Here is a 230,686-nt window from a genome sequence, read left to right as displayed (position 1 = left end):
CGTCATGGCTGGACGACCCCCGTGCGCGCTGCGGGTCCGTCATCGGGATCCTCGACACCAGGCACCCAGAAGAACTGCTCGTCCTCGCGAACCATGCCGATATCGCTGCGCGCCCGCTCCTCGATGGCATCGAGCCCGTTCTTGAGGTCGACGACTTCGGCAGCGAGACGGGCGTTGCGCGCGCCGAGCACTTCGGTATCGCCTTCCAGGGTATCGGCGCGGGCCTGGATGTCGTTGAATTCCCGGATGCCACCCTCGCCGAACCACAGCCGGTACTGCATCAGCCCCAGCATGATAACCAATACCACAATGACCCATTTCCACATCGCCAAGGCTTCCGGTCGGCACGATTCATTTCGGACAGTTCATTCCCGACAGGCCACGGCCCTCGGGAAAGGGCGCAGCAGGCCGCTGTCGGAGCGCGGCTCATTATGCCATCATCGCCGCATGCGGCCCACCGCCACGACCGAATCCGGAATCGACGATCTCATGTACAAACTGGCCTTCTTCGTTCCCGAATCCCATCTGGAAAGCGTCAAGGACGCGGTGTTCGCCAGCGGCGCCGGACGCATCGGCGATTACGAGGCGTGCTGTTTCCAGATGCGTGGCGTGGGCCAGTTCCGGCCGCTTCCGGGTGCCCAGCCTCATATAGGCGATGTCGGTGCGCTGGAAAGCGTCGAGGAGTATCGGGTCGAACTGGTCTGCGAGAACCGCCTGATACGCGCTGCGATCAAGGCGCTGATCGACGCGCATCCCTACGAGGAGCCGGCCTACGACGTGTGGCCGCTGAGCGATCCGGATTCCCTGCCCTAAATTTGACAAGATCGGTCCGAGACAGGATCGCCATCTCGCGGCCCGAGGGCGCGCTCAGGCGGAGCCGAGGTAGCGCTCCCTCTCCTCCTTGCCGATCTGGCTGAGATGCAGCTCGAAGGTACCCTGACGCCGATCATCGAAGAAGTGGCGCAGCGTGCGTTCGATGGTGGGAAAGGCCAGTTCGTCCCAGGGGATCTGGGTCTCCTCGAACAGTTCGACCTCGAGACTCTCCGGCCCGGCGGCGAAATCGCCGTTGAGATTGCCGAGAAAGATCATGTACACCTGATTGATGTGCGGCAGGCTGATCAGGGTATACAGTGTCGGATCGTCGACGACGGCACGGGCCTCTTCACGGGTTTCCCGCAGCGCCGCCTGCTCCACGGTTTCCGCGTTCTCCATGAACCCCGCCGGCAGCGTCCAGAAGCCCTTGCGCGGCGCGATGGCGCGACGGCACAGCAGGATGCGCTCCCCGGCTACCGGCAGCGTGCCGGCCACGATGCGCGGATTCTGGTAATGGATGGTATGGCAGGCATCGCACAGGAACCGGGGGCGGTCGTCGCCGTCCGGAATCGCGAAACGCACGGTATGGCCGCAATGGCTACAGTAGTTCATAGAGTCTCGGGTTTATAACGCCTCGCGTGTCGGAGGGTTTCGAGTTCGCAGGAGCCGCCAGGCACCGTCGATCGGCACGTTGGTCAGTCCAGGGTCTGTTGAGTCAAATCGCATGTTAGAGAAAGTCCGTGAACGCCTGCAAGCACATCGCCCGCGTCGGTTGGACGGCGCCTACCCTCAGGCGGCCGTGCTTCTCCCCATCGTCGCGCGCCCCGAGCCAACGCTGCTGTTCACCCAGCGCACCGCGCATCTGACCCAGCACGCCGGCCAGGTCGCCTTCCCGGGCGGCAAGCGGGAGCCGGAAGACCGGGATCTGCTCGCCACGGCACTGCGGGAAACCCACGAGGAGATAGCCCTCCAGCCTGGACAGGTCGATGTCATCGGGCGTCTGAGCGACGTGATCTCGCTCCATGGCCTGCGCGTGACGCCTTTCGTCGGTCTGGTCGAGCCAGACCTGCCGCTGAAGGCGGAGCCGGGTGAAATCGCTTCGATCTTCGAGGTTCCCATGCGTCACTTCATCGATGACCATCGTAGCCATACTGATGTCATTCCGGTCGACGATCAGCCCTGGTACGTACCCAGCTATCTTTTCGAGGACCGCATGATCTGGGGGTTGTCGGCCATGATGCTGGTGGAGTTGCTGGCCGTGGGCTTCGAAAGCGATATCGCGCTGGACCGCAAACCCACGCAAGGGGAGTTGCGCTATCATCCGCAGCGCCGACGCCACACCACGGCGCGGTCAGGCCAGCCCGGCAAGATTCCGGAGTGAGTGCTTCATGACCCCCAACGACGCCCATCACGCCTTCTGGGACAGCGCCCAGCTATCCGCCTTGATCGATGGACTGGTGGAACGCGGCTGGTACGTCGGCACACGTTTTCTCGCCCCGGCGCTGTGCCGGGACCTGCTGGAGGAACTGCAGCTGTTGCATCGGCAGGCGGCGCTTCAGGAAGCCGCCATCGGCCGTGGGGACGAACGCATGCTGCGGCGCGACATTCGCGGCGACGCCATTCATTGGCTGGATCGGGAAAGCCTGGCGCAACGACGCTACCTGGCGCTGATGAGCGAACTCCAGCAGCAGATCAACCTCGCGCTCTACGCCGGATTGTTCGAATTCGAGGCCCACTTCGCCCACTATCCGCCGGGCGCCTTCTATCGCAAGCACTACGACAGCTTTCGCGGTCGGGCCAACCGCGTCATTTCGACCGTGCTCTATCTCAATCCGGACTGGCCCGCCGACGGCGGTGGCGAGATGGCGCTCTACGACGAACACGAACCCGAGCGCGAGGTCGCCCGCGTGCATCCGGAGGCCGGCACCTTCGCCTGCTTTCTCTCCGACCGCATTCCCCACGAAGTGCTGCCGACGCGCATGCCCCGAGTCAGCATCGCCGGCTGGTTCCGCCGCAATGCCTCGCTGGGCGGCGTGATCGATCCAGCCCGCTAGTCGGCCGCCGGTCTATTCGGTCGCCGGTCTATTCGGTCGCCGACGTCTGGCGACTGGCGACGCTTTCTCGCTTCTCGGTCGTGAAAGGTGTCGCGGGGTCGTCTTCCACGTCGTTATCCATATCGCTCTCCATATCACCGGGAAGCGCCGTTTCCACGTCCGGCACCAGCTGCGACAGGTCTTCCATGTGTTCGTGCTCGATCGCGCCCTGCACCAGCTCGTCGGTCACGCTGAGCTCGGCACCCACCACCGACTGCTGCGGGTTGGAGGTAAACGGCGCCATCGGCATCGGCGCCGGACGCCGACTCCGACGCCAGACGAAGAATGCCACCAGCACCACGCCGAGCCCGGCCAGCGCCACGAACAACCCCGCGTTGCCGGTATGAATCATCAGCGGCGTGATCAGCGGCGGACTGAGGGTCGCTCCCAGCGCATTGATCAGCAGCAAGCCCTGGCTCATCCGCACCAGCGCGCCGGCCGGTGCACGGTCGGCCGCGTGGCTCACCGCCACCGGATAGAGTGCGAACACGCCACCACCAATCAAAAACAGCATGGCCGCCAGCAGGCCGGGCAGATCCGGCAGCAGCATCACCCCGCCACACAGCACTGCCAGTACGCCACCGATCAGAATCAGCACGATCTGACGGTCATGCCGGTCGGACCAGCGCCCGATGGGATATTGCAGCAACATGCCACCCAGAATGACCACCGCCATCATTTCGCCGATCTGCTGCACCTCGAAGCCACTGCGCTGCAGATAGAGCGGCAACAGACTGTAGATGGCCGAAACCGCCAGCCCCGAGCCGAAACAGCCCATCACACCGGTCGGCGTGACGGTGATCAGCCGCCAGGGCGACAGCGGCTCGGCGTGCTCGATCAGCGGCGAGACCCGCGGAATCATGCCCAGCGGCAGCACCGACAGCGACGCCAGCATGGCGATGATCATGAATGGCTGGCTGGCGCCGGCATGGTCCGCCACGCCCAGCAGCAGTTGCCCGATTACCCCGGCGCCATAGAGCGCGATCATGTAGAGCGCCAGCAGCCGGCCCCGAACCCGGGTATCGGCCGCGGTCAGCAACCAGCTTTCGATGACCAGATAGACACCCAGCGTCGCCCACCCACCGATCAGGCGCAGCGTGAACCACAGCTCGGCGTTGAGCCACATGCCCTGCAGCAGCACGGTTACCGCTACCAGCGATGCGAAGCAGGCGTAGGCGCGAATATGGCCGATTCTCAACAGCAGCCGATCATTGAACAGCGCGCCGATCGCCAGACCGATGTAGTACGCGGCGGACACCCAGCCGATGGTGGTGACGGATTCACCGGCGGCGTCCAGACGCAGGGTAATCAACGATGCCAGGAAGCCGTTGCCGATACCCAGGATGAAAAGACCGAGTAGCGGTGCCAGCGCCATGGAAAGCAATTGCCGAGACATAAGGCCACGAACCTCGAAAATGCACTTTGAATAAGGCCGGCAATTCGTGCAGGCACGGCAGCCGACGGTTCCAAACGGATAGGCTAGAACAGATGAGACGCTCGCGCCGTCGCGGCGCCCTCCCGGATGACGGTTCGATCGTCGAAGAAAACCCGCCCCGAGAGGTCGAGAGCGAGCGAACTATACGCCCGCCCTCGCTCCAAAAGAAGTCGAAAAAACGTCGATAAATGCGCCTATTGCGCCACTTTGGCGCAACCGCCGACTCGCCATTATCTGGCGTTATCCAAAGCCCCCGATTGACAAACACGAGCCAGCATCAAGGCGACGCCTATCGCCACGAGACAGAGGCAATGCCAACCGCCAGCGGCTTTTTGTCGCGTAACAGCGTATGCTGAGCGATTAGCACGCTAACCAGCCGTCCCTGCCTCACGATCAGATCACCATGCCCGCAGACACCGCCGACAGTCCCGACAGCCCCGTTTATCGCCAGCCCGGTTTCGCCCCCTTTCTCGCCTCCCGCCTCTGCGCGGTCTTCGCCATGCAGATCCAGGCAATCGTGGTGGCATGGCAGGTCTACGACATTACCCACGACCCGCTGACGCTGGGCTATGTCGGCCTGGCCCAGTTCCTGCCCATGGTGGTGCTGTTGCTGCCGGCCGGCGATGTCGTGGACCGTTTCGACCGCAAGCGAATCCTTCAACTCAGCTGGGCCGCCCAGGCACTCTGCAGCGGGCTGCTGATCCTGCTGTCGTTGAAGCAGCCCGACTCCGCGGTACCGTTCTATGCCGTGCTGGTGTTGTTCGGCGCCGCTCGGGCCTTTACCGGGCCGACGCTGCAGAGCCTGCTGCCGCAGATCGTGCCTCGCGATCAACTGGGCAAGGCGATCGCCCTCAATTCATCGATCATGAAGATCGGCGTGATCGGTGGCCCCATGCTGGGCGGGCTGCTTTACGCCTTCGGCCCGACGCTGACCTACAGCGTCAACCTGGGTTGCTTCCTCGTCGCCCAGTTGGCGCTGGCCGGCGTGCCGGTGCGCTATGCCTTCGAACGCGTACAGACCGACGATACCGCCTGGCAGCGCTTTACCGCCGGCATTCATTACATCCGCAACAAACCGGTGATTCTCGGGGTCATTTCGCTGGATTTGTTCGCCGTGCTGTTCGGGGGGATCGTTGCGCTGCTGCCGGTCTACGCGCATGAAATTCTGCATGTCGGCCCGGAAGGGCTCGGCGCCCTGCGCAGCGCTATCGCCATCGGCGCCTTCCTGATGGGGCTCTATCTCGGCGTGCGCGCCATCAAGCGTCATGCCGGCATGATCATGTTCGCTGCCGTGGCCGTATTCGGCCTCGCCAACATGGTGTTCGCGCTCTCCCACTGGTTCTGGCTCTCGTTCGGCGCGCTGCTGATCGCCGGAGCCGCTGACATGATCAGCGTCTACGTCCGCCTGACCCTGCTGCAACTGGCGACACCGGACGAGATGCGCGGCCGGGTCAACGCCGTCAACATGTTATTCATCGGCGCCTCCAACGAACTCGGGGAGTTCGAATCCGGCGTCACCGCGTCATGGTTCGGCACCGTGCCGGCAGCGGTCATCGGTTCCGTCGGCACGCTGGCGATCGTCGGGCTATGGATGTGGAGTTTCCCCGTCCTGCGGCGAGCCGACCGCCTCGACGGCATCGAAGAGGAGCCGGTGGACGCCCCTGCTACGGCAGCCACCGGCAAGTCGGCGTGATGACTCGAAGCATGGCGTCCCCGTTGTTTTCCGGGATAACGCCATCGCTCGAACCAGTGTTACTTGAAATATTCAAAACCTTATCAATAACAATCAATTAAAAACGACATACTGGCTCGCCATTACCGTTTTGATGAGTACCGACACGTCCAAAAACTCGATACGTTGCTAATACTTCGTAGCAGAAGAACCATTCTTGTCGCCTGCCCCACGAAACCCCGAAGCTAACCCCGTAAAACCCAGGCCAAGGCCAAGCGCGACCGCCCCCTAATGAAGCGGTCCGCCTTTTCGTTTTCGGACCCCTTACGCAGGCGATAACTTCATGAACCGGCCCGCTTTATCGTTTTCGATCGATGGCAATGTTGCTATCGAATCGCCGACTTTCGCGATGCAATCGAAGCCAGTACGGCAACTCGACACCTCGCAAATCCCGTCATCGCCGGAAGTCTATTGGCAGCGATTTTCCGTCGCTTACGATTACCCCATCGCTTTTACCCGGGAGATATTTTCTCCCGACAACCCTCTGCTGGCCGACGTCATCTCGCGCAAGGAGCCGCGCAAGACCCACCGCTGCCTGATTTACGTCGACGCCGGCATCGCCGCCACCTGGCCGGATCTGGAAACGCGGATCAACGCCTACTTCGCCGCGCATGCCAGCCGAATGAGCCTGCTCGCGGCGCCGATCACCGTGCCGGGCGGGGAGGCGATCAAGGCCGACCTGAAGACGGTCAACGGCGTGCTGGAAGACATCCGGCGCTACGGTGTCGATCGCCACGCTTATGTCATCGTCATCGGCGGCGGTGCGGTGCTGGATGCGCTCGGCCTCGCGGCCGCCATGGGTCATCGCGGCGTGCGCCTGATCCGTCTACCGACCACCGTGCTGTCGCAGAACGACAGCGGCGTCGGGGTCAAGAACGCCGTCAATTTCCGGGGTTGCAAGAACTTCATCGGCACTTTCGCCCCGCCGTGGGCCGTGCTCAACGACTTCGACTTCCTGTGCACGCTTTCGCGCCGCGACCGGCTCGCCGGCATTGCCGAGGCGATCAAGGTGGCGCTGATCCGCGATGGCGCCTTCTTCGACTGGCTGGAGGCCAACGCCGATTCGCTGGCCGAATTCGATCCGCGTACCGAGGAGACCATGATCCGCCGTAGCGCCGAGCTGCACATGCAGCAGATCGGCCGTGGTGGCGATCCGTTCGAGCAGGGTTCGTCGCGCCCGCTGGATTTCGGTCACTGGTCGGCGCACAAGCTCGAGGCGCTGACTCATCACGGCATCAGCCACGGTGAAGCCGTCGCCATCGGTATCGCGCTCGATGCCCGCTATTCCGTGCTCAAGGGTCTGCTGCCCGCCGGCGCAGAATGGCGCGTGGTGTGGCTGTTGAAGCGTCTGGGCCTGCCGGTCTTCCATGCCCAGTTGCTGGAGATCGGTGACGACGGCCAGCCTGCCATTCTGGCGGGTCTCGGGGAGTTCCAGGAACATCTCGGCGGCGAACTGACGATCACGCTGCTGGCCGGCCTGGGCCGTGGACACGATGTTCACAAGATCGACGAAACCCTGATGACAGCCGCGATCGACTGGCTGCGCGAAGAGGCGAACCGCCATGCAGCTGCCTGACGATCTAGGTCAACTGACCTACTGTCTCAACATCCACCCGACCCAGACCTGGGAAGCGGTGCGCGGTGCCCTGCTGGGACCGGTCAAGCACGTGCGGGATGCCCTCTCTCCCGACGCGACCTTCGGCGTGGGGCTGCGCCTTTCCGCCCAGGCGCTGGAGGAGCTCCGTGCCCCCGATGCCCGCGCCGAACTCAAGGAGATCCTCGCGCGGGAGAACTATCGCGTGGTGACCATGAACGGCTTCCCGTTCGGCCCCTTCCACGGCATTCCGGTCAAGCAGAACGTCTATCAGCCCGACTGGAAACAGCGGGCTCGGCTGGACTACACCTGCTGGCTGGCCGACCTGCTGGCGGAGCTCGGCGTCGCCGGCGATACCGTGAGCCTGAGCACCGTTCCCGGCACCTACAAGCCGCTGGCCGAAGGCGCGGAAGCCGAAATGGCCGATAACCTGCTCAAGGCCGTCTCCCACTGCATCGAGCTCGCGAGCCGGACCCGGGTGACCATCGCCATCGCCCTGGAGCCCGAGCCCCACTGCTTCCTGGAGACCATCGAGGAAACCGTGGCGTTCTTCCGCGACTGGCTCTATTCCGACGCTGCCGCCGGCCGATTGAGCGAGCTCAGCGGGCTGTCGATCGACGAGGCGAAGCAGGCGCTGCCGCGGCATCTGGGCGTCTGCTACGACGTCTGCCACGCGGCGGTGGAATTCGAGGATCCGGCCGCCAGCATCGAAGTCCTGCGCACGGCCGGCATTCCTATCCACAAGCTGCAGCTGAGCGCGGCGCTGCGAATCCCGCGATTCGACGCCGCGAAGCGAGAGGCGCTGGCGCCGTTCTGCGAACGGACCTATCTGCATCAGGTCGTGGTCGCCAGCGAAAGCGGACTGGTGCGATACGCGGACCTGCCCGAGGCGCTGGCTGACGAGGCCCGCATCGACGGCGAGGAGTGGCGGATCCATTACCACGTGCCGATCTTCGTGGAGACGATCCCGCCGTTCGAGACCACGCAATCGTTTCTCGCCGACATTCTCGCCCTGCATCGTCAGCAACCGATTTCGCAGCATCTGGAAGTGGAGACCTACACATGGCAGGTATTACCGGAGACCCTACGCACCGAGAGCGTGGAGAAGGCGGTGACTCGGGAGCTGACGTGGGTCAAGCAGCAGCTGATCTGAGCGCATCCGGTTTAGAAACACCGGATTCGAAAACGCCGAATTCGACGTCACGGCGCTCGAAAACCCGCGTGTGGCTGGAGCTGGGGCGGGTTTCCAATCTCCCCACGGTCTGGAGCAACGTGCTGGCCGGCGCCGTGCTCGCTGGCGCGAGTGCCGGCGCGCTCTGGCAGTCCACCACGGCCCTGCCGTTGCTGCTGGCCCTGACGCTGTTCTATCTCGGCGGCATGTATCTCAACGACGCCTGCGATGCCGAGATCGATGCCCGCGAACGCGCCGATCGCCCGATCCCGCGAGGAGATATCGACCGCCTGACCGTCGCGCTGCTGGGAGCCGGGATGCTCGCGCTGGGGAGCCTGCTGCTGTTCATGAGCCATCTCTCCGCCGGGCTGACGGGGCTGGCGCTGATCGCCGCGATCCTGAGCTATGACTGGTGGCACAAGCGCATCGGCTGGAGCCCGCTGCTGATGGGGGCGTGCCGCCTGCTGACCTACCTGACCGCAGCGCTGGTCGTCACCAATACGCTCAACGACATGGTGGTCTGGGGAGCAATCGGCCTTGCCTGCCATGTCATCGGCCTGACCTACGCCGCACGCCAGGAAGCCTACGACCGGCTGGGCGCGGCCTGGCCGCTCGGCGTGCTGGCCGTGCCGGTCGTGTTCATGCTGGCCACCATGCTGACCGGGCCCGAACCCTCGCTGCTCGCCCTGGTGCTGTGGCTGGGCTATCTGGCCTGGGGCGGGCGCTGCCTGCTGTGGCTGTTCCGCCGGGCGCCGGGAGACGTGCCTCGCGCCGTCGTGGGCCTGATCGCCGCGATTTCGCTCTATGACGCCACGCTGATGGCGGCCATGGGCGCGACCGCCATGGCATGGCTGGGGGTGCTGGCCTTCGCTGCGACGCTGGCGCTGCAACGGGTGACTTCCGGGACCTGAGGTCGAGCTCGGTCGGCGTCGCTATTCCAAGGTGAACAAGGTCGGACAGACATTTATCCCGACGTCAACGAGGCCGGGCAGACATCTCCGCGATGTCTGCCCGGCCTTTCTGTCATGCGTCATTCCCCGTCAGGGTTCAGCGTGGCGTAGCGTACGTCCGCCTCAGGCGCTGGTGACATCGGTAGCGGTCTGGCGTGACGCCATGTCGCTCTCGTCGCCCTCGAACACATGCGCCAGTACCAGCGCCTTGAAGTCCGTCGCGTCGACCGCGCCGTCGGGCAGCAGGCCCGCCTCCGACGAGATCACCAGCGGCCCCATGGCGGGATCGTCGGTCAGCCGGCCATGGGAGCCCTTGACCAGCGTCGTGTCCTTGAGCGAGATCACATCCAGCAACTGACGCATGCCCAGTTTACGTTTGGCCAGGCGCCACCCGGCCGACAGCTTGGGTGATTTCAACGCCGGGTCGAAGAACAGCTCCACGGGGTCATATCCCGGCTTGCGATGGATATCGACGGTGCGTGCATAGTCGGGCGCGCGGGCGTCATCCAGCCAGTAGTAGTAGCTGAACCAGCGATCCGGCTCGGCAATCGCCACCAGCTCTCCCGAGTTGGGGTGATCGAGCCCGTGCTCGCGCTTCTCGCGATCGCCCCAGACCGCTTCCACCCCCTTCAGCCCTTCGAGCACTGCCCGGACCTTCGGAATCTCTTCCGGATCGCGGACGTAGACGTGCGCCACCTGATGATCGGCCACCGCGAAGGCCCGCGACGCACCGGCATCGAGCTGTTCGCGCTCCTTCTCCCGGCGCACCGCGACCAGGCCCGCCCTGCGCAGGGCGCGATTGATATGGATGGCGTCGCGTACCGGCGTGATCCCGTACTCGGACACCACGATGACCCGCCGCCCTTCCCGCTCGGCGGCGTCGATCAGTTCGCCGCACAGGGCATCGACATCGCGTAGATCGCGCTGCAGTTCGGGGTGAGACAGATCCGGCCCCAGCCGCTGGAGGTTGTAGTCCAGATGCGGCAGATAGGTCAGCGTCAGCGTCGGATCGCGGGTTTCCATGACATGGCGCGTGGCATCGCTGATCCAGCGACTCGAGGAGATGTCGGCCATCGGCCCCCAGAAGGTGAACAGCGGAAACGTGCCCAATCGCTCGTCCAGCTCGTCGTGCAGCGCTGGCGGATGGGTGTAATGGTCGGGCAGCTTGCGACCGTCGGCGGGATACATCGGCCGGGGTGTCGCGCTCCAGTCCGCTGTCGAATACATGTTGTACCACCAGAACAGCTTGGCGCAGGTAAAGTCGGGGTTCTGCCGCTTACCGGCTTCCCAGATCTTCTCCCCCGCCACCAGCCGATTGGACTGCCGCCAGAACCACACCTCGGACAGATCGCGGAAATACCAGCCGTTGGCCACGGCACCGTGCCCGCCTGGCGACAGACCGGTCATCAGCGTCGCCTGAACGCTGCAGGTCACCGCAGGTGTCACGGTGTTGAGCGGCCTCGATCCGCCACGTTCGGCGAGACGTTTCAGGGCCGGCGTATGCTTGCCGACCAGTTGAGGCGTCAGCCCAACTACCAGTATGACGAGAGTCTTATTCATGATGTCTGCCTGCCGATTCATCCATGGATACCAACCGTCACAAGACGATCGAAATGATATGTAAAGGCTGCATATCAGCTGGGAAGACGCCAGACAATTGGCAATAGTTCCGGCACGACATTTTGAGGAATTATCAGGAAAAAAGCGGTGGGACTTCCGATCAAAAGAATCAGAATTCCGGATTTTAAAGCACCAGAAAACCCACATTAAAAAAGCAATCCCCTCCGAATAATTGGCTTTAAATTGGCCAGATAATTGAGCTTGGGGATTGTTTTATCCAGCCGATAGAGTAACGCCAATGACAATCGTGTCGGACGCTTACATGACCGTTACATGCTTCGAACTCCTCCGCGACTGGACCTGCCGCCAGGCACTCGATCAGGCCGACTGGCTGGATGAACGCTATGCCGCGTTCAGCCGGGGCGCCAACGAGCAGGATCTTCATCTGTTCCTCGGCCTGGCGCCGCGACGACTGGGCAAGCAGGACCTGATACTGTCGTCTGAGGATCTGGCACTGGCGAACCTGGCCTATCCCGGTTGGAACCCCTCGGGCTGGAGTCTCGATGGCGCGGCCCGTGTCGCCGCCCTGCTCGCGTTCGAGGGCCCACGCCCGTTCGCCGCCATGTTCCAGGACCTGGTCAGAACCGCCGATGCCCACGAACTGGTCACGCTATACCGGGGCCTGGCGCTCTATCCCCGGCCGGCATCGCTCGAATTCGAAGTGGGCGAAGGGCTGCGCTCCAACATGCGGGCGGTGTTCGAGTCCATCGTTCATCACAACCCCTACCCGCGCGATCACTTCGACGAACATCGCTGGAACCACATGGTGCTCAAGGCGCTGTTCATCGGCAGCGGACTGGGCGCCATCGTCGGCCTCGACGAACGCGCCAATGCCGAACTGGCGAGAATCCTGCTCGACTATGCCCAGGAGCGCTGGGCGGCCGGGCGTCCGGTCAGCCCGGAGCTGTGGCGCTGCGTAGGGCCTTTTGCGGAGCGGGTTTCGGCCTACGCGGCCCTGCAGCGCGCGCTGGCGGGAACCCCGGCGGAACGCGGCGCCGCCACCCTGGCGTTGATCGCCGCCGACACTCCTGCCGCCCGAGATCTGCTGTCGACGGCACCGGATACCACCGCGCTGGCGGCAGACGGCCGCCTCGACTGGAACCACCTTACCCTGCAAGAGGCCGCCTGAGATGTTCATCGATCCCCACGCCCACATGGTGTCTCGCACCACCGACGACTACGAGGCCATGGCCGCGGCCGGCATCGTGGCGCTGGTCGAACCGGCCTTCTGGGTCGGCCAGCCGCGCACCTTCGTCGGCACGTACGTCGACTATCTCTCGTCGCTGGTCGGCTGGGAGCGCTTCCGCGCCGGGCAGTTCGGTATTCGCCACTACTGCACCGTCGGCCTCAACTCCAAGGAAGCCAATAACGAGGCCTTGGCGGAAGGCGTCATGGAATGGCTGCCGCGCTTTGCCATGAAGGAAGGCGTCGTCGCCATCGGCGAAATCGGCTACGACGAGCAGACGCCGCTGGAAGACAAGTATTTCCGTGCCCAGTTGACGCTGGCCAAAGAGCTCGGGCTGCCGGTAATGGTGCACACGCCGCACCGCGACAAGAAGCGCGGCACCTCGCGCTCGATGGACGTGTGCGAAGAGATGGGGCTGGATCCTTCCTGGGTGGTGATCGACCACAACAACGAGGAAACGGTTCGCGAAACGCTGGACCGGGGCTACTGGGCCGGCTTCTCCATCTATCCGTCGACCAAGATGGGCAACGCGCGCATGGTCGAATTGCTCAAGCAGTACGGCGGCGACCGCATCATCGTCGACAGCGCCTGCGACTGGGGAATTTCCGACTGTCTGGGCGTACCCAAGACTGCACGGCTGGCGCTCGAATCCGGCATCGCCGAATCCGTGGTGCGTCAGGTCACCTACGAAAACGCGCTCACCGTCTACGGCAAGAGCGGCCAGATGCAGGCCTCCGACTGGCTGAATCCGCCGCCCATCGACCAGCGCACACTGTTCGAGGGCAATTCGATCCTGCGTGGCGGCCGCGCCCCTCTGGTCGAGACGCCGACCCGGCATCGATGCGACAGCCTGCACGGCGACGATCTACTGATCGAGTAGCATCGACTAACTCGAGCCACCCTAGCCATTTCCACCCGGACTGGCACCCGACGCCTCTCGACGGCAAAATGCGGCAACTACCGCATGCCGACGAGAGGAATCTCATGTCTTCGCCGACCGATAACGTCGTCGCCGAGTCGAACCCCGAAGCGAGGCGACCGGACACCACGCTGGCCATGATCGTCTACGCCCTGCTTCTCGGCGTCTTCGTGACCGGCATTACGCCGGTGATCGGCGTGATCATCGCCTACGTCTATCGCGGCAACGGCCCGCGCTGGCTGGACGAGCACTATCGCTACCATATCCGCACTTTCTGGATCGGGCTGCTCTACGCCTGCATCAGTTGGGTACTGGCCTTCGTGCTGGTCGGTTTCGTGCTGATGGCGCTGCAGGCCGTGTGGCTGATCGTGCGCTGCGTCATCGGATTCAAGGCACTGCAGGAACGTCGCGCGCCGGAAAGGGTCGATAGCTGGCTGTGGTAAAGCCGGGTGTGAAGCCTAGGTGTGAAGAATGGGTGTGAATACTGGGTGTGAAGCCCGGATGACAAAGCCTTGCTAACGAAAGCGGCCACGGCAATCCGCAAACGTCGAGCTTCGACGCACGACAAAGACGCCAATCAAAAAAGAGAAACGCATGATCGAAGGTCTGCAAGCCCGCGCCATTCATGGATTGTGGCGCCTGCTGTCCCACTGGCGGCTCAAGACGATATGGTCACTGGCGGGAATCGCCAGCCGGCTGCTCTACGCCTTCTCCCGCCGGGAGCGCCACGTCAGCCGGCGCAATCTCGAAGTCGCCTACCCGCAGGATAGCGGCACCCAGCGGCGTGAACGGGTGCATGCAAGCCTGCGCCACTCCGCGGCCACCATGCTGGAACTCGGCTTTGCCTGGATCGCCAGGCCGGAACGCGTCGAGACCGCCATCGTCGAGGTTCACGGCCGCGAGCTGCTGGACGAGGCACGGGCCGAGAATCGCGGCGTGATCGTGCTGGCGCCGCATTTCGGCAACTGGGAAGTGCTCAACTTCTGGCTATCCAGCCACTTCCCGTTCACCGCCATGTACGAACCTCCCAAGATCGCCGATCTCGACCCCGTCATCCGTCACGGTCGCGAACGCATGGGGGCGGAGCTGGTGCCGACCAATCCGCGAGGCGTCGCCGCCCTGCTCAAGGCGCTCAAGCGGGCCGAAGCGGTGGGCATCCTCCCCGATCAGGAGCCCAGCTGGGGCAGCGGCGTCTTCGCCGACTTCTTCGGCCGCCCGGCCTACACCGCCACGCTGCTGCCCAAGCTGGTCGCCCGCACCCAGGCCCGTGTCGTCACCGGCGTCGCCAGACGCCTGCCCGACGGTCGCGGCTTCGCGATTCATTTCCTGGCCGCCGACGAACGGGTCTACGACACCGACGAAGTCACCTCGGCCGCCGGCGTCAATGCCTGTGTCGAATCAGCCATCGCCCTCGACCCGGTCCAGTACCAGTGGGAATACAAACGCTGGAAGAAGACCGAGCAGGAGCAGCAGAAAGTCCCCGGGTATCGCCAGCAGCGCCTGTACAGCAAGCGCTGATCGTCGTCGAAGGACCGGCGTCGCTGTAAAGCCCTTCGTCGACGAAAACCGCGTTACTGCTCCAATCCGCCGAAGCGCCCGGCCTGGTAGTCATCGATCGCCTCGACGATCTCCTCGCGGGTATTCATCACGAACGGGCCGTGGGAGACCACCGGCTCGCCGATCACCTCGGCATGGCCGAACAGCAGCCGGGCATCGCTGGAAGCGTCGATCTCGACGCCATCCCCGTCACGGCCCAGTTCGACCAGATGCCGCGGCTCGACCGGCTCGCCGCCCACGGTGACCTCGCCATCGACCACATAGAGGAACACCTGCCGCCCGGCAACGACCGGCAGCCGCGCCTTTGCGCCGGCCGGGAGCGCCAGGGTCGACATGAACACGCCCGTCTGGCTCTCGATCGGCCCGACCGGCTTCCCGCTCTCGAACTGGCCAGAAATCAACTTGAGCTCGCCGCCGCCGGGTAGCGGCACTGTCGGAATCGAGTCGGCCTGCAGCCCGACATAACGCGGTTCGCTCATCTTGAGGCTGGCCGGCAGATTGATCCACAGCTGGAGAATCTCCAGCGGCCCGCCGTCGCGCAGAAACTCGGGCGGCGAAACCTCGGCATGGACGATGCCGCTGCCCGCCGTCATCCACTGCACGCCACCGGCATGGATGACGCTCTGATGCTCGGCGCTGTCGGCATGCGCCAGCGAGCCCTCGAGAATGAAGGTGACGGTCTCGAAGCCCCGGTGCGGATGCGGCCCGAACGGCAGCCCGCGATTGTTGGCGGGATAGACCTGCGGCCCGTGATGGTTGAGGAACAGGAACGGATCGAGCTGGTCGAGCCCCGGACCCGGCAGTGGCCGGCGGGTCGTGAGATCGCCGATATCGTCGCGGATCGCAGCGTGCTGGGCGATGACTCGGCGTGGCGTGAACGCGGACATGAAGGCTTTCCTCGATAGATTCACCCGCAGTCTAGATCACGCCACGAACGAAAAAAGCGAATGATTTTCACCGCTTCATTTCATCGATTCGTCGCTTGCGGAAGTCGCCCGCGTCTCTTTCAATGCCGCCTCGATCAACGCCACCAGCGGCGACTGGGCCGGCGAAAGCCGGGACACCAGGATCAGTTCACGGTTGAAGGTCTGCTCTCCCAAGGAGATCACGCGTACCGGCAACGGCTGCTGGCGCCGCCACAGCCCGGTCAGCGGAATCAGCGCGACGCCCAGGCCGCACTCCACCATGCGGGCGATGGCGTCGATCTCGTCGAGCTCCAGCCGGATCGCGGGGCGCAACCGCTGCCTTTCGAGAAAACGCACCACCTGGCGGCCGCCGAAGGAACCCCGGTCGTAGAGCACCAGCGGGTGGCTTTCGAGCAGCGATTCCACCGTGCCGCCTTCGACATCGGGCGGCGCGATCAGCACGAACGGCTCGCGCGCAATGACGCGAGAATAGAGATCGCCGGGAAGCGCGAACGGCGGGCGGACGATCAGCGCCATGTCCAGATCGCCCTTGTCGACCTGATCGAGCAGCGCCAGCGAGACACCGGGAACGACGCGGGTCATCACGCCCGGCGCCTCGCGGGTCAGCGCCTGCAGCACCTCGGGCAAGGCTCCGCTCTGCAGACTGGCGATCGCGCCGAGATGCCATTCGCCGGTCAGGCCGTCCGTCCCGGAGTGCCGGATCCGCTCGGCCAGCGCCAGCATCTCGTTGGCCTGCGGCAGCAGCCGGCGTCCGGCCGCGTTGAGCCTGACGGCGCGCCCGGTGCGCTCGAACAGGGGCTCGCCGATATCGGCTTCGAGATTGCGGATCTGGGCACTCACCGCGGACTGGGTCAGCCCGACGGCGCTGCCGGCAGCGGAGAAGGTGCCGTGACGGACGACGGCGAGAAAGGTACGAAGTTCTCTCAGCATGGCGAATCGCGGCGGGAAGAATCCAGATTATTTGATGGCAGACAGCAATATTATGCGCTTTTCATCAAATTTATTCGCCGTCAGAATGCAGTCATTGTCATCACCGATCCATTCCATCCAAGATAATCAGGAGCTTTTCCATGGCGCTGTCCCCTTTCCATCTCGCCATTCCGGTCCACGACCTGCCCGCCGCACGCAAGTTCTACGGCGAGACCTTCGGCCTCAGCGAAGGCCGCTCCAGCGAGCAGTGGGTGGATTTCGACTTCTACGGCCATCAGCTGGTGATCCACGAGCACCCCATGACCCCGTCGCAGGAGTCGGCCCACACCAACCCCGTCGACGGCCATGACGTGCCGGTACCACACTTCGGTATCGTGCTGAGCTGGCCGGAATGGGAAACGCTGGCCGAGCGCCTCAAAGGCTTCGGCACCGAGTTCGTGATCGAGCCCTACATCCGCTTCAAGGGCCAGCCCGGCGAGCAGGCGACCATGTTCCTGCTGGATCCGTGCGGCAACGCGCTGGAGTTCAAGGCATTCAAGGACATGGGCCAGCTGTTCGCCAAGTGATCCCTCTGGCACCGCCCCGACGATGACGAGGCCGCCGACTCCGAACTGACTTTCGGAATCGGCGGCCTCGTCGTTTTTCTCGTTATTTTTCTCGTCGTGCTTCTCGTCGCTTTCATTTCCGAAGCGTGGCCTCTCAAGCAACGCCTCTCGAGCAACGCCGGCGTCAGGCCGTCTCCAGCCGTCTCAGATGCAGAGCGCCAATCGCCAGCGCAGCCAGCAGCAGCACCGCGATGAACAGCGCAACACCGTTCCAGCCGCCCCAGTACCAGAACGCCCCGCCCAGAGTGCCGGCGACGCTGGAGCCGAGATAGTAGCTGAACAGATACAGCGAAGAGGCCTGCCCCTTGGCCTGCCTGGCGCGCTGGCCGACCCAGCCGCTGGCCAGCGAGTGCGCCGCGAAGAAGCCGAAGGTGAACACCAGCATGCCGATCAGGATCAGGCTGATGGGCTCGAACAGCGTGATCGCAAGCCCAACCAGCATCATCGCGATGAACAACCAGAAGATCCGCGGACGCCCGAGCTTGTCGGCCAGGGAACCGGCCCAGGCCGAGCTATAGGTGCCGGAAAGATAGGCAACCGACAGCACACCGACCAGCGCCTGGCTGACATGATAGGGTTCCGCCAGCAGCCGGAAGGCGATGTAGTTGTAAAGCGTGACGAAGCCGCCCATGAGCAGGAATGCCTCGAGAAACAGCCAGGGAAGCCCCCGGTCCCGGAAGTGGACGGCGAACCCGGACAGGACGCTGCGCCAGTTGAGCGGCCGCGGCGAGAAGTGCCTCGACGGCGGCAGCCAGCGCATGAACAGGATCGCCGCGATCAGCGCCACGATGCCGATGGTGGCGAGCGTCCAGCGCCATGGCACCCAGTCCACCATGACCCCGCTGATCAGGCGCCCGCTCATGCCACCGATCGAATTGCCGCTGATGTAGAGCCCCATGGAAAGGCCGACGTAGCGCGGGTGGATTTCCTCGTTGAGGTAGGTCATCGCCACCGCACACAGGCCGGAAAGCGACAGCCCCGCCAGCCCCCGCATGACCAATACTCCCGTCCAGCTCGGCATCGCCGCGGCAATCAGGGTACAGACCGCCGCCGCCAATAGCGCCACCGACATCACCGACTTGCGCCCCACCGCGTCCGAGATCGGCCCGGTGATCAGCAGGCCGATCGCCAGCATGCCGGTGGCGACCGACAGTGACAGGCTGCTGGTGGCGGCGTCGATCCCGAAGGCGTCCGACAGGATCGGCATCAGCGGCTGCACGCAGTAGAGCAGCACGAAGGTGGAGAAGGCGCCGAGGAACAGCGCCAGCATGGTCGGCCGGTAGCCGCGCTGACCGCGTTCGATGAAGCCGCTCTCGACGGTTTCCGCCTCGCGCGCCAACTGGCGGTTGGTGCTCTGGGTAGCGTTGTGAATGTCGGATGAGGTATGGCGGGACAACCCGATTCTCCCGAAGACGATGGCTGGCGCCGGAATGCCATGGCCGGCCCGTTGCGCCGCGTTGATTTAGACCTTGGTAGGTTACGCCGCCATCATTAAGCTTTCTAATATATTATTCGACGCTTTTGAGAGGTTTGACGACTCAATGGAACTGCGTTATCTGCGCTACTTCGTCGCCGTGGCCGAAGAGCTGCATTTCAGTCGTGCGGCCGAGCGGCTGGGGATCTCGCAGCCGCCGCTGAGCCAGCAGATCCAGGCGCTGGAACGCGAACTGGGCACACGCCTGCTGACACGGACCAATCGCCGCGTCGAGCTGACCGAAGCCGGCCTGGTCTTCCTCGACGAGGCGCGCGACATCCTGGCACGAACCGAACGCGCCACCCGGCTGGTGTCCCGGCTCGGGCGTGGCGAGGCCGGCCAGCTGCGCATCGGCTTCACCACCTCGGTGCCCTTGAGCCCGACGCTGCCGCGCACGCTGATGCGTTACCGCCAGCGCTACCCCGATGTCGAGCTGCGCATGCACGAGCTCAACAGCCAGCGCCAGGTCGCCCCGCTGCTCGAGGGCGACCTGGATATCGGCATCATGCGCCCCGCCACCCTGCCGGAGGGTCTCGACGCCTTCACCCTGATTCGCGAACCGCTGATGGCCGTGGTCAACGAGCAGGGGCCGCTCGGTGGCAGCGCGCTACCGCTGACGCTCGAAGCCCTGGCGATTCACCCCTTCGTCTATTTCTCGCCCGCTGCCGGCACCGGCCTGCTCGATCAGTTCAACACCCTGTTCGCCAAGCGTGGCCTGACGCCCCGGCTGGTGCAGGAAGTCGGCGGCCCGAACACCATCATCAGCCTCGTAGCGGCTGGCATGGGCGTATCGGTTCTTCCCGCCTCGTTCCAGCACATCCGGATCGACAATGTCCGCTACCGCCCGCTGAGCGATGCCGATGCCGTGTCCGAAGTCTGGCTGACCCATGCCCGCCACCACCTGACGCCCCAGGCCCGCTCGTTCATCGATCTGGTCCAGCGCCCCGGCGACCCATGACACATTTCATTCTCGCCAGCGCAATCGCACCCGGCGCCTTCATACACTCGGCTTGACCTCGCCCGCCCCTCGTCACAGACTGCCCGTGGCGATGCACGATGTCGCCAGCTTGACGGGGTGCCGGTGGAACCGGCTGAGATCGTCCTGCGCCGGGATTCATTCGACGGCGCCACGGCGGATCCCGACGAACCTGATCCGGCTAGTACCGGCGTAGGGATCAAGCGGAAACCGTGGCGTGAGAGAAGACTCGCCCGTGCCGGTTTTCCCCTCCTGCGCTGTGCGCCGGCCTGACCCCGATAGCCTTGGCAAATATGCCTGGCAAGTCATGCCACGGAGCACAACCGAACATGAAATCCCCACAATTTCTGGCTGAAACCGCCCGCGTCGACAGCGCCGCCATCGCGCCGCTACCGGCCTCGACCAAGGTTTATGTCGAAGGCTCGCGTCCGGATATCCGCGTGCCGATGCGTGAAATCTCGCTCTCGCCCACGCAGACCCGAAGCGGGCTCGAACCCAACGCGCCGCTCACCGTCTACGACACCTCCGGCCCCTACACCGACCCGGCTGCCGACATCGATATCCGCCGTGGCCTGCCGGAACTGCGCCGCCAATGGATCGACGAGCGCGGCGACACCGAATGGCTCGACGGCCCCAGCTCGACCTACGGCCGCGTTCGTGCCGAAGATCTGCGTCTATCGACGCTGCGTTTCGAGCTCACGCGAACACCGCGTCGTGCGCGTGCCGGGGCCAACGTCACCCAGCTCCACTACGCTAGACAAGGCATCATCACGCCGGAGATGGAATTCATCGCCATTCGCGAGAACCAGCGCCGGCGAGAGGCCATCGCCCTCGATACCGACCCGATGCTGGATCATCAACACCCTGGCGAGTCCTTCGGCGCCCATCTCCCCGACGAGATTACTCCCGAGTTCGTGCGTGACGAAGTCGCTCGCGGCCGGGCGATCATTCCGGCCAACATCAATCACCCGGAGAGCGAGCCGATGATCATCGGCCGCAACTTCCTGGTGAAGATCAACGGCAACCTGGGCAATTCGGCCGTGACCTCCTCGATCGAGGAAGAGGTCGACAAGATGACCTGGGGCATCCGCTGGGGCGCGGACACCATCATGGATCTCTCCACCGGCCAGAACATTCACGAGACGCGGGAATGGATCATCCGCAACTCGCCGGTGCCCATCGGCACGGTGCCGATCTACCAGGCGCTGGAGAAGGTCGACGGCGTCGCGGAGAACCTGACCTGGGAGATCTTCCGCGACACCCTGATCGAGCAGGCCGAACAGGGTGTGGACTACTTCACCATCCATGCCGGCGTACGCCTGCATCACGTGCCGATGACGGCCAGACGCGTGACCGGCATCGTCTCCCGCGGCGGCTCGATCATGGCCAAGTGGTGCCTGTATCACCACAAAGAGAGCTTCCTCTACACCCATTTCGAGGACATCTGCGAGATCATGAAGGCCTACGACGTCTCGTTCTCGCTGGGCGACGGCCTGCGTCCGGGGTCGATCGCCGATGCCAACGACGAGGCCCAGTTCGCCGAGCTGGAAACGCTGGGCGAGCTGACCCGGATCGCCTGGAAGCACGACGTCCAGGTGATGATCGAAGGCCCCGGCCACGTGCCGATGCAGTTGATCAAGGAGAACATGGACAAGCAGCTCGAGTGCTGCGACGAAGCGCCGTTCTACACGCTCGGCCCGCTGACCACCGATATCGCCCCGGGCTACGATCACATCACCTCCGGCATCGGCGCGGCGCAGATCGGCTGGTACGGCTGTGCGATGCTCTGCTACGTCACGCCCAAGGAGCACCTGGGCCTGCCCAACAAGGATGACGTCAAGACCGGCATCATCACCTACAAGATCGCCGCCCACGCCGCCGACCTCGCCAAGGGGCACCCCGGCGCGCAACGTCGCGACAATGCGCTGTCGAAAGCCCGCTTCGAATTCCGCTGGGAGGATCAGTTCAACCTGGGGCTGGACCCGGACACCGCCCGCGCCTTCCACGACGAGACGCTGCCCAAGGATTCGGCCAAGGTGGCGCATTTCTGCTCGATGTGCGGGCCGAAGTTCTGCTCGATGAAGATCACCCAGGAAGTGCGCGAACGCTTCGGCGACGATGCCGGAATCGCCGCCGAGAAAGCGGCCGGCATGGAGGAGCAGGCAGAACGCTTCAGGCGCGAAGGCGGCGAACTCTACCGGGAGGTGTAGACGCTCGCGGCGTCGGGCATCGCGCCCGACGTCTGCGGCTTGGCTTGGCTTGGCTTGGCTTGGCTTGGCCCTCAGATCGTGCCTAGCGCTTCCATTCGGCACAGCTCCTGCAGCGGCGGAATCGTGTCGTACATCTGCTGATCCAGCAGTTGCCACACGATGCCCACGGTGGGCTTGTGGGGCGCATCGACTTCGATCGTGCGGGTCGGCGTGAAGATCACGTCCGAAACGGTATCGAAGACCTCCGGATGCAGCTCCTCCTCGAGCACCTGGCAGTCATGGACCAGAGCTGCCGAGGGGGTATTCACGTCGATGTTGCCGATGCGATAGAGCATGCCCCACTCGGCATCGAAGTAACCGTGGCCCTTGCCGAAACGGATGCCGGCTTCGTTGATCGCGCCGGTGCCCGTCACCATGAAATCGGTCCTGGGCCGCTCGCGGATCTCCGTCAGCGAGATCGGCCGCCCCATCCGCTCCATGCCGTCCAGCGTTGCGGCATAGAGGTACATCTCCTCCGGAATCTCGGCGGGATCGAGCAGCCAGAAACCGCGCTTGATCGAATAGGTCGTCATCAGCACCGTCTTGCCGTCGAGCAGCGCCCGGTGACGCAGCTCTTCCAGGCAATTGTCCGGCGTGATGAAAAGGGTCGATGCCTGTCGATAGAACGGATGGGCGACCAGGCGACGGGTCGCGTCCTCCCGGTTCTGGAAGTCGGCGATGAACTCGCCGAAATCGAAGTGAAAGCGACTGTCGGGAAAGGCGACCTTGCGCAGATTGGCGAACACCCGCCGACGTACGTCGGATTTATGATTCATATCGACCTCAGGCTCTGAATGAGATATTGGCGTTACTGTACGGGCGTCATCGCAAAGCGCTTCAGCACGCGCTGCTCGATGACGGTCACCATCAGATAGAGCAGCACCGACACCAGGACGGCGGCGACCACCACGGCCCAGACCAGACCGTAGTCCAGCGATCCGCGAGCGACGTTGAGCAGATTGCCGATGCCCGTTCCGGTGGCAAGCCACTCGGCGATCATCACGCCCAGAAAGGCCCGCGGCGCCACCAGCCGCGCGGCGGCGCACAGATACGGCAGACTCCAGGGCAGCGATACCAGGCGAACCTGCTTGAGCCGGGAGCCGCCCAGCACGCGAACGCAGTCCTGCGTCGCTTCCGGCACCAGCGCCATTCCCTGGGCCAGGGTAACGTAGGCCGGGAAGAACGTGACCGAGATCGTGATGGCAAGAATCGTCGCGCCGTCACGACCGAAGATCAGCACGATCAGCGGCGTGAGCGCGACCAGCGGCATCGACTGGCTGAGCAGCGACAGCGGCATCAGCACGCGCTCCAGCACCGGGCTGAGCGTCCCCAGAATGGCCAGCAGCAGCGCAAAACCGAGCCCCAGCGCCATCCCGGCGAGACACCAGGGCAGTGTCTCGAGAAGCGCGCCCCCGATGATGCTCGCGAGGCTTTCCGGCCGCGTCGAGGAGAACAGCTCGGCGGCCAGGTCGGCCGGCGTGCGCAGCACGAAGCTGGACACGCCGGCCTGCTCGAGTCCCCAGACCGCCGCCCACCACGCCAGCAGCGGCAGCACCACCGCGACCAGTGTGATCAGCCACTGCGTGCCGGCACCACGCGCGGCGTCTCCCTGACTGCCCAGACTCTCCTGCGCTGGCGCCTGGGCGCCTACCCAGCAGCGTGCGACGAGCAGGATCGCGACGTAGAACAGCGCGCTGATCGCGGTCGCGACCAGGCCGATGCCCCACAGCCGCTCCGGATCGCCGCGCCCCAGCGAACCGATCAGATAGTGGCCGAGCCCCGCACCGGACCCGCTGCCGAACTCCGCCAGCAGCGAACCGAGCACCGCGTTGGGTGCCGCGACCCGCAGTCCGGCCAACAAGGTCGGCAGCGCGTGGCGCAGCCGTACCCAGCGCAGGGCCGCCCAACGCCCGCCGCCGTAGAGGCGAACGACGTCGAGCAGGCGTGAATCGATCCGGGTCAGGCCGAGCACGGTGGCGACCATGGTCGGGTAGTAGGTGGCGAGCGCGGCCAGCACGATCCTCGGCGCGTCGCCATCGAACGCGATCACCAGGATCGGCGTCAGCGCGATCGGCGGCATCGCGAAAAGGGTAACGTTGATGCCGCTCAGCAGCCGGCCGACGGGGCGCCAGCTGGCCATCAGAAAGCCGCAGAGCACGGCGACGGCGTTGCCGACGAGGAAGCCGATCAGCGACGTGCGCACGGTGGCCCAGATGTGCGGCGGGTAATCGCCCCAATCCTCGACCAGTTGCCGCAGCACGCCGCTCGGGCTGGGCAAGGCGCCATCCGCCACCCAATGCAGCCGCCCCGCCACTTCCCACAGCAGCAGCAGCGCCAGCCAGCCGATCGCGATGGTCGTGCGCTGTCGTCGATCACGCATCGTCGTTCTCGTGGTCGAACATCAGCTGCAGGATCTCGGCCTCGAGCTGGCGACACTCGGCGCTGTTGAGCAGCGACAGCGGCCGCTCGCGCTCGAACGGCACGTCGATGACCCGGCCGATCCGCCCTGGTCTTCCGGTCATGACCACCACCTTGTCGGCGAGGAAGATCGCCTCGTCGACGCTGTGGGTCACCATCACGGTGGTGACCGGGCGCTTGAGCCAGAGCTTCTGCAGCTCGCGGTTCATGCTGCGGCGCAGGATCTGGTCCAGCGCACCGAAAGGCTCGTCGAGCAGCAGCAGTTGCGGCTCGCTGACCAGCGCGCGGGCAATGGCGACGCGCTGGCGCATACCGCCGGAAAGCTGACCGGGCAGCGCCTGCTCGAAGCCTCCCAGGCCGACGAGCTCGATCATCTCCTGCACGCGGCGTCGGTCCGCCTCGCTCATCCGGCCGATCACGTCGAAGGGAAAGCGCACGTTGGCTTCCACGCTGCGCCAGGGCAGCAGCGATGCATCCTGAAAGGCGATGCCCAGCGCGCCGCGTTGCTGCAGCGTCCGCGGCGACAGGCCGCCGATCCGGATCGTGCCCTCGCTGGGCTGGTCCAGCCCTGCCAGCATGCGCAGCAGCGTCGACTTCCCGCAGCCCGACGGGCCGATCAGGGCGATAAAGCTGCCGGCTGGCGCCTCGAGAGAGACGCTGTCCAGCGCCAGCAACGCTCGGCCATCGACATCGAAGCGGCGGCTGACGGCCTCGATGCGCAGATCCCCTACCGTCACGCCGCGATTTCCTCCAGCAACGAGGTGTCGAAATTGTCTCGCGAGGCCTGGATACCGATACGTTCGAGTGCCGTCAGGCAGCGCTCGATATCGGCCTCGGCCATCGAAAAGATGCCGTTCGGGGACTCGATCAACGATTTCTGCGCCTGATTGAAGAAGATTTCGTTCTCGATCGAGCGGCCGTTGCCCTGGAAGAAGCTGTCCGCGAAAAGCGGCGGGTAATAGGCAGGATCCTTGAAGTTCTCCTGCCATCCCTGGCGGCTGGCCCGCAGCCAGGCCACCAGGTCGTCGCGGCGTGTCTCGAGGGTGTCGCGCGTCACCACCACGGTGTCGTTGAAGACCGGAAAGCCATGGTCGTAGAGCAGGAAGCTGACGGCCTTCTCGCCCTGCAGGCCGATCGTGTAGGGCACGTTGGTGACGAAGTCGAGCGAGGCGTCGATCTCGCCCTTGAGCAGCGGCGTCGGGTCGTAGGCGTAGGGCACGATGCGCACGTCGTCCGGCGAAATTCCGTTGGCTTCGAGCATCGCTTCGACCGCCAGACGGTTGACCGGCGGCACGGCGAGGACCTTGCCGACGAGATCCTCGGGCTTCTCGATCGGATTGCTGGCCAGGCTGACGATGCCCGCCGGGTTCTTCTGATACTGCGCCCCGATGATGACCAGCGGCGCGCCCTGCTGCGTCACCGCCTTGAGCGTACTCTCCACCGTCGTCAGCGCGATCTCGGCGCGGTTGGAAAGCAGCGCCCCTTCGGGAATGACGTCCGGGCCGCCCGAGCGATAGTCGAGCGAGAGCCCCTGGTCGGCATAGAAGCCCTTGTGCCGCGCGACGATGTAGCCGAGAAATTCGGCATCGTTGACCCAGGAAGCCTGCATGCCGATCGGCGTACCCTGGCCGTTCTGGGCCATCGAGAGCGCCGGCCATCCCAGAGCGCCCGCCAGGGCGCCGGAACCGGTCATCTGAAGGAAACGCCGTCTGCTGAGCGTCATCGCTGTATCCTCGTGTCGTTGTTCGTTATCTCGACTGATTGCTCGTTGTCTCGACTCGTTCGTCGCTTCGCCGCAAAGTCGAACAGGAAAGATGGGGTGTGACGGCAGTACGACGCTGCCCAGTGCCGGTTTCTCTCCATGCCGGCTCGCCTGCCTACGCCAGCCCCAGTGCTCGCTGCAGCTCGCGCAGCGGTGGCATGGCGTCGATCTCCGTCTGCATCAGGCGCTGCCAGTCGATACGCGCAGGTCGTGGCGTCTGGCGGTTTATCTCGAGCGTGCGCGTTGGCGTGGCGATCACGTCGAGAACGACATCGCGCTCGCCGGGAAAGAGCTCTTCCTCGACCACCTGAACGTCGTGGACCAGCGTCCAGATCGGCGTGGTGTCGTCGACCAGGCCCAGTTCGCGAAAGAGCAACCACTCGAGATCGAGAAAGCCGTGACCGCGCCCGAAGCGCACGCCGCTGGTGGCGACGGCCGAGGCGCCGGTGACGATGGCATCGAGCCCGCCCAGCGCGACCAGCGATTCCAGCGAGAGCGGCTTGCCGAAGTGTTCGAGGCCGTCGAGCCAGGCGGCAAACCTGGCTTCGCCCCGGGGCACCGAGCCGGGCTCGATCCAGAAGAAGCCGCGGGCCATCCCGTGGGTCGATACCACCAGGCTCGTGCCGGATTCGATCAGCTGCTGACGCAGACCGGCCAGGCTGTTGTCCGGCGTGACGAAGACATGGCGCACGTCAATAAACCGCGCATCGTCGAGGATACGGCGCAGGGCCGCGTCGGAGCCGACGAAGTCGGGGATGAATTCGGAGAAACGCATGTGGAAGCGGGAATCGGGTATCGCGACATCTCGCAGTCGACTCCAGATTCGTTCGCGGATCGCACGCCTGGCCAGCACTCGAGCGCCCTCCTGGAAGCGTTTGGAACCTTTGGTTTCAAAATAATGCTACACTGAAACCGTAGTTTCCAAAAGATCGCCAGCGGAAAAATCGGCAGGCTTCGCCTCGTCATGAAGACCCGCCAGAAAGACGGACGCGCCTATGTCTACGAGATTGGTTCTCGCCATCCAGGAACATTACGAACAGCTCTCTCCCAGCGAACGCAAGCTGGCGACGCTGCTACTGGATCGGATCGACGACATGCTCGCCTACTCGGCCAAGGAGATGGCCGATATGGCGGGAGTTTCCAAGGCCACCGCCGCCCGCCTGTTCCGCAGCCTCGGCTATCGGGACTTCAGCGAGGTCCGGGCGCAGGCACGGGAAGAGCGCAATCGGACCCAGCCGTTTCGCAACATTCCTTCGTCCGGCGAGACGAGGACACCGGCTCGAGGCCTGACGGTCGCGACGCATCTGCAAATGGAAACGGACAGTCTGGCGCGAACCTTCGAGGTCACGCGCAACGACGAACTGGTCAAGGCAGCAGATGGGCTTGCCACCGCGCCACGTGTCTGGCTTCTGGGTCTGGGCGTGGATCAGGGTCTGGTCTACTACATGCGTCCGCTGCTGAGCCGTATCCGCACGGATGTCTTCTCTCTCGGGGCGCAAAGCGGAACCTGGGCGGAGGAGCTGGCGATGCCCTCGCCGCGTGACGTCGTGCTGCTGGTCCTCTCGCAACACCGCCCGGCGATGCTGGAACGCGCGATGGAGCAGCTCACGCTGTCGCGCGTCACGGTAATGGCCGTCGTCGACGTGCGCAATGCCGCCTGGGCACGGCGCTTTTCCGACAACGTGCTGCCCTGCTACAGCACCGGCGGGCCATACGGCTATTCGGCGATGAGTCTCATCAGCATGCTGCACCTGCTCGCCCATACCACGGCAGACAGACTGGGCGACCGTGCCCTGCAGCGCACCCACCTCATCGACGATATCTCCGAGGCGCTGGATCCAGGCTGATTCGGCTTCCCGATCACGGGTTGGCGGCTTGGTCAGGCGATTTTAGACCATCGGATGAATCATCTAGAGATTACCCGCCGACTCGGTAGAATGCGCGGTCTCCCACGTATTGGCCATTAACGACGCAAGCCGGAGCCGTCTCATGTCAGAAAGATCTTCATCCCCCTCCTCCGCCCGGCCGAATCTGTGGCGACGCATTCCCCTGTGGCAGAAAATCATTGCGGGCCTGGTACTCGGGGTTCTCGCCGGCGCCTTGATGGGCGAGCAGGCCAGCATGTTCAAGCCGCTCGGCGACATCTTCATCAATGGCATCAAGATGCTGATCGTGCCGCTGGTGTTCTCGACCCTGGTCGTCGGCATTACCGGCATGCGCGATCCGCAGAAAATGGGGCGTGTCGGCGCGCGGACGATCGGCCTCTATCTGATCACGACCGCCTTCGCGATCGTCATCGGTCTGGTCGCCGCGACGATCTTCCAGCCGGGCGTCGGCGCGGATGCGTCGATGAGCGCGGCGCAGCAGACCAACGAGGCGCCGTCACTGGTGGATATCGTGGTCGGCCTGGTGCCTTCTAACCCGCTGCAGGCCATGATCGAAGGCAATATCCTGCAGATCATCGTCTTCGCCATTGGCCTGGGCATTTCGTTGATGCTGATCGGCGAAAAGGGCGAACCCGTCGTGCGTGTGTTCGAAAGCTTCGCCGAAGCGATGTACAAGCTGACCGCCATCGTCATGGCATTCGCGCCGTTCGGCGTATTCGGCCTGATGGCCAACGTTTCCGGGCAATATGGGCTGGACGTGCTGCTGCCGCTGGCCAAGGTGATCGGCGTGGTCTATCTCGCCTGTATCGTGCACGTACTGGTCGTCTATACCGGCCTGTTGAGTCTGGTCGGCCGATTGAATCCGATGCGCTATCTGCAGGGCATCATCGACGCGCTGGTAGTTTCGTTTTCGTCCGCCTCCTCCTCCGGCACCCTGCCGGTCTCGATTCGCTGCGCGCAGAAGAATCTGGGCGTCTCGGAAGGCGTGTCGAGCTTCGTGCTGCCGGTGGGGGCGACCATCAACATGGATGGCACCGCCATCTATCAGGGCGTGGCGGCGCTGTTCGTCGCCCAACTGGTCGGTGCCGACCTGTCGATGATGGATTACGGGATGATCGTGCTGACCGGCACGCTGGCCTCGATCGGCACGGCGGGCGTGCCCGGCGCCGGGCTGATCATGCTGTCGATCGTGCTGGCGCAGATTGGCCTGCCACTGGAGGCGATCGGCGTCGTCGCCGGCGTGGACAGGATCCTCGACATGGCGCGCACCAGCGTCAACGTCGCCGGCGACCTCATGGTGACGACTCTGGTCGGCAAGAGCGAAAAGGAGCTGGATCTGGACGTCTACAATCGGCCCGGCAAAGCCTGACGGACTCGCCCAAACGATAGCGGCCCCGCATGGTGCGGGGCCGTTGCGTGAAGAATCCCGAATGGATATCGATGTAGAAGACTCGATGTACCGAGATTCAGTGATAACTAGTGGCGTGGTTTGGCGGCATCCTTCAGATTGCCTTTGGCGGACTTGGCATCCCCCTTGCCTTGTTGAGCTTTGCCTTTACCTTCGAGTTCGCGATCCTTGGTCATCTTGCCGGCAGCTTCCTTGGCCTTGCCGGCTGCCTTGTCGACCTTGCCTTCCGTCTTGTCCGACTTCGAATGCGTCGTCATCGCTGCTACCTCGCTTTGCGTGGATATCCTTATCCGCTCGCCGTCATTCGGTTACCGAACGCTTCGGCAACGGCGGGCGTGTCTTCAGAATAGTTCGCCGCGGAAAAGCCGAAACGGAAGATTGGTAACGATTTGTTCACGCTAAACGGATCTCAGCGAACGGCTGTCCTGCTGAAGATGACCGTGGCGGGATCGAGGGAACGGAGGGAGGAAAGATCGCCGGATCGACGAGAGCCGCCCGGAGGCGGGCGGCTCGAGGGGAAATCAGGCGCGGAAGATCAAGTGCGCGAGGTCACTTCCAGCAGATGGTAGCCGAACTGGGTCTTCACCGGTCCGTGCACTTCATTGATCGCACCATTGAAGACGACTTCGTCGAACTCCTTGACCATCTGGCCGCGACCGAACGTGCCCAGCTCGCCGCCCTGACGTCCGGAGGGGCAGGTGGAGTGCTGACGGGCCACTTCGGCGAAATCGCTGCCGGCTTCGATCTGCTGCTTGAGTTCGAGACACTTCTGCTCGCTGTCGACGAGAATGTGGCGGGCGCTGGCCTGTGCCATGAGATCACTCCTGAATCTTGCTCGATGGGAAAGCGGCATTCTACGAAACCCCGCCGGTCGCCGTCACCGACAATCGACTCCGGCAGCCGTTTTAAGCCGGCAGACGCTTCGGACGACAGTGCTCTGACGCCCGTGCATGGCTGGCGTCCGCCAGAATCAGCCGAAGCGCCGATCCAGGTAGCGATTGATATCCGCGGACTCGTACATCCACTCCACCGTGCCGTCCTCCTTCTCGATACGCAGGCACGGCACCATGGTGCGGCCACCGCCCGCCATCAGATCCTGGCGATGCTGGGGATCGCGCTGGATGTCGCGCAGCTCGATGGGCAACGCCAGCCGCTCGATCTGGCTGCGCACGCGCTGGCAGAACGGGCAACTCATGAAGTGGTAGAGCGCGAGACGCTGGCAGGCGCGGTCGATTTCGGCCTGCGCCTCCGCGGAGCGAACGATGGGAGTCGCTGAAAACATGCGTTTGAGTCTCCTGATAATCGGGGTCATGTGGACTCGCTACAGAGGAAAGCGCGCCACGATTCCCGCAGCGCCGGTCATGGCCTTCAGTGTGTCTGAGGAACGATAGTGTGTCAGAGGAACGATTGGCCCGCCAACGAGCGAGCGTTATATGATCGGGAAACCTTCCCCAACCAGCGAGCTCATCATGTCCGACGTCATCCCCTCCAGCCTGCGCCGCTACTGCTCTTCTCGCGTTCAGGAAATGCCCGACAACCAGATCGTCGCCGTGGCGGATCTCGCCCGTCACGACGCCTCGGTCGTGCGGCTCTGGATTGGCGAAGGCGATCTGCCGACGCCTGCCTACATCAAGCAGGCGGCGATGGATGCACTGGAAGGAGACGATACCCGCTACAGCTACTCCCAGGGTTTGCCCGAGCTTCGCCAGGCGCTCTCCGACTACCACCGCCGGCACTGGCAGGTCGACGTCGCCGCCGACCGGTTCTGCGTCTCCATCGGCGGCATGAATGCCGTCACCATGGCGATGCAGGCGATTCTCGACGAAGGCAGCGAAGTGATCATGCCGACGCCGGCCTGGCCCAACGCCAGGCAGATGATCGAGATCGTCGGCGGGGTCAATGTACCGGTCGCCTTCGATTTCTATCCGGACGGCAGCATCGAGCTCGACCTGGAAGAACTGTTCGCGGCGGTGACCGATCGCACCCGAGCCATCTTCATCAATTCGCCCTCCAACCCGACCGGTTGGCGCATGCCGCTCGAGGACATGGAGCGATTGCGGGACTTCTGCCGGGACAAGGGGCTGTGGATCGTGGCCGACGAGGTCTACAATCATTTTGTCTATGATGACGGGGTCGACGATGACAGGGTCGACGATGACGGGGTCTACCGTAATGGAGGCTACGATAGCGAAGGGCCGGCCGCCTCCTTCCTGCAGATCTGCGAACCGCAAGACCGGCTGCTGGTGACCAACACCTTCTCCAAGAACTGGTGCATGACCGGCTGGCGTGCGGGCTGGGTCACGTTCCCGCAGGGCATGGATCAGCTGTTCGCCCGTCTCTGCCAATACAACACCACCGGCGTGGCGCCGTTCGTTCAGCGGGCCTGCATCGCGGCGCTCGAGCATGGCGACGACTTCATCGCTCATCAGGTCGAACGCTGCCAGGCCTCGCGGGACATTCTGGTCGAGGGTCTGACCGCGCTGGACAACGTGACCGTGTTCTCGCCGCAAGGCACCTTCTACCTCTTCTTCAAGGTACACGGTCTTGACGGCTCGAGCCTGGACACGGCCAAACGTATCCTGCGGGAGGCCAAGGTCGGCGTGGCGCCGGGCAGCGCCTTCGGCCCCGAGGGTGAGGATTACCTGCGAATCTGCTTCGCCATCGACCCGGAGCTCGCCAAGGAAGCGCTCGATCGACTGGTGCCCTTCCTTTCGGCGCTGGCTGAGGCACCGCAAGGTGCTACCGTCTAGCCGGTACGCTGAACGATACTGCCCGGCCTGATCGGCCGGGCAGTCATGAGTCGGGATGTGGATTGGCAGCCGATCAACAGGCCGCCAGGCGCTTGTGCAGCTCGCTGCGGCGAGATTCCGGCATGAACGCGACGTCGATCGCATTGCCCGCCAGCTGCTTGAACATGGCCTGGTCCCAGTCGAACGCCTCGAGACAGGCGAGGTAATTGTCCAGCACGCCGCTGCCGAAATAGGCCGGGTCGTCGGAGTTGAGCGTCACTTTGAGACCCTGCTCGATGATCTGCGGCAACGGATGGTCGGTCATCTGCTCCACCACTTTCAGCCGCACGTTGGAAAGCGGACACACCGTCAGCGGAATCTGCGACGCCCGCAGCCGTTCGACGAGGGCGGCATCCTGCAGGCAGGCGACGCCATGATCGACCCGGCAGATATCGAGCACGTCCAGCGCCTCGCTGATGTAGGCCGCCGGCCCCTCCTCGCCCGCGTGGGCGACACGCGGAATGCCCAGCGCTTTGGCGCGTTCGAACACCGCCTCAAACTTGGCTGGCGGGTTGCCCATCTCCGCGCTGTCGAGGCCCACGGCGTCGATCAGCTCGTAGTAGGGTGCCGCCTTTTCCAGCACGTCCATGGCATCGAGCGCATCGCGGTCGCGCAGGAAGCTCATGATCAACGCCGTGGTCATGCCCCAGCGGCGCTCCGCATCTCGCATGGCGCGGCGCAGCCCCTCGAACGGTGCCGCCAGCTCGACGCCACGGCTCAGGTGCGCCTGCGGATCGAACGACAGTTCGACGTGCACCACGCCCTCTGCCTGCGCACGCTCGAAGTACGCCATCGCCAGATCATGGAAATCCTGCTCGGTGCGCAGCACCCGCATGCCCTGATAGTAGAGATCCAGAAACGACTGCAGATCGCTGAAATCGTAGGCGGCACGCACCTCGTCCACCGTCGCGTAGGGCAGCGACACGTTGTTGCGCGCCGCCAGCGCAAACATCAGCTCCGGCTCCAGCGAACCCTCGATATGTAGATGCAGTTCGACCTTGGGTAATTCACGCAGCCAAGTCTTCACGAGCGCTCCTCGCCAGTTTGAGTGGATGCGTTTCAGGATGCCGAAAAGCACGCGTGGTGGAAAGCGTCGGGCGAGCGCAGTCGTCTGTCGGCGTTTCCGACTCACACCCGCGTCGTCAACACCTTGATTCCCAGCGCCACCATCGCCAGGCCCAGCACCCGATCGATCCAGTGGCTGAAGCGTTTGAACGCGCGATGGATCGGGGGCGTGGAGAGCAGCAGCGCCACCGCCGAGAACCACCCCAGCTGGATCAGCATGATCCAGGCGCCGTAGATGGCGATCTGATAGAGCGGCATCGACGGTGACAGCACGATGGTGAACAGCGAGACGAAGTAGATCGGCGCCTTGGGATTGAGCGCGTTGCAGAGAAATCCCATGCCGACGGTGCGCAGCGCCGAGCGAGGCGGTGCCGCGTCCGGGGTCACGGCCTCGGTATCGGTCACAGCCGGGCGCGAGCGCAACCCCAAAATCCCCAGATAGAGCAGATAAGCGCCGCCGATCAGCTTGATCGCCCATAGCGCCTCGGTGGAGTTGGCGATCACCGCCGCCAGCCCGAACGCGGAATAGACGATGTGAATCGACAGCCCCAGCGCGATGCCCAGGCTGCACAACAGGCCGATGCGCTTGCCGTGATTCAGCGTCTGCTGGGTGACCAGCACGAAGTCCGGCCCCGGCGAGGCGGCCGCCAGCAGATGCACGAAAGTGATGACGATCAGGCCGTGTAGCATTTCCATGTCGATTCCTGAGATGCTGGAGAGAAGACGATTGAGCCGGTGCCCGACCATGATCGAATATTTTCGCCATCAAGCCTACTGCAACCTGTGGTCGAACCATCGGCTGTTGGCTGCCTGCGCCCGCTTGTCCGACGAGGCCTTTCACGCCAGGCGGAGCAGCTTCTTCCCGTCGATTCACGCCACGCTCAACCACATCCTGATCGTCGATGCCTACTATATCGATGCCCTCGAAGGCGGCACGCTCGGTCAGCGCGCCTTCGACGACGAGCTGCCCCACTCTCGTGTCGACACGCTGTGGCCGGCACAGGAAGCGCTGGATAGGCGCTTGATCGCGATCTGCGACGCGCTCGACGAGGCTTCGCTGGCCGCCGACGTCACGCTCGAGCGGGCCGACCGCCAGCAGCGCGAGCCGGCGCACCGGGTGCTGGCGCATCTGTTCGTGCATCAGACGCATCATCGTGGTCAGGTTCACGCCATGCTTTCGGAGACCGATGTCGCCCCGCCGCAGCTGGACGAATTCTTTCTGCAGGAAGAAGCCCCGCTGCGGCGGGAAGAGTTTGCAACGCTGGGCATCAGCGAAGCGCAGGTGTGGGGCAATCGCCAACCAGCCTGACAAGAAGGACTATAAGGAATCGCCATGAGCCAAGTTCAAACCAGTGCGCTGGAACGACTCCTGAGACAACGTCGGAGTTGCCGACGATTCGATGATCAAACGCTCTCCGTGGGTAACCTGAAGCGTCTGCTGTTTGCGGCCCAAGGCAGCACCCATTCCGATGGCATGCGTACCGCCCCGTCGGCGCACGCGTTATATCCCCTGAAAACGTTCGTCATCGCCCGACGAATCGAAGGGCTCGAACCCGGCTTGTATGAAACCGGGACTATCCACGAAGAAACCTGGCAACGCCTGCATGGCATTCGTTCGGGCACGCTGTTGTCGGCGTCTCTGGCAGACGATACCTGGCTGGAAGACTCCCCCGCCGTGATCGTCGTCGCCGCCGACCGCCAAATCGCCATCGATCATTTCGCTGACCAGCAGCCGGATGGTCTACGTGGCGTACGCTATATCGACTTCGAAGCCGGCGCCGTGATCCAGAATCTCTATCTGTCGGCCACCGAGCAGGAGCTCGGTGGCGTCGTGGTCATGGGCTACGACGATGACATCATGCAGACCGCTCTCCGACTTCCTACGCCATTCCGATCCATTGCGCTGTTCTGCATCGGGCATCCCGCTGCGCGCCAATGAACGCTTATCTCGTCAACGCCCGATGCGCCTCGGCCAGCTCCGCCATGCTGTTGAAACGGAAGTCGACCGTCGGCATGTCGCCGGGGTTCATCGTCGCGCCGAAACCTTGCTTGTCGTGGCGGCGGTAGATCCAGCAGTTGGCGAGGCCATTGTGGTTGGCGGGCTGATGATCGTGGAACATGCTCTCGGCGGTGTGCAGGATCTGCGACTTGTCGATGCCGCGCTCGCCGAGCTTCTCCAGCATGTAGTCGAAATTGCGCGGCGACGGCTTGTAGGAGCCGATGTCCTCGGCGGTGTAGACCGCGTCGAACTCGACGCCGAGCTTGCGCTGGCTGTAGGCGAAGCTCTCGTTATCGACGTTGGAGAGCACCACCAGCTTGTAGTGCTGCTTGAGATAGGCCAGCGCCTCGGCGGTATCGGCGAAGGCCGGCCACTGCTTGACGAAATCGCCGTAGGCCAGGCATTCGTCGTGCGTCACCGTCACGCCCCACTCCTCCGCCAGACGCTTGTAGACCACCGCCAGCAGCAGCCGATACTGCAGATGCGGGGTATAGCGCTGCTGGGTGGACTCGTGCCGGGCGTGCGCCTCGAGAATCTGGTCGCGGCTCAGGCCCAGTTCGGTGCGCTGCAGCAGTGGCTGCAGCCCGGCCACCATGCCGCTCTCCCAGTCGATCAGGGTGCCGTAGACATCGAAGGTCAGGGTAGTGAAATCCGTCAGTTGCATGGTCGTCTCTCTGATTGAATGTCGGTACGTTCGTGAAAGCGTATCGAGATGGTCGGTTGACCATCATCCAGGACTCTCTAGGTTTTGTCTGAAAAGTCGTCGAACGAAGGTCAGACAAGGCAAAAATCGGCGAAAAGACGGAGTTTACGCGGTGTAAATGAGTACTTTGAGCCGATTTTTAACGCCGTATGGCCGAGCGCAGGCAGTTTTCAGACAAAGCCTAATCTCCGTCGGCGTTGAGCAGTCGCACCGCCACCTGCAACTGCAGCCGGATATCGGCGTCGTTCAGGTTCATGCCCAGTGCCGTTTCCAATCGCTCGATGCGGTAGCGCAAGGTGCTGATATGAATATCGAGCGCCCGTGCGGTCTGCGCCAGCTGGAAGCCGCTTGCGGCCAGCGCCGAGAGCGTCTCGAAGGCATTATGTCGACGTGCCCCTTCGCCCAGCGCTCGCGAGATGCGTGCCAGAAACAGTTGCCGCGCTTCGCTGTCGCCTTCCAGCACGCGGGTGAATAGCAGGGTTTCGAAATCCCGCCGTTCGCCGGCCTTGAGCGAGGGCAGCAGCCGCGCCACGTCGCCCGCTCCCTGGGCGATGGCTGCCGCCCCTCTCGCTTCGCGGCTGATCGCCAGGGCGGCTTCGCCGTCGCTCAACTCGCGCCATAGCGCTTCGGTCGAGATGTCGGCGCGCACCAGGAACAGCAACTGGTTGAGGGAGACCGAGATCAAGCGTGGCAAGCCGAGCGCTTCGAGACGATCGCCCAGCCGGCGCTCCCAGCGTTCCCGCCGCAGCAGTCCCTCGCGGGTCAGCGGCACCGGCTCGTTGAGCAGGATCGCGCAGACGTGATACGCGCCATGGGGCTCCCACCCCTGCAGCGATGCCCGCTCCAGCGCCGCCGGCGTGGCTTCGAAGCGCCCTTCGAGCAGCGAATCGACGAAGGCGTAGCCCAGCCGGGTCTCCTGCGCCTGCAGCGCCCGCTGGTGCGACAAATGTAGCGCCGAGATCAGCGCCGCCTGCTCCGCCGCCCGGCGTTCGAGCTCGCTGACATGGGAGGCCGTTTCATCGATCCACAGCGTGGCCGTCGGCGCCTCCCGGATTCGCACCGGACAGGCCAGCATCCGGCACCCGGCCTCCTCGCCGAGAGAGCGAGCCGTGGCCTCGGCCAGAAACTGGGCCTCGGTCAGCATGGTCGGCGTGGGCAGGCGCATCGTCTCAAGCTCGGCGCTGCCGCCCAGCCACTCACCCTCCAGCCCGGTGAAGAGCACGTCCCGCTCCAGCAGCAGGCTCAGGGCCGTGGCGATGTCGCCCAGGCTGCGTGCCGTCAACGCCGAGCGCGTGAGATCGCGGTGTATGCGTTCCGCCCGTGCGATCAACTGGCCCTGCCGCGCGATCAGCCAGGCGTGCACTTCCTCGGTGATCTGGCTGAACGGCACGTCCCAGGGGATTTCCAGCAGCGGGAAGTCGAGCGATGCCGCCACGCGGCGGCTGGTCTCCGGGAACGCGGTAAGAAACCGCGGCACCGCCAGCGCCACGCCGGCCAGGCCCTTGTCGACCAGCGCCTCGATCAGGGCGCGCTCGGCTTCCGGCTCGTCGGGCCAGTGATAGCCGGTGGTCAGCAGCAGCTGGCCTTCACGCACCCAGGCGATGATGTCGGGATGATCCACCATGTGTACCCAGCGCAGCGGCCGGCCTAGCGAGCGCTCGCCGGCCACCACGCGGGCCTGGCGCAGATTGGTCTCGCGCAGCGCGGTGGCGAGGTCGAGCTCGGCCGGCAACCGCGCTGCGTTGGCGTCCCCATCCCCCATCGCCATCAGCCGTCCAGTCGCGTCGAGACGAACTTGAGGTCGAGATATTCGTCGATACCGTAGCGGCCGCCCTCGCGGCCGAGGCCGCTATCCTTGACGCCACCGAACGGCGCCTGCGGCACGGACGGCGCGCCATCGTTGACCCCGACGATGCCGTAGTCCAGCGCTTCGGAGACGCGTGCCGCGCGCCCGAGATTGCGGGTCCACAGATAGGCGGCGAGCCCGAACGGCGTGGCGTTGGCCGCTGCTATCGCCTCTTCTTCGCTTTCGAAGGCGATCAATGGCGCGACGGGGCCGAAGGTCTCTTCCTGCATGATCCGCATGTCGCCGGTGACATCCGCCAGCACCGTAGGCGCGACGAAGAAGCCGTCGACATCCCGCGCCGCGGTCAAACGCTTCGCGCCCTTGCCTAGCGCATCGTCGATGTGGGATTGCGCCTTGTCGCGGCCGGCCTGGCTGACCAGCGGGCCGATCTGGGTCGACTCGTCTTCCGGCTGCCCGACGCGCAGCGCGTCCACCGCGGCGGTCAGGCGCGCGGAGAAGGTCTCGAGAATGCCGCGCTGCACGTAGATGCGGTTGGCGCAGACACAGGTCTGGCCGCCATTGCGGAACTTGCTCGCCATCACTTCGGCCACGGCGGCGTCGATATCGGCATCGTCGAAGACCAGGAACGGCGCATGGCCGCCCAGCTCCAGCGACATCCGCTTCATGGTGGCGGCGGACTTGGCGTAGAGATGCTTGCCGACCGGCGTGCTGCCGGTGAAGGTCACCTTGCGGATGCGCCGGTCCGCCATCAGTTCGTCGCTGACCGCGGCCGGACGCTCGGCGGTAATCACCTGGAAGACCTCCGCCGGCCCGCCGACCTGCTGCCACAGCCGGGCCAGCATGAGCGCCGTGATCGGCGTCTGTTCCGCCGGCTTGACGATCACCGAGCAGCCGGCCGCCAGCCCCGGCGCCACCTTGCGGGTGATCATCGCCGCCGGGAAGTTCCACGGCGTGATCGCGAGCACCGGGCCGACCGGCTGGCGCAGCACAGCAAGTCGCTTGTCCGGATGCTGGGCGGGCAGAATGTCGCCGTCGATGCGCCTGGCCTGCTCGGCGTACCACTCCAGGAAGCTGGCGGCGTAGTCGACCTCGCCCCGCGCTTCGCGGATCGGTTTGCCCATCTCCCGCGCCATGGTCACGGCGAGGGTCTCCTTGGCCTCCAGCATCGCCTGGTGCCATGCCTTGAGCAGCGCCGCGCGCTCGAATGGGGTGGTCTTGCGCCAGGACTCGAAGCCGCGCTGGGCGTTGTCGGCGGCCAGCTTCGCCTGCTCGACGCCGCAATCGGCGACCTCGGCGATCACCTCCCCGGTAGCGGGGGAACGCAGCGCGTAGCGGCCTGCCCCGTCGGCATCGAAACCGACGATGGCGGCGGGATAGTAGGCAGCGTCAGCGGGGGCCTCGAGCGGCGCGAATGAAGAAGACGTCGATGAGGAAGGCGTAGATGAAGAAGACATCGATCCGGTCACCTGTTCGGAAAGTAGGAAGTCCAGTCATCCTAACCGCAGGACGAACCGAATACTTCCTGCCCATGACAGGATAGAAATACGATCAAAGTCTACGAAAGACAGGAAACCTCACACCACTTCGACTTTCGCGGCGTCGCTCTCCTTCAACCGATCCCGCCACGCCCGGCCCGGATCGCCGCTGGTCAACAGGGTGTCGAAGTCCGGCAGTTCGGCGAAGAACGCCGCTCGCATCACATCGAGCTTGCTCTCGTCGGCGACCAGGATCCTGCGTTCCGCGTGTTCGATGGCGGCCTGCTTGGGTGCCACTTCATGGAAGTGGAAACAGCTTGCTCCCTTTTCGGCATGGACCCCGGCAGCGGAGATCAGCGCCTTGTTGATACCCAGGCGGCGAATCGCCGTGGTGACGTCCTGCCCGCCGAAGGAGTCGGAAGCGGCGTAGTAGAGCCCGCCGAGCACCACGAGCCGCATGTTGGGCATATCGCGCTGACTGAAGGCGTTGGCGACGTTGAGCGCGTAGGTGACGATGGTGACGTTCATCTCGCGCGGCAGCAGCGTGCAGAACGGCATCAGCGTGGTGCCGCAGTCGACGAACACGGTATCGCCGTCCTCGATCCTCGATGCGACCGCCTCGCACAGGCGCTGCTTGGCCTTCGCGTACCGGTCCCTCTGCGCATCGAGATTGTAGGCGGCGGCGAACTGGGGGTTGTCGGCCATGACCAGATGGCCGCCGAAGGAGACGATCGCGCCGTTGCTGGCGGCGATGTCCCGCCGCACCGTCATCTCGGAGACGTTGCACAGCGCCGCCGCCTCGGCCAACGGCAGGGTACCGTTGCGTCTGATCGCTTCACGAAGTCTCTCGAGCCGTACGGCGCTGCGGCCATTCATGACGTTCTCCCGATCCTGTCTTCTGAGGGTCAGATCTTATCCCCGATCTCTACTGGAAACGCAACGCGACGAGGAGCCCGAAGGCTCCTCGTCGATGACATCCATTTCGTCGTCTCGGGACTGCCAGCCGACACCGACCTCAGAACTGCCAGCCGACACCGAAATAGTAGCCCCAGCCGGTGGAGCGCAGTTCGAAACTGTCGCCATGGCTGTTGGGGAACGGTGCCATTTCGCCGTCGTTCCACTGCCCGCCGTTGTGGAAGTAACGTGCCACCGCCATGAAGCGCAGGTGCGTGAACTGGTACAACAGCACGTTGGTCGCCACGGTCGACTCGTTGGTGCGCGTCGGATCGTTATCGCCCAGATCCGAACCGAAGTCGTGGTTGGTGAAACCGACGTAGACCAGCGACGCGCCGTTGTCGAAGCTGGCCAGCGGATAGGAGTAGTTCAACTGTGCGCGGTAGCCGTCCCAGGAGTTCTCGTTCGCGGCACCGTAGTTCTCCCACTGGCGACGCTTGTAGAAATTGAACGAGAGACCCAGCGGCGAACCGGTTTCGATGTCGGTTCCCAGGCCGGCGTAGAGCGTGTTCTGGCGGTTCTCGGTGTTGTGGCCCCAGTCGAAGATATAGTCGAAGGCGACGAACCACTCCTTGAACGGGCCGAAGCTCAGATCCTGGCCGGTCATGTCATCGATCGACAGCCGCGGTTCCAGCTCCATGAAGACCGGAGAGCCCTTGTCGAAGATACCGCTGTCTGCGGCGTTACCGGTGCCGAAGAACTTGGGAAAATCGATATAGCCGTAGAGACCCAGCGGCCCCTTGCGACCGAAGAATTCGTACTCCAGATAGATGTCGTCGATCTGCTGCGGCCCGAAGCGAATGTTCTTGCTGCCGATCACCGTGACGTTCTGGTGATACCAGTCGGAAAGATAAGGCCCGTCGGCCGTCTGGCCTTCCGACATCGGCCCTTCGTCCGGCGTCTCCTGCTCGATGACCGGCGCATCGCCCTGATCGTCCGCGGCCCAGACCGGCGCGGCCGCCAGCGTCATCGAACCCAAGCCCAACGAGACCGACAGCGCCAGAAGACGAGATCCCTTGCCTGCCCACCGTTCAGCCGACGCCGGCTGTGCGAGTCCTTCTACCATGCTATCCCCCACTTTGTTGTTATGGCGTTTTGATGCTGATCTTGTGACTATTTTCTCATCTGGCCTGCGATCGAGCCGGTTAGAGAGAAAGCGAACGCATGACCCGAGGCAACATCGCCAGATCGAGCCGAAAGCACTATATATAGGCCTCTGCCTCGCCTTGAACTACTCTATGAGCTTGTGAGAATAAAAACAATAAGTGACGAGCAAAACCAAAAAATGTTAAAAACCTCTCAAGAAAAGGCATTGACCGATGCGTGAGCGAGCGGCATGAGACGGTTGGCGTGAAATCATGTCCGTTTCAATGGCCCCGGCACGCCCTGACATGCATTTTCGACTCATCAAGGCCAACACCAAGGACAACAACATGACACTCCTCATGGGTCTGGTCGGCGTCATCGTGCTGCTGCTGATCGCGCTGATCTTTTCGAGCAACCGCAAGGCGATCAGCCTGCGCACCGTCATCGGCGCCTTCGCCATTCAGGCCGGCATCGGCGCTTTCGTGCTCTATGTACCGTTCGGCCAGGCCGTTCTGGGCTCCGTTTCCAGCGCCGTCAGTCAGGTCATCAACTACGCCAACGACGGTATCGGCTTCCTGTTCGGCAACCTCGCCGACCCGGCCAACGTCGGCTTCGTCTTCGCCGTCAAGGTCCTGCCGATCATCATCTTCTTCTCGTCGCTGACGGCCGTGCTCTACTACCTGGGCATCATGCAGTGGGTCGTGCGGATTCTGGGTGGCGCGCTGCAGAAAGTGCTGGGCACCTCGCGCACCGAATCGCTCTCCGCCACCGCCAACATCTTCGTCGGCCAGACCGAGGCACCGCTGGTGGTACGACCGTTCCTGGCCAGCATGACCAAGTCCGAGCTGTTCGCCGTCATGTGTGGCGGGCTCGCCTCCGTTGCCGGTTCCGTGCTCGCCGGTTACGCCGAGCTCGGCATCCCGATGGAGTATCTGATTGCCGCGTCCTTCATGGCGGCACCGGGCGGCCTGCTGTTCGCCAAGATTCTGATGCCGGAGACCGAGAAGCCCGACGACCGCACCGAGCAGGCCAAGGAGATCCTGGAAGCCGAGGACAAGCCGGCCAACGTGCTCGACGCGGCCGCTGCCGGCGCGTCATCCGGTTTGATGCTGGCCGCCAACGTGGGCGCCATGCTGCTCGCCTTCATCGGCCTGATCGCGATGATCGACGGCATCCTGGGCGGGGTCGGCGGCTGGTTCGGCATGGACTCGCTGAGTCTGTCGATGATCCTGGGCTGGCTGTTCTCGCCGCTGGCATTCGTGCTCGGCATCCCCTGGAACGAGGCGATGCTGGCCGGCTCTTTCATCGGCCAGAAGCTGGTGGTCAACGAATTCGTGGCCTATATCAACCTGGCCCCGTACATCAGCGGCGACACCATCGTGGAATCGACCGGGCAGGCAATGTCCGCCCACACCGCCGCGATCCTGTCGTTCGCGCTGTGCGGGTTCGCCAACCTGTCCTCGATCGCGATCCTGCTCGGCGGCCTCGGCACGATGGCGCCCAGCCGCCGCCCGGAGATAGCCCGCTACGGTCTCAAGGCCGTACTCGCCGGCACGCTATCCAATTTGATGTCCGCCACCCTGGCGGGGATCTTTCTCTCGCTGGCCGGCACTGCCTGACCCAGAACTGCTTTGGACAGGACCGCTCTGGACAGGACCGTCATGAAAATCCGGCAGACTCGAGGAATCACTGCCGGATCCTTGCGCGAGCCAGAAAACGGAAACGGCAGGAGGCCGTCGCGACCACGCCGAACAAGGCTATGTACGAAAAGTCGGCGAGCGACGGGCAGACAAGGCAAAAATCAGCGAAAACGGACCGGGCTGGCGCCCCAGTTTACGGAGTGTAAATGAGTATTTTGAGCTGATTTTTAACGCCGTATGGCCGAGCGCAGGCAGTTTTCGCACAAAGACCAGGAGACAAGAAGATGAACAGCCTCAAGCACGCCGCCAGCCAGGCGCTGGCCATGATGGACCTCACCTCGCTCAACGACGGCGATGACGACGCCGCCATTCGGACGCTGTGCCGCCGCACCGATACGCCTTACGGCGCCCCGGCCGCGGTCTGCATCTACCCTGCCTTCATCGAGACAGCGAACCGTGAACTGACCGAGATGGGTATTCGTGAACGCGTGCGAATCGCCACCGTCACCAACTTCCCGGACGGCTGCGTCAACGTCGAGCGCGCCTCCCGCGAAACCCGCGCAGCCGTAGCGGCCGGCGCCGACGAGGTCGACGTGGTCTTTCCCTACAAGGCCTTGATCGGCGGCGACGCCGATGCCGGCCGGGCGCTGGTGACGGCCTGTCGTGAGGCCTGCGGCGATCGCCTGCTCAAGGTAATTCTGGAAACCGGCGAGCTCGAGGAGCCCGCGCTGATCCGCCAGGCCGCAGACATCGCCCTCGCCTGTGGCGCGGACTTCCTCAAGACCTCCACCGGCAAGGTGCCGGTCAACGCGACGCTCAAGGCCGCCGAGATCCTGCTCACCGCCATTCGCGACAGCGGTCGCGACGTGGGCTTCAAGGCGGCCGGCGGGATCCGCACCGCGGAAGATGCCAAGGCCTATCTGGAGCTGGCCGCCGGTATCATGGGCGAGGCCTGGCTGACCCCGGCGCACTTCCGCTTCGGCGCTTCGGGGTTGCTGGACGCGCTGCTCGCCACGCTCAGCGATGACGACAGCCGACCGACGACCGCCAGCGGTTACTGATCAGCCGCGGTTACCGCGAAACCCGCCACATCACTGCGGATCCATATCATGCTGACCCAGGAAATCATTCGTCGTAAACGCGATGGTCAGACGCTCAATCGCCAGATGCTCGATCTGGTCATGCGGGGCATCGCCGACGGCAGTATCGGCGACGCGCAGATCGGCGCCTTCGCCATGGTCGTCTATCTCAACGGCATGAACCGGGACGAGGCCGTCGCACTGACGGAATCGATCCGGGATTCCGGGCAGGTCATGCGCTGGGACGATCTCGATCTTGCCGGCCCGGTACTCGACAAGCACTCCACCGGCGGCGTCGGCGATCTGGTCTCGCTGGTGCTGGGGCCGTGGATCGCTGCCTGCGGCGGTCACGTGCCGATGGTCTCGGGGCGCGGCCTGGGTCATACCGGCGGCACGCTGGACAAGCTCGAGTCGATCCCCGGCTACGACGTTTCCCCCAGCGACGAGACCTTCCGGCGCCTGGTGAAAGACGTCGGCGTCGCGATCATCGGCCAGACCGGATCGCTGGCGCCGGCCGACAAGCGCCTCTACGGCGTGCGCGACGTCACCGCCACGGTGGAGTCGATCCCGCTGATCGTCGCCTCGATCCTGGGCAAGAAGCTGGCCTGCGGCCTCGAGACGCTGGTGATGGACGTCAAGGTCGGCAGTGGCGCCTTCATGCCCACCGAGGAGGCCTCCCGCGAACTCGCCGAGGCGATCGTCGCCATCGGCTGCGGCGCGGGCACGAAGACCAGCGTGCTTCTGACCGACATGAATCAGCCGCTGGCCGACTGCGCCGGCAATTCGCTGGAAGTCTTCGAGGCGCTGCGGCTATTGCGTGGCGACGGACGCAATGAAGGGCGTGGCGACGGACGCAATGAAGGGCGTGGCGACGGACGCAATGAAGGGCGTGGCAACGGACGCAATGAAGAGCGTGGCGAAGGCAAGGAGAGCCGCCTCTACCGGGTCACCCGACCGCTGGCGGCGGAGATGCTGCTTCAATCCGGCATCGCCAGCGATGCCGAAGACGCCGAAGCCCGCCTCGACCGCGCGCTCGATTCCGGCGAGGCGCTGGAGCGCTTCTCGCGCATGGTTCACGGCCTCGGCGGCCCCGCCGATCTGGCGGAACGCCCCGAAGACCACCTCGCTACCGCGCCGATCACCATCGACCTCGACGCCGACCGGGCGGGATGCATCAGCGCCATCGACACCCGTGCGCTCGGCCTCGGCGTGGTCGAACTGGGCGGCGGCCGGCGCAACGCGGGTGATGCCATCGATCATCGGGTCGGCCTGTCGCACATCGCCGCGCTCGGCCAGCGAGTCGAACCGGGCCAGCCGTTGCTGCGCATCCACGCCGCCGACCGGGCCGATGCCGAAGCCGTCACCCAGCGTCTGCGCCGCGCCTTCACCTTGAGCGAGACGGACGACGTCGCCATCCCGCCGCTGATCCACGCCACCCTGCGCGAAGGCCAGTCGGCATGACAGGGGCGAGAGACGAACAAGAACGCGACATGCACGGAGAAACGACATGAAACGCGCCATCCTGCTGGTTCTCGATTCCTTCGGCATCGGCAACGCGCCGGACGCCGCCGACTATGGTGATTCCAGCTCGAGCGATGCCGGCTCGGACACGCTCGGCCATATCGCCCGTTATCGCGCCGATGCCGGCCGCCCGCTCGCGCTACCCAACCTGGCCCGGCTGGGCCTCTATCATGCTCACCACCTGAGCACCGGCGAGTGGGCGGCGGGCGTCGACGTGCCCGAAGTCGTCGAAGGGGCTTACGCCTGCGCCAGAGAAATCTCCTCCGGCAAGGACACCCCCTCCGGGCACTGGGAGATCGCCGGCGTTCCGGCGCTGTTCGAATGGGGCTACTTCCACGAGCGCGAAAACAGCTTTCCATCCGGCCTGCTGGAAGCATTGATCGAACGCGCCGACCTGCCCGGCGTGCTCGGCAACTGCCAGGCGTCGGGCATGCCGATCCTCGAAGCGCTGGGCGAGGCGCATATCGAAAGCGGCAAGCCGATCGTCTACACCTCGGCGGACTCGGTCTTCCAGATCGCCGCCCACGAGACCCATTTCGGCCTCGACCGCCTCTATCGGCTCTGCGAGATCGCCCGCGAACTGCTGATGCCCTACAACATCGGCCGTGTCATCGCCCGGCCTTTCATTGGAGAGACCCCCGAGACCTTCGAACGTACCGGCAACCGCCGCGACTACGCCATCGAACCGCCCACTCCGACCGTGCTGCAAAAGCTGCATGATGACGGCGGCAAGGTGCTCGGCGTGGGCAAGATCGGCGATATCTACGCCCATTGCGGCGTCTCGAAAGTGATCAAGTCCCACGGCCACGACGCCCTGTTCGATGCCACCCTGGTTGCAATGAACGAAGCGATCGACGAGGCCGGCGACCGGACGCTGGTGATGACCAACTTCGTCGACTTCGACACCCTCTACGGTCACCGCCGCGATCCGGAAGGCTACGCCAGCGCGCTGGAAGCGTTCGACCGCCGCCTGCCGGAGATCGTCGCCAAGCTCGAGCCCGGCGATCTGCTTATTCTGACCGCCGATCACGGCAACGATCCGACCTGGCACGGCACCGATCATACCCGCGAGCAGGTGCCCGTCCTGATCGCCGGCGACGTGCTGGCCCCCGGCAGCTACGGCCGCCGCGAGACCTATGCCGACATCGGCCAGACGCTGGCCGAGTATCTCGGCCTGTCGCCGATGGAATACGGACGGTCCCTGCTGAAAGACACCCCCGACAACGGAGCCCCGTGAGATGCCCACCCCTCATATCGAAGCCCAGCCGGGCGACTTCGCCGACACCATACTGATGCCCGGCGATCCGCTGCGTGCCCAGTTCATCGCCGAGACGTTTCTCGAAGACGCCCGGTGCGTCAACCGCGTGCGCAACATGCTCGGCTTCACCGGCACCTATCGGGGGCGCCAGATCTCGGTGATGGGCAGCGGCATGGGCATTCCATCGCTGTCGATCTACGCCAAGGAGCTGATCACCGAGTACGGCGTCAAACGTCTGGTGCGGGTCGGTTCCTGCGGCGCGGTGCGTGACGACGTCGCGGTCAACGACATCGTCATCGGCATGGGGGCGTGTACCGACTCCGGCGTCAACCGGGCGCGCTTCAACGGCCATGACTTCGCCGCCATCGCCGATTTCGACCTGACCCGTCATGCCGTCGACGCGGCGCGCGAACGCGGCACGAAGGTCAAGGTCGGCAACCTGTTCTCGGCCGATCTGTTCTACACCCCGGATATCGAATTCTTCCAGACCATGAAGCGCCACGGCATCCTCGGCGTCGAGATGGAAGCCGCCGGCCTGTACGGCGTCGCCGCCGAATTCGGCGCCCGCGCGCTGACGGTCTGCACCGTTTCAGACCATATTCTCAAGGGGGAAGCGCTCGACGCCCAGGCCCGCCAGACCGGCTTTTCCGAGATGATGGCGATCACGCTGGAAGGCCTGTTGCGAGACGACGAGGAAGCGAAACGATGAGCAAGACGACAAGCGACATCCGGGTTCCCGACGAGATCCGCCAGGCGGCACTGAACGTTCGCGATCACGCCTACGTGCCCTACTCCGACCATCCCGTCGGCGCCGTGCTGATCAGCGAGAGCGGCAAGACCTACGCCGGCTGCAACGTCGAAAGCGCCAACTACAAGGGGCTCTGCGCCGAGGCCAGCGCCATCGCCGGCCTGATCTCCAGCGGGGAACGACAGATCCGCACGATCTACGTCATCGGCCCCGGTGAACATCTCTGCACGCCCTGCGGCGACTGCCGCCAGCGCATCCGCGAATTCGCCACGCCGGAAACCGAAATCATCGTGCTCGATGCCGACGGCGCTCCGCTCAAGCACTACACCATGGACGAACTGCTGCCCGACTCCTTCGGCCCGGAAAACCTGAACAAGGCCTCGGGCATGGCGACAACGCGTTGACGCCCACTAGCCCGGGAAGAAGCAGAAGTAGAAGCAGACACAAGAAGCGGTAAAAGAGAGGGCAGAAGAAGGAAAAGCGCAACGGTGACGACTCTTCGTCGAGTTTGGGTATACTCGGGTCCAACAAACGACAACAACCCTTTCTCCGCCTGGATTCGTCGATGGCCCCCGCGCGCTTTTCCGCTTTCGAGCTCCTGCTGCTGAAAAGTCGTTACCCGCCGGATACCGCTTCCCTGCTGCTGCTGTCATGGGTATACGTCAACAAGCGCGTCGTGCTTGCCGAGGACCAGCGTTATCTCGAAGCGCTGGCCAACGGCTTCCGTCACTCCCACGATCTCGAAGCGCTGCTGACGATTGCCCGGACCGACCTGACGGCCATCCAACTGGCTGCGGAAGTCGTGCTGCGCGAACACGTCGATGAGCAGTCGCATCCCTTTCTGCGCCGCGCGATCGGCCTCGCCACCAGCGAGGGTGAACCGAGCCTGCGCAATCATCACATCCTGCGCTTTCTCGCCGACCTTTCCGGCGCGACGCCGGGTGATTTCGCCCATCTGTTTCGCGAGGTGACGGGGCGTCCGCTGAGGGCACCGGACGACCCCAGCCGCCAGGCTTACTGGCACCGTGAGGACGCCCCCGAAGCAGCGGCGGATCAGGCGACAAGCGAAGCCGACAGAGAGAACGATGGCGAAGCCGCCGACGAGCTCGCGCCGAAGATTCGTTGCTGGCGACGCTGGTGGCTACGCTCCAGCGCGGCCCGAGCGCAGCGGCGGCAGTTACGCCAGGAGCGAAGCCGCCTGCGTCGCCAGGCCAGGAGCCGGCGCCAGGCGGAAGCGCGCCAAGCGCAGGAACGTCAACGCCAAGCGCGCGAGGAAGAGGCCAGGCGTCAGGAACAGGAGCGCGAAGCCGAAAACCGGCGCCGGGAACAGGCAGAGCGGGAGGAGGCCTACCGGCGGGAGCGATGGCGCCAGCAACAACAACAACAACAACAACAACAACAACAACAACAACAACAACAACAACATCAGTATCAACAACAGCAGGCCACAGGGGCGTCTCGGCCCCATTATCGGATCCGCCTGGCGCTGCAGGTGCTGGAGCTCGACGAAAGCGCTTCGCCCACCGAGATCAAGCGAGCCTATCGCCGCCTGGCGCAGCGCCATCATCCCGATCGCTTTCACGGTCAGGGAGAGCTGCGCATCTCGCTGGCCTCGCAGCGCTTCCAGCGCATCAAGAATGCCTACGACTATCTAATGACGACGCTCTGATGACGACCCTCTAACGACGACTCCCTAATGACAACTACCTGGTGACGACGGTCCTACACGATATGCAAGATCTCTACCGCCGCCTTGGCGTCAGCAAGGACGCCCCTGCCGATACCATCATTCGGGCCACGCAACGCTGCAACAACCGTACCCTGAAAGCGGATGCGCTGAGCGCGCTGGGAGATGCGGCGCATCGGGAAGCCTACGACGACCTGCATGACCTGCTGGGCGATCTCGGCAGGCTGCGGGCGGGCCTGGGCATGACTCATGCGCCCCACTGGCAGGGAGATGCCGCCAACGATTTTTCCGTCTTGCCGCAACGCATCGTGGTTCGCCATGAACTGCTGGCGCGGCAATTGGAAAGGGCGCTCGGAAGCCACCAGACACGCTGGCGCCGCCGGGGCTGGCTCGTTCTGGCCGTAGTGGCCGGGTTGATCGCCGCGCATGTCGCTGGACGCTGGATGAGTTAGCGACCCGCCGCTCGCACCTGGCTGTGCGAATACGCGGCCGGCCTCTTCAGCGCAGCGGCTCGAGCAGCGGGCTCAGCCCGTTGTGATCGATCTCCTGCATCAGCGCCAACAGACGCCCGATCTCACCATCGGGGAAGCCTTCACGGGCGAACCAGTTGAGGTAGGGGCCGGGGAGATCGGCGATCAACCACCCTTCGTACTTGCCGAACGGCATCTTGCGGGTAACCAGTTTCTTGAGGTCTTCAGGCTCCATCTCGCCTCCTCTCGTCAAATTGCGCGCCATTCTACACGGATGGCGGTAGCGCCGAGCCGTGCAGGCAGCCAATCATGCCAGACCCAGCCATGTCAGACCCAGCCATGCGTGACACGCATACCCTCATTCCCAGAAGCCGTTTGCCCAAGCAGGTACGAAGGACGTTAGGTTATACCGCCATGAGCGCTGCGCATCGGCGCCTACGATAACGATAACGGGAGACGGGTATGCAAACTTCGCTGCGGCCACTGGTATTCTGGCCGACCTTTCTGATCCTGCTGGCAGCGGTCGTAGCCAGCTATGTCGATCTGGATGCGTTTCTGGCCACCGCCAGCGCGCTCAACGACGCCGTTCTGACCAACTTTTCATGGCTATTCAGCCTGGGCAGCCTCTACCTGCTGATCATGGCCGTCGTCGTCTATTTTTCGCCGATCGGGCGCATTCGTATCGGCGGCCGGGATGCCACGCCGTTGCTTTCCCGCCTGCGCTGGTTCTCGATCACGCTGTGTACCACGCTGGCCGTGGGCGTGCTGTTCTGGACCACGGCCGAGCCGCTCTACCACTTCATGGGTCCGCCCGAGTCCACCGGGCTCGAAGCCGGCTCCGGCGATGCCATGCTGTTCGCGATGTCGACCATGTTCCTGCACTGGTCATTCACGCCCTACGCCATCTACGCCGTCCCGGCGCTGATCTTCGCGCTGGCCTTTTATAACCTGCGCCTGCGCTTCTCGATCTCGAGCATGCTGGAGCCGATTTTCGGCCCCAGGGTGAAGCGCTTCGGCGGCCTGATCGACGCCATCTCGCTCTACGCGCTGGTGGCGGGCATGGCCTCGTCGTTGGGGACCGGCGCGCTGACCCTGGCCGGCGGCGCGGGCCAATATCTCGGCGGCGAGACCAGCCCGCTGCGGCTCGGCGTGATCATCGCCATCATCGTGGTGACCTTCGTGCTGTCCGCCGCCAGCGGCCTGCAGAAGGGAATCGCCCGGCTGTCGTCGTTGAACGCCGTTCTGCTCGCGATTCTCGGCGTATTCATGTTCATCGTCGGGCCTACCGTTTTCTGCCTGGCGCTGGGCGTCGAATCGTTCGGTGTCTATCTCGACGACTTCTTCACCAAGAGCCTGTTCACCGGCGCCGCGGGCAACGATCAGTGGCCGCAGTGGTGGTCGATCTTCTACTGGGCGGTGTGGTTCGCCTGGGCGCCGGTGGCGGCGCTGTTCCTGGGCAAGATCTCGCGGGGTTACACCGTGCGCGAGTTCCTGCGCGTCAATCTGCTCTACCCGGCGCTGTTCGCCAGCGTGTGGATCCTGATCTTCTCGGGCACCGCACTCTACTTTCAGGCTCACGCCGACACTATCGGCACCGATCTCTATGCCGTACTCAACGATCGCGGCGTCGAAAACGTGCTCTACGAGCTGTTCCGCCAGCTGCCGTTCTCGCAGGTGTGGATTCCGCTGCTGCTGTTCATCGCCTACATCTCCTACGTTACCGCGGCGGATTCGCAGACCGACGCCATCGGCAACCTCTGCACTCGTGGCCTGACCGCCGACTCCGACCTCAATGCCGGCGTCCCGATGAAGGTGATCTGGGGCGTGATCGTCGGCGTGGTCTCCTGGGTCATGGTCAGCTTCGTGGGTATCGACGGCATCAAGATGCTCTCCAACCTTGGCGGGTTGCCCGCCATGCTGATCGTGCTGCTGGCCACCGGCTCGCTGTGGGTCTGGCTCAAGCATCCCGAACGGCTGGATACCGTACCGACACGCTCAACTTCCTCCCGCGCCGCCAAGGATGACGCATGAAGATCAAACAGGACTTTCCGCACCGCGTGCGTGAAATCGAGAACCAATGGATCGTGCTGGCCGATGGCACGAGACTCGCCGCGCGGATCTGGCTACCGGAAGGAGCCGCCGGCTCACCGGAGGAAGATGCCGAGTCGAATCCCGTCCCGGCGATCCTCGAATACCTGCCCTATCGCAAGCGAGACGGCACGGCGGTTCGCGACGAGCTGACCCACCCCTACTTTGCCGGCCACGGCTACGCCTGCGTGCGCGTCGACATGCGTGGCAACGGCGAATCCGATGGCCTGATGCTCGACGAGTACGCCCCGCAGGAGCAGGCCGACGCGCTGGAAGTGATCGACTGGATCGCCAGCCAGCCCTGGTGCGACGGCAAGCTCGGCATGATGGGCATCTCCTGGGGCGGCTTCAACGGGCTGCAGGTGGCAGCGCTGCGCCCCGAACCGCTCAAGGCGATCATCACGCTGTGCTCCACCGATGACCGCTACGCCGACGACATCCATTACAAGGGCGGCAACATGCTGCTGGAGAATCTCGGCTGGGCGGCGACCATGCTGAGCTTTTCCGCCGCCGTGCCCGACCCGGCGCTGGTGGGCGAACGCTGGCGCGAGATGTGGAAGCACCGGCTCGACAACATGCCGCTGCTGGCGGAAACCTGGCTGAACCACCAGCACCGGGACGACTACTGGAAGCATGGCTCGATCTGCGAGAGCTACGCCGATATCGAAGCGGCGGTCTACATGATCAGCGGCTGGGGGGATTCGTACATCAATACGATCCCGCGGATGATGGAGAACCTCTCCTGCCCCAAGAAGGCGCTGCTGGGGCCGTGGATGCACAAGTATCCGCACTTCGCGATTCCCGATCCGGCGATCGGCTTCCTGCAGGAGGCGCTGCGCTGGTGGGACTACTGGCTCAAGGATATCGACACCGGGATCATGGACGAGCCCGAGTGCACCTTCTATCTGCAGGATGGCGTACCGCCGGCGCCAAAGTATCTCGAACGCCCCGGCCAGTGGGTGCGTACCCATGGCTGGCCCGCGCCGGCCGACGAGATCGAGACGCTGACCCTCGGTCTCGGCGATCGGGGGCTGGAACCCGACGGCCGGTTGAGCGAAGACCGCCTGATCGCCTCGCCGCTGACCGCCGGCTCGCTGCAGGGCGAGTACATTCCGCTCTGGTTCGGCGCCGACTTCCCGCCGGATCAGCGCCGCGACGATGGCCTGTCGCTGACCTTCGACTCCGCCCCCTATGCCGACGGCCTGGAGATTCTGGGGCAGCCGACCGTGTCCGTGGAGCTGGAGAGCGCCGAGTCCTGCGGCCAGTTCCATGTGCGCCTGTGCGACGTGGCGCCGAACGGCGAGAGCGCGCTGATCACCTACGGCACGCTCAACCTCAACCTGCGCGACGATCCGGGCACGATCGCCCCGCCGGTGCCGGGCGAGCCGATGACGGTGCGCGTGGCGCTGGATCTGATCGGCTATCGGCTGCCGAAAGGCCATCGCCTGCGCCTGGCGCTATCCAGTGCCAGCTTCCCGCTGGTGTGGTCGCCAAAAAAACGCGCCGACCTGACGCTCAAGGCCGGCACGCCGACGCTCGAACTGCCGCTATCGAAGGCTGAGGCCATTGCCATGCCGTTCGAGCCACCGGAGAGCGCCACGCCGTGCCGCGTCGACACCCTGCGTGCCGGTCAGCCCAAGCGAACCATCAGCGAGGACGTCGGCAGCGGCGAGGTCACGGTGACCGTCGAGGACGACATGGGCGATATCCGCTTCGCCGATCACGGCCTGCGCGTCGAGCAGAAGGCGAAAGAGGTCTACGTAAGCCATCCGGTGGACGCCACGCGAACCCGTGCCGATATCGAGTGGGTCTATCGCGCCAGCCGCGACGAAGGTGACGGGCAGTTCGCGGTGGAAGTGACCAGTCGCTATCACCTGCACTGCGACGAACAGACGTTCTATCTCAGCGCCGAGCAGGTCGCCCGCGAAGGCGAGACGCTGGTCAGCGAGAAGTCCTGGACGCGGAAGATTCCGCGGACGGCGATCTGACGGTGAAACACCCCGCGGAGGCCGGTATCGGGGCCTCCCGTGTTATGCTCCGGAGCCGTGACCCCCTGGCTCCGGATGCCTGCATGCCCTCGCACGATCCTCTCCCGCCACTCTCCTGCCTTCGCGCTTTCGAGGCGGCCGCACGCCATGGCAGCTTCACCCAGGCCGGCAGCGAACTGCACCTGACCCAGAGCGCCGTGAGTCGGCAGATCAAGCGCCTGGAGAGCGATCTCGGCAGACCGCTCTTCGAGCGCCACTACGATGGGCTGCGTCTGACCCCGGCGGGTGAGCACTACTTTCGCGTCGTTCAGCGGCTGCTGCGTGATCTGCGTGACGAAACGGCCCGTCTGCGCCGGCGCGGCGACGATCGCCAGCTGACCCTGGCGTCCAGCCCGACCATCGCCTCGATCTGGCTGGCGCGTCAGTTGCCCGACTTCCAGCGCGCCCATCCCGATATCGAAATTCGCGTCCTCACCGTCGAGGATCCGCACCGGCTGGATCTGGCGGAGTTCGACCTCGGCATCTACTACCACGTGCAAAACGAAGTGGACCCGCCCGGAGTCTACGCCGATGCCATCTTCGAGCAGGAGAGCGTCGCCGCCGTCTGCAGCCCGGTCTATCTGGAACGTCACGGACAGATCCTGGACCCGGCGGCGCTGCTCACCCGGCATACGTTGATGGTGGTCGAGGATCACTATCACGACTGGCTGACCTGGGAGCTCTGGTTCCGGGAACTCGGCCTGGCGTGGCAGCCGCCCACCCATACGTTGCGGGCCAACAGCTTCCAACTGCTGATGAACGCGACACTGGCGGGCCAAGGCATCACGCTGGGCTGGATGCGGCTGCTGGCGGCCGAGCTGGATCAGGGAACGCTGGTCCAGGCACTGCCGCAAACCTTGCCCAGCCGCGGCCACCTCTCTCTCTTCACGCCCGAACACCGGCACCTGACCGAACCGATGCGCGCCTTCCGCGAGTGGGTGCTGCGCTAGCCCGCCGCTCGGTCAACCGGTGGCGAACGACCCGGCGACGGTATTGTCGTGCGCCATCGTTGCAGGTTCGATCGTCATGTCTTCCGATGCTCCTAGCGCGGCATGACTCTGACGTCGGATAACGTTTCCAGAGGCTGCGGACGATCGATCAGATAGCCCTGAGCCAAATCGATTCCAAGCCGCGACAGCTGCGCCATGGTGGCCGGCGTCTCGACGAATTCGGCGATCGTCTTCAATCCCATGGTGTGTCCGACGGTATTGATCGCCTCGACCATGGCCCGATTGATGGGGTCCGTATCGATGTCCTTGATGAAGGCGCCATCGATCTTCAGGTACTCCACCGGCAGTTGCCTAAGGTAGGCAAACGACGATAGGCCTGCCCCGAAATCGTCCAGTGCGAAACGGCAGCCCCGCTGTCGCAGGCGACGTATCAGGAGCGTTGCCGTGGAAAGCTGAGCGATCGCCGTGCTTTCGGTGATCTCGAAGCAGATCGTTCCGGGCGGCAGCGAAGCCTGCTCGACCCAGAGCAGCAGCTCTTCGCAGAACCGCTCGTCGGAGAGCGATGCCCCGGACAGATTCACCGACCAGGTATCGATGGCGCCGCTCCCTTTGCAGCGATAGCGATCCGACAGCCATGCCAGGGTATTGCGCACCACCCAGCGGTCGATACGCCCGATCAGATTGTACCGTTCGGCAGAGGGCATGAAGCTCCCCGGCGCGTACAGTCGGCCGTTCTCCTCCAGCCGAACCAGGATTTCATGGTGATGAATGGAGGTAGGGTCGGCCACCGAAGCGATCGACTGCGCATAAAGCCGCAAGCGATCCTGATCCAACGCCGCCTGCAGCCGAGGCACCCATTGCAGTTCACCATGACGATCGAGCAATTGGCGATCATCGGGTTGATAGACATGAACCCGATTACGCCCGGCTTCCTTGGCCGCATAGCATGCGGCATCGGCGGCACCGAGGGCATCGCCCAGCGTCACCGAGCCCCCACAATCCAGCTCGACCAGGCCTACACTGACACCCAGCGAAAAGGTCCTGCCCTTCCAACTGAAGCGAAAATCGTCGATCGCCTCGCGAATGCTCTCGGCGATGCGCTTTGCATCCGCCAGCTTGCAGTTGCAGAAGACGATGCCGAACTCGTCTCCGCCCAGGCGAGCCAGCAGATCGATATTGCGTACCTGCTCGCGCAGCATCGTCGACAGTTGTCGCAACAACTCGTCGCCTGCCATGTGCCCGCAGGTATCGTTGACGATCTTGAACTGATCGAGATCCAGGTAACAAAGCACGTGGATACCACTGGGCTGCAGCAGCATCATCTGCAGGCGATGCTCGAACTCGCGACGGTTGACCAGCCCGGTCAGCGCATCGTGGCTGGCCTGATAATTGAGTTTCCGCGTCAGTTCTCGGGTCTGTGTCTTGTCCTGGAAGATGACGACTGCTCCGACCGTGTAACCGCTGCGGCTACGGATCGGTGCCGCGGAATCCTGAACGGCCCGCTGACTACCATCTCGTGCGACCAACAGACGAGTGTCGAGACAGACGACCGGTTTGCCGCTGGCGAGTACCTGACGAGCCGTATTGTCCGCCTGGCGATTGGAGGCTTCGTCGATCAGGCTGTAGATCTGGCCAACCGGCAGCCCTTTTGCAGCCTCGAGTGTCCAACCGGTCAGGCGTTCCGCCTCGGCATTGAGGAAGGTGACCAGACCACTTTCATCGGTCGTGATGACTCCATCGCCGATGGAGGCCAATGTCACCTGCGCCAGCTCGCGCTCACGGTTCAACTGCTCCTCGACGCGCTTGCGATCGGTGATGTCTCGCACCATGCCGGCAAATTCGGCTTCCGACCCGGACGCCCCCTCGCTGACCTGGAGCTCGAGAGCGCGTATTCCTGCAGCGGTGCGGATACGCAGTTCTCGACGCTGCCCCGGCGCCGGTATCCGCGTGCGAATCAAGGCATCGACCGGCATCCCGACGACATCTCTGGCGGTGACACCGAACAGCGCCTCCGCGCCGGGATTGAGCGCAGTGAGCACGCCATCGCTCCGCCAGGTCAGCACGCCATCGCGCAGGTTGCGCATGATCACCTGCGTACGCGTCACCGCACGGTCGAGTGCCGCCGACACACGGTTGTAACTGGCAGCGATCTGGCCAACTTCGGTAAAAGGATCAGCCGCGACACAGCCACCGATCTCGCCACGTTCCTCGTGCTGGCGCATGCTATCGAGCAGTTCGAACAGCTCCGTGCGGGCACCGTGCTCGGCCATGTTCAGCCCCATCTCCTCGGCCTCGGGAGTGACCCGCAACGGTATCAGCCGGCCCAGCCCGCCAAGTAGTAGCCAGCTCAGGCCGAACGCCCATACCCCGCAGACAATCACGCCCAGAAGCTGGATACCCGACTGCGCCAGCCAGCCAAGCCCGGTATCGAGACGAGCCGGATCACCCAACAGCCCAACCGCTAGCGTCCCCCAGATTCCCGGGATCAGATGTGCCGGTATCGCGCCGATGGCATCGTCGATGCGGTACTTCAGCAGCCATTCGCTGGCCAGTACCGACAATATGCCGCCGACGGCACCGGTCACGATTGCGGCAGATACCGTAAGCTCGTGCGCACCGGCGGTAATTGCCACCAGTCCGGCGATGGCACCATTGAGCGCATAGAGTACCTCGGCGAATCCGCGTAGTTTCCAACCCAGCAGCAGCGCGAACATGACCCCGGCGACCGCGGCACTCACGGTATTGATCAGTACCCCCGGAACCGTGGTATCGAATGCCAACGTACTGCCGCCGTTGAATCCGAACCAGCCGACGAAGAGCACCAGTACGCCGAGCATCGCCATAGGAAGATTGCCTGCCGGCATCAATTTGGTAGCCTGTCCGGCGACGAATCGCCCGTGGCGGGGCCGATGCGCAACACCGCCGCCAGCGCAACCCAGCCGCCGGTACTGTGTACTACGGTGGAACCCGCGAAATCGACGAAGCCCAGCGAGGCGAGCCAGCCGGGTTCACCGGTGTAGGCACCGCCCCAGGCCCAATGGCCGAAGACAGGGTAAATGAGCCCGCTGACGATCAACGTGATGAGCAGGTAAGCCTGAAATGGCATGCGTTCGGCCACCGCACCGGAGACGATGGTCGCCGCCGTCGCGCAGAACATGACCTGGAAGAGGAAGAAGATGGCCAGCCAGTAGGCCTCGTCAGCGCCGAATTCTGGGAAGAAGAAGGTAGCGCCGACCCAGCCGTCATGGCTGCTGCCGAACATGATTCCAAAGCCGACGCACCAGAAGATCAACATCGCCACGGCAAAGTCGCAGACGTTCTTCATCGCGACGTTGATAGCGTTCTTGCTACGAGTCACCCCAGCTTCCAGACACAGAAAGCCGGCCTGCATCATGAACACCAATATGGCGCCGAGAATCACCCACAGAGCATCGATTGCCGTCACCGACTCGCCCATTACATCGCTCCTGATCAATGTCTTGTTGTTGTTTTCCGGCGTGCTTGATGCTTGTTATTTAAAATCCTTATCGGCCATTATCCGCCGGATTGTATGGCCCACCCGTTACTGCGGGTCCGGCGCGCCCGGTGCCGTCACCGATTCTCGCGGCCCGGTGCTGCCGGCAGTCACCGGTGCTTGCTCCATCACCACGCTCATTCGCGGCATGGCCAGGTCGATGCCCTGCTCGTCGAAGCGCTGCTTGAGACGCAGGTTGAAGGCACGCGCCACGTCCCACTGCATGATCGGCGCCGTACGCATGCGCACCCGCAGAATGGCCGCGCCGGCATCGAAGCTCTCGATCCCCTGGACCTCCAGCGCGGACCAGATGTAGTGGCGCATCATCGGGTCGTTGCGCAGGTCCTCGGCGATCCCGCGCACGATCTCGATCGCCTCGTCGATCTTCATGTGATGAGCGATACGGATGCGCATCAACGCGATACCGAATTCCCGGGAGTAGTTCTGAATCCCCTGGATCTGGCTGAACGGAATGATATGCACGATACCGTCCAGGTCACGCAATTTGACGGTTCGGATACTCAACGCCTCGACCGTTCCCATGTGCGATCCCAGATTGACGAAGTCATCGATCGCCAAGGAGTCCTCGATCAGGATGAACAGCCCGGTAATGAGGTCCTGAACCAGCGTCTGGGCGCCGAAGCCGACTGCCAGGCCGATGACACCGGCACCCGCCAGCAGCGGCGTCACGTTCACGCCCAGGTTCGCCAGTGCAATGATGAAAGCGATCACCGCGATGGTCACGAAGACAGTGTTGCGCAACAGCGGCGTGATGGTCTGGGCGCGGGCACTGGCGTTGACCCGACGGCCATGGCGGCGACTGCTGCGCAGCAGCGCGTGCTTGATCGCGGTATCGGCCAGAATCCATACCAGCCACGCCACCAGGAACGTCATACCCAGACCGAACACGCCCTTGGCGATCTGCTGACTGATGCCTGCCGAGCCGCCTACCGCCCAGAGCGACGAGCCCCAGACCCGCATCGCCAGTTCGGCGAAGATCACCCAGCTCACCAGATGGGCCAGCGTGAAACCGAAGCGCACCAGCCGTGACGCATACTCCGACGAGGATTTCTCCCGGGCGCTCTCGCCGCGCCGGTGAATCAGTCCGGTAACGACCAGCGTCGCGATCATGAGGCCCGCGGTCACGACCGCCCGGAAGAACGCGCTGCGCGAATCCTCTGCGGACAGGATCATCGCGATCAGCGAGACGCCCACCATGATCAGGATCGGGATGTGCCAGATCCGGCTGAACACGCGGATCAACTCCGTCGTCGCACGACGCTCCTGGCGCTGCGAATAGGGCCGGTTGCGAATCAGGTGCCGGATGGGGCGCCGAAAGGCCATGACGAAGACACCCAGCAGCACTGCCGCACTGACGTTGGCAACCAGTGAGACGAGCGCCGTCAGCCCTTCGCCCAGTGGCGCGACCAGCGCCTCTGCATGCGCGGCATCGCCCAGCGCGACCAGCGCGCCGAGCGTGAACAACCAGCGGGCGCCACGCTGGCGCAATATGCGCAGCGCCGTGTGTCGGTGCCCGCTGCCGAACAGCGAGAAGACGATTTCACAGATCGACGAGAAGACCGCCCCGCAAAGGGTGGCGTAGGCCGCGACCATGGCCAGAGCGATGCCCACCGATGCGGATTCGACCTGGTGGACGGTCGTCAGCGCGACGGCGAAGCCGATGGCCAATGGCACCACGCGCCGGACGATGTGGCGGATCAGCATCCAGGTCGTCGGATCCTCGGGCAGGTGCCACGGCAACCCCAACTGACGCACCGCCCAGCGCCAGAGCATGGCGATCAGCAGCGTCACGCCGACCCATAGTCCCGTCACCCAAAGCAGGTCCAGCACGATGCCCTGCAACCGCTGAGAATCGCCGATCAGCCCCGACACATCCTCGCCCGCCTGGCTGACCCGCGCCGACCAGTACCGGATCGGATTGTCGAGCCCGTCCGTCTCCAGCGACGAAAACGATTGCGCTAGTGCGCTCAGCAACCCGGCCGAACCGCTCTCCTGCTCGGCATCCGCCGCAGTGACGTCACGCAACTGCTTGAGATGGTCGAGCAAGGCCTGACGCTGGTCGCTGTTTTCGAGCGTGGCGATGACCTGATCGAGGGAGGTGCGCAACTCTTGCGGAGAAGGCGCCGATGCCGCACTCGACTCACTGCTCTGACCGCCGCCCACCAGCGACGTCAAAGATTGCGCCGACGCCGGCAGGCTGATCATCAGCGTCAGGGCCAGCACCCAGATCCATCCCAACTGTCTCAATCCACTCACGGTGACTCCTGTCTGCATCCCTATCGAGCCTTCGATAGCTTGTCGCCGGACATCATGCTATCCAAGGGGGGCCACGACAACGCCAAACCGGCTTTGGTCCTGACGTCGAAGCTGCTCTATCTTCAACAGACGCGCCTCACGGTGCCCCCTCGAACACGCGAAAAATCGCGCCTTCGATCGAGCTTCATGGACAAGGAGAGCAACATGCGCCTTTCAGGCAAGGTGGCCCTGGTCACCGGCAGCACCCAGGGCATCGGTCGTGCCGTCGCCGAGCGTCTCGCCCAGGCTGGCGCCGATGTCGTCGTCAGCGGCAGCCGCCCTTCCGAGCGCGCCGAGGAAACGGCAAAGCGCGTGCGCGCCCACGGCCGAAGAGCCGCGATCGTCACCGGCGACATTGGCGATGTCGAGACCAACCGGCGCCTGATCGAGGAGAGCGTGGAGGCCATGGGCCGGCTGGACATCCTGGTCAACAACGCCGGCCTCGAGATCGATTCGCCATTCCTCGAGGTCAGCGAAGATGATTACGATCAGGTCATGCAGACCAATCTGAAAGGCGTCTTCTTCACGACCCAGGCCTTCGTTCGCCATCTGCGTGACGAGGGTCGCGGCGGCCGCGTGATCAACATGAGTTCGGTGCACGAGGATCTGCCGTTTCCGGGCTTCACCAGCTACTGCATGAGCAAGGGTGGCATGCGCATGCTGACCCGCAACCTGGCCGTCGAGCTGGCGCCGCTCGGGATCACGGTCAACAGCGTGGCGCCCGGCGCGATCAAGACGCCGATCAACTCAGAGCTCGACGAGAATCCGGAGAAGCTGCGCCACCTGCTCGGCAACATTCCGCTCAACCGGCTGGGTCGGCCCGAAGACGTGGCCGGCGTGGTCGAGTTCCTCGCCTCCGAGGATGCCGCCTACATGACCGGCGCCTCTCTGCCAGTGGACGGCGGTCTGCTATGGCAGTATGAGGAATAATCCTTCTTTTCAGCTTCACCGACACTCTAGCGCCACGCAGGGAAACGGCATGCTTGACAGTTTTCAGACGGCGCCCAAAAGCGCTGACGCGATAGATGAAGCGGCGGTCACGCCTCACGACCGTTACGGTGAGTTGTTCGAGGCAGTCGCTCTGGCCCATATCTTTCATGATTCCAAAACCTTCGCCGACTGTATTCCACGGCAACCGCCCGCACAGATCATGGAAGCCTACGAGCAGCAGCGAAACCAGCCAGGATTCGATCTGGGCGCTTTCGTGGCCGATCACTTCTACAGCGACATGCTCCCCGGCAAGGGCTACGAGTCCCGTCCCGAGCATGACCTGATCACGCATATCGATAGTCTGTGGCCGATACTCACCCGCAATTCCCGTCAGCATCCTCGCTGGTCGTCGCTGCTCGAACTGTGCCATGACTATGTCGTCCCCGGTGGGTGCTTCCGCGAGTACTACTACTGGGACTCCTACTTCACCATGCTGGGCCTGGCTGCCAGCGGGGAAAGCCATCTGATGTGCTCGGTCACCGATAACTGTGCCGACCTGATCATGCGCTACGGGCACATGCCCAATGGCAACCGCAGCTACTATCTGAGCCGCTCCCAGCCGCCGCTGTTCTCGATGATGGTGGAGCTGACCGAACGTCAGGGCTTGCGGAACGCCATCGACTACCTGCCCCAGCTGGAGCGGGAGTACGCCTTCTGGATGAATGGCGAAGAGAGGCTGTCGCCCGGAGAATCTCACCGACGCTGCGTCCGTCTAGACGAGGCGGCCTGGCTGAATCGCCACTGGGACGACCACGCCACGCCGCGGGAGGAGTCTTACCGCGAGGACTACGAGTTGGCCCAAGGCTCGGATCGCCCAGCGGAGCAGCTCTATCGCAATCTCCGCGCCGGCGCGGAAACTGGTTGGGACTTCAGCGGTCGCTGGCTGGACGACGTGCAGAATCTCGGCTCGATCCGCACGACTCACTTCGTCACGCCGGAGCTCAATGCCCTGCTGTTTCACCTCGAGCAGACACTGGAACGTCTCCATGCCATCGTTGGCGACCATCGCAAGGCGGGAAACTTTCGACGTCGAGCCCTTCGCCGGCGGGCCGCCATGGATGAGTATCTATGGAGCGATTCGCGAGGCGCCTACTTCGACTACGACATCAGTCGCAGTCGGAGCAGCGTTCACCTGACGGCCGCATGCGTCGTCCCGCTGTTCGTCGGCGCGGCCTCCAGCGCCCAGGCGGAACGCATCGCCAATATCGTCGCCAACCGTCTCATGGCGCCGGGCGGACTCGCCACCACGGAGATCACCGATAGTCACCAGCAGTGGGACCATCCCAACGGCTGGGCACCGCTACAGTGGATGGCGATCGAGGGGCTGCGGCGCTACGGATTCACCGAGCTCGCCGACGACATCGCCGACCGCTGGCTGGCCCTGGTCGAGGATCTCTATCGCCGCGAACACAAGCTGGTCGAGAAGTACGTGCTCTACCCGGGCGCGGACTTCGCCACCGGTGGCGAATACCCACTGCAGGACGGCTTCGGCTGGACCAACGGCGTGACCCGGGCGCTACTCGCCCGATGCGCCGGGCACGAGTAGCACCACGCCCAACGGCGGCAGCGTCAGCGAAAGACTGGCCGTCTGCCCGTGAAGCGGCGCGTCGAGGGCCTGGAGTTGCCCCATATTGCCCAGGTTGGAGCCGCCGTAGCACTGCGCGTCGCTGTTGAAGATCTCCTCCCAGGCGCCTATGACCGGCACGCCGAGCCGATAATCGTGGCGCGGTACCGGGGTCATGTTGGCCACCACCAGCAGCGGCTCGCCGATCAGGTTCCAGCGCAGCCAGGCGAACACGCTGTTGGTACTGTCGTCGCCTACCACCCAGGCGAAGCCCTCGGGTTCGGTGTCGCGCTGATGCAGCGGCGTCTTCTCCTGATAGAGCCGATTGAGATCGCCGACCAGACGCTGGATGCCGGCATGGTGAGACTCGCCGAGCAGCGACCAGTCCAGCTCGCGGTCGTGATGCCATTCGCGCCACTGACCGAACTCACAGCCCATGAACAAGAGCTTCTTGCCGGGCTGGGTCCACATGATCGACAGATAGGCGCGCAAATTGGCGAACTGCTGCCATTCGTCGCCCGGCATCTTGTTGATCAACGACCCTTTGCCGTGCACCACCTCGTCATGCGAGATCGGCAGTACGTACTTTTCGGAGAACGCGTAGACCATCGGGAAGGTCAGTTCGTGATGGGCATACGAGCGATAGACCGGATCCTTGGCGATGTACTCCAGGGTGTCGTGCATCCAGCCCATGTTCCACTTGTAGGCAAAGCCCAGGCCACCGTCGCGGGTCGGCTGGGTCACGCCCGGCCAGGCGGTGGATTCCTCGGCGATCACCACCGCGCCGGGCACCTCCTCTGCGACCACGTCGTTCAAATGGCGCAGGAATTCGATCGCCTCGAGATTCTCCTGGCCGCCGTATTGATTGGGAATCCACTCGCCCTCGTTGCGCGAGTAGTTGCGATACAGCATCGAGGCCACGGCATCGACGCGAAGCGCATCGATGTGGAAATGGCGCAGCCAGTGCAGCGCCGAGGCCAGCAGGAAACCGTGCACCTCACGCCTTCCCAGGTTGTAGATATAGGTGTTCCAGTCCTGATGAAAGCCCTCGAACGGATGCTCGTACTCGTAGAGCGCCGTGCCGTCGAAGCGCGCCAGGCCATGCGCATCGGTAGGAAAGTGCGCCGGCACCCAATCCAGGATCACCCCCAACCCGGCCTGATGACAGGCATCCACGAAGTAGGCGAAGTCCTCCGACTTGCCGAAACGCCCGCTGGGGGCGAACTGGCTCAGAGGCTGGTATCCCCAGGAGCCGCCAAAGGGATGCTCCATGATCGGCAGCAGTTCGACATGGGTGAAGCCCATCTCGAGCACGTAGGGGATCAGGTGTTCGGCCAGGTCGCGCCAGCTATAGGAGACGCCGTCATGCCCGCCATGCTTGCGCCACGAAGCGGCATGCACCTCGTAGGCGGAGATCGGCCGGTCGGGTGCTTGGTGCTCGCCGCGCCGGGCGATCCACTCGTCGTCGTGCCAGGTGAATGGCGTGGTGTCGGCAACCACCGATGACGTGTGCGGCGGCGTCTCGGTGGCCAGTGCCACCGGGTCGGCCTTGAGCGCGAGGGTGCCGTGGGCATCGAGAATCTCGTACTTGTAGGATTCCCCCGGCCCCAGGCGGGGAATGAACAGCTCCCAGACCCCGGCGGGATGACGCAGGCGCATCACATGCCGACGACCGTCCCAGCCGTTGAAGTTGCCCACCACCGAGACACGTCGGGCATTGGGCGCCCAGACGGCGAAGCGCACCCCGGACACGCCATCGACTGCCATCGGCTGGGCGCCCAGGCAGTGTCCCAGGTTACGGTGGTTGCCCTCGCCGATCAGGTACAGGTCCGTCTCGCCAAGCAACAGACCGAACGAATAGGGATCCTCGGTTTCCCGCTCGCCGCCAGGCCAGCGGATACGCAGTTTATACGGCGCGACATGGGGCAACCGACCGGCGAAAAGCCCGGGCACCTGAATACCGGTCAGGCTGCAGCGCCGCTGGCCGGTGTCGCGGTCGAGCACGTCGACCCCCAGCGCACCAGGCAGGTAGACACGCAGCAGGCAGGATTCTGCACCCTCCGCGCCGCACGCATGCACGCCAAGCACGGAAAACGGGTCGCCGTGCGTGCCGCGAACCAGCGCTTCGGCGTCATCGGGGGACAACCAGAGGACGTCGTCCTCGACGGTATTGACGTTCAGATCAGTCATTGTGACTCTCTCTTGGACAGTTGTTCGCTCGTGGACAATTGGTCGACGATGGCTGCCAGGCCGCGCAGCGGCACGCCCAGCCAGGCGGGGCGATTGGCAGCTTCGTAGGCGATCTCGTAGACCGTCTTTTCCAGCACGAACAGTTCCAGTGCGGCGTCAGCGCCTTCCGGGGAGGTCCAGCGGTGGGCGATATCGGCCGTACTCTGCCAATAGGCGTCGAGGAAGGCACACCGACTGGCAACCAGGTAGCGCTCGGCGACATCATGGGTCACGTCGCTCACGGTGTCGTCGCTCGACTTGCCGACAGCGGCTTCGTCCATCCTGGCGCCGGCATAGTCGAAGGAGCGCAACATGCCGGCGACATCCCGCAGCGGGCAATCCTTGGCGCGCCGTTCTGCCAACGGGCGAGCGGGTTCACCCTCGAAATCGATGATGTAGGCATCGTCATGAGCCACCAGCACCTGGCCGAGGTGCAGATCGCCATGGATCCGCGTTAGCAGACTGCCCCTGGCCCGTTGCGCCAGCGGCTCGACGCTGGACAGCAGCGCATCGCGCTCGGCCAGCACCCGGTCGGCCAGTGCCTGGTCGGCTTCACTGGCATTGCCCTTGTGGCGCGCCAGCAGGTCGAGCGCCTTCTCGATCTGCTCGCGGACACGCTGCGTCCAGGCGGTCACGTGCGTGTCGTCAGCCAGTTCCGGCGCGAAGTCGCCGTTCTCGCTCGGGGACGCCAGTGTCCGGTGCAGCTCGCCCAGGCGCTGGCCCAGAGTCGTGGCGAATTCCTCGAGTTCGTCGAAGGCACTGTAGCCGCCCTCTTCGGCACTAACCTCGCTCTCCTCGCCCACCTCTCGAATCGCCCGCTCCAGGGCATTGCGCGTCCACGACCAGGCATCGCCCTGGTTGGCGATGAAGCCCTGCACCAGCATCAGGGTCTGCGACTCACCGTCGGTATTGCGTCGCGCCACCTCGCCATACAGCGGCGGCACGTTCTCGAAACCCTGTTCGCTCAAGTAGTGTCCGAACTCGGCCTCGGGATGCAGGCCCGGTTCCAGGCGCCGGAACAGTTTGAGCACCACCTGGTGGCCAATGATCACCGAGCTGTTGGACTGCTCGGCGTTGCTGTAGGCGACGTCGACGTCTTCGGGCAGTTCCAGCTCGTTCAGCGCCGGGGTCGGCACAAAGCGGATCTCGCCGTCAGCGCAAGGCAGGTTCGCCCCGCTACGCAGCAGATCGAGGATGCGCAGGGCGAAGTCATCCATCCCCAGCGCATCGGTCAACAGGCCGACATCGCGCCCGCGTCGCACTCTTGCCAGGGCCAACTGCTGGGCCATCGCGCTTCCCCGGTCGTCTTCACCGAGGAAGCCCAGTGGCAGCAGGTAGCGATCGCTGCCCTGCGAGTGCTGAACCTCGATCTCGCTGAGCAGCATGGAGTGCCGGGCATCCTCGATGCGCACCGCATAAAGGATGTGTACCCGGTCGATCCGCGACTGCTTGGCGGCAAACCAGCGCCGCTTGGGCAGGTATTTGGGCAGCGCTTCGTGCTCGAGCATGCCGCGCGACGGGGTGTCGAGAATCTCCTCCAGTTGACGCTTGACGATCAGCGTGACGTAATCCGGCATCGGCTCGGGTGCCGGCACATGCCATTCGGGCATCGCGGCCTCGGGCGCCAGCAGGAACCAGTAGAAGCCGTAGGGCGGCAATGTCAGCTGATACGACAGCTTGCCGATCGGCGGAAAGGCGCTGCCGCCGACCATCTCCACCGGCACCTGGCCGGTAAACGACGACAGGTCGAGCTCCACCGCCTGGGCGTTGCGCGCCACGTTGGCCACGCACAACAACATTTCGCTCTCGCCATTGTCGAGCACCAGCTCGCGCAGGTAGGCGAGAATATGCCGGTTGGCCGGATAGAGCGGCTGCATGGTGCCGCGGCTGAACACCCGATGCTGACTGCGCACCGCCAGCAGGCGTCGCATGCTGTTGAGCAGCGAGTGCGGGTCACGCGCCTGGGCTTCGACGTTGACCGACTGGAAGCCGTACAACGGATCCATGACCGCCGGTAGCACCAGCCTGGCCGGATCGGCTCGCGAGAAACCGCCGTTGCGATCCATCGACCACTGCATCGGCGTGCGCACGCCATCGCGATCGCCCAGATAGATGTTGTCGCCCATGCCGATCTCGTCGCCGTAATAGAGTACCGGCGTGCCCGGCATCGACAGCAGCAGGCTGTTGAGCAGTTCGATCCGTCGGCGATCGCGCTCGAGCAGCGGCGCCAGGCGACGCCGAATGCCCAGGTTGATGCGCGCGCGGCGATCGGCGGCGTAGTGATTCCAGAGGTAGTCCCGCTCCTTGTCGGTGACCATCTCGAGGGTCAGCTCGTCATGGTTGCGCAGGAATATCGCCCACTGACAATTGGGGGGGATCTCCGGCGTCTGACGCAGGATGTCGGTGATCGGGAAACGATCTTCCTGGGCCAATGCCATGTACATGCGCGGCATCAGCGGGAAATGGAACGCCATGTGACATTCGTCGCCGTCACCGCTCTCGTTGCCGCCAAAGTAGGGCCGCGTATCCTCCGGCCACTGGTTGGCCTCGGCGAGCAGCATGCGGTCGGGGTAGCGCTCGTCGATCACTGCCCGGATCTTCTTGAGTACGACGTGCGTCTCGGGCAGGTTCTCATTGTTGGTGCCTTCGCGCTCGACCAGATAGGGAATCGCATCCAGGCGCAGGCCGTCGACTCCCATGTCCAGCCAGTACGCCATCACCTTGAGAACTTCGTCGAGCACCTGCGGATTGTCGAAGTTCAAATCCGGCTGATGGGAATAGAAACGGTGCCAGAAGTAGGCACCCGCCACCGGGTCCCAGGTCCAGTTGGACGATTCGGTATCGAGAAAGATGATCCGCGTGCCGGGATATTTCTGATCGCTGTTCGACCACACGTAGAAGTCGCGCTCCGGCGAGCCCGGCGGCGCGCGGCGGGCGCGCTGGAACCACTCGTGCTGATCCGAGGTGTGGTTGATGACCAGTTCGGTAATCACTCGCAGGCCGCGCTTGTGCGCCTGTTCGATGAAACGCTGGGCATCCTCGAGCGTGCCGTAGTCGGGGCTGACGCCGGTGTACTCGGCAATGTCATAGCCGTCATCGCGGCGCGGCGATGGGTAGAACGGCAGGATCCAGATGGCATTCACGCCCAGGCTGACGATGTAGTCCAGCTTGTCGATCAGCCCCTGGAAGTCGCCGATTCCGTCATCGTTGGCATCGAAGAACGACTTGACGTGTACCTGGTAGATGACGGCGTCCTTGTACCATAGAGGATCCTCGAGGAAATCGATGGTCTCGACGGCGTGCGACTCGCTGCTGGCATCCATCATTGGTGCCTTCCTCCTTGGCTGATCAGCGCACCGGGTGGATGCGCCAGATGGCGAACGGCAAGTGCCATGGCTCCAGCCGCATCGACTGCCACTTGCCTTGCCAGGTCCAACGATGACCGGACATCAAGTCTTCCACGTGCAGGGCCGCATCGTCGGGAAGCGCGAACTCCCACAGCGGCAGCTCGAAGACCCCTTCCTGGGCTTCGAACGGGTCCAGATTGATCATCACCAGAATGAAATTGCCCAGATCGTCGGTGCGCTTGCCGAAATAGAGCAGGCGCTCGTTGTATGCCGGATAGAAGGCAACCCCGAGATGGGTCTGCAGCGCCGGATTCTCGCGGCGAATACGATTGAGCTGGGCGATCTCGTAGCTGATGTTGCCGGGCGCGGTATAGTCCCGCGGCTTGATCTGGTACTTCTCCGAGTCGAGATACTCCTCCTTGCCCGGCACCGGCTCGCCCTCGCACAGCTCGAAGCCGGAATACATGCCCCACAGCCCGGAGCCCATGGTGGCCAGCGCGGCGCGGATCAGAAACCCGGGACGGCCGGAAGACTGCAGGAAGTAGGGGTTGATGTCCGGCGTGTTGACGAAGAAGTTGGGTCGGTAACACTCGCGCATCGGCGATTCGTTGAGCTCGGTCAGGTAGTCGGTCAGTTCGGCCTTGGTATTGCGCCAGGTGAAGTAGGTGTAGCTCATGTTGAAGCCGATCTTGCCCAGGCGCTTCATCATCGCCGGCCGCGTGAACGCCTCGGCGAGAAACAGTACGTCCGGGTCGCGCCCGCGAATATCGGCGATCAGCCACTCCCAGAACGGCAGCGGCTTGGTATGGGGGTTGTCGACGCGGAAGATCTTCACCCCTTCGTCCACCCAGCCCTGCACCACGTCGCGCAGTGCCAACCACAGCGAGGGCACCGCGTCCTCGGCATAGAAGTCGACGTTGACGATGTCCTGGTATTTCTTGGGTGGATTCTCGGCGTAACGGATCGATCCATCCGGCCGCCACGAGAACCAGCCGGGATGTTCCTGGAGCCAGGGATGATCCGGCGAGCACTGGATAGCGAAATCCAACGCGATCTCCAGACCGTGCTCGGCAGCGGCCTGGACCAGGGCGCGAAAATCCTCGCGCGTGCCGAGTTCGGGATGGATCGCCTCGTGGCCGCCCTCCGGGCTTCCGATGGCATAGGGGCTGCCGGGGTCGTCGGGGCCGGCCTGGAGGGTGTTGTTGCGACCCTTGCGGTGGGCGCGGCCCACCGGATGAATCGGCGGAAAGTAGAGCACGTCGAAGCCCATGTCGCGAATCATCGGCAAGCGCTTGTGGACATCGCCGAAAGTACCGTGACGGTTGGGATCGTCGGTTTCCGAACGCGGGAACAGCTCGTACCAGCTGGCGAACTGGGCCCCCCGGCGTTCCACCTCGAGCGGGTAGACCGAGTTGCTGCGCGTCAGGTGCGGCCGGGCATCGGCGGCATGCATCCACTGGGCGGTCCGCGTGTCGAGCATGATGCCGACCCGCTCGCCGTCGCTGTCACAGGCCTGGAAACGTTCATGAATGTTTTCCAGTACTTCGCGCGCCTCGCCTTCCATCCGCTCGGCAGCAGCCACCAGCAGACGCCGCCCTTCCTCAAGTTCGAGCCCGACCGGAACGCCGGCCTGATGCTTCTTGAACAGCTCGTCGCGGTAGGTGCCGAACACATCCCACCACGCCTCGATCACGAAGGTATGCCGACCGACCCGCGTGGGGGTGAAGGCCGCTTCCCAGAGATCCTTGCCCAGCGGACGCATCAGGTGCATCGGTTCGCGGCGGTGCTGGCCCTGGTCATCGCACCAGTTCACGGCAGCGGCCAGCACATCGTGACCGTCGGCGAAGATCACCGCGGAGACGGTCACGGGTTGACCGGCGATCGCCTTGGCTGCGAAACGCCCTTGCTCCAGCGAGGGCTGCACGGCCTCGATGGCGATACGCGGTGAATGCGCTGCCGCCAGGGCACTTTCATCTCCCGACGATGACGCATCCGGCGTCTGATACGGCGATGAGCGCGTAACCATTGGCGCCTCCTTCCGTCCTTGGGGTGGAGCTGCTGTTTCGGCATTGCCGTCCCGGACGGCAATGTCGCGCTATATCACTGCTCTCATTACTGCTCTCGTGGACGAATGATCCGGCCCTGTCGCAAAGCCCTGTCATGACAGGCGCCGGAGTGAAAAGCATCATCCATCCATGATGTGCGAGAGCCACTGTCAGCCACAGGCAACCTGCTGCCTCGCAGGCTCCAGATGATCAGCAATACGGAGCCTCCACTTCGATGAGTTCGAAAAGTGAAAGACTTCGGGCCTTGACCTGATAATCGCTCTGCATCGGGCAACGTACGTTGGCAGCGCCCGGATCGAAGGTCTCGACACGTCTACGCCATTCGCTACCACCAGGCACGTCCGGCAATACGAAGTCGATATCCTGATCTCCGGCATTGAGAGCAAGAAAAACCGTTACGTCGGAGCCATAACGACAGATACCAGTGGGCTGTGCGTGGCCATTGAGGACCACCCCAATCGCCTTGACCTCTCCATCATGCCAATGCTCCACGCCCATCTCTTCAGCTGCCGGCGTGAGCCAGGTGACATCCTTGATGCCCAGATTCTCGTTCAGCTCTCCGGTCATGAAGCGCCCGCGCTCCAGGATCGGATAATGGCGGCGCAAACTGATCAGATACCGGGTGAAAGCCAGTAGCTCCCGACCTTCATCAGAGAAATCCCAATCGACCCAACCGATTTCACCATCCTGACAATAGGCATTGTTGTTGCCGCCCTGCGTGCGGCCGAATTCGTCGCCGGCCAACAGCATCGGCGTTCCCTGCGAGAGCATTAGCGTTGCCAGCAGGTTGCGCATCTGACGCATGCGTAACTCCCGAATCTCGGGATCGTCGGTCTCGCCTTCGGTCCCGTGATTCCAGGAAACGTTGTGGTCATGGCCGTCCTGATTGTCTTCGCCGTTGGCCTCGTTGTGCTTGTCGCTGTAGCTGACCAGGTCACGCAGCGTGAAGCCGTCGTGGGCGGTGATGAAGTTGATCGACGAAAAGGCCTTGCGCCCCCGGTGATTGAACAGGTCGGCCGAGGCCGTCAGACGGTTGGCGAAGGCCGGCAGCTTGCCTTCGTCGCCACGCCAGAATCCCCGCATGTCATCGCGGAACCGGTCGTTCCACTCTGCCCAACCAGGCGGAAACTTGCCGACCTGATAGCCGCCAGGCCCGCAATCCCAGGGTTCGGCGATCAGCTTGCACTGCGACAGCAACGGGTCCTGCCGGCAGGAATCGAGGAAACCGCCGCCTTCGTCGAAACCTTCGGCCTCGCGTCCGAGAATCGTCGCCAGATCGAAACGGAAACCGTCGACACGCATCTCATCGGCCCAGTAGCGTAAGGAGTCGGTGACCATCTGCAGTACCCGAGGATGCGACAGGTTCAGCGTATTGCCGGTACCAGTATCGTTGATATAAAAGCGCGGCTCTTCCGGCATCAGGCGGTAATAGGAGGCATTGTCGATTCCCCTGAACGATAACGTCGGCCCCATCTCGTTGCCTTCCGCCGTGTGGTTGTAGACCACGTCGAGCAGAACTTCGATACCCGCAGCGTGAAAACGCGCCACCATCTGCTTGAACTCACTGATCGACTCGCTGGCCATGTAGTTCGGATGGGGGGCGAAGAATGCCAGCGTGTTATAGCCCCAGTAGTTGTGCAGTCCCTTTTCCTGCAGATGACGATCATCGGCAAAAGCGTGGATCGGCATCAGCTCCAGTGAGGAGATACCAAGGTCACCGAGATACTCGATCACCTCCGGTACGGCGAGACCGGAGAACGTGCCACGCAGCGCTTTCGGCACATCCGGGTGACGCATGGTGTAACCGCGTACGTGCGTTTCGTAGATGACGGTGTCGCTCCACGGCACCCGAATCTCACTGGAGCGCCCCCAAGTGAACGCCGGATCGATGACCCGACAACGCGGCATGAACGGAGCACTATCTCGCTCGTCGAAGCTGAGGTCGTCATCCTCATGGCCAATGGTGTAGCCGTAGAGTGCATCGTCCCAGATCAATTCCCCCACCAGTTGCTTGGCATAGGGATCGATCAGCAGCTTGTTGGGATTGAAGCGGTGGCCCGAATCGGGGTCGTAGGGACCATGAACCCGGTAGCCGTATAACTGTCCGGGCCGGGCATCCGGGAGATAGCCGTGCCATATCTCGTCGGTATACTCCGGCAAAGGGATGCGTTCGATCTCCTCTTCGCCACTCTCGTCGAACAGGCAGAGCTCGACCCGGGTCGCGTTGGCCGAAAACAGTGCGAAATTGACCCCCAATCCGTCCCAGGTCGCTCCCAATGGATAGGGCAGCCCTTCCCGAACTCGTGAGCGCAGTTCCAAGCCACCCTGCACCGCAGGGCCAATGTTCGCCTCACCGCTCCAGCGCATATCGCTCATATTTCCTGTCCTCGGAGATCGGGTGCATCCGGTTCGACATCGTGTTCGCAAGGGCAGCTACTCGGATTTCTTGCCGCCACTGTCGGACTTGCGCGCCTTGGCCGTCGGCTTCTTTTTCGGTGCTGCCGAACCCGTAGCCGAGCTGCCTTTCGCGGCTCGAGGCGTGGCAGCGGCAGCCTTTTTGCGTGGGCGCGGCTTGCCGCCCTTCGGACTGGGATGCACCTCGACCCCGGTGTCCTCCTCCTTCAGCGCCTCGACCTCGGGATCGTCCAGCGGCAGACGCATCTCGTCGATGCCGAGTTCGTCGGGCTCGGCCGGTGGCTCTTCCCCTTCCAACAGGGAAGGCTCATCGGACGCGGCGCGCCAATCCTGTTCCTCCTCGCGCGCATTCTCGGCTTCGACGATGCGTTCGGCCATCTCCCAATGACGATCATCCTGATCGTCGGGCCGGCCTTCCGATTCCCAAATGCGATAAGCCAGCATCCGTACACGTTGTTCGCGACTGGTCATCATGACGCCCTCCTTCCTGTTCTCGTTGCGTGGCGGGGTCATCCCTGCCCCGCCAAATCCATGCAAGACCGGCGCCGGCTGGACCGACGCTTCACTTTCAAAGTAGCGGGTTCAGGAAGTCCATACCCAAGCCCCGCAGGGGAAATCCGACAAATGTTGCTGTAGCGACAGTCTGGCCGGCGACGCTACCGGCGCCGACGTCAGCCAGGCGTCTCCGGTACCCTCCAGCCCCAGCGTCTCGAGAGACAGCGTGGTATCCGACCACTGCAGTTCCCGTTCCAGCGATGACGCCGACAGCACCGTCGACAGGCGCGGCACGACCACAACCAGGGTCTGGGTCGGCGTCTTGCGGGCAAAGGCAACGACGTGATCCGCATAGGCGCCGCTGGCCTGCAGCGGCACGTACTCCCCTTCGCTGAAGAGGCTCGGATGCTCCCGTCTTAGGCTCAAAAGGCGCTGCACGACGGCCTGCTTGACGGCACCGTCCCGCCAGTGCTTCCAGGCCGAGGCCGGCATCTCCGCGCCTTCCAGCGCCTCGCGGCGCGCGGCCATGTCCACCGGGCGGCGATTGTCTGGATCGACCAGCGACTGATCCCAGAATTCGGTGCCCTGATAGAGATCCGGTATGCCGGGGGAACACAGCCGCAGCACCGTCTGCGCCAGGCCGTTGATCGCCCCGGGCAGGTCCAGCAGCGCCGCCGTCTCGGCCAGTTCCCGCGTCAGATCGCCGCCGCTCAGCGCACAGCGCACGGCGTCTTCGCCCGCCTGTTCGTAGGTCTCTTCGGGTGCCAGCCAGTGGCTGTCGAGCTTGGCCTCTCGCATCGCCTTCTGCTGCCAGGCGACGATACGGTCAGCGAAGTCGGTCAGTGCCTGGCGGTCCGGGGAGGCGAACTCGGCGTCCGGCTCCAGCTTCAGCTCCAGCGGCCAGGCCGCCAGCACCAACTGGAGCATCATCAGGCGATCCCCGCCGCTGGGCGTCTCGCCGCTATCGTAGAGGCGTTGATCGCGCGCCCATGCCTGCATTCTGGGCACCACTATATCGGCCAGTTCGCTGAGCGCCGCCAGCCGGGCACGGACATCTTCACCGCGCTTGTGATCGTGCGTCGCGGTGGTCAGCATGCCGCGGGGGAATCTTTCCAGACGCTCCCGATTCGCCTCGTGCAAGCGTTGCGGTGCATAGGCAAAGTGCGCCCCTTCGCAGCCGACATCGTTGCGTGACAGCAGCACCGCCGAGCGATAACCCGCGGTGTCCTCGACCGCCTTCGCCGCCAGCGGCGATGTCAGCTGCTGAAACCGCGTCAGCGCCGTCAGACGCCACTGCCGTTCGGGCTCGTCGAAATCGTTGGGCGCCTTGCCGCCGAACCAGTCGTCGAGCAGCGGCAACCAGGCCGCATCGGCCGCCGATAGCTGCGATCGAGCCATCTGCATGGCGTGGTCGAAATCTTCGGCATCGGCATCCGGCCGCCCATCCTGGTCGGCATAACTGCGATAGACCGGGTAGCCGACGGCCAGGGCGCCGAGAACGCGCCGAATCGCCGGCAGGCTGAACTCGCGGGTGGCGGGGCTGGCGCTGGCCAGCGCCCCGACGGCCTTGACGCAACGTTCGAACTCGGCCGCCAACGACCCTTCGAGCATTTCCCGGCGTGCCGCCTGGACCTCGGCGGCAAAGTCGTCCTCGCGGCCGCTGATCTCGCGCCACAGCCGAGCCAGCGGTTCGCGCCCCGCCGGGTCGTGCTGGATACCGGAGACCAGATCGAGAAACTCGTAGCCGGTGGTGCCGTCCACATCCCAGTCGGTGTGTAGATGCTCGCCGTCGCCGAGAATCTTCTCGACGTAGATCGGCCGTCGAGTCTCGTTGCGCCGCTCGCCGTTCAGTTCCTGACGACGCTCGGCGATGGCATCGAGACGTGCGCGCAGGCGCAGTGCGTAACCGCGGGGATCGGCCAGGCCATCGATATGATCGATGCGCAGCCCGTCGATCCAGCCGCGTTCGACCAGCGAGAGCATGTAGGCATGAGACAGATCGAAAACGCTCTCGTCCTCGACCCGCACGCCGACCAGTTCGGTGATATCGAAGAATCGACGCCAGTTGAGCGCGTCGTTGGCGGTGCGCCAATAGGCCAGCCGATAGGCCTGACGCTCCAGCAACGCATGCAGTCGCGCCCTGCCTTCCTCGGTGGCGGGGTCATGGCGGGCGAGGGTGGCCGCGATGAGCGGATCGTCGCCCCTGCGCTCTTCGTGGCTGATTTCCGAGGACCGGACTCGTTCGGGTTGCAGGCCGTCTCGATCAGCATCGGCATCGGCAGCAGCCGATGCCAATAGCGCTGAGGTGTGCGCCGGATTCAGCGGAAACCGGTGCTCATGGTAGACGACGAAAAAGGCCGCTCTTTCCGCATCCCACGCCAGCGTCAGTTCACCGTCTTCCAACACCTGCACGTAACGGTCACCGAGAAACGGCAGCAACAGCTTGCCGTCGGCGCCGGACTGTTCCCAGTCGATGTCGAAGAAGTGCGCGTATTCACTGGCACGACCATGCGCCAGCACATCCTGCCACCAGGGATTTTCGGAGCCCACCGCCAGATGGTTGGGCACGATGTCGGCCAGGATGCCCATGTCCGCCGCGTGCAGCGCTTCGACCAGCCGGCCCAGCCCCGCCTCGCCACCCAGCTCCGAGTCCACCCGGGTCGGGTCGATGCCGTCGTATCCATGGGCCGATTCTGCTCGCGAGGCAAGAAAGGGCGACAGATAAAAGTGGCTGATGCCCAGCTCGGCGTAATAGTCGACTTGCCGACAGGCATCGTCGAAGGTGAAATCGGCATGCAGCTGCAATCTGACAGTGGCGCGAAGCGGTCTCATGTTCGGCGCTCCCGGCGTATGCCATCAATGCGTGACAGGCGTTGCTGCACCGCCGGCTCGTTCAACGCCTGCGGCGCGGGTGCTGGTAACCGTCGTCGCCAGTTAGGATGCTCGTCGAAGGTACCGGGGAGATTGGCCTGTTCCTTCAATCCCAGCAGATCCTCCAGCGGAAATAGCGCCAGCGGTGTCGGCGTCTTTGCCACGTGCGCCAGTACGGCATCAATGACATCTTCGACGTCCACGCTGTCGCTGGCGATACCGCCTTCGCCGGCGACCTCGTCGAGCTCGCAGGCGCTGACCAGACGGCGCCGGTCCTGACTCCGCTGCTCGCTGAGCTCAGCCGGATCCTCGCCCGCTTTCAGCAGCCCCAGCCGGTTCCGCCAGTGCAGATCGTTCTCCAGCCACCAGCCTGCTACCGTGGGCAGGTCGTGGGTGCTGGTGGTGGCCATGGTGGTCCGGCGCCACGCCTCGGCCGGCAGGAACGCCTCGCCCTCTCGTTCGAACCACATCACGCTCATGCCCAGCACGCCCCGCGCCGCCAGCCGATCCCGCAGCCCGGCTTCGACGGTCCCCAGATCCTCGCCGATGACGATGGCCCGATGCCGCCAGGACTCCAGCGATACCAGTCGCAGCAGATCGTCCAGCGGATAGCGCAGATAGGCCCCCTGCTGCGCCGTTTCCCCTTCCGGGACCAGCCACAGTCGCGAAAGCCCCAGAATATGGTCGATCCGCAAGCCGCCGGCATGCGCCAGACTGGCTCGCAGCATGGCCAGGAACCCCCGGTAGCCGGAATCGACCAGCCCCTGGGGAGAGAACGCCGCCACGCCCCAGTTCTGGCCGTGGGCATTGAAGGCATCCGGCGGCGAGCCCACGCTGAGCCCCGGAAACAGCTCTTCCGGATCACTCCAGGCCTGGCTGCCGGTGGGATCGGCGCCCACGGCCAGATCGGCGATCAAGCCCACCGCCATCCCGGCCTGACGCGCGTTGTTCTGTACACGCTCGAGTCCGGCCGCCACCAGCCACTGCAGAAAGACCGAAAATGTAATGGCTTCCCGGTGCTGCTCGGCGAACGCTTCCACCGCTTCCCCGCGGGGATCCCGCCACGCCTCGGGCCACTGCCGCCAATCGGCATGGTCGGCATGCGCCTGCAGCACTTCGAAACGACAGTGACTCTCGAGGCTGCCACCGCCATCGCGACGGAAGGCGACCAGTTGCGAGCGCCAGGCAAGCGCGCTCTCGTCGCGCTGCACGTGCAGAAACAGCCGTTCCAGCATCGACAGTTTGAGGCGCGCGCTGGTCGGCCAGTCGATCAACTCGAGACTGGCCTGCTGCGCCATCGCCTCGCTGAACGGCGCCTGCGCCCGCGCCAGGGTTTCCGCATCGAAGACACACTCCGGCGAGGCGTGCCAGACGTTGTAGAACAGCCGGCTGGAGGGCGAATAGGGGCTGAACCGTTCGGGATGCGAGGCAAACAATGCATGCAGCGGACTGATGGCAACCGCATCGGCACCGGCGCGGGCCACCACGGCACAGAGGTCGTCCAGCGCCTGCAGGTCGCCGATACCAGCATCGCCCTCGCGCCGCAGCCCATAGAGCTGTACCGCCACGCCCCAGTAGCTCGGCTGGGCATGACGGCGCTCCCGGGCGATATCGTCTAGGGTAAAGCAGCGCGGCGGTGCCACTGCCAGAGTCCGGGTCACGCTGTCGTCGCCCCGCTCCGTCAGAAAACAGACGTGGTGATACCCCGTCTCCTGGATCGCGGGTAGGCAACCGTTATCGTCGAGATGACCGTCCATCGTCTCGCCGCTCTCGAGCCGGATGGCGAAGGCGCACCCGCCGCTGCCGACGACGGGCACCTGGGTGAGCTGGCCCTGATCGGCGATCAGCATCGGCGGCAGTTGCTCGAACGCGGAGGGCCATCGTCGCGCCTGCCAACGGGCCAGGCTGGCGGCGACCTCCTCGTCGTCGCCCGCCGGCCAGCCAAGGCGGGCCAGCATCGTGCGCTGGCGATCGTCGGACAGCGTCTGAGGCTGGTTGTCGCTACCGACCCATTCGCACAGCAAGCCGACCGACTCTGCCAGTTGGCGCAACTCGGTAGAGGGTTGATATCCATCCTGAACAGTCGTCATACGTCTGGCTCTCCCGGCACGTCACCCGAGGGCTGGAGCCAGACGGCACTGGTCCGCGCCGGCAGTCGACCCTCTGCGATATGCTCATCCACGCCATCTCGTGAGCAGACTAGCGGTGTCTCCTGCCAGACTACGGACACCGGTTGTGGCGAGAGATTGATGGCGATGGTCAGCTTATGTCCATTACCCAGCGACCAGCGACCCTCCACGGCCTTGTCACCGAGCACACGAGCGCCGATGGCGCAACTTCCCTTCAACCAGGGCACGAGGTGCTCGTGACGCAGCGCCAGCCACTGCCGAAAACGCGCCTGATGACGCCGATGTTCCGGCGCGCTGGCCTCATCGTCATCGAGCCGGGAAGCCTCGTACGTGGTCAGGGCATTGGGATCAGGGATGCGCTCGCGTTGCGCCGGGTCCTCGAAGGCGCTGAAATCGGCGAATTCACGGCGACGGCCTTCCCGTACCGCATCCGCCAGGGCGTCGCGATGATCGGTAAAGAACAGAAAGGGTTGCGTCGAGCCCCACTCGTCTCCCATGAACAGCAGTGGAATGGCGGGAGACATCAGCAGCATCAGCGTTGCCGCATCGAGCGCGTCCGGCTCGGCCAGCCGGGATAGACGCTCCCCCAGCGCACGGTTGCCGATCTGGTCGTGGTTCTGCAGAAAGTCGATGAACGCCGTCGGCGGCAGATGCCCGCTGGGCTCGCCGCGCGCCTCGCCCTTGCGTGAAGGCTGGCCCTGATAGATGAACCCTTCGCCCAGCGCGGTCGCCAGCTTTTCCGTGGTGTGCTCGGCGAAGTCGGCGTAGTAGCCCTCGCGTTCGCCGGTTAGCAGGACATGCATCGCGTTGTGCCAGTCGTCGGCCCATTGCGCATCGAACAGCGCCGGGTCCAGCAGACTAGCCTGGTTATGCTCGTTTTCCAGCATCAGGTGGCAGTGGCGAGTCGAACCGACCCGCTCGCGCAAGGTCTGTCCCAGCTCGACCAGGAAATCCCGCTCACTGATGGCATGAACGGCGTCGAACCGCAGCCCGTCGAAACGATACTCGAGCAGCCACATCAGGGCGTTATCGATGAAGAAGCGGCGCACTTGCGGACGACGGAAGTCGATGGCATCGCCCCAGGGCGTCTGCAGGTCATCGCGGAAGAACGCCTTGGCGTAGTGCGCCAGGAAATTGCCATCCGGGCCGAAGTGGTTGTAGACCACATCGAGGAAGATCATCAGCCCGTGCCCGTGGACATCGTCGATCAGTGCCTTGAGCGCCTCCGGCGTACCGTAGTAGGCCGCCACGGCGTAGGGCTGGACGCCGTCGTATCCCCAGTTGCGCTCCCCCGGGCATTCGGCGAGCGGCATCAGTTCGATGGCGGTCACACCCAGTTCCACCAGTTCGGGTAGCCGTCGGCGCAATCCGTCGATTCCGCCGCAGGCGCCCAGATGAACCTCATAGATGACCGTCTCTTCCCATGGCCGGCCTGTCCATTCGTCATGGCGCCATGTGTAGCGATCCGGATCGATCACGCAGGTTAGCCCGTCGACGCCACCGCGTAGCGCTTTCGAGGCGGGGTCGGGCACGGGCATGCCGTCATCGTCATCCTCGACGAAAACACGGTAGCGGTAGGCGGCCTGCGGCGGGCAGTCCAGCTCGAGTTCGAAATCCCCCTCCGCCATCGGGTTCATCGGCTGAGGCGCCATGCCTTCGCACTCCACATCCACCCGCTGCGCGCTGGGCGCCCACAGGCGAAAGCGAACACGCCCTTCGGCGGTCAGTGACGCGCCGTAGAAAGGTACCCAGGCCGCCTCATTCATGACATCGGATGGCGTGGCAGCCATGCTCGAGTCGCTGGAACCGGAAGACGCGCTCATGGTGTTTCCTCGATCCAGTTTTCGTGACGCAGAAACAGCGCGGCCATCGGCGGTACCGTGATGGCCAGCGACTGGGGGCGACCATGGCTGGAAATCGGCTCCGTCGTCGCACCGCGGCTATTGCCCACGTTGCTGCCGCCGTAGAAGACGCTGTCGCTGTTGAAGATTTCCCGCCACCAGCCGGCGCTGGGAGCGCCCAGCCGATAGCGATAGTGGACAGAGGCCTGGAAGTTGCAGAGGCAGATCATGCTGGCGTGGCCGCTTTCGGTATGGCGGGCGAAAGCAATCACGCCGTTATCGCTATCGTCGTCGACCAACCATTCGAAACCGAGCTGATCGTCGTGGCGGATCTGCATCGCCGGCTCGTTGACGTAAAGCCGGTTGAGATCGGCCATCAGGCGGAGTACGCCTGCATGTCGGCTTTCGAACAGCAGCGGCCAGTGCATGGCGGATTCCCGGGGCTCGGCCAGCACCTGGCCCAGCTCGACGCCCATCGCCACCTGCTTGTCGCCGGGTAGCGCCCACATTAACCCCAGGCTCGCTCGATACGCAGCAAAACGCTGCCAGTCGTCACCGTGAATGGATTGTCGCCACTGACCGAGCGCCGACGTCTCGTCCGGCATCTGCTCCAGCAGTCCCCGATCGGTTTCGTGTGGCGTCAACGCCTCGATCCAATCGGCATGCCAGCGGGAGCGCTCGGCGGGGTCGAGCGCCAGATAGTGAGCACTCGCTACCCGCCAGCGCGGCCGTCGATGCAACGTCAGCAATAGCTCGGTGGTCTCGCTCTGAAACAGGTGACAGCCGCTGGCGCGTGAGGCGTCGTCGGCTTCCTCGAAGCCGTCGATATGACAGCGCTGGCACCAGGCGAGAAAGCCGGATTCGGACGATGGCGAGGCCGTCGGATACCGAACCATGACACCTACGCCGGCGACATGGCATGTCTCGACGAACTGGCAGACCACGGTATCGGGCTGGCCGATGAGCGCCTCGTCGAGCACGACATGGGTAAATCCCAGATCGGCGACATAGGGCACCAGCTCCTGTGCCAGATGGTTCCAGTTCAGGGGCGGCGGGAATCGGGAGACGTACCAATCCGCGGCATCGAGGCGATAGAGCGCCAGCGGCATATCGCCACCATGGCGCCCGACCCTGGCCCGCATCCAGTCGCCGTCATCCCAGGGCCATGCCGCCTGTCTTCCGCTGTCACCAGACGAATCCGAGGAGAAAGACGACGAGAGCGCCAGCGTCCAGGCCGCCTCAGTCGGATTCATGTTCAGAGGCTCGAGGCCCTGAGGCCACGAAGGCGGCGTGCGATTGTCGGCAACGATCATCATGGTCTTGTCACGACGTCTTCGGTTCGCACTATCGCCTCCGTCAACAGGTCGGCATAGAGTCGCCGATAGGGAATCACGGCCTGGCGCCAATGCAACCGCCCCGCCATTGCCGCCCGCCGCATGGCGTAGAACAGATCGGTGGCGCGGAACAGGTCGAACGCACGCAGCACGGTGGCGCGATAGGTTTCCAGGCTCATGTCGTCGAACAACAGCCCGTTGATGCCATCCTGGATCGTATCCGCCAGGCCGCCGGTCCGATGCGCGATCGGCAATGAGCCGAAGCGTTGGGCGTAAAGTTGGCTCAGGCCACAGGGCTCGAAACGAGACGGCATCAACAGGAAGTCGCTGCCCGCGTAGATCTGTCGCGCCTCGCCCTCGTCGAAGCCGATATTGACGCCGACCTGCCCAGGGTAGAGCGCGGCCATTTCGACCAGCGCCTGCTCGATGGCGTATTCGCCGCGACCGATCACCACCAGCTGTCCGCCGGCTCGCACGATGGCGTCGGCGACCTGAATGGTCAGATCGAGCCCTTTCTGCGCCACCAGGCGGGAAACCACCGCAAACAGCGGGCCACTGCTCGGATCCAGGCCGAACATCCGGCGCACGCGCTGCGTATTGGCACGTTTGCCATGCCAGTCGTTAATACCGAAGTTGGGCGCCAAATGAGGGTCCGTGCGCGGGTCCCAATGATCATCGATGCCGTTGAGCAGACCGCTGAGCCGCCCTTCCAGCGCACGCTTCTTGAGCAAGCCCTCCAGCCCGCAACCCAGGGGAGCCGTGGTGATTTCGTCGGCGTAATTGCTGCTGACCGTCGTGACATGGGAAGCGTAGGAAAGCCCCGCCTTCATGAAGGAGAGCTGGCCGTGAAACTCCACCCCATCGATATGAAACGCGGATGCCGGGATCCCGAGTGCCGGGAGACGCTCGGCGGGGAAGATGCCCTGATAGGCGAGGTTATGGATGGTATAGACCGAAGGAACGTAACGCTTTCCGAGCCAGCGGACATAACCGGCCGCCAGTCCGGTCGCCCAGTCGTTGAGATGGAGCAGTTCCACCTGCCAGTCGAGCAGGGTCGCGTCATTGACGATCTCGGCGGCCGCCATCGCCAGACGCGCAAAGCGGATATCGTTGTCGGGCCAGCCCACCCCCAGTTCGTCACCGTAGGCGTTACCATCCCGGTCGTAGAGCTCCGGACAGAGCACGACGTAGACGATCAGGCCATCCTCGCAGAGAAGACGCCCAATCTCGCAGGCAGGCAAGTCATGACTGGCGGGCAGACTGGCCACATGCACGATCGGCCGGCCGGCAGTCAGCACTTGCCGGTAGCCTGGCATCAGGATGCGTACGTCGTAATTGGGTTTCAGTGCACGAGGCAAGGCGGCGGAGACATCACCCAATCCGCCAGCCTTGATGAAATCGGCAATCTCGGTCGTCACGAACAGCACACGCCGACGCCGGCTCGGCGATGCGGGCATCGGTCGCGACAACACGCCTGCAGGCGACCTCGACGAGGCCTGACCGGTTATCGACGCGGACCAGCGGGATTTCCCCTCAGCTCTCGCAGCCGTCTGACTTTCCCTTCCATGAACTGCGGCCTGCGTCATGTTCAGCCTCCCTGAACATTCGGTTCACCAGTCAATATTAACCAGCTTCGACTCATCATCCTGCGCTCAGGCGTCAGGCACAGCCATAACCGACGTTAATCAAGGAGATCAACGGCGATCGCGGTTACCTGCCAATGTGCTGAGCGATGATTCGCGGGCACGACGGGATGGCGATCTTTCGGCGCAACCGACCTCGCCCCGGCACCGACCTCCAGCCCCGATTACAGATATATGCCACCGGCCGGAAAGCGTCAAAGCCTGTTTTGAGACGTCACCGCAGCCGATGAACGCCAGCCAACAAAAAAGGCAACCCCCAAGGGGGGTTGCCTTCGAAAGACCGAATTACTGGTCATTTTGACGCAGTCGATTACTGGCTTTCGCGCGCCTCCGGCTGACGGTCGTGACGCTGTTCACCTTTGCCAAATTTCGCCTGCAGCCCGTGCGTGACCTTCATGATCAACACATAGGTTGCCGGCACGAAAACCGTCGCCAACAGCGTGATGGAGATCATCCCGCCGACCACCGGCGTGCCGATCTGATTACGGCTTGCCGCACTGGCACCGGAAGCCAATGCCAGGGGCAGCGTACCGCCGATGAATGCCAGAGACGTCATCACGATGGGACGGAAGCGCTGGCGTGCCGCCACCTTGGCCGCATCGACCACCGACAGTCCCGCATGCTTGCGCTGCTGTTCGGCGAACTCGACGATCAGGATGGCGTTCTTCGCCGCCAGGCCGACCACCACCAGCAAGCCCACCTGCAAGTAGACACTGGTGCTCAAGCCAGCCAGGTAGACCGCCAGGATAGCGCCGACGAAGGCGAACGGCACGGCGGAAACCACCGCCAGCGGCAAGGTCCAGCTTTCGTACTGCGCAGCCAGAATCAGGAACATCATGATGACGCCGAACGACAGTGCCAGCGTCGCCGCCGTGCCCACATTGACCTGCTGGTAGGCTTCACCGCTCCAGCCCATCGAGTAGTTGACACCCAGGGTATCGGCAACCACTTCCTGCATCGCCGCCACGGCCTGACCCGAACTGTAGCCGGGCGCCGGACCACCTGAGAACTGCGCCGCCGGATAGGTGTTGTAGCGTTGCAGCACCGTCGGCGCCTTGCCTCGCGTCAACGTGACCAGCTCGGAGAGCGGAACGCGCTGCCCGTCACCGCCGCGTACATAGACCTTGCTCAGATCTTCGGGATTACGACGAAAATCGTCTTCGGACTGGAGATAGACCTGGAAGTTGCGGCTCGAGCGAGTGAAGTAGTTGACGAAAGAACTACCGAACGTGCTCGCCATGGTCGTATTCAGGTCGCTGATATCCACGCCGAGACTACGCGCCTTCTCGATATCCACTTTGGCCCGGTAGACCGGCACATTGACATCGAGCGACGAGAACACCCCGGAGAGCTCCGGCCGCTCCGCCGCGGCCTGCATCACCTTGCCGGCGGCATCCGCGAGCTGCTGCGACGTGTCGCCGCCGAAAGCCTGCAGGTAACCGGTGAAGCCACCGGTGGGAGACAGGCCCTGTATCGGCGGCAGGTTGAAGGCAACCGTCTGCCCGCCCTGGATCTGACCACCGATCTGCATGATCTTCTGCGTCAGCTGATCCACCGTGATATCGCGATCTTCCCATGGTTTCATGGTGACGAAGACCGTGCCCTTGGAGGTATTGGGCGAGCTAGACAGGATGTCGAAACCGGGTATCCCGACCACGTAATTGATCCCCGGGACGGCATCTCGAAGCCGCTGACTCAACTCCTGCACATAGGCGTCGGTCCGTGCCACCGAGGATCCTGCCGGCAGGCTGACGGAGGCCAGAGCCACCCCCTGGTCTTCGGAAGGCAGGAGCGCCGCCGGCAACTGGGCGAAGATCATCCAGGAGAAGACCCCGGCGGCAACCAACCCGACCAGCACCAGCCACAGCTGATGAATGATGAAGTTGGTGATCGCCATGAACAGGTCGGTAATCTTGTCGAAGAGCTTGTTGAACCAGTCGAACGGCTTGCGAATGACACGCACGAATCCGGACTGCTTCATGCGATCCTGATGCTTCAGGAAGATCGCACTGATCGCCGGCGTGAACGACAGCGCCACGATCGCCGAGATGGCCACCGAGATCGCGATGGTGATCGCGAACTGCTGGTACATCTGCCCCGTCAGGCCGCTCATGAAGCCGACCGGCACAAACACCGCCGACATGATGAAGGCGGTGGCGATGACCGCGCCAGACACTTCCTTCATCGCCTCGAGACTGGCGCTGAATGGCGTCGCCTCCTCGTCTTCCTCCATGATGCGCTCGACGTTCTCTATGACCACGATCGCGTCGTCCACGACGATACCGATCGCCAGGATCATGCCGAAAAGCGAAAGCAGGTTGATCGAGAAATCGAGCAGGTACATGCCGGCAAAGGTACCTACTACCGAGATCGGCACTACCGACATCGCCACCAGCGTCGAGCGCCAGCTCTGCAGGAACACGAACACGATCACCGCGACGAGCAGCAGCGCCTCGATGAAGGTTTGTTCCACCGATTCGATGGAAGCATCGATGAACAGCGTGGTGTCATAGGGAATCTCGTAACTCAGGCCCGGCGGGAAGCGGGTCTTGAGATCCGCCATCGACGCCTTCACCTCGGCCGCCACGTCGAGCGCGTTGGCGCCTGGCTGCAGATAGATGGCGATCGGCGCGATCGGGCTGTTGTTGACGTACCCCTGAATGCCGTAGCTGTTCTTGCCCAGTTCGATCCGCGCGACATCGCTCAAGCGCAACGAGGAGCCGTCCGGGTTGGTGCGCAGCACGATATCCCGGAACTGATCGACGTTCTCGTAACGACCCTCGGTCGTGATGGTGTAGGTGTAGGGCGTGGGGTTGCTCTGTGGTTCGGCACCCAGCTTGCCTGCGGCAACTACCGAGTTCTGGGCCTGAATCGCCGACGATACCTCTGCCGGTGTCAGGTCGTACTGCGCCAGCTTGTCCGGGTTGAGCCAGACGCGCATGGCGAATTCCTGGCTGCCCAGCACTTCCGCCTGCCCGACACCCGGCAATTGCTTGAGCGTATCGGTGATGTTGATGTTGGCGTAGTTGGTCAGGTAGAGCGAATCGTAGGCATCGCTGCCCCCTTCCGCAGTCACCGCGACGAACAGCAGCACGCTCGACGAGCGTTGCTCGACCGTGACCCCCTGGGACTGCACTTCGCTCGGCAACTGGGACAGCGCCTGTTGCACGCGGTTGTTGACGTTGATCTGTGCCGTCTGAGGATCGGTGCCGATGTTGAAATAGACGCTCATCGACATCTGACCGCTATCGGAACTGCTCGAGGTCAGATAGATCATGTCCTTGGTGCCGTTGATCTCCTGCGCCAGCACGGCGGCGACCGTATCGGAAACCGTCTGCGCACTGGCTCCCGGATAGGTCGCGGAAACGCTGATCGTCGGCGGCACGACCGAAGGATACTGCTCGATGGGCAGCGTACGCATCGCCATCAAGCCGATCAGTGTAATGATGACCGAGACGACGGTCGCGAATATAGGCCGCCTGATGAAAACGCTGGAAAAATTCATCAGTTGGCTCCGTTCTGTCCGCCGTTCGCCTTTTGCGCATCACGCTGGGCGCCCGCGACGCCTTCGCCACCTTGTGCGTCGGGCTCCTGGGAGGGGTTTTCACCAGCGTTGTTCTGCGGCTTGGGCACCTTGCCAGTGAACGGCTGCGCATCGATCTGATCGCCGGGGGAAATACTGCCGATTCCCGACACGACGACTCGGTCTCCGGGGTTCAGCCCCTCGGTGATGATCTGCCAGTCACCGGCGATCTCGCCCAGCGACACGAATCGCGTCTCGGTCTTGCCTTCGTCATCGAGCACGAAAACCTGCGGCCCCTTGAGCCCTTCGGTCACGGCGATCGACGGCACGGCATAGACGTCGTAACGCATCACGTTAGGCAGCGTCACGCGCACGAACTGGCCCGGCAGGAAGAGCTGATCCTCATTCTGAAATACGGCTTCGGCCTGTACCGTGCTGGTGGATTCATCCACTCGCGAACCCAGAAAGTCCAGTTTGCCCCGGAGCTGGAGCGCATCGCGGGAAGCGCTTTCTGTACCGGGCGCGGTCAGAATCGCGGTATCCGCCACGCCTTCGTCTTCCTTCTGACGCTGCTGGCGCAGCGAGAAGGCGTCATCGGCTGGCAGCGAGAAGCGCACCTCGATCGGATTCAGCGGCGTGATGGTCGCCAGCTCCTGGGGCGGTTGTACCAGATTGCCGACGTTGACCTCGCTGTGACTGATCATGCCGCTGACCGGCGCATTGACCTCGGTATAGCTGAGATCGATCTGGGCGCTGTCCAGCGCTGCCTGAGCCTGAGCCTGGGCCGCCTGAGCCGTGCGCAGATCGGCCTGGGCCTGATCACGCTGCTGCTGGCTTATGGAGTTCTGGTTGTACAGGCGCTGATAGCGTTCGGCATCACGCTGGGCACGATAGACTTCCGCCTTGGCGCTCTGCACGTCCGCCTGGCGCTGCTTGACGGTCGCTTCATAAGGCGCCTGCTCGATGGTGAAGAGCTTGTCGCCCTTCTCGACCATGCTGCCCTCGCGGTAATGACGCGCTTCGAGAATGCCCTCGACACGCCCCATCACGGTCACTTCGCGATCGCTGCGGACTTGGCCGGGATAGGTTTTGGAGAGCGCGACATCATGCGCCTCGACTTCCATCACTTCGGCCTTGGTAGGTGGCTTTTGTTGTTGCCCTCCGCCTTGTTGAGCACTTTGCTGATCGTCCCCGCCACAGCCGGCCAGTGCCAATGACAGCAACAACGCCCCACCGAAGCCGAGGGTGTAATTCATGAGATTAGGGCGCATGAGACTCCGTCCTGGAAGAATGGTACCTAAGTTGATCTCGCGAGCTTACAGGCATACATACATGAATGTAAACTTGCGGGGAAATTGGTATGCTTTGCCAACGGCAGCTTGAACCACATCATAAGAAATGCCGGCCCAACGTCTCGCACTCCACTCATCTGTCGACGACAACATCATGCCCAAACGTACCAAAGCCGAAGCCGAGGCTACCCGCGAAGCGCTGCTGGACGCGGCTGAAGTCATCTTCCTCGAGCGCGGTGTATCGCGCACTTCGCTCGAGCAGATCGCGCGCCAGGCTGGGATGACACGAGGCGCCGTTTACTGGCATTTCAAGAACAAGTCCGACCTGTTCCACGCCATGCTGGACCGCGTCAAGATGCCACTGCGACAGTTGCTGGATGATGTCGAGGATCCCGACCAGCCCAACGCGCCGCTGGAAAGCCTGCGCCTGGCCACGCTTCACGCTCTCGGGCGGCTGCAGGGACCGCGCTCGCGTCGCGTCCATACCATCCTGCTGCACTGCAGCGAATCGGCCAGCGATGTCGATATTCTCGCGCTGCAGGATCAACTGGCGTGCGACTGCTATGAAACGATGGTCGAACGCTTCGAAGAAGCGCGTGATACCGGAACCCTGATCGATAACGTCGAACCGGAAATTGCCTCTCGCATGCTGATGTCGATGATTCTGGGCCTCCTGCATGACTGGCTGCGTGATCCTGAGCGCTATGATATCGGCGATGTCGGCCCGCGCATGATCAACACCTTTTTCGAGCGCATCACCCCGACGCCGGCCAAGCCGCTCGACTGAATCGGACCGTCACTCGACCAGCACGCGATCCACCGCTCGCGCAACGCCACCGAGATAGCCCCGGCCAAACAGATAGAGGTGATTGAGCAGCGGATAGAGCTGGAACAGTGCCTCGCGCCGTTCCCAATCCGCGGGGCGCCCTCCATTCCAGTAGGCCTCGAAGAAGGCGTCGCCCGGCCCGCCGAACAGCGTCAGCATGGCGATATCCACTTCAGGGTAGTGTCGATAGACCGCCGGATCGATGATTGCCGGCCCCCTGGGCGTGAAGAGCACGTTGCCCGACCATAGATCGCCGTGCACCAGGCAGGGCGGCGTATCGGGCAGCCAGCTTTCGAGCGACTCGGCAACGCGCTCGATACGCTCGGCGAGACCGGCGTCCAGCAACCCCTGGTCGCGACACAGTTTCATCAGCGGCAGCAAGCGCCGCTCGCGCTGGAAGACACGGCCGTCCGCCAGCGGCGCATTGGGCTGAGGTGTCGAGCCGCAGGCATTGTCCCGCGGCCAGCCGTGCTCGGCCTGCGAATCTCGAGAATCACGGTGCATCTGGCGCAGCCCTTCGCCCAGCGCTGAGCCGTCACGTTGCCCCGTGGCATCCAGGGCTTCCATCACCAGCAGGTCGTCATCCTCGGCAACGACCGCCGGCACGACGAGCAGACGACAGACGCTGGCCAACGCCCGCAGCCCATCGGCCTCTCTGGCGACGCGCTCTACCGAATCCTGCTTGACGATGCAGGGTCTCGCACCCTCGACTCGCCACAGCCCGGCGCCGCTGTCACCACCGGAAAGCGGCGTAATGCCGGCGTCGAGTTCCAGCCCGGTGTCGGCCGGCAGCTCAAGCGCCGCGAGCCGGGGTTTCAGTCTCTGCAATGGTGTCTGCGTCATCGCGCATCTCCTCGCGATCGTCGGTGTCGGTGTCCTCTTCGCGTCTGCCGGTTCGCCCCCGGTTGAGCTCCTGCTGGAACAGGGATTGCAGCTCGGCCATGGCCGCCTTTTCGGTCGCCATCAATTGCTCGGTATCGTTGCGATGCGCATAGGTATCCTTGAGCAACTGGTTGTCGAAATCGCGGAAGGTGCGCACCGCATTGATGGCATTGGCGCTGGGATAACCCAACCCCTTGAGGACTTCGACGCTCATCTCCATGCTCGAGGCGAACGTTTCGCGAACCACGCCATCGACGCCGATCTCCATCAGTTGCCAGGCGTGATGGCGATTGCGCGCCCGCGCATAGACGGCGAGATCTGGAAAGTGTGTCTTTGCCAGCCTCGCAATGGTCAGCGCAGTGTTCTCGCCATCGACCGCAATGACGAGCAGGCGCGCCTTGTCGATACCCGCCGCGCGCAGCAGGTCGAGCCGGGTCGCGTCGGCGTAAAAGATGCGGGAACCGAAGCGGCGAATGAACTCGACCTGGGTGATGTTGGGGTCCAGCGCCGTGAAATTGATCCCCTGCATCTTCAGCATACGCCCGACCATCTGCCCGAAGCGGCCTAGGCCGGCGATGATCACCGGGGGTGTGTCGTCGCCGAAGTCGGTATCGAACGGCCGGCTCTCCTTGAGACGATCGCCCGCCTTCTCTCCCAGTTGATACAAAAACGGCGTGGCCGCCATGCTCAGCGTGACCGCCGCGATACACAGGCTGGCGATGCGCTGATCGATGACGCCAGCGGCCACCGCCGCCGTCAGCAGCACGAAGTCGAACTCGCCGCCCTGGGAAATGATCGTCGCCAGCCGGGGGATTTCCGGGCGAGGCAATCGCGCCAACAGGCCGACGATCACCAGTACCACGGACTTGGCCAGCGTCATCGCAACGGCCAGCCCCAGCACCAGCCAGACGTTGTCCAGCACGAGACCGAGATTGACCGACATGCCGACGGCAATGAAGAAGAGCCCTAGCAGCAGCCCCTTGAACGGCTCGATATTGGCTTCCAGTTCATGCCGATACGGGGTGTCCGCCAGCATCACACCGCCCAGGAAGGCACCCAGTGCCATCGACAGCCCCGCCCACTCCATGACCAGTGCCATCGCCAGCACCAGAAACAGTGCCGCGGCGGTGAATATCTCGTGCACGTCGCTACGTGCGATCAGCGCCAGCACGCGAGGGAATACCAGGCGACCGAAGACGATGGCAGCGATCACCACGCCAATGCTGCGGGCGATGAGCCAACCGTCGCCGGGCGCGGCGTCGGCACGCCCAGCCAGAAACGGCAGCAGCGCCAGCAGCGGTATCACCGCCAGATCCTGAAACAGCAGAATGGAGAACGCGCTCTGACCGTGCGGCGTCGCCAGTTGACGGCGTTCGTTGAGAACCTGCAGCGCAAAGGCGGTCGACGACAGCGCCAGCGTGAGGCCGAGGAAGATGGCGATACTCGGCGGCAGGTCCAGCAGGAGCCCGACCGGCATCAGCAGCGCTGCGCAGCCCGCCATCTGCAGCGTCCCCAGACCCAGCAGACGCTTGCGCATCCCCCACAGGCGACGCGGCTCCAGCTCCAGGCCGATGATGAACAACAGCATGACCACGCCGAACTCGGAGAAATGCAGCACCGATTCCGGCTCGGAGATGAAGCCGCTGATCGACGGGCCCGCGAGCAGGCCGATGCAGAGGTAGCCCAGGATCGACCCCAGCCCCAGACGCTGAAACAGGGGAACCGCAAGGATGGCTGCGCCCAGCAGCACAGCCGCTTCAGTGAGAAAGCCCATCGAATATCTGTCCTCGTCGCGGCAAGATCCGCCGCCCAATTTAACCTGGGTTCAGCATATCACTCACCTCGGCACGACAGCAGCACGCGCCTGACGTCTGCACGCTCAAGGCAGCGGATCCTTGAACGGCAGGCGAGATCGGCACTGCTCGAAATAGGCATGAACGTAGGCTCGCTCCTCGCGGCAGAAATCCTCGACGGCATCTCTAAACCCCGGATGATCGAGATAGTGCAGCGAGCGGCTGATGACCGGCGCGAAACCTCGGGTCAGCTTGTGCTCCCCTTGCGTCCCCGGATCGAAACGGGACAAGCCCTGTGCCAGGCAGTGCTCGATCCCCTGGTAGTAGCAAGTCTCGAAATGCAGAAAGTCGGCCTCGACCTCGCTGCCCCAGTAGCGGCCGTAGAGCGTGTCGCTTCCCTGCAGGCAGAGCGCGGCTGCCACGGCCCGTCCCTCCACACTGGCGCGGACCAGCAGCAGCGTATCGCCCAGGTCGTCGCGCAACCGGGTAAAGAACTCGAGCGACAGATAGGGACGCTGGCCCCGTTCCAGGTATGTCATGCAGTAGCAGCGATAGAACTGTGTCAGCGCCTCGTCGTCGATCCGCGCTCCCGTCAGCCGCTCGAACATGAAGCCCTGCTCCGCCAGCTTGCGACGCTCCCGACGGATCTCCTTGCGTTTGCGCGAGCTCATCCGCGCCAGAAAGCCGTCGAAACTGCCGAATCCATCGTCGCGCCAGGCAAACTGCACGGCCTGGCGCTCCATCAACGGCGCTTCGAACGCCGCCTGCCAGTCGTCCACCTCGCCGCTGTCGGCAAACAGTAGATGCCAGCTCTGCAGGCCGGTATCGCGGATCACCGGCGCCAGCGCCGCGATAACCGCCCGCCGATCCACGTCGCCCACCACGGCCAGCCGCGGCCCCGAGGCCGGCGTGAACGGAATCGCCGACAGCGACTTGGGATAGTAATCGCCGCCAGCGCGCTCCCAGGCATCCGCCCAGGACCAGTCGAATACGTACTCGCCTCGCGAGTGGTATTTGGCGTAGCGCGGCAAGGCCGCCACCGTCCGGTCGTCGTCGAAGACCATCAAGTGATCCGGCTCCCAGCCGGTATCCGTATCGGCACAGCCGCAGGCTTCCAGCGCCACCAGGAACTCGTGGCGCAGAAACGGATAACGATCGCCGACCACATGATTCCAGAGCGACGCACGGGTAGCCGCGAGGCTACCGATATTCTCGACCCGCAATGCCATCCGATCTCCCCCGTTGCTTTTCCGGTCTTTCGTCGCTCGTCGCTCGTCGCTCGTCGCTCGTCGCTCAGTCTATGTTGAAAACTTCGAGAGCCGCGGGCAAGCGTGCGATACTCTGGCAACAGCCAAGACAGAGAGCCACCCCAACCCGATGACACCCACCCCGACGCCTCCCAGCCCGTCAACGCCACCGCCCACCAATATCATGGCGCTGGCAGCTTTCGCGCTTAGCGTGCTGGGCACTCTGGTGCCGCCAGCGGCGTTGGGCGGCGTGGTCTGCGGCCATCTGGCTCGGCGCCAGATTCGCCAGAGGCAGGAATCCGGCGATAGCTGGGCGCTCGCCGGTTTGATACTGGGCTATCTGTTGATTCTGCTTTCGCTGGCCGGTCTTTTGCTGTTCGGCGGTTTCGTCGCGACAATGTTCGGTATCATGGCTTTCATGTAGCCGAATCTCATTGAGGAAACGCTCGCTGGCGCCAACGGCCGCGGATTGTGTTCACGCTGATGACGAGTTTTCATGCTGACTTCGCTTATCGATAACGATTTCTACAAGATCACGATGCAGAACGCCGTGATCAAGCGCTTCCCCTATGCACAGGCCCGCTACGCTTTCATCAATCGCGGCGAGCATGCGTTTCCCGAAGGATTCGGTGACGCCCTGCGACGCGAAGTCGATGCCATGGCCAGCCTCGTGCTCACCGACGCGGAAAAGCGCTATCTCGAGGTTACCTGTCCCTATCTCGATCCGACCTACCTGGACTTTCTGGCCGGCTTTCGCTTCAACCCCGCCGAAGTCATCATCGAGCAGACCGGCAGCGAACTCTCGGTCGCTATCGAGGGGCTGTGGTATCGCACCATCCTGTGGGAAGTCCCGCTGATGGCGCTGATCAGCGAGCTCTGGTATCGCCTGCGAGGTGTCAAGCGCGACGACGATGAAACGGTCGAGGCACGCACCCGAGCCAAGATCGAACAGTATCAGCGGCTGGGCCTGAAAATTGCCGAATTCGGCACCCGGCGGCGGTTTTCCTTCGACGTTCACGACCGGGTGGTCGGCGCGCTTCGCCATCATGGCGGCGAAGCCTTCAGCGGCAGCAGTAACGTCTTGCTGGCCATGCGCCACGGCGTCAAGCCCATCGGCACCCACGCCCACGAATGGTTCATGTTTCACGGCGCCCGTTTCGGTTTCAAGATGGCCAACAGCCTGGCGCTGGAGCACTGGGTCGATGTCTATCGCGGCGACCTTGGCATCGCCCTGACCGACACGTTCACTTCCCGCGCCTTCTTCGAGAGCTTCGACAAGAAGTTCGCCAAGCTCTTCGATGGAGTCAGACACGACAGCGCGGACCCCATCGACTTCGCGGCCTCGACCATCGCGCATTACGAGAAACTGGGGATCGACCCGCGCAGCAAGACGATCATCTTCTCCGACGCGCTGACACCCGAGAAGGTCGAGCGGATCCAGTCGTTCTGCCAAGGCCGCGTCGGCATGGCGTTCGGCATCGGCACCAACTTCACCAATGACGTGGGCGTCGAGCCGATGAACATGGTGATCAAGATGGTCGAGGCGAGACCGGAAGGCCAGCACTGGCTGCCCGTGGTCAAGCTTTCCGACGTGCCCGACAAGCACACCGGTGACCCGGAAATGATTGCCCTCGCCAAGCGCGTGCTCGCCCTCAGTCGCCCCAACGAATAGATTGCAGCTCGCCAACGAAAAAGCCACGAACGCGGTCGTTCGTGGCTTTCTGCTGTCTGGCTCGTAGCTCGTAGCTCGTAGCTCGTAGCTCGTAGCTCGTAGCTCGTAGCTCGTAGCTCGTAGCTCGTAGCTCGTATTCAGTCTACTGATTCAGCGCCTTGTCCAGCGTCAGCAACGCAGCCTGCCAGGAGGCAGCATCCGCCGCCGCGTCGTAGCCGAGCGGAAGTTCGTTCTCCGCGGCCAGCCTGTCGGCATCCGGATTGGTGAAAGCGTGCTTGGCACCGGGATACTGCACCACGCGAACGTCCGCGCCATCTTCCGTCAATGCCGTCGCCATGCTGTCGAGCGCCTCGGGGTCGACCAGCGAATCGTCCTGGCCGTTGTAGATGCGCACCAGGCCGTCGAACGGCTGCGGGTTGGTGACGACCTGAGTCGGACTGCCATGGAAGCTGATCGCCGCTTCCAACGGCATGCCCGCCAATGCCATGTTCATCACCACGCCACCACCGAAGCAGTAGCCGATCGCCGCCATGCGATCCTCGCGCACCGCAGGATGTTCACGCAGCGCTGCCATCGCCGCTTCCAATCGTGCTCTGGCGGCGGGCCAGTCCTGCATGACCTGACTGGAAAACGCCTTGGCATCCTCCGGGTGCTGGGCCACCTTGCCGCCGCCATACATGTCTACCGCCAGTGCCACGAAGCCCAGTGCCGCCAGCTGATCGGCCTTGTGCTTGATGTAGTCGTTGAGCCCCCACCATTCATGGACCAGCAGTACGCCGGGACGAGGCTCGTCATCGCTGGCGTTGTAGGCAAGATAGCCCTGGTAGGTCTGGCCGCCCGTGGCATATTCGAAAGTCTCGCCCTGGACGCGTGGACCTTCGACCTCGTCGGCCCACGCCGGCAGACACATCAGGCTGAGCAGCAAGGCCAGCAGTAATCGTCCCATCATCGTTCTCCTTCTTTGACTGGCTTGGCGCAGGTTCGGCTGGCTCGACGTCGACTCGCACAGCGGCTCATGGCGCCTGCTGAACGCGATCCCGCCCGCGCTGCTTGGCATTCTGCATTCCCGCCTCGGCACGCGCCAGCATGGCTTCCGCGGTCTCGTCACTGCGCCGTTCGGCGACCCCAAGACTAACCGAGAACGACAGCCAATGACCATGAAACTCCACCCGGGTCGAAGCTAGACGCCCGCGCAGTTTATCGGCGATGGTGGCCGTTTCCTGCAGCGATTTGCCGCTCATCAGCAACGCGAAGGAATCGTCGCCCAATCGGCCGAAGCTGAACCGCTCTCTCAACGTCGCCCGGCACATTTCGCCGATGCAACTGAGCACGAGATCGCCGCCCTCGCGCCCCCAATCGCGGTTGATATCGCTGAAATGGTCGACATCGAACACGATCAGCGTAAACCTAGCGCCGGTGTCTCCACTTGCGAACGCATGCCGCATCAGGCCCATGAAAGGCTCTCGATTGAGCGCCGAGGTCAATTCGTCGGTGGCGGTGTACGCATTCCACTGCAGCGACTGGTGGCGGCGTTGGGTGATATCCCTCGCGATGGCAACCCAGCCCGGCATGACCGGGGGCTCCAGCGTCTGCCCCAACGGCAGCGGATAAGGCGAAAAGTGGATCTCGAACCAGCGGTACACCCCATCCCGGTGTCTCAGACGCAGCTCCACCATGGGAGAACTCGCCTCGGCGGCTCCTTCGATCAGCAGGCGCCGAACCCGGGAGCCATCCTCGGGCGCCATCAGGCCGAAGAGAGACGTCGACAGCAGCGACGCTGCGCTGACACCGAGCGCGCCTTGGGTGTTACCCGCCGCGTAATGGCACTCCATATCCTCATCGAGCGCCAAGATCACATCGCCGCTGTGATCGAGCAGGGATTGCTGGGACAAGCCGGCTTCATCCGCGGGGGCGGCAGGATTCGCGGGAACGGCAGGCGGGCGCGGCTGCAGGAAGCCGACAAGTGCCACGACCTCGCCGTCCGCGTCACGCTGGATGCTGATACTGTCCTCGACTTGACACTCGGAGCCATCTCGCCTTTCGATGACGTAGGACAGCCGCGCCGTGAGCTCGCTCTCGGTCAGGGCCTGCTGCAATCGTTCGAGTAACGGCCTGCGCTCGGATTCGGGAATCTGCGCCAGCCACAGATCGGGCTGGGAAAGGTAGTCCGTGGCGGGACGATGGCCCAGCGCGTCGATGGAATCGGCGACGAAGCGCAGCTCACCCAGCCACCAGGCCGAGTCGGTGACATAGACCGTGCCCGGCAAGCATTGCAGCCACTGTCGGGCGTCCGCGCCCGAAACTTCATCGTCATGCACGAAGGCATCCCGTGAATCCATGCACTCCGGCCTCGTCTAGCCGCAGTGCTGTTTCCAAGCGGCTGGGTGGTAAAACGAGATCGTGTCAGCGAAAGCCGACACGACGCTGAGCGACCGCGGGCGAAGAGGACGCATCATCAGATGAGCTTCGCGCCTCATCGTCACCCCTGGCTCGATGATCGCGACTCTTCGATCGAGCATGGCAGCAGGCATCCGCCAGCTGGCGCAGCTCGTCGCGAGTCAGCTCGAAACGATGCATGCCCGCCTGCTCCTGCCAGATCACGAAAATTACTGGCACGGAACGCGATTGGTCGACACCCACGATCTTCCCGAGCCGCTTCTCTTCAGGGTCGCGAATGGTCTCGCCAATCAGGCGATGCGCGTTGATGATGTTGTCCTGCATGACGCCGCCAACCTCAATGCATGGTGGAAAGATAGGGCATGTTCGGACTTACACTAGAGGGTCAGCCTGACAAGTCCAAGCCCACCAACGCAATTGCCCAGCATACAGGGTTCTATCGACAACGGATTGGATGACTTGAACGCAAAACTGGCGCTACTTCGATGGTATGCGACTCGGTCGCCTGCCCCCTTCTAGCCGAGGGGGACACGTCGCGCGGGTGTCCGGAGGGAGAAAATACCAAAAAAGAGGGGCGACAGACGCTCTGCCACCCCTCGATCCTGCTTCGTTGTCGCCGACTATCGCTTGCGGGCCACCCTTGTCAGGCGTTCAGGCCAGCGAAAACGATATTCATCTCAGCTGGCGGCCTGCATGGCCAGCGCCGTATCCAGCATGCGGTTGGAGAAGCCCCACTCGTTGTCGTACCAGGCCATGACCTTGACCAGACGCCCGTTCACGCGCGTGTGGTTGGCATCGAAGGTGGAAGAGTTGGCGTCGTGGTTGAAGTCGATCGACACCAGCGGCTGAGAGTTCACTGCCAGTACCGGCGACTTGGCCGCTGCCTTCTCGACGATCTCGTTGATCTCTTCCTTGCTCGTCTCGCGACCGGCAGTGAAGACCAGGTCCACCAGCGACACGTTGATGACCGGCACCCGCACCGCGAGCCCGTCGAGCTTGCCGTTCAGTTCGGGCAGCACCAGCCCGACGGCTGCGGCGGCACCGGTCTTGGTCGGGATCATCGACTGCGTGGCACTGCGCGCGCGGTACGGATCCTTGTGGTAGACGTCGGACAGGTTCTGGTCATTGGTGTAGGCATGCACCGTGGTCATCAGGCCATTCTCGATACCCACGCTCTCCTGCAGCGCCTGGGCTACCGGCGCCAGGCAGTTGGTGGTGCAGGAAGCGTTGGAAACCACCCGATGCTCCGCCTTCAGTGTCCCTTCGTTGACGCCGAACACGATCGTCGCGTCGGCATCGCCGCTGGGTGCGGAAATCAGCACACGCTCCGCGCCGGCATCGATGTGCTTGGCTGCGGCCTCGCGCTTGGTGAACAGCCCGGTGCACTCCATCACCAGGTCGACGTTCAGCGATTTCCAGGGCAGCTGCGACGGATCGCGCTCCGAGAGGATGCGAATGCTATCTCCGTCTACGCTCAGGGTATCGCTGTCGTGAGTGACGTCGAAGCCGAAACGTCCATGCACGCTGTCATGACGCAGCAGGTGCGCGTTGAGCGCCGGATCGCCCAGGTCGTTGATGGCGACGACTTCGATCCGGTCGCGATAACCGTTTTCGTACATGGCACGAAGTACGTTACGGCCGATGCGACCGAATCCGTTGATGGCGACACGCAATGTCATGGTGCTCTCCTCCTGATGACGTAACTCGAACGTTTGGGGAATGTGGCACGGTCGCGCCTGATCACGCATTCGTGAATGGCGCGGATCGAACGACAGCGCTCGATCACCGCGAAACTGCCAATAGTCTAGAACACCAGTCTAGAACATCGACGAATGAAAAAATATTACTCCGAAAGACTAATACAAAAGGCCCATCCGCGAACAAATGCCATAATTTTTGGTAAGTTTACCAAACAACCATGACAGCTCGATGAGGCAACCCCATGACGCTCAACCCCACTGTCGACCGCGTGACCCGACGCATCGAGGCCCGATCGGCCGATCGCCGCCGCCTCTATGAAGAACGCATGGAGCAGCAGCATCGTCGCGGCGTCCACCGCGCCGAACTCTCCTGCGGCAACCTGGCCCATGGCTTCGCCGCCTGCAATGCCGGCGACAAGAACAGCCTGAAGCTGATGAACAGCGCCAACGTCGGCATCGTCTCTTCCTATAACGACATGCTGTCCGCTCATCAGCCGCTCGAGCACTTCCCCGACCTGATCAAGGAAGCCGCCCGCGGCATGGGCAGCACCGCGCAGTTCGCCGGCGGCGTGCCGGCCATGTGCGACGGTGTGACCCAGGGCCAGCCCGGCATGGAGCTGTCACTGTTCTCTCGCGACGTGATCGCCATGTCGACGGCCGTGGCGATGTCGCACAACATGTTCGATGGCGCACTGTATCTTGGCGTGTGTGACAAGATCGTGCCGGGTCTGTTCATCGGTGCCGCGCGCTTCGGCCACCTGCCGGCGGTGTTCGTTCCTGCCGGACCGATGCCGAGCGGGTTGCCCAACGCCGAGAAGTCCCGGATCCGCCAGCTCTATGCCGAAGGCAAGGTTGGCCGCGATGCGCTGCTGGAAGCCGAGTCGGACTCCTACCACAGCCCGGGCACCTGCACCTTCTACGGCACCGCCAACTCCAACCAGCTGATGCTCGAGATGATGGGCCTGCACATGCCGGGCACCTCGTTCGTCAATCCGAACACGCCGCTGCGCGACGCGATCACCCGATTCAGCACCGAGCAGGTGATCCGCTTGAGTGACCAGGGGGGCAGCTATCACCCGTTCTACAAGCAGATCGACGCCCATGCCATCGTCAACGCCATGATCGGGCTGCTCTCTTCCGGTGGATCGACCAACCATACGCTGCACCTGGTGGCGATGGCCGCCGCCGTCGGCCTGACCATCACCTGGGACGACTTCGCCGAGCTTTCGACAGTGATTCCCGGGCTGACCCGAATCTATCCCAACGGCCAGGCGGACGTGAACCACTTCCACGCCGCCGGCGGCGTCAGCTTCCTGGTGCGCGAGCTGCTTTCCGCGGGCCTGATGCATGCCGATGTACGCACCGCTTTCGGCACCGACATGACCGCATACACCCAGGAGCCGTTCCTGGAAGGCGACAAGCTGATCTGGCGCGAAGGCACCCGGCAGAGTCTCGACGAAGACGTGCTGCGGCCGGTGGCGCGCCCGTTCTCCCCCACCGGCGGGCTGGCCGTGCTCGATGGCAATTTGGGACGCGGCGTGATCAAGGTTTCCGCCGTCAAGCCGGAGTTCCGCCGGGTCGAGGCGCCGGTGCGGATCTTCGACGACCAGAGCCAGGTCAAGGCCGCGTTCGAGAGTGGCGAACTGGATCGCGACGTCATCGTCGTCGTGCGCTTCCAGGGGCCGCGCGCCAACGGCATGCCGGAACTGCACCAGTTGACGCCGTTTCTCGGTGTGCTGCAGGATCGCGGACACAAGGTCGCGCTGGTCACCGACGGGCGAATGTCCGGTGCCTCTGGTAAGGTACCGGCAGCCATCCACATCACCCCGGAAGCCGTCGATGCCGGCCCGATCGCCTATCTGCGCGATGGCGACACGGTGCTGCTCGACCCGGATAACGGCGTGCTCGAGGCGCTGGTGGATGCCGAGACCTGGGCGCAACGCGAACCGGCGACCTGCGACCTGGACCACTATCATCATGGAATGGGCCGCGAACTGTTCGCCGGCTTCCGCCAGCTGGTCGGCGGTGCCGAGGAAGGCGCGGCCACCTTTGGCGGCTTCGACGCCGCCGACTTGCCCGGAGGGCACACATGACGACTCCCGCCTTGATCGGCGACATCGGTGGAACCAACGCGCGCTTCGCGCTGGTCATGCCTGGCAGTGTCGAGTTGCAATCGATCGAGACGCTACCCTGCGCGCGTTATAGCGGGCTGGTCGAAGCCATCCAGGCCTACCTGCAACAGGTCGGCGCCGAGGCGCCCGTCGAGGCGTGCCTGGCCTTCGCCTGCCCGGTGCACGAAGACTGGGTCAAGATGACCAACAACGACTGGGCGTTCTCCAAGAAGGCCGTCGCCGAAGAGCTCGGCCTGTCGAACTTCAAGGTCATCAACGACTTCACCGCCCAGGCGCTCGGCATTCCGCACATCGGTGACGAGGAACTGGTCAAGATCGGTGAAGGCGAGGCCGAACCTCGGCGCCCGCGCCTGGTGATCGGCCCGGGAACCGGGCTCGGCGTCGCCGGACTGGTGCCCAGTCGGCGCGCCTGGATTCCGCTGACGACCGAAGGCGGCCACGCCACCTTCGCCCCCACCGACCAGCGCGAAATCCAACTGCTCGACTATTTCCGTGCCCGTTATGGCCGAGTCTCGATCGAACGCCTGCTGTGCGGCCAGGGTCTGCTCGACCTCTATCTCGCCCACGCTGCACTGCTCAATGTCACCGCCCACTACAACACGCCGGCGGAGATCACCGGGGCCGCCCGGGCGGGCGATCGCGTTGCCCGCGAGACCTTGATGCGCTTTCTCAAGATCCTCGGCAGCGTGGCCGGCGACGCCGCGTTGACCCTCGGCGCGCTGGGCGGCGTCTATCTCTGCGGCGGTATCACGCCGCGTCTGATCGAGTGGCTGCCGCGCAGCGACTTCCGTCGCGCCTTTGCCGACAAGGGCCGACTGAGTGCCTACAATGCGGGTATTCCCACCTGGGTGGTGACGGCGCCGTGGACCGGCCTGCTGGGCGCGGCGGAAGCCCTGCACAACGAGGAGGTGACATGATTCCCGATACGCTGCGGCAGCTGATCGACGCGACGGACGGCCAGCGGGAAGCCGACTGGGAAGGTCGGCGCGTGCTGCTGATCAATGCCGACTGGGGCGAGCTGGCGATTTCGCTACAGGGCGCTCAGGTGCTGCACTTTTTACCTTTCGCCCCCGAAGCCGGGCGAGCCGCAGGCGCCCCACCAGCGCCCGGCACGGAGGATGGCTGGCTCTGGGTCACGCCGACGCCACAGCCGATGCCCGGTGCCATTCGCGGCGGTATCCCGCTGTGCTGGCCGTGGTTCGCCGACGAGTCGCCGGACGGCAAGGGCCCCATGCATGGCCCCGCCCGCACGGCGCAGTGGCGCATCGATGCCGTCGACGAGAGCGTGACCGGCAGCGGCGTCGAGATTCACCTCTCGCCCGAGGAGCGGCTGCACGACCAGCTCGTCCCCAATGCCGTGGTTCACGCCAACGCAAAGCGCCTGAGCGTCGAGCTGATGACGCGCCACGTTGGCACCACCCCGGTCAAGCTGACCGGCGCGCTGCATAGCTATTTCGCCGTGGCCGATACGCACCGCTGCCGTGTCGAAGGGCTGGCCGGCGCCCGCTATCTGGACAAGCTCGAGCACTTTTCCGAGCATCATCAGCAGGGGGAACTCGGCATCCGTGGTGCGCTGGACCGTATCTACCAGTCGAACCGCCCGGTCGTTCTCGACGATGGTCAGCGCCGGCTCACGATCAGCAAGCAGGGCAGCGACTCCACCGTCGTCTGGCATCCCGGCGACGGCCTGCCCGGGGATACGCCGGCCGCCGTCGGCCAGCGTTTCCTGTGCATCGAAGCGGCCTGCACCCGGGTCGATCCGGTCTGGCTGGTGCCGGACGGTCAGCACCTCCTCTCCACCACGATCGTGCGGGAGGCGCAGTCGGCGTGAGCGACGATCTGATTTTCGATTCGCCCTTCATTCTGGGCATGATGCGACTCTACGAGCGCCCCGAATTCGACGATGCCGAGAAGTTCGCCGACTGGCTGGAAGCCAGGGTCGATCAGGGACTGCACTGGTTCGATCACGCCGACAGCTACGGCAACCATCAGGGCGAGCAGCGATTCGGCGAGGCGCTGGCCCGCCGCCCCTCGCTCAAGTCCCGGATTCGCGTGGTGACCAAGGGCAATATCGTCCTGCCGCATCGCGATACGTCCCCCTTTGGCGTCAAGCATTACGACACCTCCGAACGTTACCTGACCCAGGTCATCGACGGCTCGCTCGCGCGGCTCGGCGTCGACCGGCTCGACCACTTCCTGCTACACCGCCCTGACCCGCTGATGGATGCCGAAGCCACGGCACGGGCACTGGATGACGCCATCGCGGCCGGCAAGGTCGGCGCCGTGGGCGTTTCCAACTTCCTGCCGGAACAGTGGCGGCGCCTGCAGGCCGCGATGCACAACCGGCTCGGCGTCCACCAGCTCGAGCTCTCGCTGGCCCACCCGGATGCGCTGTTCGACGGTTTCTACGACGCCATCCTGGCCGACGGACTGGCGCCGATGGCCTGGTCGCCGCTGGGCGGCGGCTCGGTGTTCGAGGACGTTCTCGGCACGGCGCTGTCGCAGCTGGCCGACCAGCTCAACTCGACCACGGCAGGGTTGGCGCTGGCCTGGCTGCGGCGCCTGCCCGGCAAGCCGATTCCAGTGATCGGAACGTTGAATGAAAGGCGTATCGACAATCTGCTGCTGAGCAGTAATCTCGAACTCGATCGCCCGACGTGGTTCGCGCTGCTCGAGGAAGCGCGCAGTCACCGCGTACCGTGATGACGTTCGATGCGGCCGAGACTCGACGAGACGACGCCGCATCTCGATTCCCGTTCGAAAAGAGAGTCGGTTAACCCATGACCCCCATCATCGCCTTCGGTGAAGCCCTCGTCGACATGCTGTCCAGTCGTCTGGGCGACGACAGCGGCCCAGAGACCTTCACGCCCTATGCCGGCGGTGCACCGGCCAACGCCGCCGTGGCCTGCGCCCGCCAGGGCGTCCCCAGCCTCTTTCTCGGCATGATCGGTGACGATCGTTTCGGCGACTTCCTGATCGACGAACTGACCCGCTACGGCGTCGACACCCGATACGTGGTACGGACCCGCGAAGCCCGCACGGCCCTGGCTTTCGTCTCCCGCGACAGCCACGGCGAGCGCCAGTTCGATTTCTACCGTCCGCCCGCCGCGGATCTGCTCTACCGCCGCGAGCACCTGCCGCCGGGTATCTTCACCGAGCCCGCGCTGGTCCACCTGTGCAGCAATAGCCTGACCGACGCCGCCATTGCGCGCACCACGCTGGACCTCGCCAGCATCGCGCGGCGTGGCGGTTGTCTGATCAGCGTCGACGCCAACCTGCGCGCGATGCTGTGGCCCCAGGGCAAGATCGATATCCCCCTGGTCGAACAGCTGCTCGAACGCGCCCATGTCATCAAGCTCTCCACCGAAGAGCTCGACATCCTGCGCGGCGATCGCAGCGTAGAAGAGTGGATTAGCGCCAGACTGTCCAAGGGCGCCCGACTGATCGTGATCACCGATGGCCCGGGGCCGGTGAGCGCGCATCTGGCCGATCGCCAGTTGCAGACGACCCCGCCCAGCGTGCAGGCAGTGGATACCACTGCGGCCGGCGACGCCTTCATCGGCGGCCTGCTGGCCTCCCTGGCGCGAGACGACGTGACCTGCGAAACACTCGCCGACTGGCTGGCCGATGAAGCCCGGCTGACCGAGGCGCTGACGTTCGCCTGCCGCTGCGGCGCCTTCGCCGCTACTCGTGCCGGCGCCTTCGTCTCATTACCCGGCACCGACGATCTCGACGACCTGCCCCGCTAGGCTGCTGGCTGCTATCCACCTTTCATAGAGACAGCTATAGAGACAACCATAGAGACAACCAGCGTCGCCAGGGAGGCGGCGCTTTCTACTATCGTCTAACCTGCCTACGTCGATTCGGCTCGGATGGTAATGTCTTCCTCCATGGGTCGCTTGCGACGGCGCATGTCCGCACGTTCATGACTCTCTGAACGCGCTCACACGGCGGCACATGGCTTCGAAGCGATCTTTTGCGCGACTTCCCTTTCAGGACGAGGACTCATGGACAAAGTGTTTGGCAGCGCCGCTGAAGCGCTGGAAGGTCTCATCGAAGACGGCATGACCCTGGCCGTTGGCGGCTTCGGCCTGTGCGGCATCCCTGAAGCCCTGATCGTCGCTCTTCGCGATACGGGCAAGAAGGATCTGACGGTCGCCAGCAACAACGCCGGCGTCGATGGCTTCGGCCTCGGGCTGCTGCTAGAGTCGCGTCAGATCAGAAAAATGCTCTCTTCCTACGTCGGCGAGAACAAGGAGTTCGAGCGCCAGTACCTTTCCGGCGAACTGGAACTCGAATTCTGCCCGCAGGGCACCCTGGCGGAACGGCTGCGCGCCGGCGGCGCGGGCATCGCCGCCTTCTTCACCAAGACCGGCTACGGCACCAGGATCGCCGAAGGCAAGGAGGTGCGCGAATTCGACGGCGAGCACTACGTGATGGAGCGCGGCCTGCCGGTGGATGTCGCCCTGATCAAGGCGCAGATCGCCGACAAGGCAGGCAACCTGCGCTTCAACAAGACCGCGCGCAACTTCAATCCGCTGGCCGCGATGGCCGGCAAGGTCTGCGTGGTGGAGGTCGAGGAGATCGCCGAGACCGGCGACATCGACCCCGATGACGTCCACCTGCCGGGCATCTTCGTGCATCGCATCGTGCACAACCCGACCCCCGAAAAACGTATCGAGAAACGCACGCTCAGGGAGGTGAACTGAGATGGCCTGGACCAAGGAACAGATGGCAGAGCGCGCCGCCGGCGAACTGCGTGACGGCTTCTACGTCAATCTCGGCATCGGTCAGCCGACACTGGTGGCGAACTATATTCCCGAGGGCATGGACGTCTGGCTGCAGTCGGAGAACGGCTTGCTGGGCATCGGTCCCTTCCCGACCGAAGAGACCGTCGACCCCGATCTGATCAATGCCGGCAAGCAGACCGTCACCGCCCTGCCCGGCTCGAGCTACTTCGACAACGCCGAATCCTTCGCCATGATTCGCGGCGGCCATATCAACCTGGCAATCCTGGGCGCGATGCAGGTCTCCGAGAAAGGCGATCTCGCCAACTGGATGATCCCCGGCAAGATGGTCAAGGGCATGGGCGGCGCGATGGATCTGGTCGCCGGCGTGCAGCGTGTGGTGGTGCTGATGAGCCACACGGCCAAGGGCGAACACAAGATCCTGAGCGAATGCACGCTGCCGCTGACCGGGGTCGGCGTGGTCGACCGGATCATCACCGACCTGGGCGTGATGGATATCACCGAGGAAGGATTGGCCCTGGTCGAGCTGGCGCCCGACGTCACCCTGGAGGAAATTTCCGCGGCCACGGGCTGCAAGCTGATCGACAAACGGGAGACTTCCCATGCCTGACGTTTCCGGACCGACCACATCCATGCGCGACGTGGTGATCGTCGCCGCCACGCGCACGCCGATCGGCACCTTCCAGGGCGGCCTCTCCAGCGTGCCTGCCGTCACCCTCGGGGCGACCGTCATCCGTCGTGTCCTCGAAGGGATCGACCCGGCCGGTGTCGACGAAGTGATCATGGGGCACGTGCTGCGGGCCGGACTGGGCCAGAACACCGCGCGTCAGGCCGCAATCGAAGCCGGCGTGTCGGACAGCGTGCCGGCGATGACCATCGACAAGGTCTGCGGCTCCGGGCTCAAGGCGGTGCACCTGGCGGTCCAGGCCATCCGCTGCGGCGATGCCGAGGCCATCGTCGCCGGGGGCATGGAAAGCATGAGCCTGGCACCCTACGTGCTCCCCAAGGCCCGTACCGGGCTGCGCATGGGTCACGCCGAGCTGCTCGACAGCATGATCCACGACGGCCTGTGGGACGCTTTCAACGACTACCACATGGGCATCACGGCGGAGAACGTGGCCGAGCGCTGGGGCATCTCCCGCGAGGATCAGGATGCCTACGCCGCGGAGTCCCAGCGGCGCGCCTCGCAGGCCCGCGAAGCCGGCCGCTTCGATGCCGAGATCACGCCGGTGAGCGTGCCCCAGCGGCGCGGCGATCCCATCGTGGTCGAACGCGACGAGCAGCCCCGCGACGGCGTCACCGCCGAATCTCTGAGCAAGCTCAAGCCGGCGTTCTCCAAGACCGGCAGTGTCACTGCCGGCAACGCCTCTTCGCTCAACGACGGCGCGGCCGCGCTGCTCATCATGAGCGCCGAGCGGGCCAAGGCACTCGGATTACCCGTGCTGGCGACGATCCGGGCCTACGCCAACGCCGCCGTCGACCCGGCAACCATGGGCATCGGCCCGGTGCCGGCGACCCGGCGCTGCCTGGAACGTGCTGGCTGGACGATCGATGACCTGGACCTGGTCGAAGCCAACGAGGCCTTTGCGGCCCAGACACTGGCGGTAGCCAAGGATCTCGGCTGGGACGGCAGCAAGGTCAACGTCAACGGCGGCGCCATCGCGCTGGGCCACCCGATCGGTGCCTCTGGCGCCCGCATTCTGGTAACGCTGCTGCACGAGATGCAGCGTCGCGATGTCAGGCGAGGACTGGCGACGCTATGTATCGGCGGCGGCCAGGGCGTGGCGACGGCGATCGAACGGTAGTCGACAGAACGACAGACGGCAGAACGCCGTCGGGCCGGCCGAAGCCGTGATCCTCCGAAGCCGTGATTCCCAAAACCGTAAGCCCTGGCCGCTGGATTCGACCGGCGTGCGCCTCGGGCATTCGACTGGTGAGTCTTCGAAGGATCGACCAGACTATCGGGACAATCTATCCAGGAAGGAGTGTTTCGTGAAGCCTCAGACACTGTGGACCATCGTTGGCACGAGCACGGCGGTTCTATCCGGCGTGCTGGCTCGTCAAAGCCTCAAGCAGACCTTTCGCAAGGGCGTTTTCGAGCCGCCGATCAATCCCGACGAGGATGATGTCGAATGGCGCCAGGCGCTGTTCTGGGGGGCAGCATCCGGGATGGCGGTAGGAATGGCGCGCATCGTCGGCTGGAAACTGGCATCGGCTGGCATGCGGCGTACCCGCCGCTCGCGTCGCGGTCAGCGCCTTCTGGCGCATCTCGAGGACTGATACCGCATCGCGCTCCCCGGTCGACCCGGTCGATCACCGGGGAGCGCGACCCGAGCGCCCGAGACCGGAAGGTCGGACGCTCGATAGCGGTTCAGCGCGGATAACGCTGCGTGGCGGCTCGTGTCAGTTCAGTGATGCCCGCCCAGTCCTCTTTATCGATGAGCGACTTTGGCGCCATCCAGGAGCCGCCGACGCACATCACGTTGGGTAGCGCCAGGTAGTCTGCGGCGTTGTCCACGGTGACCCCGCCAGTCGGGCAGAACAGCGCTTCCGGCAGCGGACCGCCGAAGGACTTCAGCGCCTTGGCACCGCCATTCGCTTCCGCCGGGAAGAACTTGAAACGGCGATAGCCGTACTCCCAGCCGGTCACGACTTCGGAGACGGTGGCCACGCCCGGCAGCAGCGGCACGTCGCTACCGGCGCCATACTCGAACAGGGCCGGCGTCGTGCCGGGCGTGACGACGAAATCGACGCCGATCTCCTCGCAGACCCGGTACTGATCGATGCCAAGCACGGTGCCCGCGCCAATGATCGCATCCGGCAGCGCCTGCTTGATCTGCTTGATGGCCTCGACCGCGCAATCGGTACGCAACGTGATTTCGAGGACATCGAGACCGCCCTCGACCAGCGCCTTGGCCAGCGGTACGGCATGTTCGAGACGCTCGATGACGAGAACGGGAATGATGGCGCCGGAACGACAGATTTCATCCAGGCGCTCGATGTGTGAAGCGGGCAAACGTTGAGTGGATGACAAAGGTTGAGCGGATGACATAGAGAGGAGACTCCTTTGAAGAATATCCAGCACTCGCCCGATCGGCGAACAGATGCCGGCGAGCGCTAGGGCGCCCAGTAGAGGGTCAGGGGGCAGGTCAGAAAGGCTCTGATCGGCAATTCGCGAGCATCGTCGCCACTGAGCGCCTGGGCCAGCACCGCCTTCTTGGCGTCACCGACCAGATGCAGCGCGAGGCGGCGCGCGTCATGCAGTCGCGCCGCGCTCAAGGTGATGCGAGGCTGCAACACGCTGGGCGCGCGTACTGCGACGACGCTCTCATCCGTACTCAGCGCCAGCGAGAGCTCGCCGCTATCCGGGAACAACGAAGCGGTATGGCCGTCATTGCCCATGCCGAGCACGATCAGGCTGGCTGGCCAAGGCAGCGTCGCCAGGCGGGCGGCAACCGCCGCTGCGCCCTGCTCCGGTGTGGCATCGGGTGTCGTCAGCGGATGAAAGGTCGCCGCGGCGGCTGGCCCGACCAGCAACGTCTCGCGAATCAGGCGCGCGTTGCTGTCTGGATGATCCTCGGCCACCCAGCGCTCGTCGGTCAGGGTGATATCGACCCGAGACCACGCCAGCGGCTGTTCGGCGAGGCGACGCAGGAACGGCTCCGGTGTCGTCCCGCCGGAAACGACCAGTAGCGCACGCGGCTGGCTGGCCAGATCCGTCGCCAATGCATGAGCGGCGGCAGAAGCCAGCTGCGCCCCGATCTGTTCGCGAGCGCTATCAGTAGTCTTCATACCAGGAACGACCGTCCTGCGTGATCATCGCGATGGAGGCGACAGGCCCCCAGGATCCCGCCGGATAGCGACGCGGCGGAATATCGCGCTTTTCCCAACCAGCGATGAGGTGATCGACCCACTTCCAAGCGTACTCGACTTCGTCGCGACGCACGAACAGATACTGCTGGCCTTTCATGACTTCCAGCAGCAGGCGCTCGTAGGCGTCCGGAATCCGCTCCTTGGGGAAGGCGTGGTTGAAATCCAGATGCAGCGGGCCGGGGCGCAGGCGCATACCCTTGTCGAGACCGCCGTCCTTGGTCAACACCTGCAACGCGATGCCCTCTTCCGGCTGCAGCCGGATCACCAGCTTGTTGGCAGCGAGATTGCGCTGGTCGGGGTCGAAGATGTAGTGCGGCTGCTGGCGGAAGTGAATCACGATCTGCGACAGCTTCTCCGGCATGCGTTTACCGGTACGCAGATAGAATGGCACGCCGGCCCAGCGCCAGTTGGCCACTTCGAGGCGCATGGCGACGAAGGTCTCGGTGGTACTGGAAGTGTTGGCGTCCTCTTCGTCGAGATATCCCGGGACACTCTCGCCATCTATGGTACCGGCAACGTACTGCCCGCGAACCACGTGGCGATTGAGATCCTCGCCTTCCAGCGGCTTGAGCGCCTTGAGCACCTTCACCTTCTCGTCACGAATGGCATCCGCGTCCAGGTTGGCCGGCGGATCCATGGCAAGCATGGTCAGCAGTTGCAGCAGATGGTTCTGGACCATGTCACGCAGCTGGCCGGCCTTGTCGAAGTAACCCCAGCGCCCTTCGATACCCACCTGCTCGGCCACGGTGATCTCGACGTGGGAGATCTGGCTTTGGTTCCACTGGTTGCCGAACATCGGGTTGGCGAAACGCAGGGCGATCAGGTTCTGGACCGTTTCCTTGCCCAGATAGTGATCCATACGGTAAATGCGAGATTCGGGGAAGACGGCACCGATGGCGTCGTTGATCTCGTGCGAGGACTCGAGGTCATAACCGATCGGCTTCTCGACCACCACCCGCGATTCGCCATCCAGGCTGCCGCTCTGCTCGAGATTGGCGCAGATCGCCCCATAGATGCTAGCGGGCACGGCAAGGTAGATGGTCAGCGGGCATTGGGCATCCGGGCTCTGGGCGTGCCAGTCCCGAATCTTCTCATAGCCGTCGACGGTGTCGAAATCGAGCTGCGTGTACTCGAGCCGGGCCAGAAAGCGATCGAGACACTTCTGCTCCAGCTCCTTGGGCTTGATACGTTTCTTGAGCGTCCCGAGTACGGTGCTGCGGAAACTGTCGATGTCATGCTCGCGACGTGCCAGCCCCAGAATTCGGGTATCGGTGCCCAGCAGGCCATCGCGATCCAGATGATAGAGCGCGGGGTAAAGTTTGCGCAGTGCCAGGTCGCCAAGCGCACCGAACAGAGCCAAATCCACGTTGGGCGTTGCCTCTCGAGTCATTGCCTCCCTCCGCCAGAGTCGTTAATTTACGAATAAAATACGCCATCCAGGCGTCATTTGACATTCGACTTCGTCATTAAACTACCGTCTCCTACCAGTATACCGCGCCGCAGGGCCACGAGGGCGTAACCTGGCGATCACGGCCTATCATTGCTTGGCGCTGTTGCCGGCAGACGCTAGGATGCAGGGCCTGTGATGATTCACCCGTCAATCCGCCGCAAAGAGATGCCCCGCAACCATGGCAATGCACGATCTCATCGCCCGCATTCGTTCGCGGGTCGACGACCTCAATCGCTCGGAACGCAAGGTCGCCGACGTCATCCTGCAGGACCCCAACGCGGCAATTGGCATGAGCATAGCCACTCTGGCACAGGCTGCCACGGTGAGCGAACCCACGGTCAACCGCTTCTGTCGCAATTTCGAAACCAAAGGCTATCCGGACTTCAAGATCCAGCTGGCCCAGAGTCTGGCAGGCGGCACGCCCTACGTCAGCCGCAGCGTGGAGAGCGACGACGATGCGGCAGCCTATACCGACAAGATCATCGGCGCGACCATCGCCGCGCTGGACGGCGCCCGCCGCCAGATCGATCCCAAGCGGATCGAACGGATCGTCGACCATCTGTCTCAGGCGCGTCAGATCAGCTTCTTTGCCCTGGGTGCTTCGGCGCCGGCCGCATTCGATGCGCAGAACAAGTTCTTTCGCTTCAACCTACCGGTCGGCGCTTACAACGATGTGTTGATGCAGCGAATGATCGCGGCGGCGTCCCATACCGGCGACGTCATCGTGGTGATTTCCTATACCGGCCGCACCCGTGAACTGGTGGAAGTCGCCAAGGTGGCCCGCGACAGCGGTGCACTGGTCATCGGCATCACCCGCGATGGGTCGCCGTTGGCGGAAGTCTGCACCGACATCCTGCCGGTCGACCTGCCGGAAGACACGGAAGTCTACATGCCGATGAGCTCGCGGATGATCCACATGGCGTTGATCGACGTGCTCGCGACAGGCGTCACGCTGCGCCGAGGCGAGTCGTTCCTGCCTCATCTCAAGAAGATCAAGGAGAGCCTGCGGCCGACCAAATTCCCGCCGAAGGATAAGTGACGACAGTCTCTCGGCCTTCGAGTCACCGGGCAGCCAGACGTCCATCAACGTGGATAACCACACGCGGCTTAACGCCGATGCGCTCATGCGGTTATCATGGGCGCCTTCCGACACCATTCCCTTCCAAAAACATCGAGGCTCTTCCCCATGCGCTGGATGCTTGCCCTGTTGTTGTCGATCGCATCGATCGGCTGTTCGCTCGCCCATGCCGACGCGACGTTCCGCTTCACCGCCATTCCCGACGAAGACCAGTCTCGCCTGGTCGAGCGCTTCTCCAAGGTTGCCGATTACCTTTCGGATCGGCTCGGCGTCGATGTCGAATACGTCCCCGTCACGTCCTACGGCGCCGCGGTCACCGCCTTCCGCAACGATCAGGTACAACTGGCCTGGTTCGGCGGCCTTTCGGGCGTTCAGGCCCGCCAACTGGTACCGGGCTCGCAAGCCATCGCCCAGGGCAAGGAAGATGCCGCATTCGTGAGCTACTTCATTGCCAATACCGCCACCGGTATCGAGCCGCAGCAGGAAGCGCTGCCCGAATCCGTGGCCGGCCACTCGTTCACGTTCGGCGCCAAGACCTCGACGTCCGGCCGACTGATGCCGGAGCACTTCATCCGCCAGCGTTTCGACGAGGCTCCCGAGCAGGTCTTCTCCCGCGTGGGCTTCTCCGGCGATCACACGCGCACCATCGCGCTGGTGGAATCCGGCACCTACGATGTCGGCGCGGTGAACTTCACCGTCTGGCAGGCTGCCGTCGAGGATGGGCGCGTCGATACCGACAAGGTCGAAGTGATCTGGGAGTCGCCGACCTACCCGGACTATCAGTGGACGCTGCGCGGCGACGCCGACGAGCGTTACGGCGAAGGCTTCACCCAGAAGGTGCAGCAGGCACTGGTCGACATGACCGATCCGGCACTGCTGGAAAGCTTCCCGCGCTCGGGCTTCATTCCGGCCAGCAACGATGACTACGGCCCGATCGAGTCGGTCGGGAAATCCATCGGCCTGCTGCGCTGAGACCCCATGCCGCTACTAACCTTCGATAGCGCCGACCTGGGCTACGGGACGCAGGTAGTGCTGCCGGCGTTGACGCTCTCCCTGGAGGCTGGCGAGCGCGTCGCGCTACTGGGTCAGAGCGGCGCCGGCAAGTCGACGCTGCTTGCCGAGATTCGCCGCCGGCTGGGCAATACCGCCGCCTGGTGCCCGCAAGGATACGGGCTGGTGCCGCTGCTGTCGGTGTATCACAACATCTATATGGGGCAGCTCGAACGGCACACCGCGCTGAGCAACCTCTGCAATCTCCTCAAGCCTCGTCGCCAGGCGTGGCAGGCCATCGAGACCCTGGCCGGCGAGCTGGGCCTCGAAGGATTGCTGCGTCGCCCCGTGGCGCAGCTTTCCGGCGGTCAGCGTCAGCGGGTCGCGATCGCCAGAGCGTTCTACCAGCAGCGGGAAGTCTTCCTCGGTGACGAACCGTTGGCCAGCGTGGACCCTCATCAGGCATTGCGGCTGCTGGCGCATATCCAGACTCGCCACGCCTCCAGCATCGTTGCCCTGCACCAGCATCGGCTGGCACTGGCGCATTTCGACCGCATCGTCGGCCTGCGCGACGGGCGCGTGGTGCTGAACGCGCCTGCCTGCGAGCTGACGCTGGCGCACCTCGACGCGCTCTACCCGGACGCGGGAAAATCGAGTCGCGAGACCGAGGTAGATGCCACGACATGAGCGCGCCTCCCGGACTGCTGCAAGGCACTAGCCCCGGCCTGACGCTCGCCCGACGCTCGCTGGCGCTGACTCTGCTGTGCCTGCTGCTGCTCCCCTTCGCCGACCTGCGGATCATCGCCGTCGATCCGTGGGGCGAACTGTGGCGAATGGTGCAAGGTTTCGTCTGGCCCGACTTCGTCGCGCTGGAAAGCCCGCTTCGAGCGATCGTTTTGACCGTCAGCGTCGCGCTGTGGGGAACCCTCATCGGTGCGCTACTGGGCTTTCCGCTGGCGTTGATCTTTCATCGCTCGAGACTCGTGCGCGCGTTCTGCGCTTTCGTGCGCGCCATCCATGAGCTGTTCTGGGCGCTGCTGTTCCTGCAGGTCTTCGGCCTCTCCGCGGTCACCGCGCTCGCCGCGCTGGCGATCCCCTACGCCGGGATCTTCGCCAAGGTCTACGCAGAGATTCTGGAACTCACGCCGAAGGCCCCGACGGAGGCGCTGCCTGCCGGCACCGACCGGCTGTCCCGCTTTCTCTACGCCGAGCTGCCGCTGGCCTGGGAACGGCTCGCCAGCTATACCCGCTACCGTTTCGAATGCGCCATGCGGGCCAGCGTGCTGCTCGGCTTCGTGGGGCTACCGACGCTCGGCTTCTATCTCGAGAGTGCCTTCCGCGAGGGGCGTTTCGGCGAAGCCGGAGCGCTGCTGTGGCTCTTCTACGCCCTCGTCGCCACGCTGCAGTGGTGGGGGCATCGCCGCCTGTTGCTACCGCTGCTGATCGGCGCGCTGTTCTTTCTGGGGCCGTGGCCTGATGTCGATGGCGATCTGCTGTGGCGCTTCGTCAGCCATGACCTGTGGCCGGCACCGCTACTCGACGGGAACCTGGCCGGCTTGGGGCCGTGGCTATCCAGCCTGCCGGACCTGCTACCGGCCATCGGCAACACGTTACTGCTGGCGTTGATGGGTACCGTCGGCAGCCTGATACTGGCGTTGCTGCTGTGGCCGCTGGCCAGCGTTCACTTCGGCCGACCATGGCAGCGCTTCGGCGGCCGGTTGCTGCTGGTCGTGCTGCGCTCGACGCCGGAACTGATGCTGGCGTTCATCTTCCTGCTGATGCTCGGACCTTCGATGCTGCCGGCCTGGCTGGCCCTCGCCCTGCATAACGGCGCCGTGATCGCCTTCCTGGTCGCACGCCACGCCGACGGCCTGACGATTGGCATGGCAGGTCTGCCGGCTTCCGGACGCTACGCGTACGAACTGCTGCCGCGCCTCTATCCCAACCTGCTGGCACTGCTCTGCTATCGCGCGGAAGTCATCATGCGCGAGACCGCGCTGCTCGGCATGCTGGGCGTCGCCACGCTGGGCTTCTACATCGACTCCAGCTTCCAGTACCTGATGTTCGACCACGCCTTCTTCCTGCTGCTGGTGACCGCCGCGCTCAACATCGCCATCGACGCCATCTCCCGACGTTTCCGGCCTCGCGAGGTGCCGCTCGATGACCCCTGCAGTCGCTAGCGCTAGGCGACGGCAACCGGTCTCGGCCGGGAAACCAGTTGAACCGCACGCCAAGGCTGCCGTATGCGGCTTTTTGGCCGATGCCTTATCGGTATTTAATCTGTATCAAGTTAAACCGAGAAAACCGAGGATAGGCTTATCCAGGCCCAAGGGATCGTCCTCCCAGGGTGCGTCGAACCCCGGTTCGGCGCTCTGATGCCCTCCGACCCATGGCGGTCGTGCCCCCCTTAGAATGCATAATGCTTGCACCGCGCGAGCGCTCTATATCCGTTATGATGCGTAAAGTTGTCGCAATACGGATCGTTGAAACGGCGCTATGGCAGACCTTTACTTACATGATTGGCGGGGCTGGACCCCGCATCGCGTAGCCGACGGCGAGCTGCGGCTCGATACGCGAGACAAACCTGCCGGCACCGCCGTCCCGTCGATGCTGCGACGTCGTCTCAATCTGATCGGACGCGCGGTTTGCGACATGCTCTCGGACCTCGATCCCGATGCCGACAGCGTCGTGCTTCACGCCTCGCGTCATGGCGACGGAGAGCGAACGCTGGAAATGCTGTACGGCCTGAACGAAGGCGAGCCACTGTCGCCGGCGCGTTTTGGCCTGTCGGTACACAATGCCATCGCCGGCGTCTATTCGATCGCTAGCGGCAATCGCCGCAGCCAGCAGGCGATCGCGGCCAGTGGCGGCGAGTGGGCAGCCCTGATCGCAGAGACCCGCGGCTATCTCGCCGACACCCACTCGAGCGTCGTGGTCGTCTTCAGTGACCAGCCCGTTCCTCGACGCTTCGCCGCCTACGCTCCCGAATCCCACTCGGCGGCCGTTGCCCTTCGCATCGGCCATGGCCCGACTCCCGACGCACGACGACTTTCGGAAACCTCGGTCACGATGAAAACGCCGACTCTGCAGCCACTCGACATCATCGACTGGCTGATGGACAAGCGTGCAGACGTAGCGTGTCCCATAAGCCATCGTGGTTGGCAACTCGCCAACGTTCGGCCATGATCCGCTGCCCATGACACGACGATCACCGCATGGAACCTCCCGAGGCCAAAGTGACAGGCCTGCTACGCCGGACGACACCGGCAACGCGCCCGCTGCGGGATCGGCCGCCCGCAACTGATAATGAACGAGTGACAAGGACGACCAAGACCGATGGCAACGACAGCGCTGGAACACGAACTCAAAGAGATGATCATCGAGACCCTGGAACTGGAGGATGTCACGCCGGATGACATCGACCCTGAAGAGCCGTTGTTCGTCGACGGGCTGGGGCTCGACTCCATCGATGCGCTGGAACTGGGGCTTGCGCTGCAGAAGCGCTATGGCATCACGCTGGAATCCGAAGCGGAATCGTCGCGCCAGCATTTCGCCAACCTGCGAAGCCTGGCGGCACTGGTCGAATCGCGTCGCCAGAAATGAACCCGGTGGTGTCCTCTTGATTCCGTCAGCGCCTGCCCAGGGCCGCAACCGTCTTCTGTGGGCCGCAGTGGGTCTCGTTGGCCTGCTCTGGCCGCTGGTGGTGCATTACCTACTGCCGCATTACGGCGCCTGGCCCTTGCTGATCGCGCTAGCCGCCATCGCCTGGTGGCGCCTGCCGCCGGCACAGCGTCGCTGGGGCTGGGGTCTGTTGCCGCTGATTCTGCTGCTGATGATCACCGACAGTGCCGAACTGGGACTTCGCTTGTGGCCAGTGGTGGTGAATCTCGCCTTGCTGCTGCTCTTCTCCCACGGCCTGCGCCATCCGCCAACGCTGATCGAGCGGTTCGCCCGTCGCCAGGAACCGGATCTGCCGCCTCACGCCGTACGCTATACCCGTCGGGTCACCCAGGCCTGGTGCGTATTCTTCGTGCTCAATGGCAGCGTGGCGCTGATCACCGCGATCCATGCCGATCTCGATGTCTGGGCCTGGTACAACGGCGGCATCGTCTATGCGCTGATGCTTGCGATGTTCCTGGGCGAATGGTGCATCCGCCAGCGCGTCAAGCGCCGGGCCGCAGCGCACGACGAGAGGATGCATGACGCAGCAGGACACGACGAAAAGAGGCCGCATGACGTTTCGTGAATTGACCGCGCGCCCGTGGCGCCATCGCCCTCTTTCGGAGGACTTCGCCTGGCTACCGCCGGAGGGCGATACCCCAGCGCGCTGGTTCAGCGTCGGCGAGTGGCACGAGCGGATCGGCGCCTGGCAGCAGCACCTGCTCGACACGCCTAACGACGGCGATAGCTGGTGGCTCTTCGAGCCGGATCCGATCGAATTCAGCGCCGCGCTGGTCGCCATCTGGGAGCGCGGCGATCGCGTCATCCTGCCGGCGGACAGCCAGCCGGAAACGCTATCGGACCGGCGCGATGCGGGCGTCGTTCTGGGGTCCAGCGGACTGCCGCCCGAAGAGGGGCCGTCGACGAGGCTCCCGAGCCGACCGCCTCGGTGGTCGTCCGGGCCGCTGCCCACCGTCGCCGTTTCGCTCTATACCTCCGGCTCCAGCGGTGACCCGCAGCGGATCGACAAGCGTTTCGACCAGCTGGATGCCGAACTCGCCACCCAGGCATCGCTCTGGCCCCTGCTCGGCCAACTGGTCGTCAGCCAGGTCAGCCATCAGCACATCTACGGACTACTGTTCTCGATCCTGCGTCCGCTGTGCGAGGCCAGCCCCTTCTCGGCGCAGCCTTGCCGCTACCCGGAGACCCTGCATACCTGGCTGCGGTGCTGTAAGACGGAAGGCCGCCGGATCGTTCTCGTCAGCGCCCCACCGGCACTGTCGCGGCTACCGGAAGCGCTCGACTGGCAGCCGGAGCGCGCCGCCCTGGAAACCATATACAGCTCCGGCGCGCCGCTATCGAAGGACGCCAGCGACCAGGTCTTCGAGCGGCTCGGCAAGCCGGTTCACGAGATCTACGGCAGCTCCGAGACCGGCGGCATCGCCTGGCGCGTTCAGCAGCGCGGTTCGGCGTGGACCGCCCTGCCCGGCGTCGAGGTGCGTCATGACGAGGAGAGCCGCCTGTGGCTGCGCTCTTCCCATCTGGAGACGTCGAACCAGTGGCAGCGCCAGGCCGACCTGATCGCGCTGACCGACGACGGGTTCGAGCTGCTGGGCCGGGCCGACCGCATCGTCAAGATCGGCGGCAAGCGACTCTCGCTGACGGCCATGGATCGCGCCCTCGCCACGCTGCCCGGCGTCGAACGGGCGACTACCTGGACACTGCAGCGGCGCGACCTGCGGCTGGCCGCGGTCATCCAGCTATCGCCCGACGCGATGCCACATGATCATCGGCAGCATCGCGAAACGGTGAAGCGGCTGCGCCGGGCACTCGCCGCACGTTTCGAGACCCCGGCGCTGCCCCGCTACTGGCGCTTCGTCGATCACTGGCCCACCAACACCCAGGGCAAGCTGAGCGCGGAGATTCGTCAGCGGTTGTTTCAGGATCTGGACGACCGTCGGGCACCCCGCTGGCTCGGGGAATACGCCGAAGAAGGTGCCTGGCAGGTGTCGCTGGAGGTGCCGGAGCGCTGCGCTTATGTCGACGGCCATTTCGATGACCACGCGGTTCTGCCCGGCGTGACTCTGGTGCACTGGACCATGCAGCAGGCACGCCGCCTGTTTGCGCTGAAAGCCGACTTCACTGGTCTCGAACGCTTGCGCTTTCCCCAGCCTCTGCTACCCGGTGATCGCTTCGAGCTGACGCTTCGTCACCGCCAGGATGCCTCTCACCATGGAGAAGCGGGGGCGAGCCTGCGCATTGACTGCGATAGTCGGCGTGGCAAGCATGTCAGCGGCCGCATCGCGCTAACGGCCCGGCAAGAGCTGAAGAGGTAGTCGATGTCGAGTGAAGATACCGCCCGCATCGCGGTGCTGGTCCCCGTCTACAACCACGCCGAAGCCATCGGCCAGACGCTGGCGCGGCTCGAGCTGCTGGACCTGCCGATCATCCTGATCGACGACGGTAGCGACGCCCACTGCGCCAGGGTACTGGACGATCTCGCCCGCGACCCACAGATGGACCTGGTCAGGCTGCCTGTCAACCGCGGCAAGGGCGCCGCCATTCGCGCCGGGCTGGCGCGAGCCGCCGAGCGCGGGCTGACTCATGTGCTCCAGGTGGACGCGGACGGCCAGCACGAGGCCAGAGACCTGCCGCCTTTCGTCGAAGGGCTTCGCGCCGACGATGAAACTCTGCTGCTCGGCTATCCGCAATTCGACGCCAGCGTTCCCAGGCATCGTTTCTATTCCCGCTACATCACCCATTCGCTGGTGTGGCTGGCGACGCTGTCGTTCGACCTCCGCGATACCATGTGCGGGGTCAAGCTCTACCCGGTTGCCGCCGTCAATCGCCTGATCGCCGAACACCCCTGCGGAGACCGCATGGAGTTCGACAGCGAGCTTCCTGTTCGCTGGCACTGGCAGGGCGGGCGCGTCGGCAATCTGCCGGTGCGGGTGCACTATCCGATCGATGGCGTCTCCCACTTCAAGCTGTGGCGAGACAACGTGCTGCTGGCCCGCATGCATCTGCGTCTGGTACTCGGCATGCTCGGACGCCTTCCCATCCTCTTGCGACGCCGCCAGGAAACGCCTTCATGACACCGATCAGCAGCAATCCCAATCACTGGTCGAGAATCCGCGAAACCGGCACCGCCGGCGGCATTCGCACCATGGTCTGGATCCGGCGCAAGCTGGGCCGGCTACCGTTCCAGATCATGCTGCTATTGGTGATCGTCTACTACTACATCGCCCACGGTCTGCATCGACGCGCCTCCCATACCTACCTGACCCGGCTGTGGCGGCATCTCCACGGTCGGGCGCCCAGCCATCTGACCTGGCTGAGCCTGCGCCACTTCCGCAGCTTCGGCCAGAGTCTGATGGACAAGATCGACGCCTGGAGCGGCATTCCACCCACGCTCAGCTTCGAGGGCGACACTCGAGAGCGGTTTCGCCAGGCAGTCGCCGGCGGGCGCGGCGGCATCATGTTCGTTTCTCATGTCGGCAACATGGAAATCTGTACCGCCATGAGCGACATGCAGGACGATTTCCGCGCGACGCTGCTGATGCACACGCGTAACGCACAGCAGTTCGACGAGGTCCTGGCGCGCTCGACCCACCGCGAGAACCCGCCGGAGATCATCGAAGTCAGCGAGATCACCCCGACGACGGCAATGAAGCTGGGCCGCCGGATCGCGGAAGGCGGCTTCGTGGTCATCGCTGCCGACCGCGTGCCGATCAGCGACAGCGGCCGTGCCCGAACCCTGCCCTTCCTGGGCCACCCGGCCCGATTCCCGGAGGGGCCGTTCTGGCTGGCCAGCCTGCTGCGCTGTCCGGTCTATACCATCGGCTGCTTTCGCGAGGCCACCAGCTACCGGATCGATTTCGATCACTTCGACGACACCACCGAATTGAGTCGACGGGATCGGGCGGCCTGGATCGACGGCGCCATGCAGCGCTATGTCGACTGGTTGACACGGCAATGCGAGAAGACGCCGCTGCAGTGGTTCAACTTCTTTCCCTTCTGGCTGGATTGCGACGACGCCCACTCGGACGCCGGCTCCGAGGACGGGCGCCCCGTCGGCTGATCCTCGCCATTCGAGATCTGAAACCCCACAAGGACTTTCGCATGCCGCTTCGTCGATGGTTGATCACGCTTCTGCTTCTACTGGCGCCATTGAGCGCCCAAGCCTTCGATCTGGACGACCTGCAACGCCAGCTCGCCACCACGCCGGCGTTGGCAGGCAGTTTCGAACAGCGGCGCGAACTGGCGGATCTCGATAGTTCTCTCACCAGCCGGGGCACGTTCCTCTTCGAGCGCGGCAAGCGCGTCGTCTGGCAGCTCGAAACCCCGGTCGAGGAGCGCATCGAGCTCACTCCGGAAGCGATCACCGATGGCAGCGGCGAAAGTGCGCCCCCCGGTGGCGAACAGGTGGCCCAGCTGTTCCTGCAACTGCTGGAAGGCGACTGGCAGGCGCTGGAGTCGCGCTTCACGCTGGCGCTCTCCGGCGACCAGGACGCCTGGCAGGTCGCGCTGACGCCGAAAGAGGCGGCGCTGCGCGAGCGTATCGCCGGGATCACCCTGCAGGGTGATCGCACCATCGACCGTCTCGACATGCGCACGCCGGACGGCGACCGGCTCGAGGTCCGCTTGTTCGACCAGCATCCGCTGAACGGTTCATGACGCGCGCGGGCTATCGCCGGCTCGGCTGGCTCTGGTTCGCGATACTGACGCTTTGCGCCATCTGGCTCGGGTGGATGCTTCGCCACGGATTACCCGCCGACACCGACCTCACCGCGCTGCTGCCTGCCGATCGACAGGCGCCGTTGATCGAGCAGGCGGACCGCGAACTGGGACGCGGCTTCGAGAATCGCTTCCTGCTGCTGCTCGGCGACGACGAGCGCGTCGCGACGACCCGGGCATTGGGGCAGGCGCTGCAGACGCTGGTCGACGACGGCCAGCTCGCCGCCATCGATTGGCGCGAGCTGGACCTGGCCGACGCCGATCCTCACGACTGGATGGGGCATTGGCGCTATCGCCTGCTGACACCGGCATGGCAGCAAATCATCGATCGCGGCGACGCCGGTACGCTGGTGGAACCGGCGCTGCGCCGGCTGTTCTCGCCGACGGCCCGCCCGGACCCTGTCGCCGATCCTTTCGGCCTGCTGGATACCTGGCTTGCGCGACTGCCCGGCAGCCCGATCGGTGCCGCCGATGGCCTGCTGACGCTGGATCGCGATGACCGACAGTGGAGCGTGCTGATCGGCGAACTCAAGGGATCGCCTTACGACATGCCGATGCAGAACGCCCTGCACGCGACGCTCGAACAGTTCCAGCAACAACATCCCGATGCCGAGCTGCTGCGCTCCGGCCTGGTGTTCCACGCCGCCGCCGGCGCGCGTCAGGCGAAGCACGAGATATCCACCATCGGCGCGGCCTCCCTGCTCGGGGTGCTGCTGATCATCGGGTTCGTCTTTCGTTCGCCCCGGGTGCTGCTGCAACTGATGGTGCCACTGCTGGCCGGCTCGCTGTTCGCGCTGACACTGACCCTGGGCTTCTTCGGCCGCCTGCACCTGCTGACGCTCGCCTTCGGCGCCAGCCTGATCGGTATCGCCATCGATTACGTACTGCACCTGCAGTGCGATCGCGCCATCGCCGGCGCCGGGTTTCGCCTGCGCCGGCTGCTGCCGAGCCTCGCGCTGGGCCTGATCTCGAGCGTCGTCGCCTATGTGGCGCAGGCGCTGACGCCGATGCCCGGATTGCGTCAGATGGCCGCCTTCGCCGCCTTCGGCCTCGTCGGTGCCTGGCTGACGGTCGTGCTGTGGCTGCCTCGCTTCACGCTCCATGCAAGCCCGTTCACCGCGCGTCTGGCGACACGCTGGTGGCGGCTGTGCCAACCTCGCTGGCGGTTGCCGCCCTGGCTTGCTCTGGTCGGCGCCGTCGCGCTGGTCATCATCTGCGCCCTGCGCCTGACCAGCGACGACAGCCTGGAGCTGCTCAACCCGTCTCCGGCGGCGTTGATGCAGGACGAACAGCGGGTACAGCAACTGCTCGATCGCGATACCGGCAGCCGCTACTTCCTGGTTCAGGCCGAGGATACCCAAACGCTGCTGGCCCGGCTCGACTCGCTCGACGCCGCGCTCGATCGCGCCATCGCCGACGGGCTCCGGGTCGAGTATCAATCGTTGGCCGGCTCGGTACCCACGGCTGCCGCGCAGCAGGCCAACCTGTCACGAGTACACGAGCTCTACGGCGCCCCGCTGGACGACCTGATCCGACGCGCCGGCTTGCCGGCCGAGGTGGCCGAGAAAGCCAGGGCGCGGCTCGACACCTCTGCCCCGCTGACCGTGGCCGACTGGCTCGACACGCCGCTGGGCCAGTACCAGCAGCGGCTATGGCTGGGCGAGACAGCGGATGACGGCGTCGCCGCGATGGCGGTCGTCTCCGGGGCCAGAGACGCCGAGACCGGGCGCACCCTGCAGGCAGTGGCCGAGGCCGTGGGCGGCCCGCAAGCCAGGGTCGAATATGTCGATCGGGTCGACCGGATCGGCGCCTTGCTCGGCGAGCTGCGCCGCCATACCGCGCTCTGGGTCGTGCTGGCGATGGCGTTGATGACGCTGGCGCTGGTGTGGCGGTATCGGCGCCGCGCCTGGCGCGTCATCGTCCCACCCTTCGGTGCCACCCTGATCGTACTGGCGGCCTTCGCCCTTGGCGGCGTCCCGCTCAATATCTTCAACCAGTTGGGCCTGCTGCTGGTCTTGGGGATCGGGCTGGATGCCGGCATCTTCAACGTGGAGCACGCCAGACAGCCATCCGCCTGGCTCGCGATCACGCTGTCGACCCTCACCAGTCTGCTGGCGTTCGGCATGCTCGCCTTCAGTGCCACGCCGGCGCTGCACTATCTGGGTCTGACCTGCCTGATCGGGCTGGCCAGCGTGTGGGTTCTGGTTCCCTGGGTAAGACCTGTCGATCCAGACCGGATCCATCAACAGGAGAACGAACATGGCTGAAGTCGATCACGATGTCATCGTCATCGGTGCCGGGCCGGCCGGGGCCGCCGCCGCCGCACGCCTGGCAGCCTGCGGCCGACGCGTGCTGGTGGTCGAGCGCAGCCACTTCCCCCGTTTTTCCATCGGCGAGAGCCTGCTGCCGCAGTGCATGAGTCATCTCGAGGAGGCCGGCCTGCTGGAGAGCGTCATGGCCGCCGACTGCCAGCCCAAGAACGGCGCTGCGTTCACCCGCAACGGCCTGGAGACGGCGATCGATTTCCGCGAGAAGTTCACCCCGGGCTGGGGCACCACGTTCCAGGTCGAACGTGCCGACTTCGATCATCGGCTGATCGACGGCGCCCGCGACCAGGGTGCAGAGATCGAATTCGGCGTCACCGTCACCGCGTTCCGGGCCGACGACGACCACCCGCAGGTTGACGTGGTCGATGAATCCGGCAACGCCCGCACGCTGACCGCCCGCTTCGTGCTCGACGCCAGCGGCTATGGCCGTGTGCTGGCCCGGCTCGAGCATCTCGAGCGCGACGCGCGTCAGGATCCCCGCACGGCGCTGTTCACCCACCTCGAGGCCTGCCCCGTGGATTCGAGCCACGATCGCGAAAAGATCCTGATCGGCGTGCATCCCGACGATGCCGGCATCTGGTACTGGCTGATCCCGTTCCGGCACCAGCGCGCCTCGGTGGGCGTGGTCGGCGAGACCGAGCGCCTCGAAGCCCACGGCGCCACCCCGGCAGCACGATGGCAAGCGCTGATCGACGCCGAACCCCGTTTCCGCCAGCTTCTCGAAGGTGCCCGACCCACGCGCCCGGTGGAGGAGCTCAGCGGCTATTCCGCCGACGTGACGCGCCTGCACGGCCCCGGTTATGTGCTGCTGGGCAACGCCGGCGAATTTCTGGATCCGGTATTCTCGTCCGGCGTGACCATCGCCCTGCGATCGGCCAGCCTGGCGGCCCCGCTGGTCGATCGCCAGCTGGGCGGCGATACGGTCGACTGGGATGCCGAGTTCGAGCAGCCGCTGCGCGAGGGCATCGAAACGTTTCGCGCCTTCGTCGATGCCTGGTACGACGGCCGCCTGCAGACGATCATCTTCCATGCCGACGCGCCGAGCGACATCAAGAGCCGCATCAGCGCGATCCTGGCAGGATATGCGTGGGACCGAAGCAATCCGTTCGTCAGTGCCTCGCGCCGTCATCTCGACACGCTCGCTGCCATCTGCAAGAGACAGGCAGTTTCAGACGGACCGGCCGACATTGCGAATACCGATTCTCTTCAATCCATGTCCGATTCCTCCACGGAGGCCAGGTCATGATGCGCAGCTTTTTTGCTCTGTGGCTGCCATGCCTTGCGATCATCAGCCTTACCGCCTGTAGCCTGACGCCGCCGTTGTCGCCGACGCCGCCCCTGGCCGCCGCGACCACCACCGACACCTTGAAGAGTCGATTGACGTTCCAGCCTGACGACGGCGAGTCTCGTACGCTGATCGCTTTCATTCGGATCGACCCCGATCGACTGCGCGCCGTGCTGGTCACGCCCTACGGCCAGCGTTTAACGACACTGGTCCGCGATGCCGACGGCGCGCGATTCGAGGCGGGCGACGCTCCGGGCGAATCGCCGCTGCCGATCCCGCCAGCGTGGCTGGCATCGCGCCTGGAATGGAGCCTGTGGCCGCTCGACGCCTTGCGCGACGCCTTCGACGGAAGCGTCTGGCAGGTCGCCGACAGCTCGACGCATCGAGACATTCTCTATCGCGGCAAGCTGGCGGCGCGCATTACGCCGGTGCCGGATCGCGACCACGCCAGGACGCTCACCCTGGACGATCGCCAGGGCGACTATCGCCTGACGATCGACCCGATGCGGGCGCGCGATGATGGAGAAGAGCCAATGGAGAAGAACTGATGCAGAGGAGCGCTGACTTATGAGTGCTGCCTTTCCCTGTCGCCTGTCCCGCCCCGGCGTGGTCTGCTCGCTGGGTGACGATCTGGACACGATCGCCCGTGCGCTCTTCGCTGGCGAGCGCGGCCTGACGACCAGCGATGTCTTCACGCCGGGCCGCCCGCTGCCCCTGGGCCGGGTCGCCAGCGAACTGCCGGACGCCACCCATTGGCCGAAGGAGCATCGCAGCCGCAACAATCGCTTGCTGGCACTGGCGCTGGAACGAATCGCGGCCGAGCTCGAACCGTTGTTGGCTAGGGTTCCCCGCGACCGGATCGGCGTGGTGATCGGCACCAGCACTTCCGGCATCGGCGAAACCGAGCTGGCGCTGGCTGACAGCGGCCGGGAAGGGCCGCTGCCGGAAGACTTCGCCTACGCCCGCCAGGAACTGGGCGCGCCGGCACGTTTCATCGCCGAGCGCCTGGGCATCGCCGGGCCCTGCTACGCCCTCTCCACCGCCTGCAGCTCCAGCGCCCGAGCGCTGGCCAGCGCCAGGCGGCTGCTCAAGAGCGGCCAGTGCGATGCGGTAATCGCCGGCGGTGCGGATAGCCTGTGCCGACTCACGGTCAACGGCTTCGCCAGCCTGGAAGCCGTCAGCGACGCGCCCTGCCTGCCCTTTTCCCGCCATCGCGACGGGATCAATCTCGGCGAGGCGGCGGCGCTGTTCGTGGTCACCCCGGAAGCCGGCGGCATCCAGCTTGCCGGCGTCGGCGAGAGCGTCGATGCGCACCACATCTCGGCACCGCGGCCCGACGGCAACGGCGCCGCCGAGGCCATGCGCCAGGCGATGGCGATGGCCGGACGCGATCCAGCGGAGATCGACTATCTCAACCTCCACGGTACCGGCACTCGGCTCAACGACAGCATGGAAGCCGCGGCCGTCGCGACGCTGTTCGCCACGCCCCCGGCCTGCAGTTCGACCAAGGCGCTGACCGGCCACACCCTGGGCGCGGCCGGCGCACTGGAGGCGGCGTTCTGCTGGCTGGCACTCGAGCAGGAACAGCTGCCCAGACACGTCTTCGATAATGAATACGACCCGGACATTCCCGCCCTGCCGCTGGTGACTGCCGACGCCACGCCGGCGCGCCCGCTGCGTCATGCCCTGAGCAACAGCTTTGCCTTCGGCGGCAACAACGCCAGCCTGCTGCTGTCCCGGGCCGACTGAAGCGCCGGCTTGCCCGGAAAGAGAAACGCAAGAACGACAACGGAATCCCCCTTGGCCGCATCCGATATGCCTTCGCTCCCCTGCCCCGTTGCACCGCTGGTCCCCCACGCCAGAGGCATGTGCCTGCTGACGCAGCTGGTCGAGGTCCGCGAAGAGGGGGCGACTGCCGAAACCGTGACCCGGCGCGACGATCTGTTCGCCGAGCCCGACGGCATTCCGGCCTGGGTCGGTGTCGAGTGGCTGGCTCAGGCCGTCGCCGCCTGGGCCGGTTTTCGGGCCGCCGCATCGGGCGAGGCGCCGGCCCCGGGTCTGTTGCTGGGCGCCAAACGCTACCGGGCGCGCGTGCCGGTCTTCGATTTCGACCAGCGGATCCGTATCACCGTCACCATCGACTTCGTCGCCGACAACGGCGTCACGCAGGTCAGTGGCGCCCTGTACGCCATAGAAAAGCATGCCATCGAAAAGTATGACATCGGAAAGCACGCCACGGCGATGCCCGAGGATGCCGAGCCGCTGGCTCGCGGCAGCCTGACGCTCTATCGCCCCGCCGCGATGCCGACATTGAACGGCGCCTGACGCCCCTGACTTCACAATCCGCAGCTCTACGCGCGAGGCCCCATGGAAGAACGACATCCCGAGACGATTCTGGTCACCGGTGCCAATCGCGGCATCGGCGAAGCGATCGCCAGACGCCTGGCCCGCGACGGTCACGATCTGGTACTGCACTGCCGGCGCCCCGGCGACGACATCGATGCGGTCAAGGCCGCAGTGGAAGCCGAAGGACGCCGGGCGCGCATCGTCCACTTCGACGTCGCCGAGCGGGAAACCGTCAAGGCGGTACTGGAGGCTGACATCGCCGAACACGGCTGCTACTACGGCGTGGTCTGCAACGCCGGCATCACCGCAGACAAGCCATTCCCCGCGCTGACGGGCGAGGACTGGGACGGCGTGCTGCGAACCAACCTGGACGGTTTCTACAACGTCCTGCATCCGCTGGTCATGCCGATGATCCAGCGGCGCCGGCCCGGTCGTATCGTGGCGCTCTCGTCGATGTCCGGACTGATAGGCAATCGCGGCCAGGTCAACTACAGCGCGGCCAAGGCCGGGATCATCGGCGCCAGCAAGGCGCTGGCCGTCGAGCTGGCCAAACGCCGGATCACGGTCAACTGCGTCGCGCCGGGGTGGATCGAGACGCGCATGACGGATGAACTGCCCCGCGACGAGATTCGCAAGCTGATTCCCATGCAGCGCACCGGGACCGCCGAGGAAGTTGCCGGCACCGTGAGCTTTCTCTGCTCGGCGGATGCCGCCTACATCACGCGCCAAGTGATCGCGGTGAATGGCGGCATGTATTGATCGCTCTTTCCGGTACCGAGGTGAACGGTTAATGCCTCCGGCAAGATGTTCGTCCGGCCGCCCGGCAGCGAGCCGGCTCGAAAGACAGGCTTGATCGAGTCCCGCCATTGGCGCGGGCACTATTACGGCTCGCGGGGCTTTCCAACGGGCGGCGTTACGGTTGTCGGTTGACGGGCCGCCAGCTCGGCGACGGCGATCTCCAGCAGGACCACGGCCAGCTCGCTGATGTTGACGTTACGTTTGCTGGCTTCGGTCGCCAGCAGTCGATAGGTGGAATCGCTGAGGTGGTTGAGCACCAACCGGGCCATATGGGAGTCCTCGAGTGCCGGTTTCGAACACTGTAACGAGTTATCGACGGGCACTCAGGCTGAAATCACTAGACCTGAGGCATGATCCCCTCTAAGGCAGGCCGGCCGTCGCCCGCGCCGTGCTGGACCCGGCCACGGCGTGGTAACCTTGCCCTTTACCGTACGCCCCCGGCATTTCGATGCCCCCCTCTGTGCCCCAAGAATCGACGGAGCTTCCGAGACACCATGCAGGACGTGGCCTCCAGCAAGAGCACTCAGCATACGCCGATGATGGCGCAATACCTCAAGATCAAGCGCGAACATCCTGACGTACTGCTCTTCTATCGGATGGGTGATTTCTACGAGCTGTTCTTCGATGATGCCAAGCGGGCATCGCGGCTGCTCGACATCACGCTGACGGCGCGCGGCCAGTCGGCGGGCAAGCCCATCCCCATGGCCGGGATTCCTTACCACAGTGCCGAGTCCTACCTGGCCCGGCTGGTGAAGTCGGGCGAATCGGTGGCGATCTGCGAGCAGATCGGCGATCCCGCTACCTCCAAGGGGCCGGTCGAGCGTCGCGTCGTGCGTATCGTCACGCCGGGCACGCTGCACGACGAGGCGCTGCTGGATGCCGGACGCGACAACCTGCTGGTGGCCCTGCACCAGACGGGCAACTGCTGGGGGCTCGCCTGGCTCGAACTCTCCAGCGGCCGCTTCAGCGTGCTCGAGGTCGACGGCGAGGCCGACATGCTGGCCGAGATCCATCGACTGCAGCCCGCCGAACTGCTCGCCGCCGAAAGCCTGGATCTGCCGCCCTCGCTCGCCGACCGAACCGGCCTGCGTCGCCAGAACGACTGGCACTTCGATCTGGAAACCGCCCACCGGCTGCTGTGCGACCAGTTCGAGGTCGCCGATCTGCGTGGGTTCGGCTGCACGCATCTCGAGACCGCGCTGATCGCGGCCGGCGTACTGATCGATTACGCGCGGGATACCCAGCGGTCGCGCCTGCCGCATGTCACCGCGCTGGGCGTCGAGAGCCGCGACGAATCCGTGGTGATCGATGCCGCCAGCCGGCGCAATCTCGAGATCGACATCAATCTCGGCGGCACCGGCGACAACACCTTGGCCAGCGTACTCGACACCACTGTCACGCCAATGGGCTCGCGGCTGCTCAAGAGATGGCTCAATCGCCCGCTACGGGATCGCGCCCAGATCGGCGGGCGCCAGGCCGCCGTGCAACTGCTGCTGGATGGTGACCAGTATCTGCTGATTCGCGAGCCTCTCAACGAAGTCGGCGACGTCGAGCGCATCCTGGCCCGTGTGGCGCTGCGCAGCGCCCGGCCGAGAGACCTGGCCCGCCTGCGCGATGCCCTCAACGTGCTGCCGGCGCTCCAGAGCGAACTGCAGCGCATCGAGGGCGACAGCGCGCTGGACGATCTCGCCCGCCATATTCATCCCTATCCCGAGCTCGCCGAGACGCTCATCCAGGCGCTGATCGACAACCCGCCGGTGGTGATCCGGGACGGCGGCGTCATCCGCGAGGGTTTCGATGCTGAGCTCGACGAGTATCGCGGCCTGGCCGAGCACGCCGGCGATTATCTGGTCCAGCTCGAAGTCCGCGAACGCGAACGCGCCGGCCTGCCCGGTCTCAAGGTCGGCTACAACCGGGTCCACGGCTACTACATCGAGATCCCCCGCGCCCAGGCACGCGAGGTGCCGGCCGACTACATCCGCCGCCAGACGCTGAAGAATGCCGAGCGCTTCATCATTCCCGAGCTCAAGGAGTTCGAGGACAAGGCTCTCTCCGCCAAGTCCCGCGCGCTGGCTCGGGAGAAGCTGCTCTACGAGAGCCTGATCGACACGCTCAACGCCGATCTCGATGCGTTGCAGGCCACCGGACGCGCGCTGGCCGCGCTGGACGTGCTCTGCGCCTTTGCCGAGCGCGCCCAGCATCTGGAATTCGTGCGCCCGCATCTGCTGGAGACGCCAGGCTTCGACATTCGGGGCGGCCGCCATCCGGTGGTGGAACACGTCAGCCAGCATCCGTTCGTGCCCAACGACCTGCGTCTCGACGATGACCGCCGCATGCTGGTCATCACCGGCCCCAACATGGGCGGCAAGTCGACCTACATGCGCCAGGCGGCATTGATCGCCCTGCTCGCCCACACCGGGAGTTTCGTGCCCGCCGACAGCGCCGAAATCGGCCCGGTGGATCGCATCTTCACCCGGATCGGTTCCAGCGACGATCTGGCCGGCGGGCGCTCCACCTTCATGGTGGAGATGACCGAGACCGCCAGCATTCTTCACAATGCCACCTCGGAAAGTCTGGTGCTGATGGACGAGATCGGCCGTGGCACCAGCACCTTCGATGGTCTCTCGCTGGCATGGGCCAGCGCCGAACACCTGGCGGCCCAGCGCGCCTTCACGCTGTTCGCGACCCACTACTTCGAGATGACCGCGCTGGCCGAACAGCAGGAAACGGTGGCCAACGTTCACCTGACCGCCGCCGAGCACAAGGACGGCATCGTCTTCATGCACCGCGTCGAGGAGGGCCCGGCCAGCCAGAGCTATGGCCTGCAGGTCGCCCAGCTCGCCGGCGTGCCCCAGACCGTAATCGCCCGTGCCCGCGACAAGCTGGCCAGTCTCGAACAGCCCGCGGCGATGCCGGTCGCCACCGACGCCCGCACGCAGCCCGCCGGGCCGCAGCAGGCGGATCTGTTTGCCGCGACGCCGCACCCGGTACTGGAAGCGCTGGCGTCGTTGGACGTCGACTCGCTGACGCCGCGGGCCGCGTTGGACCTGCTCTATGCCTGGCGCGAGCAGTGCTGAATGGCCCGGTGGCTATAACACCATTCCTCGATGTTTCACGCCGCGGCTTGCCGACGCTGGCGCCACCCGCCTAAAATATGGCGCCATTCGAACAGCATGCGGCGGCACCGTGGAAACGGTGATTTCAACAACGTCTTCCTATCCGCCAATACCGTGACCAAGAGCTGTGACATAGAGCTTCGACTTAGGGCTTCGACTTAGGGCTGTGGCAAAACCAGTCACGTGGCCGGGCCGTCAATCAGGAGAGAACACCCATGACGTTCGTCGTCACCGAGAACTGCATCAAGTGCAAATACACCGACTGCGTCGAAGTCTGCCCGGTGGATTGCTTCTACGAGGGCCCCAACTTCCTCGTCATTCATCCCGATGAGTGCATCGACTGTGCGCTCTGCGAGCCGGAATGCCCCGCGGAGGCGATCTTCTCGGAAGACGAGTTGCCCGAAGGCCAGCAGCAGTTCATCGAACTCAACGCCGAACTCGCCGAGGTGTGGCCCAACATCGCCGAACAGAAAGACCCGCCGGCGGACGCCAAGGAGTGGGATGGCAAGCCGAACAAGATCGAACTGCTGGAGCGTTAATTCCGGCATTGATCGGATGTCAGCACCAGACGAAGAAGGCCGCTCAATGAGCGGCCTTCTTGCATTTACAAACCAAAGTCTTCGCTACGAGTTTCAGCAAGCTACTTTTAGATCGCCATCGATGTCGCTCGACTGACTTGAAGCGAAAACCGTGCTTAGTGAAAGTTGAATAAATAGCCGAACGGAGTAAAGCACAAGGCGCACGGCGCACAGGAACCGGAGCCTATGGGTTATAGGTGAGGATTCCGCGCACCGTGCAACGTAGTGATTTGCCCGTGCAGGCATTTATTGGCCCTTGATCGCCTTTAGGCCCGGATAGGCGGCTTTCTCACCCAACTCCTGCTCGATCACCAGCAGGCGGTTGTACTTGGCGACGCGATCGGAGCGGCACAGCGAGCCGGTCTTGATCTGGCCGGCGGCGGTGCCCACGGCGAGATCGGCGATGGTGGTGTCTTCGGTTTCGCCGCTACGGTGGGAGATGACCGCGGTGAAGCCGGCATCCTGCGCCATCTTGATCGCATCCAGCGTCTCGGAAAGCGAACCGATCTGGTTGAACTTGATCAGGATCGAGTTGCCGATCTTCTCGTCGATACCGCGCTTCAGGATCCTGGTGTTGGTGACGAACAGATCGTCGCCGACCAGCTGGATCTTGTCGCCAAGCTTGTCGGTCAGCGCTTTCCAGCCATCCCAGTCCGACTCGTCCATGCCATCTTCGATGGAAACGATCGGATACTGGTCGCAGAGATCGGCCAGATAGTCGGTGAAGCCGGCGGCGTCGTAATGCTTGCCTTCACCGGCGAGATCGTAGGTGCCGTCCTTGAAGAATTCGCTGGAGGCGCAGTCGAGCGCCAGCGTGACGTCCTTGCCCAGGGTGTAGCCCGCGTCGCTGACCGCCTGCTTGATGACCGCCAGCGCTTCGGCGTTGGAGGAGAGGTTCGGCGCGAAACCGCCCTCGTCGCCGACCGAGGTGGAAAGCCCCTTGGCAGAGAGCACCTTCTTCAGCGAATGGAAGATCTCGGCGCCCGTGCGCAGCGCTTCGCGGAAGTTCGGCGCGCCCACCGGCTGGATCATGAATTCCTGGATATCGACGTTATTGTCGGCATGTTCGCCGCCGTTGAGGATGTTCATCATCGGCACCGGCATGGTGTACTGGCCCGGCTGGCCGTAGAGCTCGGCGATGTGGGCGTAGAGCGGCACGCCCTTCTCGGTCGCCGCTGCCTTGGCCGCGGCCAGCGATACGGCGAGAATCGCGTTGGCGCCCAGGCTTGCCTTGTTGTCGGTGCCATCCAGCGCCAGCATGGCGTCGTCGAGAGCGCGCTGATCGCTGGCGTCCATGCCCAGAAGGCGCTCGCGGATCTTGCCGTTGACGGCGTCGACGGCCTTCAACACGCCCTTGCCCAGATAGCGCGACTTGTCCCCGTCACGCAGTTCCAGCGCTTCGCGAGAGCCGGTTGAAGCACCGCTGGGCGCACAGGCGCTGCCCGTGATGCCGCCGCTCAGCGTGACCTGTGCCTGGACGGTGGGGTTGCCGCGGGAATCGAGTACTTCGAGGGCGCGGATATCAACGATCTCAGCCATGTTACGTCGTCCTGTCGGTTGAAAAATCAATGATCGAGGGTGAAGCGCCCGGCTCTTGCGCGGACTCCGGGCGCGATGATTCGGTCATGGTAGCAGTTCTGGAGCTTATCCAGCGTTGGCGGGTCAGGTCCAGCGTCTCCAACGATGGCGGGGGATGAATCGCTTCATCCCCCGCCGGTCATTCGATCACTCCTGATGCGCCATGCCATGCTGGCGCTGGCGTTGCGCCTTGTGCTCCAGCGCCGCATTGACGAAGCCGGTGAACAGCGGATGGCCGTCGCGGGGCGTAGAGGTGAACTCGGGATGGAACTGGCACGCCAGGAACCAGGGGTGGTCCGGCAGCTCGATCATCTCGACCAGCGACTGATCGCCGCTCTTGCCCGAGACGATCAGGCCCGCGGCTTCGAGCTGTTCGACAAACTGCTCGTTGACCTCGAAGCGATGACGGTGACGTTCGGTGATCGTGTCCAGACCGTACACCTCGTGCGCCCTGGAACCGGGCTTGAGTCGGCATTCCTGCCCGCCGAGACGCATGGTGCCGCCCAGGTCGGAGGCCTCGTCGCGCAACTCGATCTGCCCTTCCGGGTTGATCCATTCGGTAATCAGGCCGACCACCGGATGCTGGGTATCGCGGGTGAATTCGGTGGAGTTGGCGTCTTCCCAACCCGCCACGTGGCGCGCGAACTCGATCACCGCGACCTGCATGCCGAGGCAGATGCCGAGATAGGGAACGTCGTTCTCGCGCGCGAAGCGGGCGGCCTGGATCTTGCCTTCCACGCCGCGCTCGCCGAAGCCGCCCGGCACCAGGATGGCATCCTTGCCGGCCAGACGCTCGGTGCCGTGACGTTCGATCAATTCGGAATCGATGTACTCGACGTTGACCTTCACCCGCGTCTGGATGCCGGCATGGATCAGCGCCTCGTTGAGCGACTTGTAGGCGTCGAGCAGCTCCATGTACTTGCCGACCATGGCGATGTTGATCGTCTTGAGCGGATTGAGCTTGGCGTCGAGGACGTGGATCCACTCGGCCAGGTCCGCCTGCGGCGCCTCGAGGCGGAACTTGTCGCAGACGATATCGTCGAGACCCTGCTCATGCAGCATCAGCGGAATGCGATAGATGGTATCGGCATCCTGCAGCGGGATGACCGCACGCTCTTCGACGTTGGTGAACAGCGCGATCTTGCGCCGCTCGCTCTCCTCGAGCTCGACTTCGCTGCGGCAGATCAGGATATCGGGCTGGATACCGATCGAGCGCAGCTCCTTGACGCTGTGCTGGGTCGGCTTGGTCTTGGTCTCGCCGGCGGTCTTGATGTAGGGCACCAGCGTCAGGTGCATGAACAGCGCGCGGTTGGCACCCACTTCGCTGCGCAGCTGACGGATGGATTCCAGGAACGGCAGCGATTCGATGTCGCCGACGGTGCCGCCGATCTCCACCAGCGCCACGTCGTAACCTTCTCCCCCCTTGATCACACGATGCTTGATCTCGTCGGTGATGTGCGGAATCACCTGCACCGTACCGCCGAGATAGTCGCCACGGCGCTCCTTGCGCAGCACGTGCTCGTAGACCCGGCCGGTGGTGAAGTTGTTGCTCTGGGTCATCTTGGTACGGATGAAGCGCTCGTAGTGGCCCAGGTCGAGATCGGTTTCCGCGCCATCCTCGGTGACGAACACCTCGCCATGCTGGAACGGACTCATGGTGCCCGGATCGACATTGATGTACGGGTCCAGCTTGAGGATGGTGACCTTGAGGCCGCGGGCCTCGAGGATCGCAGCCAGCGAAGCGGAGGCAATACCCTTGCCCAGGGAGGACACAACGCCGCCGGTCACGAAGATATATCGTGTCATGGAAAACCTGTCGAATCGTGGTCGTAAAGCTCGTGAGAAAAGACCCGGGGGAGAAAGTCGGGCCAGGATGGGACGTCAGATTACCAGACTCGATCGAAAGGCTCAATTTTGGATCACGTGACGCGACGCCGACATCCGGACGTCAGCTCGCCACCGCGCGCTGCAACGACTCCAGGCGCCGATCCCGAATCCCCAGTGCATGCAGATCGCCCACCGTGTTGTCGAGATACTCGCGGCACGATCCCAGCACGCCGCGGCCGGTACGCAGCAGATGCACTACCGTCTCGTCGGGCTGGCGACCGATATAGCGGTCGTGGTGCGGGTTGATCACGAAGGCGATTCCCCAGATCGGGCCGGCGTCCGTCTTCAGCTTGATCCAGCGGGGGCGGTAGGCACCGGTCAGCATCTCGCGACGCCACACCAGCGTCAGTTCGCGCTCGAGATTGTCACCGGGAACCCGCAGCGCGACGCCACGGCAGGAGCCGCCCGGCGCCAGCGCCAGCATCAGTCCGGGCGTATCTGGCGTGCCACGGCCGTGGTCGAGCTTGAGGCAGAAATCGCGATGGTAACCGTAGAGGCGGCAGGTATGGCGTTCGTCGACCTCTACGCAAGGGTTCCAGATCAACGAGCCGTAGGCGAACAGATAGACACCGTCGCGACACTGCACGCCGGGCGGCGCCGAGGCCAGCACCTGATGGATCGAGCTTTGCAGCTCTTCGTGGCTCTTCAAGGCCACGTCGGGGTAGACGGCTTCGAAGTGGCGACGAATCAGATCCTGCTCCAGCACCTCGCGGGTCATGGCGATCGACTTTCCGGCGGAAGTCTCTTCTTCATCGACACTGATATCGCTGGGCTGCGGCTCACTCATTGGGACTCTAATCTCGGGCGCGATCGATACGATCATGGAAAACAAGGGTGATGGCATCGTCGTGGCGATGCCATCAACCCAGACTAACGTCCAACGGGCGCAAAGCGAAGCGCTAGTTGGGCGAGACGCGGACGTCATGACGCGCGCCCCTGCCCGCCTCCGGTGCCGTTACGCAGGACGAGATGCAGGAGGATCGCGCCAAATGTCGCCGTACCGATCCCGTCGAGCGTGAAGCCGCCAAAATCGATCGAGAAGTTGCCCGCGCCCAGCACCAGAGTGACCGCCGCGACGATCAGGTTGGTGTTGTCGCCCAGGTCGACCTGGTTCTGGACCCAGATGCGGGCGCCCGCTACCGCGATCAGGCCGAACACCACGATCGAAGCGCCGGCCAGTACCGGGCCGGGGATCGTCTGGATCAGCGCGCCGAAGCGTGGCGAGAATCCGAGCAGAATGGCAAACCCAGCCGCCGCGACGAAGATCAATGTCGAATAGACCCGTGTCACCGCCATCACGCCGATGTTCTCGGCGTAGGTCGTCACGCCGGTGCCGCCGGACGCCCCGGAGACCATCGTCGCCAGCCCATCGCCCAGGAAGGCACGGCCGATATAGGGATCGAGATCGCGCCCGGTCATCGCCCCCACCGCCTTGATGTGGCCCAGGTTTTCCGCCACCAGGATGATCGCGACCGGCGCGATCAGCACCATCGCGTGCGGGCTGAACGTCGGGGCGGTGAACGCGGGCATCCCGAACCAGGCGGCCTCTTCGATGATCGAGAAATCGATCGGCGTGCCCCAGCCCAGGCCGTTGGTGACCAGCGCATAGATCGCGTAGGCGACGACCAGCCCGACAAGGATCAACAGCCGCTGCAGCATGCCGCGAGTCAGCACCGCCGCCAGGCCGATGCAGAGGATGGTCACCAGCGCCATCGCGGCATCGAAGTTGGAGCCGGCCACGCTGGAAACGGCCACGGGGGCCAGGTTGAGACCGATGGTCATGACGATGGCGCCGGTCACGACCGGCGGCAACAGAAACTCGATCCAGCGCGTGCCCATGGCCATCACGATCAGGCCGATGACCGCATAGATCGCACCGCAGGCGATGATGCCGCCCAGCGCCAGCCCGATCGATGGATTGCCACCGCTCCCGCCGTAGCCGGTGGCGGCAATCACCACACCGATAAAGGCGAAACTCGACCCCAGGTAGCTGGGAACCCGCCCGCCGACGATCACGAAGAACAGCAGCGTACCGATCCCCGACATCAGGATCGCCAGGTTGGGATCGAACCCCATCAGCAAGGGCGCCAGCACGGTGGAACCGAACATGGCGACGGCGTGTTGCACGCCCATCAACAGCGTCTGTGCGGGTGGCAACGTCTCGTCGGGTGCGACCAGGTCTTGGCGAGCAGCATCGACGCGGCGCCAGCGGGGGAACCAGGATGACATCGAACTTGTTCTCCAGGGAAACGGCCGGTCGGCGCCGGCGATTTCCAGAATGCGTGAAGGCGATTGTTGTAAGTGCAGGCGGTGGATAACCGGCCCGACGCGCATTCTACCTGCAGTGGTGGCGGGATGCCTCCCGACGTCGCGTTTTTGGCACGGTGCCGCACGACTGAACTACGCTGATACCGTCGACCTCAAGGATCGAACGAGAATACCGAGCGAGCGACGCCACTTTGAGCGGTGGCGTCTCGCCCAAACTCAAGGCATGCCAGGGAGTGGATATGCAACGCTACGACTATCTGATCGTCGGCGCCGGCATGGTCGCCGCCAATGCCGTTCAAGGCATCAGAGAGAAGGACACCCAGGGCACGATAGGCATCCTGGGCGCCGAGCCCAACGGCCCGGTCACGCGGCCGGCGCTAACGAAAAAGCTCTGGACCGACCCCGAATTCGGTTACGACAAAATCTGGATGCAGCCGGAGCAGGACGACGGCACCACGCTGCATACCCGCACTCGCGTCACGGCCATCGACCGCGACCAGAAAATGGTGACGACGGATGACGGCGTCACCATCGGCTACGGCAAACTGCTGCTGGCGACTGGCGGCGCACCGATGACGATCGATCTGCCGGCGAGCGATCGCGTGCGCTATTTCCGCACGGTCGAGGATTACGACTGCCTGAGAAGGCTTGCCGGCAAGGGGCTGCACATTGCCGTCATTGGCGGCAGCTATATCGGTACGGAACTGGCCGCGGCACTGATCCAGAATGGATGCCGGGTGACCCTGATACATCCCCATGAGGTACTGGGAAGCCAGATGTTCCCGCCCAGCCTCGCCAACCGTTTCCACCAGACCTATCTCGACAAGGGCGTCGAGCTATTGAATGGCCGCAAGGTCAGCGGCGGGCGCGAGGCCGACGGCAAGGTCACGCTCGAACTCGACGATGGCAACAGCCTGGAAGTGGACGCGGCGGTCTTCGGGCTGGGAGTCAAGCCGCGAGTCGAGCTTGCAGCACAGGCAGGGCTGGAGGTCGAGGACGGCATGGTCGTGGTCAATGCGCGCCTCGAGACCAGCGATGACACCATCTTCGCCGCCGGCGATATCGTGACCTACCCGGACCACATTCTCGGCCGCTGGCACGCCGAGCACGTCGACAATGCCAACCAGATGGGCGCGACGGTCGGCCGGATCATGGCCGGCAGCGACGAGACCTACGATTACACGCCCTACTTCTATTCGAACGTGTTCGACTTCGCCTGGAAAGCCGTGGGCAAGCTCGACAGTTCGCTGACAACCGTCGAGGACGTGGAAGACGACAAAGGCGTCTATTACTATCTCGAAAATGAAAGCGTCGTCGGGGTACTGCTGCTCAACCTGGAAGCCGACAAGCTCGACGAGGCTCGCGAGGTATTGGCGGACAAGTCACCGCAGCGCCCCGATACCCTGATGGGCCGCATCGCCCGGTCGTGATCGGGGCCCTGCATGACATTCATGCGAATGCCTTCAACGAAAAAGCGCCAACGATGACGTTGGCGCTTTTGATCCGGCAATTCGGTAACCGGGCCTGGTGACCCTCGGCGTCAGCTGGACTCGGGCAGGCGGGAAACCAGGATATTGGAGCGGCGTTCGATCTCCTCGAGCATCCCGGCACACTCGTCGGACATCCCGCTGTCATGCAGCTTGGCGAGCGAGAACAGGGCCTTCAGCTGGCCACTGATCATGGTGGCCTGATAGCCGCCGTCCTGATCCAGCACATGGTCTTCCAGCGCTCGCAGTTGCGTGTTTGCCTGGTCGAGAATGTTGCGTTCAAGCCTGATCATGGTGTGACCTTTTAAGAATTGCAGTTCGTTTCGAGCGCGCCACTGTAAAGGCTCATCCGACTTTATACCACCGCTGAACGCGATCGGTAGCGCCGGGCGGCTCGTGCCGGCGCTACCGCCAGCACGAGCCGCAACCCTCACACCTCGAGATAACCGAGGATGCCTTCCGCCGCCTGACGCCCTTCGTAGACAGCCGTCACCACCAGGTCGGAGCCGCGCACCATGTCGCCACCGGCGAACACTTTTTCGTTGCTGGTCTGATAGGCGAAACGTTCCATCTGCGCCGGAATCTCCGGCGCCAGCACGCGGCCGCGCTCGTCCACCTCGATCTGGTGCGTGTCGAACCATTCGATCTCGCTGGGCTGGAAACCGAAGGCGATGACCACCGCATCGCAGGCCAGAATCTCTTCGGAGCCCGGCACCACTTCCGCGCTGCGCCGTCCTTTCTCGTCCGGCTCACCCATGCGGGTGCGTACCAGCTTGACGCCCTCGACCTTGCCCTCGCCGACGATCGCCACCGGCTGACGGTTGAACAGGAACTCGACGCCCTCTTCGCGCGCGTTGGCCACCTCGCGCTTGGAGCCCGGCATGTTCTCCTCGTCTCGACGATAGGCACAGGTCACGCTGGCCGCGCCCTGGCGGATCGAGGTGCGGTTGCAGTCCATCGCGGTATCGCCACCGCCCAGGACGACGACGCGCCTGCCGGCCATCGACACGTAGTCGGCCGGATCCTTCTCGAAGCCGAGGTGATGGTTGGCGTTGGCGATCAGGAAATCGAGCGCCTTGTAGACGCCTTCCGTCTCCTCGCCAGGAAAGCCGCCGACCATGTACTTGTAAGTGCCCATGCCGAGGAAGACCGCATCGAATTCGTCGTTGAGCTGTTCGAAGGTGATGTCCCGACCGATTTCGGTATTGAGCCGGAACTCGACCCCCATCTCCTCGAATACCGCGCGACGGCGTTCCATCACGTGCTTTTCGAGCTTGAATTCGGGAATGCCGAAAGTCAGCAGACCGCCGATCTCCGGGTAGCGATCGAACACCACCGGCTTGACCCCGTTGCGGATCAGGATATCGGCGCAGCCCAGTCCGGCCGGCCCGGCACCGACGATGGCGACGCGCTTGTCGGTCATGGTCACGCTGGACATGTCCGGGCGCCAGCCCATGGCGAAGGCGGTATCGGTGATGTACTTCTCCACCGAGCCGATGGTGACGGCGCCGAAGCCGTCGTTCAGCGTGCAGTCGCCCTCGCACAGGCGATCCTGCGGGCAGACCCGGCCACACACTTCGGGCAGCGAGTTGGTGCGGTGCGACATCTCCGCCGCTTCGAGAATGTTTCCCTCGCTGACCAGCTTGAGCCAGTTGGGAATGTAGTTGTGAACCGGACACTTCCACTCGCAGTACGGGTTGCCGCAATGCAGGCAGCGATGCGCCTGGCTGGCCGCCTCGCTGGGCTTGAACGGCTCGTAGATTTCGGCGAACTCCTTCGCCCGGCTGCGCGCATCCTTTTTCTGCGGATCGCGTCGCCCTACATCGATGAACTGAAAGTCGTTACTCAAACGGTTTGCCATGTCTTTTCTCCTCACTGGGCCGACGACGCTCTCGGATTGCAGCTGTAGCCCCTGCCCCGGTGGCTGACACCGGGGGCCGTTCGGGCTGTCGCCGCCTCTTATTCAGGCTGCCGCCTGGATTGGGCCAGCAAACCGTTGAGACTTGCGGCCTTGGGCTTCACCAGCCAGAAGTGGCGGATGAAGTCGGAGAAATCCTCGAGAATCGCTCGCCCGCGTGGCGAGTCCGTCTCTTCCACGTACTCGGTAATCACTTCGCGCAGGTGACGGCGGTAAGCCTCCATCGACTCGGTGTTGATCCGATGGATTTCAACCAGCTCGTGGTTGTAGCGGTCGACGAAACCGCGATCCTCGTCGAGCACATAGGCGAAACCGCCGGTCATGCCCGCACCGAAGTTGATCCCGGTCTTGCCCAGCACACAGACCAGGCCGCCGGTCATGTATTCGCAGCAGTGGTCGCCGGCCCCTTCGATCACCGCGTGGGTACCGGAGTTGCGCACGCCGAAGCGCTCACCGGCCATGCCGGCAGCGAACAGCTTGCCATCGGTGGCACCGTACAGGCAGGTGTTGCCGATGATCGCCGTTTCATGGCTCTGGAAGCGGCTGGTCTTGGGCGGCACGATCACCACCTTGCCACCGTTCATGCCCTTGCCGACGTAGTCGTTGGCATCGCCTTCCAAGTACAGGTTCAGCCCCCGCGCGTTCCACACGCCGAAACTCTGTCCCGCGACGCCGGTGAAGCGCGCCGTGATCGGGGCGTCTTCCAGCCCCGCCTCGCCATAGCGCTTGGCGATCTCGCCGGAAACCCGAGCCGCCACCGAGCGATCGCAATTGGTGATCGTGAACGAGAACTCGCCACCGGACTTCGATTCAATCGCCGGCAGCAGCGCGTCGAACACTTCCTGGTTCTTGGCACCCGGATCATGCGGCACGTTGCGGCTGACCTGGCAGAACTGCGGTGCGTCCTCAGGCACGAAGTCGTTGGCCAGCAGCGGGCTCAGATCGAGCTTGCGCTGCGCCGCCGTCTCGCCTTCGAGCATCTCCAGCAAATCGGTGCGCCCGATCAGGTCGGTCAACTGGCGTACGCCCAGCAGCGCCATCAGCTCACGCACTTCCTCGGCGATGAAGCGGAAGTAGTGCTTGACCATGTCGACCGTGCCACGGAAGTGCTCGTCCCGCAGCTCCTGATGCTGGGTCGCGACGCCGGTCGCACAGTTGTTGAGGTGGCAGATCTTCAGATACTTGCAGCCCAGCGCCACCATCGGCGCGGTGCCGAAGCCGAAGCTCTCGGCGCCGAGAATGGCTGCCTTGACCACGTCGAGCCCGGTCTTCAGGCCACCATCGGTCTGCAGCCGGATCTTGTCGCGCAGACCGTTGATGCGCAGCGCCTGGTGCACTTCCGGCAGGCCCAGCTCCCACGGACTGCCAGCGTGGCGGATCGAGGTGATCGGGCTCGCCGCGGTACCGCCGTCGTAGCCGGAGACGGTGATCAGGTCGGCGTAGGCCTTGGCCACGCCGGTGGCGATGGTGCCGATGCCCGGCTCGGAGACCAGCTTGACCGAAACCTGAGCGCTCGGATTGACCTGCTTGAGATCGAAGATCAGCTGAGCCAGGTCCTCGATCGAATAGATGTCATGATGCGGCGGCGGCGAGATCAGCGTCACGCCCGGCACCGCATAGCGCAGCCGCGCGATGGTTTCGTTGACCTTGCCGCCCGGCAGCTGGCCGCCCTCGCCGGGCTTGGCGCCCTGGGCGACCTTGATCTGCAGAACCTCAGCGTTGACCAGGTAGGCCGGCGTCACGCCGAAGCGGCCGGAGGCGATCTGCTTGATCTTCGACGAGCGGATGGTGCCGTAACGTGCCGGGTCTTCGCCGCCTTCGCCGGAGTTGGAGCGGCCGCCGGTTTCGTTCATCGCCTGCGCCAGCGCTTCGTGCGCCTCCGGCGATAGCGCGCCCAGCGACATGCCGGCGCTGTCGAAACGCAGTAGCAGGCTCTCGACGGGCTCGATCTCGTCCAGCGGCAACGGTTCGGGAGCCGGCTTGAGCTTCAGCAGATCCCGGATCGTGGCCACCGGACGCTCGTTGACCAGCCGCGCGAAGGCTTTCCACTTGCCGTAATCGCCCTGCTGTACCGCCTGCTGCAGTTTCATGACCACATCGGGATTGTAGGCGTGGTATTCGTGCCCGTGGACGAACTTGACCAGACCGCCCTGGCGGATGCCTTTACGGGGAATCCAGGCGTCGCGGGCCGCCAGCGCCTGCTGCATCTGCAGCTCGCTGAAGCCGGTGCCCTCGATGCGCGACATCATGCCGTCGAAGCACATCTGCATGACTTCGGAACCCAATCCGACGGCTTCGAACAGCTGCGAACCGCGATAGGAGGAGATCTGCGAGATACCCATCTTCGACAGGATCTTGTAAAGCCCCTTCTGCATGCCCTTGCGGTAGTTCTCGCGCGCATCCGCCGGGTTGCCGACCAGCTCGCCGGTGCGGTGCATGTCCGCCATCACCTGATAGGCGAGGTACGGGTAGACCGCGGTGGCGCCGACGCCGAAGAATACCGCCATCTGGTGCGCGTCACGGGCGTAGCCGGTCTCGACCACGATATTGACGCGCGGGCGCAGCGCCAGCCTGGCCAGATGATGATGCACCGCGCCGGTCGCCAGCAGCGCCTGGATCGGCTGCTTGCCTTTTTCGAGCTCGGCATCCGACAGCACCAGGATCACCTTGCCATCCCGGGCCGCCTGCTCGGCCTGCTGACAGAGCGTTACCAGCGCCTGGCGCAGCGAGGTGGTCTCCGGGTCGTAGTGCAGCGGCAGCCGGATCGAGGTGAACGCCGGATCTTCCTGGGTCACCAGGGCAGTGAACTTGCGCGGCGACAGCACCGGCGTGGTCAGGATCAGACGATGCGCGTGCTCGGGCGTCGCCTCGAAGACGTTCAGCTCGGCACCGCAGCAGGTCTCCAGCGACATCACGATCGCTTCCCGCAGCGGGTCGATCGGCGGGTTGGTGACCTGGGCGAATTTCTGGCGGAAGAAATCAGTGAGCAGACGGTTCTGCCGAGACAGTACCGCCATCGGCGTGTCGTCGCCCATCGAGCCGACCGCTTCCTGACCGCTATCGGCCAGCGGGCGCAGCAGCTGATCGCGCTCTTCGAAGGTGACCGAGAACATCTTCTGATAGACGTTGAGCTCGTCGGTTTCCATCGGCTGGAAGCGGGCCAGTTCGGTCAGCGCCGACTCGAGATAGTGAGCGTGCTCCTTGAGCCAGCGGCGATACGGGTAGGCGGACTTGAGCCGCTGGTCGATATCGTCGGTATGCAGCACCTCGCCGGTCTGGGTATCGACGGCGAGAATCTGCCCCGGACCGACACGGCCCTTGGCCACGACGGATTCCGGCTGATAGTTCCATACCCCGATCTCGGAGGAGAGGGTGATGTAGCCGTTGTCGGTGATCACCCAGCGCGCCGGACGCAGACCGTTGCGGTCGAGCATGCAGACGGCATGGCGGCCATCGGTCATGACGATACCGGCGGGGCCATCCCACGCCTCCATGTGCATGGAGTTGTACTCGTAGAAGGCGCGCAGGTCGCCGTCCATGGTCTCGACGTTCTGCCACGCCGGCGGCACCATCATGCGCACCGCGTTGTAGAGATCCATGCCACCGGTCAGCAGCACTTCCAGCATGTTGTCCATGCTCGACGAATCGGAACCGGTGGTATTGACGATCTCGTCGAGACCTTCGATCTCCGGCAGCAGTTCGTTGACGAAGTTGGCCTTGCGCGCATTGGCCCAGCTGCGGTTGGCCTCGATGGTGTTGATCTCGCCGTTGTGCGCCATGAAGCGGAACGGCTGCGCCAGCGGCCAGCGCGGCGCCGTATTGGTCGAGAAACGCTGATGGAAGACGCAGACGGCGGTCTCGAGACGCTCGTCACCCAGATCCTGATAGAAGGTCGGCAGATCCACGGGCATCATCAGGCCCTTGTAGGAAACCACCTTGGACGACAGCGAACAGACATAGAACTCTTCTTCCTGACGCAGCTTCTGCTCGGCCAAGCGACGGGCCATGAACAGCTCGACATTGAACGCGGCGTCGGACTGGGACGCCTCCCCTTCGACGAACACCTGACGAATGCGCGGCAGGCACTCGAGCGCCATCGGCCCGCAGACGCTGGGGTCCGTGGGCACGTCGCGCCAGCCCATGACGCTCAAGCCCCGCTCGGCCAGCTCGCCTTCCAGGATTTCCCGTGCATGCTGCTCGCGAGCGTCGTCATCGGGGAAGAACACCATGCCGACCGCGAAGCGCTCGCCCAGGGTCACGTCCAATTGCTCCTGGGCCAGCGCTCGCATGAAGCTCATCGGCATCTTCAGCAACAGGCCGCAACCGTCGCCGGTCTTGCCGTCCGCCGCGATACCGCCGCGGTGGGTCATGCATGTCAGGGATTCGATCGCCGTCTTGAGCAGATCGTGACTGGCCTGCCCCTCCATATGAGCAATCAGGCCGAAACCGCAGTTGTCGCGGAATTCGCCGGGCTGGTGAAGACCTCTCATCATGGGCGTGCCTCACAAAGCAGTGTCAGAATACAGGGTCTTGTATTCGATCGAATAAAAAGAGATAATTTTTGGTTTTTTTATTTTTATGGCCGTATTAATGACTGAATATCCGGCTCATTTTCGTCTCGAGATACCGACAATATCGTCACTGACGGTCGCCAAAGGGCCGGACAGGATAGCCAGTTACCCGCCACAGCGCAATTGAGCCGCCGGGCTTTTTCCCCGCAAACGCATTTAAAATCGAAGACTTAGCGGAATATCGGCCAAAATACGCTGCTAGCTCAAAGGCTTAGACTTGCAGGTAAGACTAAAGTCTTAATTTTTTGAGCCATGGCCCGATCAGGGTGAGATCGTGGCGCGGACCCCATACCGATACGGCATGGAGCATACCAATTATATCGTCAACGCCTCGAAAAAGCAGCAGCGGCGACCAAGGTTGTCGACACGCGGCACCGGCCGCACGCACCAGCATGCATCAACAGAAAACGAGGAACGGCGTCGAGCGTTCCTGTCCGGACGACCGCGCTACCGGACCGGCGGTTTTGGGAACAGCAGGGAACGATAGGGAACAGGCGCCGATCGGCGCCAGCGGGCAAGATCATCGACAGAGACGAGAAAGCCGGCCTCGCCTGACCGGGGTCGGATCACGGGCGATCCGGCACCCGAGGAACGATCCGGTCAGGCTCGAGGGAAATTCACCAGCAGACGTTCGAGCCGCTCGGCGTCCGTATCGTCTCGAACGCACGCCTTACCCAGCGCCTCGAGCAGAATCAGCCGCAGCCGGTCGTCGAGGTTCTTCTTGTCGAGCCGCATGCGAGAAAGGAAATCCTCTGTCTGCATGTTGGCCGGCGCCGTAACCGGAAGATCCGCCGCCTTCAGAATCGCAGCGACACGTTCGACATCGGCCTCGCTCAGCCAGCCGCGCTCGAAGGAGAGCTGCGCGGCCATCATCATGCCGGCACCCACCGCTTCGCCGTGCAGCCAGTTGCCGTAGCCCTGATGCGCCTCGATGGCGTGGCCGAAGGTGTGTCCCAGGTTGAGCAGCGCTCGCACGCCCTGCTCGGTCTCGTCCTCGGCCACCACTTCCGCCTTGATCTCGCAACTGCGCCGGATGGCGTGGCGAATGGCAGATTCCTCGAGCGCGCGCAGCGCGGGCAGGTTGTTCTCCAGCCATTCGAGAAACGCCGAATCCCAGATCAGACCGTACTTGATCACTTCCGCCAGCCCGGCGGAGAGCTCGCGCGCCGGCAGCGTTCGCAGGGTATCGGTATCGATGATCACCGCCCGGGGCTGCCAGAACGCGCCGATCATGTTCTTGCCGCGCGGGTGATTGACCCCGGTCTTGCCACCCACGGAGGAGTCTACCTGGGCCAGCAGCGTGGTGGGAATCTGGACGAAAGCGACCCCGCGCTGATAGCTGGCGGCGGCGTAGCCCGTCATGTCGCCAATGACACCGCCACCGAGCGCGATCAGGGTACTGCGGCGGTTGAATCCGGCCGCCAGCAGGGCGTCCCAGATGCGCTCGACCGAGGCCAGCGTCTTGGTCGCCTCGCCATCGGGCAGAACGACTTCCCGGACATCCAGGTCGGCATCGGCAAGCGTCGCCTTGAGCGCCGCGAGATAATGGGGCGCGATCACCTCGTTGGTCACGATCATGACCTGACGTCCGGCCAGATAAGGCAGCAGATGTTCCCGACTCGACAGAATGCCCGCGCCGACGTGGATCGGGTAACTGCGGTCACCCAGCGAAACGTTCAGCGATTCCACGGGAAGCGACGAGACGGAGGACATGGGCGTTACCTTTGTTGTAGGAAAGACGGATGTAGGAAGACGAGTGTAGGAAAGACGGACGTGGAAAAGACCAATGAGGAAGAGACATCACCTCTGGTGCGAAAGAGATACCGATTCGCCGAGCGGCTCCGTCAGATGCGAAACCCGACGCAGGATGTCGTTCACCACGCTCCTGGGGCCTCGGCGATCCGTACGCACGACGATATCCGCCGTCGCGCGATAGAGCGGATCGCGAACCGCGAACAGATCCCGCAGCACCTGCTCGGGGTTGGCTGTCTGCAGCAGCGGCCGGTTGCGATCCCGGGAGGTGCGCCGGATCTGCTGTTCGACGGTGGTGGCGAGATAGACGGCCGTCCCCCGCTCCCGCAGCAGCTGGCGATTGATCTCGCGCATGATCGCGCCGCCACCGGTCGCCATGACGATGTCGCTGCGCTGGGTGAGTTCGTCGATCATGGCCGTCTCGCGGTCCCGGAAGCCCTGCTCACCCTCCACATCGAAAATCCATGGGATATTCGCCCCGCAGCGAGCCTCTATCTGATGGTCGCTATCCAGGAATTCGCGCTGCAATTCGGCCGCCAGGAGGCGGCCGATTGTGCTTTTGCCGGCCCCCATGGGACCGATGAGAAAAAGATTGGGAAGCGACCGCATCAGCGAATGGCCAGTCCGTCCTCGATGATCTTGGGCGTGATGAATACCAGCAATTCTACCTTCTCGTTGCTGTTCTGGGTATAGCGGAACAGATTGCCGATGACCGGCAGGTCGCCGAGGAACGGTGTCTTGAACAGTGTCCGCAGCTGTTCGGAGGTCAGGATCCCGCCCAGCACCACGGTTTCACCGTTGTTGACCAGTACCTGGGTCTGGATCTCGTTGGTATCGATGGCCGGCGCGCCGTCGTAGCGGGTGTCGGAGATATCGTCGTTGTTGATACGCAGATCCATGATGATGCGATCGTCCGGAGTGATCTGCGGTGTCACCTCGAGCGACAGCACGGCCTCCTTGAACTCGGTGGAGGTGGCGCCGCTGGACGAAGCTTCCTGATAAGGCACTTCCTGGCCCTGCTTGATGATCGCCGTGCGCTGGTTGGCGGTGATCACTTTGGGCTGGGAAATGGTCTGGCTCTTGCCCTCTCTTTCCAGCGCCCGCAGCTCCAGGTCGATCAGGATGTCGCCGGAAAGATAACCGAAGCTGAACGCGCTGGCCGGGTTGGTGTCATTGCCCAGATCCACCGCCAGCCCGCCACCGTAGGAGGCAGGATCGTCCGACGTCGTGGGCACCGTCGAGGCATCGCCATCGGCGGCGCCGTCGAGATCGAAATGGCGCCCGCCATTGGCCGACATGCCCCAGTTGACGCCAAGCTCTCGGGTGGCACTATCCCTCGCGATCACGATTCGGGCCTCGATCTGCACCTGACGCACCGGGACGTCGAGATGCTCGATGGTTCGCCGAATGGCATCGATCTGTTCCCGCGTATCCCGCAGAATCAGGGTATTGGTGCGCGGATCGACGGTGATGCGTCCGCGCTCCGACATCATGCCGACGCCCTCGCCACCGCGCAGCAACGCCGCCAGATCCTCGGCCTTGGCGTAACGGATCTGCACGAACTCCGTGGTCAGCGGAGCCAGCTGTTTCGTCTGTTCGCGGGTTTCCAGCGTCTGGCGCTGCAGATTGGCCAGCTCGCCGGTCGGCGCCACCATCATCACGTTGCCTTCACGTCGCGCCGACAGGCCGTGGTTGCGCAGTACCAGATCGAGCGCCTGATCCCAGGGCACATCGGTCAGATTGAGAGTCACGTTGCCCTGCACGCCATCGCTGGCGATCACGTTGAGCCCCGACTCCTCGGCGATGATCGACAGCACGTCACGCACCGGGATGTCCTGGAAATCGAGGGTAATACGGTGACCGGCATAGCTGGGGCCGGAGTCCGTCTCGGGGCGCTCGATGCTGCCCGAGGAGGTCAGTTCGATCGTGAAACGACGCCCGTTCTGGGTCACCAGCGGCTCCACGGCATCGGATGCCACGATATCGAAGGTGACCCCATCGGCGCTTCGACGCGGCACGATGCGCTGGACGGCGGTGCCGAAATCGCTGACATCGAGCGTCTGATACTGGTCGTCGGGCAAGGTCACGCCAGGTAGCGAGACCGAGACCTGACGCCCCTGGCCGGAGACTTCCGCCGCCACTCCGGCGCGGTCGAGCGCCAGGTCAAGCTGGCCGACCCCGTCCTCGCCCCGGCGGAAATCGATCGAGGTCACCTCCGGCTGGCGCGGCAGCGCCGCCGCGGACCGCTCGGCCGACGCGTCGGTCTCAGCTGGCGCAGCTTCGTCACCGAAGTGAACGATGACCCTTTCATCCAGACGTTCGAGCCGATAATCGGTGGGCGAGGCCAGATCGAACACCAGCCGCGTACGCGCTCCCGACCCCAGCACCCTGACGGAATCGACGCCGGCGCTGCCGATGGCGAAGCTCGATTGCGACAGGCCGCTCTGGGCCTGCAGCAGATCCAGCGCCAGCCGCGGCGGCGCATCCGTGCGATAGCCGCGAATTTCCGGGACGCCGCCGACGAAATCGAGCCCGACGTCCAGGCGGCCGGCCCCCTGATCGGTGAAGGTCATCGCCGTCAAGGTCGGTGCCGCCCAGGCAGAAAACGCCAGTCCCCACAATGTCAGTGCTGCCAGGCCTGCGGCCAGGCGCCGTCGAGAAGTCATGTTGTCCCCTGCTACTGTTGCCGCCGGCTGGTACCGTCGGAGTCTTGTCCTGCCATTTCCAGGCGCTGGCGACGCTCGATCCATTCTCCCCCGGAACCGCGCACGGTCTCGACGAGCGTCAACCCGCGAGGTTCCACGCTGATGATGCGGCCGTAGTCCCGGCCCAGATAATCCCCCTCGAAGAGCCGGTGGACCCTGCCGTCCGGCGCAGCAATCAGTGCCGAGGGTGTCTTGCCCACGATCATCGTGCCGACCAGGCTCAGGTTGTCCAGCTCGAAGGCCTCGAGCGGCTGGCGCGGCCGGTCGGCATCCGGCAGCGGCGACGCCTCGGCCGGATCGGCGGCTGCCGCCTCCGCTGGCTGCTCGGCCACGAACGGGCTCCGTCGTTGCTGCTGGTCGTAGCTGGCAGTAGCGTACCGGGGCATCTCCGGCAACGAGGCGATCTGCCCCTTCGGGTTGTTCCGCAGGGCATCCAGTCGAGCCTGCAATCCCCCCAGATCGGCGTCCTCGCATCCGCTCAGCACGATGCTTGCGAGCAACAGTCCGGTGAGAATGCCACGATTCGAACTCAAGGCTTTTTACCCCCCTTGGCCGGGTCGATATCCTCGCGATAGCGGTACGTCTTCGCCAGCATGGCCAGCCGAAGGCTGTCACCCACCGGCGTCAGCGTGAAGTCGTGAAGCGTGACGATGCGGGGCATCGCGGCAACGCGCGCCAGAAACGACGCGATCTGGTGGAAATCGCCGCGCACCTGGATATCGAAGGGCTGCTCGACATAGAACTCCTGCTCGACCGCCGGTCGCAACTTGATACTGTCGATATCGAGCTGCTGCTGCCGCGCTGCCTCGCTGATGGCATCCAGCAGCGCGGGCACTTCCGCATCGCTGGGCAACATTTCGAGCACGCTCTGCATGCGCCCCTCGAGCACCTCCATCTGATGCTCCATCGCCGGCAGGTTGACCGCCTGGTAGGAGAGCGTCTCGAAGCGCTGTAACGCCTGCTGCTCCTGCATGACCAGGCTCTCGTGCGTTTCCCGGGGCGAGGAGGCGAGCAGCCACTGCGTGGCCCATATCGATCCCAGCAGCACGCCCAGCGCGATCAGCCATTGCAGGCTGGCCGGCCAGCTTCCCGCTTCTTTCAGGTCGAGTTCACGCCACTGCAGTTCACGCAGTTGGCGCCACTGCTCCCGGAACGTCTCTCGCAAGGCATTCAATCGTGGGCTTTCCAGCGTCGGGCGCTTCATGAGCCAGCTCCCGGCTTGGCTTCATCGACGGGATGCTCATCGACACTCATGTGAAAACGCTTGGCCGCTGCCGGCCCTTCTGCGGACTGCACGTCCGAGAGCAACGGAATGTCGAACGCGGAACTGTTGTCGAGCGCTCGCATCTGGTCGGAAACTTGGCGATTCGAAGTCGCGACGCCGCTCAGCTCGAGCCGGCTACCCCTGCGATTCAGCTCGGTATAGTGGACGCCATCGACCAGCGTGGCCGTCAGCTGATCGAGAACGCGGATGGTCAACGGTCGGCTCGACTGCAGCTCGCCGATCAGATCGATCTGCTTCAACATGCGTTCTCGCAGCTGGCGGAAATTGCGCATCTCCTGAATATCGCGAGTGAGCGCATCGGTCTCCCGCTGGATCAGCGCCAACCGGGCCTGTCCCGCCCGCACCATCGACTTTTCGTACTGGGCGATGCCCCAACCGACCAGCAGGCCGAGCAGCAGCACCAGCAGCAGGCTCTGCCTGAAGCGCCGGGTCTTCCGCAAGCGGCGCTGCTCCCGCCATGGCAGCAGATTGATTTCGATTGTCATGGCAGCGCTCGCATGGCCAGGCCACAGGCCGTGAGCATGGCCGGCGCATCCGCGGCCAACGCCGTGACGTCCAGCCGCGGATGGATCCGCATGTGCGTGAAAGGGTTGGCGAGCGTGGCTTCCAGCCCGCTCTGGGCGCGCAATCGCTCCGCCAAGCCCGGCAATGCGCTCGACCCACCGGCCAGGATCAGACGGCGGATCTGCTGCTGGCCCGCAGAGGTGTAATAAAGCTGCAGCGAGCGTCCGATGTGCTGGATCAGGGTATCGATGAAAGGCAGCAGGACTTGCTGGCGATAATCGTCGGGCAATCCACCACGCTTCTTGGCGCGACCGGCTTCGTCGAAACTCATGCCGTAGCGCTTGCTGATGGCATCGGTGAGCTGCCGCCCGCCGCACAGGTTGTCGCGGCTGTAGACGATCCGCCCCTCCTTGATCACATGGAACGCGCACAGGTTGGCGCCGATATCGACCAGTGCCGTGCTATCTCCCTCTTCATCTTCGGAGGTCTGCAGCGCACGACAGACGCGCTCCAGCGCGAAGCCCTCGACATCGACGGCCACCGTCTCGAGCCCCACGGCGTCCAGCACCGACGTCAGCGTATCGATATCCTGCATTCGGCAGGCCACCAGCATGATTTCCTGCTGGTCGTCGTAACGCGGATGGCGGCCCAGTCGCTGAAAATCGAAGGCGACTTCATTGAGCGGAAACGGGATGTACTTGTCGGATTCCATCTGAATCCGTGCTTCGATGTCCTCGTCACTCAGCGATGCGGGCAACGACAGCGTCCGGGTGATGGCTGCCGAGTTGGGCACCGCGACCACGGCGCGCCGGGACTGCAAGCGGGCGTGATCGACCGCCCGACCCAGCGTATCCACGACTTCGCTCTTGTCGCGAATGCGCCTTTCGACCACGGCCCCCTCACGCAGCGGACGCACCGCATAACTATCGATTCTCAAGCCGCCGGCGCGATGTTCCAGCTCCAGCAGCTTGACGGTGGCGGACGTGATGTCCACTCCCACCAATCCTTTCGAGGATCTTTTCAAGCGCAACACTGTCTCACCTCGCCGGAACTGGAAAAGCCTAATCGGATTTAACGGCGGTGACACAGCCAACTTGAGACGTTCCGTTACACTTATTTCGCTTTACTTGCAGGAAGTGGCGGGGGCGAAACTGGCCCCGGCTCCACCGCATCCATATAATGCCCCGATGCTGAATCATGTCCGACGCCAGGGATAGCGAGCACGCGGCCGGACCGCCACCAGTCAAGGATCACCCCTTTATATGAAGCTTTTTACCCGCCTACTGACGACTGCCTTCTGGCTCCTGCTGTCGCTCTGCGCCGGTGTGGTGCTGGCGGTCATTGGCGCCGGGCTCTACTTCGCCCCTGGCCTGCCCGACGTGCGCCAGCTCCAGAATTACGAGCTTCAGACCCCGCTGCGCATCTATACGGAAGACGACAAGCTGATCGGTGAATACGGCGAGGAACGCCGCATGCCCGTCAGCTACGACGAGATCCCCAAGTCGCTGATCGACGCGCTGCTGGCTGCCGAAGACGCCAACTTCTACAACCACCCCGGGGTCGATCCCAAGGGGCTTTTGCGCGCCGCGGTCGAGCTCGCCTCCTCGGGCGACATCCAGTCCGGCGGCAGCACCATCACCATGCAGGTCGCGCGTAACTACCTGCTGACCCTGGATCAGACTTTCACGCGCAAGATCCGTGAAATTCTGCTGGCGTTGCAGATGGAACAGATCCTGGACAAGCAGGAAATTCTCGAGCTCTATGTCAACAAGATCTATCTGGGCCATCGTTCCTACGGTATCGCCGCCGCAGCAAACACCTATTACGGCAAGCCGCTGGCAGATCTTTCCCTGCCGCAGTACGCCATGATCGCGGGTCTGCCCAAGGCGCCGTCGAGCTTCAACCCGCTGACCAATCCGGAACGCGCTCTGATCCGCCGCAACTGGATTCTCTATCGCATGCGCGAGCTCGGCTCCATCGACCAGGCCAGCTACGATCAGGCCGTCAAGGCACCGATCACGGCCAGCCGCCATACGGCACGCTCGGAAGTCGATGCCCCCTACGTCGCGGAAATGGCGCGCGCCTACGCCGTCGAGCGTTTCGGCGACAAGGCCTATACCGACAACATTCGCATCACCACCACCCTCGATAGCCGTCTGCAGACCGAGGCCCGCGATGCGCTGGTGCAGGGCCTGATCGACTACGATACTCGCCACGGCTGGCGCGGCCCCGAGGAGAAGGACGTACCGCCGAGCCTGGTCGAAGCGCAGGACCGGACCGAACGCCAAGGCCTGGAAGAAGAGCTGTCGGAGTCCCCCGAGGTCATCGAAACCGCCCGCCAGGCGGCCCAGAGCAGCCAGGCCACGATCGAGGGTGTCGATGGCGACGTCAGCAACTGGCTCAAGGTGCTCGAGCGCACGCCGTCGTTCGGCCCGCTCCAGCCGGCCATCGTCACCGCCACCGACGGCAAACAGATGCGCGTGCTCAATGCCGACGGCAAGGTGATCACGCTGGACTGGGATGGCCTGAAGTGGGCGCGCGAGTACAAGAGCGCCAAGTGGCGCGGCGATGTCCCCGCCAACGCCGCGGCAATCGCGAGCCGCGGCGATCTGGTACGCATCCTCAAGGAAGGCGATCACTGGCGCCTGTCGCAGCGCGCCGGCGCCGAAGGGGCCATCGTCGTTCTCGATCCGCAGACCGGTGCCATCGAGGCGCTCCAGGGCGGGTTCAGCTTCGCCGCCAGCAAGTTCAACCGCGCCATTCAGGCCCAGCGCCAGGTCGGCTCCAACTTCAAGCCGTTCGTCTATCTGGCTGCGCTGCAGGAAGGCGGCATGACCGCGGCGACCATCATCAATGACGCGCCGGTGGTCATGTCGCAGTTCAGCGGCGACGATTGGCGCCCGGAAAATGCCGAGCGCCAGTTCCAGGGGCCGACTCGCCTGCGCGTCGGGCTCTATACCTCGCGCAACCTGGTGACCATCCGCGTGCTGCAGTCGCTCGGACTCGACAACGCGCTGAACTTCCTCGAGCGCTTCGGTTTTGCGCGAGACCGCCTGCCGCATGGCCTCTCCCTGGCTCTCGGCAGTGCCTCGCTGACACCGCTGGAGATCGCCAACGCCTACGCCGTGCTCGCCAACGGCGGCTTCCAGGTGTCGCCCTGGTACATTCAGAAGGTCACCCAGGGCAGCCAGAATACCGTGGTCGAACAGGCCAATCCGCTGGTGGCGTGCCGTGACTGCGCACCCGGCGCGACCCAGACCGTCATCGATGGCGAGCCGCGTCGCATCGCCCCCCGCGTGGTGGAACCCGACGCGCTCTACATCCTGCGCAGCATCCTGCGTGATGTCATCGAACACGGCACCGGACGCGGCGCCCTGTCGCTCGATCGCAGCGACATCGTCGGCAAGACCGGCACCACCAACGATCAGCGTGACGCCTGGTTCTCCGGCTTCAACAACTCGCTCGTGACCACGGTCTGGGTCGGCAAGGACGATAACACCACCACGGCGGAATACGGCGCTCAAGCCGCCCTGCCGATCTGGAAGGCGTTCATGGGTCCGGCACTGGAAGGCACGCCCGAGGTGATCCCGGACGCCCCCGACGATATCGTTCAGGTTCGCATCGACCCGGATACCGGCAAGCGCCTGCACGATGACCAGCCCGGCGGCATCAGCGAGATATTCCGCAAGGACAACTTGCCTGAGTATCAGCCGCGCGGTATTCGTCCGGAACTGGAAGACGAGAGCGGCTCGCAGGGCACCGGCACTTACGAAGCGATCTTCTGATACATGAGTCGGGGCTCTGGCCCCGACTTTTTCGTCCCACACTCGCTCTTCACCGCAACAGGACGTCGCAGCGACGCTGAGAGAAATATCATGTCCCTGCCTAGTTGCCGTTGGTGGCTGTTGACCACCTGCCTGATGGCATCACCGTCATATGCAGAGCTTTTCTACGCACCGCCGGCGCCGGAAGAGAACGCCCCCAACTTCAGCGGCAGTGCGGAACTCGGTTATACGAAGTTGACCGGCAACGCCAATACCCAGACGCTGCTCGCCAAGGCTCGCCTGACCTGGCTGACCGGGCGCAACACCCATACGTTCCGCGCCGAAACCCGTAGCGTCCAGGACAACGACAACACCACGTCCGAGCGGTATCTGGTCGGCGCCCGCGAACGCTACGAGCTGGAGAACAACAACTACCTGTTCGGCTTCGCGCGCTGGGAACGCGACCGGTTCAGCGGCTACGACTCGCAGCTCACCACTATCGCCGGCTACGGCCGCCAGCTGCTGGACGGGCCCACCCATACGCTTTCCGCCGAAGTCGGTCCGGGCTATCGTCACGATGCCTACGCGGCCGGTGGCAGCGACGACCTGACCCTGGTCTACTCGGCACTGGACTACACCTACAACTTCAGTGACGACATCTCCTTCGACCAGGAGCTATCCGCGGAAGCGACGCATATCAGCGTCACGACCCGCTCGCTGTCGACGATTACATCGCAATTGAACTCCCATCTCGCGCTACGCATCTCCTACGATGTCAGGAGCAACACGCATCCGCCGCCCGATGCCGAAGCGCGCACCGACACCACGACGTCGGTATCGATTCTCTACGGCTGGTAACGAGCCACGAGCCACGAGCCACGAGCCACGAGCCACGAGCCGCAGGATGATCCTGGTGGAACAGCATAGGAAGACACCTGCCAGACGCCGAAAACCAAGATGCCGCCCGTGTGGGCGGCATCGTCGTCTGGAGATGACAGGCTCGCGATCAGCCGTAGATCTCCTTGACGCTCTTCAGCGGGTAATGCGCGGGATAAGGCTTCCGGGCCACGCCGGATTCCACCGCGGCCTGAGCCACGGCCGCCGGAATTTTATCAAGCAGGCGCGAATCCACCGGCGTCGGGATGATGTAGCCGCGACCGAACTCAAGCGAGTCAATTTCGTAGGCATCCAGCACTTCCTGGGTCACCGGCTCTCGCGCCAGGTCCTTCAGGGCATGAACGGCCGCGATCTTCATCTGCTCGTTGATGGCCGTGGCCCGAACGTCCAGCGCACCACGGAAGATGAACGGGAATCCCAGCACGTTGTTGACCTGGTTGGGGTAATCGGAGCGCCCCGTGCCCATGATCACGTCGCTCCGGGTCGCCCGCGCCACGTCGGGGTGGATCTCCGGGTCCGGATTGGAACAGGCGAAGACCACCGGATTCGCGGCCATCTTCTCGAGCTGCTCGGGCTTGAACAGGCTCGGCCCGGACAGGCCGACGAAGACATCGGCGCCTTCGATCGCGTCATCCAGCGTACGCAGCGGCGTTTCGGTCGCGAACTGCGCCTTGTATTGATTGAGATCGTTGCGGCCACTATGGATGACGCCGTTGCGATCCAGCATGAAGATGTTCTCGGCCTTGGCGCCACACTCGATGAGCAGCTTCATGCAAGCAATGGCGGCTGACCCGGCCCCGAGACAGACGATGCGCGCGTCGGCCAGCGTCTTGCCGGCGATATCCAGCGCGTTGAGCAACCCTGCCGCGGTCACGATCGCGGTACCGTGCTGGTCGTCGTGGAATACCGGAATGCTGCAGCGCTCCTTGAGGGCCGCTTCGATCTCGAAGCATTCCGGCGCCTTGATGTCTTCCAGGTTGATACCGCCCCAGGTATTGGCGATGTTGGCCACGGTATCGATGAAGGACTGGGCCGAGTCGGCCTCGACCTCGATATCCACCGAGTTGATGCCAGCGAAGCGCTTGAACAGAACGCCCTTGCCTTCCATGACCGGCTTGCTCGCCAGCGGTCCCAGGTTGCCCAACCCCAGAATGGCGCTGCCGTCGGAAACGACGGCTACCAGGTTTCCCTTACCGGTATAGAGGTAGGCGTTTTCCGGATCCAGCGCGATTTCCCGGCACGGTTCCGCCACGCCGGGACTGTAGGCCAGCGCAAGATGCTTGGCGGAGTTGGTCGGCTTGGTCAGCTCGACCGACAACTTACCCGGAATCGGCTTCGCGTGGTAATCGAGCGCCGCCTGTCTCTTATCGTCACTCATGAGGATTTTCCAAAGACAATGGTGGGAATTCTCGGCAATGTCTTGCCTGAAGTCATGTCAGATTATAGAAAAACACCACCTTACACAACTTTCGCCCATTCTCTGCCTTTCGCGAATTTTAAGCGCCTGTTTGAACCACTTGGATGCATTTGGCGACACTTATACTTGGAAGCCCAGCCATAAAATATTCCTTATCCATCTCCTCGGGACAGTCGATAAATCTCGATACCCCTTATCTTTTAAAACTTAACCCTTGCCTTTTAAAACTTAAAAAGCCATCGAGCGGGCACAAAAAAGCCCGCCATCAAGGCGGGCTTTTCGACAACCAATCGGTTGTAGTGAGACGCGTTTTAACCGCGACGCACTGCAGCACCGAAGCGCTTGTTGAAACGCTCGACGCGGCCACCGGTGGTCGCCTGCTTCTGCTTGCCGGTGTAGAACGGGTGACACTGCGAGCAGACGTCGACATGGAAATCTTCGCTGGCCGTGGTGCCGATCGAATGGGTCGCGCCACAGGAACAGGTCGCCGTGACTTTCTTGTATTCGGGATGAATAGACTGTTTCATCGTGAAGCCTCGCTTTGCGGTGTACCGCCACCTGATCTCTTGCCAGGCACCGTACACGGATAGGGAATCGCGGTTCACTCCCGCGCGACCGGCCCGCCTAGAATCCCGTAGTCAGCATCGCCAGGCGATAACTGTACCACGGATAAGAGACGCACCCTACGTCGGAAGGCGGCGTATTTTATCAGAACTCTTCATGGAGGCCAATTGGCAGATTCCAGTATCGCCCCCGAGAGCGCGCCACCGCCCCCTCGGATTCTTCGCGTTGCCGTTCCCACGCCGCTGAGGCGTCTCTTCGACTATCGTCCCGCCGGTCAACCGCCCGCTGGCGGGTGGCGGCCGGGACTGCGCGTCAAGATCCCGTTCGGCCGGCGCTACCTGGTCGGGATCGTGATGGAATGCGCCACGCACAGCGAACTGCCCGCCCATCAGCTCAAGCCGATCACCGAGCGCCTCGACGACGAGCCACTGCCGGCGGACTGGCTATGGCTGTGCCAGTTCACCGCCCGCTACTACCAGCATTCGCTGGGCGATACGCTGCATCATGCCCTGCCCGGCCCGCTACGCCAGGGGCGGCCGCTCGAGGCCCGGATTCGCGAACGCTGGAAACTGAACACCTCGGAAGCCCTCGCCCTCGACGCGCTAGGCCGCGCGCCACGCCAGCGCGAGCTGGTAAAGTTCCTGGCCCAGCATCGCCACGGCATGATCACCTCCGCCATCACCGCGCAAGGTTACACCCGCGCCCAACTGCAGGGGCTGCTCGACAAGGCGCTGATCGGCTGCGTTCGGGAGCCGCTGACCGCCGGCGAAGGGTGGTCGGGGGCGCTGCTGGCCGAACCCGCCCTGCCGCTCAATCGCGAGCAGTCGGCAGCATTGGCCGCATTGCACGAAGGGCTGGACCGCTTCCACCCCTGCCTGCTCCATGGCGTTACCGGCAGCGGCAAGACCGAGATCTACCTGCAACTGATCGAAGGCGTGCTCGGACAGGGCCGCCAAGCGCTGGTACTGGTGCCGGAGATCGGCCTGACACCGCAGACGCTATCGCGCTTTCGCAAGCGCTTTCGCGCGCCGGTCGTGGCACTGCACTCGGGGCTGACCGACCTGGAGCGGCTGGATGCCTGGGAGGCCGCCCGCAGCGGACGCGCCCCGATCATCATCGGCACCCGCTCCGCCATCTTCACGCCTCTGGCGCGCCCCGGCGTGATCATCGTCGACGAAGAGCACGACGGCTCGTTCAAGCAGCAGGACGGCCTGCGCTACCACGCTCGCGACCTGGCGATGGCGCGCGCGCAACGCGACGGGGTGCCGATCCTGCTGGGGAGCGCGACGCCATCGCTGGAAACGCTGGCCCAGGCACGCAGCGGCCGCTACCGGCACCTGCGCCTGACCCAGCGTCCTAGCCGTCACGCTCCGGCCAAGCTGGAACTGGTCGACCTGCGCGGTCGCCTGCGTCAGGGCGGCCTGATTCCGCCAGTGATCGACGCCATCCGCCAGGCACTGAAGGCCGAGGGGCAGGTACTGGTATTCATCAACCGGCGCGGGTTCTCGCCTTCGCTGGCCTGCCACCAGTGCGGCTGGATCGCCGAGTGCCGCCACTGCGACTCGCGCATGACCCTGCACCGCCAGCCGCCCAGGCTGGTCTGCCATCACTGCGAACACCAGACGCCGCAGCCGGACGCCTGCCCGAGCTGCGACAGTGCGGACCTGAGGCCGCTCGGCGCCGGCACCGAACGCACGGAGGAGACGCTGACTACGCTGTTTCCGGACGTCCCGGTCTATCGCATCGACCGGGACAGCACGCGGCGCAAGGAAGCGTTCGACCAGCTGCTGACCGAGATCCGCCGCGGCGAACCGAGCCTCCTGGTGGGCACCCAGATGCTGGCCAAGGGCCACCATCTTCCCCACGTGACACTGGTCGTCGTGGTCAATGCCGACGCCGGCCTCTACGCCAGCGACTTCCGCGCGCTCGAGCAGAGCGCCCAGCTACTGGTACAGGTGGCCGGACGCGCCGGGCGGGCGGACCGAGCCGGCCGCGTGCTGGTCCAGACCCTGCATCCCGACGACCCGAACCTGCGCCTGCTGGCGGATAGCGGCTACGACGCGCTGGCCTATCAGATGCTGGAAGAGCGACGCCTGGCCGGGCTGCCGCCCTATCGCTATCTGGCCTTGGCGCGTTTCGAAGCCACCCGCGAGGAAGACGCCCGCGAGACCGCCGAGGCAGCCGGTGACGCCGTGCGAACCTGGCTTGCCGAACGCCGCCTGGCAGTCCACTGTCTCGGCCCCGTGCCGGCGCCCATGGAACGGCGCCAGAACCGGTATCACCTGCAACTGATGCTGTCGGCGGAAAAACGCAGCGCCCTGCACGAAGCCGGCGCCTGGCTGGTCGGCTGGCTTGAGAACGCCGCCTCGCGACGCGTCCGCTGGTCGCTGGATATCGACCCGATGACGTTGAGCTGAAGCCGCGAGCCGCGAGCCGCGTGCCGCGTGCCGCGTGCCGCGTGCCGCGTGCCGCGTGCCGCGAAAACGATCCTCGCCAACTCACGAAGTTCGCAATCCCTTTCTCGAAGCTCGAAGCTCGAAGCTCGAAGCTCGAAGCTCGAAGCTCGAAGCTCGAAGCTCGAAGCTCGAAGCTCGAAGCTCGAAGCTCGAAGCTCGAAGCTCGAAGCTCGAAGCTCGAAGCTCGAAGCTCGAAGCTCGAAGCTCGAAGCTCGAAGCTCGAAGCTCGAAGCTCGAAGCTCGAAGCTCGAAGCTCGAAGCTCGAAGCTCGAAGCTCGAAGCTCGAAGCTCGAAGCTCGAAGCTCGAAGCTCGAAGCTCGAAGCTCGAAGCTCGAAGCTCGAAGCTCGAAGCTCGAAGCTCGAAGCTCGAAGCTCGAAGCTCGAAGCTCGAAGCTCGAAGCTCGAAGCTCGAAGCTCGAAGCTCGAAGCTCGAAGCTCGAAGCTCGAAGCTCGAAGCTCGAAGCTCGAAGCTCGAAGCTCGAAGCTCGAAGCTCGAAGCTCGAAGCTCGAAGCTCGAAGCTCGAAGCTCGAAGCTCGAAGCTCGAAGCTCGAAGCTCGAAGCTCGAAGCTCGAAGCTCGAAGCTCGAAGCTCGAAGCTCGAAGCTCGAAGCTCGAAGCTCGAAGCTCGAAGCTCGAAGCTCGAAGCTCAAAGCTCAAAGCTCAAAGCTCGAAGCTCGAAGCTCGGTGGTTAGGGTTTAAAGCCATGCCGCAATCACCGATAATGGCCGCCCTTTTCCCGCGTCGTGACGGCAGGTTCACGACGCCCAGATCCGCGGCACCCCGCGCCGGGTCGGGCCGAGAGCCCCAAGCCCAGGCCCCACGACTACGAAGTAACCCATGAAAGAGACGATTACAGAACTGCTCGAAGCCGCCATCGCCAAGCTGCAGCAGACAGGCGATCTACCGGCGGACGTGAGTCCGGCGATCAAGGTCGATCCGACCCGCGACAAGGCGCATGGCGACTACGCCAGCAATCTGGCACTGGTGCTCGCCAAGCCGGCCGGCTGCAAACCGCGCGATCTCGCCGACAAGCTGGTCGCGGCCCTCCCCGACAACGACGCGATCCGCAAGACGGAGATCGCCGGGCCGGGCTTCATCAACTTCTTTGCCGCGACCGATGCCATTGCGGGCATCGTCAGCCAGATCCTGGATGCCGGAGACACCTTCGGTCGCAGCATGATCGGCGCCGGCGAAAAGGTGCAGGTCGAGTTCGTTTCCGCCAACCCGACCGGGCCGTTGCATGTCGGCCATGGCCGTGGCGCAGCGATCGGCGACTGCCTGTGCCGGGTGCTGGAAGCGACCGGCTTCGACGTGACCCGCGAGTTCTACTACAACGACGCTGGCGCCCAGATCAACAACCTGATGCGCTCGGTGAAGGCCCGCGCCCTCGGCCTCGGCCCCGACGACGAAGGCTGGCCCGAGGACGGCTATCGCGGCGATTACATCAAGGATGTCGCCCAGGCCTATCTGGCCGGCGAAACCGTGACCGCCGACGACCGCGAAGTCACCGCCAAGGCCGATCCGGAAGACGAAGATGCCATCCGCGCCTTTGCCGTGGCCTACCTGCGTCGCGAGCAGGATCTCGACCTCAAGGCGTTCGGGGTCGAGTTCGACGTCTATTTCCTGGAATCGTCGCTGTACGCTGAAGGCCGGGTCGAGGAGACGGTCGAAGCGCTGGTATCCGGCGGGCACACCTACGAGGCCGACGGCGCGCTCTGGCTTCGCACCACCGACTTTGGCGACGACAAGGATCGGGTGATGCGCAAGAGCGACGGCGACTACACCTACTTCGTGCCCGATGTCGCCTATCACTACAACAAGTGGCAGCGCGGCTTCACTACCGTGATCGACGAACAGGGCGCCGACCACCACTCGACCGTCACCCGTGTGCGCGCCGGCCTGCAGGCGCTGGAAGCCGGCATCCCGCAGGGCTGGCCGGACTACGTGCTGCATCAGATGGTGCTGGTGACCCGTTCCGGCGTCGAGGTCAAGCTCTCCAAGCGTGCCGGCAGCTACGTCACGCTGCGGGACCTGATCGACGAGGTGGGCCGCGATGCCACGCGCTACTTCCTCGCCGCACGACGCGCCGACTCCCAATTGACGTTCGATATCGATCTTGCACGGTCGCAGACCAACGATAATCCGGTCTATTACATTCAGTACGCTCATGCCCGCGTCTGCAGCGTGCTGCGCAAGGCGGAAAGCGACGATCTCGCCTTCGACCACGCCGTCGCGATGGCTAACCTGGAACGTCTCGATGCGTCCCAGGAGAAGGCGCTGATGAATCGTCTGGCACGCTACCCTGATGTCGTCGAGCGCGCCGCCCGCACTCGCGAGCCGCATCAGATCGCGCAGTATCTGACCGAGCTCGCCAGCGACTTCCACACCTGCTACAACGCCCAGAAAGTCATGGTAGACGATGCCGAGCTGCGTAACGCGCGCCTGGCACTGGGTCTGGCGACACGCCAGGTCATCGGCAATGGATTGGCGCTACTCGGCGTCAGCGCCCCGGAGGAGATGTAAGACATGGCACGCCGCCCCGCTCAGAACAGCCGCCCTACCCCCTCTCGTTCTTCGCCCAAAGGCGCAACGACGAAGGCTCGCCCACGCCGATCCGACAGCAGTCAAGGCGGTGGTCTCGGCGGCATTCCGGGGTGGCTGTGGGCGATCGCCGGCCTGATCGCCGGTTTCGCCCTGTCGCAGTATCTGGATCGCTCCTCGCCGGAGCCCGTCGCTGCCGTCGTGCCCCGCCCGACCTCCACTCAGACCACCAGCGGTAGCGACGGCCAGCAGAGCGGGGGCGGCGCCAGCAGCACCCAACAGTCGGCGCCGGCGACCCCGACATTCGAGTTCTACACGCTGCTGCCGGAAACGGAGGTCATCGCGCCCAACAGCGACAGTTCGGCACCGGAACCGACCGCCAAGACGACTCGGGAAGCCGCCGCCGACGATGCTGCGAACCAGACCAAGCAGCCGACGCCCAGCGGTGGCCGCTATGTTCTGCAGGCCGCCTCGTTCCGAGATCTCGGCGATGCCGAGCGCCTGGCCAACCGGCTCAAGGACTTCGGCCTGCTGGCCAAGATCACCGATGTTCGCGCCAACGGCGATCAGCTGTGGCACCGGGTCCAGGTCGGCCCCTACGAGGACAAGCGCGAACTCTCGCGTGCCCAGGATCTGATGGTGACCCAGGGCATCGAGCCGCTACTGCTGCGCCTGCAGAACTGAGGCCCGCAGGCCAGGCGCCTGCGACAAGCTCGCGGGAACGTTACCGAATACGGCCGGCACTCGTTGCCGGCCGTCCAGCGTCCGCGGCTTTCTCCACAGTCCTTCCCTTCCATTTGCCCCGTTGTGCCTCGCCGCTTTCCCGCCGTTACGCCCCAATGGCTTGATTTCCGCAAGCCCTGCCCGCACTTGATGATTCATGCTGCATCGCGTCGTACCCGTCATCTTTGATTCGGACGCGATGACACCGGTTTTTCGGCGCCGTCGGCCAGACTTGACGGCGCGCCATTGGGAGTTAATTGCATGACCACAATCGTATCCGTGCGCCGTGGCGATCAGGTTGCCCTGGCCGGCGATGGCCAGGTGTCGCTGGGCAATACGGTAATGAAAGGCAATGCCAGTAAGGTTCGCCGTCTCCATCGCGGCCAGGTTCTGGCCGGGTTCGCCGGCGGCACCGCCGACGCCTTCACCTTGTTCGAACGCTTCGAGGCTCAACTCGAAAAGTACCAGGGCCATCTGACCAAGGCTGCGGTCGAGCTGGCGAAGGAGTGGCGCACCGATCGCGCGCTGCGCCGCCTGGAAGCGATGCTGGCCGTCGCCGACAAGACCGCCTCGCTGATCATTACCGGCAACGGCGACGTGGTCGAACCCGAACGCGGCATCATCGCCATCGGTTCCGGTGGCCACTTCGCCCAGGCCTCGGCGCGGGCACTGCTCGAGAATACCGATCTTAGCGCGCGCGAGATTACCGAGAAGTCACTCAACATCGCCGCCGACATCTGCGTCTTCACCAATCACCAGATCACGCTCGAAGAGCTGTAACGAGGCCCCATTCCCATGTCTCAGACTCCTTCCCAGGAAACCGCCAGCACGCAGCCGGCGCTGACCCAGTCTTCGATGACGCCGCGTGAGATCGTCCATTCGCTCGACCAGTACATCATCGGCCAGCACGACGCCAAGCGGGCCGTCGCCATCGCGCTGCGCAACCGCTGGCGCCGGATGCGTCTCGACGAGAACATGCGCGGCGAGATCGTGCCCAAGAACATCCTGATGATCGGCCCGACCGGCGTCGGCAAGACCGAGATCGCGCGGCGTCTGGCCAAGCTGGCCGGCGCCCCCTTCCTCAAGGTCGAAGCGACCAAGTTCACCGAAGTCGGCTATGTCGGCCGCGATGTCGAATCGATCATCCGCGACCTGATGGAAATGGCGATCAAGATGGTGCGCGAGCAGGCCAAGACCGAAGTTCGCCACAAGGCGCAGGATGCCGCCGAGGATCGCATTCTCGACGCCCTGCTGCCGCGTCCGCGGGGCAGCGAGTACGATGCTGGTCGCGACGACTCCTCCACCCGTCAGGTTTTCCGCAAGAAGCTGCGTGAAGGCCAGCTCGACGACAAGGAGATCGACATCGAGGTGACGCCGGCCAGCCAGGGGGTCGACATCATGACGCCGCCCGGCATGGAGGAGATGACCAACCAGCTCCAGAGCCTGTTCGCCAACATGGGCAAGCAGAAGTCCGAGACGCGCCGCGTCACGGTCAAGGACGCCTGGAAGCTGCTGCAGGACGAGGAAGCCGCCAAGCTGGTCAACGAGGAAGAGATCAAGCAGCGCGCGCTGGAAGCGGTCGAACAGAACGGGATCGTGTTCCTCGACGAGATCGACAAGGTCGCCAAGCGCGGCGAATCCGGCAGCGGCGGCGATGTCTCCCGCGAGGGCGTCCAGCGTGACCTGCTGCCGCTGATCGAGGGCTCTACCGTCTCCACCAAGCACGGCATGGTGCGTACCGACCACATCCTGTTCATCGCCTCCGGCGCCTTCCACCTCTCCAAGCCGTCGGATCTGATTCCGGAACTGCAGGGCCGCCTGCCGATCCGGGTCGAGCTGACGGCGCTGACGCCGGACGATTTCAAGCGCATCCTGACCGAACCGTCGGCCGCGCTGACCAAGCAGTACCGGGCACTGCTCGGCACCGAAGGGCTGGAAGTCCAGTTCACCGAAGACGGCATTTCCCGCATCGCCGAGATCGCCTGGCAGGTCAACGACGGCACCGAGAACATCGGCGCCCGCCGCCTGCACACGGTGATGGAGCGACTGCTCGAGGAAGCCTCGTTCCAGGGCGGCGACTTCGCCAGCCCGCTGGTCATCGACGCCGACTATGTCAACGAGAAGCTCGGTGAACTGGCGGTGGACGAAGACCTGTCGCGGTATATCCTTTAACGCCGCGAGCCGCGAGCCGCGAGCCGCGAGCCGCGAGCCGCGAGCCGCGAGCCGCGAGCCGCGAGCCGCGAAATGATGACCGCCGCTTGTCACATCGGCAAGCGGCTTCGCTCGAAGCTCGAAGCTCGAAGCTCGAAGCTCGAAGCTCGAAGCTCGAAGCTCGAAGCTCGAAGCTCGAAGCTCGAAGCCAGGAGTCTTCTAATGCCCGCCCCCATCCCCAACCGCGTTCACTACCACAAGGGCGATCGCGAGCTTGAGCTTGGCTACCCCGATGGCGAAAGCTATCGCTTGCCGATCGAGCTGTTGCGCGTCTATTCGCCCTCGGCGGAAGTCCAGGGTCATCATCCCAGCGAAGCCGTGCTGCAGACGGGCAAGCGCCACGTCGGGCTGCTGGATATCTCCCAGGCCGGTCGCTACGCGTTGAAGCTGCATTTCGACGATGGACACAATACCGGGCTTTACACCTGGGAATATCTCTACGACATGGCGACTCATCGGCAAGCCTGGTGGGAGGACTATCTCGCCCGCCTGCAGCGCGCCGGCGCTTCGCGTGAGGCCAGCGTGATCCAGATCCATCAGGTCTGATGCCAGACCCTTGAGCATGACGGCGGCCAACGGGCCGCCGTCTTCTTTTGGCGCGTCATGATGCGCAAAGACAAGTTTGCGACCAGACGCTACAATGCGGACTCGGTCGATTCACATCGATTTACCCCGGCCGCGGGCGTGCCTTTCGCACCCGCTCGAGCCGCCTGGCAGCACACCGCCCAGACAGCGACATCACCGCCCAATGGCGCACGATCGCCGCTCGCGTCATCTCGGAGAAAAGCACATGGACAAGCGCACGACCGACTTCGGCTACGAGAAAGTAGCGATCGACGAGAAAGCCGCCCGCGTGGCGGACGTTTTCCACTCGGTGGCCGCGCGTTACGATGTCATGAACGACCTGATGTCGTTCGGTATCCATCGTCTCTGGAAGCAGTTGACGCTCGAGCGCAGCGGCGTTCGCCAGGGCCACCGCGTTCTCGACATCGCCGGCGGCACCGGCGATCTGACCCGCCAATTCGCGAAACGGGTCGGCCCCAGTGGCCGCGTCATTCTCGCCGACATCAACGAATCCATGCTGCGCGTGGGACGCGACAAGCTGATCGACCACGGTGTCGGCGACAACGTCAAATACGTGCAGGCCAACGCCGAAAGCCTGCCGTTTCCGGACAACAGCTTTCACTGCATCACCATCGCCTTCGGCCTGCGCAACGTCACCGACAAGGACGCAGCGCTGCGTTCAATGGCGCGGGTTCTCAAGCCGGGCGGACGCCTGCTGGTGCTGGAATTCTCCAAGCCGGTCAACGGCCTGCTGTCGAAAGCCTACGACCAGTACTCCTTCCGCCTGCTGCCGCAGATGGGCCGGCTGGTGGCCAACGACGCCGACAGCTATCGCTATCTGGCGGAGTCGATCCGCATGCATCCCGATCAGGAAACGCTCAAGGGCATGATGCAGGCTGCCGGACTGGAGCGCGTCGAATATACCAACATGACCGGCGGCATCGTCGCGCTCCACCGCGGCATCAAGCTCTGAGGGCTGGCGTCATGCTGGATACATTCGCCCTGGTCGCGCTGGAGCGCTCGCTGAACACGCTGCTGCGACGTGACCCCGCATCGCCCGCCAGGCTAGCGGCGTTGGCCGGCCATACCCTGCGCCTGGTCTTCGCCGATGCCCGGCTCGGACTGCGCGTGGCCTTTCATGACGATGGCGTCACGCTGGGGCGCGTGCATGACTGGCACGACACGGACGATCTCGAAATCACTGTCACCCGAGACGTCGTCACCCGTCTGATGGCGGGCGACTCGCCCGAGCGCCTGCTGTTCAGCGGGCAATTGCCGGTTACCGGCCAGACGGGGCTGTTGACTCCAATCCAGACACTGTTCATGGATCTCGACATCGACTGGGAAGGCGCATTGTCCAGCATCCTGGGCAATGGCACCGCGCACGGCGTGGCCAGCGGCATCCGTCATCTCGACCGTCAGGCCCGTTTTCTGGCCAACGAATGGCAACAGGACATGCGTGAATATCTGTTCGAGGAGCGGCGCTGGCTGGCGGGACGTGACCAGTTGGCCGTAGCCCGCGACCACCTGACCGAACTCCAGCAAGCCGTCGATCGCCTCGGGGCCAGAGTGGCTCGGCTCCAACGTCGTCGGGAGTCCCATTCATGAGCTTGCGGCTATTTCGCATCGCCTGGACCGTCTCCCGTTATCGCCTCGACAGCCTGATGCCCCAGGAACGCCTGCCGCCGGTCATTCGCTGGCTGTGGCGCTTCGCTCCCGTTCGCCTGATCCCGATCGGCGACCATTCGCGGGGCAAGCGGCTACGTCTGGCGCTGGAATCGCTGGGACCGATCTTCGTCAAGTTCGGCCAGATGCTGTCGACGCGCCGCGATCTGCTGCCGCCGGATATCGCCGATGAACTCAAACGGCTGCAGGATCAGGTCCCCCCCTTCCCCGGCGAGACCGCCCGCGCCATGGTCGAGGTCGAGCTGGGCCAGACGGTCGAGGAAGCGTTCGCGGCGTTCGAGACCGAGCCGATGGCCTCGGCGTCGATCGCCCAGGTTCACGCCGCCGAGCTGCACAGCGGCGAGCAGGTCGTGGTCAAGATCATTCGCCCCGGTATCGATCGCATCATGCGCGAGGATATCGGCCTGCTGTACACCTTCGCGCGCTTGATGCGCCGGATCCCCGAAGCGCGTCGCCTCCGCCCGGTGGAAGTGGTGCAGGACTACGAAGCGACGCTGTTCGACGAGCTCGATCTCAACAAGGAAGCTGCCAACACCTCGCAGCTCAAGCGCAACTTCCAGAGCTCGCCGCTGCTCTACGTGCCCGCCATTCACTGGTCGCTGACCCATCGTCAGGTCATGGTCCAGGAGCGCATCAACGGCATTCCGGTGGCGGATATCGATGCCTTGCGCGCCCAGGGCACCGATCTCAAGAAGCTGGCCGAGCGTGGTGTGGAGATATTCTTCACCCAGGTCTTCCGCGACAATTTCTTCCATGCCGACATGCATCCCGGCAATATCTTCGTCTCGCGGGACAACCCCACCGAACCCCGTTACATCGCCATCGACTGCGGCATCGTCGGCAGCCTGACCCGGGAAGACCAGGACTACCTGGCGCGGAACCTGCTCGCGTTCTTCCGCCAGGACTATTACGAAGTCGCGGTGCTGCATATCGAATCCGGCTGGGTCGGCGAAGGCACGCGGGCCAACGAGTTCGCTTCGGCGATCCGCGCGGTTTGCGAGCCGATTCTGGAGAAGCCGCTCAAAGACATCTCTTTCGGTCAGGTGCTGCTGGGGCTGTTTCAGACCGCGCGGCGCTTCAACATGGAAGTCCAGCCACAGCTGGTACTCCTGCAGAAAACCCTGCTCAACATCGAAGGCCTGGGTCGCCAGCTCTATCCCGATCTGGACCTGTGGAGCACGGCCAAGCCCTATCTCGAGCGCTGGATGCGCGAGCGCGCCGGGCCCAAGGGCTTCTGGAAGACACTGCAGAAGCACGCGCCGGAACTGGCGCATCAGATTCCGGAGCTGCCGGTGCTCGCGCATCAGGCCCTTTCCGACCGCGAGCAGCAGCGCCGGCTCAACCGCCAGCAGACCGAGGCGCTGACGAGCCTGGAAGCCCGCTTTCAGCGAGCCGCCCCCCGCGCTAGGCGTTTGCGCCTGGGCGCCGTTCTGCTGGCCGTGGCGCTGGCCTGGCAGCCGATGCTGGCGTGGGCGGAACAGCAACCGTGGCCGGTGCTGATCGCGGCCGGCCTGGGCGTAGTGCTGCTGGCGTGGCGCTGAGTGTATGATGATGACCCGAACGTCGAAGTCATCGAGCTCGAATCTCGAATCTCGAATCTCGAATCTCGAATCTCGAATCTCGAATCTCGAATCTCGAAGCCAATCTAGCCTCAGAAGCAGGAATGTCATCTCATGAGTGATACTCTCGAGCAACTGGCGGCGGTACTGGACGCCCGTCGTAGCGCGGACCCGGACAGTTCCTATGTCGCGCAGCTGCATCACCGAGGCCTCAACAAGATCCTGGAAAAGGTCGGCGAGGAAGCGACGGAAACGCTGCTTGCCGCCAAGGATGTCGAGGCGGATAATGCAAAGAGCCGCCAGGATCTGGTCGGCGAAGTGGCCGACCTCTGGTTTCACAGTCTGGTCATGCTGTCGCACCTCGATATCGACCACCGTGAGGTACTGGCGGAACTGGCCCGGCGCTTCGGCGTTTCGGGGCTGGACGAAAAGGCGTCGCGCCAGCGAGACTCATGAGTCATCATCGCGCCAACGCGCATCGGTAAGGAGAAAGTTATGCTGGGCGGGATTAGCATCTGGCAACTGTTGATCGTCCTCGGGATCATCATCCTGATTTTCGGCACCAAGAAACTGCGCAACGTGGGCAGCGACCTGGGCGGCGCCGTCAAGGGCTTCAAGAAGGCCGTCGGTGAAGACGAGGACGAAAAGAAGGGGAGCACGACGCAGCATAGCATCAACCACTCCCAGGACTCGGCGAACCACACCACCCAGGACAGCAACTTCGATAGCCGCGCCGACGAGACGCAGACGTCCAGCGACAAGGCCGAGCGCAAGTAACCGACATGTTCGATATCGGTTTCTTCGAACTTCTGCTGATCGGCATCGTGGGCTTGCTGGTACTGGGACCGGAGCGCCTGCCCAAGGCAGCCCGTACCGCCGGCCTCTGGGTCGGCCGGATCAAGCGCAGCGTCTCGACCATGCAGCGGGAGATCACCTCCCAGCTCGAGGCCGAGGAGCTGCGCCAGAAACTGGCCGAGCAGCAGAAGAAACTGGACGAGGGCATCAATCAGGCACGCCGAGGCGTCGAGAAGCACTTCGAAAGCGACTCGAAAGGCAGCTCGTCTCCTTCGACGCCGACGCCTTCTTCCGGGAACAACCACCAATCGGCCGGGGCAACCTCCGACGCCGACCCGCAGCCGTCGTCGTCCCCTGAGACACCCCCCGCTGCCCCTTCTTCCTTTCCCGCGGACAAGGATTCGGCTTCCCGATGAGCGATGCCTCCTCTCCACCGCCAGATGAACAGCAGCCACAGGCGCCACTGATCGAGCACTTGATAGAGTTGCGCTCCAGGCTGATGAAGGCCGTGATCGTCGTCGTGGTGATCTTCGTCGGGCTCTACGCGTTCTCCAACGACATCTACCGCTTCGTCGCCGACCCGCTAGTGGCCCTGTTGCCGACGGGATCGAAGATGATCGCCACCGAGGTCACCTCGCCGTTCCTGGCGCCTTTCAAACTGACCATGGTGGTGGCGATCTTTGCCGCGATCCCGTTCATTCTCTATCAGGCCTGGGCGTTCATCGCACCGGGGCTCTACAAGCACGAAAAAGCGCTGGCATTCCCGCTGCTCGCCTCCAGCATTCTGCTGTTCTACTGCGGTGCCGCCTTCGCCTACTATATCGTGTTCCCGCTGCTGTTCAGCTTCTTCGTGCATACCGGGCCGCAGGATGTCACGGTGATGACGGACATCAACGCCTATCTCAATTTCGTGCTGAAGATGTTCTTCGCCTTCGGTGTGGCGTTCGAGATTCCCATCGCCACCTTCCTGGTCATCTGGACCGGGATCACCGACGTGAAGAGCCTGAGCAAGAAGCGCCCTTATGTGATTCTGATCTGTTTCATCATCGGCATGCTGCTCACCCCGCCGGACATCATTTCGCAGAGCCTGCTGGCCGTGCCCATGTGGCTTCTGTTCGAGGTCGGCATCATCTTCGGCCGTATCGTCCAGCGTCGTCGCGCAGAAGATCCGACCGGCGCGGACTGATCCGTTCGCGCAGCACTGGTCCGTTCGCGCAGCCTTTTCGTGACAAGCCGCTGCGACAACCGCCCTCATCCTGTCGGCCCTCACGATTGTTATACTGAGGCATAGAACCCACTGTCATCGTTCTGTCATTCGCCGTCGGTAGGGTAGCTACCGGCGCCGCGAACGTGCCGCAAGACATGTTCGCCGTCCACCGTGGAGACATTCATGCGTTACAACCTTCCTCGTCAGTACCCGGCCACCCGCCTGCGTCGTCTACGCAAGAGCGACTTTTCCCGCCGTCTGGCAAGAGAATCGACACTGACGACTGACGACCTGATTCTTCCCGTCTTCGTGCTCGACGGCGAGAAGCGCCGCGAGCCGGTCGCGTCGATGCCGGGCGTCGAGCGTCTGTCCATCGACGAGCTGCTGCGCGAGACCGAAGAGCTGGTCGAACTCGGTATCCCGGCGATCGATCTCTTTCCCTTCACGCCGGCGGAAAAGAAGACCAGCGACGGTGCCGAAGCGTGGAATCCGGACGGAGTGATCCAGCGTGCGATTCGGGCGCTGCGCGAGCGCTTCCCGGATCTCGGCATCATCACCGATGTGGCGCTCGACCCCTACACGACCCATGGTCAGGACGGGGTGCCGGACGAGAACGGCTATCTGATGAATGATCGCACCATCGAGGCGCTGATCAAGCAGGCGCTGTCCCACGCCGAGGCCGGGGCAGACGTCATCTCGCCTTCCGACATGATGGATGGCCGGATCGGCGAGATTCGTGCCACGTTCGAACGCGAGGGGCTGCACGAGACGCAGATCATGGCCTATTCGGCCAAGTACGCCTCGAAGTATTACGGCCCGTTCCGTGATGCCATCGGCTCCAGCGGCAACCTGGGCAAGGCGGACAAGTTCAGCTACCAGATGGATCCGGCCAACACCAACGAAGCGCTGCATGAGACGGCACTGGATATTCAGGAAGGCGCCGACATGGTCATGGTCAAGCCCGGCATGCCGTATCTGGACGTCATCCAGCGCGTGAAGGACTCCTTCGGTGTCCCGACCTTCGCCTACCAGGTCAGCGGCGAATACGCCATGCACATGGCCGCCTTCGAAAAGGGCTGGCTGGATGCCGACAGCGTGATTCTCGAGTCGCTGACCTGCTTCAAGCGCGCGGGTGCCGACGGGATCTTGACCTATTTCGCCAAACGCGCCGCACAATTGCTCAATTCCTGAGGGCCGCGGGCGTGTCTGCCCCGGTACCGGAGACTTTAGATGACAGACTCAGGCACACCAGACACGCCCAATACTATCGATACACCCGCCGCCTCAACCGATACGCCATTATCGGTTAGCGGGGAGGAGATCAATGCGACACCCTTGCGCGTCAACCGTACGCGCAAGGGCATCCATGCCAAGGAGACACCCTCCTCCCAGGCGGATCTCGACGACCCTGCGCTCTATTTCAACCGTGAGCTGTCGCATCTGCAGTTCAATATCCGCGTGCTCGAGCAGTCTCTGGACCCTTCGCATCCGCTACTCGACCGCCTGATGTTCCTGCTGATCTTCTCCTCCAATCTCGATGAGTTCTTCGAGATTCGCGTGGCCGGGCTCAAGCATCAGCTTGCCTCGTTTCGCGAGGAGACCGGTGCCGACGGCATGACGCCCGCTCGCGTCCTGAGCGAGGTGTCACGTATCGCTCACGAACAGGTGGAACGCCAGTACCGCATTCTCAACGATGTGCTGGTGCCGGCACTGGAAGAGCAGAAGATACGCTTCCGGCGCCGCGCCCAGTGGACACCCGAGCAGGCGGCCTGGGTCGCCGACTATTTCGAGGAGGAGATCGCCCCGGTCATCAGTCCGATCGGGCTCGACCCGTCTCACCCGTTTCCGCGACTGGTCAACAAGAGCCTCAACTTCATCGTCGAGCTCGATGGCACAGATGCCTTCGGCCGCGAGGGCGGCATGGCGATCCTGCCCGCACCGCGCTCGCTGCCGCGACTGATCCGGCTGCCGGATGCGCTCTGCGAGGAGGGCTTCACCGACTACGTCTTCCTGTCGTCGATGATCCACGCCCATGCCCACGAGGTCTTTCCCGGCATGGAAGTGGGCGGCTGCTATCAGTTCCGGCTGACGCGCAACGCCGATTTGTCGGTCGATCCCGAAGAAGTCTCGGACCTGGCCTCCGCGCTGCGTGGGGAGCTGCTGGCCAGACGCTACGGCAGCGGCGTCCGTCTGGAGGTGGCCGACAACTGCCCCGACAGCCTCATCGATTTCCTGCTCAAGCAGTTCGAGCTGGGCGAGGAGGATCTCTATCGGGTCAACGGTCCGGTCAACCTGACCCGGATGATGGCGGTACTCGGCGACGTCCAACGCCCCGACCTGCGCTACCGCCCTTTCACGCCCGGCCTGCCTAAGCCGTTACGCGGCGAGGTCAACCTGTTCTCCGCCATTCTTCAGGGCGACATCCTGCTGCATCATCCTTTCCAGTCGTTCACCCCGGTAGAGGACCTGCTGCGGCAGGCGGCACGGGATCCCGACGTGCTGGCCATCAAGCAGACCCTCTATCGCACCGGCGCCGACTCGTCGATCGTCGGCGCACTGGTGGAGGCCGCGCGCGGCGGCAAGGAAGTGACCGTCGTCATCGAGCTGCGGGCGCGCTTCGACGAGGCCGACAATCTCGCCCTGGCCTCTCGGCTGCAGGAAGCCGGCGCCATCGTTATCTACGGCGTGATGGCCTACAAGACCCACGCCAAGATGATGCACATCGTGCGCCGCGAGAAAGGCACGCTCCGTCACTACGCCCATCTCGGCACCGGCAACTATCACGCCAAGACCGCCAAGCTGTACACCGATTACAGCTTGATGACCGCCAACGAGGCGCTGTGCGACGACGTGCACAAGGTGTTCCAGCAGCTCTCCGGCATGGGGAAGCCACGCAAGATCCAGACGCTGCTGCATGCGCCATTCACGCTGCACAAGACGTTGATCGAGATGATCGAACGCGAGGCCAAACTGGCAGAGAGCGGCAAGAAGGCCAGGCTCGTCCTCAAATGCAACGCGATCACCGAACCCAAGCTGATTCGCGCACTCTATCGGGCCTCCCAGGCCGGCGTGACCTGCGAACTGATCATTCGCGGCATGTGCTGCCTCCGCCCCGGCATACCGGGTATCTCCGACAATATCCGGGTACGCTCGATCATCGGTCGCTTCCTCGAGCATACCCGCGTCTACTACTTTCACAACGATGGCAAGCACGAGGTGTGGTGTTCCAGCGCCGACGCCATGGAGCGCAACATGTTCCATCGGATCGAGACCTGCTTTCCGCTGCTGGACAAAAAGGTCGCTCAGCAGGTGCGCAAGGATCTGGACACCTATCTGCTGGACAACTGCCAGAGCTGGGAGCTCGACACCGAGGGTCAGTACCATCTATGCGACTCGGGCGATGCCGAGCCGATCAGTGCTCAGGAGACGCTGCTTTACGCCTACGCTAGCCAGACGTGAGCGCGGTCATCTCATGGTTCGATAGCGGTGACCGGATGAATTGATGACTCGATAAAAAAGGCTGGATGCTTTCGCATCCAGCCTTCTTCATGCGCCCGCTCTCGATCGATCAGAGGCCGACCTGACCGCCGTCGGCCTTCTGGATCACCACGGTCGAGGCGCGCGGACGAACCTTGCCGTCGGTGGCACGCGTGGCGTCGTCACCGGCCGGCCAGTTGCCCGGGTGCTGGATGTTGATGAACAGGGCGGTACGATCCGGCGTGGCGAAGATCCCGGTCACCTCGCAGCCATTCGGGCCGACGGCGAAGCGCTTGAGATGGCGCTGGTTGCCGGCATCGATGACCGAGCCGGTACTGCTGGTGTCCTGGTTGAGCGCGCCCGGCACCACCGCCAGCAGCTGATCGTTGGTGTATTCGGCCACGGCATTGTCGCTGTTGTCCGTCTGGAACCAGAGAATGCCCTGCCCTTCGCCACGCGCGTCGTACCATAGGCCGTCGGGACTCGCGAACTGGTTGTCCTCGGTCAGGCCGGAGCGATTGTCGCCTGCGCCGGCGTCGCTGCCGAACACGAAGATCTCCCAGGCAAAGCGATTGTCCGGCTGCTCGCGCCAGCGAATGATGTGTCCGTTCTCGTTGTTGGCGCGCGGGTTGGCGACATTGGCGGGCGCCGTGGCGTAACCCACGCCGCCGGCATCGATCGCCGTGCCGTCGTTGGTGAAACTGGCTTCGGTATCCGCCGCCGTGCGTTTCGAGTTGTTGGTCAAGGTGAAGTAGACCTCGCCGGAGACAGGGTCCACGCTCGACCATTCCGGCCGATCCATCGGCGTCGCGCCCATCAGGTCGGCTGCGTCACAGGTGTGGATGATGATGCCGGCGGTATCGTCGGCCGCCAGGCCCAGCGCCGCGGCCAGCGTCTGGCCGGATGGCGTTTTCGCATCCGGCGTCAGCGGCAGCCACTCGCCTCGCCCGTCTTCATCGAAGCGCGCCGCGTAGAGCGTGCCTTCATCGAGGTATTTGCCGCCGATGGCCAGACGATCCGCTTCGTTGCCCGGCCGAGGGGCATCGGCGGGGTCCCACTTGGCGGCGCTGACGAACTTGTAGATATATTCGTTGCGCGAGTCGTGACCGGTGTAGAACGTCAGCGGCTCGCCGGCGCGGACCGGCCCGGGCCAGCACCCCTCGTGGCGGAAACGTCCCAGCGCCGTGCGCTTGACGGCCATGGCCTGGGTATACGGATCGATCTCGACCACGTAGCCGAAGGTCCGCGCTTCGTTGCGATAGTCTTCACTCGCCTCGCCCACCCGGGGCGTGACATCGAAACGCGAGAACTCGTCTTCCTGCTCGCCATCGCCGGCCGCCGTTTCCCAGCCGTAGCGCCCGCGATCGGTCGGCAAGCCCAGGCGGGCATCGTCGCTGAAGCGCTCGCCGGTATTGACGAAGACTTCCGGCCAGTTTTCCTCGCAGGTCAGGTAAGTTCCCCAGGGGGTGTAGCCATTGGCGCAGTTGTTGTTGGTGCCGCGCGTTCGAGTACCGTCGATCGAGTAGCGTGTCCTGACATAGTCGCTGCCTGCGACCGGCCCGGCCAGCATGATAGGTGTGGCGGTCGTGATCCGGCGGTTGTAGGGAGAGTCGACCACATGCGTCCAGCCGCCATCATCCTGGCGGCGGATCTCGACGATGGTGACGCCGTGGGCATTGATTTCGGTGCGAACCTCATCGGCCGGCCGCACACCGTCCGGCTGGGTCGGGCCACCCTGGGGCGCCCACAGGGCATCCTGATCGATGTACTCGTTGTTGAGCGCGAGCAGAAAACGGCGCGAGCCACTTTCCGCATCAAGGGGGAAGGCGTGCATGCCGTCATGATGCATGCCCACGCTGTTCGCCTGCTGCTCGGGGGTCATGGCGAGATCCTTCTGCCAGGCACTGGCCCGGGCATTGAGCGGCGTTCCCCACGGAATCAGCACCTGTGCCCGATATCCGGGCGGCACCACGACCGCATCGGTGTGCGAGCCCTTGATCGATTCGAAGGCCAGCGCCAGCGGCGTCTTGTTCTGGGCCCAGGCACCATTGCTGCCGCCGAGCCCGAACCCTCCCATCATGGAAAGCGCGGCCAGCCCCAGGCCACCCTGGAGAATCTGGCGACGCGAAAGATGGCGCTCGACAACCTCACCGAAAGGCAGATTCTGGCTGTTGTTGTGAATTCGATGATCTTCGACATCCCGGCTCATGTTTATCTCCCTGACTCGTCACGGATTGCTCGTCGTGACGAGGCTAAGCCGGGAATATGACGAGATGATGTCCCCCCGGCGACCGCCGGGGACACGGTTCAGGCCTGACCAAGCCGCTCGGCGGCACGCATCAATAATTGTTCGGTGGTCTCCCAGCCCAGGCAGGCGTCGGTGATCGACACGCCATAGCGCAGCGCCGCGGGATTGAGCGCCTGCTTGCCTTCGAACAGGTGGCTTTCGAGCATCACGCCGATCAGGCTGCGATCACCGGCCATGCGCTGTTCCAGCACATCGTAGAGAACCTCCGTCTGACGCCGGTGGTCCTTGTTCGAATTGGCGTGGCTGCAGTCGACCATGATCCTCGCCTCGAGCCCGGCCTGCGTCATCGCCCGGCGGCTGGCGGCCACGCTCTCGGCATCATGATTGGGCCCGTTGCGGCCACCGCGAAGCACCAGATGGGTGGCGGCATTGCCCGGCGTTTCGATCATCGCCGGGCTGCCATCGGCGGTCACACCGAAGTGGCGATGCGAATGGGCCGCGGATTGCATGGCGGCGATGGCGACATCGACATTGCCCTGGGTGCCATTCTTGAACCCGACCGCCGCCGCCAGCCCGCTGGCGAGTTCACGATGAATCTGGGATTCGGTGGTGCGCGCGCCGATCGCCACCCAGCTCAGCAGATCATCGAAGTAGGCCCCGGCCATCGGCTGCAGCAGCTCCGTCGCGACCGGCAGGCCCAGTTCGGCGATATCGCGCATCAGCCGTCTCGCCATGGCCAGGCCCGCGGCCATGTCGTCGCTGCCGTCGAGGTGAGGGTCGTAGGCCAGCCCTTTCCAGCCGACAGTGGTACGCGGCTTCTCGACGTAGACGCGCATCACCAGCAAAAGCCGGTCTCCCACCGCCTCATTGAGTGCCGCCAGACGCTCGGCATACTCCAGCGCCGCGGCAGGGTCGTGTACCGAACAGGGGCCGGTCACGACCAGCAGGCGATCGTCCTCGCCTTCGAGGATGGCCCGTATGGCCTCGCGGCTCGCGGCGATCCGGGCCTCCAGTGCCGCGCTCACCGGCAGCTGCCGGCGCAGCTCCTGCGCCGTCGGCAATGGCAGCGCTCTGATGGAAGATGATGATGCCGGTGTCGATAGGGCCGGCTTCAATTCGGATGTGGCAGCGTCCATAACGATCTCATTCCAGGTGATGTTCAAGAATTGAGACCCGAAAACGCGAGAACCCCCGGGTGGAGCTGCCATCCGGGGGTTCTTGATGCGAGGAGGCAGCCCAGTTCCGGGCGTGCCTCGCGGGTTCAGGTCATGTTGACCAACCGGCGGGCACGCCAGTCCTAAACCAATAGCCATAACCGAAGAACGCAAACGTCATCGCACCGCCAACGGCGTTGGCGGTGTCGATGAAACGTGAATCGAGGCGTTCGGTCATGGTCTTTCTCGCAGACGTTCTTTCGAAGACGTTCTTTCGCAAGCGCAAGCGTTCGCAAACATCATTCGTCACGAAAGACGTGATGTCGCTAAATCGTGTCTCTATCCTAACGCCCCGGCGCTTTTTGACAAGTCTTTTGAGGCAAACGCTGGCCGACGAGCCGCCGAGCTTTACTTGTTCTCGCCCGTTGACGAGACTGGGAAATCAGAAAAAGAAAGGATTCCAAGGACTTTCATGGCCTACCCACCTCATGACGTGCTGATCGACAATCTTCACGCCAGCGCCCGTGGCGATGGTCTCGCTTTCGAGAAGCTCTACCGCGCGACCAGTCCGCATCTATACGCCCAGCTACTGCGTATCGTCCGGCAGGAAGCGGCCGCGCAGGACTGTCTGCAACTGGTCTACCTGCGTGTGTGGCAGGTGGCCGGGCAGTACGATGCTTCCCGTGCCCGCCCGATGACCTGGCTTTCGACCCTCACGCGCAACATCGGCATCGACTGGCTCCGGCGTCAGCGCCCCCAGGAAGCCGATAGCGAAGCGATCATCGAGTCACTGCCCGGCGAATCCGATGTCGAGAGCGAGAGCGACATCAATCAGCAGGCAGAATCATTGCAGCAGTGCCTGACCGAATTGACGGCGCAACAGCGCCAGGTGCTCGAGCTTGCGTTTTTCGAAGGATTGACCCACCACGATCTGGCAGCGCATCTCACCACGCCGTTGGGAACCGTCAAGAGCTGGGTCCGCAGAGGCCTCGAGAGGTTGAAGGCATGCATGACACGTTTGACTTGAGCGACCCCGAAGCACGCGAACTGGCCGCCGGCGAGTACGTTCTCGGTACGCTGGATCGAGACCAGCGCGCCGAGTTCGAGGCATTGCTGGCGGTCAGCACGGATCTGCAGCGTAGCGTCGATGCCTGGCGGGAGCACCTGCAGATCTTCAACCAGCAGCTGGAACCGGTGACGCCGCCCGGCCATCTGTGGTCCGGCATTGTCGCGCGCCTGGGGCTGAGAGTGGGCCTGCTGCAGCGTCTCGGCTTCTGGCGGGCGTTCAGCGGTTTCGCGACGGCGGCGGCGCTGGTTCTGGCAGTGATCGCGCTGACGCCACGGGAGCCGGCGATGATGCCCGGTGAATATGTCTTCGTGATCAACCACGCCAGCGGCCAGCCGGCCTGGATTCTCAATGCCACCCTGGATGGCAAGATGATGGTTCAGGCGGTCGAACCCGGCCCCATGCCCGCGGGCAAGGGCGGCGAGCTGTGGATGATGGAGAACGGTACGCCGGTTTCGCTCGGCATGCTGCCGACTCAGGGACAGGCCACCATGCAGCTTCCCGCCAAGATGCTGGGCCTGATGAAGACCGCCGATTTCGCCGTCAGCATGGAGCCGAGCTCCGGCGCGCCGGGAGGCAAGCCATCCGGCCCCGTGATCGACGAAGGCAAACTGGTACAGATTCGCAACAGCACCGTCTCGCTATAGACGAATCGCGGCGCTTTCAGCCCAGGTGGCTGCCGCCGTCAACCGGCATTATCGTGCCGGTGACGAAGTCATTGTCGAGCAGGTAACGCAGGGTCTGGTAGATCACCCCTGGCCCCGGCACGCGCCGGTCGCGGCCGCCATCCACGTCGTCGCCCTCGGCGAGCATCACCAGACCGGGCGCGATGGCGTTGACCTGGATCGTGGGCGCGAACTGGGCGGCGAACGACCGGGTCAGGCTTTCCAGCCCGGCCTTGGTGGCGGCGTAGGCGGACTGCCCCGCCGCGCCCCGCTGTACTACGCTGTCGGTGATATGCACGATGTCGCGCTGCGGCTCCTGGCAGGCGTCCAGCAGGCTGCGGGCATGGATATTGATCAGATACGGCGCCTGCATGTTGACCCGGAACAGACGCTCGAAGGTTTCGCCGGCCGCCTCGGGACCGGGGTCCGACAACCACTCCCCAGCGTTGTGAATGATGGCGCGCAGACTCGCGGTGTTATCCCGCAGCCGGGCGATGAAGTCGAGAATACCGGCTTCGGTGGCAAAGTCCGCCGCCAGCGTCACCGCGCCACGCTCCCGTAGCGCCGACAGCGACTCCCGCTCGCGGCGATAGGTGACGATCACCGGATGGCCGTCGTCGAGCAGCCGCTCGGCACAGTGCAGCCCAAGGCGTTGAGTGCCACCGGTGATCAGGATCGGGGATTGGCTCACGACTTCTTCTCCGGGGACGAGGCGATCTCGCCCGGGGCCAACGGCGCCTGATCCGGGTCGCTCTCCGGCAGTGGCAGAAACGGCACCCGCGGCGCATAGCTGAAGACGTCCGAATGGACCTGCGATTCGACCAGCCCCAACGGGGCCAGCGTATCCACGCAGGCATAGACCATGCCGGGAGATCCGGCGAGGTAGATCTCGACGCCTGCCAACGTATCCAGCTGCGATGCCAGCACCTCATCGATACGCCCGGTGTGCCAGCGCACGCCGGGCAGCGCCTCGAGCGCGGCCTCCGGGGTTTCGACCACAGCGTGAAAACGAACGTTCGCATACGCCTGGGCCCATTCCCGCGCCAGGGTTTCGGCATAGAGATCGCGGCGCTCGCGCACGGCCCACCAGATCGAGATGTCCCGTTCGGGATTCTCGGTCAGGGCGGCTTCGACGATGGCCTTGAGCTGGGCAAAGCCGGTACCGGCGGCGATCAGCAGCAGCGGCTCCGAACGGCCTGCAGGTAGCGTGCACTCGCCGCTGGGCAGCCGGACCGACAGCCGATTGCGATGGGTCAGCAGCTCCCGCAGGCGCGCCGAGTGGGTGCGTTCCGGCCAATGCTGAATGTGCAGCTCCAGACGGCCGTCGCCGGTTTCGGCGCAGGCGATCGAGAACGGCACCCAGGTCTCTTCATGCAGTTCCAGTTCGAGATACTGCCCGGGCGCATGGGCAATCGCCTCGGCACGCCCTTCGAGCACGACCCGGAACACATCGGGCGTCAGATCCTCGACGGTTTCCACCTGGCAGGTCAACGTTCTGACCGTCATGTTCACCTCATCGTTTGCCGTCATGCCGCCCCGCCGTCCGAGGGTTTTCCGGTTCGCGCCTGTGGTGGCGCGATATCGATACCATAGCTTTCCCAGCGCTCGTCGACCCGTGATTTGATCGCCGGATCCATGACGATGGGTTCTCCCCACTCCCGTGTCGTCTCGCCGGGCCACTTGTTGGTCGCATCCAGCCCCATCTTCGAGCCCAGCCCGGCCGTCGGAGAGGCGAAGTCGAGATAGTCGATCGGCGTATTCTCCACCATCACCGTATCCCGGGCAGGGTCCATCCGGGTGGTGATCGCCCAGATCACGTCTTCCCAGTTGCGGGCATCGACATCGTCGTCCAGCACGATCACGAACTTGGTGTACATGAACTGGCGCAGGAAGCTCCAGACGCCCATCATGACCCGCTTGGCGTGACCGGGGTATTGCTTCTTCATGGTCACCACCGCCATGCGATAGGAGCATCCTTCCGGCGGCAGATAGAAGTCGACGATCTCGGGAAACTGCTTGCGCAGGATCGGCACGAACACTTCATTGAGCGCCAGCCCCAGCACCGCGGGCTCGTCCGGCGGGCGGCCGGTGTAGGTCGAATGGTAGATCGGATCACGCCGATGGGTGATCCGCTCGACGGTAAAGACGGGAAAGCTTTCGACTTCGTTGTAGTATCCGGTGTGATCGCCATAGGGCCCTTCGGGGGCCATGTCGTCCGGATGGATGAAACCTTCCAGCACGATCTCGCTGGAAGCCGGGACCTGCAGGTCGGCGTGGCCGCATTTGACCAGTTCGGTCCGCGAGCCGCGCAGCAGGCCGGCGAAGGCGTACTCGGAGAGCGTGTCCGGCACTGGTGTCACGGCGCCCAGGATGGTCGCCGGGTCGGCCCCCAGCGCCACCGCGACGGGAAAGGGTTCGCCGGGATGCGTCTGCTGCCATTCGCGAAAATCCAGCGCCCCGCCGCGGTGACTCAGCCAACGCATGATCAATCGATTCTTGCCAAGCTTCTGCTGACGATAGATTCCCAGATTCTGGCGCGACTTGTGCGGCCCCTTGGTCACCACCAGCGCCCAGGTCACAAGCGGCGCCACGTCGCCCGGCCAGCAGTGCTGAATCGGCAGACGATCGAGATCGACCTCATCGCCTTCGAGAACGACCTGCTGGCACGGCGCCGAACGCAACGTCTTCGGTCCCATGCTCATGACCTGCTTGAAGATCGGCAGCTTCTCCCAGGCATCCTTGAGACCTTTGGGCGGGTCGGGCTCCTTCAGGAAAGCCAGCAGCTTGCCCACCTCACGCAACGCTTCGACGTTTTCCTGCCCCATGCCCATGGCCACGCGCTCCGGGGTACCGAACAGGTTCCCCAGCACCGGCATCTCGCTACCCTTGACGTTCTCGAACAGCAGCGCAGGCCCACCGGCTCGCAGCGTGCGATCACAGATCTCGGTGATCTCCAGGTAGGGATCCACCTCCACCGTGACACGCTTCAACTCACCGCGCGCTTCCAGCGCCGCGATGAAGTCCCGCAAATCGTGATATTTCATGGCGTTGCCCGTATCCCTCCCACTCTTTCCACTACGCCCGGCGGCCCAGAACGCAAAAAGGGCAGCATAACATGCTGCCCTTTATTTTCTGCTTTGACCCCAAGATCTCACGAAGCGTTGAGAGCTGGCTGAGCGAACGAAGATGAGACAAGGCGGAAAATCGCGAGAGCGCGGAGTTTACGGGAGTAAATGAGCAGCTTGAGCGATTTTCCAACGCAGTATCATCGAGTGCAGCCAGCCGGAATCAACGTCTTTTCATGGCTTCGAAGAATTCGAGATTGGTCTTGGTGTCCTTGAGGCGATCGATCAGGAACTCGGTAGCGGCCACGTCGTCCATCGGGTTGAGCAGCTTGCGCAGGATCCACATGCGCTGCATTTCTTCCTCGGAGGCGATCAGATCCTCGCGCCGGGTGCCGGAACGACGGATGTTTAGAGCCGGATAGACGCGGCGCTCGGCCAGCTTGCGATCCAGATGGGCTTCCATGTTGCCGGTACCCTTGAACTCCTCGAAGATCACTTCGTCCATCTTCGAGCCGGTATCGACCAGCGCCGTGGCGAGGATGGTCAGACTGCCGCCCTCTTCGATGTTACGCGCGGCGCCGAAGAAGCGCTTGGGCTTCTCGAGGGCATGCGCGTCGACACCACCGGTCAGCACCTTGCCGGAAGACGGCACCACGGTGTTGTAGGCGCGCGCCAGGCGGGTGATGGAGTCGAGCAGGATGACCACGTCCTTCTTGTGCTCGACCAGACGCTTGGCCTTCTCGATGACCATCTCGGCCACCTGGACGTGACGGGCCGGCGGCTCGTCGAAGGTCGATGCCACGACTTCACCGCGCACCGTCCGTGACATTTCGGTCACCTCTTCCGGACGCTCGTCGATCAGCAGCACGATCATGTGACATTCGGGGTTGTTGCGCGTGATCGAGGTGGCGATGTTCTGCAGCATCAAGGTCTTACCGGCCTTGGGCGGCGAAACGATCAAGCCACGCTGGCCCTTGCCGATCGGCGCGGTGAGATCGATGACCCGCGCGGTGATGTCCTCGGTAGAGCCGTTGCCGATCTCCATCACCATGCGCTCCTGCGGGAACAGCGGCGTCAGGTTCTCGAACAGGATCTTGTGCTTGGCGTTTTCCGGCTTGTCGAAGTTGATCTCGTTGACTTTCAACAGCGCGAAGTAGCGCTCGCCTTCCTTCGGCGGGCGGATCTTGCCGGCAATCGAGTCGCCCTTGCGCAGATTGAAGCGACGAATCTGGGACGGCGAGACGTAGATGTCGTCGGGGCCGGCCAGATAGGAGGAGTCGGCGCTACGCAGGAAACCGAATCCGTCCTGCAGAATCTCCAGGACGCCATCGCCGTAAATGTCCTCGCCACTCTTCGCATGTTTTTTCAGGATGGCGAAGATGATGTCCTGCTTGCGTGAGCGCGCCAGATTATCGATGCCCATTTCGCGGGCGATATCCAGCAGTTCAGGAACGGATTTTTGCTTGAGTTCGGTTAGATTCATGAGTTCGGTCAGAGAAGGCTCGTGTCGCAGGCAATGACTTTTGCCGAGATAGAAAAGAAGGACAAGAGGCGGTCAGTTCAAACGCCGCGCGGCGCGTTCAGTCGTCCCAGGATGTCAGGCATTCGTATGGTCTGTTGGCCCAGCGTCGACGCATGTCGGGATGCCGACTGGCCGTGTGACGAAGGTGCCGGGAGAGCGGTTCGATTCGCCTGCCATCTCGCGGAAAGTGTCATCCGAGAGAGTGGTCACTATCCAAAGATCGGTACTGGGATTGACTGACGACTTGGGGGACCGCGACGCGGTCGAGAAGCATTCGGAACAGGCGAACGTCCAGATGGTAGACAAGCTATCTTCCGAAAGCAAGTATCGATATGGCGATCACCGGCTGCATTATCAAGTGCCCTCGACTAATGGCGCCCGCACTCTTCACCGATCTGCAGCAGTTGCTGTTCCGACAACGCCCCGACACGCGTCAGCCGAGGTTCGCCGTCGACGAACAGGATCAGTGTCGGCGTCCCCTTGACGCCGTAGCGCTCTGCCAGTGCCGGCTCGCGATCGATATCCACGACCGCCACCGGCAGCGCGCGGATCGACTCCTGCGAAGCCGACGAGAGCCGAGACAGCAGGGTTTCACACGGCTGACACCAGTCGACAACGAAGATCGCCAACCAGGGGGATTCCGCTTCTTCGCGCTGACGCTCGAACGTCTCGCTGTCCAGATGGCGCCGCTGTGGCTGCATGTGCTCGATTCTCGGTGGGTATGATGCCGGTGTCGCCAGCATGCCTGCCGCCTAAGCGATTGACAAGGCCGCGCCCCCGCCGCAATCTTGGGTCACCCTACGTGCTGAAATGGCAACAAGCCTGGAACGACTCTATGTCGTGACGCTCAGCGCTCGCCTGTCTACTGCCAGCTTTCGAGGACGCCACGCCATGAGCGGGAATTCGACCGCCGAAGACGCGACGCGCCGTCTGGCCGCTATCGATCTCGGTTCCAACAGCTTCCACCTGTTGGTCGCCAATTACCAGCACGGCCAACTCCAGGTCGTCGCCAAGATGGGCGAGAAAGTACAGCTTGCCGCCGGCCTCGATGCTGACGAAAACTTTACCGAAGTCGCCATGGATCGTGCGCTCGGCTGCCTCGAGCGCTTCGCCCCTTTTCTCGAGGGCGTCTCGCCCGCCGACCTGCGTATCGTCGGCACCAACGCCCTTCGCGCAGCCCATAACGCCCAGGCGTTGATCGATCGCGCCGAAGCGCTGATCGGCCACACCATCGAGATCATCGGCGGCCGCGAAGAGGCGCGCCTGATCTACCTCGGCGCCGCTCATGCGCTGGCCGAAGTGCACGGCAGGCGCCTGATCGTCGATATCGGCGGCGGTTCCACCGAGTTCATCATCGGTGAGGACTTCGAACCGCAGGCGCTGGAAAGCCTCCACATGGGCTGCGTGGCCTATACCGGCGCCTTTTTCGCCGACGGCGAGCTCAGCGAAAAGCGCTTCCGGCGCGCCGAGATGGCCGCGCTTTCCGAACTGGCCAACATCCAGCGCCATTACAACCAGCTGGGATGGCAGGATCCGATCGGCTCCAGTGGCACGATCAAGGCCGCGGCAGCGGTCATCGCCGCCCGAGGCGATGGTGACGCCACGCTGATCGAGCGCGAAGCCTTGATGAAACTGCGCAAGAAGCTGATCGGCTTCGGCCACCTGGATAAGGTCGCGATGGAAGGCCTCAAGGAGGATCGGGCGCGGGTCTTCCCGGCCGGCGTTGCCATTCTCTGTGCGGTCTTCGAAGCCTTCGACCTGGAACGCATGCGCTATTCCGACGGCGCGCTGCGCGAAGGCGTGCTGTTCGACCTGATCGGCCGCAACACCCCCGAGGATTCCCGCCGCCACAGCGTCGATCTGCTGATGCGGCGCTACAGCGTCGAGACGACCCATGCCGAAAATGTGGCTGAAACCGCCATGGCGGCATTCGATCAGGTCCGGGACGCCTGGGAGCTCGGCGAAGAGCAGCGCCTGTTTCTCTACTGGGCAGCCCAGGTGCATGAAATCGGCCTGGCGATCTCCCACAGCCAGTTTCATCGTCACGGCGCCTATCTCATCGAGTACTCCGACCTGACCGGCTTCTCCCGCCCCGAGCAGCAGGCTCTGGCGTTTCTGGTACGCGCCCATCGGCGCAAATTCGCCCAGAAGGAGCTGGAGGCGCTGCCCCGTACCGTGCAGGCGACCTACCAACGACTGGCCCGTCTGCTCCGGCTCGCCGTGATGCTCAACCACGCCCGGCCGGAACAGGCGATCATCGACTTCCGTCTCGCCTGCGACGGCGACACCCTGCATCTCACGCTGCCGGAAACCCGGCATCAGGCGTTGCTGCTCAATGATCTGGAACAGGAAGCGGCCTACCAGAAGGCTGCGGGACTGACGTTGAACTACGACGCCTGATGCCTGCGTCGTGACCGTCGGGAGACACGTTCACGTTTCTGCTTCGGGATCAGGCGATGCCGGCGATTGATGCCAACCTTCGGCCGAAACGATGCCGAGCACGGCCACCAGCTCGTCTCCGCACCAGATCAACGGCAGACGATCACGCTGCCATGGAGGAATCCCAGCCTCCTGCAGCAGGCGCTTGAGATCGCGGCTGCCACGCCCCGCCAGTCGCAGGCTTTCGCCCCCCTGACGCAGCCCGACCCGCAGCGCTGGCGTGGCAGCCCCGTGCGGTCGATGGAGGCTCACGCGGTGCACGCCCCAGGGGGTGACGAGCGGCGACTGCCCGTTCCACGCCGTCTGCCAAGCGGGATCCACCGGCGACAGCGGCGCCATCAGATAGAGATGATGCCGCCAGACCCGCGCCTCGCCGCCCGGCCAACGAATGACCGGCAGGCGATCCGCCCCCGCCATCGTCAGTTGCCGTTCGAGCTCGATCAGGCGCGCAGCCGGCGGCGCGGGAATGCCCAGGCGTTCGAGCGCATGACGGATCAGCAGGCGACGGCGAGAAGTGCTTAGCGCGGCCAGCGTCGCCAACCGCAAGCGACCGGGATCGCCCCCGGCCTGATCCAGATCGATCGCCGCCAGCTCTGCCAGCAGCTCGTCGGCTTCCTGCAGCCACTCGGCACTCTGTCCGAATGCCCCGGCCACGCCCGGCCAACGCTCGCGCAGTGGCGGCACCACCCGATGGCGCAGGTAGTTTCGATCGAACGCCAGGTCGGTATTGGTCGGATCTTCGAACCACTCGAGCCCACGCTGATGCGCTTCTGTCAGCAAGACCGACCGGGCGAGGCTCAACCAGGGCCGCTCGATCTGGATGCCTCGCCACTCGCGCCGGGAAGGCATGCCGGCCAGCCCTCGCACGCCGCTACCGCGCAGTGCGGCCAGCAGAAAGGTCTCGACCTGATCGTCCGCATGTTGCGCCAGCCACAAGCGGTCACCCGGAGAGAGATGCGTCGCGAAAGCCTGGTAACGGGCCTCCCGAGCGGCCGCCTCGATCCCCTGCCCCGCGGCGTCGACCCGGACCGAAGCCACGGTCAACGGCACGGCCAGCGAATCGCACAGTTCGCGGCAAGTCGTCTCGAAGCCGCCCGCCGCCGCCTGCAAGCCATGATTGACGTGAATTGCACGCAGCTCGACCCCGGCCTTGCGCGCCAGCGGCGCCGCCACGCTCAACAGCAAGGAAGAGTCGAGACCGCCGGAAAGCGCCACCCAGACGACACGCCCCGGCACGTGACATGCCAGGGCGTTATCAATGAGAGCTTCTAGAGAATGCTGCAACGCGAGGCTCCTGGACGCTCGACCTTTCGACAAAATCCCATACCGCCGCGTGACCGTGCGAGCGATACTTAGACAAGGCGAGCGCGATCGAGGGCGCGCAGTGTAGTTCACTACATGAGCAGACCGAGTGAGCGCTCAACGCCGTATGAGTGAGCGCAGCCGGTCATCTTCACGAAGGGGCGCCGTAGCTCATCAAGCGCTCATACCTTCGCTCCAGCAGCGTCTCGGTATCCATCGCCCGCAGCCGATCGAGGCTATCCGTCAACGCTTCCTTGACCTGATTGGCGGTCTTGCGCGGATTGCGATGCGCGCCGCCCAGCGGCTCTTCGATCAGTGAATCGACAAAGCCGAGCTCTTTTAGGCGCGAGGCGGTAATGCCCATGGCCTGAGCGGCTTCGGAGGCCTTCTCGGCGCTCTTCCAGAGAATCGAGGCGCACCCTTCCGGCGAGATAACCGAGTAGGTGGAATACTGCAGCATCTGCAGTTCGTCGCAGACACCGATGGCCAAGGCTCCGCCGGAGCCACCTTCGCCAATGACCGTGGCGATGATCGGCGTCTTCAGGCGCGACATGACGGCGAGGTTGTAGGCGATCGCTTCCGACTGGCCGCGCTCCTCGGCATCGATGCCGGGATAGGCGCCGGGCGTGTCGATGAACGTCAGTACCGGCATCTTGAAGCGCTCGGCCGTCTCCATCAGACGACACGCCTTGCGATACCCTTCGGGACGCGGCATGCCGAAGTTGCGGCGCACCTTCTCCTTGACGTCGCGCCCTTTCTGATGACCGATGACCATTACCGGCTTGTCGTCGAGACGCGCCACACCGCCGACCAGAGCGGCATCGTCGGCGAAATTGCGATCGCCGTGCATTTCGTCGAAATCGGTGAAGATGTTGTCCAGATAGTCGAGCGTGTAAGGGCGCTGAGGATGACGCGACAGTTGCGTCACCTGCCAGGCGGTCAGGTCACGAAAGATCTGCTCGGTGAGTTTACGGCTTTTCTCTTCGAGCTTACCGATCTCGTCACTCAGGCTGATGCGGCTATCGTTGCCGACCAGTCGCAGCTCTTCGATCTTGGCCTGGAGTTCGGCAATCGGTTGTTCAAAGTCTAGATAATTGGGATTCATAGAGCTTCTACTGTGTGATCCTGGCAAGCTTCGGTTTCTGAATACGAGCGAAACACGGGCGACTGGCGTGCCGCGAAACGGATTATTATCGCACCTCCACGAGTGTTAGCAAGGAGGCGCCCTGCTTCGGCGGGTCAACCACCCCGATAGCGTAGCGCAACCTTTTCGTAACCCTCGACTTCGCGCAGGGCCATCATCAACTCGTCGCTGGGCGAGACTTTCCACGCCTCCGCAAGCTCGAAGCAGCCACTGGCCTTGGCGTTACGATAACGTACGCGGACCGGCAGGCCGCCGTCGCTCAGCCATGGCGACAGGCTATCATGCAGCGAACGCGAGAATTGGCCGTTGAGACGCCCGCCATCCACCGAAAGCTCTACCGCCTCGCCGAAGCGGGCGCGAGCGTCGGCCATCAGGGTGACGTCCTTGCTGCGCAGACGCAAACCGCCGGAATAGTCGTCGCTGGAGACTTCGCCTTCGATGATCAGCACCTGATCGGCGGTCAATTTCCCGCGGACCTGGTCGAACAGCTCACCGAACAGCGAGGCCTCGATGCGCCCGGTGCGATCGTCGAGGGTGACGAACGCCATGGTGTCGCCACGCTTCGACTTCATGGTCCGCATCGCCACGACCAGCCCGGCGACCCGCTGCGGTTCGCGAGAAGGCTTGAGGTCGACGATGCGTGTCGCCACGAAGCGCTTGAGCTCGTGTTCGTACTCGTCGATCGGATGACCGGTCAGGTAGAGCCCGAGCGTATCCTTCTCGCCGGCCAGGCGCTCCTTGTCGCTCCACTCGCGCGCGTGGCGGTAATCGGCGTAGATGTCCTGACTCTCGTCGGCTTCGGCGAAGGCCTCGCCGAACATGTCCATCATGCCCAGGTTCTGGTTGGTCTGGTTCTGTGACGCGGCCTTGATCGCGGCATCTAGCGACGCCGCCAGCACCGCGCGGGACGGCCCCAGCGTGTCCAGCGCGCCGGAGCGAATCAGTGCTTCGAGGGTGCGCTTGTTCATGCGCTTGCCATCGATACGACGGCAGAAATCGAACAGGTCCGTGAACTCGCCATCCGCTTCGCGTGCTTCGACGATGGCACCGATCGGCCCTTCACCAACGCCACGGATCGCGCCCAGCCCGTAGACGACCTGGCCGCCTTCGTCGACGGTGAACTTGTAGGCCCCCACGTTGACGTTGGGCGGCGTCACCGTCAGCCCGATATGACGGCACTCCTCGATCAGCGGCACGACCTTGTCGAGGTTGTCCATCTCGGTCGAGAGCACCGCCGCCATGAAGGGCGCCGGATAGTGCGCCTTGAGCCAGGCGGTCTGATACGACACCAGGCCGTAGGCGGCCGAGTGGGACTTGTTGAAGCCGTAGCCGGCGAATTTTTCCACCAGGTCGAACAGGTTGCCGGCCAGGTCCTTGTCGATGCCGTTGGCCGCACACCCTTCCATGAAGCCGGCGCGCTGCTTGGCCATCTCCTCGGGCTTCTTCTTGCCCATGGCACGCCGCAGCATGTCCGCCTGACCCAGGGTATAGCCGGCCAGAACCTGGGCAATCTGCATCACCTGCTCCTGATACAGGATGATGCCGTAGGTCGGCTCCAGTACCGGTTTGAGCAGTTCATGCTGGTAATCCGCGCTGGGATAGGCGAGCTCGGCACGGCCATGCTTACGATTGATGAAGTCGTCGACCATGCCGGACTGCAACGGCCCCGGGCGGAACAGCGCCACCAGCGCGATCATGTCCTCCAGCGAATCCGGCTGCAGGCGCTTGATCAGTTCCTTCATGCCGCGGGATTCGAGCTGGAACACCGCCGTGGTCTCGGCCTTCTTGAGCATGTCGAAGGTCGGCTTGTCGTCCAGCGGAATGGTGCTGATATCGAGCGGGCCGACACCATCGCGGGCACGCACCACGTCGACCATCTCCAACGCCCAGTCGATGATCGTCAGCGTGCGCAGGCCGAGAAAGTCGAACTTGACCAGCCCGGCATCCTCGACGTCGTTCTTGTCGAACTGCACTACTAGGCCGGAGCCGTTTTCCTCGCACAGCAGCGGCGAGAAATCGGTCAGCTTGGTCGGCGCAATGACCACGCCCCCGGCGTGCTTGCCGGTACCGCGGGTGATGCCCTCGAGCTTGAGTGCCATCTCCCAGATTTCGGCAGCCTCTTCGTCATATTCGAGATACTCCTTGAGCTGCGGCTCCTGCTCGATCGCCTTGGCCAGCGTCATGCCGACCTCGAACGGGATCAGTTTGGAGAGCTTGTCGCCCATCGAATACGGCTTGCCCTGGGCACGTGCCACGTCGCGCACCACCGCCTTGGCGGCCATGGTGCCGAAGGTGACGATCTGCGATACCGCGTTGCGGCCGTAGCGATCGGCCACGTAGTCGATGACCCGATCCCGCTTCTCCATGCAGAAGTCGACGTCGAAGTCGGGCATGGAGACACGCTCCGGGTTGAGGAAGCGTTCGAACAGCAGGTCGTATTCCAGCGGATCGAGATCGGTGATCTTGAGCACGTAGGCCACCAGCGAACCGGCGCCCGACCCTCGCCCGGGGCCGACGGGGATGTCGTTGTCCTTGGCCCACTGAATGAAGTCCATCACGATCAGGAAGTAACCGGGGAACCCCATCTTGAGGATGATATCGAGCTCGAAGTCGAGCCGCTGGCGATAGGCGGGCTCGTGCTCGGCCAGTGATCGCCCCGGATAGATCGGGGTATCGCCGCCGAACAGCTGATTGAGACGATCGGTGAGACCATCGTGAGAGATCTTGCGGAAGAACTCGTCCTGGGTCATTCCTTCCGGGATCGGGTATTCCGGCAGGAAGATCTCGCCCAGGCGCACGCTGGCGCTACAGCGCGCCGCGATCATTACGCTGTTCTCGAGCGCCTCGGGAATATCGGCAAAGAGCTCGGCCATCTCTTCGGGCGTCTTGAGATACTGCTCTTCGCTATAGCGTTTTTCGCGCCGGGGATCTTCCAGCGCCTTGCCTTCGCCGATCGAGACGCGGGTTTCGTGAGCCCAGTAGTCCTCGCGTTTGAGAAAGCGAACATCGTTGGTCGCTACCACCGGCGTACCGCTCTCGCTGGCCAGCCGCACCGAATGGTGCACGCACTCTTCGTCGTACTGGCGGCCGGTACGCTGCAGTTCCAGATAGAAGCGGCCAGGGAAGTGCTGCTGCCACTCCGCCAGCAGCTGGCGTGCCGTGTCGACGTGCTCGGCGATCAGAAACCGGCCGATCTCCCCTTCCCGGGCGCCGGACAGCGCGATCAAGCCTTCGCTCTGTTCGAAGACCCAGGCCTTGTCGAGGATCGCCATGTTCTGGCGCTGACCTTCGGTCCAGGCGCGCGAGATCAGCTCGGTCAGGTTGCGATAGCCGGTATCGTTCATCGCCAGCAGTGTCAAACGATAGGGATGGCTTTCGTCGTGCGCGTTGTGCAGCCACAGGTCGGCGCCGATGATCGGCTTCAACCCGGCGCCCTGGGCCGCCTTGTAGATCTTGACCAGGCCGAACAGGTTGGTGTCGTCGGTCACGGTGACCGCCGGCATGCCGGCCTCGGCCGTTGCCTTGATCAGCGGCTTGAGCCGGACCAGGCCATCGACCAAGGAGTATTCGCTGTGGACACGAAGATGAACGAAGGGTGTTGTCATGACGAACTCGAGTCAGGCGGCGAATGAATGCGGATATCGGGCACGCGATCCCGTCATGCTGCCGGTGACGCCGTAGCGTCTACCATGGTCAGCGCACCGGCAGGATCAGCATGCCTAAAGGTGGGACAGGCCACAATGGCCTATCGGCAAATCGAGCGTTCGCTCTCGGCAAGCCGCTCACGAACGGGGGCGAAAGAGCTGCGATGTTCTCCCAGCGGACCCAGTTTGACCAGCGCCTCGAGATGCTCCGGCGTCGGATATCCCTTGTGGCGACAGAAGCCGTAGTCCGGATAGCGCGCGTCAAGCGCGACCATCTGCGCATCTCGAGCCACCTTGGCCAGAATCGATGCCGCGCTGATCGCAGGGTGACGAAGGTCGCCCTTGACCACGGCCAGCCCCGGGCACGCATGTCCCGGCAGCCGGTTGCCATCCACCAGCAGGTATTCGGCCGGTGTCGGCAGCGCATCGATGGCACGACGCATCGCCAGATGCGTGGCGTGATAGATATTGAGTGAATCGATCTCCTGCGGCGTGGCTTCACCAATGGCGAAGGCCAGCGCGCATTCCCGGATCTGCAAATCGAAGGCTTCGCGCCGTGCCGCACTCAGGCATTTGGAATCGGTCAGACCCTCGATCGGGCAATCAGGATCCAGAATCACGGCCGCGGCTACCACCGAACCGATCAGCGGTCCTCGCCCGACCTCGTCGACGCCGGCAATCAGATGCCCATCATATTCGATGACGATGTCCGGCCAGGCGGAAATCGGAGACTTCAATGACATGACTTCTCTCGTCAGACCTTTCCAGTTTCAGGATCCAGCGACCCGTGCTCGACCAACGAGGTGACGGCCGTGGCGGCTCGCTCGCTGGCCCCGCGCTGAAGTTCGGCGTGGAGTGCCGCGAAGCGCTGTTCGAGCGCCGAGCGCGCCTGTTCGTCCTCGAACCACGGCAGTAGCGTATCGACCAGCGCTTCGGCAGTCACGGCGTCCTGAATCAGCTCCGGCACCAGTGTTTCCTGCGCGATCAGATTCGGCAACGAGATCCAGCGCGTCTTGACCATTCGTCTGGCCAGCCAGTAGGTCGCCGGTGCCATGCGGTAGGCGACCACCATGGGACGATGACAGAGCATGGTTTCCAGCGCCGCCGTACCAGAGGTCAGCAGCACGGCATCCGATGCGGTCATCACCTCACGCGAACGCCCCTCGACGACGACCGTGCTGGCCGCCAGTTCCGGAAACCGCTCGAGCAGGGAATCGAGCTCCTGCCGACGTTCGGGCGAGGCCGCGGGGATCGCTACCTGAAGCGCGCCAAGGCGCTCACGCAACGCAGCCGCCGTCCGCAGGAATATCTCTCCCTGGAAGCGAATTTCATTGCCGCGAGAACCCGGCAGGACGGCCAGGGTCGGCACATCGAGAGCAAGCCCGAGAGCCTGCCGCGCCGACGCCCGATCGTTGACCAGGGGCAGCTCGTCGGCCAGCGGATGGCCGACATAAGCGACCGGCACATGGTGATCGGCGTAGAAATCCGCCTCGAATGGCAGAAAGGTCAACATCCCGTCGACCGCCCTGGCGATCTTCTTGACCCGCCCTTGGCGCCAAGCCCAGACCGACGGACTGACGTAGTGTGCCGTACGGATGCCCTGATCGTGCAGCTGACGCTCGAGACCGATATTGAAGTCCGGGGCGTCGATGCCCACCATGATATCCGGCCGCCACGCCAGGGCATCGCGCTTGAGGTGGCGACGCACCTTGATCAGGCCCGGCAGGTGCTTCAACACCTCGACCAGCCCCATCACCGACAGGGTTTCCAACGGGTAGAGCGACTCGAGCCCCTGCGCCTGCATCCGCGGACCGCCAATGCCTCTGAACTCGATCTGCTGATGCCGGCGCTTGAGCGCCTGCATCAGGCCGGCGCCGAGAATATCCCCCGAGAGTTCGCCCGCGACGAGATAGACGCGCATGCGCCCACCCTAACGGGTGATTCCACGTTTGGAGGCTTTCAACGAATCGACGAAGCGGCGCGTCTCGTCGAACGAGAAGCGGCTCTCCATTTCGCTGATGGCCTGCTCGAGCGTCAGCCCCTTGCGGTAGACCAGACGATAGCATTCGCCCAGCGCCCGCACCGCTTCCGCCGAGAAACCGCGACGCTTCAAGCCAATGGAGTTCAGGCCATGCGCCGCGGCAGGGTTACCGTTGACCATGATGAACGCGGGAATATCCTTGGTGATGATCGATCCACCGCCTGCCATGGCATGCTCACCCATGTGGGCAAACTGATGAATGGCCGAGAGCCCCCCCATGATGGCGAAGTCACCCAGCGTCACGTGGCCGGCCAGCGTGGCCTGGTTGGCGAGAATGCAATCGCTGCCAATCAGGCAGTCATGGCCCACGTGGGAGTACGCCATGAACAGATTGCGGTTACCGATGGTGGTCACGCCGCGATCCTGAATGGTGCCGCGGTGAATCGTCACGCTCTCGCGAACGACGTTATCGTCGCCCATCTCGAGCCGTGTCGCTTCACCAGCGTACTTCTTGTCCTGGCACTCTTCTCCGACCGACGAAAACTGGAAGATCCGGTTACGTTTACCGATTCGAGTCGGCCCCTTGATCACCACGTGCGGTCCGATCACGCAGCCGGCGTCGATTTCGACGTCGGGTCCGATCACGCTGAAGGGACCGACTTCGACGTCATCGGCCAGTCGGGCGGAGGGATCGACGATGGCGGAGGGATGAATCAAGCGACTTTCCTCTCGGCACAGATGATTTCGGCTTCGCAGGCCAATTCGCCATCGACCGTGGCTCGGCAGGCAAACTTCCAGATGCCTCTCTTGCCCTTGATGACATTGGCCTCGAGACGCAGTTGGTCTCCCGGCATGACCGGACGCTTGAAGCGTACGTTATCGCTGCCGACGAGATAATAGACGTAGCCGTCGGCCGGCAGCTTGTTGACCGTCTTGAAGCCGAGGATGCCACAAGCCTGCGCCATCGCTTCGATGATCAGCACACCGGGCATGATCGGATGATGAGGGAAATGGCCGTTGAAGAAAGGTTCGTTGATGCTGACGTTCTTGTACGCCACGATCGATTCGCCCAGCGTGATCTCCATCACGCGATCTACCAGTAAAAACGGATAACGATGCGGTAGATACTCGCGAATCTGGTTGATGTCCATGATCATCAATACAACCTCTGAAATAACGAAATGCCTGCCCCTACACTTTTGACCAAGGGCAGGCACAGGGAGGCAAAACGGCGTTCACCCATTTGGGCGGGCATTATACAGGCGCACCGGACGACTGCCAGCTTCGGGGGCGTGATCGAGATGGCCCGGGAGGGCTCCCCGGATCCATCAGAGAACCCTCAGGCGTCGCGAATATTGCGCTCGAGACGGGTCAATCGCTTGGCGATTTCGTCGAGCTGCTTGAAGCGTACAGCGTTTTTTCGCCACTGACTATTCGACATCGAACCGGTGCCGGAGGAATAGACGCCAGGCTCCGGAATCGAATTCGTGACCAAGCTCATGCCGGTCACCTGGACGCCATCGGCCAGGGTCAGATGACCGGAGAGCCCGACGCCGCCGCCCAGCAGACAGTGACGGCCGACCTTGGTGGAACCGGCGATTCCGACGCAGCCTGCCAGCGCGCTGTGGTCGCCGATCTGCACGTTGTGGGCAATCTGGACCTGGGAGTCGATCTTGACCCCGCTGCCAATCTGCGTGTCGCCCAGCGCCCCGCGATCGATGCTCGAGCAGCTGCCGACTTCGACATCGTCACCCAGCGTCACACCGCCCAGCTGAGCGATCTTCTCCCAGTGCTTGCCGTCGTGGGCGAATCCGAACCCGTCACCGCCGATGACACAACCGCTGTGCAGGATGGCACGCTCGCCGATGATCACGCCGTGATAAAGCGTCACGTTGGCATGGAGCCGGGAGCCGCGACCGATCGTGGTATCGGCGCCAATGAAGCACCCTGCGCCGATGACGCAGTCATCAGCAAGGACGACGCCGGCTTCGATGACGCAATGGGCACCGATCTCGACACCCTCGCCCAGGGTCGCCTCGGGCGATACCACCGCCGTCGAATGCACGCCTCGAGAGACCTGATTGACCAGCGGATCGAACAGCCGCGACAGCTTGGCGTAGCCCAGATAGGGGTTGTCCAGCTCCAGTCGCGGACAGGGGCAGCTGTCGCCATGAGCCGGATTGACCAGCACGGCACCGGCGCGAGTCGTGGCCAGATACTTCAGGTAAGCCCGATTGGCGAGAAATGCCAGATCCGACGGGCCGGCATCGGTCAGCGTCGACAGCCCGCTGACACGCAGGTTCGCGTCACCGACCACGCGAGCGTCGATCCGCTCGGCGAGTTCGCCAAGCGTGTAAGAGGTAGAAGCATCTCTCTTCATGAACGGGCGCCGGTTTGAACCATTAGTTGAGCGAATTGAAGATCTGCGTGACTTCGGAGGTAATATCGAGGCTGTCACCCGAATAGACCACGGCATCACGATCCACGACCATGTCCAGATCGCGCTCGTCGACGACCTGCTGAATCGCCTGGTCGAGCTTGGGCTTGGCGCTCTTCAGGTACTGCTGTTCGGCCTGCTGCTGCGCCTGGGAAATCTGGCCCCGCAGCTGCTGGAACTGGCCGCCCTTCTGGCGCAGCTGCTGGGTTACCGAATTGCGCTCGGACTCGGACATCACGTCCCCGTCCTTCTGCAAACGCTGCTGCAGCTGTTGCAGCTCCTGGCTCAACGACTGCGCCTGCTGTTGCTGAGCGCTGATACGGTTTTTCAGCTGATTCATCGATGCCTGGGCAGAATTGGAAGACATCAGCGCTTCACGCCAATCGAGCACGCCCACTTCCGTCGCCATCGCCGGTACGGAAACCATCGTCAGCAAACCGAGCCCGAGAACTCCTGCTATCTTGCGCATGCGGCATCTCCTTGAAACTAGACAGACCAACTGTCTGAAAATCGGTCTGGACTCACGACGCCACCAGGATGCCGTGAATCCAGGGCATGATATTAGAACGTCTGACCCAGCGAGAACTGGAACACCTGCGGGTCGTCGCCGTCCTTCTCGTTCAGTGGCTTGGCCACGCTGAACGTCAGCGGTCCGACCGGCGTCAGCCAGGAAAGCCCCAGGCCCACGCTATAGCGCAGGTCATCGAGATTGACCCCGCTGTCGCAGCTCGACGTGTAGCCGTCCGGGACGGCGTAGCAGTCGGTCAGGTAAGTATTACCGCCATCGAGGAAGATGCTGGTCTGCAGGGACCGGCGGTCCTCGATCCACGGGAACGGGTAGATCAACTCGGCAGACCCTTCGACCAGGACGTTACCGCCCAGGGTATCGTCGTCGCCATCGCCACGCTCCGTCGTCTTCGGTCCCAACGTATTGCCGGTGTAGCCGCGCACCGAGCCCAGACCGCCCGAGTAGAAGTTCTCGTAGAACGGGTAAGGATCGTTGGAGCCGAGCGTATCGGCATAGCCCAGATTGCTGCTGAACTTGAGCGACCAGTCGGGATTGAGTTCGAACAGCTTCTGGCCACGGTAGCGCAGCTTGTAATACTCCGCATCCGACCCCGGGATGGCGGCTTCCAGCGAGACCCGCTGATAGCTGCCCGCCGTCGGCATGATCCCGCGGTTCAGATTGTTGCGGGTCCAGCTGGCTGTCAGCTTGTAGTTGAAGAAGTCTTCGCCCTGATCATCGGTGTACTGGACGATCTCCGCCGACGTGTCGTCGTAGGTATCGATCGAGAGGTTCTCGAGCCCGACACCGAAGTTGAGGCGCGACAGGTCGTTGATCGGGTAGCCGAAATTGATGTTGCCGCCATAGGAGTCGGTCGAGTAGGTCGAGATGTAGGAATCTTCGTAATCGGTCTCGCGGTAGAAGACGTTATAGCCGCGCGAGATGCCGTCGAGCGTCCAGTACGGATCGGTGAAACCGAAATTGATGTTGGTGAAGGTGTCGCTTCGCTGTGCGCCGATATTGACCCGGTTACCCGTCCCCAAAAAGTTGTTCTGGGACAGCGCCGCGCCGTAGATGACTCCGGCCGTCTGAGAAAAACCGACGCTCGCCGAGATGGAGCCCGACGGCTGCTCCTGAACGTTGTAGGTTACGTCCAGTTGATCCGGCTCGCCGGCCACCGGCCGGGTGTCCACGTCGACCTGCTTGAAAAAACCGAGCCGCTCGAGACGTTGACGTGACTGCGAAATCTGATCGGTCGAGGCAGGTGCCCCTTCCATTTGGGTCATTTCACGACGCAGCACTTCGTCCTGTGTCGTGGTGTTGCCTTCGAAGTTGATCCGGCGAACGTACGCACGGCGGCCGGGATCGACACGGAAGGTGATATCCACGGTATCGCCCGCCTCGTCCACGGTAGGCACCGCCTGGATATCCGCGAAGGCAAAGCCCTCGGCACCGAGCTTCTGACGCAGCGCTTCCGAGGATTCGGTCAGTTTGCTCTGGGAGAAATATTCACCCGACTTGGCCGTCACCAGCGAGCGCGCCGTAGACTCGTCGATCTTCAGATCACCATCGAAGCTGATCTCGTCGAGCTTGTAGCGCTTGCCTTCATCGACATTGATGGTGACGAAGATCCGCGACTTATCCGGACTGATCGACACTTGAGTCGAGCTGATCGCGAAGTTGACGTAACCGCGGTCGAGGTACCAGGAACGCAGCGTCTCCAGATCGCCGGACAAGGCTTCGCGGGAATACTCGTCGTCGGAGAACCAGCCGAAGAACCAGCCCGGCTTGTCCTCGAGCTGGAACAGATCGCTCAGGGTGTCGTCGTCGTAGGCTTCGTTGCCGACGACGTTGATCTGGCGAATTTTCGCCACTTCCCCTTCGTTGATATCGATATTGACGCGGACCCGGTTGCGCTCGAGCTGTTCGACCGAGGTCTTGATGTTCGAGCTGTAACGCCCCTGAGACTGGTAGAGACGCTCGAGTTCGCGCTGCATCTCCTCCAGCGTCGAACGCTGCAGCACCTGACTTTCGGCCAGGCCGGCGTCGGTCAGACCCGTGCGCAGGTCATCGTCGGAAATCTGCGAGTTGCCTTCGATATTGATCTCGGCAATGGATGGCCGCTCGACCACGTTGACGATCAGCACGTCGTTATCGCGGGAAAGCCGAATGTCGTCGAACAGCCCGGTGTCGAATAGCTGCTGGGCAGCCTCGCCCAGCTTCTGCTCATCGACCGTCTGGTCGGCGCTGACGGGGAAAGCGTTGAAAACGGATGCAGCCGAGACGCGCTGCAGCCCCTCTACACGAATATCCGAAATCTCAAAAGGTGCCGCCAGCGCAACGGGAGAGCTGGCCAGCAGTAGTCCTGCCAATCCGATGGTCTTGAGTTTCATGCAATCAATCGCTTCTGTGGGGTCCGCCCGCGTATCGAACAGGCACCTTATACATTTCTCCCTACGACTGACAAGCTCGCGCCTGCCACACGTGGGGTCTTCCCGTGCACCGACATCCTCGACACTGACCGCCAACGACATCCCGTCGCTGGCGCCGCATCAAATCCCTGTCATCACAGTCGCATCAGATCGAAGTAGAGCGCCATCATCATCAGGCACCCGACCAGCGCCACGCCGACGCGCAGGCCCATCGCCTGGGCGGTTTCCGACACCGGCTTGCCTCGAACCAGCTCGATCAGGTAATAGGCCAGATGCCCCCCATCGAGTACCGGAATCGGCAACAGGTTCAGCACACCCAGGCTGATCGATAGATAAGCCAGGAAGCCGATGAATGTCTCGACCCCGCTGCGTGCCGAATCCCCGGCAATGCGAGCGATGGTGATCGGGCCCGACAGGTTCGAAGGCGATATCCAGCCGACGATCATCTTGCGGATCGAGTCCGCTGTCAGCCAGGTCATCTCGCCCGTCTTGGTCACTGCCTGCCCGATCGCCTCGATCGGACCATAGCGAATCTCGCGGCGATAGGATTCAGGCCACTCGACCGCCTGTGATGCGGCGCCGACGTAACCAATATCCCCGCCATCTTCGGCCTGCCTCGACTCCGGCCGCAGCGTGATGCTGCGCGTCACGCCATCTCGCTCGACGTTCAGGGACAGGTCGGTGCCGGGATGGCTGCGAACGACATCGACGAACGCCACCCAATCGGTAACCGGTCTGCCGTCGACGCTGACAATCCGATCTCCTGCTTCCAGTCCGGCACGGCTCGCGGGGCTATCCTCGAGCACGCGCCCCAGCATCGCCGGGACTTCGGGCCGCCATGGCGTGATACCAAGAGACGACATCGGCTGCGGCGGATCCTGACGCACCAGCCACTTCTGCACCGGCACGTCGTGCGTTCGCGTCGCGCTATTCGAGGGATCACGAGTCGTGAACCGCAGCTCGCCATCGGCGCCGATGGCCGCGATCAGCTGCAGATTGACCTCGTTCCACGACGGTGTCTCGTGGCCCTCGACACTGACGATCTCCTGACCGCTGCGCAAACCGCCCTGGAAAGCGACCGAATCCGGCGCCACGTCGCCGATCACCGGCGCTACCGTGGTCGAGCCGTAAACGAACAGCGCCCAGTAGGCCACTAGAGCCAACAGGAAATTGGCAATCGGCCCCGCCGCCACGATCGCGATCCGGGCCCAGACGCTCTTGCGATTGAAAGCGCGATCGAGTTCTTCCGGCGCTACCGGCCCCTCGCGTTCGTCGAGCATCTTGACATAACCGCCCAACGGAATGGCAGCGATGGCATATTCCGTGCCCTGCCGATCGCAGCGCGACCACAGCGGCTTGCCGAAACCGACCGAGAAACGGAGCACCTTGACGCCACAACGACGGGCCACCCAGAAATGCCCGAACTCGTGAAACGTGATCAGCAGACCGAGTACGACGATGACCGCCAGTACGTTCTGGATCGTATCCATCACGCCCGCCCCTCCTGGAAAGACCGTTGACGCAGCAAACGCTCGGCCAACTGCCGTGCTCGTGCATCCTCGCACAATACCACGTCGAGCGAATCCGCCGCGCGCACCTCGGTCGCCTCCAGGGTCGCCTGCACCAGACGGGCGATACCCAGAAAAGGGAGCTTCCCATCGAGGAACGCCTGCACCGCCACTTCATTGGCAGCATTGAGACTCGCCGGTGCCGTACCGCCTGCCGTCATGGCCTCTCGTGCCAGTCGCAGGCAGGGGAAGCGCGCTTCGTCCGGCGCCTCGAAATCGAGCCGGGATACCGCGAACAGGTCGAGAGGCTCGACCCCGGCTTCGACTCGCGCCGGCCACGCCAGCCCATAGGCAATCGGTGTCCGCATGTCCGGATTCCCCATCTGCGCCAGCACCGAGCCGTCGGCATAGCCGACCATCGAGTGAACAATGCTTTGCGGATGGACGACCACCTCGACCTGATCGGGTTCGGCATCGAACAGCCAGCAGGCCTCGATCAATTCGAGCCCCTTGTTCATCAGGGTCGCGCTGTCCACCGAAATCTTGCGACCCATCGACCAGTTGGGATGGGCGCAGGCCTGCTCCGGCGTCACCGCTTCCAGCGCCTCCAGAGACCATTCGCGGAACGGTCCGCCCGAGGCGGTCAACAGCAGCCGCGACACGCCGTGACGGGACAACCCGCCACGGTGCTGCATAGGAAGACACTGGTAGATGGCATTATGTTCCGAGTCGATGGGCAAAAGTGTGGCGCCGTGGCGCGATACGGCATCCATGAACAATCCACCGGACATCACCAGCGCTTCCTTGTTGGCCAGCAGGACACGCTTGCCGGCTTCCACGGCTGCCAGCGTCGGCAACAGGCCGGCTGCGCCGACGATCGCCGACATCACCACATCCACCTCGGGCGCCCGAGACACCTCCAGCAGCGCCGCCTCACCATGACTGACATCGATATGAGCGAGGCGGGCCTCTCGCAGCTGGGATCTCAGCCACTGTGCGTCGCAGGCCGTGCCGATCACCGCTCGTTCCGGCTCGAAGCGCAGACAGATTTCCAGCAACGCTTCTCGGGAACGATGCGCGGTCACCGCATGGAGCTGATACAGGTCGGCATGCCGAGCGATCACGTCCAGCGTGCTGCGACCGATGGAGCCGGTTGCACCCAGCAGGGTGACCTTGCGAGAAGATGATGAGGGCATCAGCGTACTATCCCAGCCAAGGGCGAATCAGAGCGAAGAGCGGAACGGCAGCGGTCAGGCTATCGATACGATCGAGAACGCCCCCGTGCCCCGGTAGCAGATGACTGGAATCCTTCAGGCCGCGAAAGCGCTTGAGCATGCTTTCGAGTAGATCCCCGATGACGGAAATGAACGCTACGACCAGCGCCACGGCCAGCAAGGCCAGCGTCTGACGACTGTCGAGAGAGAGACACGCAGCGTAGATGGAGGCCAGTATTGCCACCGCTACCCAGCCACCATAGACACCCTCCCAGGACTTGCCTGGGCTGACGTGCGGTGCCAGCTTGCGGCGGCCGAAGCGACGACCGGCGAAATACGCGCCGATGTCTGCCACCCAGACCAGCAGCAGTACGAACAGCAGCCACTCGCTACCGCCCTGACGCAACTGGTAGAGCCCGACCCAGCAAGGCAATAGCACCCAGGCTCCCATGCCAAGGCGCAGTACCGGCGGCTGCCACTGTTCAGTCTTTTGGGGATAGCGCGAAACCCACCAGGCGTTGATCGACCAGCCAATGGCGCCGATCCATAGTGGCCAACGATCCAGCATCCAATCCGCCCACCAGGCAATCAATAGAACCAGCCCGAGACCAGCGGTGTAGAGGAGTCGCAGCTTGACATCGTCGAACCCGGCAAGACGCGCCCACTCCCAGGCGCCAAGCAGCAATACCAAGGCGGTAAACGTCGCGAAGCCGCCCCCCGATAGCCCAAACAGGCCACCGAGTGCCAGAGGCGCCAATACCAGCGCCGTCAATATGCGCTGCTTAAGCACCCTGGGCCTCGATCTGCTGCTGGCTCATGCCGAAACGGCGCTGACGTTGCTGAAAAGTCTCGAGCGCTGCATCGAATGCCGCACCGTCGAAATCGGGCCACAGCTCCGGCGCAAACACGAACTCCGCGTAGGCAAGCTGCCATAACAGGAAATTAGAGATTCGTTGCTCCCCACTGGTGCGAATGCACAGATCGATCGGTGGTTCCTGACTCAGGCATATCTCGCGATCCAGCGCCGTCTCGTCGATGGCATCGGGACTCATCACACCCTCGGCAACCTTGCGCGCCAGGCGCTGTGCTGCGGAAGCGATGTCCCAACGGCCACCGTAATTGGCCGCCACCACGAGATGCATCCCCGTATTGTCGCGGGTCAGTGCTTCGGCACGACTCATCGATTTCTGCAAAGACGACGAGAAACGCTGACGATCGCCAATGATGCTGAGACGAATATCGTTCTCGTGAAGCTTTTTCACCTCGCGCTTGAGCACCAGCATGAAAAGCTCCATTAGCGCGCTGACCTCGGCCGAGGGCCGGCGCCAGTTCTCGCTTGAAAAGGCGAAGAGCGTGAGAGTCTCGATACGTTGCTCTGCCGCACGTCGAATGACCGCACGCAGCGATTCGACGCCAGCACGATGTCCTTGCGCGCTGGAAAGCCCTCTGGCGCGCGCCCAGCGATTGTTGCCGTCCATGATGATCGCCACGTGGCGAGGCATCGGCGACATCGCTTGAACGTCACGCGACTGCATGTCTGTCATGATAGCTCGCAAGACAGGTGGACAGTGGCGCCCGACCCCTGTCGAGCCCGGGCAGCCCGACCCTCATACCTGCATCAGATCGTGTTCCTTGGTTTCCAGGAGCCGGTCGATGTCGGCGACGTGCTTATCGGTCAGCTTCTGGATTTCCTCTTCGCCGCGGCGCTCCTCGTCTTCGTTGATCTCCTTGTCCTTGAGCAACGATTTGAGGTCCCCATTGGCGTCACGGCGTATGCTGCGGATCGCAACGCGCGCGTTTTCGGCCTCGGCACGCGCCTGCTTGATATAGTTGCGGCGTGTCTCCTCGGTCAACGGCGGCATCGGAACCCGGATCACGTTGCCCGCCGTGGCAGGGTTCAGCCCCAGGTCGGCCATCATGATCGCCTTCTCGACCTTCGGCACCATCGGCCGCTCCCAAGGGGTTACCGCCAGGGTACGAGCATCTTCGATCGTGACGTTGGCGACCTGATTGATCGGCATGTTGCTGCCGTAATACTCGACCATCACCGCGTCGAGAATGCTCGGGTGTGCCCGGCCCGTGCGGATCTTGTGGAAGTTGTTCTGGAGCGCTTCCAGGCTCTTCTTCATGCGCGCGCTAGCGTCTTTCTTGATATCGTCGATCATGTCCTAAACCTCAATCAATCAGCGTGCCTTCTCGCCCACCGACTACCAGATTCAACAGCGCCCCAGGCTTGGTCATGTCGAAGACGCGAACCGGCATGTCATGGTCCCGTACCAGGCAGATGGCGGTCAAATCCATGACGCCAAGCTTCTGGTCCAGCACGTCATCGTAGCTCAAACGCTCGTACTTGACGGCTTCCGGATGCTTGACCGGATCCTTGTCGTAGACACCATCGACCTTGGTTGCCTTGACCACCACATTGGCGTCGATCTCGATGCCTCGCAGGCAGGCGGCAGAGTCGGTCGTAAAGAATGGGTTACCCGTACCGGCAGAGAAGATGACCACGTCACCGGACGTGAGATAGCGAATCGCGGTACGCCGATCATAGTGCTCGACGACACCACTCATGGGAATCGCCGACATCACCCGCGAACGGATGTTGGAACGCTCCAGCGCATCGCGCATCGCCAGCGCGTTCATCACCGTGGCCAGCATGCCCATATGATCGCCGGTGACCCGCTCCATGCCCGCCGCATGCAGCGCCGCGCCTCGGAACAGGTTGCCGCCGCCGATCACGATCCCGATCTGAACACCGATACCCACCAGTTGACCAATTTCCAGTGCCATGCGATCGAGCACCTTGGGATCGATACCAAAGTCCTGCTCACCGGTCAGCGCCTCACCTGACAACTTCAGCAATATGCGCTTGTACTTCGACTTATCGCCGCGCTCATTGGGCTTATTGGGTCGATCGATGACTTCAGGCATGATGCTCTCTCCTGGTTTGACGAGTCGGGTTCGGCAGGTCATGACAGATGAACTTCTCATCTGCCGGATACGCGATGGCGTGCGCTTTCGCGCACGCCATCGATGGGGCCGGAACCAGGCGATGATACCTGACTCTCAACCCCAGGCATTACAGGAAACTCAGCTGCGACGAGCCTGTTCCATCACTTCCTTGGCGAAGTCGACTTCTTCCTTCTCGATGCCCTCACCGACCTCGAAGCGCGTGAACCCGACGACTTCGCCGCCAGCGGCCTTGGCATATTCCGCGACGGTCTGATTCGGATCCTTGACGAACGGCTGTTCGGTCAGGCTGTTCTCGGCCAGGTACTTCTTGAGGCGACCCTGAACCATCTTCTCGGCGATTTCTGCCGGCTTGCCTGCCATGTCCGGCTGCGCCAGGATGATCGCCTTCTCGCTGTCCAGCTGCGCCTGCGGCATGTCTTCCGGACGCGCGACGACCGGATTGATCGCGGCCACGTGCATGGAAATGTCCTTGGCCACTTCCGGGTTGCCGCCCTTGAGAACGGTCAGCACGCCGATACGATCGCCATGGACGTAGGCACCGACAACGCCGCCTTCCGGTGCTTCAACGACGACCGCACGACGCACGGAGATGTTCTCGCCGATCTTCTGCACCAGCTGGTTGCGGGCGTCTTCCAGCTCGCCTTCCATGATCGTGGCGATGTCTTCGGACTTGGTCTCGAAAACCTTGGCCAGAACCTTCGCGGCGAAACCCTTGAAGTTGTCATCGCGAGAGACGAAATCGGTTTCCGAATTGACTTCCAGCATCGCGGCGCAGCTGCCGTCTTCGGCGACCTGAGTCAGGATCGCGCCTTCAGCGGCAATACGACCCGCCTTCTTGGCGGCCTTCAAGCCGGAGTTCTTGCGCAGATCTTCGATCGCACGCTCGATATCACCGTCGGCTTCGGTCAGTGCTTTCTTGCACTCCATCATGCCGAGACCGGTACGCTCACGCAGTTCCTTGACTAGAGAAGCGCTGATAGCTGCCATGTTCTACCCCTGAGAATCGCTGTTTCGTCTGACGAGCGGCGCCACGCGAGCGCCACTCCGGGTGTAAAAAGGGGGCTATAGAGCCCCCCTTTTATCTACGCTGATATCGGCAGACCGACTGCCGCCCTGCGGGAGCATGCTCAGCGCAGACTCGATGCCGCTTCCCTCTTGCTTACTGGGCGGCGTCGCTCGTCTCACTTGTCTCGCTCACCTCGACGAACTCGTCGGGGCGACCTTCCTTCGCTTTGCCGCAGGCATCGGCGATCGCCTGCACATAGATCTGGATGGCACGGATGGAGTCGTCGTTACCCGGGATGACGTAATCGACGCCATCCGGATTGGAGTTGGTATCGACCACACCGATCACCGGGATGCCCAGCTTGTTGGCTTCGTTGATCGCGATGCGTTCATGGTCGACGTCGATCACGAACAGCGCATCGGGCAGACCGCCCATGTCCTTGATACCGCCGATGGAGCGCTCGAGCTTGTCCTGCTCGCGAGTCGCCATCAGGACTTCTTTCTTGGTCAGTTTCTCGAACGTGCCGTCTTCGCGCATGGTTTCGAGTTCGCGCAGACGCTTGATCGACTGACGAATGGTCTTGTAGTTGGTCAACATGCCGCCGAGCCAGCGATGGTTGACGAACGGCTGACCCACACGATTGGCTTCTTCCTTGATGATCTTGCTGGCGGAACGCTTGGTGCCGACGAACAGGATCTTGTTGTTGGAAGAGGCCATCTTCTCGACGACGCTCGTCGCTTCCAGCAGCGCCGGCAGCGTGTGCTCGAGGTTGATGATGTGGATCTTGTTACGGGCGCCGAAGATGTACTGACCCATCTTCGGGTTCCAGTAACGGGTCTGGTGACCGAAGTGTGCGCCTGCCTTGAGCAGGTCACGCATATTGACTTGTGCCATGATGACTCCTGAAGAATCGGGTTAGGCCTCCACACACCCCATGGATCCGACCGCTCGGCCAAGCCGTCACGGCACCCGGGACCATGTGTCGGTGCGTGTGTGTTTTTGATGACGCGGCAATCGTTGGAAAGCCCTCGTCGCTACTGCTCGACTACCGTGATGGCAACGATATTATGCATATCGCATGCCAGCTTACCCGCCCCGAAGACGGGTAATTGCAGTCGAGCGCGCGGATTTATACCATAGAACGCACGCAAGATGAAGTCGCCGGTCGTCTAACCCTCTCGCCAGAGGAAGCCACTCATCGACACCCGAAACGACTCGTCAATCCTACCGCCCCATCGAGAGAGCGCATGAACATTCCACGCAAGACCCCCGAAGAAATCGAGAAAATGCGCGAGGCCGGACGCCAAGCCGCCGCTGTATTGGAAATGATCACGCCACATGTGCGGGCAGGCGTCAGCACTGGCGAACTCGACAAACTCTGCGATGACTTCGTGGTCCAGGAACTCGGATCGATCTCCGCCTCGCTCAATTATCACGGCTTCCCCAAGTCTATCTGCACGTCGATCAACCATGTGGTTTGTCACGGCATTCCGGACTTCGACAAGAAGCTCAAGAATGGCGACATCATGAACATCGACGTTACCGTGAAGACACCCGATGGCTATCACGGCGACAGCAGCATGATGTTCGTGATCGGGGATACGATCCAGGGTGAGCGCCTGTGTCGTATCACCCAGGAGAGCCTATATAAAGGTATCGCCGAGGTTCGACCGGGCGTCAAGCTATCGACCATCGCCCGCGTCATCCAGGCACACGCCGAGAAAGCCGGCTACTCGGTGGTGCGCGACTTCTGCGGCCACGGCATCGGCGCCGGTTTCCACGAGGAACCGCAGGTGCTGCACTACGACGGTTATGCTCCGGAGGCCGACGTCGAACTCGCCGAAGGCATGTGCCTGACCATCGAGCCGATGCTCAACGCCGGCGGCTATCGCACCAAGGTATTGAAGGATGGCTGGACAGCCGTGACCAAGGACAAGAGCCTGTCTGCGCAGTGGGAGCACACCCTGCTGGTTACCGCCTCCGGCGTGGAAGTCCTGACGGCCCGTTCCGACGAAGACTTCAGCTTCCTGGCGTCCTGATCGTTCAGCCAACGCCCCGCCACCGGAGACGCATGCCGCATGCTGCTGCATCACTATCGCTTTCCCCCAGACCCGACGCTATTCGATGCAACGGCCTTTCGCGAGGCGCTGGCGCGGGATCGTCAACCGATCCCGCTGTTCAAACAGGCCCTCAGGGCGATCCGGGAACGTCTCGACGAGCGCTTCCGCGCTGGCGCCGACGTGCGCGACCTGGTCTACGGTCGCGCCTGGTGCCTGGACCGGTTGCTCGAAATTGCCTGGGAACGATTCGAGTGGCCGGACGATAACGTCGCGCTGCTCGCCGTCGGCGGTTACGGCCGTGGCGAGCTGCACCCCTACTCCGACATCGACCTGCTGTTGCTGCTGGGCACCGACGATGACACGCCGTATCGCGAGTCGCTGACCGGCTTCATTACCTTCCTCTGGGACATCGGCCTCGAGATCGGCCAGAGCGTACGCTCGCTCAACGACTGCGAACGCGAGGCCCGAGGCGACATCACCGTCATCACCAACCTCCTGGAAACCCGGACGCTGGCGGGGCCGGAAAGTCTGCGCGAGGCGATGCGGGAACGGCTGTCGACCCGGCACATGTGGTCCTCGGCCGCGTTTTTCGAGGGCAAGTGGCAGGAGCAGATTACCCGCCACTTCAAGCACAACAACTCCGAGTATCACCTCGAGCCCAACCTCAAGAGCGCGCCAGGCGGGCTGCGCGACATCCAGATGATCGGCTGGGTGGCCAAGCGCCATTTCGGGCCGCTGCGCTACGAGGACGTCGTCGCCCAAGGCTTCATGAACGACGCCGAACTGCGGATTCTGAGTCAGGGCCAGGCCTTTCTGTGGCAGGTGCGCTATGCACTGCACATGATCGCGGAACGCGCCGAAGACCGCCTGCTGTTCGATCATCAGCGTGCCCTGGCCAAGCTGTTCGGCTACACCGACACGCCGCAGCGTCTCGCGGTCGAGCAGTTCATGAAGACCTATTATCGCCACGTCACCGCGCTGGCGGGCCTCAACGACATGCTGCTGCAGCATTTCGACGAGGTGATTCTCCACGCAGGCGAGTCGCTCGAAGTCAAGCCGATCAATGCACGCTTCGAGATTCGAGGCGGCTACATCCAGCTGCGCCATCCCAACGTCTTTCTCCACCGCCCCGGCGCGTTGCTGGAGCTGTTCCTGGTGATGGCCCAGCATCCGGAGATCGAAGGCGTGCGTGCCGACACCATCCGCCAGATTCGCGATCACCGCCACCTGATCGACGACGCCTTTCGCGACGACCTGCGCCACCAGAGCCTGTTCATGGAACTGTTACGCAGCGGCGGCGATGTGCCGACCCAACTGACCCGCATGAACCGTTACGGGGTTCTGGGCAAGTACCTGCCCGAGTTCGGCGAAGCCGTCGGCCTGATGCAGCACGATCTGTTCCACATCTATACCGTCGACGCGCATACATTGCGCCTCCTGAGCTTCCTTCAGCGCTTCCGTGAGGAGCGGGACACCGATGAATACACCGTCGCGATCGACGTGATTCAGAAGCTGCCCAAGCTCGAACTGCTGTGGATCGCCGGCCTCTACCACGATATCGGCAAGGGCCGCGGCGGCGATCACTCGGAGCTCGGCGCGGTCGATGCCGCCGAATTCTGTCGGCGCCACGCGCTGTCGAACTGGGATACACGCCTGGTCGCGTGGCTGGTGGAACATCATCTGCTGATGTCGAAGACCGCCCAGAAGCGCGATATCTCCGACCCGGACGTGATCCACGCCTTCGCCCGAACGGTGCGCGACGAAACCCATCTCGACTACCTCTACGTACTGACCGTCGCCGACATCAGCGCCACCAATCCGACGCTGTGGAACGGCTGGCGAGCATCGCTGATGCGCCAGCTCTACACCGAGACCCGTCGCGTGCTGCGCCGCGGGCTCGACAACACCGTCGATCGTCAGGGCTGGGCCAGCGAGACCCGCGAGGAGGCATCGGGCCTGCTGCGGGCCGTCGGTGCCGACATCGCCCGTGTCACCGCGCTCTGGCAAACCTTCGGCGAGGACTACTTTCTGCAGTACACGCCCAGCGAAATCGTCTGGCAGACCCAGGGCATTCTCGCCCACCGCGACGATCATCTGCCGTTGATCCTGGTCAGCGCACCCAGCGAGGACATGACCGAGGGCGGCACCAAGCTGTTCATCCATACCCGCTCCGCCGATGACCTGTTCGCCGCCACGGCTGCCGCCATCGAACAACTGGGCCTGTCGATCCACGATGCGCGCATCGCCACGTCCAGCGACGACTGGACGCTCAACACCTTCATCCTGCTGGATGATGACGACGAAGCCATTCGCGATCCGGAACGACTGGAAACGATCCGCCGTCATCTGGTCGAGGAGCTCGACGACCCGGACGACTATCCACAGATCGTCAGCCGGCATACCCCGCGACAGCTGAAGCATTTCCGGGTGCCGATCGAGGTCATCATCGAGCAGGACCCCGCCAATGCCCGTACGTCACTGGAGCTGATCGCGCCGGACCGCCCGGGGCTGCTGGCTCGCGTCGGACGCATCTTCATGGAGCAGAACATCGCCTTGTCGGCGGCCAAGATCGCCACTCTCGGCGAGCGCGTCGAGGACGTCTTCTTCATCACCGACAAGCGCGGGCAGCCGCTGACCGACCCGGAAGCCCAGGCGCGCCTGCGCGAGCGCCTGTACGAAGTGCTAGACGTATGAAGTGCCAGGCGTATGAAGCCCCGAGGCATGGCTCACGGGGCAGCCACCAACACCCTCAGTCGACCGGTGCAGGATCGGCGTTGGCTTTCAGCCACGCCTGCATCTGTTCTATTTCTGCCTGCTGGGCCTCGATGATCTTTTGAGCCAGTGCCCGCATCTCCGGGTCATTGCCATACTCCAGCTCGACCTGGGCCATCGCGACCGCCCCCTTGTGATGCGCCAGCATGCCGGTGGCAAAGTCGACATCGGGGTCGCCGGTATTCGCCTGCTCCATGTCATGCTGCATGATCGCCGCCGCCTCGCGATAGGCATTGCCGGCCTCGCTGAGGTCGGCATGGATATCCGAGCCGGAGTGGACCTGGTGGTCCCCACTACCGCCACCGGACTGGGCAAAACCCCCAACGGCGAAAACCAGCGAGCCAGCCGCCACGATACCGGCCATCCAGCGCTTTGAAGTCATCATTCGTTATCTCTCCCCAGGAAAAATGCGACATTAGCACCGAGGTGTAACTCACAGGTCAAGCGCGACCTGACGGTTCCGATTATCTCACCGCCCGGGCCGAGCCAGCCAAGTTTTCCCGATCTGGACCCCGCGGCAAACCGGCGCGGTTTGAGCCGCCGTGCACGGACGCCTATAATCGTCCGCTTCTTCAGAGACGCTCGACGGCCCGCTGCATGACCATCACCGTTTACGGCATCAAGACCTGCGATACCTGCCGCAAGGCCCGGCGCCTGCTCGAGGAACAGGACATCGCCTATCGCTACCACGATCTGCGCGAGGACGGCCTCGAGCCACGGCAACTGGATGCCTTCCTGAGCCTGGCCGACTGGAAAACGCTGCTCAACACCCGGAGCACGACCTGGCGCCAGCTCGATGCCGCGGACAAGCAGCCGCTGGATGCCGAGCGGGCGCGGGAGCTGATGCTCGCCCATCCGACATTGATCAAGCGCCCGGTACTGCAAAGGACGAAGCCCGAAAGCGACGACACGCTGATCGTCGGTTTCGACCCTGTCCGCTATGCAGCGCTGGCTTCCTGAATGGGCCCGGCGCGCCTGATCCACGATCATCTCGACGACACCTTTCGACAACCATCATGAGGAACCTGCGATGCTGAGCTTCGCGCTAGGAATCGGCACCCAGAACAGTCAGGGCGACTGGCTCGAAGTCTACTACCCGGCTCCGTTGCACCAGCCCGACGCCAGGCTCGTCGCCGCTGCACGCCAGGCGCTGGGTGCTGACGAGGTCGAGGAAGTCGTCAGCTTCCTGCCGGAATACGCAGCCCCCCTTGCCAAGGCCCTGCGCGACGCTGGCGCCACCGATCAGGCCGATATCGCCGAGACCTTCGCCGACGCGCAGCGTCCGCTGGTCGCGGTCTTTCTGAGCGAGGATCATGCGCCGACCAGCGTGCCGGAGGTCTATCTCAAGCTGCACTTGCTCTCCCATCGCCTGATCAAGCCACACGGCACCAAGCTCGACGGCATGTTCGGCCTGCTCAAGAACATCGCCTGGACCAACGAAGGCGCCATCGATGTCGAAGAGCTGCCGGCACGTCGTCTCAAGGCCCGTCTCGCGGGACGTGCGCTCTCCGTGGACTGCGTCGACAAGTTCCCCAAGATGACCGATTACGTCGTGCCCAAGGGTATCCGGATCGGCGACACCGCCCGCGTGCGTCTCGGCGCCCACCTGGGCGAAGGCACCACGGTCATGCACGAAGGCTTCTGCAACTTCAATGCCGGCACCGAAGGTCCGGGCATGGTAGAAGGCCGAATCTCCGCCGGCGTCTTCGTCGGCAAGGGCTCGGATCTGGGCGCCGGCTGCTCGACCATGGGCACGCTCTCGGGCGGCGGCAACGTGGTGATCAAGATCGGCGAGAACTGCCTGATCGGCGCCAACGCCGGCCTCGGCATTCCCCTCGGCGATCGCTGCACCGTCGAAGCGGGCCTCTATGTCACCGCCGGCTCCAAGGTGACCGTGCTCGACGACAAGGGCGAGGCCGTCAAGACCGTCGCCGCCCGCGAACTCGCAGGCCAGGACGATCTTCTGTTCATTCGCCACTCGGTGACCGGGCGACTGGAGTGCCGCACCAACAAGAGTGCCGTGGCGCTCAACGAATCCCTGCACGCTCACAATTGATCCGGACCGACCGGCCGCCTGCCCTGGAGAACTGCATGCCTGACGCGTCACAGACGACCGCGCCTTCCGACACGCTGGCCCTGGCCCTGGAACTGCTCAGGCGGCCTTCGGTGACGCCGGACGACCATGGTTGCCAGGCATTGATGATCGAGCGGCTGGAGCGGATCGGTTTCCAGGTCGAGCGCATGTCGATCGGCGGCATCGACAACTTCTGGGCCACTCGGGGCCAGCACGGGCCGATGCTGGCCTTTGCCGGCCATACCGATGTCGTGCCCAGCGGCCCGGAGAGCGAATGGAAACATTCGCCCTTCGAGCCGCTGATCGATGAGACGGGCTTTCTCTGCGGCCGGGGGGCCGCCGACATGAAGGGCAGCCTGGCGTCGATGGTAACGGCAGTCGAGCGCTTCGTCGCCGCGTATCCGGATCACCACGGCAGGATCGGTTTCCTGATCACCGCCGACGAAGAGGGGCCAGCGGTCCACGGCACTCGCGCGGTCGTCGAACGGCTGCGCGAGCGCAATGAAGCGCTGGACTACTGCATTGTCGGCGAGCCCTCCTCCACCAGCCATCTCGGCGACGTGATCAAGAACGGGCGCCGCGGCTCGCTAGGCGGCGTGCTTCGCGTGCGCGGCATTCAGGGTCATGTGGCCTATCCGCACCTGGCCCGCAACCCGATCCATCAGGCGCTGCCGGCCCTGTCCGAGCTGGTGAACGAGTCCTGGGATGCCGGTAACGATTTCTTCCCGGCGACCAGCTTCCAGATCTCCAACCTGCATGCGGGAACCGGCGCCACCAATGTCGTTCCCGGCGAACTGGAAGTGACGTTCAACTTCCGCTATTCCAGCGAAGTGACGCATCTTCAGCTACGCGAACGGGTCGAGCGGAAGCTCTCCGCTCACGGACTCGACTACCAGATCGACTGGACGCTCAACGGCGAACCGTTCCTGACCGCAGCCGGCGAGCTGCTCGAGGCGACGCAGCACGCCTGCGAGAGCGTCACCGGACACCGGCCGACGCTCTCGACTTCGGGCGGCACGTCGGACGGTCGCTTCATTGCTACACTGGGCACACAGGTGATCGAGCTGGGCCCCGTCAATGCCACTATCCACCAGGTCAACGAACGCATCCGTGCCGACGACCTCGATACCCTGAGCCGCATCTACGAAGCGACACTCGAGCGGCTGTTCACCAGAGGAACCCATGGAGCGTTTTCCTGACATCGAAATCTATCTCGCCGTCGCTGATGTCGACGCCATCACCCGATGGCTCAGGGGCGCCCTGGGCGATGAGGAGATGACACTGGGCCGCGCCGGCAAGGGAATCTGGCGTGGCAGAGCATCGGGTGCCGAAGGCGGAATCGGCATCATGCTCGTCGAGCGAGCCGCTGACGGCTACGCCAGCCTGTGGTTCGACTGCGATGCCACTCCTTGGCCCAGGGATGCCGACTGCGCGCGTGACGCCGCTCGCGAACTGGGCTGCGAGGCACGCTGTTCTCTCGGCGGCTGGCAACCCGGCGACGATCCTGATCGCTTCTGGCAAGTCCTGCCGGATGGCAGCGAGAACATCATGGAGTGGCCGGACTCGGGCCGTTAATTACGCCCTGGCCGCCGAAACGCGGCCCATCTGACAGGAAGTCAATCGAATGGCGGAATCCAAAGCAGTCATCTATGCCGCCATGGGCGGCAACCTGCTCATCGCGGTGACCAAATTCGTGGCGGCCACCATCACCGGCAGCTCGGCGATGCTATCCGAAGGCATCCATTCGGTGGTGGATACCGGCAACCAGATTCTGCTGCTGCTGGGCATGAAACGCGCCAAACGGCCTCCGAGCCCCCAGTTCCCGTTCGGCCACGGCAAGGAAATCTACTTCTGGAGTTTCGTGGTCGCACTGCTGATCTTTGCGATCGGCTCCGGTGTCTCCCTGTACGAAGGGGTGATACATATCCTGCACCCCGAACCGATCGAGTCGCCGCTGGTCAACTATGTCGTGCTGGGCCTGGGCATTCTGTTCGAAGGTGCCTCCTGGGCCTTCGCGCTCAACGAGTTTCGCAAGACCAAGGGCAAATGGGGCTATGTGGAGGCCGTGCATCGCGGCAAGGATCCGTCGATGTTCGTGGTGATCTTCGAGGATTCGGCGGCGCTTCTGGGGCTGATGGTAGCCCTGGCCGGCGTGGCGCTGTCGCAGTGGACCGGCATTCTGCTGTTCGATGGCATCGCTTCGGTCATCATCGGTCTGCTGCTGGGCGGCACCGCGATCTGGCTGGCCAAGGAAACCAAGAGCCTGCTGATCGGCGAAAGCGCCAACCAGAATGTAGTCGAAAACATCCGGCAGCTGGCGGGGAGCGCCGATGGCGTCGAGGGCGTCAATGAAGTGCTGACCATGCACATGGGACCCAATTTCATTCTGGTCAATCTCAGCGTCCGCTTCGCTCGCGGCGCTACCGCAGAGCAGATCGAGCGAACCATCGCCAGGCTCGACCGGGAGATCAAGCAGGCTCACGACAGCGTCAAGCGCGTGTTCGTCGAGGCCGAGGCCCGCGCCGGGGTCGACGAGATACCGCCGGAATCCCACGCCGCCAGTTGAATCAGTGGCGAAAAAATACCCCTCGGAGGGTTGCCTCCGAGGGGTATCGATCGTTCAGCTGTCGGCTCAGGTGATGACGGTCACGTCATCCGCCTGCAGCCCACGATCATTCTCGATCACGTGATAACGCACTTTCTGACCCTCGGCCAAGGTTCGATGCCCCTTGCCGCGAATCGCGCGAAAATGCACGAAGACATCTTCGCCATCGGCTCGGGTAATGAAACCGTAGCCTTTATTGACGTTGAACCATTTGACCTCGCCCAGCTCGCGATCGTCGTTTTCGACATCGGCGAGCATGGCGGCGGTGGCCGTCTTCGGGGTCGCCGGCGCCAACAGCGCCATGGCCAGGGTGCCCAGCCACAGCACGATGAAGACGGCGATCACCGTGGCAGCGTACATGGCCGAGACGCCTTCCACGTTCAAGAACCAGGTCAGGTCGGTGGCCAATACGCTACTGATCAGCGTGATCAAGAGACCAATCAGTAATGGCGAGGGTATCGAGAGGAGTAGACTGATCAGCGTACAACGCAGAATTACCTTGCTATTCATGGATTCTCATATCTCTAGACGTCGGAACAAGGAAAACGCCCTGCTCTTGAATTCGGGCAGGGGCGGTTTTCTTACCTGATATCATTAACTTACTTTTATTAACCAACCTATTGTCACTAAAGGTGCCGTGAATGAAAGATGACACACAGCCTCGGAAGTCTAACACGGTAGAGCCGCCCTCGCGCACGTCCCTGGAAGCCCGGCTCGATGCCCTGGAGAGCCGTGTGGCGTTCCAGGACGATTGGCTGGAGACACTCGACAGGTTGGTCAGAGAGCAGGCAAGCGAGCTGGAAAAGCTCACCCGTCTCAATCAGTTGATGCGTGAACGACTCAGCGAACAGCGCCAGGCAATCGACGACCTGGGAGGAGATGTGCCACGGCCTGAAGACGAGCTGCCACCCCATTACTAAAGCCACGAGCCACGAGCCACGAGCCACGAGCCACGAGCCACGAGCCACGAGCCACGAGCCACGAGCCACGAAAATCAGGATGCAGCAGCTCCTAAACGCAAAAATGCCAGCGACGATATCGTCCGTCGCTGGCATGTTTCGTTCGAAGATTTTGACCTTTCTTTCAGCCTATCTCTCTCAGGCACGCACTGCCGCTCTTCAAACTCCGAGCGCAGCCCGGCTTACAAATCGTCCAGGAACCGCTCCGCATCGAGCGCCGCCATGCAGCCGCTGCCCGCGGAAGTGATGGCCTGACGATAGACGTGATCCATGACATCACCCGCCGCGAATACGCCGGGGACGCTCGTCGCCGTGGCGTTACCTTCCAGCCCGGACTGAACGCGGATGTATCCGTTGGCCATATCGAGCTGGCCTTCGAAGATACCGGTATTCGGCGTATGGCCAATGGCGATGAACACACCCATGGCATCGAGCTGCCTGGTTTCGCCGCTCAGCGTGGAACGCAACCGGACACCGGTAACGCCGCTGCCGTCGCCCAGCACCTCGTCAAGGGTGTGATTCCACTCGATTGCCATGTTGCCGCTCTCGACCTTTTCGTGCAGACGATCCTGCAGGATCTTCTCGCCACGAAGGCTATCGCGCCGATGAACCAGCGTGACTTTCGAGGCGATATTGGAGAGATAGAGCGCTTCCTCCATCGCCGTATTGCCGCCGCCAACCACGACGACATGCTGGTTGCGGTAGAAGAAGCCATCGCAGGTAGCACAGGCGGAAACGCCCTGCCCCATGAACTGCTGCTCCGAAGGCAGCCCCAGATATCGGGCGCTGGCACCGGTGGCGATAATCAGCGCATCGCAGGTGTAGGTGCCGTTGTCCCCCTTGAGTGTGAACGGCTTCTCGCGCAGTTCGACCTCATTGATATGATCGAACAGCACTTCGGTCTGGAAACGCTCCGCATGCTTGCGCATGCGTTCCATCAGCTCGGGACCCTGGACACCTTCCTCGTCGCCCGGCCAGTTGTCGACGTCGGTGGTCGTGGTCAACTGCCCGCCGGCCTGCATGCCCGTGATCAGCAACGGCTTGAGATTCGCCCGCGCGGCGTAGACGGCGGCCGTGTAACCGGCTGGCCCGGAGCCCAGGATAATCAAACGTTCGTGGCGCGCGTCGCTCATGACTACCTCGATTCAATCAACGATTTGGTTGGCGTATATCGATACTCAACGTCCTGTGGCATGACTCCGCTATCGAGTCACGCCCGCAGCCGGGTCATGCCACAGGACACTGCAATCGGCGAAATGATACCAGAAACGACAAAGGCGGCCCGACGGGCCGCCTTCGATGATCACGCCGCTTACAGGTTGCCGGCGTGAGTGCCCAGGTACTTGGCCACGCCTTCGGCGGTGTCCTTCATACCTTCCTGGCCTTCTTCCCAGCCTGCCGGGCAGACTTCGCCGTGAGTCTGGTGATACTTGAGCGCCTTGACCATGCGCAGCATCTCGTCGACGTTACGGCCCAGCGGCAGGTTGTTGACGGTCTGATGCTGGACGACACCATCTTCGTCAATCAGGAAAGAGGCGCGCAGTGCGACACCGGCTTCCGGGTGCTCGATGCCGTATGCCTGGCAGATCTCGTGCTTGACGTCGGCCACGACCGGGAAGCCGACTTCACCAATGCCGCCAGCGTCCGGAGACGTCTTGCGCCATGCGTGGTGCGTGTACTGCGAATCGATGGAAGCACCGATCACTTCGACGCCGAGTTCCTTGAACTTCGCCAGACGGTTGTCGTGGGCGATGATCTCGGACGGGCAGACGAAGGTGAAGTCCAGCGGCCAGAAGAACAGCACGCGCAGCTTGCCGTTGCTGTCGGACAGGCGGAAATCGTCCTTGATGGAACCGTCAGGCATCACGGCTGCCGTTTCGAAATCCGGGGCTTGGCGTCCTACGAGTACGCTCATGAGCTTCTCCTGAAGTGGGTTGTCGTGGGTTACGAATCTGGAACGACTAGACTAATGGCTAATCGCCCATACTCCAATTTAATTGCCGTAATAGATCGCATAGCAATTAACTATCAGGTCTTTACAGTATCTCTATCGAGGCCGCTCACACCACATCGTCGTCACTGGCCAGGGTGACGGTAGCCAACTCGCCTTCGTGCGTCGTTTCCACCACGACGTGAATCGGCTGGCAGCAGACGGCGCAATCTTCCCAGGTGTCGTAACCGCCCTCGCTCACATCCAGCAGTAGCGAAAAAGGCGCATCGCAATACGGGCAGTGAACCGGCCAGTCGATGACTCTCTCCTGCGACATGAGCAACCTCCCGAAACACAATGGGTAGCGTCTACAGGCTGCCAGGCAGGTAGCGCTGCAGAGTCTGTCGCCACGGACTACGCTGAAACTGGTGGCAACGACAGCCACTTTCAAGGCCGTACCGGACGATAGTCGCGAAGCCTCCGATTGAAAATGCGTGTTATCGTGCCCATGATTATTGTCGACAACCCGATTCGCCCGGCAAAGTCTGCGCAATGGCGCTTGCCGGGTCGCCGAATGACACCGTGCGATTTCGTTCGACATGGCGAAGCGGATTGGCAGTAACCGAGACAAGAGCGGTGTAAAGACACCCCATCGACAGGCGAGCGACGGTCAGAAAGCAGAAAGGCTGACGTATCGCCGTTAAGGAACCGGACAGGCTCGCTGGTGCCGAGTATCGGGCCCAGCCGCCGCCATGAGGAGGACCACCCTGATGTCTACAGACCCGAGTCATACGCTGGCGACGCTCGACGTCAAAGGCACGACCTTTCACTATTACAGCCTGCCCAAGGCGGCCGAGACGCTTGGCAACATCGACAAGCTGCCGATGACGCTCAAGGTGCTGCTGGAAAACCAGCTGCGCTATGCCGACGACCCCACCGTGGCGAAGGAAGACATCCAGGCATTGGCCGACTGGCTCAAGGAAGGCAAGTCGACTCGCGAGATCGGCTATCGCCCTGCGCGCGTACTGATGCAGGACTTCACCGGCGTGCCCGGGGTAGTCGATCTGGCCGCCATGCGTGACGCGGTCAAGAAGCTCGGTGCCAAGGCCGACCGCATCAACCCACTCTCGCCGGTCGACCTGGTCATCGACCACTCGGTGATGGTCGACCACTTCGGCGACGCCTCCGCATTCAAGGACAACGTCGCCATCGAGATGGAGCGCAACCGCGAGCGCTACGAATTCCTGCGCTGGGGCCAGAACGCCTTCGATAATTTCCGCGTCGTGCCGCCGGGTACCGGCATCTGCCACCAGGTCAACCTGGAATACCTCGGCAAGACGGTGTGGACCAAGGAAGTCGACGGCAAGACCTACGCTTTCCCGGACACGCTGGTCGGCACCGACTCCCACACCACCATGATCAACGGCCTGGGCATTCTCGGCTGGGGCGTCGGCGGTATCGAAGCCGAAGCGGCAATGCTCGGCCAACCCGTCTCGATGCTGATCCCGGAAGTGGTCGGCTTCAAGCTGACCGGCAAGCTCAACGAAGGCATCACCGCCACCGACCTGGTACTCACCGTCACCCAGATGCTGCGCAAGAAAGGCGTCGTGGGCAAATTCGTCGAATTCTACGGTGATGGCCTCGATGACCTGCCGCTGGCGGACCGCGCCACCATCGCCAACATGGCGCCCGAATACGGCGCGACCTGCGGCTTCTTCCCGGTCGACGACGAGACGCTCAACTACCTGCGCCTGACCGGCCGCGACGAAGACCAGATCGAACTGGTCAAGGCTTACACCCAGGCTCAGGGCCTGTGGCGCCAGCCGGGTGCCGAGCCGACTTTCACCGATGCGCTCCATCTCGACATGGGCGAGGTCGAAGCCTCTCTGGCCGGTCCCAAGCGCCCGCAGGATCGCGTCGCCCTCACCGACCTGAAAGCCACGTTCGAAAGCTTGATGAACGGCGACAATCCGGATGCTTCCAAGGAAGAGCAAGGCAAGTGGATGTCCGAAGGCGGCGATACCGCGGTGGGCGCCCCGCCTGCCGACGGCGAAGCCTACCGGACCGGCCACGACTATCGCACCGGCGACAGCCAGGAAGTCGAGTACGAGGGCGAGACGTTCTCTCTCAACCATGGCGCCGTGGTGATCGCCGCGATTACCTCCTGCACCAACACCTCCAACCCCAGCGTGATGATGGCGGCCGGCCTGCTGGCGCGCAAAGCCCATGAAAAGGGCCTGACCACCAAACCCTGGGTCAAGACTTCGCTCGCCCCCGGCTCCAAGGTGGTGACCGACTACCTGGCCGCCGGTGGCGTCCAGGATGATCTCGACGCGCTGGGCTTCAACCTGGTCGGCTACGGCTGCACGACCTGTATCGGCAACTCCGGCCCGCTGCCGGAACCCATCGAGAAAGCCGTCAACTCTGGCGATCTCACCGTTGCCTCGGTGCTCTCCGGCAACCGCAACTTTGAAGGCCGCGTCCATCCGCTGGTGAAGACCAACTGGCTGGCATCGCCGCCCCTGGTCGTCGCCTATGCCCTGGCCGGCAACGTGCGCAAGGATCTTTCGAAGGAGCCGCTGGGCAAGGATCAGCAGGGTAACGACGTCTACCTGAAGGATATCTGGCCCTCCCAGGCGGAAATCGCCGAGGCGGTCGAGAAGGTCAAGACCGAGATGTACCGCAAGGAGTATGCCGAGGTCTTCGACGGCGACGAGATCTGGCAGTCGATCGAGTTCCCCGAGAGCGAGGTCTATGCCTGGTCCAAGGACTCCACCTATATCCAGCATCCGCCGTTCTTCGAAGGCATGGACAAGGAGCCGAAGCCGGTCGAGGACATCACAAACGCCCGCGTTCTGGCCAAGCTTGGCGACTCCGTCACCACCGACCACATCTCGCCGGCCGGCTCGATCAAGCCGGACAGCCCCGCAGGCAAGTATTTGCAGGAGCACGGCGTGGCGGTTAAGGATTTCAACTCCTATGGCTCCCGTCGCGGCAACCACGAAGTGATGATGCGCGGCACCTTCGCCAACGTGCGGATCCGTAACGAGATGCTGGAAAATGTCGAAGGCGGCTACACCCGTCACGTGCCCAGCGGCGAGCAGATGTCGATCTACGATGCGGCGATGAAGTACGCCGAGGACGACACGCCGCTGGTGGTGATTGCGGGCAAGGAGTACGGCACCGGTTCCTCCCGCGACTGGGCAGCCAAGGGTACGCGTCTGCTCGGCGTTCGCGCCGTACTGACCGAGTCCTACGAGCGCATCCACCGCTCCAACCTGATCGGCATGGGCGTGCTGCCGTTGCAGTTCCCCGAAGGCGAGAGCCGCGAGACGCTGGGCCTGACCGGCGACGAAACCATCTCCATCGAGGGCCTGAAGGATCTCGCGCCGGGCAGCACGGTCAAGGTGACCATAGCCAGCGACAAGGGCGAGAAGAAGATCGACGCGCTCTGCCGCATCGATACCGCCAACGAGCTGGAGTACTACCGCCACGGCGGCATTCTCCACTACGTGCTGCGTAGCATGCTGTAAACCCGCCTTACGCGGTCAAGAAAGTCGCGAACGAAGCCCCACCGATCGGTGGGGCTTTTTCGTGGATTCTGTGCCAAACGGACGAGGCGACTCATTTCATCTCCTCGTATTTACCACTGACCTGGCACCAACCTCCCGTCTGCTCATGGTCGTGAGGGGCAAGCCCCTCACGCTCCCCTTCTTGACGCCGCGCAATAGCGAAACCCTGAACGCAGTCACATCGAATTCGGGTCGGCGCAAAAGGGCATCCTGCCCAACGCGCCTCTTGCGACATCCATGTCGCAAGACCCGATTCATCGCTCCCGCGTTCAGCGCTATTGCGGAGGCGTCGAAGGCTGCCACCTCTCGAGCGTGGAGAGAAATATCCATCAACGAACAAGCCCCGCGATTGGCGGGGCTTGCTCTTGGCTCTTGGCTCTTGGCTCTTGGCTCTTGGCTCGTAGCTCGTAGCTCGTAGCTCGTAGCTCGTAGCTCGTAGCTCGTAGCTCGTAGCTCGTAGCTCGTAGCTCGTAGCTCGTAGCTCGTAGCTCGTAGCTCGTAGCTCGTAGCTCGTAGCTCGTAGCTCGTAGCTCGTAGCTCGTAGCTCGTAGCTCGTAGCTCGTAGCTCGTAGCTCGTAGCTCGTAGCTCGTAGCTCGTAGCTCGTAGCTCGTAGCTCGTAGCTCGTAGCTCGTAGCTCGTAGCTCGTAGCTCGTAGCTCGTAGCTCGTAGCTCGTAGCTCGTAGCTCGTAGCTCGTAGCTCGTAGCTCGTAGCTCGTAGCTCGTAGCTCGTAGCTCGTAGCTCGTAGCTCGTAGCTCGTAGCTCGTAGCTCGTAGCTCGTAGCTCGTAGCTCGTAGCTCGTAGCTCGTAGCTCGTAGCTCGTAGCTCGTAGCTCGTAGCTCGTAGCTCGTAGCTCGTAGCTCGTAGCTCGTAGCTCGTAGCTCACGCGATCAGATCGAGCGACGACGATACTGGCGATAGCGCGGGTACCAGAAGTGGCCATGAATCGCGTCCCACAGGACTTCGTCGCTGGAAGAAAGCGCGACGCCATCCGCCTGGGCCTGCTTGCCGACGGCGAAGGCGATCGCCTGGCTGATCTCGCGGATATCGCCCAGCGCCGGCAGCAGTGCGCCTTCGCCGGTCTTGACGATCGGCGCGCTATCGGCGAGCGCATTGGATGCCGCCATCAGCATATTGTCGGTGACGCGTGTCGCATTGGCAGCAATCACGCCGAGGCCGATGCCCGGGAAGATATAGGAGTTGTTGCACTGGGCGATGGGGATCGTGCGACCGTTGATCTCCACCGGCGGGAACGGACTGCCCGTCGCTACCATCGCCTGGCCGTCGGTCCATTCCAGCACGTCCTGCGGGACCGCCTCGACCTTGGAGGTGGGGTTGGAGAGCGGCATGACCAGAGGATTCTCGCAGTTGGTGTTGAGGGTCTTGATCACCTCTTCGGTGAACAGCCCGCGCTGGCCGGAGACGCCGATCAGGATCGTCGGCTTGACGTTGCGAATCACGTCGATCAACTGACGCGCAACGCCATCGAAGCCCAGCTCGGCAGGATCATGTGCCAGACGCTGCTGGAAACTGTGCAGCCCTGCCATGTCGGTGGTCAGCAGGCCGTCCTTGTCGACCATGAAGATCCGCTTGCGCGCTTCGGCTTCCGAGAGCCCTTCGCGGGTCATCGCGACCACGATCTGCTCGGCGATCCCGCAGCCGGCGGAGCCCGCGCCGGCAAAGGTGATCGTCTGCTCGCTGAGCTTGGCGTTCCTGGCCTTGCACGACGCCAGCAGCGTCGCCACGCAGACCGAGGCGGTGCCCTGGATATCATCGTTGAAGCAGCACAGCTCGTCGCGATAACGCTCCAGCAACGGCATGGCATTGGTCAGCGCGAAGTCCTCGAACTGCAGCAGCACGTTCGGCCAGCGGCGCTTGAGCGCCTCCATGAACAGCGTGATGAACTCCGCATATTCGTCCGGCGATACACGCTTGTGGCGCCAGCCCATGTACATCGGGTCATCGAGCAGCTTCTGATTGTTGGTCCCCACATCCAGCGTAATCGGCAGCGTATAGGCCGGGCTGATACCGCCACAGGCGGTGTAGAGCGACAGCTTGCCGATCGGAATGCCCATGCCGCCGATGCCCTGGTCGCCCAGGCCGAGGATGCGCTCGCCATCGGTCACGACGATCACCCGCACCTTGTCCTTGGTCGCGCTACGCAGGATGTCGTCCATGCGATGACGATCGGGATAGGAGATGAACAGGCCACGGTGGTTGCGATAGATGTTGGAAAACTCCTCGCACGCCTCCCCCACCGTCGGGGTGTAGATGATCGGCAGCATCTCTTCGAGATGTTCTTCCAGCAGGCGGAAGAACAGCGTCTCGTTGTCGTCCTGAATCGCCCGCAGATAGATGTGCTTGTCGAGGTTGTTCTGACATAGCGTGTACTGATGGTAGGCGCGCTCGAGCTGCTCTTCGATGCTCTCGACGTTCTGCGGCAACAGCCCCACCAGATTGAACTCGATACGTTCTTCGTTGGTGAAGGCACTGCCCTTGTTGAGCAGCGGCGTTTCCAGCAGCGAAGGTCCAGCGTAAGGGATGTAAAGCGGGCGCTTGGCGTGATCGGACATGAATCGACTCTCGCGGTAACCAACGAATGAAACGCGCCTGTCGGACGGGCGAGCTCACCGGTCGTTGGTGCAGGCCCGATGGCGCATTGTCGTTATCGCCCATACGGCTGCCACGCAACCGTATGAACGCCGAGCCAGCTCGCGGCTGGTCAAGGGTCGACCAGTATGCCATCTGCCGCCGCCGATGGCATGTCCGCCAGGGAACCCCTGACCAAAAGACTACCCGCCAATGAAAAAGCCCCGCGCTGGCGGGGCTTTCGTCACGGCATCCGTGGACCGTCAGCAACTGGCCGCGACGGGCCTGGCCGGGCCGGGAAAGAACAGCGGGCGCAGCTTGACGCCGAACATGTTGCCGGCGAAAGCTGCCACCAGCCACAACCAGCCATGCAGGCTGCCGGACGCAATGCCGCTGAAGTAGGCGCCGATATTGCAGCCGAAGGCCAGGCGAGCACCGTAACCGAGGAATAGACCGCCGATCACCGCCGCCGCCACGGAACGCAGCGGAATGCGGAAATTGGGAGCAAAGCGGCCCGCCAGTGTCGCCGCCAACCCGGCGCCCAGAATGACGCCGACATTCATGACGGTAGTCACGTCGCTGAAGATACTGCTATCGAGAGACGCCGCACGCCCCGGATTCTGCCAGTATCCCCAGCCAGTGACGTCGCCGCCGACAGCCTGAAACACCTTGGCGCCCCACAGGGCGAACGCCGACGTGATTCCCCACGGGCGCCCGGCCAGCGACAGCGTCAGGAAGTTGAGCAACGCCAGGCCGATTGCCCCGGCCAGGATCGGCCACGGCCCGGTCAGCCAGCGTCCGGGCCCCGCGGATACCGACGGCGCCTGCTCCAGTTGGCCGTGACGCCGCTTCTCCATGGTGATGGTCAGCGCGGCAATGGCGGCAAACAGCACCAGGCTTGCAGTGATACCGCCCCCCGTACCGAAGAGATCGATCATCGAGGTCGGCTGGAAGGCCGGCAGACTCTGCCACCAGGCAAAATGCGCCGTGCCGATGACAGAACCGACGATGAAGAATAGCAGCGTGATGATCATCCGAGCGTTGCCGCCACCCACGGTGAACAGCGTTCCCGAGGCACAGCCACCGCCCAGTTGCATACCCACACCAAACAGAAAGGCGCCGACGATCACCGAAATACCGATCGGCGAGATGAACCCTTCGACTGGATGGCCAAACAACGTACCGGCTCCCAGCGCTGGAAAGAACAGCACCACGGCCAGCGCCAGCATCACCATCTGTGCTCTCAACCCACGGCCACGACGCTCGGTAATGAAGACCCGCCAGGCGGAAGTGAAGCCGAAGGATGCATGGTAGAGCACGATACCCAACGCGCCGCCAACCAGCATCAGCCAGCCCTGATTACCACCGTATGCCAGGCCAACGACCAGTGAACCCGCCACGAGCAATACCGCCGCGATCCACGCCTTGGGCGATAGCCGTCCAATCCCCGGAGGCGACGTACGCATTAGAGTCGTCATAAGCGAAGCCCCTTTTTAGACTAAAATCGAATGGGCAATACTTTAGTCTTTTAGTCGGGAATACGAAAACGACAAAAAAAGCTTTATCTAGACATGCTGGTTATATGAATGAAGGCAATCCATAGTCAAAAAAAGCCGGCCACTGAAGAATGGGCCGGCCTTGACCAATGGACGTCTGCTTACTGGAAACGTCCCAGTCCTACCGCGATCCGCAGCTTTTCCATTAACGCATTGGCTTCGGCTCTGGCACGCTCGGCGCCGTTCACCAGCACTTGCTCGATATAGCCTGGATCGTTCATCAAGGCCTCGTAGCGCTCCCGCGGTTCGCGCAGATGAGCATTCAAGTACTCGAAAACCTCGTTCTTGGCGTCGCCCCAACCGATGCCTTCCCCATAGCGCCGCCGCATGTCCAGGCTCTCTTCTTCCGTAGCGAAGGCAGAGTAGATCTGGAACAGCGTGCAGGTATCCGGATCCTTGGGTTCGCCCGGCTCCAGCGAGTTGGTCTTGATCTTGCGCACCAGCTTGAGCAGCTTCTTCTCGCTGGCGAACAGCGGGATGGTGTTGTCGTAACTCTTCGACATCTTGCGGCCGTCGAGACCACGCAGCACTTCGACCTTCTCGTCGACGATCGCCTCGGGCAGGGTGAAGTAATCGCCCTTGTAGATATGATTGAAGCGCCCCGCCATGTCGCGGGCCATCTCGATATGCTGGATCTGGTCGCGTCCCACCGGCACCTTGTGGGCGTTGAACATCAGGATATCGGCGGCCATCAGCACCGGATAGCCAAACAGTCCCATTGTGATACCGCGATCGGCATCGCTCTGGCCATCGGCCTCGTTGTCGGCCACCGCTGCCTTGTAGGCGTGTGCCCGGTTCATCAAGCCCTTGGCGCAGACGCAGGAGAGCAGCCAGGTCAGCTCGGGGATCTCGTGGATATCGGACTGGCGATAGAAGATCGCGTTGTCGGTATCCAGCCCCAGCGCGAGCCACGTGGCGGCGATCTCTAGACGCGACTGCTGCACCCGCTGCGGATCCTGCGCCTTGATCAGCGCATGCAGGTCGGCAAGAAAGTAGTAGGACTGGACGTCGGGATTCTGGCTCTCGGCGATGGCCGGCTTGATCGCGCCGACATAGTTGCCCAGATGCGGCGTACCCGTGGTGGTGATACCGGTAAGAACGCGTCGCTTGCTCATGAACTCTTCGAATCGCTAGGGGAAAGTGGCAGTGCGGGCAGTTTACCTTGCCACCCTCCCCATAGCGAACACCCCGATCCGACGGTGAGCCCGTTCTCAGCCTTTCAGGATCTGCTCCGGCGACACCACCTCGAGTCCGAAAGCCTCGCCCACGGCGGCGTAGGTCACCTGGCCGGCATGGACATTGAGTCCACCCCGGAAATGGGCGTCGTCGGCGAGCGCCTGCTTCCAGCCCTTGTCGGCCAGTGCGATCACGAACGGCAGCGTCGCATTGGTCAGCGCCTGGGTCGACGTTCGTGCGACCGCACCGGGCATGTTGGCGACACAGTAGTGGACGATACCATCGACCACGTAGCTGGGCTCGGCATGGGTGGTCGGCTTGCTGGTCTCGAAGCAGCCGCCCTGGTCGATCGCCACGTCCACCAGTACGCTTCCCGGCTTCATGTCGGCGAGCATCGCGCGGGTGATCAGCTTGGGCGCGGCGGCACCGGGCACCAGCACTGCGCCGATGATCATGTCCGACTCGCGCACGGCCGTTTCCAGCGTCTCGGTGGTCGAATAGACCGTGCGGATCTGTCCCTGATAGCGATGATCGAGCACTTCCAGCCGCGGCAGGGACTTGTCGAGAATCGTCACCTCGGCACCCAGCCCCAGCGCCATCCGTGCAGCGTTTTCGCCGACCACGCCGCCGCCGATCACGGTCACCTTGGCCGGCGCCACGCCCGGTACGCCCGGCAGCAGAATACCGGCACCGCCCTGCGCTTTCTCCAGGCTGTGCGCACCCGCCTGTACGGCCATACGGCCGGCCACGCGACTCATCGGGGCCAGCAACGGCAAGCCACCCAGGCCGTCGGTGATGGTCTCGTAGGCAATGCAGGTCGCACCGCTGTCGATCAGACCGCGAGTCAGCCGCTCCTCGGCAGCCAGATGAAGATAGGTGAACAGCGTCTGCTCCGGGCGCAGCCGAGCGACCTCTTCCGCCTGGGGCTCCTTGACCTTGAGGATCAGATCGGTGGAAGCCCACAGCGCCTCGACGTCACCCAACATTTCGGCGCCCGCTTCCTGATAGGCCGAGTCCGG

The 230,686-nt window shown here is 63.7% G+C and carries 194 protein-coding genes, 1 pseudogene and 1 riboswitch (2 of these 196 running past the window's edge); of the genes and pseudogenes, 94 read left to right on the top strand and 101 right to left on the bottom strand.

All coding sequences use genetic code 11. The features are described 5' to 3' along the window. Together ispD and CCD76_RS01505 are read right to left on the bottom strand one after the other, a co-directional pair. On the bottom strand, window positions 1-6 hold the 5' portion of the coding sequence (ispD, locus tag CCD76_RS01510) for a 2-C-methyl-D-erythritol 4-phosphate cytidylyltransferase (protein WP_087717780.1). It extends 753 nt beyond the left edge of the window; 6 of the gene's 759 nt are visible here — the first part of the coding sequence; the start codon lies at window positions 4-6; the stop codon falls past the left edge of the window. Continuing rightward, the gene (locus tag CCD76_RS01505; protein WP_306298776.1) at window positions 3-308 is read right to left on the bottom strand and encodes a septum formation initiator family protein; all 306 of its coding nucleotides are present in this window, start codon (window positions 306-308) and stop codon (window positions 3-5) included. Before CCD76_RS01505 ends, ispD begins: the two co-directional genes overlap by 4 nt. 181 nt (window positions 309-489) lie before the next feature. On the opposite strand from CCD76_RS01505, the gene CCD76_RS01500 reads away from it, so the two are divergent. Continuing rightward, window positions 490-813: a Nif3-like dinuclear metal center hexameric protein gene (locus tag CCD76_RS01500; protein WP_087717842.1), complete on the top strand. Its 324-nt coding sequence runs from the start codon at window positions 490-492 to the stop codon at window positions 811-813. 54 nt (window positions 814-867) lie between these two features. Here the strand turns inward: CCD76_RS01500 and CCD76_RS01495 are convergent, their stop codons facing one another. Continuing rightward, entirely contained in the window at window positions 868-1,425 is a 558-nt protein-coding gene (locus tag CCD76_RS01495; RefSeq protein ID WP_087717778.1) for an NUDIX hydrolase, read from the bottom strand. A 112-nt stretch (window positions 1,426-1,537) separates the two neighbouring features. Here CCD76_RS01495 and CCD76_RS01490 point away from each other — a divergent pair, with 112 nt between their 5' ends. Next, window positions 1,538-2,194 carry a CoA pyrophosphatase gene (locus tag CCD76_RS01490; RefSeq protein WP_087717777.1) on the top strand — a complete coding sequence of 219 codons (657 nt, stop codon included), beginning with the start codon at window positions 1,538-1,540 and terminating at the stop codon, window positions 2,192-2,194. Between the two features lie 7 nt (window positions 2,195-2,201). After that, complete coding sequence (locus CCD76_RS01485) at window positions 2,202-2,867, top strand: 2OG-Fe(II) oxygenase (protein ID WP_087717776.1); 666 nt, start codon at window positions 2,202-2,204, stop codon at window positions 2,865-2,867. Window positions 2,868-2,895: 28 nt separating this feature from the next. On the opposite strand, the gene CCD76_RS01480 is transcribed toward CCD76_RS01485, so the two are convergent. Then, window positions 2,896-4,302, bottom strand: coding sequence for an MFS transporter (locus tag CCD76_RS01480; RefSeq protein WP_087717775.1), 1,407 nt, complete (start codon window positions 4,300-4,302; stop codon window positions 2,896-2,898). A gap of 442 nt (window positions 4,303-4,744) precedes the next feature. Here CCD76_RS01480 and CCD76_RS01475 point away from each other — a divergent pair, with 442 nt between their 5' ends. The 4 genes from CCD76_RS01475 (at window position 4,745) to CCD76_RS01460 (ending at window position 9,749) form a co-directional block, all read left to right on the top strand. Next, window positions 4,745-6,034, top strand: coding sequence for an MFS transporter (locus tag CCD76_RS01475; RefSeq protein ID WP_087717774.1), 1,290 nt, complete (start codon window positions 4,745-4,747; stop codon window positions 6,032-6,034). Between the two features lie 388 nt (window positions 6,035-6,422). Then, window positions 6,423-7,649: a 3-dehydroquinate synthase gene (locus tag CCD76_RS01470; RefSeq protein WP_087717841.1), complete on the top strand. Its 1,227-nt coding sequence runs from the start codon at window positions 6,423-6,425 to the stop codon at window positions 7,647-7,649. Then, the gene (gene eboE / locus CCD76_RS01465) at window positions 7,636-8,820 is read left to right on the top strand and encodes a metabolite traffic protein EboE (protein WP_087717773.1); all 1,185 of its coding nucleotides are present in this window, start codon (window positions 7,636-7,638) and stop codon (window positions 8,818-8,820) included. The genes CCD76_RS01470 and eboE overlap by 14 nt, the downstream gene beginning before the upstream one ends. A gap of 68 nt (window positions 8,821-8,888) precedes the next feature. Then, window positions 8,889-9,749, top strand: coding sequence for a UbiA family prenyltransferase (locus tag CCD76_RS01460; protein WP_087717772.1), 861 nt, complete (start codon window positions 8,889-8,891; stop codon window positions 9,747-9,749). A gap of 162 nt (window positions 9,750-9,911) precedes the next feature. On the opposite strand, the gene CCD76_RS01455 is transcribed toward CCD76_RS01460, so the two are convergent. Then, window positions 9,912-11,348 carry an alkaline phosphatase family protein gene (locus CCD76_RS01455; protein WP_087717771.1) on the bottom strand — a complete coding sequence of 479 codons (1,437 nt, stop codon included), beginning with the start codon at window positions 11,346-11,348 and terminating at the stop codon, window positions 9,912-9,914. Between the two features lie 322 nt (window positions 11,349-11,670). Between CCD76_RS01455 and CCD76_RS01450 the strand changes: the two genes are divergently transcribed. From CCD76_RS01450 to CCD76_RS01435, 4 genes are all read left to right on the top strand, one after another. Beyond that, the gene (locus CCD76_RS01450; protein WP_143543243.1) at window positions 11,671-12,537 is read left to right on the top strand and encodes an EboA domain-containing protein; all 867 of its coding nucleotides are present in this window, start codon (window positions 11,671-11,673) and stop codon (window positions 12,535-12,537) included. A gap of 1 nt (window position 12,538) precedes the next feature. After that, window positions 12,539-13,474 carry a TatD family hydrolase gene (locus CCD76_RS01445; RefSeq protein ID WP_087717769.1) on the top strand — a complete coding sequence of 312 codons (936 nt, stop codon included), beginning with the start codon at window positions 12,539-12,541 and terminating at the stop codon, window positions 13,472-13,474. 104 nt (window positions 13,475-13,578) lie between these two features. Next, window positions 13,579-13,956 carry a DUF4870 family protein gene (locus CCD76_RS01440; RefSeq protein WP_087717768.1) on the top strand — a complete coding sequence of 126 codons (378 nt, stop codon included), beginning with the start codon at window positions 13,579-13,581 and terminating at the stop codon, window positions 13,954-13,956. A 151-nt stretch (window positions 13,957-14,107) separates the two neighbouring features. Beyond that, window positions 14,108-15,031: a lysophospholipid acyltransferase family protein gene (locus CCD76_RS01435; protein ID WP_087717767.1), complete on the top strand. Its 924-nt coding sequence runs from the start codon at window positions 14,108-14,110 to the stop codon at window positions 15,029-15,031. 53 nt (window positions 15,032-15,084) lie between these two features. On the opposite strand, the gene CCD76_RS01430 is transcribed toward CCD76_RS01435, so the two are convergent. Beyond that, window positions 15,085-15,957 carry a pirin family protein gene (locus tag CCD76_RS01430; RefSeq protein ID WP_087717766.1) on the bottom strand — a complete coding sequence of 291 codons (873 nt, stop codon included), beginning with the start codon at window positions 15,955-15,957 and terminating at the stop codon, window positions 15,085-15,087. A 75-nt stretch (window positions 15,958-16,032) separates the two neighbouring features. Beyond that, entirely contained in the window at window positions 16,033-16,926 is an 894-nt protein-coding gene (locus tag CCD76_RS01425; protein ID WP_087717765.1) for a LysR family transcriptional regulator, read from the bottom strand. A 140-nt stretch (window positions 16,927-17,066) separates the two neighbouring features. On the opposite strand from CCD76_RS01425, the gene CCD76_RS01420 reads away from it, so the two are divergent. Continuing rightward, entirely contained in the window at window positions 17,067-17,492 is a 426-nt protein-coding gene (locus CCD76_RS01420) for a VOC family protein (protein ID WP_087717764.1), read from the top strand. 163 nt (window positions 17,493-17,655) lie between these two features. Here the strand turns inward: CCD76_RS01420 and CCD76_RS01415 are convergent, their stop codons facing one another. Beyond that, the gene (locus CCD76_RS01415; RefSeq protein ID WP_256961017.1) at window positions 17,656-18,927 is read right to left on the bottom strand and encodes an MFS transporter; all 1,272 of its coding nucleotides are present in this window, start codon (window positions 18,925-18,927) and stop codon (window positions 17,656-17,658) included. A 145-nt stretch (window positions 18,928-19,072) separates the two neighbouring features. Here CCD76_RS01415 and CCD76_RS01410 point away from each other — a divergent pair, with 145 nt between their 5' ends. Both CCD76_RS01410 and thiC read left to right on the top strand, forming a co-directional pair. Next, window positions 19,073-19,963: a LysR family transcriptional regulator gene (locus tag CCD76_RS01410; protein WP_087717763.1), complete on the top strand. Its 891-nt coding sequence runs from the start codon at window positions 19,073-19,075 to the stop codon at window positions 19,961-19,963. A 103-nt stretch (window positions 19,964-20,066) separates the two neighbouring features. Beyond that, a riboswitch (TPP riboswitch) is annotated at window positions 20,067-20,197 on the top strand. A gap of 113 nt (window positions 20,198-20,310) precedes the next feature. Further along, a complete protein-coding gene (gene thiC / locus CCD76_RS01405) occupies window positions 20,311-22,191 on the top strand; it encodes a phosphomethylpyrimidine synthase ThiC (RefSeq protein ID WP_087717762.1) in 1,881 nt (626 codons plus the stop codon). Window positions 22,192-22,262: 71 nt separating this feature from the next. Here thiC and CCD76_RS01400 read toward each other — a convergent pair whose 3' ends face one another. The 5 genes from CCD76_RS01400 to CCD76_RS01380 all read right to left on the bottom strand — a co-directional run bounded on the left by CCD76_RS01400 (window position 22,263) and on the right by CCD76_RS01380 (window position 27,263). Continuing rightward, window positions 22,263-23,006: a 5-formyltetrahydrofolate cyclo-ligase gene (locus CCD76_RS01400; RefSeq protein WP_087717761.1), complete on the bottom strand. Its 744-nt coding sequence runs from the start codon at window positions 23,004-23,006 to the stop codon at window positions 22,263-22,265. Between the two features lie 32 nt (window positions 23,007-23,038). Then, the gene (locus CCD76_RS01395; protein ID WP_087717760.1) at window positions 23,039-24,610 is read right to left on the bottom strand and encodes an ABC transporter permease; all 1,572 of its coding nucleotides are present in this window, start codon (window positions 24,608-24,610) and stop codon (window positions 23,039-23,041) included. Further along, on the bottom strand, window positions 24,603-25,385 hold the full coding sequence (locus tag CCD76_RS01390) for an ABC transporter ATP-binding protein (protein WP_087717759.1): 783 nt from the start codon (window positions 25,383-25,385) through the stop codon (window positions 24,603-24,605). Before CCD76_RS01390 ends, CCD76_RS01395 begins: the two co-directional genes overlap by 8 nt. Next, on the bottom strand, window positions 25,382-26,371 hold the full coding sequence (locus CCD76_RS01385) for an ABC transporter substrate-binding protein (protein ID WP_087717758.1): 990 nt from the start codon (window positions 26,369-26,371) through the stop codon (window positions 25,382-25,384). Before CCD76_RS01385 ends, CCD76_RS01390 begins: the two co-directional genes overlap by 4 nt. 154 nt (window positions 26,372-26,525) lie before the next feature. After that, entirely contained in the window at window positions 26,526-27,263 is a 738-nt protein-coding gene (locus CCD76_RS01380; RefSeq protein WP_087717757.1) for a 5-formyltetrahydrofolate cyclo-ligase, read from the bottom strand. A gap of 142 nt (window positions 27,264-27,405) precedes the next feature. On the opposite strand from CCD76_RS01380, the gene CCD76_RS01375 reads away from it, so the two are divergent. Both CCD76_RS01375 and CCD76_RS01370 read left to right on the top strand, forming a co-directional pair. Continuing rightward, window positions 27,406-28,257, top strand: a complete 852-nt coding sequence (locus CCD76_RS01375) for a MurR/RpiR family transcriptional regulator (protein WP_087717756.1) — start codon at window positions 27,406-27,408, stop codon at window positions 28,255-28,257. Window positions 28,258-28,399: 142 nt separating this feature from the next. Further along, complete coding sequence (locus CCD76_RS01370) at window positions 28,400-29,665, top strand: dicarboxylate/amino acid:cation symporter (RefSeq protein WP_087717755.1); 1,266 nt, start codon at window positions 28,400-28,402, stop codon at window positions 29,663-29,665. Between the two features lie 107 nt (window positions 29,666-29,772). Here the strand turns inward: CCD76_RS01370 and CCD76_RS01365 are convergent, their stop codons facing one another. The 3 genes from CCD76_RS01365 to CCD76_RS01355 all read right to left on the bottom strand — a co-directional run bounded on the left by CCD76_RS01365 (window position 29,773) and on the right by CCD76_RS01355 (window position 30,986). Continuing rightward, a complete protein-coding gene (locus CCD76_RS01365; protein WP_087717754.1) occupies window positions 29,773-29,961 on the bottom strand; it encodes a CsbD family protein in 189 nt (62 codons plus the stop codon). 278 nt (window positions 29,962-30,239) lie between these two features. Then, on the bottom strand, window positions 30,240-30,518 hold the full coding sequence (locus tag CCD76_RS01360) for a peptidylprolyl isomerase (RefSeq protein ID WP_087717753.1): 279 nt from the start codon (window positions 30,516-30,518) through the stop codon (window positions 30,240-30,242). 156 nt (window positions 30,519-30,674) lie between these two features. Further along, window positions 30,675-30,986, bottom strand: a complete 312-nt coding sequence (locus CCD76_RS01355) for a glutaredoxin family protein (protein ID WP_087717752.1) — start codon at window positions 30,984-30,986, stop codon at window positions 30,675-30,677. A gap of 187 nt (window positions 30,987-31,173) precedes the next feature. Between CCD76_RS01355 and CCD76_RS01350 the strand changes: the two genes are divergently transcribed. Beyond that, complete coding sequence (locus tag CCD76_RS01350; protein WP_087717839.1) at window positions 31,174-32,454, top strand: pyridoxal phosphate-dependent aminotransferase; 1,281 nt, start codon at window positions 31,174-31,176, stop codon at window positions 32,452-32,454. A gap of 73 nt (window positions 32,455-32,527) precedes the next feature. Here CCD76_RS01350 and CCD76_RS01345 read toward each other — a convergent pair whose 3' ends face one another. Continuing rightward, window positions 32,528-33,520, bottom strand: a complete 993-nt coding sequence (locus CCD76_RS01345; RefSeq protein ID WP_087717751.1) for an adenosine deaminase — start codon at window positions 33,518-33,520, stop codon at window positions 32,528-32,530. Window positions 33,521-33,621: 101 nt separating this feature from the next. Beyond that, window positions 33,622-34,254, bottom strand: a complete 633-nt coding sequence (locus CCD76_RS01340) for a LysE family translocator (RefSeq protein ID WP_087717750.1) — start codon at window positions 34,252-34,254, stop codon at window positions 33,622-33,624. A gap of 49 nt (window positions 34,255-34,303) precedes the next feature. On the opposite strand from CCD76_RS01340, the gene CCD76_RS01335 reads away from it, so the two are divergent. Together CCD76_RS01335 and CCD76_RS01330 are read left to right on the top strand one after the other, a co-directional pair. Further along, a complete protein-coding gene (locus CCD76_RS01335; protein WP_087717749.1) occupies window positions 34,304-34,867 on the top strand; it encodes a DinB family protein in 564 nt (187 codons plus the stop codon). A 24-nt stretch (window positions 34,868-34,891) separates the two neighbouring features. Then, the gene (locus CCD76_RS01330; protein WP_087717748.1) at window positions 34,892-35,497 is read left to right on the top strand and encodes a nitroreductase family protein; all 606 of its coding nucleotides are present in this window, start codon (window positions 34,892-34,894) and stop codon (window positions 35,495-35,497) included. Window positions 35,498-35,501: 4 nt separating this feature from the next. Here CCD76_RS01330 and CCD76_RS01325 read toward each other — a convergent pair whose 3' ends face one another. The 5 genes from CCD76_RS01325 to CCD76_RS01305 all read right to left on the bottom strand — a co-directional run bounded on the left by CCD76_RS01325 (window position 35,502) and on the right by CCD76_RS01305 (window position 41,562). Next, window positions 35,502-36,221 carry a haloacid dehalogenase type II gene (locus tag CCD76_RS01325; protein WP_087717747.1) on the bottom strand — a complete coding sequence of 240 codons (720 nt, stop codon included), beginning with the start codon at window positions 36,219-36,221 and terminating at the stop codon, window positions 35,502-35,504. A gap of 220 nt (window positions 36,222-36,441) precedes the next feature. Further along, window positions 36,442-38,028, bottom strand: coding sequence for a PucR family transcriptional regulator (locus CCD76_RS01320; protein ID WP_218776938.1), 1,587 nt, complete (start codon window positions 38,026-38,028; stop codon window positions 36,442-36,444). Beyond that, on the bottom strand, window positions 38,028-39,521 hold the full coding sequence (locus tag CCD76_RS01315; protein WP_087717746.1) for an NAD-dependent succinate-semialdehyde dehydrogenase: 1,494 nt from the start codon (window positions 39,519-39,521) through the stop codon (window positions 38,028-38,030). The genes CCD76_RS01320 and CCD76_RS01315 overlap by 1 nt, the downstream gene beginning before the upstream one ends. A gap of 120 nt (window positions 39,522-39,641) precedes the next feature. Then, the gene (locus CCD76_RS01310) at window positions 39,642-40,418 is read right to left on the bottom strand and encodes a DeoR/GlpR family DNA-binding transcription regulator (protein ID WP_087717745.1); all 777 of its coding nucleotides are present in this window, start codon (window positions 40,416-40,418) and stop codon (window positions 39,642-39,644) included. A gap of 139 nt (window positions 40,419-40,557) precedes the next feature. Further along, complete coding sequence (locus CCD76_RS01305; protein ID WP_256961016.1) at window positions 40,558-41,562, bottom strand: nucleoside-specific channel-forming protein Tsx; 1,005 nt, start codon at window positions 41,560-41,562, stop codon at window positions 40,558-40,560. A 367-nt stretch (window positions 41,563-41,929) separates the two neighbouring features. Here CCD76_RS01305 and CCD76_RS01300 point away from each other — a divergent pair, with 367 nt between their 5' ends. From CCD76_RS01300 to CCD76_RS01265, 8 genes are all read left to right on the top strand, one after another. Next, a complete protein-coding gene (locus CCD76_RS01300; RefSeq protein ID WP_087717836.1) occupies window positions 41,930-43,201 on the top strand; it encodes a NupC/NupG family nucleoside CNT transporter in 1,272 nt (423 codons plus the stop codon). Window positions 43,202-43,506: 305 nt separating this feature from the next. Next, window positions 43,507-44,283, top strand: coding sequence for a deoxyribose-phosphate aldolase (deoC, locus tag CCD76_RS01295; protein WP_087717744.1), 777 nt, complete (start codon window positions 43,507-43,509; stop codon window positions 44,281-44,283). A gap of 48 nt (window positions 44,284-44,331) precedes the next feature. After that, window positions 44,332-45,762 (top strand): thymidine phosphorylase, encoded by a 1,431-nt coding sequence (locus CCD76_RS01290; protein ID WP_087717743.1) that lies wholly within the window; start codon window positions 44,332-44,334, stop codon window positions 45,760-45,762. A 46-nt stretch (window positions 45,763-45,808) separates the two neighbouring features. Continuing rightward, a complete protein-coding gene (locus tag CCD76_RS01285; protein ID WP_087717742.1) occupies window positions 45,809-47,059 on the top strand; it encodes a phosphopentomutase in 1,251 nt (416 codons plus the stop codon). 1 nt (window position 47,060) lies between these two features. After that, window positions 47,061-47,789: a purine-nucleoside phosphorylase gene (gene deoD / locus CCD76_RS01280; RefSeq protein ID WP_087717741.1), complete on the top strand. Its 729-nt coding sequence runs from the start codon at window positions 47,061-47,063 to the stop codon at window positions 47,787-47,789. Further along, complete coding sequence (locus CCD76_RS01275; protein WP_087717740.1) at window positions 47,786-48,232, top strand: cytidine deaminase; 447 nt, start codon at window positions 47,786-47,788, stop codon at window positions 48,230-48,232. Before deoD ends, CCD76_RS01275 begins: the two co-directional genes overlap by 4 nt. 161 nt (window positions 48,233-48,393) lie before the next feature. After that, the gene (locus CCD76_RS01270) at window positions 48,394-49,497 is read left to right on the top strand and encodes a J domain-containing protein (RefSeq protein WP_087717739.1); all 1,104 of its coding nucleotides are present in this window, start codon (window positions 48,394-48,396) and stop codon (window positions 49,495-49,497) included. A gap of 62 nt (window positions 49,498-49,559) precedes the next feature. Next, a complete protein-coding gene (locus tag CCD76_RS01265; RefSeq protein ID WP_087717738.1) occupies window positions 49,560-49,967 on the top strand; it encodes a hypothetical protein in 408 nt (135 codons plus the stop codon). Between the two features lie 46 nt (window positions 49,968-50,013). Here the strand turns inward: CCD76_RS01265 and CCD76_RS01260 are convergent, their stop codons facing one another. Beyond that, window positions 50,014-50,220 carry a DUF3820 family protein gene (locus CCD76_RS01260; protein ID WP_087717737.1) on the bottom strand — a complete coding sequence of 69 codons (207 nt, stop codon included), beginning with the start codon at window positions 50,218-50,220 and terminating at the stop codon, window positions 50,014-50,016. A gap of 227 nt (window positions 50,221-50,447) precedes the next feature. Between CCD76_RS01260 and CCD76_RS01255 the strand changes: the two genes are divergently transcribed. The 3 genes from CCD76_RS01255 (at window position 50,448) to CCD76_RS01245 (ending at window position 55,050) form a co-directional block, all read left to right on the top strand. Further along, window positions 50,448-52,016 carry a BCCT family transporter gene (locus CCD76_RS01255; RefSeq protein ID WP_087717736.1) on the top strand — a complete coding sequence of 523 codons (1,569 nt, stop codon included), beginning with the start codon at window positions 50,448-50,450 and terminating at the stop codon, window positions 52,014-52,016. After that, entirely contained in the window at window positions 52,013-54,061 is a 2,049-nt protein-coding gene (locus CCD76_RS01250; protein WP_087717735.1) for a CocE/NonD family hydrolase, read from the top strand. The genes CCD76_RS01255 and CCD76_RS01250 overlap by 4 nt, the downstream gene beginning before the upstream one ends. An 83-nt stretch (window positions 54,062-54,144) precedes the next feature. Further along, window positions 54,145-55,050, top strand: a complete 906-nt coding sequence (locus tag CCD76_RS01245; protein ID WP_087717734.1) for a LysR substrate-binding domain-containing protein — start codon at window positions 54,145-54,147, stop codon at window positions 55,048-55,050. A 92-nt stretch (window positions 55,051-55,142) separates the two neighbouring features. Here CCD76_RS01245 and CCD76_RS20295 read toward each other — a convergent pair whose 3' ends face one another. The 3 genes and pseudogenes from CCD76_RS20295 to CCD76_RS01235 all read right to left on the bottom strand — a co-directional run bounded on the left by CCD76_RS20295 (window position 55,143) and on the right by CCD76_RS01235 (window position 60,841). Further along, window positions 55,143-56,879 (bottom strand): EAL domain-containing protein, encoded by a 1,737-nt coding sequence (locus CCD76_RS20295; RefSeq protein ID WP_256961033.1) that lies wholly within the window; start codon window positions 56,877-56,879, stop codon window positions 55,143-55,145. A 15-nt stretch (window positions 56,880-56,894) separates the two neighbouring features. Next, a pseudogene (amt, locus tag CCD76_RS20290) lies at window positions 56,895-58,441 on the bottom strand (ammonium transporter); the annotation flags it as partial. A 171-nt stretch (window positions 58,442-58,612) separates the two neighbouring features. Continuing rightward, window positions 58,613-60,841 carry a mechanosensitive ion channel family protein gene (locus tag CCD76_RS01235; protein WP_256961014.1) on the bottom strand — a complete coding sequence of 743 codons (2,229 nt, stop codon included), beginning with the start codon at window positions 60,839-60,841 and terminating at the stop codon, window positions 58,613-58,615. A 204-nt stretch (window positions 60,842-61,045) separates the two neighbouring features. Here CCD76_RS01235 and CCD76_RS01230 point away from each other — a divergent pair, with 204 nt between their 5' ends. Both CCD76_RS01230 and treF read left to right on the top strand, forming a co-directional pair. Continuing rightward, window positions 61,046-61,810, top strand: a complete 765-nt coding sequence (locus CCD76_RS01230; RefSeq protein WP_087717835.1) for an SDR family NAD(P)-dependent oxidoreductase — start codon at window positions 61,046-61,048, stop codon at window positions 61,808-61,810. A 49-nt stretch (window positions 61,811-61,859) separates the two neighbouring features. Next, on the top strand, window positions 61,860-63,416 hold the full coding sequence (gene treF, locus CCD76_RS01225) for an alpha,alpha-trehalase TreF (protein ID WP_179208811.1): 1,557 nt from the start codon (window positions 61,860-61,862) through the stop codon (window positions 63,414-63,416). Here treF and glgB read toward each other — a convergent pair. From glgB to CCD76_RS01165, 12 genes are all read right to left on the bottom strand, one after another. Then, a complete protein-coding gene (glgB, locus tag CCD76_RS01220; RefSeq protein ID WP_087717731.1) occupies window positions 63,387-65,624 on the bottom strand; it encodes a 1,4-alpha-glucan branching protein GlgB in 2,238 nt (745 codons plus the stop codon). The two genes, treF and glgB, sit on opposite strands and share 30 nt — an antisense overlap. Beyond that, window positions 65,621-68,989, bottom strand: coding sequence for a maltose alpha-D-glucosyltransferase (treS, locus tag CCD76_RS01215; protein WP_087717730.1), 3,369 nt, complete (start codon window positions 68,987-68,989; stop codon window positions 65,621-65,623). The genes glgB and treS overlap by 4 nt, the downstream gene beginning before the upstream one ends. Before the next feature lie 22 nt (window positions 68,990-69,011). Beyond that, window positions 69,012-71,036, bottom strand: coding sequence for an alpha-1,4-glucan--maltose-1-phosphate maltosyltransferase (locus CCD76_RS01210; RefSeq protein WP_087717729.1), 2,025 nt, complete (start codon window positions 71,034-71,036; stop codon window positions 69,012-69,014). Window positions 71,037-71,265: 229 nt separating this feature from the next. After that, entirely contained in the window at window positions 71,266-73,452 is a 2,187-nt protein-coding gene (gene glgX, locus CCD76_RS01205) for a glycogen debranching protein GlgX (protein ID WP_087717728.1), read from the bottom strand. 57 nt (window positions 73,453-73,509) lie between these two features. Then, on the bottom strand, window positions 73,510-73,965 hold the full coding sequence (locus CCD76_RS01200; RefSeq protein ID WP_179208810.1) for a DUF2934 domain-containing protein: 456 nt from the start codon (window positions 73,963-73,965) through the stop codon (window positions 73,510-73,512). Between the two features lie 108 nt (window positions 73,966-74,073). Next, window positions 74,074-76,818, bottom strand: a complete 2,745-nt coding sequence (gene treY, locus CCD76_RS01195) for a malto-oligosyltrehalose synthase (RefSeq protein WP_087717726.1) — start codon at window positions 76,816-76,818, stop codon at window positions 74,074-74,076. Further along, window positions 76,815-78,947, bottom strand: coding sequence for a 4-alpha-glucanotransferase (gene malQ / locus CCD76_RS01190; RefSeq protein ID WP_071230544.1), 2,133 nt, complete (start codon window positions 78,945-78,947; stop codon window positions 76,815-76,817). Before malQ ends, treY begins: the two co-directional genes overlap by 4 nt. Next, the gene (gene treZ / locus CCD76_RS01185; protein WP_256961013.1) at window positions 78,944-80,809 is read right to left on the bottom strand and encodes a malto-oligosyltrehalose trehalohydrolase; all 1,866 of its coding nucleotides are present in this window, start codon (window positions 80,807-80,809) and stop codon (window positions 78,944-78,946) included. The genes malQ and treZ overlap by 4 nt, the downstream gene beginning before the upstream one ends. Next, window positions 80,806-82,080: an alpha amylase C-terminal domain-containing protein gene (locus CCD76_RS01180; protein ID WP_179208809.1), complete on the bottom strand. Its 1,275-nt coding sequence runs from the start codon at window positions 82,078-82,080 to the stop codon at window positions 80,806-80,808. Before CCD76_RS01180 ends, treZ begins: the two co-directional genes overlap by 4 nt. Window positions 82,081-82,139: 59 nt before the next feature. Beyond that, window positions 82,140-83,618: a glycogen synthase GlgA gene (gene glgA / locus CCD76_RS01175; RefSeq protein WP_256961012.1), complete on the bottom strand. Its 1,479-nt coding sequence runs from the start codon at window positions 83,616-83,618 to the stop codon at window positions 82,140-82,142. Window positions 83,619-84,114: 496 nt separating this feature from the next. Continuing rightward, on the bottom strand, window positions 84,115-87,309 hold the full coding sequence (locus CCD76_RS01170) for an efflux RND transporter permease subunit (RefSeq protein WP_087717723.1): 3,195 nt from the start codon (window positions 87,307-87,309) through the stop codon (window positions 84,115-84,117). Continuing rightward, window positions 87,309-88,598: an efflux RND transporter periplasmic adaptor subunit gene (locus CCD76_RS01165; RefSeq protein WP_256961011.1), complete on the bottom strand. Its 1,290-nt coding sequence runs from the start codon at window positions 88,596-88,598 to the stop codon at window positions 87,309-87,311. The genes CCD76_RS01170 and CCD76_RS01165 overlap by 1 nt, the downstream gene beginning before the upstream one ends. A 175-nt stretch (window positions 88,599-88,773) precedes the next feature. Between CCD76_RS01165 and CCD76_RS01160 the strand changes: the two genes are divergently transcribed. After that, window positions 88,774-89,406 carry a TetR family transcriptional regulator gene (locus CCD76_RS01160; RefSeq protein ID WP_087717833.1) on the top strand — a complete coding sequence of 211 codons (633 nt, stop codon included), beginning with the start codon at window positions 88,774-88,776 and terminating at the stop codon, window positions 89,404-89,406. 9 nt (window positions 89,407-89,415) lie between these two features. Here the strand turns inward: CCD76_RS01160 and CCD76_RS01155 are convergent, their stop codons facing one another. From CCD76_RS01155 to CCD76_RS01145, 3 genes are all read right to left on the bottom strand, one after another. After that, a complete protein-coding gene (locus CCD76_RS01155) occupies window positions 89,416-90,288 on the bottom strand; it encodes a fructosamine kinase family protein (RefSeq protein ID WP_087717721.1) in 873 nt (290 codons plus the stop codon). Beyond that, window positions 90,239-92,101, bottom strand: coding sequence for a monovalent cation:proton antiporter-2 (CPA2) family protein (locus CCD76_RS01150; protein WP_087717720.1), 1,863 nt, complete (start codon window positions 92,099-92,101; stop codon window positions 90,239-90,241). Before CCD76_RS01150 ends, CCD76_RS01155 begins: the two co-directional genes overlap by 50 nt. 105 nt (window positions 92,102-92,206) lie before the next feature. Further along, window positions 92,207-93,349 (bottom strand): GNAT family N-acetyltransferase, encoded by a 1,143-nt coding sequence (locus CCD76_RS01145; RefSeq protein WP_087717719.1) that lies wholly within the window; start codon window positions 93,347-93,349, stop codon window positions 92,207-92,209. A gap of 148 nt (window positions 93,350-93,497) precedes the next feature. Here CCD76_RS01145 and CCD76_RS01140 point away from each other — a divergent pair, with 148 nt between their 5' ends. Beyond that, window positions 93,498-93,791, top strand: a complete 294-nt coding sequence (locus CCD76_RS01140) for a DUF4190 domain-containing protein (RefSeq protein ID WP_256961010.1) — start codon at window positions 93,498-93,500, stop codon at window positions 93,789-93,791. Between the two features lie 72 nt (window positions 93,792-93,863). Beyond that, the gene (gene pncB, locus CCD76_RS01135) at window positions 93,864-95,039 is read left to right on the top strand and encodes a nicotinate phosphoribosyltransferase (RefSeq protein WP_087717717.1); all 1,176 of its coding nucleotides are present in this window, start codon (window positions 93,864-93,866) and stop codon (window positions 95,037-95,039) included. A gap of 142 nt (window positions 95,040-95,181) precedes the next feature. Here pncB and CCD76_RS01130 read toward each other — a convergent pair whose 3' ends face one another. The 4 genes from CCD76_RS01130 to gap form a co-directional block, all read right to left on the bottom strand. Next, entirely contained in the window at window positions 95,182-95,985 is an 804-nt protein-coding gene (locus CCD76_RS01130) for a dienelactone hydrolase family protein (protein ID WP_256961009.1), read from the bottom strand. A gap of 67 nt (window positions 95,986-96,052) precedes the next feature. Further along, complete coding sequence (locus CCD76_RS01125; protein ID WP_087717715.1) at window positions 96,053-97,378, bottom strand: sensor domain-containing diguanylate cyclase; 1,326 nt, start codon at window positions 97,376-97,378, stop codon at window positions 96,053-96,055. A gap of 64 nt (window positions 97,379-97,442) precedes the next feature. Further along, a complete protein-coding gene (locus CCD76_RS01120; protein WP_087717714.1) occupies window positions 97,443-97,760 on the bottom strand; it encodes a hypothetical protein in 318 nt (105 codons plus the stop codon). Between the two features lie 353 nt (window positions 97,761-98,113). Then, window positions 98,114-99,115, bottom strand: coding sequence for a type I glyceraldehyde-3-phosphate dehydrogenase (gap, locus tag CCD76_RS01115; RefSeq protein ID WP_071231896.1), 1,002 nt, complete (start codon window positions 99,113-99,115; stop codon window positions 98,114-98,116). 263 nt (window positions 99,116-99,378) lie between these two features. Between gap and edd the strand changes: the two genes are divergently transcribed. The 9 genes from edd to CCD76_RS19975 all read left to right on the top strand — a co-directional run bounded on the left by edd (window position 99,379) and on the right by CCD76_RS19975 (window position 108,296). Continuing rightward, window positions 99,379-101,229, top strand: coding sequence for a phosphogluconate dehydratase (edd, locus tag CCD76_RS01110; protein ID WP_087717713.1), 1,851 nt, complete (start codon window positions 99,379-99,381; stop codon window positions 101,227-101,229). Continuing rightward, on the top strand, window positions 101,226-102,185 hold the full coding sequence (gene glk / locus CCD76_RS01105) for a glucokinase (RefSeq protein WP_087717712.1): 960 nt from the start codon (window positions 101,226-101,228) through the stop codon (window positions 102,183-102,185). Before edd ends, glk begins: the two co-directional genes overlap by 4 nt. After that, a complete protein-coding gene (locus CCD76_RS01100) occupies window positions 102,182-103,099 on the top strand; it encodes a D-hexose-6-phosphate mutarotase (RefSeq protein ID WP_087717711.1) in 918 nt (305 codons plus the stop codon). Before glk ends, CCD76_RS01100 begins: the two co-directional genes overlap by 4 nt. Next, the gene (locus CCD76_RS01095; RefSeq protein ID WP_256961004.1) at window positions 103,096-103,971 is read left to right on the top strand and encodes an aldo/keto reductase; all 876 of its coding nucleotides are present in this window, start codon (window positions 103,096-103,098) and stop codon (window positions 103,969-103,971) included. Before CCD76_RS01100 ends, CCD76_RS01095 begins: the two co-directional genes overlap by 4 nt. Window positions 103,972-104,048: 77 nt before the next feature. Next, window positions 104,049-105,017, top strand: coding sequence for a carbohydrate kinase family protein (locus CCD76_RS01090; protein WP_087717710.1), 969 nt, complete (start codon window positions 104,049-104,051; stop codon window positions 105,015-105,017). Window positions 105,018-105,275: 258 nt separating this feature from the next. Further along, window positions 105,276-105,977 carry a CoA transferase subunit A gene (locus CCD76_RS01085; RefSeq protein WP_087717709.1) on the top strand — a complete coding sequence of 234 codons (702 nt, stop codon included), beginning with the start codon at window positions 105,276-105,278 and terminating at the stop codon, window positions 105,975-105,977. A gap of 1 nt (window position 105,978) precedes the next feature. Then, complete coding sequence (locus tag CCD76_RS01080) at window positions 105,979-106,626, top strand: CoA transferase subunit B (RefSeq protein WP_087717708.1); 648 nt, start codon at window positions 105,979-105,981, stop codon at window positions 106,624-106,626. 22 nt (window positions 106,627-106,648) lie between these two features. After that, a complete protein-coding gene (locus CCD76_RS01075) occupies window positions 106,649-107,821 on the top strand; it encodes an acetyl-CoA C-acetyltransferase (RefSeq protein WP_087717831.1) in 1,173 nt (390 codons plus the stop codon). Between the two features lie 187 nt (window positions 107,822-108,008). Next, window positions 108,009-108,296 (top strand): DUF4235 domain-containing protein, encoded by a 288-nt coding sequence (locus CCD76_RS19975; RefSeq protein WP_179208808.1) that lies wholly within the window; start codon window positions 108,009-108,011, stop codon window positions 108,294-108,296. Between the two features lie 91 nt (window positions 108,297-108,387). Here the strand turns inward: CCD76_RS19975 and CCD76_RS01065 are convergent, their stop codons facing one another. The 3 genes from CCD76_RS01065 to zwf form a co-directional block, all read right to left on the bottom strand. Next, window positions 108,388-109,050: a bifunctional 4-hydroxy-2-oxoglutarate aldolase/2-dehydro-3-deoxy-phosphogluconate aldolase gene (locus CCD76_RS01065; protein WP_087717706.1), complete on the bottom strand. Its 663-nt coding sequence runs from the start codon at window positions 109,048-109,050 to the stop codon at window positions 108,388-108,390. Window positions 109,051-109,133: 83 nt separating this feature from the next. Next, window positions 109,134-109,808, bottom strand: coding sequence for a 6-phosphogluconolactonase (pgl, locus tag CCD76_RS01060; protein ID WP_087717705.1), 675 nt, complete (start codon window positions 109,806-109,808; stop codon window positions 109,134-109,136). Continuing rightward, window positions 109,795-111,279, bottom strand: a complete 1,485-nt coding sequence (zwf, locus tag CCD76_RS01055; protein ID WP_087717704.1) for a glucose-6-phosphate dehydrogenase — start codon at window positions 111,277-111,279, stop codon at window positions 109,795-109,797. Before zwf ends, pgl begins: the two co-directional genes overlap by 14 nt. A gap of 238 nt (window positions 111,280-111,517) precedes the next feature. Between zwf and hexR the strand changes: the two genes are divergently transcribed. The 17 genes from hexR (at window position 111,518) to fabG (ending at window position 128,521) form a co-directional block, all read left to right on the top strand. Further along, entirely contained in the window at window positions 111,518-112,378 is an 861-nt protein-coding gene (hexR, locus tag CCD76_RS01050; protein ID WP_087717703.1) for a transcriptional regulator HexR, read from the top strand. 147 nt (window positions 112,379-112,525) lie between these two features. Next, a complete protein-coding gene (locus CCD76_RS01045) occupies window positions 112,526-113,389 on the top strand; it encodes a putative selenate ABC transporter substrate-binding protein (protein ID WP_087717702.1) in 864 nt (287 codons plus the stop codon). A 6-nt stretch (window positions 113,390-113,395) separates the two neighbouring features. Continuing rightward, complete coding sequence (locus CCD76_RS01040) at window positions 113,396-114,094, top strand: ATP-binding cassette domain-containing protein (protein ID WP_087717701.1); 699 nt, start codon at window positions 113,396-113,398, stop codon at window positions 114,092-114,094. After that, window positions 114,091-115,587, top strand: a complete 1,497-nt coding sequence (locus CCD76_RS01035; protein WP_087717700.1) for a PhnE/PtxC family ABC transporter permease — start codon at window positions 114,091-114,093, stop codon at window positions 115,585-115,587. The genes CCD76_RS01040 and CCD76_RS01035 overlap by 4 nt, the downstream gene beginning before the upstream one ends. Before the next feature lie 316 nt (window positions 115,588-115,903). After that, entirely contained in the window at window positions 115,904-116,593 is a 690-nt protein-coding gene (locus tag CCD76_RS01030) for a beta-ketoacyl synthase chain length factor (RefSeq protein ID WP_087717699.1), read from the top strand. 150 nt (window positions 116,594-116,743) lie between these two features. Next, window positions 116,744-117,010, top strand: coding sequence for a phosphopantetheine-binding protein (locus CCD76_RS01025; RefSeq protein ID WP_087717698.1), 267 nt, complete (start codon window positions 116,744-116,746; stop codon window positions 117,008-117,010). A 16-nt stretch (window positions 117,011-117,026) separates the two neighbouring features. After that, a complete protein-coding gene (locus CCD76_RS01020) occupies window positions 117,027-117,653 on the top strand; it encodes a hypothetical protein (protein ID WP_218776937.1) in 627 nt (208 codons plus the stop codon). Beyond that, window positions 117,640-119,403, top strand: a complete 1,764-nt coding sequence (locus CCD76_RS01015; RefSeq protein WP_179208806.1) for an AMP-binding protein — start codon at window positions 117,640-117,642, stop codon at window positions 119,401-119,403. Before CCD76_RS01020 ends, CCD76_RS01015 begins: the two co-directional genes overlap by 14 nt. Before the next feature lie 3 nt (window positions 119,404-119,406). Further along, a complete protein-coding gene (locus CCD76_RS01010; RefSeq protein WP_087717696.1) occupies window positions 119,407-120,162 on the top strand; it encodes a glycosyltransferase family 2 protein in 756 nt (251 codons plus the stop codon). Continuing rightward, window positions 120,159-121,148 carry an LpxL/LpxP family acyltransferase gene (locus tag CCD76_RS01005; RefSeq protein ID WP_087717695.1) on the top strand — a complete coding sequence of 330 codons (990 nt, stop codon included), beginning with the start codon at window positions 120,159-120,161 and terminating at the stop codon, window positions 121,146-121,148. Before CCD76_RS01010 ends, CCD76_RS01005 begins: the two co-directional genes overlap by 4 nt. A gap of 41 nt (window positions 121,149-121,189) precedes the next feature. Continuing rightward, entirely contained in the window at window positions 121,190-121,744 is a 555-nt protein-coding gene (locus CCD76_RS01000; protein ID WP_179208805.1) for an outer membrane lipoprotein carrier protein LolA, read from the top strand. Continuing rightward, window positions 121,741-124,071, top strand: coding sequence for an MMPL family transporter (locus tag CCD76_RS00995; RefSeq protein WP_087717693.1), 2,331 nt, complete (start codon window positions 121,741-121,743; stop codon window positions 124,069-124,071). Before CCD76_RS01000 ends, CCD76_RS00995 begins: the two co-directional genes overlap by 4 nt. Beyond that, window positions 124,064-125,377: an NAD(P)/FAD-dependent oxidoreductase gene (locus CCD76_RS00990; protein ID WP_087717692.1), complete on the top strand. Its 1,314-nt coding sequence runs from the start codon at window positions 124,064-124,066 to the stop codon at window positions 125,375-125,377. Before CCD76_RS00995 ends, CCD76_RS00990 begins: the two co-directional genes overlap by 8 nt. Then, complete coding sequence (locus tag CCD76_RS00985; protein ID WP_256961003.1) at window positions 125,374-125,964, top strand: DUF3261 domain-containing protein; 591 nt, start codon at window positions 125,374-125,376, stop codon at window positions 125,962-125,964. The genes CCD76_RS00990 and CCD76_RS00985 overlap by 4 nt, the downstream gene beginning before the upstream one ends. 19 nt (window positions 125,965-125,983) lie before the next feature. Further along, window positions 125,984-127,165, top strand: coding sequence for a beta-ketoacyl-ACP synthase (locus CCD76_RS00980; RefSeq protein WP_087717691.1), 1,182 nt, complete (start codon window positions 125,984-125,986; stop codon window positions 127,163-127,165). 51 nt (window positions 127,166-127,216) lie between these two features. Next, window positions 127,217-127,741: an ApeP family dehydratase gene (locus CCD76_RS00975; protein ID WP_143543242.1), complete on the top strand. Its 525-nt coding sequence runs from the start codon at window positions 127,217-127,219 to the stop codon at window positions 127,739-127,741. A 42-nt stretch (window positions 127,742-127,783) separates the two neighbouring features. Next, window positions 127,784-128,521, top strand: a complete 738-nt coding sequence (gene fabG, locus CCD76_RS00970) for a 3-oxoacyl-ACP reductase FabG (protein WP_087717689.1) — start codon at window positions 127,784-127,786, stop codon at window positions 128,519-128,521. Window positions 128,522-128,643: 122 nt separating this feature from the next. Here the strand turns inward: fabG and CCD76_RS00965 are convergent, their stop codons facing one another. Continuing rightward, a complete protein-coding gene (locus CCD76_RS00965; RefSeq protein ID WP_087717688.1) occupies window positions 128,644-128,829 on the bottom strand; it encodes a hypothetical protein in 186 nt (61 codons plus the stop codon). Window positions 128,830-129,054: 225 nt separating this feature from the next. Here CCD76_RS00965 and mutS point away from each other — a divergent pair, with 225 nt between their 5' ends. Both mutS and fdxA read left to right on the top strand, forming a co-directional pair. Beyond that, window positions 129,055-131,637, top strand: coding sequence for a DNA mismatch repair protein MutS (mutS, locus tag CCD76_RS00960; RefSeq protein WP_087717687.1), 2,583 nt, complete (start codon window positions 129,055-129,057; stop codon window positions 131,635-131,637). A 254-nt stretch (window positions 131,638-131,891) separates the two neighbouring features. Next, on the top strand, window positions 131,892-132,215 hold the full coding sequence (gene fdxA, locus CCD76_RS00955) for a ferredoxin FdxA (RefSeq protein ID WP_071231867.1): 324 nt from the start codon (window positions 131,892-131,894) through the stop codon (window positions 132,213-132,215). 285 nt (window positions 132,216-132,500) lie between these two features. Here the strand turns inward: fdxA and eno are convergent, their stop codons facing one another. The 4 genes from eno to CCD76_RS00935 all read right to left on the bottom strand — a co-directional run bounded on the left by eno (window position 132,501) and on the right by CCD76_RS00935 (window position 137,948). Then, a complete protein-coding gene (gene eno / locus CCD76_RS00950) occupies window positions 132,501-133,793 on the bottom strand; it encodes a phosphopyruvate hydratase (protein WP_087717686.1) in 1,293 nt (430 codons plus the stop codon). Between the two features lie 186 nt (window positions 133,794-133,979). After that, on the bottom strand, window positions 133,980-135,638 hold the full coding sequence (locus tag CCD76_RS00945; protein ID WP_071231865.1) for a CTP synthase: 1,659 nt from the start codon (window positions 135,636-135,638) through the stop codon (window positions 133,980-133,982). 142 nt (window positions 135,639-135,780) lie between these two features. Further along, window positions 135,781-136,506 carry a gamma-glutamylcyclotransferase gene (locus CCD76_RS00940; RefSeq protein ID WP_179208804.1) on the bottom strand — a complete coding sequence of 242 codons (726 nt, stop codon included), beginning with the start codon at window positions 136,504-136,506 and terminating at the stop codon, window positions 135,781-135,783. A gap of 134 nt (window positions 136,507-136,640) precedes the next feature. Further along, the gene (locus CCD76_RS00935) at window positions 136,641-137,948 is read right to left on the bottom strand and encodes a solute carrier family 23 protein (protein WP_087717684.1); all 1,308 of its coding nucleotides are present in this window, start codon (window positions 137,946-137,948) and stop codon (window positions 136,641-136,643) included. A 278-nt stretch (window positions 137,949-138,226) separates the two neighbouring features. On the opposite strand from CCD76_RS00935, the gene CCD76_RS00930 reads away from it, so the two are divergent. Further along, window positions 138,227-139,417: an NAD(P)/FAD-dependent oxidoreductase gene (locus tag CCD76_RS00930; RefSeq protein WP_087717683.1), complete on the top strand. Its 1,191-nt coding sequence runs from the start codon at window positions 138,227-138,229 to the stop codon at window positions 139,415-139,417. Window positions 139,418-139,527: 110 nt separating this feature from the next. Here the strand turns inward: CCD76_RS00930 and CCD76_RS00925 are convergent, their stop codons facing one another. From CCD76_RS00925 to pilM, 10 genes are all read right to left on the bottom strand, one after another. Beyond that, a complete protein-coding gene (locus CCD76_RS00925; RefSeq protein ID WP_071231861.1) occupies window positions 139,528-139,767 on the bottom strand; it encodes a hypothetical protein in 240 nt (79 codons plus the stop codon). A gap of 137 nt (window positions 139,768-139,904) precedes the next feature. Next, window positions 139,905-141,335, bottom strand: coding sequence for an FAD-dependent oxidoreductase (locus CCD76_RS00920; RefSeq protein ID WP_071231860.1), 1,431 nt, complete (start codon window positions 141,333-141,335; stop codon window positions 139,905-139,907). A gap of 98 nt (window positions 141,336-141,433) precedes the next feature. Continuing rightward, the gene (gene gltB / locus CCD76_RS00915) at window positions 141,434-145,885 is read right to left on the bottom strand and encodes a glutamate synthase large subunit (protein ID WP_087717682.1); all 4,452 of its coding nucleotides are present in this window, start codon (window positions 145,883-145,885) and stop codon (window positions 141,434-141,436) included. 678 nt (window positions 145,886-146,563) lie between these two features. After that, window positions 146,564-147,676, bottom strand: a complete 1,113-nt coding sequence (gene aroB, locus CCD76_RS00910) for a 3-dehydroquinate synthase (protein WP_087717681.1) — start codon at window positions 147,674-147,676, stop codon at window positions 146,564-146,566. A gap of 87 nt (window positions 147,677-147,763) precedes the next feature. After that, entirely contained in the window at window positions 147,764-148,324 is a 561-nt protein-coding gene (gene aroK, locus CCD76_RS00905) for a shikimate kinase AroK (protein WP_087717680.1), read from the bottom strand. After that, complete coding sequence (gene pilQ / locus CCD76_RS00900) at window positions 148,324-150,381, bottom strand: type IV pilus secretin PilQ (RefSeq protein ID WP_087717679.1); 2,058 nt, start codon at window positions 150,379-150,381, stop codon at window positions 148,324-148,326. The genes aroK and pilQ overlap by 1 nt, the downstream gene beginning before the upstream one ends. A gap of 11 nt (window positions 150,382-150,392) precedes the next feature. Continuing rightward, window positions 150,393-150,953 carry a pilus assembly protein PilP gene (locus CCD76_RS00895; protein WP_087717678.1) on the bottom strand — a complete coding sequence of 187 codons (561 nt, stop codon included), beginning with the start codon at window positions 150,951-150,953 and terminating at the stop codon, window positions 150,393-150,395. Continuing rightward, window positions 150,950-151,624, bottom strand: coding sequence for a type 4a pilus biogenesis protein PilO (locus CCD76_RS00890; protein ID WP_087717677.1), 675 nt, complete (start codon window positions 151,622-151,624; stop codon window positions 150,950-150,952). The genes CCD76_RS00895 and CCD76_RS00890 overlap by 4 nt, the downstream gene beginning before the upstream one ends. Next, a complete protein-coding gene (locus tag CCD76_RS00885; RefSeq protein WP_087717676.1) occupies window positions 151,621-152,190 on the bottom strand; it encodes a PilN domain-containing protein in 570 nt (189 codons plus the stop codon). The genes CCD76_RS00890 and CCD76_RS00885 overlap by 4 nt, the downstream gene beginning before the upstream one ends. Continuing rightward, window positions 152,187-153,239, bottom strand: a complete 1,053-nt coding sequence (pilM, locus tag CCD76_RS00880) for a type IV pilus assembly protein PilM (RefSeq protein WP_087717828.1) — start codon at window positions 153,237-153,239, stop codon at window positions 152,187-152,189. Before pilM ends, CCD76_RS00885 begins: the two co-directional genes overlap by 4 nt. A 232-nt stretch (window positions 153,240-153,471) precedes the next feature. On the opposite strand from pilM, the gene CCD76_RS00875 reads away from it, so the two are divergent. Both CCD76_RS00875 and CCD76_RS00870 read left to right on the top strand, forming a co-directional pair. Then, the gene (locus CCD76_RS00875; protein ID WP_087717675.1) at window positions 153,472-155,994 is read left to right on the top strand and encodes a penicillin-binding protein 1A; all 2,523 of its coding nucleotides are present in this window, start codon (window positions 153,472-153,474) and stop codon (window positions 155,992-155,994) included. 90 nt (window positions 155,995-156,084) lie between these two features. Further along, window positions 156,085-156,831, top strand: coding sequence for a DUF481 domain-containing protein (locus CCD76_RS00870; RefSeq protein WP_087717674.1), 747 nt, complete (start codon window positions 156,085-156,087; stop codon window positions 156,829-156,831). A gap of 148 nt (window positions 156,832-156,979) precedes the next feature. Here the strand turns inward: CCD76_RS00870 and CCD76_RS00865 are convergent, their stop codons facing one another. Both CCD76_RS00865 and rpmE read right to left on the bottom strand, forming a co-directional pair. Beyond that, a complete protein-coding gene (locus tag CCD76_RS00865; RefSeq protein WP_087717673.1) occupies window positions 156,980-158,248 on the bottom strand; it encodes a malic enzyme-like NAD(P)-binding protein in 1,269 nt (422 codons plus the stop codon). A 350-nt stretch (window positions 158,249-158,598) separates the two neighbouring features. Continuing rightward, the gene (rpmE, locus tag CCD76_RS00860; RefSeq protein WP_087717672.1) at window positions 158,599-158,814 is read right to left on the bottom strand and encodes a 50S ribosomal protein L31; all 216 of its coding nucleotides are present in this window, start codon (window positions 158,812-158,814) and stop codon (window positions 158,599-158,601) included. A gap of 204 nt (window positions 158,815-159,018) precedes the next feature. Between rpmE and CCD76_RS00855 the strand changes: the two genes are divergently transcribed. From CCD76_RS00855 to ppk1, 16 genes are all read left to right on the top strand, one after another. Further along, a complete protein-coding gene (locus tag CCD76_RS00855; protein ID WP_256961001.1) occupies window positions 159,019-161,268 on the top strand; it encodes a primosomal protein N' in 2,250 nt (749 codons plus the stop codon). Window positions 161,269-161,295: 27 nt separating this feature from the next. Further along, entirely contained in the window at window positions 161,296-162,006 is a 711-nt protein-coding gene (locus CCD76_RS19970; RefSeq protein ID WP_179208803.1) for a hypothetical protein, read from the top strand. Window positions 162,007-162,144: 138 nt separating this feature from the next. Continuing rightward, complete coding sequence (argS, locus tag CCD76_RS00840) at window positions 162,145-163,830, top strand: arginine--tRNA ligase (protein WP_087717670.1); 1,686 nt, start codon at window positions 162,145-162,147, stop codon at window positions 163,828-163,830. Window positions 163,831-163,833: 3 nt separating this feature from the next. Beyond that, on the top strand, window positions 163,834-164,532 hold the full coding sequence (locus tag CCD76_RS00835; RefSeq protein WP_087717669.1) for an SPOR domain-containing protein: 699 nt from the start codon (window positions 163,834-163,836) through the stop codon (window positions 164,530-164,532). Between the two features lie 300 nt (window positions 164,533-164,832). After that, the gene (gene hslV / locus CCD76_RS00830) at window positions 164,833-165,351 is read left to right on the top strand and encodes an ATP-dependent protease subunit HslV (RefSeq protein ID WP_087717668.1); all 519 of its coding nucleotides are present in this window, start codon (window positions 164,833-164,835) and stop codon (window positions 165,349-165,351) included. A 15-nt stretch (window positions 165,352-165,366) separates the two neighbouring features. Further along, window positions 165,367-166,743, top strand: a complete 1,377-nt coding sequence (hslU, locus tag CCD76_RS00825) for an ATP-dependent protease ATPase subunit HslU (RefSeq protein WP_306298774.1) — start codon at window positions 165,367-165,369, stop codon at window positions 166,741-166,743. 201 nt (window positions 166,744-166,944) lie between these two features. Further along, window positions 166,945-167,328, top strand: coding sequence for a gamma-butyrobetaine hydroxylase-like domain-containing protein (locus CCD76_RS00815; RefSeq protein ID WP_087717667.1), 384 nt, complete (start codon window positions 166,945-166,947; stop codon window positions 167,326-167,328). Between the two features lie 244 nt (window positions 167,329-167,572). Beyond that, complete coding sequence (ubiE, locus tag CCD76_RS00810) at window positions 167,573-168,319, top strand: bifunctional demethylmenaquinone methyltransferase/2-methoxy-6-polyprenyl-1,4-benzoquinol methylase UbiE (protein WP_087717826.1); 747 nt, start codon at window positions 167,573-167,575, stop codon at window positions 168,317-168,319. Window positions 168,320-168,330: 11 nt separating this feature from the next. Then, on the top strand, window positions 168,331-168,954 hold the full coding sequence (locus tag CCD76_RS00805) for a ubiquinone biosynthesis accessory factor UbiJ (protein ID WP_087717666.1): 624 nt from the start codon (window positions 168,331-168,333) through the stop codon (window positions 168,952-168,954). Next, the gene (gene ubiB / locus CCD76_RS00800) at window positions 168,951-170,573 is read left to right on the top strand and encodes a ubiquinone biosynthesis regulatory protein kinase UbiB (protein ID WP_087717665.1); all 1,623 of its coding nucleotides are present in this window, start codon (window positions 168,951-168,953) and stop codon (window positions 170,571-170,573) included. The genes CCD76_RS00805 and ubiB overlap by 4 nt, the downstream gene beginning before the upstream one ends. A gap of 132 nt (window positions 170,574-170,705) precedes the next feature. Beyond that, on the top strand, window positions 170,706-171,047 hold the full coding sequence (locus CCD76_RS00795) for a phosphoribosyl-ATP diphosphatase (protein ID WP_087717664.1): 342 nt from the start codon (window positions 170,706-170,708) through the stop codon (window positions 171,045-171,047). A 39-nt stretch (window positions 171,048-171,086) separates the two neighbouring features. Next, complete coding sequence (tatA, locus tag CCD76_RS00790) at window positions 171,087-171,368, top strand: Sec-independent protein translocase subunit TatA (RefSeq protein WP_071231840.1); 282 nt, start codon at window positions 171,087-171,089, stop codon at window positions 171,366-171,368. Window positions 171,369-171,373: 5 nt separating this feature from the next. Beyond that, window positions 171,374-171,802 carry a Sec-independent protein translocase protein TatB gene (gene tatB, locus CCD76_RS00785; protein ID WP_087717663.1) on the top strand — a complete coding sequence of 143 codons (429 nt, stop codon included), beginning with the start codon at window positions 171,374-171,376 and terminating at the stop codon, window positions 171,800-171,802. After that, the gene (tatC, locus tag CCD76_RS00780) at window positions 171,799-172,572 is read left to right on the top strand and encodes a twin-arginine translocase subunit TatC (protein ID WP_087717662.1); all 774 of its coding nucleotides are present in this window, start codon (window positions 171,799-171,801) and stop codon (window positions 172,570-172,572) included. The genes tatB and tatC overlap by 4 nt, the downstream gene beginning before the upstream one ends. Window positions 172,573-172,776: 204 nt before the next feature. After that, entirely contained in the window at window positions 172,777-173,784 is a 1,008-nt protein-coding gene (hemB, locus tag CCD76_RS00775; protein WP_087717661.1) for a porphobilinogen synthase, read from the top strand. Between the two features lie 39 nt (window positions 173,785-173,823). Next, the gene (ppk1, locus tag CCD76_RS00770; RefSeq protein WP_087717660.1) at window positions 173,824-176,052 is read left to right on the top strand and encodes a polyphosphate kinase 1; all 2,229 of its coding nucleotides are present in this window, start codon (window positions 173,824-173,826) and stop codon (window positions 176,050-176,052) included. 109 nt (window positions 176,053-176,161) lie between these two features. On the opposite strand, the gene CCD76_RS00765 is transcribed toward ppk1, so the two are convergent. The 3 genes from CCD76_RS00765 to CCD76_RS20285 form a co-directional block, all read right to left on the bottom strand. Beyond that, the gene (locus tag CCD76_RS00765; protein ID WP_087717659.1) at window positions 176,162-178,279 is read right to left on the bottom strand and encodes a PhoX family protein; all 2,118 of its coding nucleotides are present in this window, start codon (window positions 178,277-178,279) and stop codon (window positions 176,162-176,164) included. A 98-nt stretch (window positions 178,280-178,377) separates the two neighbouring features. Continuing rightward, window positions 178,378-179,454: a 3-deoxy-7-phosphoheptulonate synthase gene (locus CCD76_RS00760; protein WP_087717658.1), complete on the bottom strand. Its 1,077-nt coding sequence runs from the start codon at window positions 179,452-179,454 to the stop codon at window positions 178,378-178,380. A 130-nt stretch (window positions 179,455-179,584) separates the two neighbouring features. After that, window positions 179,585-179,710 carry a hypothetical protein gene (locus tag CCD76_RS20285; RefSeq protein WP_256961000.1) on the bottom strand — a complete coding sequence of 42 codons (126 nt, stop codon included), beginning with the start codon at window positions 179,708-179,710 and terminating at the stop codon, window positions 179,585-179,587. Window positions 179,711-179,944: 234 nt separating this feature from the next. On the opposite strand from CCD76_RS20285, the gene CCD76_RS00755 reads away from it, so the two are divergent. Together CCD76_RS00755 and CCD76_RS00750 are read left to right on the top strand one after the other, a co-directional pair. Continuing rightward, window positions 179,945-180,499 (top strand): sigma-70 family RNA polymerase sigma factor, encoded by a 555-nt coding sequence (locus CCD76_RS00755; RefSeq protein WP_087717657.1) that lies wholly within the window; start codon window positions 179,945-179,947, stop codon window positions 180,497-180,499. Next, entirely contained in the window at window positions 180,478-181,185 is a 708-nt protein-coding gene (locus CCD76_RS00750) for an anti-sigma factor (RefSeq protein WP_087717656.1), read from the top strand. Before CCD76_RS00755 ends, CCD76_RS00750 begins: the two co-directional genes overlap by 22 nt. Window positions 181,186-181,201: 16 nt before the next feature. Here the strand turns inward: CCD76_RS00750 and folM are convergent, their stop codons facing one another. The 5 genes from folM to CCD76_RS00725 form a co-directional block, all read right to left on the bottom strand. Further along, the gene (gene folM / locus CCD76_RS00745; RefSeq protein WP_087717655.1) at window positions 181,202-181,894 is read right to left on the bottom strand and encodes a dihydromonapterin reductase; all 693 of its coding nucleotides are present in this window, start codon (window positions 181,892-181,894) and stop codon (window positions 181,202-181,204) included. Next, window positions 181,891-182,709, bottom strand: a complete 819-nt coding sequence (locus CCD76_RS00740) for an FAD-binding oxidoreductase (RefSeq protein WP_087717654.1) — start codon at window positions 182,707-182,709, stop codon at window positions 181,891-181,893. Before CCD76_RS00740 ends, folM begins: the two co-directional genes overlap by 4 nt. Window positions 182,710-182,729: 20 nt before the next feature. Then, on the bottom strand, window positions 182,730-184,247 hold the full coding sequence (ubiD, locus tag CCD76_RS00735) for a 4-hydroxy-3-polyprenylbenzoate decarboxylase (protein WP_087717653.1): 1,518 nt from the start codon (window positions 184,245-184,247) through the stop codon (window positions 182,730-182,732). Window positions 184,248-184,491: 244 nt separating this feature from the next. After that, window positions 184,492-185,751, bottom strand: coding sequence for a transcription termination factor Rho (rho, locus tag CCD76_RS00730; RefSeq protein ID WP_087717652.1), 1,260 nt, complete (start codon window positions 185,749-185,751; stop codon window positions 184,492-184,494). A 407-nt stretch (window positions 185,752-186,158) separates the two neighbouring features. Then, complete coding sequence (locus CCD76_RS00725; RefSeq protein WP_179208802.1) at window positions 186,159-186,491, bottom strand: thioredoxin family protein; 333 nt, start codon at window positions 186,489-186,491, stop codon at window positions 186,159-186,161. A 190-nt stretch (window positions 186,492-186,681) separates the two neighbouring features. On the opposite strand from CCD76_RS00725, the gene CCD76_RS00720 reads away from it, so the two are divergent. Continuing rightward, window positions 186,682-188,190, top strand: coding sequence for a Ppx/GppA phosphatase family protein (locus CCD76_RS00720; RefSeq protein ID WP_087717650.1), 1,509 nt, complete (start codon window positions 186,682-186,684; stop codon window positions 188,188-188,190). A gap of 30 nt (window positions 188,191-188,220) precedes the next feature. Here CCD76_RS00720 and tilS read toward each other — a convergent pair whose 3' ends face one another. The 18 genes from tilS to rpsB all read right to left on the bottom strand — a co-directional run bounded on the left by tilS (window position 188,221) and on the right by rpsB (window position 209,269). Then, the gene (gene tilS / locus CCD76_RS00715; protein WP_087717649.1) at window positions 188,221-189,513 is read right to left on the bottom strand and encodes a tRNA lysidine(34) synthetase TilS; all 1,293 of its coding nucleotides are present in this window, start codon (window positions 189,511-189,513) and stop codon (window positions 188,221-188,223) included. A gap of 169 nt (window positions 189,514-189,682) precedes the next feature. Then, window positions 189,683-190,636: an acetyl-CoA carboxylase carboxyl transferase subunit alpha gene (accA, locus tag CCD76_RS00710; protein WP_087717648.1), complete on the bottom strand. Its 954-nt coding sequence runs from the start codon at window positions 190,634-190,636 to the stop codon at window positions 189,683-189,685. Window positions 190,637-190,770: 134 nt separating this feature from the next. Beyond that, window positions 190,771-194,280 carry a DNA polymerase III subunit alpha gene (gene dnaE, locus CCD76_RS00705; RefSeq protein WP_087717647.1) on the bottom strand — a complete coding sequence of 1,170 codons (3,510 nt, stop codon included), beginning with the start codon at window positions 194,278-194,280 and terminating at the stop codon, window positions 190,771-190,773. Window positions 194,281-194,420: 140 nt separating this feature from the next. After that, complete coding sequence (gene rnhB, locus CCD76_RS00700) at window positions 194,421-195,062, bottom strand: ribonuclease HII (RefSeq protein ID WP_087717646.1); 642 nt, start codon at window positions 195,060-195,062, stop codon at window positions 194,421-194,423. Between the two features lie 11 nt (window positions 195,063-195,073). Beyond that, window positions 195,074-196,240, bottom strand: coding sequence for a lipid-A-disaccharide synthase (gene lpxB / locus CCD76_RS00695; RefSeq protein ID WP_087717645.1), 1,167 nt, complete (start codon window positions 196,238-196,240; stop codon window positions 195,074-195,076). A gap of 9 nt (window positions 196,241-196,249) precedes the next feature. Further along, window positions 196,250-197,017, bottom strand: coding sequence for an acyl-ACP--UDP-N-acetylglucosamine O-acyltransferase (gene lpxA, locus CCD76_RS00690; RefSeq protein ID WP_087717644.1), 768 nt, complete (start codon window positions 197,015-197,017; stop codon window positions 196,250-196,252). Further along, a complete protein-coding gene (gene fabZ, locus CCD76_RS00685) occupies window positions 197,014-197,457 on the bottom strand; it encodes a 3-hydroxyacyl-ACP dehydratase FabZ (RefSeq protein ID WP_071231920.1) in 444 nt (147 codons plus the stop codon). The genes lpxA and fabZ overlap by 4 nt, the downstream gene beginning before the upstream one ends. A gap of 182 nt (window positions 197,458-197,639) precedes the next feature. Continuing rightward, the gene (gene lpxD / locus CCD76_RS00680; RefSeq protein ID WP_087717643.1) at window positions 197,640-198,680 is read right to left on the bottom strand and encodes a UDP-3-O-(3-hydroxymyristoyl)glucosamine N-acyltransferase; all 1,041 of its coding nucleotides are present in this window, start codon (window positions 198,678-198,680) and stop codon (window positions 197,640-197,642) included. Between the two features lie 22 nt (window positions 198,681-198,702). Continuing rightward, on the bottom strand, window positions 198,703-199,206 hold the full coding sequence (locus CCD76_RS00675) for an OmpH family outer membrane protein (RefSeq protein WP_087717642.1): 504 nt from the start codon (window positions 199,204-199,206) through the stop codon (window positions 198,703-198,705). Between the two features lie 92 nt (window positions 199,207-199,298). Continuing rightward, on the bottom strand, window positions 199,299-201,635 hold the full coding sequence (bamA, locus tag CCD76_RS00670) for an outer membrane protein assembly factor BamA (RefSeq protein ID WP_256960996.1): 2,337 nt from the start codon (window positions 201,633-201,635) through the stop codon (window positions 199,299-199,301). A 173-nt stretch (window positions 201,636-201,808) separates the two neighbouring features. Continuing rightward, window positions 201,809-203,164, bottom strand: coding sequence for a sigma E protease regulator RseP (gene rseP / locus CCD76_RS00665; protein WP_087717641.1), 1,356 nt, complete (start codon window positions 203,162-203,164; stop codon window positions 201,809-201,811). Continuing rightward, window positions 203,164-204,378, bottom strand: a complete 1,215-nt coding sequence (gene ispC, locus CCD76_RS00660; protein ID WP_087717640.1) for a 1-deoxy-D-xylulose-5-phosphate reductoisomerase — start codon at window positions 204,376-204,378, stop codon at window positions 203,164-203,166. The genes rseP and ispC overlap by 1 nt, the downstream gene beginning before the upstream one ends. 7 nt (window positions 204,379-204,385) lie before the next feature. Next, window positions 204,386-205,186: a phosphatidate cytidylyltransferase gene (locus CCD76_RS00655; protein WP_087717639.1), complete on the bottom strand. Its 801-nt coding sequence runs from the start codon at window positions 205,184-205,186 to the stop codon at window positions 204,386-204,388. After that, a complete protein-coding gene (gene uppS / locus CCD76_RS00650) occupies window positions 205,179-205,940 on the bottom strand; it encodes a polyprenyl diphosphate synthase (RefSeq protein ID WP_071231814.1) in 762 nt (253 codons plus the stop codon). Before uppS ends, CCD76_RS00655 begins: the two co-directional genes overlap by 8 nt. A 63-nt stretch (window positions 205,941-206,003) precedes the next feature. Continuing rightward, window positions 206,004-206,561, bottom strand: coding sequence for a ribosome recycling factor (frr, locus tag CCD76_RS00645; protein WP_087717638.1), 558 nt, complete (start codon window positions 206,559-206,561; stop codon window positions 206,004-206,006). A 10-nt stretch (window positions 206,562-206,571) separates the two neighbouring features. Then, window positions 206,572-207,327 carry a UMP kinase gene (pyrH, locus tag CCD76_RS00640; protein WP_087717637.1) on the bottom strand — a complete coding sequence of 252 codons (756 nt, stop codon included), beginning with the start codon at window positions 207,325-207,327 and terminating at the stop codon, window positions 206,572-206,574. Between the two features lie 159 nt (window positions 207,328-207,486). Next, window positions 207,487-208,356: a translation elongation factor Ts gene (tsf, locus tag CCD76_RS00635; protein ID WP_087717636.1), complete on the bottom strand. Its 870-nt coding sequence runs from the start codon at window positions 208,354-208,356 to the stop codon at window positions 207,487-207,489. Window positions 208,357-208,528: 172 nt separating this feature from the next. After that, window positions 208,529-209,269 (bottom strand): 30S ribosomal protein S2, encoded by a 741-nt coding sequence (rpsB, locus tag CCD76_RS00630; protein ID WP_071231810.1) that lies wholly within the window; start codon window positions 209,267-209,269, stop codon window positions 208,529-208,531. 353 nt (window positions 209,270-209,622) lie between these two features. Between rpsB and map the strand changes: the two genes are divergently transcribed. After that, window positions 209,623-210,414 carry a type I methionyl aminopeptidase gene (gene map / locus CCD76_RS00625; RefSeq protein ID WP_087717635.1) on the top strand — a complete coding sequence of 264 codons (792 nt, stop codon included), beginning with the start codon at window positions 209,623-209,625 and terminating at the stop codon, window positions 210,412-210,414. Between the two features lie 39 nt (window positions 210,415-210,453). Further along, on the top strand, window positions 210,454-213,129 hold the full coding sequence (locus CCD76_RS00620) for a [protein-PII] uridylyltransferase (RefSeq protein ID WP_087717634.1): 2,676 nt from the start codon (window positions 210,454-210,456) through the stop codon (window positions 213,127-213,129). Window positions 213,130-213,184: 55 nt separating this feature from the next. Here the strand turns inward: CCD76_RS00620 and copM are convergent, their stop codons facing one another. Next, a complete protein-coding gene (gene copM, locus CCD76_RS20280) occupies window positions 213,185-213,592 on the bottom strand; it encodes a CopM family metallochaperone (RefSeq protein ID WP_087717633.1) in 408 nt (135 codons plus the stop codon). Between the two features lie 212 nt (window positions 213,593-213,804). Between copM and CCD76_RS00610 the strand changes: the two genes are divergently transcribed. The 5 genes from CCD76_RS00610 to CCD76_RS00590 all read left to right on the top strand — a co-directional run bounded on the left by CCD76_RS00610 (window position 213,805) and on the right by CCD76_RS00590 (window position 217,847). Further along, window positions 213,805-214,167 carry an ArsC family reductase gene (locus CCD76_RS00610; protein ID WP_087717632.1) on the top strand — a complete coding sequence of 121 codons (363 nt, stop codon included), beginning with the start codon at window positions 213,805-213,807 and terminating at the stop codon, window positions 214,165-214,167. Between the two features lie 70 nt (window positions 214,168-214,237). Continuing rightward, on the top strand, window positions 214,238-215,263 hold the full coding sequence (gene dapD, locus CCD76_RS00605; protein WP_087717631.1) for a 2,3,4,5-tetrahydropyridine-2,6-dicarboxylate N-succinyltransferase: 1,026 nt from the start codon (window positions 214,238-214,240) through the stop codon (window positions 215,261-215,263). 35 nt (window positions 215,264-215,298) lie between these two features. Beyond that, the gene (gene dapE, locus CCD76_RS00600; protein ID WP_087717630.1) at window positions 215,299-216,480 is read left to right on the top strand and encodes a succinyl-diaminopimelate desuccinylase; all 1,182 of its coding nucleotides are present in this window, start codon (window positions 215,299-215,301) and stop codon (window positions 216,478-216,480) included. After that, a complete protein-coding gene (locus tag CCD76_RS00595; RefSeq protein WP_087717629.1) occupies window positions 216,464-216,856 on the top strand; it encodes a hypothetical protein in 393 nt (130 codons plus the stop codon). Before dapE ends, CCD76_RS00595 begins: the two co-directional genes overlap by 17 nt. 49 nt (window positions 216,857-216,905) lie before the next feature. Further along, a complete protein-coding gene (locus tag CCD76_RS00590) occupies window positions 216,906-217,847 on the top strand; it encodes a cation diffusion facilitator family transporter (RefSeq protein WP_087717628.1) in 942 nt (313 codons plus the stop codon). Between the two features lie 66 nt (window positions 217,848-217,913). On the opposite strand, the gene CCD76_RS20565 is transcribed toward CCD76_RS00590, so the two are convergent. Then, the gene (locus CCD76_RS20565) at window positions 217,914-218,396 is read right to left on the bottom strand and encodes a cold-shock protein (protein ID WP_087717627.1); all 483 of its coding nucleotides are present in this window, start codon (window positions 218,394-218,396) and stop codon (window positions 217,914-217,916) included. Between the two features lie 131 nt (window positions 218,397-218,527). Between CCD76_RS20565 and CCD76_RS00580 the strand changes: the two genes are divergently transcribed. Next, a complete protein-coding gene (locus tag CCD76_RS00580) occupies window positions 218,528-218,806 on the top strand; it encodes a SlyX family protein (RefSeq protein WP_087717626.1) in 279 nt (92 codons plus the stop codon). 221 nt (window positions 218,807-219,027) lie between these two features. Here CCD76_RS00580 and trxB read toward each other — a convergent pair whose 3' ends face one another. The 3 genes from trxB to CCD76_RS00565 all read right to left on the bottom strand — a co-directional run bounded on the left by trxB (window position 219,028) and on the right by CCD76_RS00565 (window position 221,112). Continuing rightward, complete coding sequence (trxB, locus tag CCD76_RS00575) at window positions 219,028-219,978, bottom strand: thioredoxin-disulfide reductase (protein ID WP_087717625.1); 951 nt, start codon at window positions 219,976-219,978, stop codon at window positions 219,028-219,030. A 179-nt stretch (window positions 219,979-220,157) separates the two neighbouring features. Then, window positions 220,158-220,760 (bottom strand): peroxiredoxin, encoded by a 603-nt coding sequence (locus CCD76_RS00570; protein WP_087717624.1) that lies wholly within the window; start codon window positions 220,758-220,760, stop codon window positions 220,158-220,160. Between the two features lie 145 nt (window positions 220,761-220,905). Further along, the gene (locus tag CCD76_RS00565; RefSeq protein WP_087717623.1) at window positions 220,906-221,112 is read right to left on the bottom strand and encodes a CPXCG motif-containing cysteine-rich protein; all 207 of its coding nucleotides are present in this window, start codon (window positions 221,110-221,112) and stop codon (window positions 220,906-220,908) included. Window positions 221,113-221,545: 433 nt separating this feature from the next. Between CCD76_RS00565 and acnA the strand changes: the two genes are divergently transcribed. Further along, window positions 221,546-224,308, top strand: coding sequence for an aconitate hydratase AcnA (gene acnA, locus CCD76_RS00560; RefSeq protein WP_087717622.1), 2,763 nt, complete (start codon window positions 221,546-221,548; stop codon window positions 224,306-224,308). Window positions 224,309-225,236: 928 nt separating this feature from the next. On the opposite strand, the gene CCD76_RS00550 is transcribed toward acnA, so the two are convergent. The 4 genes from CCD76_RS00550 to ald all read right to left on the bottom strand — a co-directional run. Further along, window positions 225,237-226,919 carry an NAD-dependent malic enzyme gene (locus CCD76_RS00550; protein WP_087717621.1) on the bottom strand — a complete coding sequence of 561 codons (1,683 nt, stop codon included), beginning with the start codon at window positions 226,917-226,919 and terminating at the stop codon, window positions 225,237-225,239. Window positions 226,920-227,198: 279 nt separating this feature from the next. Continuing rightward, complete coding sequence (locus tag CCD76_RS00545; protein WP_087717620.1) at window positions 227,199-228,401, bottom strand: YeeE/YedE family protein; 1,203 nt, start codon at window positions 228,399-228,401, stop codon at window positions 227,199-227,201. Between the two features lie 191 nt (window positions 228,402-228,592). Further along, a complete protein-coding gene (locus tag CCD76_RS00540) occupies window positions 228,593-229,606 on the bottom strand; it encodes a tryptophan--tRNA ligase (protein WP_087717619.1) in 1,014 nt (337 codons plus the stop codon). A gap of 96 nt (window positions 229,607-229,702) precedes the next feature. Further along, window positions 229,703-230,686, bottom strand: the 3' portion of a protein-coding gene (gene ald / locus CCD76_RS00535; RefSeq protein WP_087717824.1) for an alanine dehydrogenase. It continues 135 nt past the right edge of the window; 984 of the gene's 1,119 nt are visible here — the last part of the coding sequence; its start codon lies beyond the right edge, outside the window; it ends in the stop codon at window positions 229,703-229,705.

The organism is Salinicola salarius, assembly GCF_002179555.1.
In the GTDB taxonomy this organism is placed as follows: Bacteria; Pseudomonadota; Gammaproteobacteria; order Pseudomonadales; family Halomonadaceae; genus Salinicola; species Salinicola salarius_A.
This window is presented reverse-complemented; position numbering and strand designations above follow the sequence as displayed.

What these genes read in the sequence shown, in the direction of transcription:
- CCD76_RS00985 (WP_256961003.1), top strand. Translation starts at nt 125,374, where the DNA reads ATGATGCGCAGCTTTTTTGCTCTGTGGCTGCCATGCCTTGCGATCATC.
- rseP (WP_087717641.1), bottom strand. Translation starts at nt 203,164, where the DNA reads ATGGATACGATCCAGAACGTACTGGCGGTCATCGTCGTACTCGGTCTG.
- CCD76_RS00965 (WP_087717688.1), bottom strand. Translation starts at nt 128,829, where the DNA reads ATGGCCCGGTTGGTGCTCAACCACCTCAGCGATTCCACCTATCGACTG.
- fabG (WP_087717689.1), top strand. Translation starts at nt 127,784, where the DNA reads ATGGAAGAACGACATCCCGAGACGATTCTGGTCACCGGTGCCAATCGC.
- CCD76_RS01485 (WP_087717776.1), top strand. Translation starts at nt 2,202, where the DNA reads ATGACCCCCAACGACGCCCATCACGCCTTCTGGGACAGCGCCCAGCTA.
- CCD76_RS01450 (WP_143543243.1), top strand. Translation starts at nt 11,671, where the DNA reads ATGACCGTTACATGCTTCGAACTCCTCCGCGACTGGACCTGCCGCCAG.
- CCD76_RS00725 (WP_179208802.1), bottom strand. Translation starts at nt 186,491, where the DNA reads ATGCAGCCACAGCGGCGCCATCTGGACAGCGAGACGTTCGAGCGTCAG.
- CCD76_RS01420 (WP_087717764.1), top strand. Translation starts at nt 17,067, where the DNA reads ATGGCGCTGTCCCCTTTCCATCTCGCCATTCCGGTCCACGACCTGCCC.
- CCD76_RS01165 (WP_256961011.1), bottom strand. Translation starts at nt 88,598, where the DNA reads ATGCGCCCTAATCTCATGAATTACACCCTCGGCTTCGGTGGGGCGTTG.
- CCD76_RS01030 (WP_087717699.1), top strand. Translation starts at nt 115,904, where the DNA reads ATGGCAGACCTTTACTTACATGATTGGCGGGGCTGGACCCCGCATCGC.
- aroK (WP_087717680.1), bottom strand. Translation starts at nt 148,324, where the DNA reads ATGCGGTCGCTTCCCAATCTTTTTCTCATCGGTCCCATGGGGGCCGGC.
- CCD76_RS00595 (WP_087717629.1), top strand. Translation starts at nt 216,464, where the DNA reads ATGGAGCGTTTTCCTGACATCGAAATCTATCTCGCCGTCGCTGATGTC.
- frr (WP_087717638.1), bottom strand. Translation starts at nt 206,561, where the DNA reads ATGATCGACGATATCAAGAAAGACGCTAGCGCGCGCATGAAGAAGAGC.
- CCD76_RS00885 (WP_087717676.1), bottom strand. Translation starts at nt 152,190, where the DNA reads ATGACAATCGAAATCAATCTGCTGCCATGGCGGGAGCAGCGCCGCTTG.
- CCD76_RS01355 (WP_087717752.1), bottom strand. Translation starts at nt 30,986, where the DNA reads ATGTTTTCAGCGACTCCCATCGTTCGCTCCGCGGAGGCGCAGGCCGAA.
- CCD76_RS01395 (WP_087717760.1), bottom strand. Translation starts at nt 24,610, where the DNA reads ATGCGTGATCGACGACAGCGCACGACCATCGCGATCGGCTGGCTGGCG.
- CCD76_RS00550 (WP_087717621.1), bottom strand. Translation starts at nt 226,919, where the DNA reads ATGTCCGATCACGCCAAGCGCCCGCTTTACATCCCTTACGCTGGACCT.
- CCD76_RS00765 (WP_087717659.1), bottom strand. Translation starts at nt 178,279, where the DNA reads ATGAGCCGGGATGTCGAAGATCATCGAATTCACAACAACAGCCAGAAT.
- trxB (WP_087717625.1), bottom strand. Translation starts at nt 219,978, where the DNA reads ATGAGCGACGCGCGCCACGAACGTTTGATTATCCTGGGCTCCGGGCCA.
- uppS (WP_071231814.1), bottom strand. Translation starts at nt 205,940, where the DNA reads ATGACAGACATGCAGTCGCGTGACGTTCAAGCGATGTCGCCGATGCCT.
- hslV (WP_087717668.1), top strand. Translation starts at nt 164,833, where the DNA reads ATGACCACAATCGTATCCGTGCGCCGTGGCGATCAGGTTGCCCTGGCC.
- CCD76_RS20565 (WP_087717627.1), bottom strand. Translation starts at nt 218,396, where the DNA reads ATGAATAGCAAGGTAATTCTGCGTTGTACGCTGATCAGTCTACTCCTC.
- CCD76_RS00795 (WP_087717664.1), top strand. Translation starts at nt 170,706, where the DNA reads ATGAGTGATACTCTCGAGCAACTGGCGGCGGTACTGGACGCCCGTCGT.
- CCD76_RS00945 (WP_071231865.1), bottom strand. Translation starts at nt 135,638, where the DNA reads ATGACACGATATATCTTCGTGACCGGCGGCGTTGTGTCCTCCCTGGGC.
- CCD76_RS00995 (WP_087717693.1), top strand. Translation starts at nt 121,741, where the DNA reads ATGACGCGCGCGGGCTATCGCCGGCTCGGCTGGCTCTGGTTCGCGATA.
- accA (WP_087717648.1), bottom strand. Translation starts at nt 190,636, where the DNA reads ATGAATCCCAATTATCTAGACTTTGAACAACCGATTGCCGAACTCCAG.
- CCD76_RS00870 (WP_087717674.1), top strand. Translation starts at nt 156,085, where the DNA reads ATGTCCCTGCCTAGTTGCCGTTGGTGGCTGTTGACCACCTGCCTGATG.
- CCD76_RS00875 (WP_087717675.1), top strand. Translation starts at nt 153,472, where the DNA reads ATGAAGCTTTTTACCCGCCTACTGACGACTGCCTTCTGGCTCCTGCTG.
- dnaE (WP_087717647.1), bottom strand. Translation starts at nt 194,280, where the DNA reads ATGACAACACCCTTCGTTCATCTTCGTGTCCACAGCGAATACTCCTTG.
- CCD76_RS01340 (WP_087717750.1), bottom strand. Translation starts at nt 34,254, where the DNA reads ATGGAAATGCTACACGGCCTGATCGTCATCACTTTCGTGCATCTGCTG.
- CCD76_RS01090 (WP_087717710.1), top strand. Translation starts at nt 104,049, where the DNA reads ATGACCCCCATCATCGCCTTCGGTGAAGCCCTCGTCGACATGCTGTCC.
- treZ (WP_256961013.1), bottom strand. Translation starts at nt 80,809, where the DNA reads ATGAGCGCGTCTTCCGGTTCCAGCGACTCGAGCATGGCTGCCACGCCA.
- CCD76_RS00755 (WP_087717657.1), top strand. Translation starts at nt 179,945, where the DNA reads ATGGCCTACCCACCTCATGACGTGCTGATCGACAATCTTCACGCCAGC.
- CCD76_RS01150 (WP_087717720.1), bottom strand. Translation starts at nt 92,101, where the DNA reads ATGGGCTTTCTCACTGAAGCGGCTGTGCTGCTGGGCGCAGCCATCCTT.
- CCD76_RS01310 (WP_087717745.1), bottom strand. Translation starts at nt 40,418, where the DNA reads ATGAATGGCCGCAGCGCCGTACGGCTCGAGAGACTTCGTGAAGCGATC.
- glgX (WP_087717728.1), bottom strand. Translation starts at nt 73,452, where the DNA reads ATGAGCGATATGCGCTGGAGCGGTGAGGCGAACATTGGCCCTGCGGTG.
- pilQ (WP_087717679.1), bottom strand. Translation starts at nt 150,381, where the DNA reads ATGACTTCTCGACGGCGCCTGGCCGCAGGCCTGGCAGCACTGACATTG.
- CCD76_RS01265 (WP_087717738.1), top strand. Translation starts at nt 49,560, where the DNA reads ATGCAAGATCTCTACCGCCGCCTTGGCGTCAGCAAGGACGCCCCTGCC.
- CCD76_RS01045 (WP_087717702.1), top strand. Translation starts at nt 112,526, where the DNA reads ATGCGCTGGATGCTTGCCCTGTTGTTGTCGATCGCATCGATCGGCTGT.
- tatA (WP_071231840.1), top strand. Translation starts at nt 171,087, where the DNA reads ATGCTGGGCGGGATTAGCATCTGGCAACTGTTGATCGTCCTCGGGATC.
- CCD76_RS01400 (WP_087717761.1), bottom strand. Translation starts at nt 23,006, where the DNA reads ATGAATCATAAATCCGACGTACGTCGGCGGGTGTTCGCCAATCTGCGC.
- CCD76_RS00570 (WP_087717624.1), bottom strand. Translation starts at nt 220,760, where the DNA reads ATGAGCGTACTCGTAGGACGCCAAGCCCCGGATTTCGAAACGGCAGCC.
- tatC (WP_087717662.1), top strand. Translation starts at nt 171,799, where the DNA reads ATGAGCGATGCCTCCTCTCCACCGCCAGATGAACAGCAGCCACAGGCG.
- ubiE (WP_087717826.1), top strand. Translation starts at nt 167,573, where the DNA reads ATGGACAAGCGCACGACCGACTTCGGCTACGAGAAAGTAGCGATCGAC.
- CCD76_RS01315 (WP_087717746.1), bottom strand. Translation starts at nt 39,521, where the DNA reads ATGTCTTCTTCATCTACGCCTTCCTCATCGACGTCTTCTTCATTCGCG.
- CCD76_RS01480 (WP_087717775.1), bottom strand. Translation starts at nt 4,302, where the DNA reads ATGTCTCGGCAATTGCTTTCCATGGCGCTGGCACCGCTACTCGGTCTT.
- CCD76_RS01170 (WP_087717723.1), bottom strand. Translation starts at nt 87,309, where the DNA reads ATGAATTTTTCCAGCGTTTTCATCAGGCGGCCTATATTCGCGACCGTC.
- pyrH (WP_087717637.1), bottom strand. Translation starts at nt 207,327, where the DNA reads ATGCCTGAAGTCATCGATCGACCCAATAAGCCCAATGAGCGCGGCGAT.
- CCD76_RS01370 (WP_087717755.1), top strand. Translation starts at nt 28,400, where the DNA reads ATGTCAGAAAGATCTTCATCCCCCTCCTCCGCCCGGCCGAATCTGTGG.
- CCD76_RS01410 (WP_087717763.1), top strand. Translation starts at nt 19,073, where the DNA reads ATGGAACTGCGTTATCTGCGCTACTTCGTCGCCGTGGCCGAAGAGCTG.
- malQ (WP_071230544.1), bottom strand. Translation starts at nt 78,947, where the DNA reads ATGACGACTGTTCAGGATGGATATCAACCCTCTACCGAGTTGCGCCAA.
- CCD76_RS01285 (WP_087717742.1), top strand. Translation starts at nt 45,809, where the DNA reads ATGAAACGCGCCATCCTGCTGGTTCTCGATTCCTTCGGCATCGGCAAC.
- CCD76_RS01425 (WP_087717765.1), bottom strand. Translation starts at nt 16,926, where the DNA reads ATGCTGAGAGAACTTCGTACCTTTCTCGCCGTCGTCCGTCACGGCACC.
- CCD76_RS00720 (WP_087717650.1), top strand. Translation starts at nt 186,682, where the DNA reads ATGAGCGGGAATTCGACCGCCGAAGACGCGACGCGCCGTCTGGCCGCT.
- CCD76_RS00620 (WP_087717634.1), top strand. Translation starts at nt 210,454, where the DNA reads ATGCTGCTGCATCACTATCGCTTTCCCCCAGACCCGACGCTATTCGAT.
- CCD76_RS01360 (WP_087717753.1), bottom strand. Translation starts at nt 30,518, where the DNA reads ATGGCACAGGCCAGCGCCCGCCACATTCTCGTCGACAGCGAGCAGAAG.
- CCD76_RS01180 (WP_179208809.1), bottom strand. Translation starts at nt 82,080, where the DNA reads ATGAATCCGACTGAGGCGGCCTGGACGCTGGCGCTCTCGTCGTCTTTC.
- CCD76_RS01210 (WP_087717729.1), bottom strand. Translation starts at nt 71,036, where the DNA reads ATGGTTACGCGCTCATCGCCGTATCAGACGCCGGATGCGTCATCGTCG.
- aroB (WP_087717681.1), bottom strand. Translation starts at nt 147,676, where the DNA reads ATGTCCTCCGTCTCGTCGCTTCCCGTGGAATCGCTGAACGTTTCGCTG.
- CCD76_RS01005 (WP_087717695.1), top strand. Translation starts at nt 120,159, where the DNA reads ATGACACCGATCAGCAGCAATCCCAATCACTGGTCGAGAATCCGCGAA.
- CCD76_RS01445 (WP_087717769.1), top strand. Translation starts at nt 12,539, where the DNA reads ATGTTCATCGATCCCCACGCCCACATGGTGTCTCGCACCACCGACGAC.
- CCD76_RS01430 (WP_087717766.1), bottom strand. Translation starts at nt 15,957, where the DNA reads ATGTCCGCGTTCACGCCACGCCGAGTCATCGCCCAGCACGCTGCGATC.
- lpxD (WP_087717643.1), bottom strand. Translation starts at nt 198,680, where the DNA reads ATGAAGAGAGATGCTTCTACCTCTTACACGCTTGGCGAACTCGCCGAG.
- CCD76_RS20285 (WP_256961000.1), bottom strand. Translation starts at nt 179,710, where the DNA reads ATGACCGAACGCCTCGATTCACGTTTCATCGACACCGCCAACGCCGTT.
- CCD76_RS00865 (WP_087717673.1), bottom strand. Translation starts at nt 158,248, where the DNA reads ATGAGTGACGATAAGAGACAGGCGGCGCTCGATTACCACGCGAAGCCG.
- zwf (WP_087717704.1), bottom strand. Translation starts at nt 111,279, where the DNA reads ATGACTCGAGAGGCAACGCCCAACGTGGATTTGGCTCTGTTCGGTGCG.
- acnA (WP_087717622.1), top strand. Translation starts at nt 221,546, where the DNA reads ATGTCTACAGACCCGAGTCATACGCTGGCGACGCTCGACGTCAAAGGC.
- CCD76_RS01270 (WP_087717739.1), top strand. Translation starts at nt 48,394, where the DNA reads ATGGCCCCCGCGCGCTTTTCCGCTTTCGAGCTCCTGCTGCTGAAAAGT.
- hslU (WP_306298774.1), top strand. Translation starts at nt 165,367, where the DNA reads ATGTCTCAGACTCCTTCCCAGGAAACCGCCAGCACGCAGCCGGCGCTG.
- CCD76_RS01300 (WP_087717836.1), top strand. Translation starts at nt 41,930, where the DNA reads ATGACACTCCTCATGGGTCTGGTCGGCGTCATCGTGCTGCTGCTGATC.
- CCD76_RS01000 (WP_179208805.1), top strand. Translation starts at nt 121,190, where the DNA reads ATGCCGCTTCGTCGATGGTTGATCACGCTTCTGCTTCTACTGGCGCCA.
- CCD76_RS01250 (WP_087717735.1), top strand. Translation starts at nt 52,013, where the DNA reads ATGAAGATCAAACAGGACTTTCCGCACCGCGTGCGTGAAATCGAGAAC.
- gap (WP_071231896.1), bottom strand. Translation starts at nt 99,115, where the DNA reads ATGACATTGCGTGTCGCCATCAACGGATTCGGTCGCATCGGCCGTAAC.
- CCD76_RS01495 (WP_087717778.1), bottom strand. Translation starts at nt 1,425, where the DNA reads ATGAACTACTGTAGCCATTGCGGCCATACCGTGCGTTTCGCGATTCCG.
- fdxA (WP_071231867.1), top strand. Translation starts at nt 131,892, where the DNA reads ATGACGTTCGTCGTCACCGAGAACTGCATCAAGTGCAAATACACCGAC.
- copM (WP_087717633.1), bottom strand. Translation starts at nt 213,592, where the DNA reads ATGATGACTTCAAAGCGCTGGATGGCCGGTATCGTGGCGGCTGGCTCG.
- CCD76_RS00890 (WP_087717677.1), bottom strand. Translation starts at nt 151,624, where the DNA reads ATGAAGCGCCCGACGCTGGAAAGCCCACGATTGAATGCCTTGCGAGAG.
- treS (WP_087717730.1), bottom strand. Translation starts at nt 68,989, where the DNA reads ATGATGGATGCCAGCAGCGAGTCGCACGCCGTCGAGACCATCGATTTC.
- bamA (WP_256960996.1), bottom strand. Translation starts at nt 201,635, where the DNA reads ATGAAACTCAAGACCATCGGATTGGCAGGACTACTGCTGGCCAGCTCT.
- CCD76_RS01275 (WP_087717740.1), top strand. Translation starts at nt 47,786, where the DNA reads ATGAGCAAGACGACAAGCGACATCCGGGTTCCCGACGAGATCCGCCAG.
- CCD76_RS00540 (WP_087717619.1), bottom strand. Translation starts at nt 229,606, where the DNA reads ATGAGCAAGCGACGCGTTCTTACCGGTATCACCACCACGGGTACGCCG.
- CCD76_RS01305 (WP_256961016.1), bottom strand. Translation starts at nt 41,562, where the DNA reads ATGGTAGAAGGACTCGCACAGCCGGCGTCGGCTGAACGGTGGGCAGGC.
- CCD76_RS00990 (WP_087717692.1), top strand. Translation starts at nt 124,064, where the DNA reads ATGGCTGAAGTCGATCACGATGTCATCGTCATCGGTGCCGGGCCGGCC.
- CCD76_RS01320 (WP_218776938.1), bottom strand. Translation starts at nt 38,028, where the DNA reads ATGGCGATGGGGGATGGGGACGCCAACGCAGCGCGGTTGCCGGCCGAG.
- CCD76_RS01260 (WP_087717737.1), bottom strand. Translation starts at nt 50,220, where the DNA reads ATGGAGCCTGAAGACCTCAAGAAACTGGTTACCCGCAAGATGCCGTTC.
- CCD76_RS00805 (WP_087717666.1), top strand. Translation starts at nt 168,331, where the DNA reads ATGCTGGATACATTCGCCCTGGTCGCGCTGGAGCGCTCGCTGAACACG.
- CCD76_RS01335 (WP_087717749.1), top strand. Translation starts at nt 34,304, where the DNA reads ATGATCGAATATTTTCGCCATCAAGCCTACTGCAACCTGTGGTCGAAC.
- ubiD (WP_087717653.1), bottom strand. Translation starts at nt 184,247, where the DNA reads ATGAAATATCACGATTTGCGGGACTTCATCGCGGCGCTGGAAGCGCGC.
- ubiB (WP_087717665.1), top strand. Translation starts at nt 168,951, where the DNA reads ATGAGCTTGCGGCTATTTCGCATCGCCTGGACCGTCTCCCGTTATCGC.
- CCD76_RS00590 (WP_087717628.1), top strand. Translation starts at nt 216,906, where the DNA reads ATGGCGGAATCCAAAGCAGTCATCTATGCCGCCATGGGCGGCAACCTG.
- CCD76_RS00930 (WP_087717683.1), top strand. Translation starts at nt 138,227, where the DNA reads ATGCAACGCTACGACTATCTGATCGTCGGCGCCGGCATGGTCGCCGCC.
- edd (WP_087717713.1), top strand. Translation starts at nt 99,379, where the DNA reads ATGACGCTCAACCCCACTGTCGACCGCGTGACCCGACGCATCGAGGCC.
- CCD76_RS01100 (WP_087717711.1), top strand. Translation starts at nt 102,182, where the DNA reads ATGATTCCCGATACGCTGCGGCAGCTGATCGACGCGACGGACGGCCAG.
- pncB (WP_087717717.1), top strand. Translation starts at nt 93,864, where the DNA reads ATGCTGACTTCGCTTATCGATAACGATTTCTACAAGATCACGATGCAG.
- CCD76_RS00920 (WP_071231860.1), bottom strand. Translation starts at nt 141,335, where the DNA reads ATGGCAAACCGTTTGAGTAACGACTTTCAGTTCATCGATGTAGGGCGA.
- treY (WP_087717726.1), bottom strand. Translation starts at nt 76,818, where the DNA reads ATGAGACCGCTTCGCGCCACTGTCAGATTGCAGCTGCATGCCGATTTC.
- CCD76_RS00545 (WP_087717620.1), bottom strand. Translation starts at nt 228,401, where the DNA reads ATGCGTACGTCGCCTCCGGGGATTGGACGGCTATCGCCCAAGGCGTGG.
- CCD76_RS01440 (WP_087717768.1), top strand. Translation starts at nt 13,579, where the DNA reads ATGTCTTCGCCGACCGATAACGTCGTCGCCGAGTCGAACCCCGAAGCG.
- CCD76_RS01035 (WP_087717700.1), top strand. Translation starts at nt 114,091, where the DNA reads ATGAGCGCGCCTCCCGGACTGCTGCAAGGCACTAGCCCCGGCCTGACG.
- CCD76_RS01025 (WP_087717698.1), top strand. Translation starts at nt 116,744, where the DNA reads ATGGCAACGACAGCGCTGGAACACGAACTCAAAGAGATGATCATCGAG.
- CCD76_RS01040 (WP_087717701.1), top strand. Translation starts at nt 113,396, where the DNA reads ATGCCGCTACTAACCTTCGATAGCGCCGACCTGGGCTACGGGACGCAG.
- CCD76_RS01245 (WP_087717734.1), top strand. Translation starts at nt 54,145, where the DNA reads ATGCCCTCGCACGATCCTCTCCCGCCACTCTCCTGCCTTCGCGCTTTC.
- CCD76_RS20295 (WP_256961033.1), bottom strand. Translation starts at nt 56,879, where the DNA reads ATGGTGCGAGACATCACCGATCGCAAGCGCGTCGAGGAGCAGTTGAAC.
- dapE (WP_087717630.1), top strand. Translation starts at nt 215,299, where the DNA reads ATGCCTGACGCGTCACAGACGACCGCGCCTTCCGACACGCTGGCCCTG.
- CCD76_RS00940 (WP_179208804.1), bottom strand. Translation starts at nt 136,506, where the DNA reads ATGAGTGAGCCGCAGCCCAGCGATATCAGTGTCGATGAAGAAGAGACT.
- CCD76_RS00740 (WP_087717654.1), bottom strand. Translation starts at nt 182,709, where the DNA reads ATGACGGTCAGAACGTTGACCTGCCAGGTGGAAACCGTCGAGGATCTG.
- CCD76_RS01435 (WP_087717767.1), top strand. Translation starts at nt 14,108, where the DNA reads ATGATCGAAGGTCTGCAAGCCCGCGCCATTCATGGATTGTGGCGCCTG.
- CCD76_RS01120 (WP_087717714.1), bottom strand. Translation starts at nt 97,760, where the DNA reads ATGCAGGACAACATCATCAACGCGCATCGCCTGATTGGCGAGACCATT.
- CCD76_RS01010 (WP_087717696.1), top strand. Translation starts at nt 119,407, where the DNA reads ATGTCGAGTGAAGATACCGCCCGCATCGCGGTGCTGGTCCCCGTCTAC.
- CCD76_RS01375 (WP_087717756.1), top strand. Translation starts at nt 27,406, where the DNA reads ATGTCTACGAGATTGGTTCTCGCCATCCAGGAACATTACGAACAGCTC.
- argS (WP_087717670.1), top strand. Translation starts at nt 162,145, where the DNA reads ATGAAAGAGACGATTACAGAACTGCTCGAAGCCGCCATCGCCAAGCTG.
- glgA (WP_256961012.1), bottom strand. Translation starts at nt 83,618, where the DNA reads ATGCCCGCATCGCCGAGCCGGCGTCGGCGTGTGCTGTTCGTGACGACC.
- CCD76_RS00580 (WP_087717626.1), top strand. Translation starts at nt 218,528, where the DNA reads ATGAAAGATGACACACAGCCTCGGAAGTCTAACACGGTAGAGCCGCCC.
- CCD76_RS01085 (WP_087717709.1), top strand. Translation starts at nt 105,276, where the DNA reads ATGGACAAAGTGTTTGGCAGCGCCGCTGAAGCGCTGGAAGGTCTCATC.
- CCD76_RS00565 (WP_087717623.1), bottom strand. Translation starts at nt 221,112, where the DNA reads ATGTCGCAGGAGAGAGTCATCGACTGGCCGGTTCACTGCCCGTATTGC.
- CCD76_RS01160 (WP_087717833.1), top strand. Translation starts at nt 88,774, where the DNA reads ATGCCCAAACGTACCAAAGCCGAAGCCGAGGCTACCCGCGAAGCGCTG.
- rnhB (WP_087717646.1), bottom strand. Translation starts at nt 195,062, where the DNA reads ATGTCATTGAAGTCTCCGATTTCCGCCTGGCCGGACATCGTCATCGAA.
- mutS (WP_087717687.1), top strand. Translation starts at nt 129,055, where the DNA reads ATGCAGGACGTGGCCTCCAGCAAGAGCACTCAGCATACGCCGATGATG.
- CCD76_RS01140 (WP_256961010.1), top strand. Translation starts at nt 93,498, where the DNA reads ATGACACCCACCCCGACGCCTCCCAGCCCGTCAACGCCACCGCCCACC.
- hexR (WP_087717703.1), top strand. Translation starts at nt 111,518, where the DNA reads ATGGCAATGCACGATCTCATCGCCCGCATTCGTTCGCGGGTCGACGAC.
- CCD76_RS01290 (WP_087717743.1), top strand. Translation starts at nt 44,332, where the DNA reads ATGCTGACCCAGGAAATCATTCGTCGTAAACGCGATGGTCAGACGCTC.
- CCD76_RS01155 (WP_087717721.1), bottom strand. Translation starts at nt 90,288, where the DNA reads ATGACGCAGACACCATTGCAGAGACTGAAACCCCGGCTCGCGGCGCTT.
- lpxB (WP_087717645.1), bottom strand. Translation starts at nt 196,240, where the DNA reads ATGCGCGTCTATCTCGTCGCGGGCGAACTCTCGGGGGATATTCTCGGC.
- CCD76_RS00980 (WP_087717691.1), top strand. Translation starts at nt 125,984, where the DNA reads ATGAGTGCTGCCTTTCCCTGTCGCCTGTCCCGCCCCGGCGTGGTCTGC.
- treF (WP_179208811.1), top strand. Translation starts at nt 61,860, where the DNA reads ATGCTTGACAGTTTTCAGACGGCGCCCAAAAGCGCTGACGCGATAGAT.
- CCD76_RS01145 (WP_087717719.1), bottom strand. Translation starts at nt 93,349, where the DNA reads ATGGCATTGCGGGTCGAGAATATCGGTAGCCTCGCGGCTACCCGTGCG.
- CCD76_RS01490 (WP_087717777.1), top strand. Translation starts at nt 1,538, where the DNA reads ATGTTAGAGAAAGTCCGTGAACGCCTGCAAGCACATCGCCCGCGTCGG.
- hemB (WP_087717661.1), top strand. Translation starts at nt 172,777, where the DNA reads ATGCGTTACAACCTTCCTCGTCAGTACCCGGCCACCCGCCTGCGTCGT.
- CCD76_RS01015 (WP_179208806.1), top strand. Translation starts at nt 117,640, where the DNA reads ATGACGTTTCGTGAATTGACCGCGCGCCCGTGGCGCCATCGCCCTCTT.
- CCD76_RS01470 (WP_087717841.1), top strand. Translation starts at nt 6,423, where the DNA reads ATGCAATCGAAGCCAGTACGGCAACTCGACACCTCGCAAATCCCGTCA.
- CCD76_RS01075 (WP_087717831.1), top strand. Translation starts at nt 106,649, where the DNA reads ATGCGCGACGTGGTGATCGTCGCCGCCACGCGCACGCCGATCGGCACC.
- CCD76_RS00935 (WP_087717684.1), bottom strand. Translation starts at nt 137,948, where the DNA reads ATGTCATCCTGGTTCCCCCGCTGGCGCCGCGTCGATGCTGCTCGCCAA.
- CCD76_RS01230 (WP_087717835.1), top strand. Translation starts at nt 61,046, where the DNA reads ATGCGCCTTTCAGGCAAGGTGGCCCTGGTCACCGGCAGCACCCAGGGC.
- CCD76_RS00815 (WP_087717667.1), top strand. Translation starts at nt 166,945, where the DNA reads ATGCCCGCCCCCATCCCCAACCGCGTTCACTACCACAAGGGCGATCGC.
- CCD76_RS00925 (WP_071231861.1), bottom strand. Translation starts at nt 139,767, where the DNA reads ATGATCAGGCTTGAACGCAACATTCTCGACCAGGCAAACACGCAACTG.
- pgl (WP_087717705.1), bottom strand. Translation starts at nt 109,808, where the DNA reads ATGAAGACTACTGATAGCGCTCGCGAACAGATCGGGGCGCAGCTGGCT.
- eno (WP_087717686.1), bottom strand. Translation starts at nt 133,793, where the DNA reads ATGGCTGAGATCGTTGATATCCGCGCCCTCGAAGTACTCGATTCCCGC.
- rpmE (WP_087717672.1), bottom strand. Translation starts at nt 158,814, where the DNA reads ATGAAACAGTCTATTCATCCCGAATACAAGAAAGTCACGGCGACCTGT.
- CCD76_RS00835 (WP_087717669.1), top strand. Translation starts at nt 163,834, where the DNA reads ATGGCACGCCGCCCCGCTCAGAACAGCCGCCCTACCCCCTCTCGTTCT.
- CCD76_RS01385 (WP_087717758.1), bottom strand. Translation starts at nt 26,371, where the DNA reads ATGACGCTCAGCAGACGGCGTTTCCTTCAGATGACCGGTTCCGGCGCC.
- glgB (WP_087717731.1), bottom strand. Translation starts at nt 65,624, where the DNA reads ATGACTGATCTGAACGTCAATACCGTCGAGGACGACGTCCTCTGGTTG.
- CCD76_RS01365 (WP_087717754.1), bottom strand. Translation starts at nt 29,961, where the DNA reads ATGACGACGCATTCGAAGTCGGACAAGACGGAAGGCAAGGTCGACAAG.
- CCD76_RS01200 (WP_179208810.1), bottom strand. Translation starts at nt 73,965, where the DNA reads ATGATGACCAGTCGCGAACAACGTGTACGGATGCTGGCTTATCGCATT.
- eboE (WP_087717773.1), top strand. Translation starts at nt 7,636, where the DNA reads ATGCAGCTGCCTGACGATCTAGGTCAACTGACCTACTGTCTCAACATC.
- deoD (WP_087717741.1), top strand. Translation starts at nt 47,061, where the DNA reads ATGCCCACCCCTCATATCGAAGCCCAGCCGGGCGACTTCGCCGACACC.
- CCD76_RS01325 (WP_087717747.1), bottom strand. Translation starts at nt 36,221, where the DNA reads ATGCAACTGACGGATTTCACTACCCTGACCTTCGATGTCTACGGCACC.
- dapD (WP_087717631.1), top strand. Translation starts at nt 214,238, where the DNA reads ATGCTGAGCTTCGCGCTAGGAATCGGCACCCAGAACAGTCAGGGCGAC.
- tsf (WP_087717636.1), bottom strand. Translation starts at nt 208,356, where the DNA reads ATGGCAGCTATCAGCGCTTCTCTAGTCAAGGAACTGCGTGAGCGTACC.
- gltB (WP_087717682.1), bottom strand. Translation starts at nt 145,885, where the DNA reads ATGATGAGAGGTCTTCACCAGCCCGGCGAATTCCGCGACAACTGCGGT.
- CCD76_RS01130 (WP_256961009.1), bottom strand. Translation starts at nt 95,985, where the DNA reads ATGGGACGATTACTGCTGGCCTTGCTGCTCAGCCTGATGTGTCTGCCG.
- deoC (WP_087717744.1), top strand. Translation starts at nt 43,507, where the DNA reads ATGAACAGCCTCAAGCACGCCGCCAGCCAGGCGCTGGCCATGATGGAC.
- CCD76_RS01500 (WP_087717842.1), top strand. Translation starts at nt 490, where the DNA reads ATGTACAAACTGGCCTTCTTCGTTCCCGAATCCCATCTGGAAAGCGTC.
- CCD76_RS00760 (WP_087717658.1), bottom strand. Translation starts at nt 179,454, where the DNA reads ATGGACGCTGCCACATCCGAATTGAAGCCGGCCCTATCGACACCGGCA.
- CCD76_RS01255 (WP_087717736.1), top strand. Translation starts at nt 50,448, where the DNA reads ATGCAAACTTCGCTGCGGCCACTGGTATTCTGGCCGACCTTTCTGATC.
- CCD76_RS01475 (WP_087717774.1), top strand. Translation starts at nt 4,745, where the DNA reads ATGCCCGCAGACACCGCCGACAGTCCCGACAGCCCCGTTTATCGCCAG.
- CCD76_RS00675 (WP_087717642.1), bottom strand. Translation starts at nt 199,206, where the DNA reads ATGCGCAAGATAGCAGGAGTTCTCGGGCTCGGTTTGCTGACGATGGTT.
- CCD76_RS01455 (WP_087717771.1), bottom strand. Translation starts at nt 11,348, where the DNA reads ATGAATAAGACTCTCGTCATACTGGTAGTTGGGCTGACGCCTCAACTG.
- ppk1 (WP_087717660.1), top strand. Translation starts at nt 173,824, where the DNA reads ATGACAGACTCAGGCACACCAGACACGCCCAATACTATCGATACACCC.
- CCD76_RS01350 (WP_087717839.1), top strand. Translation starts at nt 31,174, where the DNA reads ATGTCCGACGTCATCCCCTCCAGCCTGCGCCGCTACTGCTCTTCTCGC.
- fabZ (WP_071231920.1), bottom strand. Translation starts at nt 197,457, where the DNA reads ATGATCATGGACATCAACCAGATTCGCGAGTATCTACCGCATCGTTAT.
- ispC (WP_087717640.1), bottom strand. Translation starts at nt 204,378, where the DNA reads ATGCCCTCATCATCTTCTCGCAAGGTCACCCTGCTGGGTGCAACCGGC.
- tatB (WP_087717663.1), top strand. Translation starts at nt 171,374, where the DNA reads ATGTTCGATATCGGTTTCTTCGAACTTCTGCTGATCGGCATCGTGGGC.
- CCD76_RS01330 (WP_087717748.1), top strand. Translation starts at nt 34,892, where the DNA reads ATGAGCCAAGTTCAAACCAGTGCGCTGGAACGACTCCTGAGACAACGT.
- thiC (WP_087717762.1), top strand. Translation starts at nt 20,311, where the DNA reads ATGAAATCCCCACAATTTCTGGCTGAAACCGCCCGCGTCGACAGCGCC.
- CCD76_RS01080 (WP_087717708.1), top strand. Translation starts at nt 105,979, where the DNA reads ATGGCCTGGACCAAGGAACAGATGGCAGAGCGCGCCGCCGGCGAACTG.
- rho (WP_087717652.1), bottom strand. Translation starts at nt 185,751, where the DNA reads ATGAATCTAACCGAACTCAAGCAAAAATCCGTTCCTGAACTGCTGGAT.
- glk (WP_087717712.1), top strand. Translation starts at nt 101,226, where the DNA reads ATGACGACTCCCGCCTTGATCGGCGACATCGGTGGAACCAACGCGCGC.
- CCD76_RS01125 (WP_087717715.1), bottom strand. Translation starts at nt 97,378, where the DNA reads ATGGATTCACGGGATGCCTTCGTGCATGACGATGAAGTTTCGGGCGCG.
- rpsB (WP_071231810.1), bottom strand. Translation starts at nt 209,269, where the DNA reads ATGGCACAAGTCAATATGCGTGACCTGCTCAAGGCAGGCGCACACTTC.
- CCD76_RS00610 (WP_087717632.1), top strand. Translation starts at nt 213,805, where the DNA reads ATGACCATCACCGTTTACGGCATCAAGACCTGCGATACCTGCCGCAAG.
- map (WP_087717635.1), top strand. Translation starts at nt 209,623, where the DNA reads ATGAACATTCCACGCAAGACCCCCGAAGAAATCGAGAAAATGCGCGAG.
- CCD76_RS00750 (WP_087717656.1), top strand. Translation starts at nt 180,478, where the DNA reads ATGCATGACACGTTTGACTTGAGCGACCCCGAAGCACGCGAACTGGCC.